A 230,686-nucleotide genomic window follows, 5' to 3' on the forward strand; every position below is an offset into this window, starting at 1 on the left:
AGTCCAGCAATAGATGCAAACATCATGCTTGCTGCCAATGTTGTAACAGTTACTTTCTTTTTCATCGTCATGCTAAAATTCACCTCATTTAAATTAGTTAGCTTATATATTTGATTTCCAAAACTGAAACCACTTTGGTTTCGCCCAAACAGGTTGATATCTCTCGATTTCTAGGTCATGGATGATACTGTTTGCGTTATTTTGGAAGGTGTTCACGATATCCATCCCTAGCTTTTCTTGCAATATGTCATAAGCCCCGGCAAGGGCAAAACCTCGATTTGTTGTATTATGAGCATCTGATGAAATGAAATGTGCCAAATGATTTTTGCATAAATCCAGCGATAAGGTCTGAATGAATTTTCCGAAGCTTCCTGTTAGTGAATGAGCTGTTATTTGGGATAAAGCACCAAGCTGAATTAGCTCGAGAAGTTTCAAGGGATTCTCAGCTATCTCCCGATTTCTCTCTGGATGAGCAATAATAGGTACAATGTTCATTAAGCTCAACTCGTGAAGCAGCTCATGTGTACCTGTTGATATCCGATCAGAAGGGAATTCTAACAACATGTACCGAGAACCATTTAGCGTAGATGTTCTCTTGACTTCAATATCCTCGATTAATCCTCGATATACTCGTACTTCTTGACCGGCAAGTATGCGAAGCGGAATATTCCTTTTTTCAAGTTCTTCTCGAAATAATTTGACACGCAATTCAACAAATTCAATCTCATTTGTAAATTTACCATTCTCATGATGGGGGGTAGCAATGACGGAGTGTATGCCATGTACGACAGCTTGCTTGGCCATCGAAATGGAGTTCTCTAAGTCGCAGGACCCATCATCAACACCCGGTAGTATATGACTATGTATATCAATCATTAGGAACCTCATTCTGCTACAAAATAGTAAATAGGCACAAAATAAGACAATTAACAACATCTTTTTTACTGATACTCTCTGCATTTTAGCATATTTGCTATATCCTGCCTACAGCAAACAGTAGGAAATTTGAACTACTATCAGAACTTAATCAGAACTTTATTTATTCTTTATCAAATAAATAATCGAAATAATATTTCGAAATTTCCAATGAATCTATCCTATATAAATGACTAAAGGCCTATTTCAAACATAATATCCGACGTTCCACCTTTATTCGACATCAAATGACATTATGTGCTACTTTCATAGGGTCGAATACGCCCTTATAATTGTCAGATTAATCTACCTATTAAAGCCGCTTCTATTCCACCTAGAGGTATTGTAGATTAAAAATGCCCCAATTTATTGTTCACAAAATTGAGGCTTGCTTTATTGAAAGTTTAAAAACCAACTATTTCTTCCGAATATTCATAAGATCGCAAAGCCCAATAAAAAAAACAATGATCGTCGTCATGACAATAAATCGAAAATCCCACGCATTGGGGAATTCATTCACTTGGGTTCCGGTTACACGCAAAATGATTACGAATAAGAGGAGAAGCAAATCAAAAAACATACAATACGCCATACGCGCTGAAAGCTTGTGGAGGGGAAGTTTGTCCATCATCCTGCCAAATCCGAAAAGATCTGATGATTTGTTCGGTTCATTGGATTTATTCTGGGGGGAATTGTCCTTTGGAGGTTCAGTGTTCGGCTTTTGTTCGACTGTCATCCTTTTTTACAGATCGTTGAGTGCCCTCGTTGACTTCCAGCACATCCAACCACATTAGTATGGCTGCGCCGAAACAAAATACTATTAAGCATATCCCCCCATAATTCGATAATATATTCATTTCCCATGTCATGAGCACAGCCATAAAGCTTACAAAAAACAAGAAAACAATCCCCGTCTTTTTCATGAAGTTCCCTTTCATTGTCTGTTACACCTCCCTTACTAGAAGTTAAAATAGTATATGATAGATTGATAGATTCCGTGTTCCCATTTACCAAATAGATACAGGCATAGCTACCATCAGCTATTGGCCCCTTTACGTGACAAAGTTGTACTCGGGATGAGCACATCGATGCCGCGGCTATCGCACCATGAGAAGAGGGGAAGAGTATTGGTTAAGCCCTGCTCCACTCTCCAGCCCAAACAAAAAAGCCCGAAGCGTCATCAGCGCCTCAGGCTTAAAAATCTTATTATCTGTTCAGCAAGCTCCCCACATAACGCAGCAATTCATTGGCGCATACTGGGCAATACCCGTGCTCATCAATTAACTGCTTCGTAACATCGTTGATCTTCTTCAGCTGCTTCTCATCCGGCGTTTTGGACGATGTCGTAATCTTCACGATATCTTTCAGATCAGCAAACAGCTTCTTCTCGATGGCTTCACGCAGGCGTTCGTGACTGCTGTAATCGAATTTCCGGCCCTTGCGGGAATAGGAGGAAATACGGATCAGAATTTCTTCACGGAACGCTTTTTTCGCATTTTCGGAAATGCCGATTTGTTCCTCGATCGAACGCATCAGGCGCTCATCTGGATCCATCTCCTCACCGGTGAGCGGATCCTTGATTTTGCCCCAGTTGCAGTAAGCCTCAATATTATCGAGATAGTTGTCGAAAATGGTTTTGGCTGACTCTTCGAAGGAATAAACGAAGGCCTTCTGCACTTCTTTCTTGGCAATATCATCGTACTCTTTGCGCGCGACGGAAATGAAGTTCAGATACCGCTCACGCTCATCCTTCGTAATCGACGGATGCTGATCCAAGCCATCTTTCAGAGCACGCAGCACATCTAGCGCGTTAATGCACTGAAGATCCTGCCTAATCAGAGCGCTCGAAATCCGGTTGATCACATAACGCGGATCGATACCGCTCATGCCTTCTTCTTGGAATTCATTTTGCATTTCTTTCAGATCGGCTTCTTTGTAGCCTTCGACGACTTCGCCGTCGTACATCCGCATTTTTTTGACCAAATCCATCCCTTGCTTCTTCGTTTCCTTCAGACGGGTCAGGATGGAGAAGATCGCTGCCACACGCAGCGAGTGCGGGGCTGTGTGAATGTGCGACATATCGCTCTGTCCGATGAGCTTATAGTAAATTTTCTCTTCATCGGATACCCGAAGGTTATACGGAATTGGCATGACAATCATCCTGGATTGCAACGCCTCATTCTTCTTATTGGCAATAAATGATTTGTACTCCGTTTCGTTCGTATGAGCAACGATGAGCTCGTCGGCACTGATGAGTGCGAAGCGTCCCGCTTTGAAATTCCCCTCTTGCGTAAGTGAGAGCAGGTTCCAGAGGAACTTCTCATCGCACTTCAGCATTTCCTGGAATTCCATGATCCCACGGTTGGCCTTGTTGAGCTCCCCATCGAACCGGTAAGCACGAGGATCGGATTCGGAACCAAACTCCGTTATCGTCGAGAAATCGATACTTCCTGTCAGATCGGCGATATCTTGTGATTTGGGATCCGAAGGGCTAAAGGTCCCGATACCGACACGACCTTCCTCTGAAACAAACACACGCTCCACCATGACGTCTTCAATGCAGCCGTTAAATTCGGTTTTCAACCGCATTTGGCAGGAAGGACATAAGCTTCCTTCGATTTTCACATTTAGCTCTCGCTCGATCTCGGGACGCAGTTCCATCGGAATGAGATGAAGCGGTTCCTCGTGCATCGGGCACCCTTTGATCGCGTAGACGGCCCCCAAATCCGTTTTGGCAAACTGCTCTAATCCACGTTTTAGCATAGTCACAATTGTGGATTTACCACCGCTTACAGGACCCATTAGCAGCAAAATACGTTTACGAACATCCAATCGACGGGCAGCGGAGTGGAAATATTCTTCTACCAGCTTCTCAATCGCTCGATCCAGACCAAAAATCTCTTGGTTGAAAAATTTGTAAGACTTGTGCCCGGATTGATCATTAATCCCTTGCGAAGCAATCATATCATAGACTCTGGAATGTGCAGTTCTTGCGAGTCCAGGATTTTTGCGAAGCAATTCTATGTACTCCGCGAACGTACCGGTCCAGCTCAATGCATCCTTCTCCGTACGATGCTCCGAAATTCTTTTGAATATGTCCATGGGTACCTCCTTTCACTGCTGCCTTTCAAAATATAGGTCAGCTCGTGATGGTGAATTGTGTACTACAATCCTATGCACCCACAGAAGATAACTTGCCCGAAATTTTTATGAGAATTAGTTTTCATAAGAAACACCTACTCCAGCTTTTTGGGCAACGCCGGCATTGCCATGATCATCTTGGTGCCCTGCTCAAGCTTGCTTTCAATTCGCAGTCCATACTGCTCACCATAAACCATCTGAATTCTCCGATGGACGTTTAAAACGCCGATGCCGCCCTTTTTACCCGCTTCATCTACTTCGCCATCTGCCAGTCTATTGGTATTCAACTTCTCTTGGAGCTGCCCAAGCTTCGCTTCTGACATCCCAGAGCCGTTATCCTCCACACTGATCCAAAAGATGCCACCCTTAACCCCGCCATCGATCCGGATAACATGATAATCCTCCAGGCCGTCCGGGAAGGCATGTTGAAAGACATTTTCAACCAGCGGCTGCAGCGTCAAACGAACCATGACATGAAGCAAATATTCAGGCTTAATCGCCACATCAATCTCGAACTCCCGGCCTATGCGATGCCTTAATACGACCAAATAATACATGACGTGCTTCAACTCATTCGCTACCGTTATTTCCTCTAGATTCGTCTGAACGGAGTAGCGCAGCATGTAAGCCAACGCCTTCACAATTTCAGAAATCTCCTCGGAGTCTTGAATGGTCGCGTAGCAAACGATAGTCTCCAGTGTGTTGTACATAAAATGCGGATTAATCTGCAGCTGCAATGACTGAAATTCCGCCTTCTGGCGTTCCATCCGAATTTCGGAATTGCTTAATTCCACTTGCACGACGCGGTCTACGGCTTCAGAAAGCCGCTTGACCATCAAATTATAGCGGACCATCAGCTCAACAATTTCATCGCGGTGAGGAGGGAGCGGAATCGTCGCCCAATTCCCTTTTTCCGTCTCCCGCATGCCGGATTTGAGCGTTTGAACGGGTTTGGCAATCGATTTGCCGAATCTGTAGGCGAGCAGCATCGCCAAAATCAAAGTGAACAGACCGACGACCAGCGTTGTCGAGCGGATGTTGGAGAGCGGTTTGCGCAGCTCACGAACCGGCATGGACACAACAAGCTGCCAATCGGATGACTCCGATTTGCGGCTTACATACATGCGCTCATCGCCTTCATAGGCGTCGGTGAAGGAATGCGAACCGGCTTGATTCAGCTTTTCAGAAAAAGCCTTCGGAACGGTCGTGCCGACTTTTAACCCATCCGGGTGATAAATGTAACGCCCTTTATCATCGATGATAAACAGGTACCCATACTTCCCCAAATCAATGCCTTTCCATAAGGCGGATAGATCGGCAGAACGCATCTCAATCGCAAGTAAGCCGGACAATTCCGGTGACGTGTAGCCGCGAATACGGCGGACGATCGTTAGCATTTGGTTCTCTTGCCCTTCGATGATCGTGTGATTCAAGATGCTTAATTGTCCGTCAGCCGTCGTATTCGCGAGAAAATAATCGCGCTGCTTTTGGATGTCTTCGGCATTGAAGGATTGCTCATTCACATTATTATAATAGTAAACCGCGTTCTTCTTATCACTGATCAGATAGACAGAAGCGAGTTTGGGATTGCGTATAAATAAAGGGTCTACACTAAATTCCCGGATTGTTTTCCGGTACAAATAGTAGTCATATTCTTCCCTTGTGGTAGGCAGATCAATGAACTCCATAATCTGTCTATTTGTTAACAACGAGATAATCGAGCGTTCGTAGTCCTGGAGATACAGATCGGTATGGTGAACAGCGTTGCCGGCAATTTGATTCATTTGATTTTCTACCATCTCTTCCAGTTCTCCAGAAGTAATGATATAGGAGAAGATACCTACACAGCTGAGCGAAAGGATAATAACAATCAGGAAATACGCGAATATTTTCTTCGTGAAACCTCTTATCTTCATCTGATACCTAAACTGGCGCGGTATTCCGTCGGGGAAACGCCGACAATTTTCTTAAAGGTTTTTGTAAAATGGGGGTAATCGTCATACCCTACATCCGCTGCAACATCAACGATTCGAACGTGTGGTGCGGACAGCATTTCCTTCGCCTTCGCCATTCGTTTGTTAATCCGGTATTGGACAAAGGTCTCTTGCGTGATCTTTTTGAAAAGCGAGCTGAAATACGTCGGCGTTAATCCAACCATAGCAGCGACTTGATCCAAAGATATATCCTCTGACAACCGGCTGTCGATATACGCCTTGGCTTCTTCCATCGGATCTTTGAAATGACCGCTGCGGACTGCGTGCAGCCCGCTGATCATGTTCATAAGACCTTTCTCGAACGCGTCTAGCGCTTCTTTGACACTATCTGCCTGCAGATGAGCAGGAACGGATGCCGGCGAGTAATGGCGCGCTTGAAAGCGTTTCACAAGAAGCGCATTACAATCATCCAGCAGCTCCTTCAGCTGGGCTAGCGAGATATTCGCCGATAGGCAGTATTCACGCCAGCCTGTGATGAGGTTCCTGAATTCCTCCATTTGCAACGCCCATATTTGCTGTTCCATCTGATCGATCCACTCGATATAACGTGATGGCGATAAATAACCGTGTTTCGGTTTTTTGATCAGCTGATCCAACATGTCATGGACATCGCTTTTGGTAGCCGGCTTCAATAAATAGTGCCTGACACCGTAATTCATGCTCTTTTGTGCATATTCAAAGTCATTGTAACCGGATATGACAACGGTTTTAATATGAGGAAACTCCTCATGAATAATTTTGCATAATTCCAGTCCGTCCATTTTGGGCATGCGAACATCCGTCAACACCAGATCAGGCTCTGACGCCCGAATTTGCTCCAAAGCAGCCTCGCCGTTCTCGGCTGTCTGAATTTTGGAGAAAGCGGGGGTGTACAGCTCCGCCATCTTGACCATCCCTCTGCGAATAACAGGTTCATCGTCTACGATCAATACATGCATGTCCAGACCTCCTCATGCTATCTGCGCTGCTAATCCAAATATGATAACCTACTACTGCTCGTTCATCAACAAACGCGTTTGTGCGAACCGCCAAGTGACCCCGACATAGGATGACGATTGATCGTTATCTCCCGTCCATGCACCGGTATAATTACCATCTTGATCAACCGTGACAGCTATATTGAACCAACTGCGCTTGCCTTGCTCGTAATCAAAGGTTTCGCCATCATCATCATAAAGCCTTGCTGTGCCTGGTTCGGTGCCAAAATGCACCAATTCAATCCCTGTAGGCGTCCCAGGTGCCGGAACATGCGGAAGTGCAGCCATCATAGGAAGGATGGAGCCGCTTTTTACAAAAACAGGAATATGCTCAAAGCCCGCTTGCACCCGGATCACACAGCCGCCGGTATACCGCTCTCCAGTCTCCAAGCCGTACCAAATACCAGCAGGCAGAAGCACCTCACGCTCTGTTTCCCCCTCAACCAAAGGAGCTACAAGCAGCGCATCACCGACCATGTACTGGTCGTCCCACTCTCTTGCCTTTTTCTTGCCGTACGCGGCATCCGTCGTATTCAAAAGTTGCTGCTCATCTGTGGCTAATTTGGCTTCCGCAGCGGCAATTTCAGCTGGCGTCATAACAAACGGCATCGCCTGAAAAGGCGGAATTCCTTGCTCGCGGTAAACGGCAAAAGCTGTATACAAATACGGCAGAAGCTTCATCCGCAGCTTGATATAATGCCGTACTGTACCCTCTACCTCTGGGAAGGACCAAGGTTTTGTCCCGTCTCCCCACGCGTTCAGCATGGCCATCGGCGAGAAACATACGGTTTGCATCCGCCGGACCCAATCTTCGGCATTTCTCGCCCTGCGAACCTCCGGTGTCCACAGCAGGCCGCTGAAGGAAGAGCTGCAAATGCCGCGAATAAACTGCTTATGGTCATATAAATCCGAGTACAGGACATAAGGCATCGTGGAAGCAGCGCCACCCGAGGCTCTAACCAGTCCGTACGTTCGTCGGTTTTGTTTTCGGAATAGATCGGCCGTCATTTTTTGGAACATTAACCCATACATCTGCCTCATCTGCTCGCCGTCCAAGCCGGATGGGAACTGGGCATGTGCCGGGAACATCCAGGAATTGTTCGTCAATTCACTGCCATCGCATTCATCCAGCTTGTACCCCGATACTCCGATATTGACGTGCTGCTTCTCATGCTGTTTCTTATAAAGCTCAGCTGCCTCTGGCAAAGAGTAATCCGGCGCAAGCCCGCCCCACACGGTATGGGTCCCTGAAAGCGGCTGCAAATCTACATACAATTCGCTCTCAGGCGAAACGTAAGGATGCTCCCAAAGGTTCACACGGAAGCCCTTTTGCGCCAGTTCATTTACAAAGCTGGCGGGCTCAGGGAATCGGTTTTTTTCCCATTCATAACTGACAGGGTAGCTGTGACTGTGCCAGCCAGGTTCCAGTCCGATGACATCACATGGGAAATCGTGAAGACGGAATTGTTCGGCTTCTTCAAGCACTTGCTGATCGCTGTATAGCGTCGGAACGCGGTGCCAGAAACCAAGTCCCCACTTCGGAGGCAAGACGCCTCCCCCGCACATTAAATTGTATCTAGCAACTACTTCTGAAAGAGTTGGTCCGCCAAACAAATAGACGACTGCGCCTTCGGCCGGAATCTGGATTTCCACCCGAGAAGCCACCGGCGTTGCCTTCCAGCCCTTATCCGTATTGCGATCACGAATCTCTTCCTGCTGCGTATCCTCTTGTTTCAAAGTTGAGCCGCAATACATCGTTACGATGCGTGAAGTATCCACCCAGACACCATACCCTTGATCGCTCACATAAAAAGGGACAGGAGCATGCGTTTCCCCCGTATCCTGCTTAGGATCGCTGTTTACACGCAAATAACGGGTTCTTCCCCGTATATTCATTCGCAGCAGCTGCAGGCCCGTCCCATACAGCTTCTCGGTTGGGTTCAGCGGAAAGGACAGAATGAAGTTCCCTCCTGCTTCCTCAAGCTTGATATGATCCCAGGCAAAAGGCGGCTTTACCTGCGGCATTTGCTGCAAAACCTCATCCTTAGGTGTTACCCCCATCCAAGTTAGCGGGGTGATCCCCTGAGGCTCTTTGATTGTCAAACGCCATATGCCTGGCGCTGCTTGTTCCCATTTTGTGATCAGCATGTTCGAATCTCCTTTCATCTATAATGTTGGAACCAGAATGGCGTACGTCTGTCCATTACTGCTAGACAACTTTGCATAATGAACAAGCGCCTGCGTTTTCAGATAATCTCTGCCGCTTGTCTCCGACTCTCGTCCTTCTCGCAGCGAAGCCAGGAACTCAGCAAGTGTATCCGTAACATCAATACCGCTGTAATCTTCTATCACCTGAACCTCGCCATCCCGGATGACGCGAATCTCCTTATCGATGTATTCAATCGCTCCCTCCGTACCTTCCAATCGCCAGTTCCCGCTCCACGGCGTCTCTGTTCCTCTAGCCGAGATGGAGGCGTTATACGAAGCCGTAATACCGTTATCCATCTCTAAGAACGCATAAGCATTAATAATGGCGCCGTCTTGCTCCCACGCATTGATCGGATTATACAGCTTCGCCTGCACCGTGTTGCCTTCTCTTCCGCTAAAATAACGAAATAAATCAAAGTGGTGAACACCAATGTCATCCAGAATGCTGACCGTGTATCTTCTTTGGACATTGTGATATCTGTAAAACTGTACATCCATAGAGGACAAGCTGCCGATAACGCCCTCGTCCAGAAGCTGTTTCATTTTGCGTATATGCGGCATCCTGCGGTAATTTTCTGCGATCATGAAAGGCAGCTTTTCTCGCTCCGCGCGAGCCACAACCTCAATGGATTCCTCATAATTAAAGGAAATCGGCTTTTCACATAAAACCGCCAGTTTACGGTCAAATGCTGCATGATTCACCACGGTGTGCACCATTGGAGAAGTTACATTGACAAGAAAGTCCGCCTCTTCCTGCTGCAAGGCTTCCTCTAATGATGTGTAGAAGGGAAAGGGCTCATTCTGCATTTTCTCTTTCATCGCTGCATCCACTTCAACAACGGCTGCCAATAAACCTTGATCTCGCAGACGCTTATACCAGCTGAATCCTGCCGAGCCTAAACCAACCAATATCGCTTTCACACACAACACACCTCTCCATCGTTTCGTTGCCTTCATTATAGAAATTAATCCGGCACTCAGAAAGGATAAAATTAAGATCGTATGTCATTTTTTACGATTTGTGCTAATAAAAAAAGACTGTCCCTAGTCAACACTCGCTTAGGACAGTCTCTGTTTAATAAATCAATTAGTGCTTTTAACTTTCGAATATACAACTACTGCAATACCTGCCACTAGCATTATCAAGCCGAAGTAAAATGTATAATTCGTTATATTCCAAAAATATTTAGGAATATTGAGTAGAATTGCTTCTTTATCCATGGCATGTGTCTTGTTAAATACCGCTGAAAATAGAATTATCTTTTCTAATCCAGCTAGTCCTATTAAGAAAGATCCGGAAGCGATTAGTACCCATCTCAATGCCTGAATCATTATCATACCTCCTTTTTTGAAAAAAAGATCTACACAAACTTTATTGTGTAAACCTTTTCCTTATTAGTTACATTTTACATTTATTAATATGGGTATTCAACCGCATAAATACCATTTGCTTCACCGCTCGACAATTTATCTGGTCCGTTAGCATATACCATACCACTCGTTGTCGAACCACTATACCAACCATTTGTGTAATAGTTTACGGTTACTATACCTCGAGTGTAATTAATCCAAGGTCTAAATGACATATAACCAGTTTTCCCTGGATCTATTGGTAATGTGTAAGAGGTTGAAGTGGCCAATTGATATTGGAATTGATAAGAGGCGCCAATACGGATATATTCTTTCCAGCCACTTTCAACATTTGTAGAAAAAGAGTGAGAAATCGTCTTCTGGTTCGTAGATTGAATTGTACAAGCGGTTGACCCTGCTGGACACTGCACCCAAGCTGAAACTTGAACTTTAGTTCCTGTTGCCTGCCAACCTAGATCTTCATCGTAGGAAGGAATTGTGATAAGCGCAGCTGCTGCTGATAAGTCCTTAGTTCGTAAATCTTCTGTTCCATTTAAAGGTTTCATTGCTTTTTCTTTCTCAATTTTGTCCTGAATCAAATCGGATTCTTCAAGGATATTCTTATAATTTTGTAAAGTTAGTTTAGTACCATCCGATAAAACAGGGCTAGATATGTAAACCTTATCAACTGAGTCACGAATGACCTCTTTCTCATCTACTGTTACGATTGAATATCTTTCGTTCAACTTATTTTGAGCAAAAGCACTTCCATTTGTTACAGATAAACCCAAAACGTATACGAGAGCCAATACTCCACCAGTTTTTAAAAGAGAGCGAGAAAAAACATTCATAAAATAATTCCTCCTAATTTTTTTAAGATAAGTTCTGATTACGCAGATAAAACCAAAGTATAAATAATTCCTTCTAAATAAACATTTGGAACACCTCCTAATAATTAACAAATTTATGTTTCTATTGTTTAGACATCAATAATAAAAAAAGTTCCGTTTTTTGGAAATTATTTTTCGTGTATACACATTTAAAAATATTGATAGATCTGGATAATCATTTACAAAAGCATTGTTGTATATCAGGTCAGGCTCATCCAAAAATTCGAAAATGCATAATTTCCTAAACAATAAAAAAGTATCCATCAGCAAACAGCTCTGCTGATGGATACTTCTCCGGCTATTTATTTAATATCAATCATAATCGCGCCTTGCTTCTTGTTCCAACGATCCGTCGCTTCTTTAATAATTTCGTTACCGCCTTTGGACTTGTACTCTTCGATGACTTTTGGCCAATCGGTGATAGGTTCTTTGCCGTAAATCATTTTAATCATATGATCAACGATGATTTTGGGACCTACATCCGGTTGCGGCGCCGCAAGATCCGGGAATTTCGAGAATGTGCTCAAATCCGGATAGAAGCCAATACCAGGCAGCCCTTCCTTCGTTAACACCTCATCAAATGCTTTCAAAGTGGCTTTGCCATCCTCGTTGAGCAGCAGTCTTGGTTTGTTGTAGGTGGAGTCATGCACCGCCCACATCGTTCCGCTGCGGAAGCCTTCTTCGTCCGTCTCTTCCTTGGTCGTCGGGAACTTATAGTTGATGTTGCCGCTGGCGTCCTTGGTGTACGTATCTCCTTCAATTCCGAAAGTGAAGAAAGTTTCAGCTTCTGGCGTAATCATCCAATCGAAGAATTTAATAATATCTACGGCTGTTTCTTGCTTCACATTTTTGTTAATGAAGAAGGTTCGAATGACTGGCGCGTAATAGAAGTATCCGCCTTTCCCTTCTGGTCCTTTTGGCGAGCCTACGATTTCAACCTTGGATCCAGGAACGGCTTGTTGAATTTTCGTACGGTAACCCGGTAAGCCTGAAGCGTTCTGCGACCAAATGCCGGCTTTGCCTGACTCAATATTTTTGGAGAAATCCGTGGAGGAAATCGTAGCGAATTCCTTAGGAATCAAACCTTCATCGTACATCGTTTTATACGTAGTAAGCGCTTTTTGCACATTTTCTACATCGAAAAATTTCGGAACAACCTGACCGTTCACCAGTTCAAATTGATCTTTGTAAGGCAGCACATCGAACGCGCCCAAAATAACGTCCGCATACTTGAAGTTCTCCCTCATTTGATACGGATTCTCGACGCCCAGCTTCTTGAACGCCCGCAGCACATTCAGGAATTCATCCACGGTTTTCGGCGCTTGAAGGCCTGCCTTCTCCAGCAGATCCGTCCGAATGTAGGTCGAACGACGGGATGGATTGCTCAAAAATTCAGGCACACCATAAATTTTACCTTCATACGAAACGCTGTCCCAAGCTGCTTTCGGAATCGATTTCATCAAATTCGGAGCGTACTGTTTCAGCAGATCGTCCAGCGGCATGAAGACACCGTTCTCAACGGAACCGGACATCGATTTACTGCCGGGACCGCCAATACTGCCGACTACATCCGGGATGTCGTTACTTGCGAACATGACGCCGAATTTGGCATCCTCCATCACCTTGACGTCGAGATCCGTGTTGGTTAGCTGCTCAAGCTTCAATACCCATTTGTCCTTGTTCAGATCCGGTACGCGAGTATGATAGCCTGTACTTACAGTCGTCGGGAACAGGATAGAGAATTTCGCCGGTCCTTTCTTTGAATCTGCAGACGGCTGCGACGATGCTTTTTCCGCTACTTTTCCATCCGTTGAACAGGCGGTGAGTGCGGATGCTGCCATGATGACAGCGAGAGTGAGACTGATCGTTTTTTTCATATGACCCCTTCTTTCCAGCTTTTTTGCAAGCGGTTTCACTGCTCAGTGTTATCATAACGACTGCTTATAATTTTCTGAATGTATAAATTTAAGGAGCTATGTCATTTTATACGATTGCCCAGCGGTCATCACAATTTCTTTCCAAGGAAAAGGACACCCTTTTTATTTTGATAACGATCCGTTGCTTCTTTAATAATCTCATTGCCGCCTTTGGTCTTATACTCCTCAATCACCTTCGGCCAGTCAGCAATCGGCTCTTTGCCGTATATCATTTTGATCATATGATCCATAATGATTTTCGGGGCTGCATCTGATCCCGGTGAAGCAGCATCGGGGTATTTGCTATTCGCTTCCAAATCCGGAGCAAAGCCAATACCAGATAACCCTTCATGAGCAAGAACGTTATCAAAAGCATTCAAAATATACGGACCATTCGGATCTGTTTCCATTTTCAAACGGTTAACCGTGCTTTCATGCGCGGAGTGCAAGGTACCTCTATGGTCCTGCTCTTCCTGTTCTTCTTTATTGGTCGGTTCTTTATACTTGATTTTACCATCCACCATCGTGTACGTATCGCCTTCGATTCCGAAAGTGAAGAACTTATAAGCTTCGTCTGACGACATCCAATCGAAATATTTCACGATGTCCGCTGCCGTCTCAGGCTTCACATTTTTGTTAATATAGTGCGCACTTGTGACCGGTAAATACATGAGATAACCGCTTTTGCCATCCGGGCCCTTTGGTGAAGATATGACATCGACCTTCGCCCCCTTCACGGCGTTCGGAATATTCGTCCGGAAATCATTTAAGCTGACCAAGTTGGAAGACCATATCCCTACCTCGCCGGCACGAATATTTTTCAACCAATCCGTCGATGATGTCGTCGCGAATTCCTTCGCCATCAGTCCTTCATCATACATGGTTTTATAGACGGTTAACGCTTTCGTCATATTTTCCACATCGAAAAACTTCGGTACAACTTGACCATTTACCAATTCAAACTGCTCTTTATAAGGAAGCACGTCGAATGCGCCGAGGATCGTATCGGCATATTTTAACGTTTCACGCCCGCCGTACGGGTACTTAACGCCCATCTCTTTAAACTTACGGAGCACATTCACAAATTCTTCAACCGTTTTCGGCGCCGGCAACCCTGCCTTCTCCAACAGATCGGTACGAATAAAGGTGGCACGCCTGGAGGGATTGTTCAACCAGTTGGGAATGCCGTAAATTTTGCCATTATACGATACAGCTTCCCAGGCTTCCTTGGGTACCATTTTCATCAAATTGGGAGCATTCTGTTTCAGCAAGTCATCCAGGGGCATGAACATGCCCGCTTCTACGGAGCCTGACATTGCTTTATCTGTCGCTGTCCCCAAGCTTCCGACGACATCGGGAACGTCATTGCTTGCGAACATAAGGCCCATTTTGCTTACTTCCGTTACTTTCAGCGTGAGGTCGGTATTCGTCAGTTCTTCTAGCTTTTTCACCCATTTGTCATTGTTAATATCGACACGGGTATGGTAGCCGGTATTGGTCGTCGTGGGATAAGAAATAGAAAATTTCGTTGGCGATTTCTTTGCCTCCGGTGTCGCCGTAGACGTTGCGGTTTGCTGCGGTTCAGTAGTTCCTGTGGAGCATCCGACTATAGTGCCGGCAGACAGTGCTGCGGCTAGCGCCACAACTGCTATTTTTTTCAATGGAATCCCTTCTTTCTAATCGAAAATTAGATGCGTTTCCATGCGGTTAAGACTTGACAGAGCCTACCATCATACCTTGAATAAAGTGCTTTTGCAGGAACGGATAGACAAGAAGAATGGGAATCGTTGCGACAACAATAACGGCCATTTTAATCCCTTCGGGTGAAAGAAAGAGCATTAATTCGGATGATACATCCGATTGGCCGAACTGATCCGTGAATACAATTTCTCGTAAGCGTACCTGCAGGGGAATCCAATTTCGGTGATCAATATAAAAGACGGCTTCGGCATAACGATTCCAGTGACCAACAGCGTACATGATACCCATGGTCGCCATAGCGGGCTTGGAAAGCGGGAGTACAATGTTCCACAAGATCCGGAATTCCCCGCATCCGTCCATTCTGCCTGAATCCAGCAGTTCAACCGGTAAGTTCAGGAAGAATGATCGCATAACAAATAGATTGAAAGCACTAATCGCCATCGGAAGCATTAAAGCCCAGAGTGTATTTAGCAAACCTAGCTGCTTCACCAGCAAATAATTAGGAATAAGCGGTGCGCTGAAAATTAGTGTAAACAGGATCATGATTAGAATCGATTTACGGAACAAATATTCAGGTCTGGATAACGGATAAGCCAGCGTTGTTGTCATAAACAAATTGATCAATGTTCCGAATACGGTAATAATGACGCTGTTCCGGAACCCTAACCAGATCGTCGGATCTTGCAGAATAAGCTTATAACTTCCCAGTGTAAAGCCAACCGGCCACAGGGAGACCTGCCCAGCGTTAATCGCGACGTTATTGCTCAAGGATTGCGCAATAATATGGATCAGGGGGAGCACCATACTTAGTCCGAGAGCTCCCAACAGAATAATATTAAAAAAATTAAAAATTTTATGTCCTCTTGTCATAATCATAGCGAGTTACCTCCTTTCGTATCTGTGGCATTAATACAAGCCTTCACCCGTAACTTTTTTACTGAATGTATTACTGAACATAATTAAGGCTAAGCCGACAACGGATTTGAACAGCCCAATAGCTGTTGTGTAGCTGTACTGACGGTCGACAAGTCCTGCACGGTATACAAACGTATCAATAATTTCCCCATTTTCATTGTTGAGCGGGTTAAGGAATACAAAGACGCGTTCGAAGCCAAAGTCGAGAAAGTTTCCAATTTGGAGCAAGAATAGAATAACAATGGTCGGTAAAATCGTTGGAATCGTAATGGAGAACACTTGCCGGAACCGGCTTGCACCATCGATTTGGGCGGCTTCGTATAGATCAGGGTTAATGCCCGCAATCGCTGCCAAATAGATGATCGTCCCCCAACCGCTGTCTTTCCAGATGCCTGAGCTGATAAGAATCGTCCGGATATATTCATTTTCCCCTAGAAAGTAAATGGGATCGACGCCGAATAAGCCGAGAAGATGGTTGACGATTCCAGTTGATGGGGATAGTACCCCTACAACAACCCCGCCTACGATGACCCATGAGAGGAAATGCGGCATATAGACCACGGTTTGAACGATTCTTTTGTAAGTCAGAATTCGTAATTCATTGATCAACAAGGCCAATATAATGGGAACCGGAAAGGCGAAGACCAAATCATAGACCCCGATCAGAATCGTATTTTTCAAAATCTGCAGAAATTCTGTATATTGGAACATTCGCTGGAAATTTTCCAGACCGACCCACGGACTCCCTTTAATGCCTTTGAATATGTTGTAGTTTTGAAAAGCAATGACTGAACCGAATAAGGGGACATATTTAAAAAGCAAGAAATAAATAATACCCGGTAATGAAATCACATAAATCGGCCAATGTTTTCGCATAAAAGCCCACTTCTGACTCTGCGATGAGAAATTGTAAATTGTTCGATCGGATGGCTGAATTTTACTGGCCATGTTCTCCTCCCCTTCATGCCTACTGCATTTAATGTACTTCTTTATCTTACAAGGGTTGGCAGTACCTAGCGATGGCGAAACTTATAGCGCTTTGTGTTTTTTTACGATTGATAGGCGAACAATCAAGACTCCATGCCGTACCGTTTCGCTGCACTTCGATACAGCCAATCTTCCGCAATCTGAATCGCCGTCAACTGGTCAATCCAGCCCGCTTCGATTTGATGCCAGAGGAACTCGCTCACTAGCCGCTTGATTACGATAATTTTGCCATAGCTCCACTCTATGCAGCGCGCATCGGACACAATCAGCGAGCTCTTGATGGCAGGAAGAGCTTCCAGCCTGTACTGCATGCTGTCACGGTATGTGCTTGCCCGGAAGTTAAACCACCAATGCCCGCCGACATGCACATTGGGGAAATTCCAGGCCGCCTGCACGATATCCAAGTTATTCAGCTCCGATGCTACGACAAGCTCAAACGGACAGGCATACGCTTCAAACAATGCGGACAACTTTAAAATACGTGCCGGATCATTTACCGGTACGGCCGTTCCACACCAGGAGCGTTCTACGCCGAGAAATAGCTGCACAAGCAGCCCCCTCTGCTCAGCTGCTGCTCCGATTTCGTGCAATAGCATCATCAGGATCTCATCTTTGGTGCTGTCCTGCCCGATGACGACTTTATGATTGGCGCTGACATTATAGCTCGGCAGCGTTGTCATAATCCCTTTGACGCCATCCTCTTTGTACACATCCAACAATTGCCCCAGCTTCACACGTGTTTCCGCGAATGCTGCAGCACGGTCACTCGACGCTTCGATGTCCTTAACCCATGCCCCCAATTTCCCATCAATCCGTGGGATCAGAATGGCATTGTGCTCCATGCCTTGAAACTCGGCATGCTCCGGTATATTCACGACGAAACGTCGCGCTTGCATACGGTTGGCTACCTCTTGCGCCCAGTCAACCTTTTGGACAGACTGCTTGACGGCGCGATCAGCTTCCAGAACGGAAGCCTTATCGCTGATCGTTATGCCATAAAGGTCTTTTAAAATATGCGTAAACGCTATGTTCATCAAGGTGTTTCTGGTTGCCTTGTACGCATCTAAGAACGCAGGAATTCGCAAATCCTCCGGGAGCTCCATGGCATTTGCCGGATAACCTGCTGCCTGCATTTCGCGAAACAGCCAGAAGTAATGGGCAATTTCCCAAAAATCTCTAGCAGCGAGACGATCCCCCACTAGGTGGGTGTGAGTATCCAAAACCGGTTGCTGCAAAATATGCTTCGTGAACGCTTCCTTACTAAGTTGTATCCCTATGCTCATTTCCATTTCCTCCTCCTGTTACTACGAAATTCGAATGAATCACCCTGCAAGAATTTGATCAATTAAAGCCAATTCGTCCTCTGTAAAATGAAGCTGATTCAAAGCTGCCACATTATCATCCAATTGCTTCACTTTACTTGCCCCGATCAAAGCGGAAGTTACATGCCCTTTGCGAAGAACCCATGCCAAGGCCATTTGGGCCAGACTTTGTCCCCGCTCCTGCGCCATAGCATTCAGTCGTCGTGATATCGCAATTTTCTCTTCCGTTATGTCTTCAGGCCGCAGAAACACACTGCCTCCAGCTGCACGTGAGTCTGCCGGGATGTTCTCCAAATAACGGTCGGTGAGCAGCCCCCTGGCTAACGGACTGTAAGCGATCGAGCCAATGCCCTCTTGAGCCAGCACTTCCTGCAAGCCTTGTTCTAGCCTTCTTTCGAACATGGAATAATGCACTTGGTGGATCACGAACGGTGTCCCCAGTCTTTTCAAAATACCCGCTGCCTTCTCCGTTTGTTCTGCATTATAGTTGGACACGCCTACATACAACGCTTTCCCCTGGCGTACAGCTTGATCCAAAGCGCTCATTGTTTCTTCAAGCGGCGTTTCAGCATCAAAACGATGTGAATAAAAGATGTCGACATAATCTAAGCCTAACCGTTTCAGGCTCTGATCCAAACTGGCGAGCATGCTTTTCCGAGAGCCACGCTCTCCATACGGGCCATCCCACATGCGATAGCCTGCCTTCGTGGCGATAATCATCTCATCGCGGTAAGGAAGAAGATCCTTCTTCATAATCTGCCCAAAAGTTTCTTCCGCAGACCCTGTCGGCGGCCCGTAATTATTCGCAAGGTCAAAATGCGTAATACCCAAATCAAAGGCGTGACGCGCCAAAGCCCTGCTGTTCTCGAAGGTATCTACCCCGCCAAAGTTATGCCATAAACCGAGCGAGATCGGCGGCAGTTTAAGACCGCTTAATCCCGTCCGATGATAGGCCATTTTTGTATATCGTTGTTCATCAGCCAAATAGTTCATGAAAGAAACCTCCTAATAGGTATGAGCTTTTTGAAGAAAGACTATGAAAGGTAGAGGGTCGCCGTGCCGGAAGCTGGAATCGCTAGCTTGTGAATACCTGCCGTAATCGGGGCGGACACTTCCTCCACAATCTCACCGGTGCACGATGTAATGACCACCTTAGCTGCCTCAACAGCTTCTGGCATCTCCAGGTAAAGTCCATCCTGCCTTCTGCCGTTCACCACAATCCACTTCGAAACAGAACTAGCCCCTGGAATGGGCACAATGCTGTCATGGTAAGCGACAACAATTCCTTTGTCCCCTTTTACGGAACGTACAAGCGGATATAACAGCTCTGGATTCATCGGTTCAATCCTGCCGTCTAGAAGCAGATCCCGGTTCTCTTTCCAAAAAGCAAGCCAATAGCCCAGCATTGACACATGCTCAGACGGCAATTTATCCAGAAGCACAGAAACTTGAGGTACGGAGAACAAGCAATTAATCAGCTGGAGTGCTGCGCTTTCCACTGGCTCCTCAGGATGCCACATGATCATATCCGCATGAGCTGCCGTATTTCCGCAAATCAATCGAATATCAAGCGTCCGTACCCGGTTCTGGATACTATCATTCGGACAATCCGAAGCACGAAACATATTGCCATACTTGCGCATAGCCGGCCCAATATACATTTGGCGGAACTCGATCATGATATCGGGTTTCAGCTCTCTCAGTCTGCCGATCGAATCCGTTAAAAGACGGTCAACAGCCGCTGGAATCGACTCATAGTCCTTCCCTTCAACCGTCGAGGGGAGCTGCAGTTCCGGCGAATAAAACGTATCGATGAAGTCCAGCTTGAATCCGTCCAAGTCCCATTCTTTCACTGCTTCTTCATATTTATGAATGATGTACTCACGGACATCGGGGTATCTCGGATCAAGCACGGCGGCGCCATGATTCTCGTTAAACCGCAGAATTTTGTCTTTGAACTGATCCCACACATGACTGTATTTACCGATAAAAGGCACAGAGTACCATAGAATAAATTTCATGCCCAGACGATGAACCGCGTCCACATGCCGCTTCATATCAGGGAATTTCCCGTCGTATGTCTCCCAATCGCCACAGTAGGCATACCCTCTGCGGTTATCCTCCGTCTGCCAACCATCATCAACGATGACGGCTTCCATCCCGAGCTTCTTGGCGATCTGACACTGCTGTTCAATCTGTTCATCCGTTACATTCTGATGCATGCTGTACCAAGTTGAGTACATCGGTTCTTTGGCAGCGGCTGGGACGAAGGCAGGGCGATATTCCGGCATTGCGCTCCACCACTCCTGCACACCTTGCAAGCTTTCGTAGTAAGGAATATCTCTCGTATCCACGAGAAGTTTGGCTTCATAGGAACGAAAAGGTGCTGTCGTCTCAGCAAACAATTGTACCCGGCAATGGAAGTCTGCTTTCTCCTCGCTGATGCCTCCCGAGTAATGAACGGTATTCAGCGCATCCGAATAAGCGAATGTAAGCCTATTGTGGCCAAGGCTGTTAAACAGCGCATAGACGGGAGCCGATGCAGCAGCGTTAGAGCGCAATGTGCGCATCCAGTCAGCTTTAAAGCTTTTATTTCGGTCTTGCGCAGGATGCCAGCTGGCCTGAATGTCACAAGCGGGATGGGACCAATTCAGCGTTAAAGCAGGGGGAACTGAAGCTTCTTCCGCATCCAAACGCAGCGTGATTAGATCCAGACCCTCCTGCAGCTTCTCGGCTAAAAGAGACACCGTGAACGGATGATCCGCTCCAGTTAACGTAAAGGTATGGGCAGCAGTCGTGATTTGCTGGTTCATACAGACCCCTCCTGCTGTTGATTCTTATGACGGTTCAAGCCCGCATGGCACCATACGGTCACAATGGGATCGTCCTCACTCGAATTGAGGTGATGATCTTCACCCGGCTCAACGATTACGATATCCCCTGTTGTAACCGGCGTATGCTCCCCGTTAATCTCCATGGTTCCCGTCCCCTGCAAAATGATGAACGCCTCACAATCCCCATGGATATGATAGTCTCTGCCATCCGGTCCATCATTGGTGTGACTGCGCTCCCCTCGTTTGGCAAATGAAAGACCGCCAGAAGATAAGTAATCGCCCGGCAAAACATCCTGCAAAATATGTCCGTTCTTTGTATCCCGCAGCTCGCTCAAACGCAGTTTCTTCATTGTTATCCCTCCATAGTCAAATGATAAAGGCGGCTTCGGAAATCGCCTTTCCAGATCGGTAAATGCAAACCAATATGCATCAAATCGTCACCGCCGAAACGGGGTACCTCCGTCTCCTCTGGAGCATCCGCATCATACAACAGATAATTGCTGCCTGCTTCCAAGCCCCTCAGGCGCAGCTTCTTAAGCGGCGCATTGGGCTCAGCCAGCACTTGAAAATAAGCGACAAGCGCTTCTTTCTGATCTTCTGACACGAACATCCAAGCGGCGTCAACACCTTCAAAAGGACTGCTCAACCGGTAAAATTGTCCGAATTGAATGAGCGGGCGCAGCTGCTTATAGAGCGCAACCTGCCGCTTTACAGCCTCCTTCTCCGCCTCCGTGAACGTGGTCAAATCCAGCTCATAGCCGAAATTGCCCGACATGGCGGCATGTCCCCGCATATCCAGCGGTGTCGAGCGATGCACTTGATGATTCGGGATCGCAGAAACATGCGCCCCCATAGCGCTGATTGGATACACAATGCTTGTTCCATATTGAATTTTTAGCCGCTCCACCGCATCCGTGTTATCACTCGTCCATGTCTGCGGCATGTAGTAGAGCATGCCCGGATCGAATCGCCCGCCGCCGCCGGAGCAGCTTTCGAACAACACGTTCGGGAAGCTGGACGTGATCCGCTCCAGCACCTCATAGAGACCAAGCATATAGCGGTGAGCCGTCTCCCGCTGCCGCTCCGGGGGGAGCTGGGCTGAACCGATTTCCGTCATATTGCGGTTCATGTCCCATTTGACATAGGCGATTGGACTGCTGGCAAGAATATCCGTAATGACGGTTACGATGTAATCCCTTACATCTTGGCGCGAATAATCCAGAATCAGCTGCTGCCTCGCCTCTGTCCTGCGCCGACCGGGCACGTGCAGACACCAGTCCGGGTGTGCGCGATACAAGTCGCTGTCGGGCGACACCATTTCCGGCTCAAACCAAAGACCGAACGCTAGCTCCTGCCGATTCACACGGCTAACCAAATCCGGCATGCCCTTAGGCAATTTATCCGCATCGACGAACCAATCTCCGAGCGAGCTTTTGTCATTGTCCCTTTTGCCGAACCAACCATCGTCAAGAACTAGAAGCTCTAAACCGAGCTCTTTTCCAACCACCGCAAGCTCTTCGATTTTATCCGCATTGAAGTTGAAATAGGTCGCTTCCCAGTTGTTGATGAGAATCGGTCTGTGACGATCTCGAAACTCCCCTCGGCATAGTCGCGTGCGGTACAGCTTATGGTAAATACGCGACATTCCGCCAATTCCTTCAGCTGAAAATACAAGAACAGCCTCAGGCGATTGGAAAGCTTGCCCCGGCTCTAACAGCCAAGAAAAGTCAAAGGCATTAATCCCCATGACAACACGGGTTGTCCCATATGGATCTACTTCTGCTTGCGCAACAAAGCTTCCGCTATATACAAGACTAAAGCCATAGGCTTCTCCTTGATCTTCATCCGCTTGCTTCGATAGGAGAGCCATAAACGGGTTCAGCGAATGGCTGCTGCTCCCTCTGCGGCTCTCAATCACAGATCCGCCCGTTGCGAGCGGGCGTCTTTCGATATGGCGCTCGCGTGCCCATGTTCCAGACAAATGGAGCATATCGAACTCGGAATGAGAGATATCGAGGCCAAAGCTCAAGGCTCTAAGCAGCTTCATTGAGCGATTTCCCGTGTTGATGTAGCGAACTGATCTGGTGACCGCATCATGATCGCGGAAAACCGTATAAGTAAGAACAGCTTGCAAGCCGATCACTGCATCCACCAAAATGATATCGAGGCTCTCTGCTTCGCTGTCCTCTTCTACATAAGTAGCCGGCAAGCCCTCCAGCTGGGGTTTTCCTGCATATATTCGATGAGACTCATAAATAAGCTCACTGACGGTCGTTCCGTCTTCCATTTGGACCTGGTAGGCGGGAACTCGAAAATCACTGCCGCCATACGCCGGAAATTCCTGCGGCAGCGTGTCGAGCGATAGTGTTAAATCGCTCGGATCCGTTGACGGCGAGAACGAGCAGCGACGCCGAATAGCAAGCAGGCCGCCAAGATTGCTTCCGCGAACCCTGCGTCCAAAGTGGACGTGGGCTAGGTATTTGGATTTAACCAACTGCATGATATAGCTAATCGACTTCCCTTGAAGATGGAAGGTTTGCGAATTCGGATCATACACAATTCCCATATCCCGCAGCTCCTTTCTTATGCATTAAATCTTTACATGTTTCCAAACCATCCGTTTAAACCTGAAATAAATGAGATTTGACCGCAGAAACTGATCGCAGGCAACCGCACTCCATAATCCGAACATGCCCCACGAAAAGATATAAACAAATAAATAACTGAGCAAAACCCGCACGCCCCAGACGCCAATCAATGTCGAGTATAAAGGAAATCTTGTATCTCCAGCTCCCCGCAGAGCTCCGCCAAGAATGAACTGTGAGATTTGCGAAATTTGGATAAAACCTACGATCCGAAGAGCCCATGCTCCTTCACGGATAATGGTGGCGTCACTGGTGTATAGCCTAAAAATATAAGGGGCAAACAAGATAAATACCGCCCCCATCACACCGGCTAAGAGCATGCCGTATTTCCGGATTTGCCATACATACTGCTCAGCAAGGTCGGGTTTGCCTACACCAAGCGTTTGGCCGACCAAGGTTGAAGCCGCTATGGCAAAAGCAGCCCCAGGCATAAACGAGATACCGATAATACTCGTCACAATTTGTGATGCAGCAACGGCAACCGTCCCGAGTCCTGCGCATATTTTGACGAACGTCATAATACCCAGGCGCATTATGAGCTGCTCCAGGCTCGAGGGGATGCCGATTTTCAACATGCGGTAAATGATGCTTTTATCCAAACGGCTTATCTCCGCCCAGCCAATCCTGACCGCAAATTTCCCGCTGAACATGACAACTATGAAGGCGATCATCGCCACAGCTTGAACCGCCAAAGCGGCGATAGCTGCTCCAGCAACTCCCATTTCCGGCATGCCTAGATGGCCGTAAATTAGCACAAACCCCAGAGATATCGACAGACACCCTGACAACACATTAATTTTCATCGGAGTCCGGGTATCTCCAGCCCCGCGCAAAATAGCGGACAAAGCGGAAGAGATGGAGGAGAATCCAATGGACAGAAACATCAGCCGGGCATAGTTCAGCCCGTAATGAACAACCTCAACGCTTGCCCCCATCATTCGGAGCATCGCCTCCGCAAATAGAGCGCCAAGTACCACGACGAGGATGGAGAGCACAGAGCCGAGCATTAGCGACTGGCCTGCAGCCCGATTCGCATCCCCCATATTGCCTGCTCCCGTGGAACGAGCAACAATGACTGTTGTTCCTGTATTTAGCGCTGCAAAAAGGACGGTCATTAACATATACGGCTGGCTCGTTAATCCTACAGCTGCAACAGCAACCGCTCCTAAATGACCCACCAGAATCATCATCACCATTTGTGTCATGTTAATGAGCAGCATCTCCGCCAAAGAGGGTCCGGCAAGCTTAAAAATAATGCGGCGGACCGCCTTGTTATCTTGCGAGTCAACCATGACGGAATCATTGTAGGCTTCTGCTGCTTTCATGGTCGGGCCGCCATTAGATGTTCCATCCCGGCAAATACGATTTCGTATTTTGCAGCATCTGGTCGAACAACATTTCCGCTTGGTTTACATCGATAGTCACAAGCGGGTCATTCACGAAAGCATTGAACGCTAATGCTTTATCCTTTTGCAGAGCTGCCTTCAAAATAAGCTCTTGATTCACCGTGTGCTGCAGCACCAGATTATTAACAGCGAGCGGAAGCTCGCCTGCATAAACAGGGCGCAGACTGTTCGCTGAGAACACGGCATTCGTCTCGACAACGGCTCCCAGCGGTATCCCCTTCATTTGTCCCACGTTCGGAACGTTGACATTGGTAACAAAGGATTGGAGACCGATTAATCCTTTGAGTTGTCTAACTTCTTCCTCTCCTGATGCCTTCAGCGGCAGCTTCTCCTCTCCGCTAAGCAGCTTGCGGTAATAAAGCTCCGTTGCAATGTGCTTCTCCACACGGCTTTCAACCGTCGTTAAGCCAAATTTCCAGTAGCGAACCGTTTCCGAGTCCTTCATGTACCAAGGAGGCATAAATTCGGCCAGATGGCGATCTCCTGCCGCCGCAATAATGCCGTAACGTCGGAACAAATCAAATTTCACCCGGTTAGCTGCCGTGTACGTGTTCGTCATCCAAGCATCTTTGTTATGCTCGAAGCCCGACTCGTAGTACTTATCTACAAACTTCCGATACATCGGGAGCAAATCTATATTTTGATAGGTAGCTTGATCGATCCATGTAAAATGATTTATACCAAGCACGTTCACTTTCACATCATCCCGGTGCACGCCCTCTATACCTTCCATGTCACGCAGCATACGAATCAATAATCCTTGCGTACCAAATATTTCGTGACAACAACCAAGCGCCTTGATTCCTGGGAATACTTCGTATAACGTCCGTGTGCATAGCGTCATCGGATTCGTATAATTAAACACCCAAGCATCCGGCGAAAAGCGCTCTATGGCTTGGGCTATTTCCACATACATCGGAATCGTCCGCAGCGCTCTAACCAACCCTCCAGGCCCAGTTGTATCGCCAACCGCTTGGTAAATGCCGTACTTTTCAGGTTCATGCACATCGGATGCCATCTCGGTGAACGTTCCGGGAAGAATCGAAATGAACACAAAGTCACAGCCGATTAATGCTTCTTTGAGCGTCGGATACGCCTTGTATATCCATTTGGACTTCGTTTCGGCATAATCAGAAACCGAGTTGCCTAATTTCTCGTTATTTTGGGCTTTGTCATAGTTAAGGTCATAGAGCCGAATCGTACCCGATAGTTGGTCATCCAGCGCCAGATCCGCAATGAGATTTTTGGCCCAATACATAGAGCCTCCACCGATGTAAGCAATTTGTATGTCGTTTACTTTCCCGTTATTGAATTTCATTTTGCTCCTCCTCACAATCGTGCAGTCATGCATACGCTACAAGTATAGAAAACAATCTGAATGAAAGGGATGGCAAAAATTTAGCAGGGTTGTGATTTTTTACACTTTTGCTAAGGTGCCACATGTAAAAGGAATATAAAAGGACGCCAACTAGGGAGCATGCTCCCCAGGGCGTCCAGTCCGTCCCATCCTATTTTCGTACGAAATAATTTAATCGTTATAAATTCTGTACATCAGCACAGCAACTTCCGCTCTTGTAGTGCTATTCAGTGGCTGCAGCAAACTGCCGTTTCCTTGAATCAGACCTTTATTGACTAATAAAGCGGCACTTTCTGCGGCATAGTCCGCAACATCTTTAAAGTCTGCGAATGTGCTCAGACTTGTTGTGCTTACCGCTGTATTCAGCTTGCCTGCCTGCTTCAAGGCCCTTGCAGTCATCGTCATCATATCTTGGCGGGTAAGCTCTGCATTCGGAGCAAACAAGTTCTGATCTTTCCCTTCCACAATGCCAAGCGCCCTCGCCATCAAGACTTCCTGATAGAAATAATCGGATGTTTTCACATCATCAAATACAGCCTCAGATGCAGCGGATAAACCTAACGTCCTCATGAGAAGTGTAATATATTCCGCCCGTGTTATTGGCGTTCCCGGCGCAAATTCTACGTCAGACTTGCCGTTAATAACACCTTTGGACGCCAACACTTCGATAGACTTCCTAGCCCACTCGAATTTCGTAAGATCGGCAAAGCTTTTTACAACGAATCCAACTGCATACTTGCTAAAATGTGTTGTCCTAAACGTGACCGTTCCGCTGCCAGCATCATACTTCCCGCTCGGAACTGGCGTTAGAACGCCATTGTCATCCACATACCAGATGACAATGTGCTCCGGTTTGGTTAGCTCTTCTGCTGTCGGTTTATAAGGCACGGATACTTCAACAGAGGCGGAAGGATTGTTGAATTCCACTTTCTTGCCGTCTACCCACAGGGCTAGATCAACAATCGGTCTATCTCCAATTAACTGCTTAAGCGATCCCGGAAGAGTAGACTTATCCGTCACAGTAAGCTTTAATTCAACCGTTTTGTTATCTCCTAATGTACTGGAGCTGAACATATTTCCTGGCAAATACACATTCCCAATTTCCGACCTGACTTCCGTTGTACTAGTCGTGGACCCATTACTGAGGGATTCAGCCGGAATAGTTGCTAAATAAGCGTTCTCCCCCTGCATGCGGACTGCCGTTATCACTCCGGTATTGTTCACCGTATCGGGGTTCTCAGGACTCGAAGGAGCCGATGTCGTCGGTCCAGAGTCAGAGTCTGTGTCTGAGTCTGAATCTGAATCTGAATCTGAATCTGAATCCGGATCAGGATCCGGATCCGTGGTGATCGGCCCCAACGTAGTTAACTGAAGCGGCAGTCCGCCCAGTGTCTCATACACGGAACCATAGACAGACTGACTAACAGCCTTCACCCTGAATGTATAAGCTGAACTTGGCATCAGGCCGACTGCACTGTAGTTATAGACATCAGCTGTCACACTTGTTAATTTGGTATTTCCTTGATAGATGTCATACGCGGATACCGGTAAGGTTGTCGTGGCTCCGGCCCAGCTTAACGAAACACTGCGGTCCGTAATTTCCGTCGCCTTAAGGGCAGAATTCCCCGTAAAGGATATCGGTCCGTAAGCTTTAACCTCATTTACGTTAATATCGCCATCGACTTCATCGACTGTAAATTTGATATATCTGGCCTCTACAGGCGCGGAAAGCACAATTCTCTCAGCTATGCTCGTAATGCTCGGGTTACCGTATTTCCCCTGGCTTACACGGTCGTCGGTCAATAACTTTATCCATTTGTCACTGTTTGGATTCGTGAACGCTTCACTGTCCGTAGCATAATAAAACGAAACTTTTTTCAACTTATTTTGAAAGCTATCGTATTCAAAGCTGTTTACCGGCGTTGGTTCCCCAATATCCACCATCATCCATGAAGAAGTCGAGCCTTTTAGCGCAACCCACCTGGAACCTGTATCATTGTCCAGAGCCTTGCCAGCACTATAACTGCTTGTGTCATCGTTCCAAACTCGCGGATATTGGACTTCCTTATTGAACAGCAGATTGTCGGAAGCGTTCTTAATGCCTGTAGTCGTTACTTCGCCTTCTGCACCAGCAGCTGACAAGGTCCCTCTTCGGATAGCGTAAATTTTCACTTGATAAGTCGTACCAGGTGAAAGATCTTTGATCGTATAGGAGGTATCCTGAACCTCAGCAGCCACGATCCTTTCCGTATCACCGTTAACTAATGCCACCCTGTAGTTCTGGGCATCGGCTACAGCGTCCCAAACAACTTGGATGGATTTATCAGATAACGCTGTCGCTGTTACGGATGAAGGCGGATTAGGAATAATCGGGTCTCCATCTGTGTGCAGCACCTTCACTTCACTTACCGCTGAAAGCATCGGTTTAAACGAATACGGATCCGTATACACCGTCCTCACAGAAAGATTATATAAGGCGCCGGGATCTAAATTCGTCAGGTTAGCCCTATTGGAATCTACCTGATCGACAAGCACTTTTCCGTTATCGTAAATAATGAAATGGTCGGCAGGAACCTCATTCCAGGAAATAGCCGCTTGAGAACCTCCGGCGTATTCAATCGTCACATTAGATGGCGTTTGAGGCGCATTATACATCTCAAGCTCGGTTACCCGAGGCGGTCCCGTCATAACAAATGTAGGAAGTCCATTCACTGGAGTGCCCGTACCATTAGAACCTGTACCATTCACAAAATAAAACTTTACATATCGGGATGTGAACGTCTTCCCTAGGTCGATCACATACTCTTTATCCGCCGCATCATCTCCGCCGCTATTAGGTCCATTATAGGTAAAGGATGTATCTGCTTTAAAAATAATATTGCCTAAATCCGCTTCGGAATGATCTGTCTCGTCATCTGAAACGGCTATATTCACCGTCTGCAATCTTAAAGATTTGGCGAATAGCTTCACTTGACTAAATGGCATTTTTTTCCCTAAATCGATGACTACACTGCCCTTTTTGGAGCTTTCAGTACCGATCCAACTCAAATCTCCTAACGCAGATGTATTGTTCTGAGGCACTTGCGTCAAGCTCGTATACTTTACCGGATCTGTTTGAACCCCATCAAGGAGTCTCTCTGGTTTAGCATTCGCGATCTGGAACGCATTGCCGCTTGCGGGGCCGTAATTATAAGCCTTTTTACCATAAGCTAAGTTAACCGGTGAAGCATCTACTGCTGACTTATACAGCGTCATGTCTGCAAGGTATATTTTGGCATCCTTCACATTCGGATTGGATTTATCCGCTTTTCGGTAGATCCCCCATTTCGGACGGTTGATCATATCGTCCACCGCAGGATACGGCCCCTCGAAGGTCGATCCATTATACTTGATCTCAGGACGTCTCCAAATATCAAGAACCCGGTTAGGATCGTTGTATTCCATCAACACTTCGCCTGTCTCGACGTCTTTCATGATCATCGTGACCCAACCGTATTCCGAGTTTAAAATTTTAACCGTAATGTCCACCCATTTGTCTTTCACGTCATTCAGCGGAATACTGGCCAGCGTTTCTTGCCCGGCATCCGTACCGATATTGGCATAGCGGAACTCCAAATTCTGCGTGGCAGATGAGGAAACCGTAAACGTAAGTATCGGATTACCGTCTTCGGCGCTAGAGAAGTTTGGATAATTAGCAGCGTCATGAAGCGGTAATTTGTTACCCACCAATCCGTAGGAGTTGTATGCCTTGTATTGGAAGATATGAAAAAAACCATCCGGCTTGGTCAAATCTTTATCAATCTTCAGCTTCCAGTTGTAAGCCGTAATGTCATTCTCCAAACCAATTCGGTCTGGGCTCTCAGCTGGCGGTCTGATTTCAATTCGCTGTCTGTCGTCATTCCCTCCGACGAATTGTCCGGTTGTACTGTCATAAGTTGTATTATGCAAATAACAGGAAAAACAATCGCTGCCATTCACTTCAACTTTGAAAACATCTTTGCCTAATGCCTGATCATAGTAATTGGCCACATGTCTTTCGGCCTCTTCTCCGAGAATGTCTCTTGCCGTTTTGGTGGCGCCTTCGACAGGGTTATCTGTACCAAAAGCCTCGCCAAAAACGTCGTAAGGCGATCTGGATGGGTCTGCATGTATGGAAACTGAATTACCGCCGTGACTGTTAATGAAATCCGAATCGAGCACATCAACAGAGGAAACTCCGGCAGCACTAGCGACATTCGTCATTGACAATATAGAAACCTGACCTATACCAAGATTACAAATAAGGAATACGGCCAATGACAAGGCAACTCTTCTTCTAAAATGGTTGAATGTTTTCATTCGGGGACTAACCCCTTTCATTGTGATAGATTGGCGAACTGGATATTGGCTTTCGGCCTATCCGTAACCACGATCATCGTTCATTTTCTGATGAAGCCGCTCATGCTGCTAGGTAAAATTCCTCCTCCCTCCCTAGAATCTGGTCTGCATCAAGTATTCCTTTGTGCACGCTTTCAAACCTTGAACGCTTCTATCATAATCCTCGATCGGGAAAAACTAGATGCAGTTTTTTACGATGCTTTTGTCTTTTTTTAACATTGGACAAGTTCTATCTATGACACAAAAACTCCTGAGGCTTTGCCTCAGGAGTTTTTAGGTAACGGACACACTAGTCGCTATTTGGGTTTATGGCTATATTAATGAGAGCTAACGGACCGTAGAACTATAAATGCGGATTAGCAGCGGCTCAGTCCGTTAGACGTTAGGTAAACCCACTAAGGGACACTACAAAGAGACACTACTAAGGGACTTCGACCTATAAGTGCAAAATAGCAGCATCTCAGTCCATTAGACACTAGAGGTTCTACTTGGAGTCGTCCAGCAGCCGCAGTAAACGCAAAATCGTAAACCGGTTGCGCACAAACAGCGCATCCCTCAGTGACGCCTCCACCAGCTCCGGCTCCACGCCGAGCTGCTCAGGCGCCACCGGTCCCTGCACAGCCCCAAGCCAAGCCGTCAGCTGCTCGGGTGCAGGGACCGCGCGGGCGATGGCTTGCACATCGCCCCACCTCGAAGCGATGCGCGCTTTCAGCGCCTCGCTATCAACAACGCTGCCATCCGCCGGGAAATTCTCGGCGATGACCTGCTCCGCCATGGCCCCATAGGCCCCGCGGATGCGCTGCGCATCCGTCTGCCGGCTTGGGGCCTGGCTTTGCGCTAGGCGCGCAGCGGCCTCGCCCGCCGTGATGTCCCGCAGCGACGCATAGCGCTGCGCCATCATCACGGTCGCGACGCCGACCTTCGCGCCGTGCAGCAGCGCCCGGCGCCGCTGCTGCAGAAGCACCATCTCCCAATAGTGGGAGAGATGGTGCTCTGCTCCGGAGGCCGGCCGGGAGTGGCCGACCAGGAGCATGGAAAGGCCGGACAGCAGCAGGCCTTCCATCAGCTTTAACAAGCCGAGATCCGTGCGCTGCGCGATCTCGTCCAAGTGAGCCGTGCAGAGCTCCACGGCTTCCAGCGTCAACTGCGCGCTCAGCTCGCAGTAGTGCTCGTCAAGCAGCACGCGGCCAAGCGACCAGTCGGCCAGCGAGGTGTGCTTGCCGAGCATGTCGCCGAGACCGGCTGCGATCATCGCTTGCGGCGCTTCCGCGAGCAGCGCGAGATCGGCAAAAATCGCTTCCGGTGAGCTCGCCGGGATCGTTGTCTTGAAGCCGCGCACGATGAGCGGCGCGCCGACCGAAGCGAAGCCGTCGACGGATGGCGCTGTCGGCACAGACAAGAAAGGCCGCTTCGTGCGGTGGCCGACGAAGCGCACGATGTCGTGCAGGGTCCCCGCCCCCACGGCAACCAGAGCCTCCGATGATAATGGCGTGTCCAGCAGCAGCTGGACGATCGCTTCCTCATCGGCGGCAACTTCGCCCATCGCGTTCTCGCGGATCACGCTGATGCTGACCTTGACTTGCGCGGCTTCGAGCAGCCCGCGCAGCTTCACGCCCGCCGCTTGATACGTCTTCTCATCCGCGACAAGCGTGACTTCACGATATCCGGCTTCTTTCAGATAGCCGGCCACCTGCCCCAGCGCATCCCGCTCAATGACGATGCGCCGAATCGGAATTTCATGCCTCTGCCCACATGCGCAATCAACCGTACGACCAAGCCATGCATTCAAAACCTCACTCATTCTCCTACATCCCCTCTCCATCTTCAAACCAAATTTCAGCTTCCCTGAACCCCAACTCCATCACTCGAACTTCTGCTTCCCCAAATCCCTACGCCATCACTAGAACTTCAACTTCCTCGAAACTCATTCCCAGCACGAACCCATCTCGAACCAAGATGTACGTACAAGTACTTCTTCCCCTATTTTAACAAAACCTATGCTATAATGATACACACTGCCTTCAGCGCAAGTAGGAGGAGAATACCCATCATGCCCATTCAAACCGAAACGGAGCTATACGCTCCGGTGAAACAATATTTCGAAGACCGCGGCTATGCCGTTCGCGGAGAAGTGAAGCACTGTGACTTGGTTGCCATTCGCGGGGATGAGCCTCCCATTGTTGTAGAGCTCAAGAAAAGCTTTAACATCCCTCTGCTTGTGCAAGGCATCGACCGCCTTCGTCTTACGGAGCAAGTGTATGTCGCTTTCGAGCTGCCTAACAAAGGGAAAGCTCCTCATCGCTTGCAGTGGGAGGATATCCGGCGTCTCTGCCGTATGCTCGGGCTAGGCGTCTTGACCGTTCAATTCTACAAACGCAAAAAACCCGCAGTCGATCTCGTCTGCGAGCCTACACCTTATACGTTACGCCATAATAAAAGAGCAGCTTTACGGGTCGTCAATGAGTTTCATGAACGCAGCGGCGACTACAACGTGGGAGGCAGCTCTCAGCAAAAGCTGATGACCGCTTACCGTGAGAAATCGCTGCATTGCGCTTATTTGATGCGTGAGCACGGTCCGCTCAGTCCGCGGCAGCTGCGAGACCTAACGAATAACAAAGCTGTCAGCTCCCTGCTGCAAAAAAACTACTACCGCTGGTTCGTTCGCCAAAGCCGCGGCATCTATCACATTACCCCGCTTGGAGAGAAAGCTTTGGCGGACTACGTTCACGTTACCACCGCTTTTACTCCCGCGGAAGCGCCAACTATTCCTTAAGAGCGAACGACCACTTTATTGGCGTTCGCTTCTTCTTTTAACATGAGCAGCACTTTATTCATCCAAATCGCAGCTTGCGCACCCTCACCCATTGCAATCGTTACCTGCTCCGCATGGACACCCACATCACCGGCGGCCCATAGGAATGGTACGCTTGTCATTTTGGAACGAGCATCTGTTATGATATGCCGATTTTCCAATCGTTCCGCGCCTAGCTGGCGGGCCAGATCCGATTTCACTTCATTCCCACCGAACGCAATGAAACCGCGCTCCGCTTCCAACCGCTTCCCATTAACCGTCACAAGCCCCTTGAAAAGGCCATTCTCGCTTGCCATTACCTCTTGAATATCATCCGCTATGTAGGCGATCCCTTTTTTCTTAAGCTCTTCCAAATGGCTGCTCTTCATAGCACACAATCCATGGTTAACATATGTTAGCTTATCTGTCCGGAGGCGGAGCTTCAGTGCCATCGCGGCACCAGCATCACCCGAACCCATCACAATGGTCGTTTTATTTCTAATTTCATACCCATCGCAATCCGGACACACGTAAATCGTTAGTCCCAAACATGGTTTTAACCCGGGAATGTCGGGAATACGATCCATTAATCCAGTGGCTAGCAGCAGCGTCGGCGCTTCATATCCTTGACCGGACTTCCCCCATAACTCAAAGCCATCTCCTGGCTTCCCCTTATTCACAGCTTGGACAACTTCATCATGGGCAAAAGCAACCCCCAGCTTCTCAGCCTGCAATCTTCCCAGCCTGCGAAGCTCTTCACCCGAAACTCCATCTGGCCAACCTAGAAGGTTGTGATAGCTTTTGCACAAGGTCGACCTGCCATAGCCGGCATCAATGACGAGAACGCGATGCTCATATCTGCCAAGCTGAATAGCCGCCTGAAGTCCGGCAATGCCTCCGCCAACAATCACACTGTCATACTGTTCCATAACCTGAAGTCCCTCTTCTCCTATCATCTATCTCTAGGATAACCTTGTAAGGACGCTTTCATGCTCACGCTAACGATTCTTAATGGACCAGACCAAGGCAAATTGCGTGAGAGAGGCGATCATGAGAATCCATGGAATCATCCCGCCTTCCAAATCACTTCCAAATGTAATGAAGCAAAAAATTGAAATCACACGCCCAACATTTAGAAAAAGCTCTCGAACAACAACGCTTTCGACTTTCAATTCACCTTTGAGCGGCAATTTGGCAATGAGCCCGTAATAATAACCCGTCATTGTATTGCCTTGCAGTGGTGAAAAGATCGAGTACAGAATCATAAAACCTACGACAGACCAGATCGTGATGCTTCCTAATAAAAGCGAAACACCCACCAGATAACCTATCGTGGATACTGCTAGATATAAACGAGATTTGTTGTTCTGCGCGTATTTGGAAATAAACATTCCCATGGCAATGCTCAAGCTGGAGTAAAGTACGCCTAAATAGCCCACAATATCTTCCCGCGGCATAACTTGAAACAAGAGAATATTCGGAAGGAATAACATGGTGCCCTGAAGCAAACCCATCCCCAAGAAGCCAAGCAATGCCTTCAGCCAGTCTTGGTTTTTTTTCATAATGAGCCCAGTCCACTTTAAATAGTAAACTCGGTGATGTCCGCTGGAAGCTTTTATTTTCAAAGATATCAAAGCTGCCAACAGGAACATGCAAAAGGCAATACCAAAAACGATGGTATATCCACTAAGTCCATCTTTCAAACGAATAATAAAACCGGCAAGCGCAGGGCCTGCCAAAGAAGCCATCGTGAAAAAAATCATATTGTAAGCGAGGTATCGAATCCGATTCTGTTCGGTTGACACATCGTACATAAGTGTCAAATAGCCCACCCAGTAAAAAGCGCCGGCGAGCCCATTGAAAATGGCAAACGCTACGTAATATTCAACGAGCGCCTCTTGAGCAATAATCACACTCAAATAAAATAAACCGATCAGCATGATGCCTAAGCGGTACGAGACCATTCTATCTTTCTTTTTGATCATCCAGCCGCCAATCGCAAAACCAATCGGTGTCAAAATGTACACGATGATACTGTAAGTTCCATTTACGGCTACGCTGTGTGTTAATCGCCAAAGATATAAGTTCAGAAACACACCCGACATTGAAGCGCCGAATTGAAAAGTAGAATGAATAATGAGCGAAATGATTGCTTCACGCGTTAATCTTTTCTCTTGCGGTAGTAGGTTCCCCCTGCTTTGTAACCAAGTCTTGATTCTTAAATACATCGTAGCCCCCCGCTTCCCAGTCTTCCTTATTGTAACAGCCCGTAATCCTTCTGTTAAACGGCAAAAAGCCCCAGCTTCTAGCGCTGAGGCTCTGTTTCCAACCAATATCGTATTACTTCTTCAGGCTATCCCATGTTTTCTGGAATTCATCAAGCATTTGATCCTTCGTATACTTCTTCGCCACATAACCTTGCATAATATCGCCGAATTTTTTACTGGATGCTTCGCCGCCTGGGAATTTGAACCAGTTCCAGCTCAGTGTTTTACCAGCTTTGCTGTAAGCAATAATGTCAGCCGCTAATGGTCCAAGTACTTTTTCGTCAGCAGGAATGGATTTGAAGGCCGGGATGAACTTGAACTCGTCTGTGATATATTTCTTGCCTACATCCGATGTTACCATCCAGTTCAGGAATTTCTTCGCTTCGTCTTTCACAGCGGAGTTTTTGTTGATTACCCAGTTGTTAGGAACGCCGACAAACAATTTGTCGTTCGTCGCAGCGTCATCGCTGATCGGCATTGGCAAGAAGCCAATTTTGATATCCGGGTTTGTTTTCGTAATTTGAACTTGTGTCCAGTTACCTTGCTGCGTCATAGCCGCTTTACCTGTTGCAAAATCAGTTACCTGTGTGTTGTAATCTGTTTGCAGCGGGTTTTTGTTACCATATTTCAATTGAAGATCGAATAATTTTACCCATTGATTAAATTGTTCGTTACCTGGAATTTTCGCCGTTCCTTTGTTCAAACCATCAATGAAAGCATTCGGATCTTTCTGATACGCAAAAGGAAGGTTTACGAAGTGGTTACCTAGTACCCACCATTCGCCATATCCGGTTTCAAAAGGTGTAATCCCTTGAGCTTGCAGCTTTTTAGCGGCATCTTCCAGTTGTGTGATTGTTTTTGGCAGTTCAGTAATGCCAGCTTTGGTGAACAAATCTTTGTTGTATTGGAAGCCGTAGCCTTCAAGGTTCAGCGGTTGGCCGTATAGTTTACCGTTCTTGGTCATTGGCTCTTTCGCCACGTCTACAAGATCTTTAACCCAAGGTTGATCGGAGAGATCTTCCAAGTTTTCGATCCATTTATCCAGATCCGAGAAGCCGCCGTTGTTGAAAATGTCCGGTTTGTCGCCGGAGTTGAACTTCGCCAGCAAAGCTGCGCCATAGTCCGCTCCGCCGCCTACCGTATCAATTTGAATTTTCACGTTTGGATTCAGCTTTTGATATTCGGCAACTAATTTACCCAATTGGTCAGCAATTTCTACTTTGAATTGGAACATTTTAATCGTTACAGGTTTACCGCCTGCAGCTGGAGTTGCTGATGCTGCTGCCCCCGTTGAAGCTGCAGGCGCAGGTGTCTCTTCTTTTTTACCGCAGCCAGCCGCAACCACAGAAAGTGTGAGTAAAGCAGCCATACTGATCATTGTTAATTTTTTCATTTAGGTAATGCCTCCCTTTTTTTGTTTACTCAGCTTACCCTGATGATGACAGACCATTCATTCCCTCGTCATCAGCTTACATGGTTTATTGTAAACACTTTCTTGAACCCTTAACACAGAGGATATTGAACATAAAGGTGGAAGATTTTGAACTTCCTAACAAATATGTCACCCTTTGACGGAACCTGCTGTGATTCCTTCAACAATGTGCTTCTGCATGGCAAGGAAGAAAATAACGATTGGTAGAACGCCTAGTGTCAGACCAGCCAAAGCCAAATCCCATTGCTTCGTATATTGTCCAAAGAAGGAGAACGTCGCTAAAGGTATTGTTCGCAGATCAGGACTGTTTAACACGAGAGAAGGCAGCAAATAATCGTTCCAAATCCATAAACTATTCAAAATAACGACCGTCGTAGACATCGGTTTTAACAACGGGAATACGATACGCCAGAACACGCCATAGGGCGAACAACCATCCACTGTAGCGGACTCTTCGATTTCTAGCGGAATTGATTTAATAAAACCGTGGAACAAGAAAACGTTAAGAGATACACCAAAGCCAAAGTAACAAATAATCAAGCCTAACTTGCTGTCCATCAGTCCTACTTGGCTCGCGACACGAACAAGCGGAATCATAATGGATTGAAACGGAATGACCATCGCCGCAACGAAAGCCAAGAAGATAAGGTTGTTGAATTTACTTGGCTTCCGCACCATGCGATAAGCGGCCATGGAACTAATAACGACAAGCCCAATATTACTGAAAACCGTAATAATCAACGAGTTCATGAAAGCGCTAGGGAATTTCATGATCGTCCATACTTTTTTGTAATTATCCAAATATAAGCTATGCGGAAGCTTTGCTGTGCTAGCTGCGAGCTCCGGGAAGGTTTTGAGTGAGTTGACAATAACAAAGTAGAACGGAACTAGGAATAGCAGAGCGATTAGAATACCCAGCACTTCAAGCGTGAATAGCCGTCCGGAATATTTTTTGACTGTTTCCATTACACTTCAACCTCCTTGCGTTTCGTATACATGACTTGGATGGTCGAAATAATGGCCACTACGATGAAGAACACTAATGCTTTCGCTGTTCCTAAGCCATAGTTGTTATTGCGGAACGCTTCTTGATAAATATTGATAGACACGGATTCTGTGGAGTTGAACGGTCCGCCTTTAGTCAAGGAGAAGTTCAGGTCAAACATTTTGAAGTTCCACGAAATCGTCAGGAATAAACACACCGTAACCGCCGGCATAATGAGCGGAACAATAATGCTTTTGAGCACTTGAAAACGGGTCGCTCCATCGATATAAGCCGCTTCGATCATATCTTTGGGCACATTGGAAAGCGCCGCAATGTAGATGATCATCAGGTATCCTGCACCCTGCCAAATACTAACGATCGCAATTGCCCAGAAGGCTGTAGGCGCGTCACCAAGCCAAGGCAATTGGAAAAAGCCCCAATTCGTCAACTCGCCCAGTGTCCCGAAGCCTTTGACGAAAATAAACTGCCAGATGAACCCAAGCAGGAGTCCGCCGATGACATTCGGCATGAAGAAAATGGTGCGCAGCAGATTTCTGGTTTTCAGTGCTTGTGTTAGCAGCAGCGCCAGAAGGAATCCGACAAGGTTCGTAAGAATTACGTCCGTTACGGTAATCCGCGTTGTGAACCAGAAAGCGTTGCGATAATCCTTGTCATCAAAAAGAAGGTGCTTGAAATTGTCCAAGCCGTTAAACTTCACGGTTGTCGTTACACCATTCCATTCTGTAAATGAATAATAAATGCTCATGAGAAAAGGAATCACTACAATGAGCGCGAAAAATAGGAATGCAGGTCCGATAAACACCCATTGCTGTAATAGTCCTGATAACCCCTTGCCCTGTTTCATGGGAATTTCCCCCTTACGATTAGGTAACTATAACCTATAGTATAAATACCTTTATCCTTCTGAAACACAGATAATGGTGATGCATTAGGTGGAATTTGTTGACCTCTACTGCTACAATATAGGGTGAAAAGTCCACGAAGAAACCGAGTTGATTCGACATGTTTCGTCACAGCATACGCAACAAGCTGATCCTTTTTCTACTGATCGCCACACTCGTTCCATTCATTACCTCCATTGTAGTCTCCTATATATTCACCAAGGAAAAAGTCACCGAAGATACCATCACCAACAATTCGGCCCTCATCTCCCAAGCGAAATTGAATATATTAAACTACTTAAATGGGGTTGTTCAAGCGTCAACAACGATCTATACAGGACAGCATTTGTCAGAGCTCGGACAATTATACGATATTCTGGAACGCGAACGGGATATCGACTATATGAGTGATAAAGTGATCAAAAGTGGATTGCAGGTCATGTCGCATGCCGTTAAGGAATTCAAACAAGTTTACTTGTATGCTTCTGTGAGCGACCGGTCCTTTTTGTCGAGCAACGATTTTACAGGAAGCACAACCGGCAAATATGCGTCATTGCGTCCTTTTCCAGAAGATAAAACAGTTTACTTTGAAACCACTCATTTGAGCCACAGTTACAATATTGCAATTAACGTGTATTCTGCACCAACACCTGTCCTGTCTATGCATCGCAAGCTGATGTACTCCCCGAATAACACATCTATTGGAGAACTTATCATTGATCTTCATTTAGACCTTATTTCGGAAATTTCCCAGAGCTTGTACACGCATGACACGGAAGAACTGTACATCCTGGATAATGAGGGCTATATCGTTTTCGGTCCGGAACCTTCCAAATGGGGGCAGCGTCTTGAAGACAGCTGGGGAAATGAAGCCATCCACAGCACATTGGATAAGGGCTCGTATGAATGGAGCAAAGGGCCTTACGCCGGCATAAATGTGTTTGAAAAAATGAAAACTGAGTATGTCGACTGGACGATCGTCAAACGGCTTCCTTATGATCAATTAACCAAAAATGCCAAGCAATTAACGCTGATTAACTCGCTTGTCCTGACATTTTTCATGCTCATCGTCATCGGTGGCACGATTTATATTTCCTTTCTTTTTACAGAGCCTATCAAGCAATTGATACGTTATATCACACGCATTCAAGCCGGTCAGGTGCAATTAGGCCAGATGCATACAGATATTGAACTGACGCGTACCGATGAAATGGGCATTCTAGCCAATCGCTTCCATGGCCTTATGCAGGATTTGAATCAAATGGTCATGCGCGAATATCGTCTGGAGCTTGCGAACAAGTCCAATCAGCTTATGGCGCTGCAAGCCCAGATCAATCCGCATTTTCTGAATAATGCGCTGCAATCTATCGGTACGCTAGCTCTGCAGCATGATGCACCCAAAGTGTATGCCTTAATCGCTTCCCTTGCCAAAATGATGCATTACAGCATGAACACGAATGAATCCGTCGTCCCATTGGGCAAAGAGCTTGAACATATCAAAGCGTATCTAGAGCTGCAGAAGCAGCGCTTCGAGCATCAATTCCAGATCGTCTATGATATCGAGGAAGGCACCAAAGCCATCTTCGTGCCCAAGATGATCATTCAGCCGCTTGTCGAAAACTATTTCAAACATGGGTTTAAACCAAGTGCAGCGGAAGATGGTCTCTTGCGCATTCAAGCATCCAAACGTACAGAGGAAGAGTATGAATTTTTACAACTGATTGTTAAGGATAATGGAATTGGCGTTACTGAGGAGCGTTTACGCGAAATTAGAAACAGACTTCATGCCCCTTCCACAGGCGATGAGGCCTGTATCGGGCTAAGCAATGTGCTAACTAGAGTAAAATTGTATTTCACTGATGACGCTACGCTGGACATTGAACATGCACAACCCCGGGGTTTAAGAATCGTCATCCATATCCCGATGAAAAAGGGAGCTAACTAATGAAAGTCTTACTTGTCGATGATGAGAAACATGTACGTGACGCGATTCGACTGCTCGTGAACTGGCAGCAGCACGGTATCGATACCATATTCGAAGCACCGGATGGCGAATCTGCCACCGCGCTCATTGCACAGCACCATCCTGAAATTATTATGACAGACATGATGATGCCCATCATGAACGGCGTGAAGCTGCTGGAGTGGCTGCAAGCGAATGCTCCAGACGCCAAAACAATCGTCATCAGCGGCCATGACGATTTCTCATTACTCCGCCATACCTTGAAGTATGGAGGAACCGACTACATTCTCAAGCCGATCGAGCCGGATCAGCTGAATGAAGCGCTGGATAAGGCGATTCAGGCTTGGACCAAGGATGAGGAGCTTCGTCAAACCAGCCGCGAGTTGAATATTGAAATGAATACCATTAAGCCGATGTATTGGGACAAGCTTCTTTCCGGCATCATCGCTGAGCCCTCCACTTATGAGAGTGCCGCTGAGCAGCTCGACAAAGAGCTTCAATTGACCCGGAACATTAACGAATGCCGGGTTGCCATCTTATCCTTAGATACCATGGAACGCAGCGTGAAGAATAAGTTCAGCCAGAACATGGATCTATTACTGTTCTCATTGATCAACATTTGCAATGAATTTCTCACAACAGATGGACGCGGCTACGCTTTCCGCCACTGGCACAGTGAAACGGAAATTGTGCTGCTATTATGGAAGGATCTGCTCGGGGCTGAAGCCTTTCTTGAAAAAATTAATGAAGGCATGCGTACAGCGCTGCACACACGTGTTGATTTTGGAATTGGCCGCTTACACGCCTTCCCTGCTGATGTGACCTTATCTTATCAAGAAGCGCGTGATGCGCTGCGCAAACGCAACCTTAAAGCCAAGGATACCTGGATTCATAGCATGCTGAACCCTGTCAAATCTCCTCAAGCTGCGCTTACCTTCACGCAGTATGAGGAGAAAATGAATCTGGCTATCCGCAGCGGCAGCATTGAGCAAATTGAGGAAGCTATCCAGCAATGGATGGACACCGTCAAGCAAAGCGAGGTCATTACGCTGGAACAGCTGGATCTTTGGTGGCGGGAATATACCGTCATGAAACGTCGCTGGGTGCAGCAGTTCTTCTCCGGCATTAGCGAGGACAAAGTCAAGGAGATGCTCTCCGATGAACCAACCAGCGTCATTGTACCGCTTGACGAGCAGGGGATTCTCTCCCTTTCGCAATGGCAGCAGGAGCTTACTCGGAGTATCGTGCAGATGTCCAAAATGCTGCTTGAGAATCAACACAAGGACAAAAATGTTATTTTTGAAATTTCCGAATACCTTCAGAATCATTACCACGAAGATGTGACCTTGCAGGAAATTGCGAGCCGTTTTTATCTAAGCCGCGAATATATCTCCCGTAAATTCAAGCAGGAATTCGAGGTTAATCTCTCGGATTATTTGGGCCAGATCCGCATGAGCAAGGCGAAGGTTCTGCTGCGCAATCCGCATCTACGAATTTCTCAAGTTGCTGAAATGGTTGGCTATCAGGACGAAAAATATTTCAGCAAAGTTTTCAAAAAGTTAGAGGGTATCACCCCCAATGAATATCGAAAAACATCGAATTCTATCTAAATTTCTGTATAAAATAGGGAATATGCTATACTAGGAGACAGAGGTGATTATCATGAGCATGCAAATCGAGACAACGACGGCGAATTCCTTCCCTCGGGCAACAAAAGCCACAAAAGCTGGAAGAAAAACGTACGTTTACTTGTTTCTAGGTTGGGTCATGCTGATCGCAATCGGAGTGGCAGCAGCCATGCTGTATACAGAGCATTTAAGACAACAAATAGCAACCGATATCGCACAGCAAACCCAGCAACAATTGCAAGTCGTGCAAGAAGATTATCAGAAGCAAGTTACCCAATTGAAAGACAGCGTTTCAACAGACATGAAAGCCCTACAAACCAAGGTAGACTCCCTGAATGAACTGCTTGCCTTCACGAAGGACAGCGCCAACAGCAAGACCGATAACAGCAACCAGCTCTACACACAGCTTGCTGATGTGAAGAAGAAGCTGGATGAGCTGCAGAAGAACTTGGATGTGTTGAAATAATGACTACAATTCAAGGTGTCAATCGCGTCTTTCTCCTTGCTTGTGCCCCGTTTGTGGGCATGTTGATTTGGCTGCTATTCGTTTCCGCGAGCATCCCCATTCATCCATGGTCACCTGCAGCGCCGACCCCCGTTTCCTTTCAACAAGAAGCGAGTGCCTTAGACAGCCTGCTGACCAAAGCAAACAATGATGCAGCGCAAACCAAGACCATTATTCAGAAATATTTTGAGCTGTATGAGAAGAGCACGGCAGAAGTAACGGCAGCCCTTCAGAGTGCCACAGCCCAGGTCGCTAAGCCCGGCATTATCTATGATGCACGGATTACGGCGAAGCTCGGCAACCCTATTCGACAAACCTCCTCTGGAAATATCGACTTGAAACTATTTGCTTTGAATGAAAATAACTACAAAGGTTATGCTCTTAAAGTAAACCTCAAGAGTGAGAAAGCCATTAAGCTTGTTTTGGGCAAGGATAAAATGGGTTCCAGTGAGACTACCTTGGAGGCTGCGTCACGCTACGGCGCTATTGCCGGCGTGAATGCTGGAGGCTTTGCCGATGACAGCAAAGGCAAGCGCTACCCGCTCGACACAACGGTGATGAATGGTAAGTACTTGAACGGCTTCTTCCCGACGAAAAACGATACAACCTTCATCGGTTTGAATAAAGACCGCCAGCTCATTGGCGGCAAGTTCAGCTCCCAAGCTGAGCTGGACAAGCTTAATCCGCTGATGGGTTCGACCTTCGTTCCAACGCTCCTCAAGAACGGAGCCAAAACGACCATCCCTTATCAGTGGCAGAGCTCGCCGGCGCGTGCAGCCAGAACCGTGATGGCCAATTACAAAAACGACCAGCTGTTGTTCATCGTAACCGACGGTTATGATGAAAGCGGCAACTCAGGAGCAACACTCGCTGAGCTGCAGGACAAGATGCAGCAGTTAGGCATTGTTGACGCTTATAACCTCGATGGAGGCGGTTCAACTACGCTAGTCATGGGTGGCAGCGTCATTAATCGCCCATCCGATGGCAGGCTAAGACCGCTAGCAACGAACTTCTTATTTTTCAAATAACCGGAATTATTCACACTTTATTCGTTTCTTTTTTTAGGATGGTTGGGTATAATAAGCCTTAACTATATGCTTTTACGTTTTTTAACCTATAGGGGGTGCAGCAATGTTTGGCTTATCAACAACATTTTGGCTCGTTAACACCGTTTTTGTGCTATTTCTCGTCGCAATGATGACGGCTTCCTATAACGAGGACAAAACTAAGGGCCTGTAAGTTTTCCAAAGACCACCGGAATGTTTCATTCTGGTGGTCTTTTTACGTTCGGCAGCTTATGGAGTGCGGAGTAACTCTGGCGAAAGATCAGAGAATGCTCGGTGAATGCTCGGCGAAATCGAAAAGAGCTCGAAGAATGCTCGGTGAAACCCGAAGCGCGCCTTAAGGAAGCTCCGAGGGAACTATAGTCCTCTATCTCCCAGAAAACCGGCATTCCGGCCTAGCGAAGGGAACTACGATCCTCTATTTGGCCCAGTTGAACTCCTCTTCCAACATTTCAAAGGAAATTAGACCCTGTAGTTCCGCAAAACTCGCACAATCAGCTATTTTCTCACATATAGCGCCCCATAGTTCCCCTAAAACGCGCGCAAACAAAAAAAGCACCTCTTTCCATGAAGGAAAGAAGATGCTTTTTCGGGATTATGCTCTTACTTTAAGCACATTCATTTCTGTTACACAAGTGCTGCATATGTAACGTTCTTTGAACTCACTCACGGTTTCCATACTGCCGCAAAATACACATTTCGGGCGGTATCTTTCCAAAATGATATGATCACCCTGTACCAAAATCTCGACAGGATCTCCTTCATTCATTTGATATCGTTTACGTAACGATTTAGGCAGAACTATACGTCCCAATTGATCGACTTTACGAACGACCCCGGCTGGTTTCATCATAGGACTTCACCTCTCTTCCGCTTTCATTTTCTATGCTCAGCGTCTTGGCTTAGCATATCTATACGGACTGATAGGGAATACTATTCGCCATTGGTCAAGAAACTCCTTCTAATTAAAAGCCGAAATTTCTTTTATTGTCAATTTTGTCGACACAGACCTAAATTAAGTCTTAGTTCTAATACCTAGTCAAGTCCTTCGAAGCCCGTCTGCCGTAATCCCTCATAGAGCATAATGGCGGCTGAATTGGATAAATTGAGCGATCGAACACTATCCGACATCGGAAGTCGGAGCAGCGTTTCTGGATGCTGACGCAGAAGTTCTTCCGGGAGACCTTTCGTCTCTTTGCCAAAAACAAAAAAGTCGCCATCCTGAAATGTAAAATCTGTGTAACGCTTCTTCGCCTTCGTCGTTGCAAAAAAGAAGCGATGCTCTTTATACATCTCTAGCACCTCGTCAAACGAATCGTGATACTCGAGCTTAACGGAGTGCCAATAATCCAATCCTGCACGCTTCAGCGTTTTGTCGTCCGTCTGAAAGCCCAGCGGTCTAACCAAATGGAGATGCGTGCCTGTTGCAGCGCATGTCCTTGATATGTTTCCTGTATTTGCAGGAATTTCGGGTTCTACTAGTACAATATGAAAAGCCATCTCTGTCAAATTCACCTCATCTTCTATCCTATTATATGCGCCCAAGGATTGCAATTTTACACAGCGTTAACTTTATCTTAATATGTCGATGATAGAGCTCCTGCATAATAGAGTTATCCTTCTCGATAAAAGGAGTCAACCTAATGCTAAAGAAAAAAATCCTCGTTGTCGATGACGAACCTTCAATCTCAATGCTTATAGAGTTCAACCTGAAGCTCGTGGGCTTCGAAGTATATTGCGTATTCGATGGTGAAGCTGTATTTGATGCGATTCAAACTTTTCGACCTGACCTCATTGTTCTAGACCTTATGCTGCCGAAAATGGACGGCTTTCAAGTATGCCGCAAACTTAGAAACCAGAATAACCTCGTTCCGATTATTATGCTTACAGCCATGCAGGACCTTACGGATAAAATTGCGGGGCTGGATAACGGGGCCGATGATTATATGACTAAGCCGTTTTCGCCGCAAGAACTTATTTCCCGTATTCATGCTATTCATCGTCGTATTCAAACTTTGCCGTCTGCTTCAGAGAACACGCCTATTACAATTGGTCAGATTTCGATTAAAGCTGACCAACGCGAAGTTACGATGAACGGCGCACCAATCGAACTTACGCCCAAAGAATTTGAACTGCTGCTATTCTTATGCAAACACCGTGGCAAAGTCCTGAGTAGACAACAACTGCTTCATGGTGTCTGGGATTATCACTTCCTTGGTGATACCCGAATCGTCGATGTGCACATCTCCCATCTACGCGACAAAATCGAACAAAATGCCCGCAATCCGGAATATATCATGACGATTCGCAATGTTGGTTACAAGCTGACTGAGCCTGTCGTGAAGGAATCTCTGGCTTAATGAATGACAAAATCGCCGCCCACTCAAGGAAGCAGGGGCGGCGATTGTTTTTTTTATTTACCGTTCATCAATTCTCTGGCGCCTTCTAACTCCAAACTGTGAAGCTTTGCTACACGTCTGCGGAAATGTTCATCTATACGGAATTCTGCCTGCAAAAAGGAGCGGACTAAATCCTCCGCAAGCCAGGGACCAATGATCTGTGCACCTAGGCACATGATATTCACATCGTCATGCTCCACGCATTGATGCGCCGAATGAATATCATGGCATACTGATGCTCGGATGCCCGGAATCTTATTCGCTGCAATCGCGGCACCTACGCCTGTACCGCAAACCATGATTCCCCGCTGAAACTCTCCACCGCGGACAGCATTGCAAACGGTTCTAGCCACATCCGGAAAATCGACTGCTTCTGTTGAATGACAGCCGAAATCGGTAACCTCCACGCCCAGTTTGGCAAATAGCGGCTTCAGAGCTACCTTCAATTCATACCCGCAATGATCGCTTCCCAAAGCAATCTTCAAATGTTCTCCCTCCCTTAATACCTTGCAATATTCAGAGAACACTAGCTGTTTAGCTCGTTTTCCTTCATAGCTTCGATCAGCATGCGGAACAACTGCAAGTCCTCTTTGGCATCCTCTGGCGTTGTTTTCGGCGTTAAATCATTCACGACCACATCGTAAAAATATTCAAATTGGCAAGTATAAGCATCCTTAAAGGTAGGACGAATAGCCGTTTCGTTATATGCTTCTCCGTTTGTTTCATTCACCTGTAGCGTTGTAGGAAGATGGCGCATGTACGGTGTATTGTACTGGACCTTCAGCGATTTGTTGTTGCCGTAAACCTCAATGTGCGCATCAAACCGTCGTATATTGTCAATCCCCGTTTCATAAGTAACATGAAATCCGTCATATTCCAAAATCGCGCTCATAAATCTGCCGTTATTCCATTGCCGAGCGGAAACGACCCTTTTGGGGAATCCGATCACTTCCCGCATCGCGGATAAATCATGGCTGCCTAGCCCACAAAGCAAACGATACGCTGAGCGTAAGTCCGCAGGGGCTTCGCCAATGGCATCCTTCACCAATTTAGCTGCCCGATCGACACGGTCTGTTTTGGCATGCTCACTGATATCATCGAAACGATGGACTTTGCTGGATTGGTCGATAAATAACTGATTTCCCCCAATAATATCGCGGACCCTCACATAGTTGATTTTATCCAGCTTCTTCACTTCTTCAACCATTTGCACAAATGCCGGGGCATACCTTCTCATATAACCTACCATGACCTTCACGCCCATTTCATCCCGGACACGGATGATGTCGTCAGCTTCCTGCAAGGTCAAACACATCGGCTTTTCGATTAACACATGCTTTTTATTTTTTAGAGCGGCAATCACACAATCGGCATGATATTCATCACTATTGCAGATGAGTACGGCATCCAGTTCTGGAAGGCTCGCCATTTCGGCAGCATCTATATAACGGTTTGGCACGTGATACCTGTTCCCGATAACCTCCAAAAGCTTAGGTGAAATGTCACAGATTGCAGTGATTTCATACCTCTCAGACAAAGACTCCAATACGGGAAAATGGATGATCTGGGCAACCTCACCAAGACCGATAATGCCAATTTTTAATCTGGACACGGAAATTTATCCTCCTTTAAACGGCCAGCATTGTTTCCGTAAATGTATTGATTTTTTGCAATCTTGCGTGAAAAGCTCGATACAAACCATCTGCTTGTTCCTGAATCGTTTTTTGATTATTCGTGTACGGATTCAAACTTGTTGCGTAATCCACCTGCTTGATCAGCTCCACTGGGATTGATGCTGCTCCTTTCAACGCGCCTGCCAGTCCGCCAGCGATTGCAGCAACAGCCCCTGTATCTCTTCCCATATTTACGCCAGCAAGGATGGCTTCATGTGCGTTTCCTTTCACTAATCTTAGAATGCAAATCGCTTTCGTTAATGCTTCGTTCGCAAAGCTGTTGCAGTACGGAACGCCGCAGCCATAATAAATTTTGTCAAACGCCTCTCTTAATTCGCCGAAGTCTTTGCAGTGTGCAGTGCGTTTCAAACCGGAATCCAGTTCCTGAATGACATTATCGCGAAGGTAACCGTACTTGTTGCCGTCAATTTTAAGCGCAAGATCGGTATAGTCGCAATATCTGAAAATATCACCAATAACGCTATCCACGGTTGCGCCTGGCTTGGTAGCCGAAGCAATCGCTGCGGCAGAAACGCCTGCCCAGCGGACAGCATAGCTTTTGGACGTCTGGTACAGCTGTCCAATCTCGAAGGCATCCGCAACCGCATTGCGAACATCGCCGGCGTTAATTAAACCGATCGGCTGACAGGAACCCGAAGCACTGCTTAATCCCGCATAATCGCAATATTTGCCGATATCTCGGGCCGGGATTCCGCTTTTGGCAACCGCCAGCAGCGTATTTTCAAAGTGTTCCGAGATCGTTCCTCCTGCTTCCGCTTTAATGTCCCTCACCCAGATGGAACGGATATCTTCCGCATTTACACGGTCTTGCTTAGCAAGGATCGCCGTCGTCATCAGCTTTTGTCTTTCCACGCCGTCTTCCGTAGTACCGGGCTCACGCGTCCAGCCACTATTATTCCGCTCATAGGGCAATAATGTATCCAATATGCCATGTCTCGCTTCAATCTCTTGATGGCTCAACCCTTCGACAGGAGCGCCCATGGCAGCACCCACATAAGTTCCCGCTATACAACCATAAAATTTATCCTTTAGACTAATATTTTCGCTCATTGAATGAACTCTCCTCACATAGTTAGATTATGCGCTGCAGTTAAATTGCAGACATTTGTTCCGAATACGCTTTCAGTTTCAGTAGTCTTGACTGATAAGCCTGATACAAACCCTCTGAATGTTCTTTCATCGTTCTGTGCGAATTACTTACAACATGCAGCGAAGTTGCGTAATCAACTTGCTTGATCCATTCCTCAGGAATTGATTTCGTTCCGCTTAATGCGCCAGAAATCCCTGCAGCAACCGCCGTAACGCAGTCCGTATCTCTGCCCATATTCACAGCTGTGATCAAAGCATCCTTGACATTGGCATTGACCATTCTGAATATGCATATCGCTTTGGTTACTACTTCATTCGCATAGCTGACCTCATATGGAATACCTCTAATGCTATATGATTCATACAAGACTTTGCGCAGCTCGCGAATATCCGTAATGTTTTGCGTCCGTTTCAGTTCACGGTCAATTTCCTTAACGACCACATCGGGATCGCAATAGTTGTAGATCGCTCCAATAACGCTGTCTACCGTTGCATTTGCTTTCGTAGCCGTTGCAATTGCCGTTGCCGTTACGGATGCCCATTTTAACCCGCGACCATTGGATGTTTGATACAGCTGACCGACTTCATTCACATCGTTAATCGCATTCTCCACATCGCCGGCGTTAATGAGTCCAATCGGATGGCAGGAACGGGAGAAACTGTTCAATCCGGCATAATCACAATATTTACCGATATCTCTAGCCGGAATGCCGCTTTTTGCCATCGCTAGCAACACGGCTTCGAAGGGCTCCGAGATCATGCCCGCTGACTCCGGCTTAATTTTCGCTATCCACTGCCTGCGGACTTCCTCTGCCGTAACTCGATCCTGCTTTTCAATAATCGCTGAAATCATCAACTTCTGTCTCTCGACACCGTCCTCGGTCGTACCAGCCTCACGCACCCAGCCATTATTGAAATGCTCGTAAGATACCAATTTATCCAAGATGCCATACGTTTCTTCTGTTCGTTCAAAATCCCAGCCCTCTACAGGCGCTCCCATCGCTGAACCAATATGAACACCAGCAATACATCCGTAAAATTTGTCTTTTAAGCTCACTTTTTCGCTCATAGATTGTTCTCTCCTCATTTTGTTCTATGGATTATTTGATAGAAACCAGATCTTAATGATGTTTTTTCTTGCTCAATCGGAACAGATAAGCTAGAAACATCACCCCTTTCAAAGTACCTATGAGTTCTAATCACAAATTGGTATCGTTGCCATTTTTAAAGACACTGATGAATTAAAGGATAAACTCCTTACCGCAAGCACTCACACTAACTCCTGTCATATCTCCATAGAGCACATTGACTTCCACTTCATGTTCCCCAGCCTGATTCATCTGTTGAGAATACGTCCCCCATGCCTTGCCGGTGCTCCAAAATGAGGTGAACCTATCTGGATGGATTACTGGTGTAAACGCCATTGTTGCCTGAACCATATCGTATTCGAACCCGCTTAAAGCGATAAGCAGACCCCAGCTAGCCATGGAACGGACATAATGATGACCGCATTCCACTTCGTTCCACGGATTACGCCGAATCCCGTCGTGCCGATCGCGAACCGTTTTGACTAGCTTCAAGCCTTCTTCATGAAAGCCCTCGTAAATCAGATGTGTGGCTACCTGGTATTCAATGCCGGTCCAAACTTCATCTGAGTACACAAATGGCAGCTTCGGACGACCACCTTGCGGCCAGGAGCAAAGCAGCATACCTTGTTCATCGTTAAGCGCATAAACACGTTGGCAGTTGGCATGCTGGTTAAAGCTGTCTCTAAAATTATGCTTATACACAGCACTCAAGGCGCTCTTCACTCTGTCTGGCGGAAGTAAATATCCAAGCCCATACAAATGGGCGAATTGCTGCCCCAGCAACTGATCAGACAGGCACCCTAAACCGAGCTGGTGCTTGTGTTGATCGACATCCTCTACCTTTTGTACATAGTACTCACCATTCCACATCAATTGATCAAGCCGATTTAAGCTTTTTTCATGGATGTCCCGATATGTCCTCGCTTTGTCGTCTTCCCCGAGATATGCCGCTATCTCCTCTGCTGCTCGCAAAGCGCCTAGGAATATCGTTCCAGTCAACGGGTTAGGGCCATGGAAATCAATATCATATGTGTTATGCTGCTGCCCATCCAGTACATAATCACCGTCTGTATCCCAGTGTTCCAATCCATATTGCAATGCTTTCTGAACGGAAGGCCACAGCTCCTTAACGAATTCATCGTCCCCGCTAAGCTTCCATTCTCTGAATACCCGCATAATAGCGCCCATCTGACCATCCGCAGCGCCCGGCGCTATGATGTTGCCTGGCCATACGAACTCCGATTCGAACACTTTCGTAGCACGGTAGTTCATCTTGCCGTCCTCGTGCATTTCCAGCAAAAACTCCGTGCGTCTCATGCTGCGTTCCAATGCTGGAAACAAAAATGCCGCAGTCTGCGCATAGTTCCATACGTGCGTACAAGTTCCTTCACAGCTGCCCACGTGATCCAAGCTGCCCTCAAAGCCAAAAAACTTGCCGTTCTTTAGCCAGAAGCAGGTCGTGCTGCGGAGAACAGTGATATTGGCCGACATCGCGTCAAGCACATAATCAGGCAATGTACTGTTGAATAAAGCGTCTTGGAACAGATATGTTTCCCTTTCCAATCTTTCAAAATGCTGCACAATGTACGCTGCTGCCGACCATGAGCTGTCAAATCGGGTAGCGTAATAGTTTTGGGTGACTTCTCTACCTTCCGCTCTGACACGGAACTGCTCGCTCCAGCCATTCATACGATTCGGGAAATACCAGCTCATAATAAACTGGAACTGCTTCGTTTCTCCTGGGGCCAGCGTTTCATAGATACCCAAAGAACCGGTATCCGTTTTGCGATCATCGGAAGGTGTCTCATAACCATGATCGTTCAGTCGGCCATCTTCTGCGAAATCATCCCAAAATTCCTGAAGATAATCAAAATGGGCACCTCGCAGCCAAACCCGCTTGCTCGTAACATTTGGGTTCGTTGTTACAAGTGACATATTGCCGTAAAGCAGATCCGTGCTAGAGCTAGCATGTTTATGCGAATGAAAAAAAAGACCGTTGATTCCATCTTTTTGCACAAATTCATTTACATTCCTACCTGTGTCAGGCAGCTCCATACTGCCAAAAGCGTTAAAGCTAATCCCGCCTACAGGATTAATTAGCGAACCCGCCACGGTCACATCTACAGGACGGTCCGTTACATTTGTAACCCAGTAGGTCATGATAGTCCCAGGGATACCAGAATCATCGGCATTCAAGGGGATGAAAGGTGTATAGGCCTCTAATTCCACCTCCACCGGCAATTCAGAATCCTCGAACACAATTCGGCAGATCGGATACTCGCCTGACATGCGGGATGCCTCCATTCTAGGAAGCCCACCACCAGCGTAAGGGGAATACCCATGCGGCTTGCTGTGGGGCGGTTTGAATTGCGACTGCAGCACCTTTGCGATAGAAGGCTCTCCCTCTTCCTTAGCCCATATTGCAAAGTAGGAATTAGGAAAATGAAGTCCTTTATCAGGATGATTAAAGAGCTCCCAGTCTCTGAACTCTCCCCGGCTGCCAAGAGACACGTTGCCAGTACCAATTCCCCCTAACAGGAATGCCGCCTCCGTCGCTTCGCCAGTGAATGATCTAGCCGATCGGACATGTGATACCTTTTTCCGGGATAACACCATGTTTTTTGCTCCTTTGATAGCGAAGGCCAAGTGCTATTTTTTCGCTTTTTTCTCTTGATATATTTTGTTAACTTCATCTGTCCACTCTTTACCGCCTCGTTTGTTGAATTCATCCACGTATTTGTCGAATTCGGACAAAGGTGTTTTACCGGTAATGAATCGAGCGTAGTAGTCAGCTGTCAATCCGCGCAAGTCGGCTTGGTATTTCAATTCAGCCTGTGAGTTCATCATATCAGCAGCATTCGTAATAACTTTCCAGTTGAAAGCATCGCGACGAGATTGAACCGATGGCTGCAGCGGAAGGATGCTTCGTATCCTTCAATACGACCACGCCACGGGCAACCATTCCTGCACCGCGTAAGCCAGACTCACCTCGAGGTCCTACAGGCGGAGCAATGCGAAGCAGTTCAACATTCGGGTCGGTTTTCTTCATGGTGTTTTCCATATTTGATTCCCAAGTCCACCAATTGGCGGATACGCCATAACGATTTTTGACAAATTTCTCGTCTCTCACAGCGGAACTGTGCGTAAACATTTCTGGATCAATAAGCCCTTCTTTATACCAATTTGCTAGCACCTGCAAAGCTTCCTTCGCTTCCGGACGCGTCGTTTGGGGAATCAGCTTCCCGTCTTTTTCAACAAAATAGACGCTCGCTTTCGCTGTGCTCACCCAAGGTGCATCTCCAGCTATAACGCCAAATGCTCCGAATATGCCATCGAGTGAATCAAGCCCAAGGCCGCTAATGCCATAGGTGTCTTTTGCGCCGTTGCCATCAGGATCTTTCTCAACAAAAGCAACCAGTACATTGTGCAGCTCATCAAGTGTTTTTGGTACAGGCAGATTAACCTTTTTTAACCAATCACCCCGAATAACGAAATTATAACGCTGCGGATGAAGCCAAAGCGGAATCGCCCACAATTTACCGTCTACCGTAAAGTAATCCAGCGCTTCCTTCGGAATATTCTTCTGAATATCCGGCATTAGGCTCATATATGGCTTTAAATCCAGCAGTGCGCCCTGCTTCGCATAGTCAAAAACCGCTTGACTCGTTGGCATCATAGCAACGTCTGGTTTGTCTTTTGATGCCATAATAACGGGCACCTGATCCGCAAAGTTCGCTGAAGGCGGGGAAATTTGTTCAAATTTCACGCCTGTTGCTTTTTCAATCGTATCTTTGATGGGGTTGTTGTCTGGAGCCTTTTCAAAACCGCCTTTTGTATATAGTAGTTTGATAGGGCCCGCATCAGCATTTGAAACTTCTGCCGGTGGTGATGCATCATTTTTAGTACAAGCGGTAACCAGTGATAGAAGCAATGCGGCGGATAGACCTAAGCTGACCTTCTGCTTTCCGTTCATTTTCCATAACCTCCCATTATTTTGCTGTATTACAAACCTGCCGATTGGCGGGGCTTGCCGCTGTTTGGGAAACTGTTATCCAATCCACTGCTTATCCCTTAATGGAGCCGACCATCATGCCCTGTACAAAATAGCGCTGCAAGAACGGATAGACGCACATGATTGGCAGCACCGCCACTACGATAGTGGAATTAATAAGCACCGATGCAGGTGGTCTGTTGTCAGACAACGAGCCGCCGAGTGCGAGACCGCCGATATCATTTGCAACTAAAATTTCGCGCAATAGCAGCTGCAGCGGCCATAGATGCCGATCGGTAATATACAACACTGCATCGAAGAACGAGTTCCAGTGAGCCACTGCGTAAAACAAGCTTATGGTAGCCAGAGAAGGCAGCATTAACGGCAAAATAACTTTCAGCAAAGTAGTCATCTCGGACGCGCCGTCGATAATCGCCGACTCCTCTAATTCAACCGGAATCGTTTGGAAAAATGTCCGCATGATGATCAAATTGTATACGCTTAACGCGCTGGGAATAATCATCGCCCAAAATGTATTTGTCAAATACAAGCTATTAACGACCAGGAAGGTTGGAATCATTCCACCGGAGAACAACATTGTGAAGAAGAAAATCCCCATTATACTACCGCGACCTGGCAAAAACTTCTTTGAAAGCGGATATGCTGTCAGAATGGTGATTACAAGGCTGACCGCTGTACCCACCAGCGTTCTTAGAATAGTAATCGTATACGCATCGATGATCTTGGAGCTGCCTCGAAATAACCAGGCATAGTACTCAAATGTGAGGCTAGTCGGTATAACGATAAACGCGTTGGGTTGTTTAATTACATCATCCATCGGGGTTATCGAGCTTAGCAGGACGGTAATTACCGGAAGCAGCGTCGCCAAAGTAATAGCCGAAAGAATCAGCAAATTTATAAATCCGAAAGCGCTATCAGCATTGCGTCCAAAAGAACGGCGACGTGGTCTGGCGGTGTGCGGAAGTGTCGGTTTCATCATTTATCCTCCACTTTTTCTAAGAAATAGTAGGTGGTAACGACCATGATGCAGGCAATAACGGATTTAAACATACCAGCAGCAGCAGATATATGGAATTTATTTTCCAGAACACCAATTCGGTAAACATATGTGTCAATGATATCGCCTACACCGTAAAGCATCGGGTTATACAAGTTAAATACTTGCTCGAACCCTACATTAAGAACACTTCCCATACGCAGCAGCAGCATGATCATAATGATAGGCATAATACTAGGGAGCGAAATCTTAATCATACACTGAAACCGTGTAGCTCCATCCATCTTGGCTGCCTCATACAGATCCTGCGATACGACGGTCAGCGCAGCCAAGTAAATAATGGCGTTCCAGCCCATCTCTTTCCAAATGTCGGATATGACCAATATGCTTCTGAAATACACCTCATCGCTGAAGAAATAAATTGCCTTCTCGCCTGTCATCTTAATGAGTTTATTGATTGGTCCTTGATCGGATAGGAAGTTAAACAACAAGCCGGACATGACAATCCACGATAAAAAGTGAGGCAGATAGAGAATTGTCTGGATGCTGCGTTTAAAGATCAAGATGCGAACTTCATTGATTAGTAGTGCCAGCGAAATCGGAACAGGAAAACCTAAAATAATTTTATACGCGCTAATAATAAATGTATTTTTCATAGCTGTAATGAACTGAGGAGCTTGAAATAAGTAAATGAAATTGTCAAACCCCACAAATTTACTGCCCCATACCCCATTAAAAATTTGATAATCCTGAAAGGCAATGACCAACCCAAACATCGGCGCGTAATGAAAAATGGCTATGTACAGAAGACCGGGGACTAACATCATATAGAAGTACTTATAGCGGACGAGATTCTTCAGAAACCTGGTCAGCACCAGTGGTTGATGTGCGGATCTTACGAGCCTCACAGGCTGCGAACCTGATTTTTCACTCATATAAACACCTCGCAATCTATGTACAGTAATTGACAACATGTAAATTTCTGAATTTTCAAAATAAAATTTGGGGTTATCCAACGATCACTTCACTCCATTCAACCCTTCCCGTTTGATACCTTTATCATAGCCCCCTCCTTATCCTGTAGTAAATACACAGTTAGCATCGTAGATTGTGCAATTATGAAACAAATGTGCATTTATAAAAATGAAGCCAGTTAGATAATTGAATATTCCAGAAATTCATCAGTTTCCCTATAATACAACTTATCATTTCAAAATCCTGTTAACGACTGGAAGGGTGGCACATAATGACTAATTCTACATGGCCCAAACTGGATGACAGCACCATGCTGCAAAGACTTACATTTCCTGAAGGCCGAGTTCGAATGGTATTGGATACCGACACATTTAACGAAGTTGACGATCAATTCGCCTTGGCTTACGCCCTGCTTTCCCCAGAAAAAATCGATTTACTGGCCGTAACAGCGGCCCCGTTCTTCAATTGGAACTCGGTCAGCCCAGCGGATGGAATGGAGAAGAGCTATAAGGAAATCCTTAATATTATGCAGCTGATAGAAGTGAAGAATGCTCCTCCGGTCTATAAGGGTTCATCGCAATACATGACCAGTCATGCTGAGCCTGTGCCGAGTGAAGCTGCGGATAAAATTATTGACTTAGCTCTTTCATCCTCCGAACCGCTGTATGTGGTTGCCATCGGCGCTATTACGAATGTGGCGTCGGCTATCGCAAAATGTCCTGAAATCATTCACAATATGGTCGTCGTGTGGCTTGGTCCTAATGCCTACTGGTGGCCTACTCAGAAAATCTTTAATGTGTCGCAAGACTATCATGCCTCTTCACTTATTTTTGACAGCGGCGTACCTTTAGTTGTGCTCCCGTGTCACGGTGTAGCTTCCCATTTGCTGACTACACCTTACGAAATTGATGCCTGTTTACGTGGAAAAAATAAACTCGGCACCTACTTCAGCGATATGTTCCAAGGTCGGTTTACCCGGTTTGGCCAGAATAAAATGGGATGGTCCAAAGTCCTTTGGGATGTTGCAGCCATTGCCTGGGTGCTTAACGAACAATGGGTACCTTCTATGGTGCGGAGAACTCCGATCCTGAGTACCGGCTTTACTTATTCTTTCGATGATTCTCGCCACTTTTATAAGGAAGCGATTGATATTGACCGAAGTCTAGTATATATGGACCTGTTTGCTAAACTTCGAGAGCTGCCTAAATAAATAGCTTTCGGTGTCTGTTATCGTTTCTATGTTTAGGAGGGAAGCACCATCAAAAAGCCAACCATTCTTGACGTTGCCGAAAAAGCAAACGTAACCCCCTCCACCGTATCCAGAGTTATGAACGCTTCCAGCCTCGTTAAGCCTTGTACCAGGCAACGAGTTCTGGAAGCAGCCAAGAGTCTCTGCTACATTCCAAACAAAACGGCTCGCGTGTTCAAATCCGGTAAAAGCCATATCCTCGGACTTGTGATTAGTACGCAGCATATTAGTGAACTCGTCTTAAATGCCGGATTCCAGGCGAGGTTTAAAGCGTTGACCGTGAAAGCGCACAACGAGGGATACAATATGCTGATTATCACTTCAACCGATGCTGAACCTCATTCCTACTTTGAAGTGATCAAAAATCAGGTAGCCGATGGTTTTATCATATTAAGCCCGTCTATCAATGAGTCCTTGACCTCCCTTCTTGAGGAGGCTGGCATTCCCTATGTGTTCAACATGAAATATTCCAATAATCCCGAAGACAGCTACTATATCTCCTCGGATGATGTTGAAGGCGGATATATGGCAGCCAAATACTTACTAGATCTGAATCATACAGATATTCGCTTTATCCTTGGTATTGTAAAAGGGACTATCATGCCTTTCAACGAAGACCGAGTGAATGGTTTCAAAAAGGCACTGGGCGAATACGGCATAGCGTTCAAGCAGGAAATGATTGTCACCATTCCGGGTCAAATGGAAGAGAGCTATAATCTTATCCATCAATTGTTCCAAACGCAAAAGCCAACAGCCCTGCTGATCTCTAACGAAACAACGACAGTGGCTGCCTTAAACTATTTCTACGATTATGGTTACCGGGTGCCACAGGATGTGTCTGTCATCGGTTTCGGACCTTCGGAATTTTTCCGGCATCACCGTCCCAATCTAACCAATGTCAGCTATGACATTACATGGTCCAGCGACAAGCTGGTCGATCTGCTGCTACAGCGAATCGAAGGCAGGCCAGTGACACTTGAAAGGCCAAAAAAACCCGAGTTGATCATTCGGGGGAGTACGGCACGATATGTTCAGCCAACTGTCTTGGCATCAAAAGAACGCTGATTGAAAACTCCGTATGGAGCAGCTGATTTAGGTGACCAGCTGCTCCATACGGAGTTTTTCATCTTGCGTCTATTGCTTGTTCAGCTACCTGTCGCGAATCCGATCACGACTTGCCCGTATTTCGGCTACAAACTCCGGCCACCATTGCTTTTGATCCGATCGTTCGTCCAACACAGCCCTTTCTTCCACAATTCTGGGCAATAACTCCTCCGCTTTCTTCTTCAATTCTTCCAAACCGCCCACCTCCGGCACAAGCCATTTTCTTCCGATTTGCGTGTGAAGCACCTCATCAGCCCAATCGTAATCCTGGAACGTGATAGCAAGCTCGTTGTCCGACGATTTGGCAATGACCCACTCTAGTCGTTTCCCTGTCTTTTTGGGCATTTGCCTTTGCTCGAAATACCACAGAATTATGTGCGCTTCCAACGGCTCGAATTTCGTGTTCAATGTTAAGCTTGTTCTAAAGTCTATTGGATATTTATAAAATTCAACACCGTCTTGATACAACCCAACCTCACCGAGCATGGAATGACGGGCTTCATCCCACAGCTGCCTGCTCATATCCACATAATAGTCCCACGGTTTCCCCTGTGTCTTGTAAATGATTGGACCCATCCATTCCGGCACCGTCATTTCCTTCAACCGTTTATAGATCAATGCATAGGTTCTCTCGTCTGAAGGGCGCGCCTCTTCAAGGTAGTAATCATCTATTTTCCCAGCTGAGTTGTACTTATCGACAAATCGAGCATCCCGGCGTGGTTCAGCTTTCATTTCATAAGGCTTGCCTTCTTCTGTACGAGGAGTGATAGGCTTCCAGTTCGCTGATTTTTCCAAATCTCCTGAGAAGCCTCCTGCCGCTTGCAGACAGCATTGCAAATGTTCCTGCCATTGTTGTGCGGCTATCCGATCCTCCTCTGTTACCATCAATGCTTGAATCGCCTGATCTCCCCACACCTGCATCTCTTCTTCTTCCACTAGCATGAATTTGAGCACTCGGCACGTAGGATAATCTACTAACGGGTTGGTTTCTGCCAAGTACTTGTTCAGAGATCGAATAAGTTCCTTTTTTGCTACACCATAAATACCAACCATAAGCTCCAAGGTCGTTTCCGACCGAATCAACTCCTGGAAAAACAGTTCAATCGCAGCATCTGGTGTTTGATCCAAATAATGCGGAGGTTCGCGCATCTCCGTAATCCGCTTACGAAGTATGGCACTGTGCTCGGCATCGAGCCACATGTGCAAGCCCGAGGCACACTTCACTTCCCATTCGGGTACATGGGCAATATGTGCGGCAAAAATGTTCATCAGCTGGGTTTCCACGTACACATATCGTTTCAATAAACCCACCGAGCGGTCAATATCATAACCGATGCTACAAGCCTTTTCATAGCTGCAAATACCTGCTAAAGGGATTAAGCCCAAATTGTTATTTTTGACTCTTTCCATAGTTGCCCCCTTATTGAAAATAGGAATGGTACCGATGCCATTTTTATTTGCAGTAAATTCCTTTGCTTTTACATACATTGCCTATTCTGTTATTCAAGTTCCATAGGGTTATAGAGAAGTAAATCGCGATATTGCCCCGGTGTAATGCCCTCGCTCCGCTTAAAGGCACGAATAAAGCTGTGCACATTGTTGTAGCCAACTTCATTGCTAATTTGACAAACCGTCCACTCATTCAAGGAAAGCAATTGCTTGGAGCTAACGATGCGTCTTGCGGTCAATAAGTTATAAAAAGTGCTTCCTGTATACTGCTTCAATAAGCGGTTAATATACGTAGAAGAGCATTTCACCAGCTCAGACACATGCTCAAGTCCAAAGTCCTGGTTAAAGTGTTCATCTATGTAGGACTTAATCTCCCACACAATACGTTGATTTTTGTCCACTCGCAAAGCAAGCATATGCTTACAAATATGAAGGCAAATCCCTTCCAAATAGCGGTGAATTTCTTGCTTTGTTGCAAACTGCTCCATGCTGGCACATGGGTCAATATCAGAATCCATCATGTCTCTGAGTGTAAAACCCGCTTTATATACCGTCCGAATAATGGCATGCGTCAAGTGGAGATACACACGCCTTGCCGCGCTTGTATCTTCTGGCTGAATGGCATCCATGCACAGCTGAATGTAGTCCAGCGTACTTTGCAGCTTCTTGATCGTGCTTCGCATAATCGTACTGCAGAGCCTTTCTTCCAGCTCAAATAGAGTTGCGTATTCATAAACCTTGTGTTTATTCCGATCATCAAATGTGAGGCCGCCCCCATTCCTTTGAACTGTCATTGGCATGCGTGATACATAATTCAAATTGTAAAAGGTAGTTCCATTGTCTAAAAAATTATATGTACGCGTCATCTTCCCGGAAATTTGAAACGAGCTTTGCAAGGTCATACCCCTCTCTTTAATAAAATTTATACAAGAAATGGTACCGTTGCCATTTTGTTTCGCGAAGATGTGAAAGCACTTACACAATTATATTAGACCTGCTTTTAAAGGATGTCAACCTGATTTCCTTTAATTTTAAATGAATAAATCACTGTAAAAACTTTGGAAAAAGTGATATAATGGCATCGTTATCATTGTTATCATTCCAAGCTTTCCAAAGGGGAGAGTCCCAATCAAAAAGCCTACTATCCGTGACGTCGCCCTTCAGGCGAATGTCACTGCTTCCACCGTCTCTAGAGTATTAAATGATTCTGACCTCGTGAAACCCCGAACAAGGCAAAAGGTTCTAGAGGTCATTGAAAGTCTCGGCTACATTCCTAACAAGACGGCTCGGATTTTCAAGTCCGGCAAAAGCTATATTCTTGGACTAGTAATTAGCCAGGCCCATATTAGCGAGATCATGTCTAATGCCGGATTTCAAGCACAATTTAAAGGTTTGACCGAGAAAGCCCACAAAGAAGGATACAATATTTTGATCATCACTTCCGCTGAAGGGGACGCTTATTCCTATTTTGAAGTGATCAAAAATCAACTGGCCGATGGCTTTATTATTTTCAGCCCCTCTCAAAATGACACATTGACTTCCTTGCTTGAAGAGGCTGAAATTCCCTATGTCTTTAATATGAAATACTCTGACAACCCCCAAGATCGTTACTACGTATCCTCGGACGATTTCGAAGGCGGGTATATCGCTGCTAAATATTTGCTCGATTTGAACCATACTGACATTCGTATGTTGGTGGGTAGTGTCAAAGGCAGCATGCTGTCCTTTAATGTCGAAAGAACTAATGGCTTCAAGAAAGCCTTGGCCCAATACGGCGTACCATTCAAAGAAGAAATGATCGTCCCTATTATTGGGCAAATGGATCAAAGCTATAATGCTGTCTATCAATTATTTCAGACGCAAAAACCTTCAGCTCTCCTGATCTCGAATGAGATTACGACCGTCGCAGCCTTGAACTACTTCGCTGATCATGGTTACAGAGTACCACAGGATGTATCCATCATCGGCTTCGGGCCTTCCGAGTTTTTTCGCACGCTGCGCCCAAATCTAACGAACGTCGGCTACGATATCTCCTGGACCAGCTCCAAGCTTGTAGATCTTCTGCTGCAGCGAATTGAAGGCAAATCACCGTCTTTTGAGATGCCCAAAAAACCGGAATTAATCATCCGTGACAGTACCGCTCGATATATGCCGGAACCATCTCCGATTCTTGAAATGCAGCAAGAATGAGAACTATCTTGCTGCATTGGAGCCGTTGCTAGCTTCTTAGAGCGATGGTTATCCGAGAAGCTAGCGGTCATCCGTGCTCCCGCATGATTTTTTGGGAACTATAGTCCGCTATTTCCATGAGAAGGGGCAATTTCCAAGTGTGCGGGGAACTACGTTCCGCTATTTTTCAAATTTTTCCATAAAACGCACTTTCGCGGCCAAATAGCACCCTGTAGTTCCGCTCAAAGAAGAAAAAGCTCGCTTTCCTTCAAATAGAGGACCCCAGTGAAGTGTGATAATCATCGTTGCGGCAACGCCACGCCCCCCAACCAAATAAAAAAAGGTACCCAAGGGCACCTTTCATCAACACATTAAAAAACAAAATCATCATCCGTCAAAGCTTCAACGTGAATCGTACGCACATACCCATTCCCTTTTTTAGAGAAAAAGTCATGCTGCTTCGTCTTCGTGCTCAAACCGTTCAGAACAATCGGATTAATTTCCTCTTCCGGGAACAACGGCTCTACCCCTAAGTTCATGAACGCTTTGTTCGCGTTGTAACGCAGGAATGCTTTCACATCGTCAGCCAGCCCCAGAGGTCCATACAGGCTTTCCGTATAGCCTTCTTCATTGGCATGAAGCTCCTTCAATAGCGCAGACAACGTCTCGTAAGCCTCATCTTGCTCAGCAGGGCTAAGCTCTGCATAAACTTCCTGAGCCAATACACCAATGTACAGACCATGAATACTCTCGTCACGTAAAATCAAATCAATGATTTCACCGCTGCTTGTCATTTTACCCTGTCCGGCCAAATAAAGCGGGTAATAGAAGCCACTGTAGAACAAGTAGCTCTCTAGCAATACTGAGGATGCCATCGCTAAGTACAGCTCTTTTGTTGTCGTAATATTTTCATAATAATGGGAAATTTTATTCGCTTTGAACTGCAGATAAGGATTGCGCTCTACCCATGCGAATAATTCATTAATCTCTTCCGTCGTAGACAGCGTCGTGAAAATAGAGCTGTAGGACTTCGCATGAATTTGCTCCATCATGCCCATGAAGCTGAGCACCGCTTTGCGCTGCAGCCCGTCAACATGCTCAAGAATCTTCGGCATGCCAACGCCGCCTTGCATCGTATCAAGCAGCGTAAGGCCGCCAAGCACCTTCATGTAGAGCTCACGCTCAGCCCCGCTCAGTGTAATCCAGGACATTTTATCGTCAGACAACGGAATTTCCTCGTCCGTCCAGAACTGCATAATGTTCTGATTCCAGAATGTAATCGTGAAATCATCATCCGGCCGGTTCCAGTTCACCGCTTTTTTGACGATTGGCTGATTAATGGTAGTTGCAGTACTCATCTATGTTCAATCCCCTTCCCAATTACACCGAACAGCTTACACATTCCTCAACGGATAGCTGATTTGTTCGCGTGTAGTAGAGCGATTTAAGTCCTTTGTGTGCCGCATACAGATACAATCTAGCAAGCTGTCTCGTGGACACATCACTATTTACGTGCAAAATGGTTGAAATGCCTTGATCCACATGCGTCTGAATTTCAGCAATCAGATCGAGAATTTTGAATTGATCCATTTGATACGCAGATTTATAGTAAAAATAATTGTCGCGTGCCATGAATGGCATCGGGTAGTAAGTCGTTGAGTTCGCGTATGTACGAGTCTCGATCGGCTCTACAATCGGCATAACGCTCGAAGTCGAGTTTTGGATATAAGAAATACTTTGTGTCGGAGCAACAGCCAAACGGTAAGCATGGTACAAACCGTGCTTCTGAACTTCTGCCTTCAGCTTGCTCCAGTCGCTTGGTGACGGAATCTCCATACCTTCAAACAGATCCTTCGCTTTATCAGTAAGCGGGCGGTAATCTGTCTCTGTGTATCGGTTAAAATAGGCGCCATTCGCATATTCAGACAGCTCAAAGCCTTCAAAGACCTGCCCTTTCGCTTTAGCAATTTCCATGCTTTTCTCGATCGAATAATAATTCATCGCCATGAAGAACGTGCGAACGAAGTCTTTCGCTTCATCGCTTTCATAGCTAATTTTGTTCTTGGATAAATAGCCGTGCAGATTCATAACTCCCAATCCAACAGAGTGCAATTCACGATTCGCTTTTGCCACGCCTGGTGCATTGCTGATCGTCGTCATATCACTGACTGCTGTCAAAGCAATCATACCTTCATGAACCGTTTCACGCAGTTTCTTGTGGCCCATCACATTCGCAATGTTCATGGAAGCCAAGTTACAGCTGATATCACGCAGAATCACATCATCTTGACCGTAATCATTGATTTCCGATGTTTCTTGCAATTGGAAAATCTCTGTGCAGAGATTAGACATTTTGATCGTACCGATTCCTTTCAGGGCATGATCCCTGTTCGCATTCGTACGATTCATCATATATGGATAACCGGATTCCAGTTGGGTTGTCGCAATTTTGATCAGCATGTCACGCGCGCTCATCACAACTTTTTTCTTAACTTTCGGGTTAGCTAGCAGCTCATCGTACATTTCATCAATATCAAGATCATCCAAATGCTTGCCATAGGCTTGTAAAACGGTATAAGGCGCAAAAACATGAAGAGGTTTGTTCTCTTCTGCCAGCTTGTAGAACTTATTCGGTACGATAAGACCGATGGAAAGTGTTTTCAGACGCGATTTCTCATCTGCATTAATTTTCTTGCTGTCCAGGAATTCCATAAGATCCCAGCCGAAAATGTTGTAATAAGCCGCTCCAGAACCTTTGCGCTGTCCCATTTGATCCGCGTAGGAGAATGCATCCTCCATAAGCTTAAGAACAGGCATAATACCTTTGGCTGCGCGTTCTACACCTTTGATGGATTCACCGCGCCCACGAAGTTTGGACAAGTTAACGGCTACACCGCCGCCAATTTTGGAAAGCTGCATACATGTCGCTAGCACGTAGTTAATAGAGTTGAGAGAATCATCCATCTCCAGAAGGAAGCAAGAAACCATCTCGCCACGGCGGCTTTTCCCTGCGTTAAGGAATGTAGGTGTTGCCGGCTGCAAACGCTGTTCCATCATCGATACAGCGAGCGTAGAAGCAGTTTCTACGTTACCGCGCCCCAAGTAAAGAGCTACAATCGCAACGCGGTCCGCGAAATGCTCTAGATACAAGGATTTATCATCACTGCGTAAAGCATAGTCTGTATAAAATTTCGAAGCTGCCATGTACGAGGCGAATTCGAATTGATTATCGTGGGCCACTTGATAAACTTGATTTACTTCCTCTAACGTGTAGTGCTCATATACGTTCTCATAATAGTTATTATCAATCATATAACGAACTTTTGAAGTCGTATCGGGAAAAGTGAGGCTTTTACTGTGAACATCCTGCATAAAAACTTCAACAGCTTCTTTATCCTTCTCTAGTTGAAAAAAACCATCCGCTCCGCGTTGCATTAATAAATTATTCAGCTCAATGTGCCGCAATTGCATGTACCCCCTGAACAAATCGTTCTACATCATTTTTGGTGCCGGATAACTCGAACTTCGTTAACACTGGCACATCATACAGCTGTGAGATGGTGTCTGCGCTTTTGGCAAACCCGTCTCCCCAATTACGGTTACCGCTTGCTGCCACTCCGATCAAATTAGAGGCGTTCGATTCCAGGAAGGAACTTACCTTCTCAGGAACTTGGCCAAATCCGGTTGTGTAGGTAACGAGCACGAAAGGCTCGTCCACTTTCATCGCTTCCTCGATTTGAATCGCCGGCATATGAAGTTTATTAATAAATCGGCGAACATTCCCCGTTTTCGAATCGTAAGCAATCAGCATGGGCTCCGTCTCCTAACATCTCTATCATGGGTTCAAGCATTCTCGTTCTTGTGTCTAACTTATGTAGATAACCTATATGTAGTTAGTAATATAAATCTTACCGTCCATCCATATCTAGTATTGTCCTCTGTCTTCTCGACAAAATAGGCGAATTTCCGCAGGCAGGAAAAGAGCTGAAATTGGCGGTAAATCGGGCTTTCTCCCGGTATTACGCGGTATTTCCGCTGCGAATTCTGGATATGTCCAATTCGCTTTTTCCCACGACATCTAGTTGATAGATTCAAATTTATATCAATATATTGTGTTTGTCAACGTGTATTATGACACATTTACGGGCCCGAAATAGCCAAACCCAGACAGGGCGTGGCTCCAGAGGATTTGAAAAAATATTTTCATTTTAGACTTGAAATTTTCACAAATGTCGAAAGGAGCAAAGCCCCGAATCTCCTCTTTTATCCTACTAGATCTAGTTCCTCCCCCCTCTCAAAAAAAACCTCTCAAAACGTCTCAGAGGCCATCTTAAGACATTGTAAACGATGAACTGACCATTCTATCCCGAGACAAAAAAAAGCCATTCACGCGCACACGAGGGTGCCATGAATAGCTCATGTATAACTTCGTCCGTTACTAACCGTTGCGTTTCTGGAAATCAATCATGAAATCTGCGAGCGCTTTGCAGGAATCATAAGGTACCGCATTGTAGGTAGATGCTCTCAAGCCGCCTACACTGCGATGGCCTTTCAACCCGACAAACCCGTTCTGCTCGGTTTCCTTGATGAATTTCTTCTCCAGCTCTTCATCCTGCAAACGGAAAGTGATGTTCATTGCTGAACGACTGCCTTTATCGACAGGTCCCCGATAGAAACCGCCGCTTTGATCAATTGCGCTGTAGATCAAGCCTGATTTCTCCAGATTGTTTTTCTCGATAACCGTTAGCCCGCCTTGTTCCTGAATCCATTTGAGCACGAGGTTCACCATATAAATGGAGTACACCGGCGGCGTATTGTACAGGGAATTGTTCTTGCCGTGAATTTCATAACGCAGCATGGTCGGGATTGTTTTCGGCAGGTCCTGCAGAAGATCTTCTTTGACGATGACAACAGTCACGCCGGATGGACCTAGATTTTTTTGGGCACCGGCATAAATCATGCCGAATTTCGATACGTCAACTGGACGGCTCAAGATATCGCTGGACATATCCCCAATAAGCGGCACATTGCCTGTATCCGGGTAGCTTTGGAACTGAGCGCCTTCGATCGTTTCATTGGATGTCAAGTGGAGGTAAGCGGAATCAGGATGGATGTTGATTTCACTGAGATCCGGAATTTTCATGAATTTGTTTTCCTTGGAGCTAGCTGCAATAGCTACTTCTCCAAAAAGGCTTGCTTCCTGTACAGCTTTCTCTGCCCAAGCGCCTGTCAGCACATAGCTGCCCACTTTGCCCGGCTTCAAGAAATTCAGAGGAATCATAGCGAATTGAGAACTCGCTCCGCCTTGCAGGAACTGCACTTGATACCCATCCGGAATAGCAAAAATTTGCTTCAATAATTGTTGTGTTTCGGTATGTACTTGCTCGTACTCCGCGCTGCGATGCGAAATTTCCATGATTGACATGCCGATACCCTTGAATTCGACAAGTTCCTCTTGCGCTTTCTGCAATACTTCGAGCGGTAATGCCGCAGGCCCTGCGTTAAAGTTATAGGCCCGATTTCCCATGAATGACCACACCTTTGCTTTTGTATTATGGCTATGATAGCAATATTCTCCTCTTGCATCAAGTAAAACCTTAGTTGGCAATGCTAGTTGAAGTAGGAAACTGGAACCAGAACACGGGTCAAAAAAAGTCAAAAAGGAGTCCACGCACGCATGCATCCTTCTGCTCATTCGACAAGAGCGCTTTCAACACCGTCTGACACGTACCGGCTTTTTGTCGGCATCAGGCTCCCACAGGAGTCGCACCGGGAGCTAGCTCTCATGACTGCCTTCCTCAAACAGCGACTGCCCTTCCAGAAGTGGACGCATCCGCAGGACATTCACGTCACTTTAAGCTTCCTCGGCGACGCGTCCGCCGAGACAGCAGACGCGCTGGCGAACGACATTCGCCAGCTTGCAGCAGCTGCGCTGCCGCTGAGCTTGCACGCCGAGGGGCTCGGCGTGTTCGGACCTCCGGCAGCGCCGTCGGTGCTGTGGGCGGGCGTCGCCGGCGACCTGGACGCGCTGGCTGCGCTGCAGCGCGAGGTCGCGGACGCCTGCGCCCGCCATGGCTTTCCGGCCGAGGCTCGGGCCTACCGGCCGCATCTCACGCTAGCCCGCCGCTACCGGCTAGCGGCGGAGCCATTCTCGCGCGCCGCCCTGGCAGGCGCGCCTTCGCTGCCCGCGTGGCGGGTAGAGGACATCGTCCTCTACCGCAGCCACTTGGGCCGGCAGCCCTCGTATGAGCCCCTGGGCGTTTTTACTTTGGCTCCTCTCTAAACCTTACATAAAATTCTTGTTTTCGCATAATTTTCTGGTGTTCTACAAACACTGGAGTACAATTGGCTTTAATCATTTTCTCTTTGCGTAGTAGCTATTCAGAATAGGGAGGTTCTAACGTGCTGGATTGGCTTGAAATCGTATTAAGAACATTGTTAGCCGTTATCGTTCTTTTCCTGATGACCAAGATGTTAGGGAAAAGACAAGTCTCACAGCTTTCTTTTTTCGAATACATAACCGGTATTACCATCGGCAGCCTTGCGGCATATATCTCGCTTGATTTAGAGGCGAATTGGTACCTTGGCTTGGTATCTTTGGCTGTTTGGATCGCTTGTTCCTTAGGAATTGAATATTTGCAGCTTAAAAGCAAAAAAATGCGCGATTTTATCGACAGCAAGGGGACTGTTCTCATCAGAGACGGCAAAGTGCTGGAAGATAACTTGAAAAAGGAGCGATTGACCACGGACGAGCTCATGGAGCAGCTGCGGAAGAGGTCTGCTTTTATGGTAGCAGATGTCGAATTTGCAATCATGGAGCCGAACGGGGAGATCAATGTCCTTTTAAAACGCGAAAATCAGCCCTTAACCCCCAAACATTTGGGCATCAAAGTGGCACCTGAGAAGGAGCCTCAAGCGGTTATCATGGATGGCGAAATCCTAGACGAAGCACTGGCTACTCTCGGTTTCAGCCGAGGATGGCTCAAAACGGAGCTAGACAAAATAGGAATAACCATTGAAAATGTATTTCTCGGGGAAGTCGATTCGTACGGCCAACTGTATGTAGATTTATTCGACGATAAGATCAATGTTCCTGTACCGCAGGAAAAAGCCACCCTCTTCGCGACCTTAAAACAGTGCGAAGCAGACCTCATGCTGTATGGACTGACAACCAACAATAAACAAGCAAAAGCGATGTACGAGCAATGCTCCAAGCAAATGGATGACATTCTCGGTCAACTTAAGCCCCTATTAACGCGATAAAATCAAATTGCTCCCCGCCGTGATGAAACGATTGGGGAGCATTTTTTAATCCAGCAGCACCTGCGAGGCTGGGCCGTTAGCAAGCTCAAACATCCTTTTTACCTGCTCTACCGTATTGCGCTCTATGGACAGAGGCGGCAGCTCATTTTCGCCAAAAAAGCCGACTTCGGTCGTTTCCAAACTGACCTCTAACGCCTCTCCGCCGACCAACTCGCACAAGATAAATATCTTGTATACGTAGTTGGGCGCAGGCGGGTGTGCATGGCACTTCTTATCCAGAACCGCCAACAAACGCATAGGCTTGACCTCGTAACCCGCTTCTTCGCGTGTCTCTTTGACAGCGACCTCGCTCGGTGTGAAACCGATATCCGCCCAGCCGCCTGGCAAAGCCCATGCGCCGTCGGTTCTTTCCTTCACAAGCAGCACCTTGTTCTCCTGCAGAACAACCGCGCGAATATCGACCTTCGGCGTCTGATACCCCGTGTCGCTGGCGAATAATTCCGTCACTTTGTCAATCGGGGTGTCCGTGAAGTGGCTCATCATCTCCACGCTGATCTTGCGCAGCGCCTCGTAGCGTTCCAGATCGTAGCCGTTCTCGCCGTAAGTAAGTCCAGCTTGACTAATCGCTTGAATTTCTTTAGCCCAATGCAGCCAAGGAATATTCATCCATTATCCAACTCCATCCCGATAAAAGTCTTAATTCCGCTATAAATAGCGACCATCTCCTCCAACTTCATCCGAACGAGCCCGCTGGAGGAGGGACATACGTACTCCACCACACCTGATACGATGGGCTCTGGCTGGCTGCCCCATGCCATGCCTCTACGGCCGCTATATTGTTCGTAAACCCCTTTGCCTACAAAGCATACAACCTTTGGCCGAATGTTCTGAATCTTCTCCCTGAGAATTACGCGGCCTTCCCGAAATTCCTCAGGTGTTATTTCAGCAGCCGTCAACGAGGGCCTCGCCACGATATTCGTGAATCCATAGCCGAGCTCAAGCAGATCTTGATCTTCTTGAGGCTTATAAAGCCGAGCCGTTAATCCCGCTTGAAATAATATGCGGTAAAACCGATTGTTCGGATTCGCATAGTGATGGCCGGTTTCACCCGACCGAATACTAGGATTATATCCCACGAAAAGGATGAATAAATGCTCCTTCAAATGATCCGAGATCGGTTTTATTCCCACAGACATCAGCCCACCTTCCATGCGTCTACCAACTTGTATTAATTTGCAATAATTTTTACCCTTTCAACTAGGTTACCACTATTACTATATAAACTTCAACGATTCATAAGGCTTCCCAAGAACAGCCGAGGTATCGCCTTTTAACCAACTATCCACCAGAGTGCTGTACACAGAGCGGAAATCCACCTCATATTTCAAATCCCCGTTATCCAAATTGCTCAGACTCGGGTAAGCGCCATAGAGACCGCCCTTCACTTTCCCGCCAATCACAAACATCGGTGCTGCCGTGCCATGATCCGTGCCACCGCTCCCATTTTCCCTCACACGACGCCCAAATTCAGAAAACATCATAATCGCAACCCGGTCCTGCAGACCCTGCGCTTCCAAATCTTTATAAAAAGCCGTCAGCCCCTGATCGACCTGTGTCAAAACCCTCGCATGCTGCTCCTTCTCGTCGGCATGATCATCGAAACCGCCGATTTGGACATTGAACACTCGCGTCCCCGACTTCCCGGCCAATAGCTTGGCAACAAGTTGAAGATCACTGGCAAAGCTCGTTTTTGGGTACTCAACCTTATTAGCATAAGCAGCTGTTAACGATTGTATAGCTTCAACGCTTTTGTAAGCCTCATATCCGCGTCCCGAAACGACTCGCAGCTGTTCCATCTGGTTCTGATCACTATACATGTCCAAAAAAGCCTTGGTTATCCGATTTTTGTCCATCATCGCCGTTTTCGGATCTATTACATGGTACGATTCCAGCGATTGAATGACAGGAAAGCTCATCTTTTCCGAGGCGAAAGCTTTGCTGCCCGCTGCACCAACCTGAACCGCTTTGAGCGGGTTCGTGTTATCGCGCAGCGAAGACTCTACATAGCGGGCTAACCAGCCGCTCCGGCTAATTTTCTCCGGCTCAGCAGTCTGCCAAATTTCCATCGACCGGAAATGGGAATGATCCGGCTCCGGATAACCTACACCTTGAATGACCGCCATATTCCCATTCTTGAAAAGAGCTGCGAGCCCGGCAAGACTGGGATGCAAGCCCACTTGATTATCAAGGGCAAGCACGTCCTTTTGCTGATAGGCTAGTGTCGGCCTTGAATCATAATATACGCCTTGCCCATAAGGAATAAGCGTATTTATGCCATCGTTGCCTCCGCTAAGCTGCACAACAACCAGCACCGGCTCTTCGAAATCGTCATTGACTCCTCCAGCGAATATCGATTTGCCGGTTTCCGTAAACAAAATGCCGCCAAGGCTTAAAGCAGCAAACATTGCCGTACCTTTTAGCAGAAATTCCCTTCTTGTTAATTTCAATGCCTTCACCCCCCGCTATTTCATTTGCGCTTCCGGACTGATTAAAACTAGTTGCAACAAGCCCCGTAAACCGGCATTTTTCTGCTTTGTATGTAAGATAGTTTCCTCCACATAAGCGCTTAAACCCTTCAACGTCTTATCAGACAACTGTATGATCCCGAGACGCTGACTCCACAGCTTTACCCATTCCTCTGGCAGCTCCGCCTGCTTCGGCGTCGTATCAGCCGGCATCAGCTTCTTGTTGTTCAATTGCATAGCAATAGACTCGGCGAATTGATACCTCGCGAGCAGCAAATTGGTATTCAGCCATGATGCACCGCCTCTCCAGCCCGCAACATCAGGCGGGGAAAAGAGTTCCTGGCCCATCTTTCTCATCGCTTGCGCATGCCCTTTGGCAACATGCACCTGTAGCGTTTTGAGAATGCCAGCTACATAGTCAGCCGGTGTTTTAATGAGGGATAACCGCAAATTGGGATTATAGAAATCATCCGACATGAAAAGCTCATGAAGCACTTCTCCAATTGTCGCCTTCTCTACAATGTGCTTCGCCACCTGCTGTATCCAGCGGTCAGAAGGATTATCTGCGGCAAAATATTTGAGCAATTTCAAAGCCAGAAACGTTGATAACGACTTTTGATGAAAAATAATATCAATGGCAGCATCGCCGTCCAGATTCCCCTTCTCACCGAGCAGCGTTTTCGGATCATTGTCATGCTGTTTGGGATTAAAGGCCACTTTATTTTCCTTCTCACTATATGTCCAGCCCGTGAAAGCTCTCGCCGCTTCCTTGACATCCGTTTCGGTATAATGACCAATACCAAGTGTAAAAAGCTCCATCACTTCACGCGCGTAGTTCTCATTCGGTTTGTTTTTCTTATTGCGGTTCACGTCCAGCCAAATCATCATAGCCGGATCTTTGCCTATAGCGAGCACGAGCTCCTTATAGTTGCCTAAAGCATACTTCCGGAACAGTTCATTTTGCTGAACCATCAGCGTGACATCCTTAACCTTGTAGTTTGCGGTTGCAAAATGTCCATGCCAAAACAACGTCATTTTCTCAATCAACGGTGCGCTGGAACTCGCCATCCGGTATAACCAGTACATTTGCTGATCGCCAAGCTGTAATGGATCCAAAGCTTTCTTGCCATCTGCGTTTAGTTGGTCAAAAGGTGTCAGCGCTGCCGCTTGGGTCAATGCTTCACCAGCGATAAGCCGTCGCACCGTCTCCTCGCGCCCCAGCGCCACACAAGCATTAACTTCGTCCTCTGCCCCTCCGAATCCGGCACGAAGCAATAAATGAATTACTTCCGTGTTCGTCCAAGTTACTCCCATGATTTCCCTCCACGCCTAATTTTCCATACTTTAGCACATAAATGTGTCAAAAGTATGTAGAAAACAAAAAAGATAGAGATTTCAGAACTTGTCTGAATCTCTATCTTTATTAGGAATCCTCGCTTGTATCATCAATAGCTCATAGGTAGCTGAAACGCCTCCTAATACGCTGAACTTCGACTCATATACTTTGTACATGCCGGTGAACAAACGTCGTGCGCTGATGCCCGGCACATCCGCTGCTTCTGATGTGCTGGCTCCCATTGCTTTAACAGCATGCAAAAAATCCCTTGGACTCGGGTACGTTTCCACCTGAAACAAGTGATCTTCTTGGATGTGCGAGAAGCCACTGTCTACAAGCATTTCTCTCCACTCAGTACTGGATTGAAAAGTCAGCCCATGTCGCTGCGGCTGCTGTCCGCCATGTCGATACACCTCCATGAATGCCTCATGCAGCTCATAAAATGTTTCCGGCCCGAATGTCGTGAACACCAACATGCCTCCTGGACGAAGAAGACGCCGAAGTTGCTGAAGTGTCTGTTTCGGCTGTTGTAACCACTGAAAGCAGGCGCCGGAGACGATCAAATCGAACGAGTCCGGCGGTGCAGCAGCCGACCACTTTTCCACATCGCCAAGGATGAAGTGTATGTCCCTATCAGCTTGTTGGCTGCACCCTACACGCTGCTCAGCCGCCCGCAGCATGCCAGGTGCAATGTCCAGGGCGGTAATCACCGCTCCAGGATACTTCTCTACTAATCCGCTCGTCACAATTCCTGTGCCGCAGCCAATCTCAAGAATATCGCTTGCTGGCGTACTCTCTCGTTCGCCCTCCAGCCCCTTGAGCGCTGCTGCAAGCTGCTCCGCCATCATCCTCTGCACATTAGCGTTTTGATCATAGGAACCTGCCGAACTCCGATTAAATTGACGCTCAATTTCCATACTGTTGTTCATCCCACCACTGCCTCATTTTCTCTGCGATCTCCTCTTCCCTTCCTAGAAACGGTACATGGCCGCAGTCAGGTAGGGGATGTAATTGGGCATGAGACAGTCCAGCCGCAAGCTCTTCCGCCCCTTTGTAAGGGCATATCCGGTCCTCCCTGCCATGGAACAGCAACACTGGCCATACAATCTCCGAGAGTACAGCGCGAACCTCCACCTTCCGCAAAATCTGAAGTCCTGCCAGCAAAGCGGGTACTGTCCAGCTGCCTATTGGAGGGAGTTTGTCGTCTATTCCCATCTCCCGCTCTATTTCTGTCCACAGAATCTGGCGAAAATCAGACTCAACCGCAAGCGCATCTTGTGCCGCAGCTTTCATCATCTGCCTGATAGAAGCGTCCGGCTGACCTAGATGGGCCTCGTCCTTCGAGCGGATAAAACAAGCTGTTGCCGCAAATAAGATGAGACCATCCACCTGACCTTGAGCTGCTAATCGAAGCGCCAGCAATCCGCCAAGCGACCATCCACCGATAATAAGAGGTCTGCGGACTGCCGAAGATTGCCATCTTGCTACCACGGCTTCGGTGATCGTCAGCATGTCTTCAGGCGTTTTTGCCTCGCAATAGTTGATAGGCACGTGATGATAATCAGGCAGCGCCTTACAAAGCTGATCAAACACCTCAGGCGGCATACTCCACCCAGGCAACCATACGATCGTCGCTCTCTTTACTGGTGCCATCATCCCAATACTCCAAGCTGCAGCCCCGCTTCACGAATGCACGCTGCTGCATTTCGCAATTCTTTATCTGTATGGGCTGCGGATAGTGAGAAGCGAATGCGAGCTGTCCCCTCTGGAACCGTCGGCGGCCTCATTGCAACGGCTGCGATTCCTTTTTCTTCCAGCATAGCGCTGAAGCGCAAGGCAGTCTCATTATCGCCGATGATGATCGGCACGATAGGAGAATCGCCTATTCCGAGCAGGAAGCCGGACTTTTGCAGCAAAGATCGGAAGGTGCGAACGTTTGTGTGCAGCCTTTCACGCCGCCAGTGCTCCTGCTGTACCAGCACCAATGCTTGAGCAATACCTGCGAGCAGCACAGGGGGCATTGCTGTTGAATAGATAAGCGTACGCGCCTTATTCACGAGGAAGTCAATGAGCGTGCGGCTGCCGCACACATAAGCTCCGTAGGCGCCGAAGGCTTTGCTGAACGTTCCCATATGAATGTCCACCTCGCCTTGAACCCCGAGTACATGGCATAATCCTCGCCACGTTTCCCATAAATGCCTCCGCTGTGCGCCTCGTCCACCATCAGCATCGCTCCATACTCATGCTTGAGTAGGATGAGATCTTGCAAGGGGGCCTGATCTCCGTCCATGGAGAAGACAGCATCCGTAACGATCAGTTTTCGTTTCCTGTCGCGGTACTTATGCAATAACGCTCCAAGGTGCTCCATATCGTTATGCCGATATCGCGCTAACTCCGCCCGGCTCATCAGAATACCATCAACAATGCTGGCATGATTCAGTTGATCGCTAAACACCACATCGTCCCGGCCGACTACTGCGCGAATAACGCCTGTATTTGCCATATATCCATTGGCAAATACAAGGGCGGCTTCGCAGCTCTGCCATTCGGCGATGGCTTCTTCCAGCTCCGTATAAGCCAGCCGATTGCCAGTCACAAGGCGGGATGCCCCGGCGCCAACACCTTCCTTGAGCAGCACCTCCCGCATCACTTCAATTATGGCAGGATGCTGGGACAGTCCAAGATAATCGTTAGCAGACAAATTGAGCAGATTGTGCGCTCCTGTCCTGCGAAGCATGAGCCCAGGAGCGCCTGGAACCGCTGAACTCGCCCGGAGGGATCGTTTCAAGGAGGTTTCTTCCAGAAAGAGAAGCTCCTGTTCCATCCATTTCAAAGATGATTTCGCGTTCATTGTCCGCACCACCTTACAAAGCGTTAAGTTCAATCTCAAAGCCTAAATCTTCAATCATTTGGTGATCCACACCAATCGATTGGCCTGCCGTTGTTAAGTAATCACCGACAAAAAGGGAGTTCGCCGCATACAGCGACATGGGCTGCAGCGTACGGAGATTCACCTCACGACCACCTGCGACTCGTATTTCTTTGGTCGGACAGATGAAACGGAACAAGGCGAGCACTTTCAAAGCCTTCATCGCCGGCGTGCGGCCTGCATGCTCCAAAGGCGTTCCAGGAATGGCATTGAGGAAATTAATCGGAATCGAGTCACTATCCAGTTCACGCAGCGCATAAGCCATTTCCACAATTTCTTGATTGGTTTCACCCATTCCGATAATGACACCGGAGCAGGGGGACATGCCGTATGTTTTTACTTTCTCCACTGTTTCAACACGTTGGTCGTACGTATGGGTCGTCGTTATCGACGGGTAATTCGCTTTGCTCGTATTGAGATTATGGTTGTATCGATGTACGCCGGCTTCTGCAAGCCGCTGCGCTTGCTCATCCTTCAAAATGCCTAGACAAGCGCATATTTTTAGCGGCATCGTTTCACGGATTTCTTTCACGGCATCTACGACTTGCGCTAATTCCTTGTCTGTCGGACCTTTGCCTGCTGCTACGATGCAGTACGTGCCGGCTTTACGCGCCATAGCTTCACGTGCGCCAGCAAGCAGCGTATCTTTATCCAGCAAAGTATACTTGCTTACCGGTGCCGTTGAAACAATCGATTGCGAGCAATAGCCGCAGTCCTCGGGGCAAAGCCCGCTTTTCGCATTTATAATCATGTTCAATTTTACTTTTTTGCCGTAATAGTGGCTTCTTACCTGAAAAGCAGCATTCAGCAGCGGCAGAACCTCATCATTGCCTGCTTCAAGCACAGCCAGCCCTTCTTCTTCCGTCAAACACTCCCCATTTAATGCTTTTTGGGCCAACAAAGGCCAATCTTTACGGGTTGAAATGTTGTTCATTGTCTCCTCCTTGGCGTTCATTGTGGCATTAACTTTAGCGCTTGTTTGATCGGTGCGAGTTGTATAGATTTCCTAGCCGTATGTATTAAAAGATCTGTATGGACATCAGCAGGCAATAAAGGTAACCGACCGAGAACAGTTAGACCACTATACTGCTCGATTAGCTCCGCGTTCGTGGCAACACTCGGATCGTGTAGAGTTTCTGGATCTTCACCATCATTTAGGATGACGCCTACAAGTGGGATTCCATAATGCCAGAGAAAAGCTGCGGTCAATATCGTATGGTTAATCGTACCCAGACCGGAACGGGCAACAATCAGTGCAGGAATTCGGAGCTCTGCGATCAGATCTGCCGTCAGGGCATCATCATTCAGCGGAACGGCCACACCTCCTGCGCCTTCAATAAGCAGCGCCTCGTATCGTTCAATAAGCGGCTTGCCCGCGGCGATCAGATCTTGCGGCGTTAAGGTCACGCCCTCACGCCTGGCAGCAAGCATAGGAGCCAGCGGCGCTTCAAACGTGTATGGCGCTATGGCGTCTGGCCGCTCATTGATACCCGTTAGCTGCAGCAGTCTTTCCGCATCTGTTTCTCCACCGCCCAGGCATGCGCCTGACTGTACGGGCTTCCACACGCCTACCGGACAACCATCGGCACGAAGCGCTGCTGCTATCGCCGCTGTGACCATCGTTTTGCCGACTCCAGTGTCCGTACCTGTAATGAACAGACCCCGGATTGGCTCCGTGCTGTCTTTATTCATGGTCCGCATCATCCTTCCGTGACCTGAATAATGGATGCCGCCAAAATCTCCGTCATCGCTCCGAGCTCGGCTTCTGTGCTCGCTAATGGCGGAATGAAGACAATCACATTGCCTAGCGGCCGCGTCAACATGCCAAGCTCTCTGGCTCTCTGACTCGTCCGCACGCCAATCCGCTCTCCCCACTCGTACGGTTCTCGTGAACCTTTATCACGTACTAGCTCGATTCCGATCATCAGCCCTTGTTGCCGGATTTCGCCGACGTGCGGTCTATCTTTAAGCGCCGCTAGTTTATTGGCGGTAAAGATTGCCTTCGAACGAACTCCCTCCAATAGACTATTCTCCTCAAAAAGCCTTAAGCTGGCCAAAGCAACAGCACAACCGAGTGGATTTCCCGTATAAGAGTGTCCATGGAAAAAGGTTTTCTGCTCGTGATAGTCCGCATAAAAGGCGCCATAGATTTCATCTGTCGCCAGCGTTGCCGCTACAGGCAGATAGCCGCCTGTGAGTCCCTTTCCAACCACCATGAGATCTGGTGTTACATTTTCCAGATCACAAGCGAACATCTCTCCCGTCCGACCGAACCCGGTCGCCACCTCGTCCGCAATGAGCAGCACGTCGTGCTTACAGCAAAGTTCAGCCATCTCGCGCAGGCAGCCCTCCGGCATCACGACAATTCCACTGGCTCCTTGGACGATCGGCTCCACAATAAGCGCCGCAATCTCATCTGCCCGAGTTTCTAGCAGATCTCGCAAAGCGTTTATGGTTGCTTCTTTGGCTCCCTCTGCGCCCCCTTCATTTCGATAAGCATAGGGGTAAGGGATGACGTGCGATTTGAACAGCATTGGACGAAATACCTCGTGATAAAGCGGAATCGCCCCAACGCTCACAGCGCCAATCGTATCTCCGTGATACGCCTGACCCATTGTGATAAAAGACTTTTTATTACGCACCCCCTTGTTATGCCAGTACTGGAAAGCCATTTTAATCGCGATCTCCACCCCGGTTGCACCAGAATCCGAATAAAACACTTTGTTTAATCCATGCGGTGTGATGTTCGCCAGCTGCTCAGCCAGCTCAATTGCGGGGATATTAGCCACGCCCAGCAAAGTTGAATGAGCAACAAGCTCCAATTGGTTCGAAATTGCTTGGTTAAGTTCCGGTACATTATGTCCATGAACATTCAGCCAAACCGATGAAAAACCATCGTAATAAGCGCGTCCTTGGACATCGTAAAGCCTAACGCCTTCTCCACGCTCAATGATGAGAGGATCCTCGTTATTGTAGTCTTTCATTTGTGTAAAAGGATGCCAAACGTGCGACTTGTTCAGGGCCGCAAGCTGTTCGTAGGACTTTGACACGTCAATCCCTCCTAAACAGAGTTTATTGTTAACTTAAACTTAGTAATTTAGGTTAACAATAGATTGTGGTCAGTTTAGCAGATCAAAACATCCTTGTAAATACATTTTCATTTATCCACAAGTGAACAATAAAAAAAAGAGCAATACATAGCGTCTGAACGCCTTGTATTACTCTTATTAAAAAATGTTTATTCGAATACATTATTGTCGAACAAGCTATTGTCGAACGTTCAATATTGTTGTCAACTCGAGAAAAGAATTTACGACACGTCGAACGCGTTTATCGACATCCGGATGAATATCGCTGTAAGCTGCTCCCGTTTGAAAACTTTTCCGCTGATCGCCACCAATTGAAATCCACTCCGGGCAGTTAATACCATGAAGATTGCGAACAATTGTTTGCAGCTGCGTTAGTGAGCTAACGGCTACAGCGCCGCCTGATGAACTCACGGAAAGAACGGCTTTATTATTAAAATGATCTTGTCCGAGATGATCCAAAGCATTCTTCAGTACGCCAGAGATTCCGCTATGATATTCGGGCGTCGCCAACACGATGCCATCCGCTTCGTGCATCGCACGCTTCAGATTTTCAAGTGCTTCATGGCCTCCATGAGCATCATCCGGTGAATAAAAGGGTACCGGTGTTTTGTTCAGATCAATAAGTGTTGTTTGGTGCCCATGCGATTCTAATAAGTGCTGGATATACTCCGTGAGTCTTGTACTTGTAGCTGCTTGGTGGTTACTTCCTGCAATTAGGGTGACTCTCATCAAATATCTTCCTTCCCTGCGATGGAATAATAATGTATAAGAAATGATTGATGTTTTCATTATACCTTGTTTTCATGAAATTTCCAGTAGTAGATTATAATTATTATTAAAAAGGTATTATTATTGTTATTGTTATTTAAAAAAGCTGCCCCCACCATGGAAAACCATGATAGAAGCAGCTTATCTTTATACTTATATAAGGGCTAAGGAATTAGCAATCGAAGTACAGGTTGTACTCGTGCGGGTGAATGCGGATTGCAACTTGTTTAGCTTCGCCACGTTTCAATTCGATGTAGTTATCGATGAAATCTTGTGTGAATACGCCGCCTTCAGTCAAGAACTCGGAATCAGCTGCAAGAGCATCAAGAGCTTCGTCTAATGTACCAGGAACGCTGCGGATTTCAGCTTTCTCGCTATCCGACATTTCATAGATGTTTGTATCGAAAGGACCGTATCCAAGTGCACGTGGATCGATTTTCTTTTTGATACCGTCAAGTCCAGCCATCAACATTGCCGCGAAAGCAAGGTACGGGTTAGCTGTGCTGTCTGGTGTACGGAATTCGATACGACAACCTTTTGGTGTCACAGCTGCGATTGGAATACGAACTGCAGCGGAACGGTTTCCTTTGGAGAATACAAGGTTAACCGGTGCTTCGTAACCAGGAACTAGACGTTTGAAGGAGTTTGTGCTTGGGTTAGTGATTGCAATCAACGCTGGAGCGTGGTATAGGATACCGCCAATGTAGTTGATAGCTAGTTCACTAAGGTTAGCGTACGCGCCTTTTTCGTAGAACAGTGGGTTGCCTTCGTTGAAGATAGACATATGAACGTGCATACCGCTACCATTGTCGCCAAACAGCGGCTTAGGCATGAAAGTAGCAACTTTGCCATATTCTCTAGCAGTGTTAGCAACGATGTACTTGTATTTAAGCAGGTTGTCTGCTGTTTTAGTTAAAGTGTCAAAACGGAAGTTGATTTCAGCTTGACCAGCTGTTGCCACTTCGTGATGGTGACGTTCGATGCGAAGACCTGCGTCAGCAAGCTTGTTACACATTTCGGAACGAATGTCTTGTTGAGAATCGATTGGAGCTACTGGAACGTATCCGCCTTTAACCGGAACTTTGTAACCAAGGTTACCGCCTTCTTCTTTGCGGCCAGTGTTCCAACCAGCTTCTTCGGAGTCAACTTCGAAGTAAGACTTGTTCATGCCATTTTCGAAACGAACATCATCAAAGATGAAGAATTCGGATTCTGGTGCGAAGAATGCTGTCGTACCAACACCTGTTGTTTGAAGATATTCTTCAGCTTTTTGTGCGATACTGCGCGGATCACGATCATAACGGTCGCCTTCAGGCGTATGGATGTTGCTCATAATGATCAATGTTGGGTGAGCTGTGAAAGGATCTACATAAGCAGTTTCCGTATCTGGCATCATTACCATGTCAGATTGTTCAATACCACGGAATCCTGGGATGGAGGAACCGTCAAAAGCTACGCCGTTTACAAATGTTTCTTCATCTACTTCCGTTGCAGGCAAAGAGATATGCTGTGCTTTACCGGAAAGACCTACGAAACGAAAATCTACCCACTCAATATTTTTTTCCTTGATAAGGTTCAACACGTTTTGAACTGACATTTAAAAAACCTCCCATTTCCGTACATTCAACGTACTTTACATGATTAATGTTCAACTTTTTGTTGTTATCTTGCACATATTATATAGCGATTAAGCTTTCACAGTCAATACTTATGTCAGGTATTTTTTATTTATGTGTAAGCTATGCTCACACTCTTTCACAGACTTTTCTTATATACAAAAAAAGGAAAAGAGTTTCTTCCTAATAGAAGAAACTCTTTTCCTTGAACATAATATTATGCCAGAATAGCTTCTTTCTGCGTATCGAACTTTTTGCCAAGCAATGGCGCAAGCTTCTCTAAATCAACAAGCAAGTTCGCGAATTGGTCTGGGAACAACGATTGTACACCGTCGCCAGTCATGGAGTTGTCCGGATCTGTATGCATTTCGATGATCAACCCGTCCGCGCCTGCAGCAACGGAAGCTTTCGTCATCGGAACGACAAGTTCCCTGCGACCTGTACCATGGCTTGGATCTGAAATGACAGGAAGATGGCTAAGCTGTTTAAGTACTGGAATAGCAGATAAATCCAATGTGTTACGTGTGTAAGTTTCGAATGTTCGGATTCCGCGCTCACAGAGCATAACATTCGGGTTACCACCTGCAAGAATGTATTCTGCTGCATTCAGGAATTCGTCATAAGTGGAGCTGAATCCGCGTTTCAGCAGAACTGGCGTTTGAATCGTGCCCAGCTTACGCAGCAGGTCAAAGTTTTGCATATTGCGTGTGCCTACTTGCAGGATATCTGCATACTGTGCGCATACATCCACGTACTCAGGAGTCATAACTTCTGTAATCGTTAGAAGCCCATGCTTCTTGCCCGCTTCAGCCATCATGATCAAACCTTCAACGCCTACGCCTTGGAAGCTGTAAGGTCCTGTTCTTGGCTTGAATGCGCCGCCGCGCAACACTTGCCCCCCTGCTGCTTTCACCAAACGGGCGATTTCATCGATTTGCTCCGGTGTTTCAACGGCGCAAGGTCCGCCCATAACGACTAGCTGCTCGCCGCCAATTTCCACACCTTTAATATTGATAACGGTATCTGCCGGATGGAAGTCACGGCTTGCTAATTTGTATGATTTCGAAATTTTCACGACTTGTTCGACTCCTGACATCTGGCGCAGTTGTTCTGCTAATTTAGGATCTGCTTGACCGATAATACCGATAACTGTGCGATCTTCGCCTTTGGACACGTGAGCTTGCACACCTTGCTTCTCGATAAATTGGACGATTTCTTGAATACGCTCGTCAGACGTTTTGTTAGAAGTAATGGCGATCATGATTTACACGCTCCTCGTTTATATGGGTTGTTCCACTTAATTACTTCAACGCTTGTTCGCTTCTACGCTTTTAACCGATAAAGTAAATATACAACGCTTGACGAAGATTCGTCAAGCGTTAATTTATTTGCTATTCTTCTTGTTTACTAGGTGCGAGCTGATCCTTGCGGATTCTGCGTTTTTCTTTGCGACGATTTGTGTGGTGTTTGAGAAAGAGCACGACAGGGAAGTAAGCAATAATACCTAGAATGGTTCCAACCACCATTCCACCAACAATCAAGTCCAAGCCGCTTCTGATGATATTGGATAAGATATGCGGTAAATGATGAATCAGATACACCTTAACATGCTTCGGTACCAACCAATCTCCGACCTGTTTATTGAGAATTGAGAACGGAATATAAATCACTTTACCGAATACAAACCCAATTAATGCCGCAGGCAGATTAGCTCTTAACAAATAGACCAAGGGAAAAATAAGAACGAATGCGAATCCAGCTGTAGGCAAGGTAAACATTTCTATAGCCAGACCAATTGAAAAGCCGCGCGCTACCTTAGAAGGGCCGCCTTTGGCACGTAAGAGAAGTAAATATTTGTACCTAAACCAGCGTTTGCTGCTTTTCCAATCGTAGCGAGTTTTCATCATTTTCACCTTCTGAGTGCTCTGCATGCTGGTCACAATCCCGCCTTGTGGAATAAATACGAATTACTCGCTGCTGGCTGCCTTGGACTTCATAGCCGGAATGAGCTTCTTCATATTAATAGTACGTGTAACTGCCCAAGTGGTTTCATCTTTCGGATCGTAACTTTCCAGGTAAGATATGACTTCTTTGGTAATCGGTGTTGGCGTGGAAGCCCCTGAAGTCACCCCAACTTTGCGGACATGGGTTAACCATTCACGATTCAATTCAGTGATATCAGCTATTCTATACGCCCTAACTCCAGCAATTTCCTCTGAAACTTGCGCTAAGCGGTTGGAGTTATTGCTTTTGGGATCTCCAACAACGATAACAAGATCGGATTCTTTGGCTTGTTCAGCTACTGCTTCTTGCCGTACCTGTGTCGCAAGGCAGATCTCGTTATGAATTTCCGCCTTAGGGAACAGCTCTAATAAGCGATTCATGATGTGTCTGATGTCCCACTGGCTCATCGTTGTTTGATTCGTAATAATGATACGCTCTGACTTAATGTTCAAAAGATCAGCTTCTTCCAGCTTCTCAATAAGGTGCACAAGGCCAGGTGCAACCCCAACGGCGCCTTCCGGTTCTGGATGTCCCTTTTTACCAATATAGATAACTTCATAGTTATCTGCTACTTTTTCGCGAATCAAATCGTGTGTTTTTGTCACATCTGGGCACGTTGCGTCGACAACCGTCAAACCCTTGTCCCTTGCGCGTCTTCTAACCTCAGGAGAAACACCGTGCGCGGTGAAAATGACAGTACCTTTTTCAATTTGCTCCAAAATTTCAAGACGGTTCTCGCCATCTAACGTGACGACGCCTTCTTCTTTAAAGAAATCGGTGACATGCGCGTTGTGCACAATCATGCCTAATATATAAATTGGTCTTGGAAGATTTAAATTTTTTGCTGTTTGCATAGCCAATGCCATCGCGTCTACGACACCATAACAATAGCCTCTTGGAGAAATTCGAACGACTTCCATGCCTTCCACCTACCCACATCATCTGTTTTCCTTTTATTATAGCGGATTACACGGATAGAGGAAAGTTAGCCGGCAACCATATCATAAAAGTACTGCCCTCATCCTTGCGCGTCGTCACTTCAACGGATCCTCCATGCTCATCAATAATCCATTTGGCAATCGATAAACCTAGCCCCGTACCTGTGGTTAGCCCTCTAGATAAGTCAGCACGATAGAATCTGTCGAAAATATGAGGGATATCCTCTTTATCCATCCCGATCCCCGTATCTGCAATTTGAATACCGATAAAATTATGCGTCCGCGACACATGAAGCGATACAGTTCCAACTGGCGTATATTTGAACGCATTCTCAATGAAAATAAACAACAGCTGCTGTAAATAATCACGATTACCTTGTACGATGGCCTGCTCTAGATCTTCCAGATCACCCACTTGCCAGTCAGCGGTATGCTCTAATAATTGAGCCCTTCTCACAACCTCCTGAACGAGCGGCAGCATTTCGACAGGATTCTTCTCCATGACAACCCCCGCATCCGCTCTAGCAAGCGCGAGAAGATCATTCACAAGCCTGCTCATCCGCTGCGCTTCTCCGGCTATGTCTTGCATAGCTTCCAGCGACATCTGCATCTGCTCGGGTGTGGCGAGTTCCGTCCCAGACGTCTTCTTCCACATCTTCTCCAGAAGATCCACATTCCCACGAATAGTCGTCAGCGGTGTTCGCAGCTCATGTGAAGCATCCGAAACGAATCTCCGCTGCGCGCGGTAAGCTTCATCCAGCTCCAGATAAGTAACCTGGATCCGTGAGAGCATGCCGTTAATCGTTTGGGTGAGCCGGCCGATTTCATCAAGCGGTCCTTGATACTCGATTCGTTTCTCCAAATCGTCCCCGCTGCCGATTTGATTGGCAGCGTCAATCACGCGTTCGATCGGTTGAAGCGCCTTGCGGGATAAGAACCACCCCAGCGAAGCAGCAACGATGATCGTTAGCAATGCCCAGACCATCAGCGTATACTTAAGAGTAACGGCTGTTCTCTCATAGCTGCCAATAGGGACAGCTGCTTGGAGAGTTCCGATCAGATTGCTGGCTTGATCATAAATGCCCTGGTAATAGATGAGGAAGTCCTGTTCCAGCACTTTGGTTTTTTGAAAAAAACCATCCTCATCCCCTCTCAATTTATCGATGCTAGAAGCATCCAGTGGCAGAGCTACATTATAATATTGCAGGTTAGCCGAGCGATTAAAGCTTTTGAGGTTCACATTATATAATTGCAGGAACGTATTCGTTGAATAAAAATCTCTGTTCTCCAGCTCTAATTCCACGACAAGCCCTTTTTGTGAAAGGGCAATGCTTTTCTGAATACGCAAGGAGGTATTCCCTGCTTCACGCTTCAAATCCTGACGAATCTGATCATACAAAAAGTAATTCAAGAAAACATACAGCACAATCCCGAAAAGCAGCATCGTCAATGCCAAAACACCTGAATACCAAAGCGTCAGCCGCAAACGAAGCGACATATCAGAATTCTCCTCTCAATACGTACCCCGCTCCCCGGACGGTTTGAATCAATCGTTTATGCCCGAACTCTTCGGTCTTTTGACGCAGCAGCGCTATGTATACCTCGAGCACATTGGATTCGCCGCTGTAATCGTAGCCCCATATTTTCTCCATTATAATATCGCGTGAAAGAACACGCTTCGGATTCTGCATGAACAGGTGAAGCAAATCAAATTCTTTGGTTGTCAGTTCAATCAATTTATCGTCACGGAAAACCTCGCGCGTATCCAAATCAAGTATCGTATCCTCATAGCTCAAACGGTTCGTCGGCTGCTCGGCTCGCTCCGTTCTACGACGCAAAAGAACTCGCACCCTTGCTAACAGTTCCTCAAGCGCAAAGGGCTTGACCAAATAATCGTCAGCTCCAAGATCCAAGCCTTTCACACGATCGCTGATTTCATCTTTGGCTGTTAGCATCAAGATCGGCACCTCGCTGCCGCTTTCACGGATACGTCGCACAACCTCCCAACCGTCAATATGCGGCATCATTACGTCCAAGATCAGTAAATTCGGCTCCGCTCTCAGCATTTGCTTAAGTCCCTCTGCCCCATTGCTTGCCGTTTCAACGGAATAGCCTTCAAATGCCAGGCCACGTCTTAACATAGACGTAATTTTCTCATCATCATCGATAACCATAATATTTTCCCTCATTGGTTGGCCCCCCTTCTTTCTTTTCATTGTATCAAAATCAGCTTGGCAAGCAAAAAGAAGCAGAGCCTGCAAGCTTGCGGCCCGCGGGTCTCCACTTCCTTTTAACCGTACGCACGAATCTCTGTTTATAGATTGGATACTTTCCTTTATTCAGCAGGTGTTTCAGCCAACGTATTTTTGTCTCCGATTGTAAGTGGAACTTCCATGCGTTTGCCGTCGCGAATTACACCTAACGTTACTTTATCGCCTACTTTTGTTGCTTGAACTTTCGTAATCAGCTCCTGGGAGTTCTTGATCTTCGCGCCGTTAATATCAACAACTACATCGTATTGGCGAAGACCAGCTTGGAAAGCAGGACTTTTGCGTTGAACGCTGCCAACTAATGCCCCATCTGTATTTGAAAGTTTCAATTCACTTACCCAGTCCTTGCCAATATCTTGTAGACCTACACCCAAGTAAGGAACTGGTTCTTTAGGAATTTGAACGTTATTTTTCAGGTTCTCCAATACCGAAGAGATCGTGCTTGTCGGAATCGCGAATCCAATACCTTGGGCTTGCGAGCTTACCGCTGTGTTAATTCCGATAACCTCACCATTCAAGTTAAGCAGAGGTCCGCCGGAGTTACCTGGGTTAATGGAAGCGTCTGTTTGAAGCAAATGCTTATACTCGCGTGTTCCTTTTGTATCTGGAATGCTGATCGGACGTTCTTTGGCACTCAGCACACCAACCGTTACAGTGTGATCAAAACCGTAAGGGTTACCGATGGCAACAACCCAATCTCCAACGTTCACATCTTCTGCTTTGCCAAGAGGGAGAATCGGGAAGTCTTTGTCGCCTTCAATTTTGAGGACAGCCAAGTCTAGATCGTAACTATTACCAAGAAGTTTGGCTTTGAACGGCTTATCGTAGCCCTCAACCGTAATTTGAACTTCATCAGCTCCGTCAACCACGTGCTCATTCGTTAAAATATAGCCCGTTTTCTCGAAAATGAAGCCTGTTCCCATCCCTGCTGGCTGAAGCTCGCCGCTACCCGAACCTTGCGTACCGCTTTTCGGTGTGGTGCTGCCGCCGTTATCTCCAAAGAATTGACGGAAAAACGGGTCATCGAAAAGCGAGTTGCCGCCGCGCGTCGACTGCTTCGGTTTCACCAACGATTCGACCTTTACGATAGCTGGCCCAGCATTTTGGGCAATCGCGGAAATATTGCCTGGGCGGACAACGTCAAGCCCTACATTCTTCACTTCGCCGTTATCGCCGGAACTCTTCGTCGTAGCCGTAGTCGTGCTGCCCGATGCCAGCGGCTGGTTGCCTGTGAACAAGTTCAATTTATCAGCGCTGAACATGAGTGCACCTACGACCAAGGCGCCTGCCATGAAAGCTGCGAAAATGCTTTTTACAGATGAACGTTTTCTAGCATGCGGATCCCAAGGACCAGGTCCTTGTGTAGAACTTACATCTGGGCCGAAACTGAATGGGCGCAAGTTCTTAGGCGGGGTAACTTCAACGCTGGAAGTTCCTTCTGTTCCTGATGCAGAAGTTGTAAGTGCTTCCTGTTCATTATTCTCGTTAAAAGCTGACTTGTAAGGTCCATAAGAATAATAATAGGAAGGTCTTTCTTTGTTCGGGTCATGCGGTTCTTCAGGGTTCGTTTCTTTACGGTTCATTGTGTCGTTCGATTCGTTATTGTTATTCTGCGACTTGAAGAAGTCGCTGTAGTCTTTTTTGTTGTCTTCCATACTTCTTACCTCCATTTGTTTATATGAGTTATAAAGTGCATGTTCGTTAGTTGGATTATGTCTTGCTGTCTATGGTTCTATCATGCACTCACAACCTTAAACGAATATTAAAAAACAATAAAATGGAGGTAAAAAAAGGGCACTTCTATTGCATCCAAGCTTGTTCAACCTTTTTCAGCAGTCCCGCGGCTTCTTTTACCCACTTGTCGTCTACTTCCGCATCCGGATCGAGCGGCGCCTGAAACTGATCAATCATCGCTCCATAGGTTTCCGCTTCAGCCTCTTGATCAAGGCCTTCATTATAAACATGCTTCAGCACAAAGGGGGTTCCCATTTCTACGATGGCATCCGTCGCCTCCGTATCTCCATCAATTCTTCCCGTCACAACTTGAAAAGGAATGCGCAACCACACTTTATGGGCTTCATCCAAAAAGCGGTCAAAATAGCCATGGTCATAGTCCCAGTTGCCGCCGAGTGCAAAGTCAAACTCGTGCAGGTGGTCTCTTACACTGTCGAAGGACTCTTTGACCTGTTCTAATGATGATGATATTGTTTTCATTCCGACACTCCTTAAGCGCTCATATTAGTTTCCTTACGCATAGAGTGTTCCAAAATGTAGTTTTTATGTGTCATGAAGGCTTACTTCATTAAACCCAACCTTTACGGTGCGCAAAAATAGCCAACTGTGTACGATCATCTAATTCACACTTCATCAGCAGATTGCTGACGTGCGTTTTAACCGTTTTTATACTAATAAAAAGCTCCTCAGAAATGTCTTTATTACTTTTACCTTCTGCAATTAATAACAGCACTTCCTTCTCACGTGAAGTCAGCCCCTCTTCCTCCGGCATAGCGTTGCGCTGCCTGACGCCTCTCGTAAGCGCCAATGACACTTCCGAGTTCATCACAGGCATGCCGCGGTATGCGCTCTGGATGGCATGAATCAATTGATCAGAAGAGACGGTTTTCAGCATATAGCTGATGGCTCCCGACTCTACAGCCTCAAGCACCTTGGCTTCTTCAAGGAAGCTGGTTAACATAATGATTTTGACCTGCGGGAATTTGCCGTAAATTAATTTGGTTGCTCCTATCCCATCGAGTACGGGCATTGTGAGATCCATTAAGATGACATCAGGAATCCCCTGAGACAACTCGCCGTTTAGCTTATCGAACGCCTCCTGGCCGTTGCTGGCTTCCCCCACAACCTCCATCCCCGGTTCCATTGAAATATAAGTCCTTAATCCTACGCGAACCATATCATGATCATCAACAATCATTACTTTCATGTTACTCATGGGCTTCTCCCTCTCTTTCCTTTGTGACAATACCAATCGGTCCTGTAAAGCGTGGAATGCGGACCCTGACCCGGGTGCCTGAACCTAATTTACTATCGATTTCCACATCTCCGCCCAGCTTTTGTGCTCGTTCTCTCATCGTGGATAAACCATGGGAAGCTGAAGAGATATTCTTACGCTCGAACCCTTGGCCATCGTCTTGCAGCTGAAGCACATATTGATGCTCTCTTTCATAAATGGCCAGTCGAACTCCCTTGGCAGAAGCATGCTTCACGACATTGGCAAGGCCTTCTTGGATAATAAGGAAAAACTGATGCTCAATCGCTTCTGAAATCGTTTCACGCAAAGAAACATCAAGCTGGCCCTGCAGCTCATGAGTCCGGCAATATTCCGGAAACCACTTCTCCAGGGCTTCTTGAAGGCTCATATCATTTAATTCAATCGGTCTAAGCTGTGAAATCAAGCCTCTCATCTGCTTCTGGGCATGGTGCGACATTTGAATAAGTTGATTCATAACAGTCGGAGCTGCATCCGGGTTTCTTTCCAATATTTTGGGCAAAGAGGAAGCTGACATATGGATGGCAAACAACTCCTGGCTGACCGTGTCGTGCAAATCACGCGCAAGTCGGCGCCGTTCTTCCATCACGGCATTCTCTGTAAGCTCTTGATCGCGAATCGCCTCAGCCTCGCCAAGCCTCTGCAGCAGCTGAACACGTTCTTCAACAGAAGCCGCCATTTTATTAAAAGCATCATATAAGTACATGAACGGTTCAACAGGTTCAAGCTCCACACGACTGGTGAAATTCCCTTTTGATAGTTCGAGCATAGCCACATGAAGTTCATCGACCTTACGCTGCCATCTCTTAGTTGCAATATAACCAACAGTTAAACAGACCGCTAAAATGGCAATGAGAAACCACATCCGGAACTCCCACGAGGCAAGCTCCCGGCTGTAATACTCCAGCACAATAAATATACTTGAGACGGTGAGTAGACTCGAAATCAGAAAGTAATTCAGCAGCTGCCACTTCATATTGAACATTCGCAATTTGTACATGCTCCATCCTTAACCTATCTTTTTAATTGTGATATCACCAATGAACATGCTTGTCGTGACGATCAGCTTCCGTTCAGCTTCTTCATAATGGGAGGTTTGCGTCCTTACGCTGCGCAAGAATCCACTCTCACGGCGATCAAGAACCTTCATGTCACCTATAAAGGAGCTTGCCATCACGCGAACTTCTACATCCAGATCGTTCGGAATAAATATTTTCACGTCGCCGATAAATGCCGTTACATGAATCGTTGTTTCTCCAAGCGGGATGGCGGCACGGGTTAGGTCAATAACAGAATCTCCAATGAAGTGAGAGATTTGAATCGGCTTTAATTCCCAAGCTTCTTGACCCAGATGCACATCCCCGATGAAGCCGTGACGATGAAGAACATCACCTGAATCAAAGTTGCGCACGAAGTCATCGTAATGGTGGCTGTGACCATGAAGATTTTGTGTTTTCGGCTGAGTATGCGATTCAGGATGAAGCTTAGGTGCCTTCGCGGCTGGATCTCCAGAGCCAAGCCATTCTTCCGCATGCTTTTGATGAAATTCGCCATGAATATCTTTGAGAACTTCTTTTTCCTCATCGCTCAGTGAATGTTTCGTTTCTTTTCCTGAGAAAAGATCTCGTTCCACTTTTTCCTTCATGATATCTTTCATTGTAGAATGATTCCAGTTAGCAGAATCCCATGAATTACTATATTTCTCGTGTTCCTTCCGTCTTGCCTCACGTCTCTCTCTTCTCGCTTGCTCTTTCGCTTCTTTCATGGAAGCCCAGTCAGGCGACTCTCTACGGCCAGGACGGAAGAGGACGCTTAGCCCGAAAAAGATCAAGGCAACAGGTCCCAGAATTTTAAACATGTCTCCAAGCGAGCGATCGGTGAGATTCAAATTCTTAAGAAGGAAAATCGTTCCGACGCCGCAAACGAGCAAGCTCCAAATCGAACCTCCCCAATGATACTTACGCTGCCATAGGAATCCTACGAGGCCATAAAAAATTAGAATGACAGGCCAATACGTGGAAAACATATAAGCAAGGTCAATATGAATGAACCCCAGTTGATTAAGTAAAAAAAGGATACCTGCCGTCACAAGGACAAGCCCCCAAATCATGCGTTGAAACATATGCGGATTCATGCGTTCTTCCTCCATTTGTGTACATCGTTGTTAAGATACTTCTAGTCTATAAGATACAAGCAAGATTGAAAAGAGACGAGGGATTGAAGCTTGCCTCGGTCTAGAGACTGAGTTTTTCGAACAGAAATACAAAATAACTGACATGAGTTTGGAAGATACGAACAATCCATCATGCATGTTATGTATTCTTACGTATTTCGTTGACATGTTTATCATGAGAACCGTATAATTGTTCCATTAGAACGCTTCGAATATAAGGGAGAGATAACAAATGGATCAAATCCAACAGCTTTCCAGCGGTCTAGATACCATATGGGTGGTACTAACTGCTGCCATGATTTTATTGATGGAAGGGGGCTTCGCGTTACTAGAAGCAGGCTTTGTCAGGCAGAAAAATGCTGTGAGCATTATTATGAAAGTGTTTGTTGATATCGCTTTCGGAGCACTTATTTTTTATTTCATTGGTTTTGCACTTATGTATGGCAAAGATGCAGGAGGCATCATTGGATTAAGCGGCTTCTTCATGGGAGGAGATTTGACACACATCGTGCTCAACATCTCACATGAAACCTACTGGCTATTCCAATGCGCCTTCGTTATTGCTGTTATCTCCATTGTATCTGGCGCTGTTGCAGAACGCATCAACTTCAGAGCTTACATCCTTTACACCATTGCCATGACAGGTTTGATTTATCCCATAGCAGGTCACTGGGTATGGGCAGTGGGTGGCTGGCTTGGAAAACTAGGGATGGTTGATTTCGCCGGGTCGGCTGTTATCCACGCGCTTGGCGGCTTCTCCGCACTCGCAGCTGCCATGATCATCGGCCCACGGATCGGTAAATTCTCTGCAGACGGCTCAGCCAACATCGTTCCACCCTCCAACTTACCGCTAGCTTCCGTAGGAGCCTTCATCCTATGGTTTGGCTGGTTCGGCTTCAACTCCGGCAGTACACTAAGCGCTACCAATACGTCGATCGGCCATATTGCTGTAACGACCATGTTAGCGGCAGCAGCAGGCAGCGCAACCTGCATCTTGTTTACGATGATGCGCTATCGCAAGGCTGACCCGCCGATGGTCATCAACGGCGCACTTGCAGGACTCGTCGGCATTACCGCAGGCTGTGCATTTGTTAGTGATGCTGCCGCCATTTTCATTGGAGCCATATGCGGAATCGCAATGGTTTACGCAACTGAAATGCTGGAAGCTAGACAGATCGATGACCCTGTCGGAGCGTTTCCCGTACACGGGATCAGCGGTAGCATCGGAACATTGGCTGTAGGCTTATTCGCTCAACCTGACGCTATCCGTGAAGGAACAGCCGGTTTATTTTATGGCGGCGGATTCGGTCTGCTAGGGGTTCAAGCATTAGGTCTCGTTACGATTTGCATATGGGGCTTCGCCATCACTTGGGGCGTCATGAAGCTCATTAATCTAATCGTACCTTTACGTGTTAGCAGCGACGAAGAGCTCGTAGGCTTAGATGTAGGGATCCATGGTGTTCCCGCTTATAGCCAAGAAGACGGTTTTCTGGATTTGGAGCAGTTGAAAAAAGGATAAATCGAAAGCAAAAAACCCTTCCATCTGGAAGGGTTTTAATTTTTATTGGTTAAGCAAATCTTCGAATTCTTCGGGAATGCTAATGTCTTCGCCAGGCTTGGATTCATTCATAATCTGTCTGGCACGTGCTATTTCGGCACGCAGCTTATTCACTTGCTCCATTGGCTTCTTCACATAGTGGATATATTCAACAGCCAGATGATGGTCGGGTTTCTTCCCCGAAAACATGCGACGAAGTGAAGACATCGCCTGATAAGCTCGCTCTTCCTTCATTCTCTTCATTTCGTAACGCTCCACGACCTGCTCAATCTCTAAAGCCTGCTGCTCCTTGCGGGCAATGTAAGCTTCCAAGAAAGGAAATACCTCCGCGGCTTTCCTAGATGTCTTTTGAGAATTACCGTCCAATCGCATAGCATTCAGCATTGTCACTCACCTATCTCTCCATGTTAACATTCATCACAGTAATCTTATTTTACACTAAAACAATGGTTTTGAGAACCATTATTTCAAGATTAAATCGATTCCAACGACACCAATAGGGATTCCCGTGTCACTTATTATCGCTTTTGACAAAGTAATACACGGTTTTTTCGTAATAGCTGACACGTATTCCTCCGAAACGAAGAGTTCACCTGCCATCGCCCGCTTCCACCACTCTCTCCCCTTGCCATTCACAAGACCGGCTTCAGGCAGTGAAAAGATAAAGGTTCCGTCTGCTCGGTTCGACCAGATCGCCTCAACACCATCCGCTTTCTTCAAAACTGCGCTTAATTGAGCGGCATGACTCCCATCGACTAAGGAAGTGATGTCAGGTTTGAGCACAAGAGAGCTGAGCAGCTGCTTCATCTCTTGGATATTGACGTTTGTTGTCCCTCTCGTATTTTGCAAGCCAACCGCTTGAATAGCCTGGATAAGCTCTGTCGAGGAACGATCGAGGTTTTGGTTGATGTGCTGCAGCATCGAAACTTCCTGTCGCTGCTTTTTCATTTGCAAAAGCGTGTTCTCCACGCTGTTCATGGTTTCGTTCATCAGATCCACCACCTGTCCCAACGAGGACCTCGTGTCTGTTACTAATGCGGACTGCGTCTTGGTAGAGCTTGTCGTGCTTGTGACGAGATTATTCACATTCAAGATTAGAGAGAAAATGGTATCGATTTTCTCCTTCATCACCTTCATTTCGCTAATGCCTAGTGCAACCGACTTTTTTTCTTCTGCAACTGCTGTTACAACTTGCGCAACGCCACTCTCAATAGCGGTCAAAATTTCCGATGATTTTGTCACCGCTTCATGACTTTGCGCAGCCAGCTTCTTGATCTCCTGTGCGACAACCGAAAACCCGCGCCCTTGCTCACCAGCTCTAGCGGCTTCAATGGAAGCATTAAGCGCAAGCAACGACGTTTGAGAGACCACTTCGGCAATGAACGTATTGATTTCTTCGATTTTGGAAGTATGACTGGTAAGATCTTGAATCTTGCGCTGCATCGTATCATTATTGATATGCAGATCGCTCATAACTTCATCCGTAGCGTTCAGGGAGCGGCAAACATCAACAACTGTGTCTTTAGTCTGTTCGCTCTCCTTATGCATGTGCAGCGAAGAATCTAGAATATGGTCGGCCGCTGCCGCCACCTGCTGAATCGCCGCGAACGCCTCCTGCAGCTGCCCAACTGCTTGATTGCTGCGAGCTTTCAAATCCTCTTCCCCTTGAATGGACGCGTCAGCAATGTGCAGCAGCTGGCTGATAGAGCGATTTACTTCTTCCACCGCCGCAGATAAGCGATCCGCAACGACCTGCGATTCCTGAATGAACGTTCGGAATTGCTCTTGTTGCTCCTTGTCAGAGCGGAGTGAAACGCTTGACGCCTTATTCATAACAATGGTCAGTATCCCTAAAAACAAAAAAACAGCCAACCCTGCAGCCGTAAACCAAATTGATGTTGAAAATAAAGCCACTACACTTACGGCAATACCGATGAGAATAAGACCATACAACCACGCTTTCTGTTTCGACTCAGCCTGCATAAGCAATTGGCACTCCTCCCAGAAGGGCAAATGTTAGATTTTGCTACATTATATCGAAAATAGGCGATGATGAAAAGAAATAAAAAAAGCAGAGACCCTTGCAGGTCTCTGCTTTTCTTCCATTACTATGGTTATGGTAATTCTTATTTGTTTTGGTTTTGTGTGTTCGTTTGTTGCTGCTTGTTAGGTACCGCAGTTTCCGTAGCGAATTCTACGTCTTGTGCTGCTTTCTTGTTGTTTTTGTTCTTAGCCATGTTCAATCACCTCCTGTATGTATATAGTTTCCCAAACAGGATTTTTTATGATGAAAAATTTAGCCAAAACAAATTTTATAACGATTTGGTAGGAGATAGGATCTCATCCTTCAATTGATTCCAAATGAGTTCGGTCACCTTGCCATTCCCCTGCTTGACGATAAATACTTTGACCGTCTTTTTGCCCCATTCCTTGTATACTTGATCTTTCGTATCAAAATACAAGTCAATTTTCTTCCCTTTAATCGCGCTTCCTGTGTCGGCAACGACCCCATAACCATATCCCGGTATAAACAAGACCGTACCGAGTGGAAAGACTTTGGTGTCTGCAGCGATGGTCGATAAGGCTTTGTCGTCCCGCTTTACTTTGATCCCTGAAAAGGTAATGCCATACTCCGGATGATCTGGGTTTTTACCTGTCGATTCTTTACCTGCGTAATATCCGGTGGCCGTTACTTCAACCGCCTTAAGTTTGGACAAATCCGAGTCCAGTTTAGGCACATAGCGATAGTTGATTTGTTGCCCACGATCTTGTACTACAGGCACAGAAACAGGTCCCGAATTGCTCGGAGTATCCATTTGATGCGGCACTTGTATATGGCTTACGGTTTCTGCCGTGTTTCTTGTTTCTTGTCCGAAAAGCGCAATCAAAACATTCATGATCATCCATGTTCCAAGCCATTTGGGCTTAGTAAATAGCGCAGTTAACATCGTTTTGATACCTCCCCTACTATTGCAGGTTGTCCAGTTCATTCCAGAATTAAACCTCCATATGCAGACTCACTGATTAAAATGCCCCTATTTCGTTCCCTTATACCTACCAAAATGCCTAATTTTGAAAACAAAAAAAAGCAGAGAAGAATCACTCTTCTCTGCTTACTTGTTAGACTATTATAGTTTTTTTCTTATTTCTTCATTGATCATGCCGATAACTTGATCAATCGGATGTGTGCCCAAGTCCCCTTGACCGCGTTTGCGGACAGAAAGGCTTTCGTTCGATACTTCATTTTCCCCGACAACGAGCATGAACGGAATTTTCTCCAGCTGCGCCTCACGAATCTTGTAACCCAGCTTTTCATTGCGGTTATCCGCTTCAACACGAATACCTGCAGCCAGTAGACGTTCAGTCACCTTATTTGAGAATTCCTCAAATGCGGGCGATACAGGAATGACTTTGGCTTGCACCGGCATTAACCAAGTCGGCAGAGCACCTGCGAAATTTTCAAGCAAGAAAGCTGTCATCCGTTCCATAGTCGAGATGATCCCTCTATGAATAACAACCGGACGATGTTTCTGGCCATCTTCACCTGTGTACTCAAGCTGGAAGCGCTCTGGCAGCAAGAAATCAATTTGAGCAGTGGAAAGAGTCTCCTCTTTCTTAAGCGCAGTTTTGATTTGAACGTCAAGTTTAGGACCGTAGAATGCAGCTTCCCCTTCAGCTTCGTAGAACGGAAGTCCTAACTCTTCAACTACTTCACGCAGCATGCGTTGGGAAGTTTCCCACATTTGATCATCTTGGAAATACTTCTCAGTATCCTTAGGATCGCGGTAAGATAGGCGGAAACGGTAGTCCGTAATGCCGAAGTCAGCATATACTTGACGAATCAAGGTAACTACACGCGAGAACTCTTCTTTAATTTGATCCAAACGACAGAAGATATGAGCGTCATTCAGTGTCATAGCGCGAACACGGTGTAAACCAGTTAATGCGCCTGACATCTCATAACGGTGCATAGTGCCAAGCTCTGCAATACGAACTGGCAGATCACGGTAGCTGCGCATATCGCTCTTATAAACCATCATATGATGCGGACAGTTCATCGGACGAAGGACAAGCTCTTCATTGTCCATGACCATTTTTGGGAACATATCTTCGCTATAGTGATCCCAGTGACCGGAAGTTTTGTACAATTCAACGTTGGCAAGAACCGGTGTGTACACGTGCTGGTAGCCTAAACGCTCTTCCAAGTCTACAATGTAGCGTTCCATTGTGCGTCTCAATTTGGCACCGTTTGGCAGCCAAAGCGGCAAACCTTGACCAACCTCGCGGGAGAACGCGAACATTTTAAGCTCTTTACCTAGCTTGCGGTGGTCACGCTTTTTCGCTTCTTCGAGCAAATGCAAGTGCTCATCCAGCTGCGCTTTCTTAGGGAACGCAGTTCCGTAAATACGCTGCAGCATTTTGTTTTTTGCGTCTCCGCGCCAGTAAGCGCCTGCTACACTTAACAGTTTGAAAGCTTTAATCTTGCCGGTGGATGGCAAATGCGGTCCGCGGCATAGATCAAAGAATTCACCTTGATCATAAATAGTGAGCACGGAATCTTCCGGCAAATCACGGATTAGTTCAAGTTTGTACGGATCTTCCATCTCAGTGAAAATGCGAATCGCTTCCTCACGGGAAACCACGCGGCGAGTAATCGCCAGATTCTCATTAGAGATGCGTTCCATCTCCTTCTCGATTTTCACCAAATCCTCTGGATTTAGCGGGGTATCCAAATCGATGTCATAGTAGAAGCCGTCTTCAATGACAGGTCCGATTCCTAATTTTACAGCCTTGTCGCCGTAAATGCGTTTAATAGCCTGAGCCATCAAATGAGCCGTACTGTGACGGTACATTTCCAAACCTGCTTCATTGTCGAGTGTCAAAATCTCAACGTCTGCATCATTTTCCAAAGGGAACGACAAATCAACTGATTTTCCGTTCACTTTACCGCCTACGGCATTTTTCTTCAATCCAGAAGAAATGGATTCCGCCACTTGCTCAATGGTCGTTCCAACTGCGTACTCTCTCACTGCGCCATCTGGTAATTTCACTTGTACAACCATTTTCGTTCCTCCTGTATATGTGATTGAACGCAAAAAAGCACACTGCATCCCAAAAGGGACGAGTGCGCTCAGCTCGTGGTTCCACCCTAGTTCGATTCGCATCATGTCTACTCGGGACATGGCGAATCCTCATCAGCATTCGGTAACGGGAATGATTCCGGTGTTGTATACTAACAAGCCTGCAAATCAGGCCGAATTCCACAACACGGCTACAAAGGGGTAAACAATCCGTTTCACTGAAGGAGATTGCAGCCTAGTCTCCTCTCTCTGTGCAGTTCTTGCAGAAAGTTCTTGTCTTTGATTAACGCCTTCGATCCCTATTATAATTGGCTCTTCGTTCAAGGTCAAGGGGATAGTTGATCTTGTTTTTTCGCTTCCCCTAAATAAATGTCACATGTCCGGCAGTATGAGCACACCGTTGTTCGATCCTCAAAGATTTGCCTAATTGTTTTAATTATCGTCATATCAGCATCTCTGGTGTGAATATAGATGTTTGCAGGTGATACCGTAATCAGCGTGCTCACGATCATATCTTCGAAGTTAATGTCTTTCTCCAACATTTCCATTTTAAAAGAAGCATCAAATTCGTTGGCATCAATGAGCTCCATGCGATCATTCAAAATAACAAACTCATGACCGCCTTTGTGAATGAGATGAACTATCGGGATTTTGGCCTCTTGAATATACACAAAATATTGCAGAAGAGAAATAAATTCCTGGTATTGGCGGTCCATCATGTATTCATCTATCGCATATTCCGCTATTTCCCGCAGCTCGTCCGTGTAATCCTGCAAGCGGAAATGGAGGAAGCCATCCAAGCTGAGCACTGAAGTTTCTTCTAGTGCCAGCATAAGCTGATCAATTAATACTTGTCTGCGCCGCTGAATACCGAAACTGTTAGTGAGAACAGGGGAGTCTTCTGTCCCTGTGTCTGCATAAACCGATGGTTTGCAATACCCCTCAATAGCCTCTAAATCTTCTTGGGCCTCATACTTAAATTCCTTTATAAGCAATTGACGTAAAATATTTGATTCTTTGTCCGCGATGATGTGATCGGCTAATACACCAGCCAGATTCGGCATCATTTGGCCACGCATTGCTGAAGTTTCCTGGTCAGTCAACACCGATTCAAGGCGGATATATGCATGTGTTTCTGTCCATTCGTATGCAATTATCCATCCACTTTCAACAATATGTAAAAGTTGCAGCTCACGTTCTATCTGAGCGCTTAGCGAACGCACATATAACTCATCAGCCTTCATGATCACGATAGTAAACAGCTCCATACCCTCACTCCTTCCATCAATACATCCTCCTCTTAAGAGTATATGGTCGATAGGTAGGAGATATACAACGAACAAATTGCCATTTACTTTCAGTATTCTTTATTAAATCTTTAAGTAAAGTTATTCCAATCCCGCAAATTTTCATGCTATGATAGTCATCATAGTGCTTTAGTCTCATATTGGAGTGAGTATCCATGCAAATAGACACCTACCAACTGCACAGACGTGCTTGGAACCGCAAGCTGCTGAACACCTACTGGTTCCTTGTCCTGCTTCAACTGCCTTTCGAATTTCTCTACTCTTTCACTGTAAAAAGAGATGCATCCGGCATGTCAGGCCATCTCATTATCTCCGTCCTCACGATGATCTTCATCTTACTCATGTTAGAAACGACCCATAAATTTTATAAAAAGCTGCTGGATTACCAAATCATTAGCGGCGGTGCGATCTTGTCCTTCACGATTATTTACTTCAATTATGAAATAAATCTAGTTATCCTTTACCTTTTGCTTCCGATTTTTGTGTCTATTTTTTACCTGCAACTCTCCAAAATCATATATTCCATAGCCTTAACGCTAGTATCTTTCTCTATTCTTTTTGCTGTAAGATTGGGCATACTCTCAGATTATACCTTTGTTGATCTCCTGACTATATTGCCGGTGCTTGGCATTATTTCGATCATTACTTTCGGAATTATCAAGCGAGGCGTTGAAATCCTAAACAATCTGCAAATAACAACGGAATTGAAACAGGAACTATTGATCAAAAATATTATCATGGACAAGCTCTCCAAAACAGATGCGCTAACCGATTTGTACAACCATATTACCTTCCATGAATACTTGGATGAGCTTATTATGCAAAATGCTTCAGGTCACTTCTGCATTCATATCGCCGTGCTTGACATCGACAATTTCAAAAAAGTCAATGATACCTACGGCCACAGAGCCGGTGACGCTGTCTTGAAAAACGTAAGCAGCACCTTGAAAAATCATGTAGGTCTCAATGATTTTGTAGCAAGATACGGCGGCGAAGAGTTCGCTATCATTTTCACAGAGAAGAGCACGGAAGTCGTGTTTGACTTACTTGAAAGAATCCGTTGGCAAATATCCCAAATGAAACAGGAAGAGCTGAACGGACAATCTGTCACCATCTCCATCGGACTCAGTGAGTATCAGCCAGGCACCTCCAAAGAGCTGCTGTTCGCTGGTGCGGATCAATCCTTATACACAGCCAAGAAAACGGGTAAAAACAAAACGATTATCCACACTGCTCCTTTGAAGGAAGCGCGCTAATGCATGCAGAAAAGCCTCCAACCACGATACCAGCGGGATGGAGGCTTCTTTATATGCGATAATGATTAATTCTGCATGACAAAATCTTTATCGATTTTCACATTTTCGTCATCGAAAACACGCAAAATTTGGTATTTCGTATTCCGCTGCGCAGGAATTTTGCCCGCTTGGCGAATGATGTCCAGCGTTGAGGTAACGTTGACTTTGTGCGTCGTACCCGCCGCTGATACTACGTTTTCTTCAATCATCGTAGAACCGAAGTCGTTGCAGCCGTAGCTCAGGGTCTGTTTGCCCACTTCTGGTCCCATTGTAACCCAAGAAGATTGGAAGTTCGGCACATTGTCGAGCATTATCCGACTAATCGCCAGAGTTTTCAAATATTCTTCAGGCGTTACTTTCTCCGCCTTCATATTCGTATTATCCGGTTGGAACGTCCACGGAATGAACGCAAGGAAACCTGGTGTATTCAGCTTCTGCATTAATACATCGTCCTGTGCATCTCGGATACGCAGCATATGAAGCGCGCGCTCTTCCATCGACTCACCGAAACCGATAACCATGGTGCCCGTTGTATGCATACCAATTTTGTGTGCGGTTTGCATCACGTCCATCCAGTCACGCCATGAGCCTTTGAGCTTGCTGATTTTGCGTCTAGTACGATCATCCAAAATTTCGGCGCCGCCGCCAGGCAAGGAATCCAGTCCGGCCTCATGCAATTGGCGAACAACCTCTTCTAAGGACAATCCGTCTGAAACGTCTTTCATTTTCATAATTTCAGCTGGCGAGAAAGAGTGCATCGTAATGTCAAAACGCTTCTTAATCTCACGAAGGATGTTCGTGTAATAGCTGAATGGCAGGTTCGGATTGGTGCCGCCTTGCATCAGAATCTCCGTACCATTCACATCCAGTGTTTCTTGAATCTTCTGGAAAATGGTTTCATCCGGCAATACATAACCTTCTGCTGACCCTGGCGCCCGATAAAACGCGCAGAATCTGCAGTAAACATCACAAATATTTGTATAGTTGATATTCCGGCCTATAACAAACGTTGTAATCGGGTCCGGATGCCATTTTTTCATAATCTGATTCGCAGTATCGCCAATTTTCTCTATTTGATCGGATTCGAACAGTGTAATGCATTCTTCTACATCAATTCGCCCGCCTGATTGTGCCTTATTTAATATACGATCGATCGGTTTCACAGCTCTTCACTCCTTTAATTTCTGATGGCTCGTATCCATTCATCGTACCATATTCATGCCAAAAAAGCAGCAAATTGCTGCTTTTCATAAGTAGATAGCTTTTTCAAATATGACTATTTTGGGAATTCCGAAACGTTTATCCGCGAAGCGCTTGCTCTAGATCTTCAATTATGTCTTCGATGTCTTCGAGACCAACCGAATAGCGGACAAGACCGTCCGTGATGCCCCGCTGCAGGCGCACTTCCTTCGGCATCGCGGCATGAGACATCATAGCCGGATAGGACAAAATGCTTTCAACAGCGCCAAGAGAAACGGCTACCAGCGGTATGCGCACTTTGCTCAGCATCTTTTTGGCTTTCTCGCCAGAGCCTACGTCGAACGAAACAACGGCCCCGTAGCCAAGGGACTGTTTTTCATGAATCTCTCTACGAGGATGGTTCGGAAGGCCCGGATAATAGACGACCTCGATGTCCGGCTGTTCGGATAGCCATTGCGCCAATCTTTGAGCGCTTTTCTCTGACACTTCCATACGGGCTTTCAAGGTTTTCATTCCGCGGATGAGCAGCCATGAATCTTGAATCCCAAGAACATTACCTAAGCCGTTCTGGATTTGCTTCATTCTGCGACCCAAGCTATCATTCGCAACTACAGCAAGTCCCGCTAGAACATCACTGTGTCCGCCTAGGAATTTGGTTGCGCTATGAAGTACAATATCGATTCCCAGCTCAATAGGCCGTTGATGGTAAGGCGTCATGAACGTATTATCCAGCATCGTCAGCAGATCATGCTCTTTGGCAAAAGCAGCCACTTCGGCGATATCGGTAATTTTGAGCGTCGGATTGGAAGGTGTTTCAAGGAATACAGCTCTTGTGTTAGAACGAAGCGCTGCACGAACTTGGGCAATATCCGTCATATCGACGAATGTTGATTCGACACCCATCCGATTCATGATCGTTGTAAGCAAGCGATAGGTACCGCCGTAGACGTCTTCCGTCACAATAACATGATCTCCTTGTGAAAGGAGCATGAAAGCCGAGGAGATCGCGGCCATGCCGGAAGCAAAGGCGAAGCCGCGCGTTCCACCTTCGAGTACCGTAATATAGTCTTCCAGAGCTTGACGGGTAGGGTTACCGGAACGCGTATAATCATACTCCGGAGAAACCTCCAAATCGGCTTGATGGAAGGTTGAGGCCTGATACAAAGGCACGCTCGAAGCGCCTGTTGCTTCATCAATCGCAGCGCCAAAGTGTATGAGTTTGGTAGCGAATTTGCCGTGAGGCTTGCGTTTATCGTTCGGTGAATGGCTCATTACAGAGATTCTCCTTCTAATTCAGCTTGTGCCAGGCTAAGCGCATTCGCTAAATCTGCAATGAGATCATCTTGATGCTCAATCCCAACAGAGAAGCGCAGAAGGCGATCATCCACGCCGATTTGCTGACGAATTTCAAGCGGAATATCCGCATGGGTTTGTACAGCCGGGTATGTCATCAGCGACTCAACGCCGCCTAAGCTCTCCGCGAAGGCGATAAGCTGAATGTGACGCAGAATCGGCTCAACCAATTTGGCATCTTTCACTTTAAAGGAGAAAATCCCCGTGTTTCCGCTCGATTGTTTATTTTGAATAGCATGACCTGGATGAGACTCCAATGCCGGATAGTAGACATCGCTGATGAGCGGGTGTTCTAACAGGAAGTTCGCGATTGCTGTTGCATTCTGCTCATGACGTTCCATACGAAGCGCCAGTGTCTTCATGCCTCTCATCAAAAGCCAGCTGTCCTGCGGCCCAAGCACGGCTCCAATCGAATTGTGCAGGAACGCCATCTGCTCTGAAAGCTCCTTGCCCTTGGTCACAATCAGACCGGCAAGCACGTCGTTGTGTCCACCCAAATATTTAGTAGCGCTATGAACAACGACGTCTGCACCCAGCTCTAGTGGACGCTGTAAATAGGGTGTTAAAAGCGTATTATCGACGATGGACACGATGCCCTTCCTACGGGCCCATGTACATACAAGCTCGATATCTGTAATCATCATGAGTGGATTCGTCGGCGTCTCAATGATCAGCCCTTTGGTATTCGAGCGATACGCCGATTCCAAACCGTCCAAATCGTTCGTATCTACGTAGGTAGCCGTTACACCGAAGCGAGACATGATTTTCTCAAGCAAACGGTACGTACCGCCATATAAATCCAAAGAAACAATCAAGTGATCGCCTTGACTAAAGTAGGCAAACACTGTTTGCAGAGCTGCCATCCCGGATGAACATGCAAAACCGGCATCTCCGGATTCCAATTGTGCAATCGCATCCTCAAGCACTTTACGAGTTGGACTTTTGGTACGCGCGTAGTCAAAACCAGTGCTTTGACCGAGCTTCGGGTGACGGAAAGCAGTAGCCTGATAAACAGGGAAACTAACTGCTCCAGTTACAGGTTCTTCGATGGAGCCAATTTGGGCGAGACGACTTTCGATTTTCAACAAAGGGAGTTCCTCCTCATGATTTGGGTTCAAATTACAGTTGCGCGCTTGCCAGACTTTCGTTGATATTAGCATTAAGCTCAAAAGGTGTTTCTTGGTACACATAATAGTTCAACCAATTGGAAAACAGCAGGTTCGCATGGGCTCTCCAAGTGTTATAAGGCTGTCTGCTTGGATCATTGTTTGGGTAATAATTTTTGGGGATATCAATAGGAAGTCCCTTGCTCACATCCCGATCGTACTCCCATTTCAATGAATTCGCATCATACTCGGAATGGCCTGTTACGAAAATATGTTTCCCGTCACGCGTAGCCGCGATGTAGACACCGGAATCCTCGGATTCAGATAAAATCTCCAGGTCCGGACATCGCTCAATGTCTTCACGGCGAACATCGGTGTGGCGCGATTGCGGCACATGGAAAATTTCATCAAAACCGCGGAGAAGCTTCGTATTCGGCACCTCTACGGTGTGCGGAAATACGCCGAATACTTTGTTGTCCAGTGCAAATTTACGAACCCCGAAATGATGATACAGGCCCGCTTGGGCTGCCCAGCAAATATGCAAGGTAGAAGTGACGTTTTCTTTGCTCCAATTCAGGATTTGCGTCAACTCCTCCCAGTAATTCACATCTTCAAACTCCATCTGTTCAACTGGGGCACCTGTAATAATCATGCCATCGAGCTTTTCTTCTTTAATGTCGTCAAAAGTTTTATAGAACATCTCCAAGTGTTCAACGGAAGTGTTCTTAGAAGTATGAGTTTTCGGATGCAGAAGGACGAATTCCACCTGCAGTGGTGTATTCCCGATTAAGCGCAGCAATTGCGTCTCGGTCGTTTCTTTCGTAGGCATCAAGTTCAACAAAGCAATGCGAAGTGGACGTATATCCTGGTGATACGCGACAGATTCGTCCATGGTGAAGATGTTCTCTTGGTTTAAAATTTCTTTGGCAGGCAGGTTGTCAGGAATCTTGATCGGCATCCTGTTCACTCCTCTTCAATGGATTATTTTGGTGTAAATAAAAGCAAAAATGACCTTCTCTGGAATCAGAGAAAGGCCATGAAATGTCACTGTCAATGTCCTTCTCTTATCTCCCAGATTCGCTTTCTAAAAGCGGTTCCGCAAGAATTAGCACCGTGCATCCCTTTGCTTGCAAAGGTTTGTCGGTTGCCGGGTGTCATAGGGCTAGTCCCTCCACCTACTCTTGATAAGAAAATGAAACGTATGCGATTAAAATCATCATACTATAAAATTAAGCAAAGTCAAGACATTAACCGATCCTGACAACCTGTAAAATATAAAGAAATTGCCTAAGGCTGTCCATCTATGTTAATATTGATACGAAATGTATCGTAATTTGGTGTTTAAACAACCCTAAACAGGGTTAAATAAATATCATACTGACTACATTATCTAACGAATAAAAGGGGGTCCATTATGTCCGCACCAACTTCGGATAACTTCTCTGCTTTCGCTTCATTAAATCGGTATTTCGCTTTAATTGAAACATCGAAGCCGACCTTGCAACAAGCTGAGGATGCCGCAGCCTTATTGTGTCGAATCTACGGTGCCGAGAATGAAGAAGATCTGCTGCTCCGAGGTAATCCTGAATTGATTGACATTTACAAAGAGATGAAAGGTAAGATCCTGAAAGCCGCCATGTAACTCATGGCGGTTTTTTTTGACACCGAACAAGCCCTCCATCCATAGAGTATCTAAAGCGCATTCCTACTTGTTTCGCCAAACTTTTTGGCTTGAAACGGGGTATATGAAGGGTTATACTAGACAAGTATTATTCGACACGGACGCAAAAGGGGGGCATACGTTTGGACGGGGAACCGAGGAGTAGCACCTGCAAGTTTTGTAAATTTTATAGTGTAGGAATGCAGTCGGTTATTCCATCATCCGTAGCCTCGCTCACTTGATGAACGTAACCGGCTGATTCCATGCAAAGGGGTGGATCAGATGAAAACACGGTGGGTTCAAAATGGCATATTTACATTAGTCGATGACGTGTCTATCGCACTAACACCTCCAGAAAAAGGCTTTTATTGGATTGATGCAGGGATCGAGGATTTAGAACTTCTTCAGCCTTTGTTCCATCTACATGATTTGGCCGTGGAGGACTGCTTGAGCGAAGAGGAACAGCGTCCTAAGATTGAGTTTTATGATTCTCATTATTTTATCGTTATTAATAGCATTCGATTTGATGATGAAGAGATTTTTCTTCGCGGGCTTAATTTATTTCTTAGCAAACATGTCATTATTACCGTTACTAGACAAAAAATTAATGAACTTCGCGCCTTAAAACCCTTTCTCTGGGAAGAGGAGGTCAACAGCGCCGATCGTTTCCTATACCATCTAGTCGATCTTGTCGTCGATAATTACGTTGCGGTTGGTGACCGTATCGAGGCCAAGATTGAAAAGCTGGAAGAAGATATTCTGGTAGCTACCAAGAAAACACACTTGAATGAGATCATCGGACTTCGTTCGGAAATTCTCTGGCTCAAAAAAGTGCTCGTTCCGCAGCGCGATGTCATCGGTACGCTCGGCAAGAAGGACCTCAGGCTGATCGACCACCAGCTCCAGAAATATTTTGGCGACATTTATGAGAATGCCGTGAAAATTGTGGATACGTTCGATACGCTTCGCGATCTTATGGGGAACTTACGAGAAGCTTATCAGTCCAGCCTGGCTAACCGTGCGAATGATATCATGCGTGTTTTTACCGCGCTGACGACCATTTTCATGCCGCTGACGTTCATTACAGGTGTGTTCGGAATGAACTTTGATAACATTCTAGGGCTCCATGTCGCTCACGGCGATGAGTTCGTCTTAGCGTTCATGGGTGTGCTAGGCATTGCGATGTATATCTTATTCCGCAAAAAAGAATGGCTTTAAGGTGAGGAAGGGCTTCTTGATGCAGCAGACTGCTGATCAGGAAGCCTTTTTTTAGGCTAGACCCGTTTGATTTTCACAAATTTACGTTTTCCTACCTGTATAATATCTCCAGCTTGTGGGTGGATTGACTCATGGATATTCGAGATCTTCGTTTCATTGATTTTCACCGCGCCTTGCTCAATACTGCGTCTTGCCTCTCCATTGGAAGCTTGCAGCCCCATAGATACAAGCAGCTTAATGATGGAGATTTGACCCGCTTCCAGCAGTTCCTCGCTTATCTGTATGTCTTCGATATCGTCCGGCAGCGCTCGCTTCTGAAAGACCGTAATAAAATGCTGCTCAGCCTCTTGAGCTGCTTCCGCACCATGATACATACGAACATATTCCTTGGCCAGCTTCATCTTGGCATCCCTTGGATGAATGGAACCAGCTTCCAGTCCCTTTCTCAGCTCCTGTAGAGCCTCACCCGAGATCGCCGTCGTTAACTCATAATATTTCAGCATAAGCGAATCTGGAATCGACATTGTTTTCCCGAAAATTTCATTTGGCGCCTCATCGATGCCGATGTAATTTTTCAAGCTTTTGCTCATCTTCTGCGTGCCGTCCAGCCCTTCGAGCAGCGGCATCAGAATAGCCACTTGTCCATCCTTCATCTCATAGGCGCCTTGCAGCGTACGTCCCATCAAAATATTAAATGTCTGATCCGTACCGCCAAGCTCAATGTCGGTCTCAAGTGAAACGGAATCGTAGCCCTGCATTAACGGATAGAAAAATTCATGCACATGAATCGGCTGGTTTGCCGCGTATCTTTTGGCGAAATCGTCCCGTTCCAGCATCCTCGCAACCGTTACCTTACCGGCCAGCTTCAGCACATCATCGAATTTCAGTTCACCAAGCCAACTAGAATTGTAGTAAAAGGTCGTTTTGGTGAAATCCAAAATTTTGGACAGCTGCGTCTGGTATGTCTGAGCATTATGCTGAACATCCTCTTCTGTCAGCTGTTTGCGCGTTTCCGACTTCCCCGTTGGATCGCCGATCCGTCCCGTGAAATCTCCGATGATCAGCTGAACCTCATGGCCTAACTCTTGAAATTGGCGAAGCTTTTGCAAAACAACTGTATGCCCAATATGAATGTCCGGTGCGGATGGATCTAGGCCCAACTTCACTCTCAACGGTTTTCCTGTCACAATCGCCTGGGTAATTTTCTGCTTTAGTGCATCTTCCGGAATAATTTCTGCCGCACCACGTTTAATCATTTGCAGCTGGCGTTGGACTTCATGTCTCTGTGCATCGGTTAACGCAATTCCCGTCATCCTACATCCCTCCATAATCGTTATGAAAAAACAAAAAAGACAACCAAATCGTCCACAAAGGGACGAGACGGTTGTCTCGCGGTACCACCCTAATTAAAGCGAAGGTTCTGCGACTCTCATTCGCAGCCTTCTCTTTCACTTAGTAATTGTAACGGCATAGGATGCCGGGTATAAGCTACTGATGCTCTCAAAAGGAGCATGTTCCCTCAACCAACTCAGAACGGTAATTCGGAGCCATACATGCATCGGTTTGCACCTTCCACCGACTCTCTGCAGCAGCGGCATTACTCCTACTAAGGGCATAGCCCCAGTTCGTCATCGCTTTGATTGCTATTAAGATTATTGATCATTTAATCATATCTCTCTAAGCTCTGTCAATACTAGCTTGCAGCTTGAGCGCTCATGCTTTCCTTCTCCTTGCGGAAACGTAATCGCAACAATCGAAGCCACTCATAAGCGCGGTCGAGCTCTTTGCCTTTCAGCTCCTCCGTGCCGCCCATACGTTGAAGAACCGGCTTCAAATAGCGGTCGCCTTCAGATTCGAAGGCGTTCCAAGCTTTGATCTGTTCCTCCTCCGGAACCGAAGCCAGCTCTGCTTCCACAAGCAGATCCATATCGTAGCCTTCCCGGTCCAATTCCTCTACCCACAGCAGGAGCTCTCGGCGCGGCATCGTCAAATCAGCTTGAAGATCAGCCAAGCTTCCTCCGCGGGCAGCAATCTCCAGCAGCTTGCGCTTGCTGACCTCACGGTCCAGTTCCATACGCAGCTTCTGCTCTTTCTGAGCGAGGAGCCATGACTCGAACTTGACAATATCGACGCTCTTGGCAACCCAATCTAACGGAAAGCCATTCGTGCGCGTATGCTCTGCGGTTAGCTTTAGTATATCTCCCGCATACATATTCGTCTTCTGCTCACCAAAACCAGGGATTTGCTGCAACTCCTCTTTGCTCTGGGGCAAGAAAACAGAGATCATGCGCAGCACCCGATTCGTAGCGAGAATATACGGAGCTTTGCCTTCTCGCGCGGCTTGTTCGCGTCTCCACGCACGAAGCTGCTCATACACTTCTTCGCTTGGATGTTCTTCGCAGTAATAGGTCAGCATCTGCGTCATCCTCGCTTTGCCAGACAGCGCCTGGGCCGACTCCAGATCGGAGCTCACAATGGGACGGAAGCCGTTGCGAAACTTCTCTCGCAAGCCATAACGGAAGATGCTTAGCATCTCATCCCAGCTCATTCCCTGATACCACTGCGCTTGCTGCGGCTTGCCTGCACTGTCGGGTTCGTTCCAGAACACATTCCACACGCCCTGCTCCTCAGCAATCGATACCTGCGCCGATAATATGCCATGATCCCCCGTTTCTTTCTCCAATGTGTTTAAAAAAACAATATTCATAACTTACCTCCTCCAAACGTTTACGAAAAATAGGGTAAGAAAAACGAAAAAGCACCTCTTCAGCTTGGCTGAAAAGGTGCTTCCCTTTTTCTAATATCCAAATCATACCATGTTTGTAAGTTAGGCGCAACCTATGTTTTGTTGACAAGCCTATTTCGGTTATAATGAATGACATACTAGAATGAAAAGAGGGCCCTTATGTCTGATTATGACTTTTTATACGACCATCAAGAAGAAACGACAACGCGCTTTGTATGCTTCGTCGGCAATGCGCTGCACCGGTTTGACCTTGCGATAATGACTACAACCCGCTATTACGGCAAAAAGCTTGTGATTGACTTACAATCAGGACGCAGTGCGGTTATTGGTCCCGATGATTTGGCGGAAGAGGGATACCTGGAGTACGTGTTCAAGCTCAATGAGGAACAAGCCCTGGAGCTCAATGAATTTTTATCGCAAATTATCGGTTCCATTCATTTCACGGATATTTAATCGATCAGCGGGGGACACTGGAAAAAGCATGCGCAACCCAGATGAGGAGGCATTTTCCATGAGTGTCGAAGAAACCGCGAAAGACAAGTATACCGAAACGAAGGGTTTCATACCTGAACAGCGAGATGTATACAGCGATTTGGAGACGGTCGAGTCTCAGCGAAATGATCTGATTCCTGAGGAATTTCCCGAAGGTCCTTATGGCACAAGCCTAAATACGGACTCGCTGGGAAAAAGCACCCCTTGGCGAAAAGATCAGCGCCCGCCGAACCGGTTTTCCTATGAAAATCATGAGCTGCATGAAGGCATTAAACGGGATTACCCTGGCGCAGATGATACCCGGAATGAACCTTCGAATCAAGAATAGGATTTGAAAAAGAGGCAATCTACAAGCAGATTAACTGCTTGAGGATCGCCTCTTTGTGCTTTATTTACCCAGCAGCTCCAAATGTCTGCCAATATGATGACGCAAACCTTCAGCAAATACATCTTCCTGCTCCGTCATCGTCCGGAAGAACTCGTCAGCGAATTGCTTGCTGCCATCTGCATTTTTTGCTTGCAGCAGCAGACCGTATGTGATGTGCAGCAATTGGCGGGCATTATTCTCTTCCATGTAGTTTGGCAGATCTGCATCCGCGACTTCAGAAAGCGGAACGATCGCATCAATATCCGTCGTCACGTGATAATAAGCTGTCGCTTCTGTAAAATGATCCAAAGCAAATTGATGCATACGGCGATACAGGGAAGGGTTCACTTTTGCTACAACACGTACCGCTTCCAGCCAATTAGTACCCGCTGTTTTGATGTGGAACAAACCGTTCGTGTATTGTCCGATCAGCGGGAACACACTGAATTTGTCACTACCAGAATGAATGCTCAGCTTGTATTCAAAATGCACAGCAATCGCCGCATGGCTCGCCAGCTCACGCTCAAATTGCGCGATATCGCCGATGTAGTCAATTCCTTTTTGGAATTCTCCACAGAAGCGCGGCGCCATGCTAAAAATGGTAACCCCGCGGTCACGAAGCTCGTTCGCTACCAAATAGTGAGCTTCTGGCGATGTAGGTGTAGCCGTCTCATCAATAGAAATTTCAAAATCAACAGCACGATCCAAAGTCGCGATATATTTGCGGTAAATGGCTTCCATGAAATTAATCGCTGCGTCGTAGATCAGAACATCTTTCTGGAGCGCTTCGCGCGTGTAGTTAAGTGCTGCACTTGGAACATTAGCAGGCGTCTCCAAGTAGCGCTTCTCATAGTGCTCACGCAAGCTCGCAGGCAGCTTCTCGTACTTAGCCGCGACTTCCTGTGCAGACAACGTTTCGATCGTATTATCAATATTTTCAGAGCAATCCAGCGTCAGCATCGTAAAACCAAGACGCAATGCATACTCGATGTCTTCTTCCTTCTTCAAATGGTCACCGTCTGCGCCATAGCCATCTTTGTAGCCTTCTTGGAACACCGCATAAGCGGCTGCGTCCAAAACGTCCTCATACGTTCTGCCTGTAAGCGCAAGCTCACGAATACTTTGCTGTGCCAACACCGGACGAATATCTCTGCCGCGAATCGTTTGAATATGTCCAGGGCTTGCAATACCAAGCCGATCACCCAGACCCATCGTAGCTACCTGCGTGCCAAATGCTTGCGGGGCTGTATAAGGCAAAAATTGATTGAGCGTCAAACGATTCTCGTGCGTTAAGGGAGCAACTTTAGCGCCATCAACAACTTCTCCGTTTAATTGATCATACAAATCACTCTCACCAACTGCGAGCAATTGCTTTCCAGCCTCCGTACGTACCATAACAAGCAATGTATTTCCAATTTGTGTAAAAGACGAAGCATATACTTTAACGCCTGGTGCAGATAGCGTCGATGTATTTCCTGATTTGATTGCGTCTATAAGCTCTTTCATTTTGTGTGTTCCTCCCTTATTATGCAAACGTTTGCTAATTTCTTATAGCTTTATCATATCGCAAGTTAGGAGCGTTTTCTCTTCATCTATTCTTATTTTCAAGGAAAACTATTCATATTTTTCACTCTGACTGTGATATACTTCCATTACAAGAACTCGAACAAAAGGAGTACTCTCATGCCCAGCACCGTCACCTTCGGCAATGAAGACGAAGGCCCATTTTATATTCAGCATATTCACCGTAATGGATCGTTCGAGAGAACTCAGCATATGCATGATATGTATGAGCTCTATTACTTGTACGAAGGTGAGCGCATGTATTTCATTCGGGATCGCTCATATCTCATCCTTCCGGGAGATTTGGTGCTCATTAATCGGCGCGAGCTTCACGCCACTTCCGACTCAGATAAGCTTGGGCATGCGCGTGTCGTGATGAATTTCAGCGACAGCTTCTTAGATAGTTTAAAATCCGATGCTCCTTTCCTGCTCGATGCCTTCACGCATGCTGCACCTGTGCTCAGACTCGATCTCCCGACCCGGCGGTTTGTCGAAGACATTCTTGGCAAAATGATCCATGAAGCGAAAGAACCTCAGCTCGGACAATCCTTCGCTTTGCGCCATTTTCTAATTGAGCTGCTGCTGTTCACTGCACGTTTTGTTCGCCTGCACCCTGTCACATCGCCTGAGCATATCTCTCCTCTACATAGGAAAATATCGACGATTGTGCGTTACATTAACACCCACTTTGCTGAACCTTTGCGATTGGAAGAGCTTGCGGACAGATTTGAAATCAGCCCGGCTTATTTAAGCCGTATGTTCAAGGAGATCACTGGATTTTCATTAATCGAATATATAAATCTCGTTCGTGTCCAGGAAGCGCAGAGGCTACTGACGGAGAGCAAAATGAAAGTAATTGTGATTGCCGAGCAGGTCGGCTTCGGCTCCTTAGTTCAGTTCGGCCGTGTCTTTCGGCAGATTACCAAGACAACACCTCTTCGTTACCGACAATCGGCTGCTACTTAACTCTATGTAACTAAGTGAATAAATTGTGCGTCATTGTCAGCCCTCTCGCCCCTCTCTTATAATGGCAGTAAAGCTGTAGAATGAGAGAACGAGAGGATGAGTACGATGAAATATAGAAACGTTGGCAATAGCGGTTTAAAAGTGAGTGAAATAGCGCTCGGTAGTTGGCTTACCTATGGTACAGCCGCTGAGCAGAAAGCTGCCGATGCTTGTATTGAAAAAGCGTTTGAGAGCGGTATCAATTTTTTTGATACAGCCAATGCCTACAATCGAGGAGAAGGTGAGAAAGCGATGGGAGCGGCCCTTAAGCCCTATCAGCGCTCATCTTATGTCCTTTCGACGAAAGTTTTCTTCCCGATGGGGGAAGGTCCTAATGATCGCGGGCTTTCGCGCAAACATATTTTTGAGCAGTGTGAAGCTAGCTTAAAACGCCTAGGCGTCGACTATATCGACCTATATTTCTGCCACCGTTATGACGCTCAAACTCCGCTGGAAGAAACGCTTCGCGCCTTGGATGACCTGACAGCGCAAGGTAAGATTTTATACTCCGCTGTCAGCGAGTGGACTGGTGCTCAAATTACCGAAGCAGCTGGAATTGCTGAACGTTTGAACTTGCGACCGCTGATCTCGAATCAACCGATCTACAATATGTTTGAGCGCTATATTGAACGGGAAGTGTTGCCTGTATCGGCGAAAAAAGGATTAGGACAAGTGGTATTCTCTCCACTTGCTCAAGGCATTCTTACCGGCAAATATAAGCCGGGTGCACCGCTGCCAGCGGATAGCCGAGCAGCCAACAATTCCGTGAACAGCATCATTACCAGCTATTTGAACGAGCAAGTGCTCCTCGTTGTGCAAGAGTTGGAGCAGGTAGCTCGCAATCTTGATATCTCCCTAGCTCAGTTAGCACTAGCGTGGGTGCTGCGTCAACCTGGAGTCAGCACAGCTCTCATCGGGGCGACAAAACCAGAACAGATCGAAGAGAATGTGAAAGCCGTCGACATTCAGCTTGCGTCTGAGACGTTGGAGCAAATTGATGAGATCCTGAAGCAAGTTGCCCATTTCTCGCCAAAACGATAAGAAACATCGTTACAAGGCGTCGCTGCTTTCCAGTGGCCTCTCTAACGATGTAAAACATCGTTAGAGGCTGCTCGCTTGGCGGGCGGGCGGGCCCTGCGCAAGTACGCACAAAAAAAGGGACGCTGCATTTATATAGCAGCCATCCCATCGCTTTATCTTAACCGATTAACTTGATTAATCCTTTGTACGCAATTTCCTCGAACTTCGCGATCACTTTCTCCCGCTCCATCGCCCAACCGCAGTCCTCAAGCGCACAAGCAACAGGCGCATCCAGACGAATCGTTGCCAAGTCACGCGATAAATGCAGCATCTCGAGCTCCGCCTCGATTTTTGCTCGTACACCTTTTGGCAGCGAAGCCAGATTTTCCAAAATGCCGCCAATGTCCTGATACTCGTTCAGCAGTTTGGTCGCTGTTTTCTCGCCGATGCCTTTGACGCCCGGATAGTTATCCGCCGTGTCGCCAGTCAGACCTTTCAGATCAATAATCTGCGCAGGCGTCAGACTTTTCTCTTCCATCAACGTTTCCAGCGTATAAACCATGTAGTTGGAGTGCCCTTTTTTCATAATAATGACTTCCGTGTTCTCATTCACAAGCTGGAGCATATCATGATCTCCGGTTAAAATTTGAACTTTCGTCAGCGAGCTGTATGTACGGGCCAGTGTTCCGATGCAATCGTCAGCTTCATAACCAACAACCCCGATATTCGGGATGTTAAAGCTGGCCGTAACCTCTTTCACCAAATCGAACTGCGGAATTAACTCCTCCGGGGCAGGTCCGCGATTCGCTTTGTACGCTTCAAATTTCTCGGTACGGAACGTTTTACTCCCCATATCCCAACAGCACACCACGTGGGAAGGCTTAAAGGTTTGAATCGCATCCAGCAAATATTTCAGAAATCCGTATACGCCATTAATCGGCACACCGGTTTCTGTTCTCATAATGTAACCGCTCGATGAAGTCGCGTAAAAACCGCGAAATAATAAGGCCATGCCATCAACAAGCAGCACGGAACCAGATGAATTTTCTGACAACATAATCGCTCCTATCAAATAAATATAGGTTAAGTATAGCACGGAAGCGCTCTCCCCGGCACAAAAAACCACCATCAGTAAAAGTTACCAATGGCGGTTCAACCAAGAAGTTACCTCATTTATTTCAAAACATACTCCGCCAATACGCTCTGCAGCTCGTAAATGTTTAAGCTTTTGTTGAACTTTTTTTCAATCGGCGTATGTGTGCTGCTGATCCATATTTTCATCTCTGCGTCCAGATCAAAAGTACCTGCGGTCTCAATGCTGAAATGGGTAATGCTTTTATAAGGAATCGAGTGAAGCTCCATTTTCTTGCCCGACAACCCCTGTTTATCTACCAATATTAGCCTTTTATTAGTGAAAATAAAAAGATCGCGGATGAGTTTATACGCTTTTTCGATCGTTTCTGAATTTGCCAACACATGAGCAAACTCCTTATTCACATCCGCCAATTTAAGCTCCGAGGCGTTCCCCATTATACCATCAAATATTCCCATAGCTTCTCCTCCTTGAATAACTGTCTGTTGAAATCAGTACACCGACACACGTAACCCGCCATTAGTACGTGAATACCAATGGCGGGTTACGTCATCTCTATTCCAAATTATCGACTGGTATGCCAGTTAATTTCTTGTATAAACTGCGTTACGGACTCGTGTAACCGTGTGGAGATTTCATCATCTAGAATGGCTTGTCCCTGATCGCCCCAAGTCACCTGTTTATCGAGCACATAGACGCCTTGCAAAATATTTTGTGCGCCCAATGCGGACAGCACCGGTTTAAGCGCGTAATCAATAGCGAGCAAGTGAGAAAGTGTGCCGCCTACGGCTAAAGGAAGCACTATTTTACGTTCCAGCCCCTTTTGCGGGAGCAGGTCTAGGAATGCTTTTAGCACACCGGTATAGGAGGCTTTGTAGATTGGTGTAGCTACGAAAACAGCATCTGCTGCTGCAACAAGCGCGTTCGCGCTCACAATAGCTTCACTGTCAAACTTGGCATACAGCAAGTCTTCTGCAGGTATATCGCGTACTTTAATCCAATCCACAGTAAGACCTGCTTGCACCAACTCGCTCTTCGCTACTTCAATAACCCCGTGTAATCGGGATGTAGGGGTTGGACTTCCTGAGATAATGACTACCTTCGGCATTTCATTCACACTCCATTATGGTTTTTGATGAAAAAAGAGACCCCGCTTCCATTGTTCGATACAAGGTCGGAGTCTCCATTTGTTCGGTCGACTTTTAATTCATAGTATTTTACTTGGAATTATCTTACCATCGCATGTCAGGCACGTCAACCACTTTCCTTAAAAGAAATTCCAGCCCGGCAGCCACCGGAGGAAGAAGGAATACCTCGATGGTATCATCATACCCGAAAGAATCGGATAGAACAGAGCGAATAGGACAAATACGCCTACTAAATAGCCGTAAACCCATCTTCTTTTATGCAGCGGACCCTGTTCCAAATAATCTTTGATATAGTAGGTCAGGATGAGCACCAGGAACGGCACCATGGCAAAGTAGTGATAAATAAAAGTCAGTCTCGGCACTAGCATCCATGGCAAGTATTGTGAGCAGTAAGCGATTAGCAGCATGCGAAGCAGCTTATCCTTCCGCTTCACTGCCACATAGAACGAGCAGATCACAGCTACAAAACCAGGCCACCAAACAAGTGGATTTCCGAACGAAACGATGCTCGACAACATGCCTTGCGGCATAAATTTGGCTTGATAATACCAGATCGGGCGCAGCATCATCGGCCACTCCCACCAAGGGGAAGAGAACGGATGAGTTGCCACTAAATCCTTATGATACTTGTACATGTGCACCTGATAAGTGACAACATCCTTCAACTGATGCCCAGGTCCTGGAACCATCATGAAAGGAATATACGATAGCGTATAAATGCCTAAAGGGATGATAACAAACATTAGTACACACCACAGGAGAGTAAGGACCGTATGTTTTGCAAATAGTTTCTGCACAAGCATTAGCCGGCTGCGCTCTGAATCTGACAGAGCCGGCTTCGCAGCCTCCTCAGCCTCATCCAAAGATGTGATGTGCTGTACGGAATCATCTGCATCCGACTGAAGCTGAGGTGGCTCTTTATAAGCATCCTCCTGCAATAAGCGCCGAGCGAATCGGTATTCGCTATAACGCTCCAATAAAGATAAGAGCAACAGCAGCGCAAGGCCTGCACCGCCGTAGATTACGATCCATTTGGAGGCAGCGCCAATTCCGAAAAAGAGTCCGGACAGCCCAAGTGGGATCAAGGTGGTCCACAGCTTTTCACGATAAAAGCTTAGCGTCGTATAACGGTACATGAAATAGAACATCAGCATGATAAAGAATACGCCGTAAACATCGATGGTAGCAATACGAGTCTGCGCAAAATGCATAAAATCAAACGCTAGGAGGAATGCAGCGATAAAAGCATATTCGGAACGGCCAAACATCCGCTTCGCAAACACATAGATAACGGGAATCATGCCGATCCCAAACAGCGTTCCAATAATTCGCCATCCAAACGGATTTAGTCCGAATATGTAAATGCCGATCGCCATGAGCACTTTACCTAGCGGCGGATGCGTGCTTTCATAAGGCTCTATTTTGTGAAGATGCTCATAGGCCGTCCTTGCGTGATAAATCTCATCAAAATAAGTCCCGTTCATGTAAGTAGGCGTGTATGGCACTACGCTGGACTCATCGAATAAATTCGCTGTTCTTCCTTCGTCCGCCGGCTTAACATCTAGTTCCTTCATGTCAGTAACCGGTAAAATGGTCGAGCTGCCATCCCCGAAAATACCAATTTCATGCAGATGCAGCGGTGCGCTTTCCTGCCCGTCAATCACCATTTTAACGTAACGTGCATCTTTCATCGGTTCTACCGTGTTCCAGGTGAAGACCTTGGTATGATCTGATTTGACAGCGATCTGATCCTGCCACTGCTGGCCATCTTGTGAGAACCAGAAGGAATAGGAGCCTTCCCCAACACCGGCAAAGGTGTTAATTCTTGTAATGTTGTGGGAACTGCCAAGGTCAGCAATAACGGTTTCCCCCGAAGTTGTCGGCTTCCAAAAAGTAGTAGGCGCCTTGTGTCCGCCTAGATGGAATAAAGCGATAATGGTGTAAATGACAACCAGTAGTCCTAAGTACAACGCATCTTTTTTAGTGAAAAAACGTCCCTTCGCGCTTCGTTCTATCCCATCCTGACTCTCTTTGAAAATGGCATTCCAGCGCTCGTTCCACTTGTTCGTGGTCGGGACTTTTGGAATCGGGACGGGGTCATCCTGATTGTTCAGTTCTTGTTGTGATTGCACGAAAAGCCTCCATCCCAAAATACATGCATAAACAAATAATATAACATTGATGGCAGATACAGCCAACATCAACGGATCATAGCGCGGAATATGATAATCTTGATGAAAGCTTCGCAGCAACACGTCCGCGATATTGATGAAATGAGTCAAACTAAATCCAATAAACAGACCAAGAATACGGCGATCCTTAATATAAATAAAACTCGTAAGAGCTAACAGCAGGCCGTAGTGCAAATAACGTTCATGCATTTTGGTCATGCACATAAAAACAGCCGTGATAAATAAAAATGCCACATATAAAACAGCACCCTTTTGACCTTTGCTGCGGATATATAAATAGCAAGTGTACAAAATCGAAAGTACCATGAGCACTAAACCCAAACTTTCGTAGGAAAGATGCAGGAAGCTCTTTTTCATATCGATAAAATTACCGCCTAAGAGCGCCATGAGATTAAACGCATTCAGGGAAGCGTAGGGATAAGAGGCCAAAGTGCCAGAGTAAAGCCCAATCAACCACCCATAACCTCTTCCAATGGCGAAAGGAAGTGCAACGACCGCTATCGTCGTCATGCCACTGAGCACACTCAGCAGAAATACCATCAGATTGCGCTTGCGAATAACATCAATGAGCAGAAAAATGCCGAAAAGAAGCGCCTGCGGCTTAAGCAATAGGGCTAAGGCGATAAACACGGAAGCTTGAGGCAGCTTCCCGCGCTGCTGCAGCAGAAATGTCGCCACAATAAATAGCATAAAAAACGAATCAACCTGCCCCCAAATCGCGGAGTTCGACCAAATTGCAGGATTAAAGGCAAACAACGCAGCTAACCCAATGGCTTGCAGCCATGTTCGCGCTCCGTCCTTCCGACTTGACGCAAGACGAAACAACAAATAAACGGTAACGATATCAGCCAGAATGGCAGGCAATTTCAGCAGTAATAACGATTGACCGCTCTCCCAAGGAATAGAGAGCTTGTGGTGCAGCATGCCTACAACATACAGGACATACATATAGCCTGGCGGGTAATCCAGGAAATATTCCTTGGCGTTGGTATACATGCCGGACAAACCAACCGTATAGGCACGGTCGGACCAAGCCAGGAAGGTTCGGACATCCGTATCATAGCCCATCCAGATCGGTGCAAGATATAGTCTTATGAATAGCGCTGTCAGTAGCAGTAAACCCAGAAGTAAGAATTTATAGGGCGCTTCGCCCACTTGCTTGATCCAGCTTACCATGAGGCATCTCCTTAGAAATTAGACTACTACCATTATACTCGTCCACTCTCTAGCAGAAAAGGAAAAAAGCACCGACCCCTTTTGGTCAGTGCTTAGGTTCAATCTTTTCAATGCGCTCGCATATATCATGCAGCCATTCGTAATCTCCTGTAAGCGAGGCGCAAAGCGATAAATTTTCTAGTTTCAATCGGTTCCAAACATATGTCGCGTTAGCTTCCATGCACAGCATTAACTCATCCTGCTCTGCTCGCGTTAACTCCCGCGCTCTGCGTAATGTCCATAACTCCGCCATGCGTTGATGAACGGCCAACATGGTTCCCAGACCCTCCTGCTCGATAAGCTGCTAACATTATGCAGTATGGACAAAGTTGGGAGCGCTGAAACAAGCGGGCTCTTATAAAAAATAAAGAGACGTCCATCCGATCATTTCTGACCATTCGAGACAGTCTCTTCAAACTTTTTTAATTAAGGAATGTGGATAACGGAGATTCTATCAACTGGGAAAAAGAATACAGTACCATTATTACTTGCAAGAACAACGTTACCATGTTCAATACCTAGAAATCTACCTGTGTGGTTTGGAGTAGTACCTGCATGGATCGTGATGACTGTGCCAAGGCTGATTCGAGACAAAGTAGCATATACGGAGCAACTCATCGTTTTCTCCTCCTTTCAAACTTTATAGTATATAGTATTCTAGCGACTCTTTTTGGTATAGACGATTGATGGTAGCTATTCGTATATTTCGTAGATTATGGGATATGAATAACCGATATTCTACCAACCGGATAGTAATAAACGGTTCCACAACTAGCAACGATAACGACGTTACCATTTTGTATCCCAACAAATTTCCCCGTATGATTCGGGGTAGTACCTGCATGAATCGTAATTACCGTGCCAAGTCCTACATTAGCCAAAATAGCATAAACGTTGCAACCCATCGTAATTCCCTCCTTTCAATCTATCTACTCTATATAATTCTATTCTTCTATTTTTGGATTGGACGAACATCCCAAAAACACAAAAAACCTTCCTCTCCCAACATCTGTTGAGAGAGAAAGGCTCTATTTCTAGCCTATTAGGCTGTTGATTCTTCTTCCGACGCACTGTCTGAGTCTGTGCCTTCGAGGAAAAATTGCACGAGCTTTACATGCTTTTTCAATGATTTTTCGTGAATCAGGTTGATTTTACCGTTATCCAATGCGCCAAAGACGTAAATCAATTCCTCATTCTCATGGGACCAGTCAAACCCTTCAAGAATCTGCAAGCAATCTGTCCATTCCTCATTATATTGCCCGTTCGGGAATAAGAATCGGTTCGAATAGAGCGCGATGCTTTCTTGGATAACCCGATTTGCTGAAGTGTATTGCGCGAGACCTGGTTGCTCCGGCATCATCGGCAATAACGTATTGAAGAACTGGTGCAGGATCTCCACATACGTCGAAGGATCGTGGCGAATCTTGCGCTGAAGCTCATAAGACGGCTGCATTCTGCCTGAAAATAACATTGTTGCTGTCGCATATAACCAGCTGAAGCAAGTGAAATTGCGGTTAAATGACGTCAAGTTGCTGCGTCGCTCTACGCCGACAGCTTTGAGGTACACGTTATGATCAACAACCTGCTGAATGACCAGGTTAAGAGGGTCAATGGAATCGAAGGAGTGTCCAAGCTCTTTACTCACCAGCTGCACTTTGGAGTTGATGTCGCCAAACAGCTGCTGCTCCTCTTCCTCCGTCAAACCAATGTAGATTTGCACGGCAAGCTGTGTCTCCATTAAATCAAGACGTCTGCTCTCCAGTTGATTGATCGTGCCTTCCGTCTCTTCAACTTCTTGTTTAATATCCGCATCTTGCGGCATCTTGCGCTGCTTAATTTTCAGAAGCACCAGCTTCTTCTCGTAGCGTCGAACTTCCTTCTGCATTTGCTCATTCACATAACCAAGCGCAAGGATTCGATGTTGTCCGTCCAAGATAGAAAGCTTTGAGCCATGCTTCAGCAAAAATTCTTTCTCACCTTTGGACAATTGATTCACTTCACGCAGTGAGAGCGTAACCGGACCGAAAAAGACATGATCCAGCTCGCGTTCTTGCAAATACGTGGAAATTTTGCGCCGCTGCATATTGCTGAGCTTCCGCTGTACCATAGGGTCGATCATCGTATAATTGAGCAAATCCTGAACGCGCAAGGCTACGGTTGAAAGCCCGAATTTCTCGCAAAACGGATGAATCGTCATTTTAAGTCGTAATCCTTCCATTAGCTCACATCCTCCTTATCGCTGATTAGGAAAGCATTCTGTTCCGTATAGAAATTTTTGATGAAATTATAAGCTTTCATGATACGGGTACGTCTAGGCAAACGATCCTTCTCGTCTCCCGCATAGATCCCATTCCAATTCACATGAGGAAGTATTTTCAAAGCATGCTCAAGCGCATACCTATTGAATTTACCTGTTTTCGTAGCTTCTTCATGGATAAACAAAGCAAGGGCAATTTGGATATTTTCACTCCAAACAATTTCACCTTTGGCTGGTTCGTCCAAATGATTCAGCAAACCGTTAAAGTAGGTTCCCGCTAAGGAGACCAAATCCTGCAGATCTTTGTCCTCATATTGGTAACCATTATTCCGGGCAGCCGACTTCATCCTGCCTTCGAACAAAGCAACCAAAATTTCAATCAGCAAGTGATAAGAGAACAAATACTCAGGCGACTTGCCGCGTTCAGAGAACATATCGACTGTAAGCTTCTGCATAGCCGGGGCTTTGGAAGCAAGCTCCGTTGCAGCAACATGGTAAAACCTGCGTTGATCCCGAAGCACAGCCAAGTTACCGCCTAGCTTGCGAGGAAGTTTGTTGATGTCCGAGAACAATTGGCGCTCTTGACGAGCGTTAATGTCCAAGTACGTCATTGTGGAAATCGGGAAGGCATATAAGCGACGAAGCTTCTCTGTGATCTCTTCCATTTTCTCATATTCCCGACGATCTTTGGCACGTGCCATTTGGCTTTGCAACGTTTCCATAATGCGTTGGAACGCTGCCAGTCTGTGCTGACCATCGACCACGTACAATTTCTCAATCGGCTGCAAACGAAGGGCTTGTTGCTCATCGTCATATTGACCCGCGCCTCTTGCCGAGAAGATAATGCCCGGGAAGTAGATCGGTTGGCGATTCTCCAAATACAGATTAACATAATCGATTAATTTAGAAAGATTGCGTGGAATAATCGCACGCTGAACTTCTAAATCAACTTCATAGAGTGAAAATAATTTGCTCATAGGTAATGTAGCTGCAATTGTCGCTTGCCCAAACGTCTGTCCCAGGACTCCAGGAATTTCTACAAACGATGAAGGTTTCTGCTCGGCTAAGAGCTCTGATAATGAGGAAATGGCGTCCATATGCTTACCCCTTTCAACTATTAAGGTTTAATTTTGCGCAAAAATTTAATATATATCTCATTCTCCTATTTTTACCAATATCTCTAATTTTCATTCTACGGTTCGAAGCCAATCGCCTATGCGTCTTGCCGCCTCAAGTAATCTGGCTTCATCCTGCACCAAAGCAATTCGTACAAAGCCTTCTCCTTCTGCTCCGAAAGCGTCTCCAGGTATAACAACGACGCCAGCACGAAACAGCATTTCCCGGGAAATTTGTCGAGATGTCCATCCTTTTGGAATGGGTGCCCAGATAAACATGGTTGCCTTGGGTGGCGGTATGATCCAGCCGGCATCTGCTAAAGCCGAAATAAATACATTTCGTCTTCGTTCATAAACGCCGGCAACGGAATGATCGTGTTCCATATCTTCCTCTAATGCTGCAATTCCAGCCGCTTGAATGGCACCGAATACGCCATAATCGATATTCGATTTGAGCGTTCGCAGCGCCTTTACCGCAGCCGCATTTCCCGTTAGGAACGCGATCCGACAACCTGCCATATTAAAGCTTTTGGACAGAGAATGAAACTCGACAGCAACCTCCTTAGCGCCTTCGATCTCTAAAATGCTGATCGGCTTAAAACCATCAAAAGCCATTTCAGAGTAGGCTAGATCGTGTACGACAAGCAATTCATGCTTCTTGGCATAGACTATCAAATGCTCAAAGAAAGCACGATCTGCAACAGCAGACAACGGATTGCTCGGATAGTTTAACAGGATGAATTTCGCTTTGGCAGCCACGTCTACTGGGATGTCATCTAATTGGGGCAAAAAATCATTTACAGCGCGCAGGGGCAGCAAGTAAGGCTCAACTCCCGCTAGCACGAGACTTGCCGAATATATGGGGTAACCTGGATCGGGAACAATTGCGATATCCCCAGGATCACAGAGTGAAAGCGCCAAGTGAGCAAGACCATCTTGAGAACCCATTAACGTTAAAATTTCATTCTCGGGATTAAGCTCTACACCGAATCGAAAATAGTACCACCTAGCTACCGCTTCACGGAAAGCTAAGCTTCCTTCTGATGTCGGATATCCATAGTGAGACGGGTTACGCACTGCCTCTGTAATGGCTTCAATAATGCGTTCAGACGGCGGTAGGTCAGGACTTCCTATACCTAAATCTATGACGTCTACCCCTTGGTTCATAACCTCTCTCTTCCAATCTGCCACTTCCGAAAAAATAGCCGATCCAAGCTGACTAAGCCGTTTTGATCCAATAAATGTCATGATAGTTATCCTCATTATGTTGTATTAAACAGTCAATCCATAATTCCTGCTTGATGAACCAGTCTTATCATATAAAGTAAAAACAAAATGAGCCCAAAATAAGCTGCTCCGAATTTCCAACGAGTTTTGGCCGGAACCTCATAGTATCGCTCCTGAATACCTAAAGGTGAAAAATCGACCTGTACCTGCAGTCCTAGATAGAACCCGCTTTCTTTCTGCAAACGGTCTACTTTGACAAGCTGCACTCTTCGAATCAAGGCTTGCTGAGGCAAATAAGCTTGACCTTCAAAGCCAATTCCCTGCCAGTACATGACAATTGTTTGCCTGCCGTCACCTGCACCCTGTAAATCCGAGTAAGTCGTAAAATCCAAATCACGCGTGTGATTTTCACCTGGGATGATATACCCTTGCTGTAGTAAATGGTCGGCAGCAAATTCAAAACGGGTGGAAACTGAAACCAACTGTTCTCTATGTCTGTATTTCACAAATTTCTTATACAAATCCCAGGCAAACATCGCCCAGATGACAAAGAAAATAAGTTGATTGACATAATGGTCCAGATAAAAAATAAAAACTAAACCACCAATTAAACCCACAATCCATAACCAACGGGTGACAGCAGTTGCAATTCGACCGCCATCCAACGGATGAATCGGCAATAAGTTAATTAAATTCAGGTAAAACGCAGCATAAGCTACTGAAACAATGACTGGAGAATCCAGATATATGCCCAATGCAAATGCAGCAACGCCCCCTACCGTCCCTAAAATAGGTCCTCCGATACCGATAAAAGCTTCGGTTACTGCATCGGTCGGATTTTTTTTCATCGTTATTAATGCGCCAAGGAAGGGGATAAAGACAGGTGCCGATACAGGAAGCCCTTTCAACTTTGCCGCAAAAACATGCCCTAGTTCATGAATTAGAATCATGACCACTATGCCAATAGCAAACGGAAGCGGTGCGAGATAAGCGTAAGCCCAAATCGTAATAAACATCGATATGACAGCCCCGCCGACCTTGCCTAACTTCAAAGCTGCCAACAGCAGCTTTCCTTGCGAGAGCAAAACCGCGAGGAAACCGCCTATGGCTAGCGGTGATTTTTTGCGTGGTGGTTTCTGCTTCTCATCCAACCTCACCTCACCCCTTTGCCCATGCTTCCTCAAATTCAGCTTCCTTAAAGCCAACCGTAACCTTCGCACCATCTGTGACAATAGGACGTTTGATCAATCTGCCATTAGAAGCTAACAGTTCCAGCATTTGCTCTTGCGTCATGCCAGGGAGCTTGTCTTTCAAATTCATCTCCTTGTACACTTCACCAGAGGTGTTGAAAAACTTCTTGATGCCAAGTCCGCTATCGTTTATCAGCTTGGCCAATTCGCCTGCAGAAGGCGGCGTTTCGAATAGCGGTACGTTCTCTGCCACATCGACGTTATGGGCTTTCAGCCACTTCAACATGCTGCGGCACGTGCCGCATTTATCATAACAATATACTTTTACTCCCATGATGTAAGGACTCCTTTATGTATGTGGGAAGCTAATCCATAATTACTTAAAATTTTGGGCTAATTTAATTGGAAAGTCAAGTTATTCCAAACAAAAACCACCCTAGAATTTGGATGGTTTTTGTAAAACTAGTCATTTTTTTGTAACCACGCTTGTAAACCAGCTAAATCTGCAGGCAGTGGAGCGTTAAACTCTGCCCATTCCCTTGTCCCAGGATGAACAAATCCAAGTCTAAAAGCATGCAGTGCCTGACGATTCAGCCGCTTACCAGCCTCTTCTGCAGCCGGGCTCGTCTCAAATTCGGGCAATGTATACATTTTGTCCCCAATAAGCGGGTGACCTAAGTGCCGCATATGTACGCGGATTTGGTGCGTTCTCCCGGTCTCGAGCCAAATACGAACCAATGCTGCCTGCGAATATTGTTCCACGACCTCATAATGGGTGACTGCCGAATACCCGTCTGGAGTGACGATACGCACATGCGGTTGTTCGGGATCGCGGTCGATAGGTTCATTAATCGTTCCTTTCGTTTCCTCGAAACGTCCCCATACAAAGGCCAAATATTCCTTCTTCACCTCATGCGCAATCATCTGCTCGGATATTTGCTGGTGCACATAAGGCGTCTTAGCGATCGCCAGTACACCGGATGTTTCTTGATCAAGCCGATGTACAGGGCGGAAACGACATGTAATGCCAGCCTGCTGCCAGTGATACACAACGCCGTTAGCAATCGTATTCACGTAATGTCCATGCGTGGGATGCACGATAATCCCAGCATCTTTGGCCAGGATTAGCAGATGCTCATCTTCATGAAGAATATGCAGAGGAAGGTCTTGCGGCAATATATCCTCGGACGCTTCCTCCTCCATGCGGATCTCTACGCGGTCTCCCGCTTTCACCTTGATGTTAATGTACTGTCTGACGCCATTCACAGTAATCCCTTGCTCCGTCAATTTAATGCGGGACAGCAGTTTGCGAGAAACCATCAATCTTTTTTGCAGCACCGTCTTAAGAAGAAAACCTTCATCCTCCGGCGGCACCATATATACTAGCGGTTCATAATAGCTCATGATTTACGTCTAAACACCTCGGCGCTGCGTACATACTCCACATCAGCAATCCCTTCGCGGTGGTTCGCTGTGCGGGCAATTGTAAAGAACAGGTCGGACAATCGGTTCAAGTATCTGCGTACTTCCGGATTAATTGCTTGCGTGCGTGCGAGTGTGACGACCCTGCGTTCTGCTCTGCGGCAAACCGTGCGGCATACATGCAGGGTTGAGGACACGCTTCCGCCGCCAGGCAAGATGAATCGCGTAATATCCGGCGTTTCCGCATCATATTTATCAATCCAAGCCTCAAGTGCATCCACCATAGCTGCTGTAACTTTGTAAGGGCGTAAGTCCTGCTTCAACAGCGCAAGATCCGAGCCGCAATCGAACAGCTCATGCTGTACTTGCAGCAAGTCCGGCAGTAAATCCGGATATTTGGCCGGGTCCATAAAGCTCATCGCCTGACCCACATAACAATTCAATTCGTCCGTCGTTCCGTATGCTTCAACGCGAGCATCATCTTTATCCACACGACCGCCAATTACGCCTGTCTGCCCGGCATCCCCGGTACGCGTATAAATTTTCATTCTTTGACGTCCTCCCTTTGACAAGGCTGTGATACTTTCATCATCTCATAAACGCGCTGCATATCCAAGTGACTTCTAACATGGTCAGCCAGCCTATCGAACGCGGACTCTCTGCGTTCTTTGAAGCGCAAGCCCCCGTCAATAGGCGTGAGCCCTTTCATTGTCCGAATGCGGTTCAACCAAGCTCTCCGGAAATCATCATTATGCATAATCCCATGCACATAAGTCCCCCAAACACGTCCCTGATTCACGGCTGCTCCGTCTCCGTGCAGCTCATTACCCAAGGAGAAGGCCTCATCATTGGTATACGCTTTAATTTGAAAAGGCATGACGGCATCTTCCAAAAACCGTGTCCGCCCCATATGGATTTCATACCCATCAATATCAAACATCCGGCTGTCGTCATCTGTAAAAAGCGAAGAGCTTCCCTGCACCTGAACTGTACGTTTGTCCGGTGTAAACACGGTCTCTGTCGGCAAAAGCCCAATTCCCTCAAGCTCAGGATGATCGGATTCATAGCCTTGCGGATCAAGCAGCCTTACGCCAAGCATTTGATAACCTGCACAAATACCGGCGACCCATCCGTTCTCGGATTGTGCAAATGCTTTGATTCGCTCCGCCAAGCCGGACTCGTTCAAGTGCCGCAGATCATCCATCGTATTCTTACTTCCCGGCAGCAAGACGACATCGGGATCTCCCCAATCGGAGAGATGGGTGATGTATCTGAAATGAACATCTTTTTCTTCCTGAAGCGGATCGAAATCCGTAAAATTAGAAAGACGAGGCAAGCGGATTACCGCAACATCCAGTTGATCTTTTGATTTGTCAGGCGAGCTTTGGGCCCTCTTCAGCATGCATTTGGAATCTAGAGAAGCGGAATCTTCATCCTCAATTCCTAGCTGCGGCAAATAAGGAATAACTCCTAACACAGGCTTCCCTGTCTTCTCTTCCAGCCAATCCAAGCCTGGTTTCAGCAGACTGACATCCCCACGGAACTTATTGATAATAAAGCCCTTCACACGATCTCGTTCTTCCGGCGTCAAAATCTCCAGCGTCCCTACAATTGATGCAAACACGCCACCGCGATCAATATCAGCGACAAGAAGCACAGGCGCATCCGCCCATCCGGCCAAACGCATGTTGACAATATCGCGATCCTTCAGATTCACTTCGGCAGGGCTCCCCGCTCCCTCCAGCACTACAATCTCGTATTCGCTGCGCAGTCGACCTAAGGCATCTTTGACAATCGCTTCCGCCTTCGGCAGGTACGATTCCCGATAGGTCCTTGCATCTAAATCAGAGTAAGGCTTGCCGTGCACAATCACCTGAGCGACCATGTCCTGCTTCGGCTTAAGCAAAATAGGATTCATATCCGTTGTAGCTAAAATGCGGCAGGCATCCGCCTGAACACCTTGCGCCCTTCCGATTTCTTTCCCGTCAAAGGTAACGTAGGAATTGAGCGACATATTTTGCGATTTGAACGGCGCTGTCTGCCAGCCATCTTGTACGAGAATACGGCAAAGCGCTGCCGTTAGAATGCTTTTGCCAACATCTGAAGCTGTGCCTTGAATCATTAATGTTGCTGCTTTAGTCATAAGATTGACCTCGATTCTGAGCCACAACTGCCAAAGTCTGCCGCAGCCCTTCGATTAACCGCTCATTATCCTCGCGAAGCCGAATAGCGACTCGGCAATAGTGTTCGCTCAAGCCTTCAAAAAGCGAGGCATCTCTTATCAAAATGCCCATTTGCCCCATATGTTTTTGTGCCTGTTTCACGGTTAAGCCTAGCACTGTAGGAAAAGAAAATAATACAAAGTTCACTTCCGTAGGCACTACATCTAAGCCCAATTGCCGCAACTGATCAGTTAGCCACACCTTCTCATCCTGCAGCCAATGATGGCTCGCCAGCTCAAATTCTTCCTCATCCAATACAGCCGTACCGACACGCTGAGCTAAGAAATTAACGCTCCACTGCACTTGCTGCTGCCTGATTTCCCGAATCACATCCGGATGCGCCACCATGAACCCCAGCCGAATCCCCGGAATCGAATAAAATTTCGTCATCGAACGAATAACGATGAGCTTCCGGCTCGTTGAAGCCAGCTTAAGCAGCGAGTGTTCCTGCTCATTTGGAACAAAGTCCATGAAGGCCTCATCAAGCACACAGCTGCAACCACTCTCTAAGAGACTATCTACGATGTTGCGTGGCAGCAACCGACCTGTCGGATTATTGGGATGGCCTAGGAAAAAGAGATCCACAGCCGAAATTGCGGCTTCCATATCCTGCTGCTGCAGCTCAAACTGATGAGAAGGCCTCAGCGGGATATTGTAAATCCTGCCCCCTGTTTTGTGAATCGCTTCCTCATATTCACTAAAAGACGGCCTCGCAAGCCCCGTCACCGATGGCTTTAATACTCTCGCTGTCAAATCGATCAGCTCTGCCGCCCCATTGCCAACCAGGATGCTCTCCACCCCGATTTCATATTTATGAGCCAGCTTGTAACGCAATTCACGGACAGCTGGATCTGGATACTTCACGATATCTTGCCATGCGTCCATCAATAATTGGTTTACAACGGGAGGTGGACCAAGCGGATTCATATTTGAGCTAAAATCGAGAAATTGATCTCTAGGCCGGCCGAACGTTTCTTCAGCCGTCCAGAGATCCCCTCCGTGTCCGTAGCGTTCTAACATGAATGTCACTCCTTCCTTTATGGTGTTGCACAAATAACGACGCCAAGCAGGAGAACCGCTTCAAGCAGCTCATTCAAAGCACCATAGGTATCTCCTGTTAGTCCTCCTAATTTACGGCTTATATAGGTGGCAATTAACCATCCTGCCAAGAAGGTGCCGCAAGCAAAGTAGATAGGGACAGGCCAAATCGCAGTGCCGAGGTCTGTATTGTTGAACCTAACGAATAAAGTGGTTGTGAACAGGGCTACTATTAGCGAAATAACCGCGTGCAACTTCGTTATCCCCTGAAAAAAACTACCCAAACCCGATTCTTTCCGGGCATAAGGCCATCCCTGAATAGCCACGGTCATAAACCATCGGCTCCAAATGGGGACAATCGCAAGCAGCAAGTATCCCATACTACCGGTGGCTCCATCCCACTGATTGGACTCCTGCAGCGTGTAGAGAAGCGCGAACTTGAGAAGCAGATGAAGGAAGGCAACAATAACACCCATGGCTCCAACACGGCTGTCCTTCATGATTTCCAGCATTTGCTCGCGCGGCCTGTGACTAAGGATCCCGTCCGCGGTATCCATGAGTCCATCCAGATGCAGCCCGCCTGTTAAGACGACCCAAAGTCCCAGAAGCAGCACAGCTGCTGGGAGTGGGGGCAGGATCAGACCCAGCCATTCACTCGCCAGAAGCAGCAAGAGACCTATCACACCGCCGGCTAACGGATAGAAGATCACGCTGCGCCGGAAGACAAGGTCTGTATAGGTAATTTGCACAGGAATCGGCAAACGCGTTAGAAATTGAAAGGCTGCAATGCAAGCACGCAGCCAATCTAGAACAATACGAGCAGTATGCACAGCAATCCTCCCATCACTACAAAGCTAACGCCGTAGAGCATTCTCACGGCGTACACGATATCTTGCTGCGTCCGCAGACGCAGCGGCCAGCCCAGGCGGGCGCGCTCGCTCCGGACGCCGCCGTAGATGTTCAGCCCGCCAAGCTCAATTCCGAGTGCCCCGGCGACCGCCGACTCCGGAATTCCGCTATTCGGGCTGGGGTGCAGGTGAGCGAAGCGGCGTATCGCCGCCGCTGCGCGCTTCGCCGAGAGGCCCGGCTGCAGCAGGGCGACGAGGATCAGCAGGAGGCCGGTCAGCCGGGCCGGGATCCAGTTCATGGCGTCGTCCCAGCGGGCCGACGCCCAGCCGAAATGACGGTAACGGTCATTTCGGTAGCCGACCATCGAATCCAGCGTATTCGATGCCCGATACAGCATAGCGAGCGGCGCACCGCCGATCAGCGCATAGAAGAGCGGCGAGATCACCGCGTCAACGATGTTCTCCGCCACGGTTTCTACGACCGCGCGCGTTAGCTCCTCTTCGTCGAGCGCTTCCGTATCGCGGCCGACGATGTAGCCCGTATACTTGCGAGCGTCGGCAAGTTCGCCTTTGCGCAGCGGATTGTACACGAGGTAAGCAGCATCTTTTAGCCCTTTTATCGCAATCGTCGTTGATATCAACCACGTACAGACGGCATAGCCGAGCCATTCGTTAATCGAGCGTGCGGTTAGAATAAGGATGAACACGCTCCCCGTGCTGACTATTAAAGTAGTAGTTGTAAGCAAGACTCCGTTAAGCTTTTCATGCAAAGGCGAGTAGCTTTTTTTGCGCAGCAAGCTTTCCATCCAGCGTATCCAACGCCCAATAAGGATAACGGGATGTGTCGGCCATCTGGGATCGCCAATGAGCCAATCTAGTACAATGGCAGCAGCCGTCATACTGACGATCTCCTGCCAGGAATAAATCCACATAACTCATCACCGCACCGTTCATTCCATGCTCTTAAGGCTGCTTGCTTTCATCCAGCCGGTAAGCCAATCTTTTTAGTTCTACGGGTATTCCGACCGTTACTAGGAACACCTGCTCACACACCTCAGCTAACCGCTGATTCATTCTTCCAGCCAAATCGCGGAAGCTGCGGCCAAGCGGGTATTCCGGCACAATGCCGTCGCCGACTTCATTCGTAACCAAGATGAGCTGTCCACGGTAATCCGACACCGTATCCACCAGCTGGTCAACTTGCTTCATCACCAACGCGGAAGCATCCTGCTCTCCCTCAAACCGAAGCAGCCAGTTGCTTAGCCAGAGTGTCAAACAATCGACCAAGACAACGGCCTCCGCGCCGCTCTCGCTTAGCTGCGTCAAGAGCTCGCACAGCCCATACGGCTCCTCACGGGTATCCCAGGGATACCCCGAACTGAGCCTCGTCTGCTGGTGCAGACGAACCCGCTCCCTCATTTCCTCATCGTAGATGTGGGAGGTCGCGATATAGACCCCGCGCTCGCCGCCATGCATCGCGAGCTTCTCAGCGAAAGAGCTCTTGCCGCTGCGCGCGCCGCCTGTTACCAACACCGCCATGATGTCTTCGCCCTCCTTCTCATGCTGTTTACTCCCGTGACACGCCTGCGCTTTCGAATGTCGCCATCTCTCTCATGATCTTGCCTGCGGCTTCGATCAAGTTAAAGACAAGCACCGCTCCTGTTCCTTCGCCTAGGCGCATATCCATCTGCAGCATCGCAGAGAGGCCGACCGCCTCGAGCATCTTCGTATGTCCCTGCTCTTGAGATAAGTGCGAGGCGAGCATGTAGGACGCGCTTAGCGGGGCTAATCGGCTCGCCACGAGCGCTGCCGCCGACGAGATGTAGCCGTCGACGACAACGGGACAGCGATTCTTCGCTGCGCCAAGAATCACGCCAACCAGTCCGGCGATCTCCAATCCGCCGACCTTGCTGAGCACCTCAAGCGCGAAGTCGCCGCTTGTGCTGATGGCGTTGTCCTTCGCCGGGCGAAGCCCGTTCACGTGGAGCGCCTTGTTGACAACCGACCGCTTATGCAGCCATTTCGCATCGTCAATGCCTGTGCCGCGGCCTACGGAGATTTCAGCATCTACGCCAGCCAATGCGCATAGAATCGCTGCGCTAGCCGTTGTGTTGCCGATCCCCATTTCACCGGTCGCGAAAAGACGATAGCCCTTCTGCGCCAGGTCATCCACTAACTCGACACCTGCCTCAATCGCTTGTACGGTTTCTTCCAACGTAAGTGCCGCTTCACGCGCCATGTTGCGCGAACCTTTTCTCACTTTGCGTGAAACCAAGTTCGGATGCTCGAGATCTGCGTTAACGCCCATATCAACGCAAACAACGTCTGCTCCCGCGTGTCTGGCAAGCACATTAACTGCTGCTCCGCCATGAAGGAAGTTCAGCACCATCTGCGGCGTAACTTCCGCCGGGAAAGCGCTAATGCCTTCCTCACAAACACCATGATCGCCAGCCATCACGATGACTGCTTTTTTATCAAAAAGCGGCTTCACTTCGCCGGTAATCCCAGCCACTTGCCGCGCAATATCTTCTAATTTGCCTAGGCTTCCCTGCGGTTTAGTCAATTGATTCAAGTGATCATTCGCTTGTTCTACCACATCTGAATGAATAGGTGTGATGGCCCCGATAATCGCCTGCAAATTACTCATCTTCCATTCCTCCGTTACCAAGTTCATTATTTTCCTGGCTGCAATAAAATCTGTGGTGCTTGGTTCGCAGGGTGCTGCAGAACAATGGGCTCTGTTCCATAGACCTCTGTAATTAACTTGCTTGTGATGATCTCTTCAGGCGTTCCTATCGCTGCCAACTCTCCGTTATGTATCACCATCAGCCTTGTGCAGTATTGCGCGGCCAAATTCAAGTCATGCAGAACGGCAACAACGGTTAACTGCGATTCACGCTGCCATTCCTGAATGTAATCCATCATCTGTACTTGATATCCGATATCCAAAAAAGTTGTAGGCTCATCTAGCATGAGTAATCGCGGTTGTTGGGCCATGACTTTCGCAAGCGCTACCCGCTGCCTCTCACCGCCGCTGAGACGCTCAATCGTACGTTCAACAAGCGGTTCCAGATGCAGCTTCCGAATGATAGCTTCGATTAATTGCTCCGCTTCCGCTATATCCTCGCCAAGCCAGTTCTGAAAGGGATAGCGGCCCATTTCCACAACTTCGCGAATCGTAAAACCAACGGGTGGCAGTGCATCTTGCTGCAAAACCGCCAGCCATCTGGCTAGTTCCTTCCTTGAATAGGCCGATGTTGGTCGACCCTCCAGCTCTACTGAGCCTTTTTTTACCGGATCAATCCCGGAAAGCAGGCGTAGTAACGTCGATTTCCCGCTGCCATTTGGCCCAATAATACCAAAAAACTCGCCTTGTTGGACCTCAAAGCTTATATTTTCAAGTACCGACTGTTCATGAAAGCTTTGGGAAAGCTGCTGCACTTTAATCATCTTTTTCAACCTCTTAACGTTTTCTTATCCTTATGTAGCAAATAGGCAAAAAATGGCGCGCCCAAAAACGCTGTGATAACACCAAGCGGAATCTCCGTCGGACTTAGCAATGTGCGAGCGAGCGTATCCGCCCACAGAACATAGATACCGCCACCAATGGCGGATAGAGGGATAATGAGACGGTAGTCTGGCCCGACGATAAGACGTACTAAGTGCGGAATGATTAGTCCAACAAACCCGATAACGCCTGCTACAGAGACAGCTGCTGCCGTAATAAATGTAGCGACAATTAACACAATCAGCTTCGTACGTTCTACATTCACTCCCAAGTGGGAGGCTTGTCGCTCTCCTAGCGCAAGCAAATTCAATGATCTTGCATAGCTAAGCAATACTACTAAACCTATGACTAAATAAGGCGAAATAATCGTTATGTACGGCCAGCCCCGCATCGCCAAGCTGCCCATTAACCAAAATACAATTTCATTAATCACCTGCTTGGAAATCGAAACCATAAAGGAAACAATAGCGCCAAGAAAAGCTTGCATGACAACGCCGGACAAGATAAGCGTCTCCATCTTCAGCTTGCCATCGATCTGAGCCAGCTTAAGAACGAGGAAAAGCGAGATAAGTCCCGTCACAAAAGCAACAATCGGAATCGACCATTGCCCAAACAAAGCCATTTGCAGCCCAAAATAGATTAAAAACGCCGCCCCGACCGAAGCGCCTGAAGAAACTCCTAGCGCATAGGGATCAGCAAGCGGATTGCGCAGCACGCCTTGGAAAGCGGCTCCAGCAACGGAAAGAGACGCCCCTACGAGAATCCCCAGCAATACGCGAGGTAAACGCACCTTATTTATAATTTGTTCCGCAGACTGCTGCCAGGTGACGTCAATATAGTCACCTGCCCAAGGAATATGCTTTCCTAGGATGCCCGCAATTTGGAGAACTGGGAGATTGGCTGTTCCCAGCGATAAACTTGCCAAAATAGAAAGAAGAAGGAGTATAGCTCCTACTCCTCCCCACAGCATTAGTTTTTTTTTCATTTATTTCACCAATTCAGGATATATGCCTTTCGCCATTTCGAGCAGTCCATCGGTCAATCTCGGTCCTGGACGGCTCAGCAGGTTCTGGTCAAGACCGATTACCTGTTTGTTTTTCACAGCTTCAATGGCATCCCAGCCGCTTCGCGTGCGAATAATTTCATCCAGCGATTTCTTGCTTTTGGTATCTACGACACCGTTCGCAAAGAGAATAACAGCCGGGTTTTGTCCGATGATTTTCTCTTCGCTGATTTGGTACCAGCCTTTGCCGTCGCCAGCTACATTAATACCGCCGGAAAGTGTGATCAGCTCATCCATGAATTCGCCGCTTCCGACTGTCCAGCCCGGGCTGAATTCTATGTATACTTTTTTCTTATTTTCTTGCTTTACGTCTTTCACGGCGTTGACAACCTTCTGACGATCCGCCTTCATCTTGGAGACTATTTTCTCGGCTTGTTCCTGACGATCTGTAATCAAACCATACGTTTGAATGTTCGCAATAGCATCATCTAACGTTTTGGGCTCCACTTTAAACACGTTGATGTTCGATTCGCGCAGCTGTTTAACCGTGTCAGCTTTCATTGAGACGCCTGTAAATACAATATTCGCATTGGTAGCGATCAAAGCTTCCTGGTTTGGCTTTGTGATACTGCCTAATTTGGGCTTGGACTTCGCTGCTTCCGGATAATCATCGAAATCGGATACGCCGACAATATTAGCGTCCAAACCAAGTGCAAAAAGGGCTTCCGTTTCTGCGGGCGAAACAGATGCTATCCGCTCTGGCGCCTTCTCAAAAGTGAATTCTTTTCCCGTTGCGTCTTTAATTTTCAGCGGATACGCCGTCTTTTTGGATGTCGCAGCTGTTGATGCAGAAGGCGCAGGCGCTGTTGTTGCCTCTCCGCCAAGTTTAGATGGATTGGTAATTTCCGCTTCTTGCTTACCGCAAGCTGCTAAGCTGACCGCCGTTGCTAAGGCAACCGTTAGGATTAGCGCCCTCTTCATCCCATTTTTATTCATTTGCATGATAGAACCTCTCTCTCTGAAACATATGATTTCAATTGACCCAAAATAAAAAGCCCCTCTGTTCCTAAGGAACAAAGGGGACGATAAATCGCGGTACTCAGCAACGAATCCGTTGCCTCCTGATTTAACGCGATCCTTTTCCTCGAAGGATGTCGTAACGGCACCATGGCAGGTATCCTGGCTCTCCGGCAACACTAACCTCCGGATTACAGTGGCGGGACCGCGCCGGACTTTAACCGGCTTCCCTTTTAAGCGGCAATGATCTTCATTTCTGAATTCGTTGCCGACACCAATGGCTGCATATTTGACTATCAATCTAATTGTCGATTATAGACTTCTTGCTACTTTTGTGCAATAACCTTAAGTACTTTCTTGGCTTCCTCTTGCTTCGGGGCATTGACAGGAATAAAAGCAATAAGCCCTTTTCCTTCAAATCCTTGCTCCTTCATCCACTTGTTCCCTGTGAGCGGAATCCCATACAGATGCTTTTCTGCAGGCTTGCCCTCTTCCGCGATTTCGATAACCCCATCTGGATAATCAGAAGGGCTAATCGTCTCATCCAAAGATAAAAATCCAGCTTGTTGGCTTAATGCTTTAAATTGCTCATCCGCAAGAATAAAGATGCCATTTCCTCCTGCTGCTAGCTCAACGATCATTTTTTCCATGGAGAAAATAGGGGATGTATTCAGCTTGACGGTAGGAACCTCGCCGATCTTTGATTTTAAGGATGCCTCCAGCTTCTCACCAGCATCACTTGGGAAACCATTTTGACCCATTACAAATATTGAAACATCCGGCTTTGGTCCTCCGCAACCCGCGAACATCACCATAAGCGCCGACACCAGCATTACCATTAGCAATTTCAATTTCATGTTGTAAAAGTACCTCCGTATACGATCTTCCTATATCGATAGTCGCGAGAAAAGTCGGTTTTCACCGACTTTTCTTCCAATTATTCATATATTCATTTATTTTGAGATCAAGTATCGTACTGAGCTCCACGACGGATTCCGATGTCATTTCTTCCCCGTCTAGCACCATCTGTTCTAACCTGCGCCGCAGAGAATGAATCTCTTCTTCTAATAAGTTTAGGGAGTTACGTTTCTTAGCACGCTTAGTCAACCAACGTTGTTCGAAATCTTGTTCATTAATTTGCAGATGTTTTCGATAGGTTGATAGTTGGTATTCCATAAAAGCCATGCTCATCCCTCCTTATTACCAGAATACCAGTTTTCGTGAATAATTAACATAGATTTTTTCGTATTGAATTACAAATTTCTTAGAAATTTTCCGATTCTCTCCAATGCTTCATTCAGTTGAGAAACACTATACGCATAAGAGCAACGTAAGAAACCTTCTCCCCCTAACCCAAACACATCTCCCGGTACAGCAGCCACCTTAGCTTCGAATAAAAGCCGCTGTGCAAATTCATCTGAAGTTAGTCCTGTGGCAATTACACTTGGGAAAGCATAGAATGCACCTTGCGGTTCATGACACTCAAGCCCAATGTCGCGGAATCCTTTGACGACCAGACGCCTGCGTTGATTGTAGGACTCTATCATGCGGTCTTTCTCTTCCAAACCATTCGTCAAAGCCTCATGTGCAGCAACTTGACCCATAACGGGTGCACACATCACCGTGTATTGGTGTATTTTGGTCATTGCCGAGATTAACTCTTGGTGACCGCATGCATATCCCATTCTCCAACCAGTCATCGCAAAAGCTTTGGAGAAGCCGCTCACTAGAATCGTCCGATCTTTCATGCCAGGAACAGCTGCAAAGCTCACATGCTTCTGACCATAAGTCAATTCGGCATAAATTTCATCCGAAATCACAATAAGATCGTTCTCTTCCACAACTTTGGCAATCGGCAGCCAGTCCTCGTAAGTCATTATACCGCCAGTAGGATTGCTTGGATAACATAGTATTAAAATCTTGGAGCGTGGCGTAATGGCATCGCGAAGCGCCTTCTCCGTTAGCTTGAACTGGTCCTTAGCGAACGTTTCGATTCCGACAGGAACGCCGCCGCTAATACTCGTAATAGGCGAGTAAGAGATGTAGCAAGGTTCTGGAATCAGAATCTCGTCCCCCGGAGTAATTAATGCACGCAATGCCAAGTCAATGGCCTCACTGCCTCCGACTGTCACTAGAACTTCATTCGACGGTTCATATTTCACTTTAAATGACGTGTACAAATAATCTGCTATCGCTTCACGAAGCTCAGGAATCCCTGAGTTTGGCGTATATTTCGTTCTGCCGCGCTCTAAAGAGTAAACGGCTGCTTCACGGACGTGCCAAGGCGTTGAGAAATCCGGCTCCCCCACACCAAGTGAAATAATATCGTCCTTGCTGTTGTTTACAAGATCAAAAAACTTCCGAATACCTGAGGGCTTCATTTCTCGTACGGCAGGAGCGAGATAACCCTGCATCGATTTCACTTTGTTCGGCTCTACAATTGTCTCATTTTTGATCATGGCGTTACCTCTTCCTTACGGAGAGACAAGCATCCGATGATCATCTGCCTGATCCTCGAAAATGATGCCGTCTTGTTTGTATTTTTTTAAGATAAAATTCGTTTTCGTTGAAAGCACGCGATCAATGGGTGATAGCTTGTTAGATACAAAAGAAGCGACTTGTTTAAGGGAATTACCTTCGACTTCTACAAGTAAATCGAATGCGCCAGACATGAGATACACTGATTTGACCTCTGGATATAAATAGATCCGTTCCGCAATAGCGTCGAACCCGCGTCCGCGTTCAGGCGTAATTTGCACTTCAATTAGGGCGGTAACCTTTTCGTCATCTACTTTGCTCCAGTTAACAACTGTGGCGTACTTGACGATGACCTTATCCGCTTCCATCTCGCTTATCGCTCGCGCCACCTCGTCCTCCGCCGTTCCTAACATTGTGGCGATGAGTTCCGCACTCCGGCGGGCGTCTTCTTTCAGTAATTCGAGAATTTTAAGCTTCAAAGCATCCATGGTTAACCAACCTTTCTGAGATCGTATTCATTCATCCTTTAATCTTACAATGAATTGCTGTCCTAATTCAATTACTCCGCTCATCAAATTTTCAGATAATTTGTGTATAAACGAAGTTTGTTACAGGAGAACAACAAAAAGCCGCCTGAACCAGGCAGCTTATCATTTTTACGACCAACCTAGATTCCAGCTTTCAGCAATTTAGCAACCATATGTTCAATTTCACGGTGTTCATACGTAGGTCGTACATGGATACTCGGTTCGCCAGCCATACAACCGATTCCGACAAGCGTATTTTCATCGTACACCGCAATCACATTCTGGGATTCCAGCTGATTCCAGTTTACTTGATTTTGAGCACCTGTTGTTATGCATTCATTTGTATATGCCTGTATAAACTCATTGAGTTGATCATTTTGGGGATGTCCATTAATATAGGCTAATTTCAAGGTAAATCCACCTCTCTGCAATCGCTTCGTTACTTCTATAATTATACTCAACAATGAATTTTTATTCAATATTTTTTATAAAAAATACGACTTCTGGACGATTTGGTCCAGTAAGCCGTACTCGTTGCCTATCCTTTATTCAAAATAGGTCCATACTTAAATACCTTTCACCTGTATCCGGTGCAATGCAAAGCACCCTTTTACCCGCTCCAAGCTTACGGGCGACTTGCAATCCCGTCCAAACCGACGCGCCCGCAGATGGTCCTACGAGGATACCTTCCTTACTAGCCAAGTCCTTCATCGTGCCAATCGCGTCCTCATCCGTAACTTGTACAATCTGATCATATATGCCCGTATTCAAAATAGACGGTACAAAGCCCGGGCTTGTGCCAACAAGCTTATGAGGTCCTGGGGTTCCTCCTGATAGAACAGGAGACCCCTTTGGCTCCACCACATAAATCTGTATGTTCGGCAGCTTCTCGCGGAGCACCTCGCCCGTTCCTGTGATGGTTCCACCAGTTCCTGAAGTAGCAACGAAAGCATCCAGACGCCCTTCCATCTGCTCCATAATCTCAGGGGCTGTCGTAACCCGGTGAATGCTCGGATTAGCCGGATTCTCGAACTGCTGGGGGATGTAGCTATTCGGGATTTGATCCCTCAGCTCCTGTGCTTTGGCAATAGCACCTGGCATCCGCAACGCGGCAGGCGTCAGGACGACCTCTGCGCCATACGCCTTGAGCAGGTTAATCCGTTCCTTCGACATATTGTCCGGCATGATGAGAATGGCTTTATAGCCTTTGGCTGCAGCATTCATTGCCAAGCCAATACCCGTATTGCCGCTGGTAGGCTCGATGATCGTTGCGCCGGGGCGGAGCAGACCGTTTTTCTCCGCCTGCTCGATTAAATTAAATGCCGCCCGATCTTTTACACTGCCGCTTGGATTAAAATATTCAAGTTTTACATACAACTCTGCATCGCCAGGCTCCACCAACCGATGAATTCGGACTGCAGGCGTATCGCCAATTAGCTCTGTGATGCTGTTCACCATTTTTTTATGTGTCAAGGGTTGCCCCCCTCCTCTTCCCAATAACCAACACTATCCACATTTTTATAGGGAACTCTAAGTGATGTCAAGTTTTAATTACAGATAACTGCTTTTTCATAAAATACCAGCTAAAAAGCGGAGAGCTGCCTATGATTAATAAAAGCGCATTAATGACAAGTGGCGCTTTGCTCCACGAAATCACACAAATGAACAGCAGAACCCCGCAGACCCTGCCAACATTCAAGGCAAGCTCACGAAGCACGATATACTCCTCTCTCTGCTTAGCGCTTGCTTCCGTCGAACCAATCAGATCAAATACAGCCGATACCATCGGTACGGAGTACATGGGAAAGAAAAGCGCTGACCCCAATCCGAAAATAAGCAAAGTGCTGTATCCCATTTTCCAGAAAAAAGGAAGAATGATCGCTACCACCATAGCTGCACCGATAAACATACTAACCTTGCGGAACCGAGGCTTTATAAAACGGCCTGCCGCCCAGAAGCTAACTAAAGAAACCGCTGACGTAATCAACACAAAATTCCCTAAACTCGCTTCGCTTGATGTGGAAATGTAAACAAGCAGAGCGATCATGAAACCGAAGACACCCTCTCTAACGCCTTGAAAAACCAAGGCCAAGCTAACTCGCTTCCAAGGCGTTTCCGCTTGCCGAAGGCTTCGAATAGGAAACATCCATTCGTAGGTACCTTGTACTTTTCTCTTTTTTAAAAAAAAGCTAATCACAACACCTAACAGAAAGATGCCGAGCGAAATCGAAAAGATTAACCGGTAGCCCTTGATATCCCCCAAGCTCACAATCAATAAACCTGAAATCCATGGCGCAATGATGCCCGCTCCAGCTCCAAGCAGCCCCACAGAACCGTTAAACCGATCTCGATTGTCAGGGTCCGTCACTTCAAAGTAAACAACGTTAAAAGCTACCCAGAACAACCCTGCTGAAATTCCTTGCACGATGCCCAGCCAAACAAAATATTGAAAGCTGTTAGCTCCCAGCCACAAAACCAGCATATAAAAGACTGCCGAAATGGCTACGCCAATGCGCAAGCAATTCATTTTATTATGCTCCTTCACCCACTTCCCTGCTAACCAGAAGGTGATAGCCATCGTCAAATGAGTCGCTAATGTGAACCAACCAATTAAAGCGTAGTCATTTTTGGCTTTCCACAAATATACGCCAACGAACGTTCCCGACAGCGCATTTGCACTGCCAAATAGCGTGTGAACAATAAGCAGCAGAATCGCCTGCGAGTCCAATCGGCCTTTTTTTGCTCCCGACTTATTATCCTGAGCAGGTTGCTTATCGCGATCCTCAAAATAATTGCCCTTCTGTCGTTCTTTCCCTTTACCTAGATGCATTCGCTGCATGCTCTCATCATTATGCATACTTCCCTCACCTTTCCCCTCGGATAAGAAATAGTTCTAGTTAAGCTTCCCTATTCGGGTGAAAGTATGAGGTATTTCCATAATAAAAAAACCGAATCCATGAGGACTCGGTTTGCTTTTTACTCCGATTTAATGCGTTCAACCATCAGTAATCGGTCTGTATCGGACAACACTTTTTCAACTTTAAAACAGGATGGGCACACATACACATTCATCGTGAATGGCGCCGTCAGGAATGCGCTGCCCAGCGTTTTGGGAATGGATGGCGTGAAGGAAGTTTCGTTAACAACTTCATTCCCGGCAAGCAGCAGCAGTTCGTGACAGTTCGAGCATTCAGGCGCTTCTTCCTGCTCATCTGTGATATGCTGTACCTTTTCTCCATATTTATCAAGCGGCTCATCCGAGTCATCCCATGCCAAAGACAAATCCTCATCAGCATCAGGAAACTCCTGCTCTTGAAAACGGAGCGGTTGACCCGTTAATTTCACCTTCAAATCAATACTGCGATAATCATTCAACTCGTTAAAACAATGCGGACATTCATCCTCCGGCCCAATCTCGGGATCCCAAACGATCTCCGTTTGACACCAAGGACAAACAACTTCTTCATTCGCACTCATGACGTAATTCCTCCATCTATTGCACTCAAGCAAATTTCATTAAATAATAAATCCCTGCCGCCATAAATACAAATGCAATAGCAAACAAGGTGCCCCACAGGTATTTCATGTTCAAGCCTCCAAGACTATGTATGATTCTAAGTTACACATGCGCCCACTACGTAAGAAAGGGAGACAGATAGCGTCAAAGATAAGAAACCTACAGCGCGGTTATCTTTTTTGATTTCTTCATCAATTTTAAAATAAGGCGTTAAGAACTCAAAAATGAAGTAGGCTGCCAGCAACAGCAAGAATCCGTAGCCTGCCCAAATGAGAGAGTGAATCATCGTGTCATTATTCAATATGGCAAACCGGAACAAGTTACAAATCCCAAAAATTTTCCCGCCTGTCGCCATTGCCACAGAGAGGTTGCCTTTTTTGATCTCTGCCCAGTCATCATACTTCGTGACCATTTCGAAAATCGTTAAAAATACCACAAGCGCGATGACAGCAACTGCAAAAAATGCAAGCGTCGATAAATACGGATTACTCAGCAACACATCCACCTCTTCATTCATATCGTCTCCTGCCTTCCTTCCATGTAGAGAGTTTAAATCTTGATTTAAAAATCCCTATATACGGTAGAAGAGACTGAGTTAGGCTCAGTCTCTCGCAGGTACTATTAGTATATCATTAAGATTGTTTTTTTTCAGCAAGCTTTGCTTTCATGGCTGCCAATTCATCATCGATGCCGCTTTTGCTTGCGCCAAGTCCTTCGAGTTCATCATCCAAGCTGCGGTTTTTGGAACGAATCTCGCCGCTTGCTTGCGCTTCAGCTTCCATTTGAAGTACTTTCTCGCTCATGCGGTCAAAACCTTTGGCTGCGTTGTCTGTACCAAACCCGGACATCGCTTGATTGATTTGTTTTTGCGCTTTCGCTGTTTCAGCACGTGCAATCAACAAATCCTTCTTGTTTTTCATTTTGCTGAACTCGTCTTTCATCTCAGACAATTGACTGCGAAGTTGATCCGCATTCGTTTTGGCAAGATCATATTGACGTTTCAACTCATCGAAACGAACTTGCTGCTCTTTCTTGTCTTCGAGCGCGCGGCGGGCCAAATCTTCATTGCCGGCTTCAAGAGCTTTCATCGCTTGCTCTGTACGTTTGGTAACCATTTCTTCGGCTTCTTCGAATTGAAGCTTGAATTTCTTCTCGATGGCAATTTGCTTAGCAACTGCGGATTCTGCTTCCAAAATGTCTTCTTCCATGTCACGCAAGAACTGATTTAACATTTTGATTGGGTCTTCTGCTTTGTCCAGCAAATCATTCACCGAAGCCATCGTCATGTCACGTAATCTTTTAAAAATACCCATCTTGAATTCCTCCTAAGGTTAATCCTTATTTATTTTATAATTGGTATTACGTTTTCTTTTCTAATCACCGGTGCTTACACACATTAAATACGCAATCCCAAAGAATGAGTTTCAAAAAGTTGAAAATATTTTTAAAAGTTATTTCAATTCCACAACTGTTACTCCGGCTCCGCCTTCATTGTAGTTCCCCATACGGTAACTTTTCACGTGTTTGTGACGGCGCAGATACTCCTGCATGCCTGTGCGCAGCACGCCTGTTCCTTTGCCGTGAATCAGGTACACCTGCCCCAGATTGCCAAGGAAAGATTCATCAAGGAAGCGGTCTGCCTCAATCATCGCTTCCTCCATGTTCATCCCGCGCATATCCAATTCCATTCGAATGCTGTCATCCCTAGTTCGTTTGACGATGGTTGCCACCTGATGAGCCTGCTTCTTCTGCGCAGGACTGCCTATCTTCTCAAGGTTGGCTATCTCAACCTTCATTTTCATAATCCCCAGCTGCACGGTAGCTTCCGTAGAGCTAACGATTTCGACAACGTGACCCTTCTGACCCAGGCTCACGACACGCACTTCATCTCCGGCCTCGATTCTCTCAGGCCGTTTCTTCGCCGCGCGAACTTGCTTCTCGCGCAGTTCAGGCGCCGCCTGATCGAGGCGGCGCTTCGCTTCAACCAGCCGGTGGTCCTTGACCCCGCCGGCTTCTTCTTGCGCCATGCGCCGCAGATCGGCGATCACTTCGTCCGCCTCGCGGCGCGCCTTGGCGACAGCCTCACGCGCGTCGCGTTCGGCTTTCTCGAGCAGCTTATCGCGCTGCTCGTCGAACTTTAGCTGCTGCGCCTCTAGCGTTCGGCGCATCTCCTCCGCCTCGCGACGCAGCCTCTCGGCGCTTTCGCGCTCTGCTTCGGCGACTAATCGATTCTCTTCGAGGGAAGCGATCATTGACTCGACGCGTTTCTCCTCTTCGCCGACCTGCGTGCGCGCATGCTCAATAATCCGGCGTGATAAGCCAAGCCGTTCTGCAATTGCGAACGCGTTGCTTCGCCCTGGAACACCCACGAGCAAACGATAAGTTGGACTTAATGTTTGGATATCAAATTCCATACTCGCGTTTATTGTGCCTTTTGTCTGGTAGGCGTAAGCCTTAAGCTCCGAATAGTGCGTCGTCGCAATAATACGGCATCCAATTTGGTGTATATAATCAAGAATCGAGATAGCGAGCGCAGATCCTTCAGCAGGATCTGTCCCTGCTCCAAGCTCGTCAAGCAGCACCAAGCTCTTAGGCGTCATATCCCGTAATATGCTGATGATATTTGTCATATGACTTGAAAATGTACTTAAGTTCTGCTCGATGCTCTGTTCATCCCCAATATCGGCATAAATAGCATCGAATACACATAATTGACTGCCTTCTTCCGCGGGTACAAACAAACCTGACATCGCCATCAAACTTAATAAACCTACCGTTTTGAGAGAGACTGTTTTCCCCCCTGTATTCGGTCCGGTCACAATAATTTGTGAAAAATCATTCCCTAACTCCAAATCAAGCGGAACAACGAGTTCCGCCGCGATAAGCGGATGACGTCCGCGCTTGATCTTGATAAAGCCTCGGTCGTTCAACCTTGGCATAGTTGCCTTTAATTCTCTAGCCAGACCTGCTTTGGCGAACGTAAAATCCAGCTCAGCCAATTGGTCTACATCATAAACAAGGACGTCTACCTGTTCAGCCACAAGTTCAGTTAAGGCACGCAAAATTTTCTCAATTTCCGCTTCTTCCTTGAACTTAAGCTCACGAACCTTATTGTTCAGTTGAACAATAGCGTCAGGTTCAATGTATAGAGTTGCTCCCGATGCCGATTGATCATGAATCATTCCGCCGAAGTTAGAACGATATTCGGATTTTACCGGAATAACGTAACGATCGTTGCGGATCGTGATCAGCACATCTTGCAGCATCTTTTGTACCGACGAATTGCGCAGCATTTGCTCTAACCGCTCACGTACCCTGCTCTCGCCTGTACGCAGTTCACTACGTACACGTCCTAATTCAACGCTTGCGCTATCCACAACAACAGCATTCTCATCAATACAGCTATTAATTTTATCTTCTAATGACTTATTCTCCGTAAGCAATTCCACCTGCCCCTTGAGCATCGGAACCGAATATTCCTCGTGAACGGCCAGGACAAATCGTTTCAACCTTCGGGTACCAAACATCGTCGTCGATATGTCCAGCAATTCCGCCGGATTCAACATCCCGCCAATTCTGGCACGGTGCAAGGAAGAGCGAATATCTCTTATCCCGCCAAATGGAGCGTTACCTTTTAAGCGTTCTACATTTACTGCTTCATCGGTTGCTTGCAGCCGCAGCTTAACGAGTTCAAAATCCCCGATCGGTTCAAGATTTTGGACAGCGTCCTTACCGAGAGATGTAGCTGCATGATGAGTTAGTTTATGTAAAATTTTACCATATTCTAATGTTTTAATAATTTTTTTATTCAACTGTCCCAACCTCTTTTCTATCCTATATTATAAACCATTTTGAGTACGATTAGCTACGGAGACAATTGTTATATGGAAGATGCTGCCTACCATAATCTGCTCTAAAGTTGGATACACTAATTTGTGCACCTATTCCTTCTGCCAAAGGAACGAAATAAATGTCAAACACACCAAGCAAAATTCAACAAAAACATCTTTTCTATGGATGAGAGCGCGTTAGTCTCGTAATAGAAAAAAGGAGGTTCTTGAATGCATCTTCTAGGACATCTGGTTAGGTTTATTGTGTCTGCTTTGGTATTAATGTTTGTAAGTTGGTTAGTGCCAGGATTTCAAGTCGGCGGATTCTGGAGCGCGTTTTTCCTTGCATTGGTCATTGCCATTGCGGCATGGATCATTGAAGGAATTTTTGGCAAGCAAATCACTCCCTTTGGCAGAGGAATCGTAGGCTTTCTGGTGAGCGCGCTGGTCATTTGGGCGGCCCAGTTTGTCGTAAGCAATGTTTCAACGAGCATTATAGGTGCGATTTTAGCCGCTTTAGTCATTGGAATCATCGACTTGTTCATTCCTGTGAAGACCCCTTTCGAACAAGGGATCACAGGAAGAGAAGATCGTCGATAACCGTATCAGTTTGTAGTCCTGATAGCCATGATAAAGCCCAAAAAAGATCGGTCTGCTGCGTATCCAATCGCCGGGCCGATCTTTTCCTTCTGTCCAACCCCTCCGACTCTTTCACTAGTTTGTCACTGTTTTTTCTAAATAGGTGATGTACAATTAAGAGGAAAACAAATACATTTTATTCGGAGGGTATTATGAAAAAACTACTCGTTCTTTTACTGGGAGTTGCTATAGTTATTGCGATCACTGCATGTGGAAGTAAAGAGGCCAAGCCGGCAGCAACGACTTCTCCTGCTGCAACAGCACAAGCCGCTGATGGTCAAAAAGTGGATTTGAAAGCAACTAACTTCCAATTTGATAAAGCTGAATATCGCGTAAAAAAAGGTCAGCCTGTAACCATCACACTTGATAACTCGCAAGGCGTTCACGGTGCTTCTATTAAAGAATTCAACGTTAAACTTGACAACAGCAACAAGACATTTACTTTTACACCGGATAAAACGGGTTCATTTCCGATTACATGCTCGATCATGTGTGGAAACGGCCATGCAAATATGAAAACAACATTGATTGTTGAATAACAAAATGTCCTATGCTTTATCGCGGCAAACGCGGTAAAGCTATTTTTATGTTACGGAAATAGTAAAAGCCGCCTTTTTCTACAAAAATAGAAATCGGCAGCTTTCATATGGGAATTGCTTGCTTCCAGAGCTCTTGCAATTTCCCTGCAACGTTGGTTAATTCATTAATGAGATAAGGAGCTACTACTGAGCTCGAGAGCAGCTTTTGAAGTCCATCCGATGGAATGATCGTGATGACGTTCACGGCAATAATGACGATCAAGAGTGCTTCTGCTAAGCCAAGTAACGCCCCACTCCAACGATTAATGACATTCAAGCCTGGCGTTTTAGCTAAAATATTTAGTGCTCTTCCGATGAATACCAGGGCGAATTTAACGCCAAAAAACAAGATGGCAAAGGCTATGGCATTCAAGATATAGGTATCTAGATTGAGCCCTTTTACGATAAATTCGTATTTCTGATAACTTTGATAGGCGGGTAACGAGATAGCATTGCGAAGCAGCGGCGCAAAATCCTTGTAAAAATAAAAGGCTACTAAGTAAGCAAGCACAAAACCAGCGACTGAGACAATCTGAGCGATAAAACCTCTAAAATAACCAATCAGTAATCCCAAAACGACTATAGCCAATAAAATATAATCTAATTTGTTCATGATCACTCGGATTACCGGACCGGGCTGTCTGTTTCGACTAATTCAATCCATTCATTATACTCGTTCTGCAGCTTTGCGTATTCCTCACGCAGTTCTCTATGCTCTTCTTTAAGTTTTTGAAGCTCCTTTTGCAGCGCGTCGTCATTCAAGTTCTGATTTAATAATTTTTCCTGCTCACTATCAAATCGATCTTGAAGGCGCTCTTTTTCCTCTTCAAAATATTGATTTAACAATTGTTTCTCCAGTTGCTGCTGCTGAATTAAAGTTTCCAGTTGAGTGTGATAGTGCTGGATAATCGTTGATTTTTGATCTTCATATTGTTGTACGATGCTAGTTTGTTGTTCTTGGAACTTACCAACAATATCAACCTTTTCTAGCTCAACTCGGGTAATATTTGCGTGTAGTTCTTCTTTATGTTTGCTTTCCATAAGTTCAATTTCCTCTAAATACTGCGTATCTGCTGATTCTTTTTCCTCCAAATAGCGCTGAGCTAATGCTTCTTTTTCTTGATCAAGCTGTTGCTGCAACGCTAGTTGCTGCTGCTTTTCCTGTTCTAGCAGTTGTTGCGTCTTCTCAACTAGCTTTTTCTCTTGCTCGAGTTGTTGTTTAATTTGTTCGTTAAACTGCTTAGCTTGGTCTTGCTGCTGTTTGGCTTGCTGTAATTGCTGTCTCAGCTGCTCTTGTTGTTGTTTGCCTTGTTCGATTTGCTGTTTGGCTAGCAAGTACTGTTGTTTCTCCTGTTCAAGCTGTTGTTCAATTTCCCCTTGAAGAAGAGTGATTTCTTCATTCTGTTGGCCAGCTTGTTGTAACTGCAGTTCCATTTGTTCTTGGATTTGCTTATTTTGTTCAAGTTGTTGTTGCAATTCTAATTGTTGCTGTCTTTCCTGTTCGAGCTGTTGCTTGCCTTGTTCAATTTGCTGTTTGGCTAGCAAGTGCTGCTGCTTCTCTTGTTCGAGTTGTTCTTTAATTTGCTTTTGAATAAGAGTGACTTCTTCGTTCTGTTGACCAGCTTGTTGTAACTGCTGCTGTATTTGTTCTTGAATTTGCTTATTTTGTTCGAGCTGTTGTTGCAGTTCTAATTGCTGCTGCTTTTCTTGATCAAGCAATAGCTGGGCATCTAGCACTTGTTTTTTCTCTTGTTCGAGTTGTTTTTGGATGTGCTCGTTATGCTGTTTAGCTTGAAGTTGCTCCTGTTCAAGCAGTTGCTTCGCTTGCGTAAGCTCCTTTTTCTCCTGTTCAAACTTTTGTTTCAACTGTTCATGAACTTGTTTATCTTGATCTTGTTCCTGTTTAACTTGCTGCAATTGCTGCCTAAGCAGCTCTTGCTGTTGCTTGCCTTGGTCAATTTGCTTTTTCGTTTGTAGATGCTGCTGTCTTTCTTGATCAAGCAGCTGCCGCGTTTGTGTAACTTGCTTTCTTTCTTGTTCGAGTTGTTGTTTCATTTGTTCATGAAGCTGTTTAGCTTGGTCTTGCTGCTGCTTGGCTTGGTCTTGCTGCTGCTTAGCTTGCAGCAATTGCTGTTTGGTTAGCTCCTGCTCTTCCTTGCCCTTTTGCACTTCTTGCTGGAGCTGCTCCTTTTGCGTTTGAGCTTGCTCTAGCTTAGCTTTTTGTTCAGTCACGAATGTTTGCTGTTTATCATAATCATGCTTCAATTGGTTGTATGTAACGTTCATTTTCTCAAAGGCAGCTTTGGTCGCTTCTTGTTCTTTCTGGGCTGCGCTTAGCTCTTCCATGATTTCATTCATTCGGAAGCATTCATCGGCCATGTTCACGGCAGCAAGTACAGCAATTCTTTGCGAATCCAGTCGCGGATAGCCCTTGGCAATACGAAACATTTGATCATTCACATATTCCGCAACACGCTTCATGTAATTGGTGCTGGTATCCGCTTTTAACTTGTATTGATTTCCATATATGTCAACAGTTATTTTCGTTTTGTCTTCTGCAGTCATATTATTTCCCCCTTAGATGAAAAGGCTGGCCTTATCGACGTTAATTTCGATAAGACCAGCCTGTTCTCCTGCAACTTATGAGAAACTTGCTCTATTTTCTTAACTCTGCCTCGTATTGCTGTTCAAGGGTTTGAACCACTTTGGCATGGAGTTCCGTTACCTCTTCATCTAACAGAGTTCTTTCCGCATGACGGTACACCAGAGCGATAGCTACGCTCTTACGATTTGCACCAAGACGCTCCCCTGTGTAGATATCAAAAACCTGGATAGACTCAAGCAAATCCCCGGCAATTTCCGCAATCGACTGCTCCATGAGTCCAACCGGTACGCTTGCATTTACAACGACCGCAATATCACGTCCAATGGACGGGTAACGCGGCAGCAATTTATACACAATCGCATCTCCGGCAGCGTCTAGGATAGGAGCTAACTCAACCTCAAGCACGTACGTGTCATCTAGATCGCGCTGTTGTTGAACGGTTGGGTGCAGCTGACCCACACGGCCAATCACCTTCGGACCTTCGGAGGAAGTAAGCAGAAGCTCTGCTGTACGACCAGGATGGAATCCATCTGGGGAAGCTGATGTGTAAGTAAGTCCCTTGATGCCCAAGTAGCTGATCAGACGGTCAAAGATTCCCTTCATGTCATAGAAATCAACGGCTTCAGACTTTTGCGCCCAATGCGCCCCTCGGCGTTTGCCAGTCATCACAATAGAAAGCAGAAGCTTCTCTTGCGGCAGCGTAGTGAGTGTTGACTCGTCTGTGATAAATGCTTTGCCCATTTCGAAAATAGCCACGTCATCCATGGTGCGGTTACGGTTGTAACTCACTACCTCCAGCAAATGCGGAAGCAAGCTGGTGCGCAATTGGCTTCGATCCTCGCTCATTGGCATTGCGAGAGAGATCGGTTTAGCCGCTGGATATAGACCAGGCAGCGAAGCCGTTTGGTCCGGGTGCGTGAAGGCATAGGTAATGACTTCATGCAGCCCGCTTTGTGTCAGGAGATTCCGCGCAATGCGGCGAATCGACTGCTCTTTGGACAAGGAGCCTGGCGTCGTCACGCCAGTCATCAAGGTCGTCGGGATGTTATCATAGCCGAAGAGGCGTGCCACTTCTTCGATCAAATCTACATCCCGTGTGATGTCTCCGCGGCGGCTCGGCACATGCACGAGCAGCTTGCCTTCTCCCGCCTGCTCGAACGTGAAGTGCAGGCGATCAATGATTTGTCCCATCTCGTCAAGCGTAAGCGTCGTACCGAGATAGTTGTTCACACGGTCAGCAGCCAGCTCGATGCTGACCGGTTTGTGCGAGCCGGCAACAGCTTGGGCGATGCCGTCTGCGACTTTACCGCCTGCATACTCAGCAATCAATGCAGCGGCGCGGTTCAATGCCGGAAGCACCGCTTCCGGGTTCACTTCTTTCTCGAAGCGAAGACTCGCTTCAGAGCGAAGGCCAAGCTGGCGCGATGTACGACGCACAGAGGAGCCTGCAAACTTAGCGGATTCAAGCAAAATCCGCGTAGTATCGTTCGTTACTTCGGAATTCGCGCCGCCCATAACACCAGCGATCGCTACAGGCTTCGTACCGTCCGTAACAAGCAGCATGTGCGGCTCTAGGGTACGCTCTATATCGTCAAGCGTAACAAGCTTCTCGCCAGCCTCAGCAAGGCGTACATCGATGTGGCCATTGTTCAGCTGTTCAGCATCAAATGCGTGCAACGGTTGACCATACTCCAACATCACGAAATTCGTGATGTCTACGATGTTATTGATGGGACGGATACCAGCGGCCATCAAACGGTTTTGCATCCACAGCGGAGAAGTGCCTACGCGCACGCCTTCGATCAGGCGAGCAGCGTAGTGTGAGCATTGCTCCGACGCTGTGATCTTCACGCTGATGCGGTCAGCGGCTTTCACACCGGCTGATCCAGCCTGCCCAAGCGCTGCTTCTGCATCCGGCAGTTTAACGCTGCGGCCAAGGATCGCTGCGATCTCATAAGCGGCTCCGAGCATGCTCAAGCAGTCGGAACGGTTCGGTGTCAGATCGAGCTCCAACACTTTGTCATTAATGGCCAGAACATCAAGAACGGAGCTTCCGATTTCCGTTTCTTGCGGTAATACTAGAATACCTTCCTGAATTTCTTTAGGAAGCAATTTATCGTTCAAGCCAAGCTCTTTGGCTGAGCAAATCATCCCTTGCGACTCAACGCCGCGCAGTTTGGCGCGTTTAATTTGCAGTCCGCCAGGAAGAACAGCACCGATCATAGCGACAGGTACTTTTTGACCGGCATCAATATTTTTGGCTCCGCAGACGATTTGCAAATCTTCGCCTTGACCAGCATCAATGACACACACGCTTAATTTATCTGCGTCCGGATGTTTCTCACGGGATTTCACATACCCGACAACTACGTTCGTTACACCTTTATTCCGATCCTCCACGATATCCACTTCGATGCCGCTTCGGGTTAATTTCTCGGCTAATTCTTCCGCTGTGAAGCCTGTTACATCTACATATTCCGATAACCATTGGTATGAAACATTCATGCTTAACCCCTCCTTTTCCTGATGCTTACAGATGTAAGAATTGTTTTAAGAAACGCAGATCATTCGTGTAGAAATGACGGATGTCTTCGATTCCGTATTTCAGCATGGCAATACGCTCAACGCCCATACCGAATGCAAACCCTGTATACTCCTTCGGATCGTAGCCGCCCATCTCAAGAACGCGCGGATGAACCATGCCCGCCCCGAGAATTTCTAACCAACCTGTTTGTTTACAAGTTCGGCAGCCAACGCCTCCACACATCGCACAGCTCACATCAACCTCAACACTCGGCTCAGTGAAAGGGAAGAAGCTAGGACGCAAACGGATTCTTGTTTCTTTGCCGTACATTTCTTGCACGAATTGCAGCAAAGTACCCTTCAAATCGCTCATCCGAACGTTACGGTCGATAACTAGACCTTCAATTTGCGTAAACATATGGGAATGTGTCGCATCGTCGTCGTCGCGGCGGTATACTTTACCCGGACAAATGATTTTGATCGGAACCTCGCCTTTACGTTTCTCCATCGTTCTCACTTGAACAGGGGAAGTTTGCGTACGCATCAAGATTTCTTCTGTGATGTAGAAGGAGTCCTGCATATCGCGGGCCGGGTGGTCTTTAGGCAGATTCAGCGCTTCGAAGTTGTAGTAGTCCTGCTCAACCTCCGGTCCTTCCGCAACCGTATAACCCATTCCGATGAAAATATCTTCAATCTCTTGGATTACTTTGCTTAATGGGTGTACCGCGCCTTGCTCAGAAGGACGGCCCGGCAGCGTAACGTCGATCATTTCTGCTCGAAGTCTGTTTTCCGTTTCCTGCTGCTGATACGCCGCTTGCTTCTCTTCGATCACCGACTCAATTGCAGTGCGAACATCGTTCGCCACTTGCCCAATGATCGGTCTCTCTTCTGCGCTTAGCGCTCCCATGCCGCGAAGAACCTCGGTTAATGGACCTTTTTTACCCAAATACTTAATACGTAAATCGTTCAGCTCCTGCTGACTTTGTACGCCGCTTAGCTCCTGCAGCGCTTCCTGCTTCAAAGCTTCTAACCGCTCTTTCATTGCAATCCCTCCTGAATTAGGCCCTGAATCAACCAAATGAAAACACAAAAAAGACTTTCCGCTCCCTCGCAAGGGACGAAAAGCCGTGGTACCACCCTAATTAGATACATTTCCTGGCCAATAGGCAAAAAAACGATCTCACTTCATTCCAGATAACGGACGATGTGTCCGGTTCCCTCTACTTAAAGAAAGCCCATTAAGCTTGCCTCTGTTCAAAGGACTGCTCGGGAGCGAACTTCAGCAGCCTGATTCTCGGGGCCAGCTCTCAATCAACGGCTTACCCTCCCTGTCAAGAAGCACTGCGTACTCTTCTCCGTCAAAGCATTTTTACGTATATGTACCAGTTATTATATGCAAGATAGTGTTCATATGCAAGTACGCGCCCCTCAAATCTCGCATTTTGCCAGTTGACTCGCAAAGCGAATAAGCGTATATTTTTTTAAACAGTTTAAACATTAATTTATATAAATATTTTATTATTTAACATTTAGATGATGTAATTAACCGGAAGGAGAGTTTCAATGGAAGATGACTTGATGGCTTATACCATTCGTTTTCGGACAACGTTTGAAACAGCTCATCGAAAAATTAGCAGTGCAGTACTCGCCGAGTTGAAATCAGAGTTGACCGGACCGCAGTTATTTATGCTGTTCATGATCGCCAAGGAGGGAACCCCCAAACAGACCATTCTTGCTGAGAAAATGGGTGTAAAACCAAGTGCGATTACTGTCATGATTGATCGTCTTGTCCAAAGCGGACATGTCATACGCAAGCATCATGAAACAGATCGGCGCATTGTTCTGGTAGAAAACACAGAGCTTGGCCATGAGGTCCTTACCGCAGCTCAAAATGTTCAGAAAGAAGTGATTGCTCGAGGCTTATCTAAGCTCCCGCTAGATGAACTCAACGTCTTCGTAAGTGCTTTTGAAAAACTAACATCCTATTACTAAAATTCATTATTATTTAAAAGGAGTGAACTGTAGTGGAAACTATACAAAAAACGATTTCTGACGACAACCTTCCCGAGTCAGCCGCGCCAGCGCTCAAAAATCGCGGCCTCCTGCTGACAGGACTTATTATTGCCATGCTGTTCGGTGCTCTCGACGGTACCATTGTCGGAACGGCCATGCCACGTATCGTTGGTGAACTAGGCGGTCTTGCCCTAATGGCTTGGCTTACAACAGCTTACATGCTGACTTCAACTGTTATTGTACCAATCGCCGGTAAGTTGGCTGACTTAATGGGTCGCCGCGTTATTTATGTAACGGGTCTTATCATTTTCATCGGAGCCTCCGCGCTTTGTGGTATGGCCCAGAACATCACAGAGCTTATCTTGTTCCGCGGCTTGCAAGGTCTAGGCGGCGGTATCATGATGCCAATGGCTATGATTATTATCGGGGATTTATTTACAGGTAAACAGCGTGCCAAATGGCAAGGTGTGTTCGGTGCGATTTTCGGTCTTTCCTCTGTTGTCGGCCCCCAAATCGGCGGTTGGATCGTTGATGCTTTAGATTGGCGTTGGGTTTTCTACATCAACCTTCCCGTTGGTATCCTTGCTGTTGTCTTAATCGCAATTGCTCTTCCGAAACATAAAGCGATCGGTAAAGTGAAATTCGACATCCCGGGTATTGCCACTATGGTACTCGGTGTTGTTTCCTTGCTTCTAGCTTTGACTTTCGGCGGTAAAGATTATGCTTGGTTATCTTGGCAAATCATTGGTCTATTTGCAGTAGCGATTGTATCTCTGGTATCTTTCGTCATTATTGAAAGCAGGGCGCAAGAACCAATTCTTCCTGTTCGTTTGTTCAAAAATAGAACTTTTACAACCATTAATGGTGTAGGGTTCCTTATGGCCGTTGGTATGTTCGGTGCTATTATGTTCGTACCTCTCTTCATGCAAGGTATCGTTGGGATCAGCGCCTCCGCGTCCGGTACGGTGATGATGCCTCTCATGCTTACAATGATTGCTGCTAGCGTAGTTTCCGGTCAGTTTATTCATAAAATCGGTGTACGTAAACAAATGTTAACCGGTATGATCATCATGGCCGTTGGTTTTTATTTCCTTAGCACGATGGGTATAGATACAACAAAATTGACAGCATCTGTTTATATGCTGCTCTTAGGTCTTGGCATGGGTCTTGTAATGCCGATTCTGACCCTTGCCTTACAAGAAAGCTTCCCGAAATCTGAGCTTGGTGTAGTTACGTCTTCCAGCCAATTTTTCCGTCAAATCGGTGGTACGTTCGGTATGACGATTCTAGGCGCAATTATGAACCATAAATCATCGGTTCTGCTCGAGCAAGATTTAACACCTGTTGTTAAACAGTTGCCTGCAGAAGCAAGCCAGCTATCTAATCAGATGACAGATATGATTCACTCGAATCCGCAAGGCTTATATTCTTCCCTGTTAAGCCCTGAAACGATGGCGAAAATGCCGAAAGAATTCGTAGAGCACATGCTTCCTATTTTGAAAAATGCCCTTGTATCTTCCCTACATCAAGTATTCGTTATCGGGTTAGTATTCGTATTACTCGGGGCGGTTCTTACACTGTTTATCGGCAACATTAAAGTAAATGGCCGTAAATCGAAGAAGACAAGTACGGACAGTGAAAAAGACCTTTCCGCTGGACTCGCTTAATCTATCATCCATGCTCCCTCCTTCTTCCGAAGGTTGGGGGCTTTTTTATGTAATTGCTTCCTTCATTTCTTTTGACATCATTCCATCAATAGCGTTTAATGAGGTTGGATACTATAAAAGGAGAGTGATTACCATGAAATATCGCAGACTTGGGAAAACAGACTTAAAAGTTTCAATCGTTGGTGTTGGAACCTGGCAATTCGGAGGAGAATGGGGACTTACGTACACACAAGCTGAAGCAGATGCTATTTTGGATCAAGCCGCTGATCTTGGCATTAACCTAATAGATACCGCGGAATGCTATGGTGACCATCTTTCGGAATCATTTATCGGCACTTATTTATCTAGACGCAATCGTGAGAATTGGGTTGTAGCAACGAAATTCGGTCACCATTTCCATGATTTATTTACCCGAACCGATGAATTTAACTCAGAGAGCGTCATCAAGCAGTTGGATGCTTCGCTCAAAGCTTTGCATACGGATTACATAGATTTATACCAATTTCACTCCGGACCAGATAGCGTATTCGATAACGATGACTTATGGACAACCTTAGATAAACAAGTACAGGCAGGAAAGATCAGACATCTGGGAACTTCCATCGGAAGCAATGCCAATATCCATCAGACCGAAGCCTCTACGAAAGTAAATTCCAAGGCGATTCAAGTCGTCTATAATCGTTTGGATCGAGCGCCAGAAGAGCTAGTATTCCCTTCCTGTGTGAAGCAGGATCTGGGCGTACTGGCACGGGTGCCCTTGGCAAGCGGCTATTTAAGCGGCAAGTACAAGCCTGGTGCCGTATTTAGCGATACCGATGTCCGGCATCGCCATGATGCGGAAAACGTAAGACAAAAGCTGGAGGAAGTACAGCGAATTCAAAAGGAAGAAGTCCCAGAGGGTATGGATATGGCGAAATGGGCGCTCGCATGGTGCTTAAAGCATGATGCCGTAACAAGCGTCATTCCGGGCTGCAAAAACCCTGAGCAAGTGATTGCTAATGCAAGTGCAACGGAGCTTATCAGCGATAACCACCCACAAGCCTGGAAAGCTTGAGCAATAGGAAGGAATAACATCTAGATGAACTTGGACGAGCATACAACAACTTGGAAGCAGCTTAATGACCATTTGGCGCAATGGGTTACAGCTAGCAAAGACCGTACCGAAGATGGACATGTTGCTTCCTACATTCCTGAACTTGCGAATGCTCCAGCTGATATTTTGGGTATCTGCATCATGGATGCAGAAGGGAATACGGTTGCTGCAGGCGATACCGACTATCATTTTACGCTGCAAAGCATCTCCAAAGTATTCACGCTTATTCTAGCTCTAATGGATAACGGCGAGGAGACGGTGTTCTCAAAGGTAGGTATGGAGCCGACAGGTGACGATTTCAACTCGATGCTGAAGCTAGAGCTGGTAGAGCCTGGCATTCCGTTTAACCCGCTTATCAATGCCGGAGCTATCGCGATCTCGTCCTTGATTGCAGGTGACACGCCGACTGAACAAACGCAGCGAATTCTGCAGTTTTTCCGGGAGCTTGCGGACAATCCGGCACTAGATATTAATCAGGATGTATTCAAATCGGAATCGGATACCGCACACCGAAATCGTTCGCTTGCCTACTTCCTGAAACATAACGGCGTTCTGGACCGTGAAGTGGACGACGTCCTACGGGTCTATTTTAGCCATTGCTCCATCCAAGTGAACTGCACGGATTTGGCCAGAATGGCTTTGGTTCTCGCCCATAACGGCGTCGATCCGATTCGCAATCAACGCCTGATTCCGCGGCGATTCGTACAAATCGCTAAAACATTCATGTTTACCTGCGGAATGTATAATGCCTCTGGCGAATTCGCCATGAACGTAGGGCTTCCCGCTAAGAGCGGTGTATCCGGCAGTATTCTAACGTTGGTGCCTGGACGATATGGAATCGGTCTTGTCAGCCCTGCCCTCAACCGCAAAGGCAATAGCACTGCTGGTGTTCACCTCCTGGGGAAACTTTCGCAGGAATTTGACTGGAGCTTGTTTTAACGATAAGAGGCTGACCCAAAGTCATCCAGTGACTGAGGGAAAGCCTCTTTAGATTAACGGGAAATACTCCCGCTATTTCGTTTAAATGGATTGTCCCCTTGGAACTGGGAGGCTGAGTGAATGGATTACTTGTAAGTAACGCCGATTACTCCTGTTATTTTCAGTAATTGATCCACTTTTTCCTAAATAACTGGAATTTCTATTGCTACTTTCATCAGATCTAGCAGATTTCGTGCAGCAATCGATGATTTAGCTGGGGTTTCTACCGCTATTTCATTCACTACCACAAGTCAGCGTAGAATAACGGTAGTTTTTCCATCTATATCAGCTGAGTAGGCCAAATGGACTGGGGAGTTATCAAATGACTCCACAGAAAAAGAAGCTATCCCAGAAGTCATCAAATGACCGAGGGAGAGCTTCTTTCTTTTAAACTTATGGGATAATTACTTCTTATATAAAGCAAGCTATTGAATGGCTCGTTTAATTCGCTGCAACACTTCAATTAGTTCATCAATCTCGTTTTCGTTCAGGCGAACCGTCACATAGTTAGGTGAAATTCCCCCGTCGTTGATCTCCAGCAAGGCCACCTCATCCTTGTCATCCAATTTAACAGACAATTGTTCTCTTTCGAGCATATTAATCCAAGCCATGACGGCACCTACTTTCGGTCAATGTGTTAGTAGACGATGAATTCTTTACTGTACACCGTTTCATTATCCTCTGAATCCATCACACGCATTTCCAGTTCCCAGTTCCCTCTGAATGGAAGATAGGCACCCTCCGCTCGATAGCTGAACTTGGCAAAGCCGTATGACTCCTCTTCTTCCTTATCCTCATAAGCCGTTATCGGCACTGCAATCGGAGCGATCTCTTTGTCATCCAGATAATGAAGAATCATAAGAACCTGCTTCGGTTTCCCTGAATTTTCGGGAAGGAATACTTTGGCCGTGAAAGAGTTGGTCCCTTGGATTTTCGGTGTAATATCCGCAGATACATGGACTTTATCTCCCATTTGATGCCACTGCAGCGGCTCGTTGGCCGGAATTGGCGCTACATAAGTGATGATGCCCACCAGCAGCACAATGATCACCATAAGCGTTAAATCCACCCTTACCCATAGGAAGGATTGAACAGCCTTCTTCTTGCGCATCATGAGACGGATAACAAATGCTGTAAGCACGACGAGAATAACTGCGCCAACCTTCACTAGCAGCAAGATCCCCCATCCGGAATATAGCAGATAGTGCAAATTAGGTAGGAATAACAACACAGATAAAGACCCGGATATCGCGAGCACGACGATGGAAATTAGAGCCATATTCGAAAATTGTCGCATGTACGTGGCAAGGTCACTGTTCTTCTGACGCCACTTCGCGTAGAGAAGGACTAAGCCGCCCACCCACATGGCTGCACCCGCCAAATGAATCCAATCGAGCCCGATCGTCGCCCACACTGGTGAAAAGGATGCCGCATGGCCGCTAAAGCTTTTGGCCGCCAGCAAGCCTAATGGCCATATCCAGTCTAACCATGCCCATCTACCGATAAGGACGAACCCAAGGAAAGATAGAGCCAGTAGAATCAGCCAGGATATCCCGATATTCGTCGCACTAAAAAGCTTCGCTATTTCTTCCACACCGCCGCCGCCTAGTAAATCCTCGATATGAGTAAATATAAGCAGGAGGAGTGCAACGAGTTGAGCACGCTGCAAATTCAGCGTCCATGAAGATAAAGATTTTCTTGTTTCTTTGCCGCTATCCGTACGTAGCATTCTTAACCATATGACCCATCCTGTCAAAACGAGCAGCATGAGATACCATAGCCCGCGAGACGCATACTGCAGTAGAACCTTCGTCGTTAGCGGGCCTGAACCGTGCTCGTGATTAGCATGGGCTGAAGGAAGATCTAGCGTATCTTCTTGCGGCGGATTGCCGATCGTCAGAGGGTAGCTTCCGCCAACAGGGTGGCCGTCAGCCGAAATGACATGATAGCTAACTAAATAAACGCCCTCGGTCAGCTTAGGCAGATCAAGGAGCACACCTGTTTGCTCTTTGTTCAAATAAGCTTTATTGCTTGTCATTTCGTCGCCGTCATGATTAAAAACTTTGATATAAAAGAGCCCAGCATCTAAGGGTTCATTGAAGGTAATCGCGATCTGGGGCGGAGAGCTTTCCAGCTTAGCGCCCGATTCCGGAATTGCCTGTACCAGTGATGCATGAGCAGAAACAGATTGTGGGGCGACGAATGAGCTTAAGAGCATCATAGATAATATACACAAAAAAACAGCAGGCAAGAACCAAAACCGCTGACGAACATGTTGTTTCTCTTTATACATAGATAAGTTCCTCTAATCCGTTATGGGTTTACGTCCGGCAAAACCATCTTCTTTGCCGTGGTAATAACGGATCTTATCCTCTCCTTGTTTCCAACAAAGCAGTACTTCCTGACCCCTGAACATCGACGGAAAATCCACAAGACCTGTTTCTATATCCTTAAGCTCGATACCCGTTTGCTGAAAATGCTGAATCAGCCCGCGCGCTTCGATTTGCATAAATTCGAGTTCAGCTTCTTGCATAAAAAACGGATCCTTTTCCGCGCTTGGTTTCTCGGCCAACTCGTTTTTCTTCCCGCGAAGCTCTGTGTATTTCTCCTCAAAAGCTCGCTTCAGAATTTGCATTTTCTTTAACTCCTGATCGACCAACGGAAGCATTTCATTCGCTTCTTCCAAGCTAAAATATTTTTTATCAGACATCTCGCACCTCCATGCCTAATTTTAACAAAAAATGAGTGCAACTTCGAATTCTACGCATGAGCATGCGGGTGCTCGTGCGAGGGTCCATGCTCTTCCACATGAGTCACAGACAACTCGGCATATCCGACACCTTTAAGCACTTGAATCCGCTGCTGCAGTTCTCTCAGCTTCTGTACCTTGCCCCTAACAACTAATATTTCCAAGCATTGCTGATGATTTAAATGAATATGCATCGTTGAAATAATGGCATGGTGATATTCGTGCTGCAGCTCCATCAACGTAATGGGCAGATCGCTAATATGATGGTCATATACCATCACGATGGTTCCGGCTACCGTTTCGTCCAACTGCATGCTGCTGGAGGTTAACAACGCTTTGCGTGTGAGATCTCGGATCGCTTCAGAGCGGTTGTTATAGCCCTGGATGGCAATAAGCCGATCATATTGCTCAATTAACGATTGCGGCATAGAGATGCCAAAACGTACAAGCGTTTCTTTCTCCGACATGGGATCACGCTCCTTTCTAACTAAACCTTGTCCTCTAACCATACTCTACCAGAAAGTGGTGGTGTCGCAAAATGTGTTGCCCCTATTCTATGCGAAAATGATAAGAACAGCAAAAGAGAGCGGACATAAGTCCAGCTCCCTTACTTGTTAGATAAAGTTCATTAATTTTTTCACACGAACTTCCAGCTCAACGAGTGAGAAAGGTTTCGTCATATAGTCGTCAGCGCCCATCTGATAGCCTTTGAGCATATCGTCTTCCTTCTTCTTGCCTGAAAGCATAAGCACCTTCATGTTCGCATTCGCTAAGCGATCATCCTTCTTGATCTGATCCAACAAGGAAAATCCGTCCAACCTAGGCATCATGCCATCCAGAATACACGCATGATAGCTCTTCTCCTGCAGCAAGCTGAGCGCCTCTTCACCATCGGAAGCATGTGTGATGGCAATCGGCAAGTGCTCCAAATGAGAAGTTAGAATCGCCCTTAATATCGGATCATCGTCAACGATCAGCAAATTTTTCTTCTCAGGAAGTGGCAGTGCAGCCGATTTGTTTGGGTCGCTCTCTTTTTCTGTAGAAGCACAGATTACCCGGTTCCGGCCTTGTTGTTTGGCTTGATACATCGCTTCGTCTGCCTTAGAAACCCAATCTGCCACGGACAACCCTTCTTGCCACTCGGCAACTCCTGCAGAGAACGTGATCGAGAAAGGTTTTCCCTCATATTGGGCAACCGGATTAGAGCTAATTATATGCAGAATGTTCTGCATAGTTGAGTGCGCCTGCTCTAAGGATGTGTTCGGAAGGGCAATCACGAACTCTTCACCGCCAAAACGGGCTAGTAAATCGGTTGAGCGCAAATTGGTTTGCAGAAGATGAGCTAAGCCTTGCAGCACCAAATCTCCCACGTGGTGACCATATGTGTCATTGACTTTCTTAAAATAATCAATATCAATAAATACAAGCGATATCGGTGCTGGATACCGTTCAATCCGCTGCAGTTCCATACCAATCTGAAGATCAAAATATCGCCGGTTGAACACGCCGGTAAGCGGATCACGGAAGGCCAGCTGCTCGAAATTTTTCGTCCTTTTGAGCAAACCATAAATTCTAGCGGCTAGTTCTTCGTACTGAAAAGGCTTGGTCACATAATCATCAGCCCCTAGATGGAAGCAGCGAACTTTATCGTTCAAATCATTGCGCCCTGACAAAACAATGAGAGGCAGCCATTTCAACGTTGGATCTTCTTTGAGAAATTCAAACAGCTCATACCCCGATTGCGGATGCATCATGAGATCTAAAGTCACAAGATCATAAGTATGCGTACGCAATAATTTAATAGCCGACTCTACATCGGAGGCCTCATCAACAATACAATCATCAAGCTGAAGGCGCCGGGTCAAATACGAACGCAGCACTTCGTCATCATCAACAAGCAGCAACCGGCTCTTCAAAGTTCGAAGCATAGAATCTCCGGTGGGATCCTTCTGCTCGTCCATCTGGATCTCCGTTAGGCCGATATCGTATTCCATGTTCATATCACGAAGGAGTCTGAGGCTTCGGTCTGCGTTTTCTTGAACCGGGTTCGTCGATGCTAAGGAAGTATTCTGCTCCTGATCGATGTCTTGCGTCCATTCCCATAGGCGCACCAACTCCTCCGCCAGCCTGCCAATCCTGTTATATCCAAAAATCGGCGCACTGCCTTTCAGCGTATGGATAATGCGATAGAACCGATTCAAGTCCTCTACTGCCGTCACAGCGCGAATGGCATCAAGCAGAGCTTCAAGCTCCTTCAGCTGCTTTTCAAACTCGCGAATGAACAGTTTTCTGCCTTGTCTTAGAATTCTTGCATCTTTATCCGATTCTGACCTGGAGCTCTTGGGCTCTAGATTCGTATTATGCATGACGGACAATCACCCTTTTTACAAATAAAATTATTATCTATAGGTTTCGAATCAACTCTCTAATAAGTGTCCTACTGTATCTAGCAGTTGAAGCGGGCTGAATGGTTTAACAATGTAGGTGGTGACGCCTGCAGCTTTGGCTTTCTCTTTATCTTTATCCAAGGCTTTAGCTGTTAAAAGAATAACAGGCAGCTCCCGATTGGTGTTATCGCTCTGACGAAGCCACTCACATACCTCAACACCTGTACGTTCTGGCATCATATAATCAAGAATAACCAGATCAAACGATTCCTTCTGAAGCTGTTCGATGGCTTGCTGACCGTCTTCCACTTCCGTGATTTCATACCCTTCATCCGATAGCGTTTCTGTAAGTAAAAAGCGGAGTGCAAGCTCGTCGTCGGCCAGCAATATTTTATAAACAGACATAAGGGTCTCCTCTATTAAAATATGACTTTAATTATAGCATTATGCTCATAGGCAGGATAGGAATTTGTCGAAATAAGTCAAAATATATTACAAACTTCGCCCAGCGTCATATTCTTTCCATGATGAGCCATTAATTTCTTTAAGCCCCTCCACGGAGGGGTAGATATAAACCCAACCTTCACGCTGCCCGCCCACATCTCGGATCCAAACGCGGTCATATTCATTATCGGAGGCGCCGGGACCATAATAACCTTCCAGGACATCCATCGCTCGCAAGCCTTCTTCCGTCACTTCCAACCATTCTCCAACAACGCGCTGCTCCGCATTGTCTTCCGTTAGCAAGAGTGCAGGGTAGGGCCCAACATCAAATAAACGTCCAAAAATCGTGCCCGATTGCACAGATTGTACATAAGGAGCAGCTACGAAGTGGTTACCCTCTCCAACAAGCAATGTGCCGTAGACGAATACAGATACCATGAAAACTCCTCCTGTCGAATTATGTAATTGCCATATTCATGTTAAATTCGCTAGCCATCTCCCTGATCCCTTTTTGAAAACATCCAACCTTTTACAATTCTGCGCAAAGAAAAAAAGCAACATCGCAATGGATGCTGCTTCTATGCTTGATTAGCTGTTAATTCGCGCGTTTTCACAATAATTTTGCGGATACTGTCTTCCGATAGATGAAAGACCTTGATTAACTCCATCACCGTGGAGCCCGTTTGGTACAACCGGAAAATTTCTTGATTTCTACGCTCGATGATAATGCGTGTTCCGTTATTTTCTCCCCATCCAGCGCGTTTCTGCTCTTTCTTAGGGATATATACGATTTCACCTTGGATATATTCTTGTAATTGTTTTAATAGGTTAGGGGGAAGAACGTCTTTCCCGTTCTTGTAACTCATGGATGAAAACCTCCTCAAATTGTCGCAAAGATTAAACTTTGTTCGGATTTGCAGAGAGTAATCTCATCGCCCCTAAACCTCATACCATTCTTATCAAAATGGAATAAAAAAAACACGACCATAATCGTGCCTGTCGGTTGTATATGCAATTATACAAATTCAGGTGAACGGTTATTCCACGAATGATATTCAGTTAGGAGACGATTACCTCTGCGGCGGCCGCAACACTCATCGCTACTGTCATTGTCATTGTGTTCATTAAAAAACACTCCTTTCACCTAATATTGGAATTTTATTACTGGGGTTGGAGAGCTAAGTCTCTCCTGTGTTGCCTGTGTGTTCACTTCGTGTTCACAATTCTCATTATATGTAAAAAGCTTCTCGCTGTCTACTCGTAAGTTAAAAATATGCGGGAGCCCAGCGGGCCCCCGGTTGTAACGATGACCTCTGCTTACGCAGAGATCACCTCCGCTTTTGTTGTAATCACCTTGATCACTCCTTTCCGAAGTTATTAGCTGGCCGGCTACCTCTCTATTTACTCATAATGCTTGCCCGTTCTCAAGTGAAAGAATCATTATAAGGATTCTTTCCTAGGCGGGTGTATTGTGAGGGAAGGTGGGGTGAGGTCGGACAGATAGCTGGGCACTGACACAGGGCAGTGGCACAGGGCACAGGGGTCAATCCCCCAGCGCCATAACTGCGATGCCGCTGTGGTTCAGCAGCGCGCGGATATCGCGCGCAAACTCCACGGCGTGAGCACCGTCGCCGTGGATACAGATCGTGTCCGCGCGCATGCTCAGGTCCTCCCCCTCCTGGGAGAGGACCTTCCCCTCGCGGACGAGGCGCACGACCTGCGCCGCTGCATCCGCGGCGCTCTCCAGCAGCGCCCCGGGCTGATCCCGGGGCGTCAGCGTGCCGTCCCGCTGGTAGGTGCGGTCCGCGAAAGCTTCGCTCGCGGTCCGCAGCCCCGCGGCGGCGCCCGCCCGCAGCAGCTCGCTGCCGGGCGGGCCGAACAGCGTCAGCTCCGCGCTGACGCTGCGTGTCGCAGCCGCAATGGCCGCGGCGAGATCATGGCGCTTAGCCGCCATGTGATAGAGCGCTCCATGCGGCTTGACGTGCTGCAGGTGTCCGCCTTCGGCGTGGACGAACGCCTGCAGCGCCCCGAGCTGATACAACGTCAGCTCGTAAGCCTCGGCCGGCGAGATGGATATCTCGCGTCGGCCAAAGCCCTGCAGATCAGGGAGGCCCGGATGGGCCCCGATCGCAACGCCTTTGCGCATGCACAGCTGCACGGTGCTGCGCATGGTGGCTGGATCGCCTGCGTGAAACCCGCAGGCGATGTTGGCGGAGCTGACGAAGTCGAGCAGCTCCTCGTCGCGTCCGAGGCGATAAGCGCCGAAGCCTTCGCCCATGTCGCAATTCAAATCTATACGCAGCATGTTCACTCTCCCATCACCTTCCGTAAATCCAATTATCTCTTATCTGCTCTCTGGTTTCTGGTTTCTGGTTTCTGGTTTCTGGTTTCTGGTTTCTGGTTTCTGATCTATGCTCTCTAGTCTCATCTCTGCTCTTCGCTCTCTGCTCTTCGCTCTCTGCTCTCTAGTCTCATCTCTGCTCTCTGCTCTCTGCTCTCTGCTCTCTGCTCTCTGCTCTCTGCTCTCCGTTCTCCGCCCTCTGCTCTCTGATCTCTGCTCTCCGCTCACTAATCTCATCTCTCGACCCCAGTCCCCTACCTCCTCACCCATTCACCCACGATCCTTAAACCAAGCCAGCACGCCAGCTTCCAACAACCGCATATCCATAGCTTGCAGTAAAAGCTGCTCCTGAGCCTCCCTCAAGCTAACCTCGCGAAAACGCAGCTTGCCCCCAGGTTTCACTTGAGCGATTAGCGGCAGATGGGCCGTGATGACATGGGCAATTCGCGGATAGCCGCCTGTTGTCTGGCAATCAGCCAGTAAAAGAATAGGCTGACCGCTAGGTGGCACCTGAATCGTCCCTGGGACAACAGCTTCCGAGATCATCTCGTGGGAGATACCGCGTTTCAACGAAAGAGGTTTTCCTTCCAGTCGATACCCCATCCGGTCCGATTGTGGTGTGACCGTGAAGCTCCGAGTCAGGAACTTCGCTTTAACCGATTTCGCAACATGGTCAGCTTCCTTGCCCCACACAATGCCCACAACAGGGTTGTCTTCGTAATTCGGACGAATAAAAGGAGTCACGGCACCTGAAAGAGACTGGTTGCCAATGTTCGCGGCTGCTTTCCTGGCATTGCTTAGCTTCAGTTCATCTCCCGCTTGAAGCGCCCTGCCTTCATGACCGCCTATCCCAGCTCGCAGATAAGTGCTTGTGCTGCCCATGCTAACATTTGCCGCAAAGCCCCCATTCACGGCTAAATAGGCTCTACATCCCTTCACCGCATAGCGGAAGTTCAGCTGTTCCCCTTTTTGGATGAGAAAAGATCGCCATAATGGCACTCTCCTGCCTTCCACATCCGCCTCTAGATCAGCTCCACAAAGGGCTATCAGCATATCTAACTGCGCGACCATGCTAGGTCCGTTCAGCGTTATTTCTAAAACAGCAGCATCGGCCGTATTCCCTACAAGGATATTAGCTGCTCGATGGGCAAAAAAGTCCATAGGACCCGATGCAATCACGCCATATTTGCGGTATCCATAACGCCCTTGATCCTGCAGGATCGACAGCATTCCCGGTTTGATGATTTTAAAGCCCATATCCCTGGTTCCTTTCAACGGTAGAATGGAACTGCTCCGGCGTGATGGCGACGAATTTCACCCGATCTCCTACCTGCAATAATGACGGAGAAGCGGATTGCGGCTGAAATAAAGCAAGCGGCGTCCGGCCGATTAAATTCCACCCGCCTGGTGTTTCAAACGGATAAATGCCGGTTTGTGCGCCGCCAATCCCTACCGAACCCGCCGGAATACGGGGCCGAGGCACCGCTTTTCTTGGCGTAGTCAACCGCTCATCCAATCCGCCCAGATATGGGAAACCTGGAGCAAAACCAATCATATACACCGGATAGATTGGTGCAGTATGCAGCGCGACTATTTTTTCCACATTCAGACTGTGATAAGCCGCAACTTCCGCAAGATCAGGACCAAACTCCCCACCATAACAAACGGGAATTTCGATAAGCTCCTCCGTCTGATGGAGTTGTTTCTCATTTTCGAATTCGAATCCGTCTAAGCACTGATGAAGATGTTGAAGTACTTTGCCGCAAGGAAGCAAATAGTTCTCTCCAGCAGGATGCTCGTGTTTGCGATGAACCTCCGCTTCCGAAAAGTGCTGATAAACCGCGACCGGATCATAATAAATCGTGATTGTCGTGTAGGCGGGTACCATTTCTATAAAACCTGCAAAAGGATGCTTCTCCAGATAAGCTGTTACTTGCCGTACCAAATCAAGGGTGGACAGCTCGATGCTCGTGCCCAATGTAAGTACGATGGCCGAATCTCCAAGGTGATGCCATGCGTAATGGAGCTTTGTCATGCAAACTTCTGCTTTTTCAGCCAATTTGCGCAAAGTTCAGGCCACAAATAGGCTTCATCATGATCACTAGCCATACCAATACCATGCCGTCCACTCTCAAATACATGCAGATCATACGGCACTTTATGACGGCTAAGCGCCCCAGCAAAAAGCAAGCTGTTCTCTACGGGAACGGCAGCATCGTCCGCGGTATGCCAGAGAAAAGTCGGCGGTGTGTCGGACGACACTTGTTTCTCTGTGGATAACAGGGTAACCAGCTTTGCATCTGGTGCCTCGCCTAACAAATTCCGTTTGGAACCCACATGTCCGTATTCGTACAAGGATATAACTGGATAACAAAGGATTAAAGCATCCGGACGGCTGCTTTGTCTTTCGATAGGATCCGCTGCGTCTCGGTTCCCAGCATCGAATAATGTACCCGCCGAGGAAGCCAGATGTCCGCCTGCAGAGAAACCAAGAATGCCCAGCCGGTTCGGGTCAATCCCCCATTGCTGAGCATGATGTCTTACCGTTCGAATCGCTCTTTGGGCATCTTGGAGTGGAACCGGATGTTCATATGGAGCTACCCGATAGTTTAAAACAAAGGCTGAAATCCCAAGTCCATTGAGCCATTCTGCAACGGGCTCCCCTTCATGAGGCGCGCGCCTACCGTAGCCGCCTCCGGGACATACTATAACGGCAGAGCTCAAGCCTTCGCTTGCTACAAGATACAAACTCAAGCTCGGACATCCTTGGTTTTCTTCACCGATGCTATCCTTGGATGCTCCGGGCCATAATTCAATAGTGGTTGCGGTATTCACTCAAGAACCCTCCTTCATTTATGTGCTATGCTAATCATATCGAATCCCCCCTAGTTCGCATAGGTAGGATTTTACAAAAAAACAAGAAAACGCCTCGACTCTTATGTGGAAAGGGAACTACAGGGCGCTAATTCAGCGTAATCATCTGATTTCCGGGGTATTGCGGAACTACAGGGCCTTATCTGCCATTAGATCGGCGCAGCTCGCCTAAATTCGGCTAAATAAGGGATCATAGTTCCCCCGACTTGCTGTATATCCGATTTCCTACAAAATAAGGGACCACAGTTCCACCGAATACGATTTCAATTAATCATCAGTCAAAAAAAGGCGGTACAGGATAACCCTGCACCGCCTTTCACTTGTTACTTCCGCTCCGTATCCCAGATGACTTCCCAATTCCTATTCACGCTAGCTTCAATCGTGCCCCGCTCCATAATATATCCGGCAAGCAGCTCCGCGACATCCGTCGGAATATCCTTAATGACCGGCTTATCCTGGAACATGGCGTAGTTCCCTCCGCCAGCAGCTCGGTAATTATTCATAACTACATCGTAGGATGCGTCAAGGTCCAGCGGCTTCCCCTCATAATCGAGCTGTATGACTCGATCTCCCATCGGACGGGAAATGTTCAATTTATACGTAATGCCTTCCCACATATCATAGTTGTAATGCTGCGGTTTCGGCTCTCTATACTTGCTGCTGACTTGAACTTCCCCTTCGGTTGTCAACTCAAAATATTCCGCGGACTGTTCCAAGGCGTCCTTGATGTCTTGTCCGGAAATCCGAATTACTTTCAATGTATTCGGGTAAATGTAGTTGGATACGATGTCTCTCATCGTAATATCGGAAGGAAAGCCTGGCGACACGTTATCAAACAAAGCAGTGTTCGAAATAGATGCTCCGGACAGCTCCATCTGAACTCGATTGATGAATTCGATCAATGCGCTGTCTTTTAAGCGAGTCTGCATCGGATCTTTCACGAGCATATCGCCTGTGAGCTTACCGATTGGTTGATCCAGCCACTCTTGTGTTTTGGCTTCATATGTACCTACAAGCCTTACGAGCTGCTTATCCGCTTCAATTCCCGTTACCGAGAGCAACTCTGATGTCTTGTTGTCGATCCGCCATTTGCCTTCAACCATCGAAAGCTCCAGCTTCACTTTCCCAAGCGTAACGCCAGCCGTACCCGGTTGAACAACAATAACGCCATTGATGGCTTGTCCTGCAATGCTCCGGTGCTGATGCCCTGTCAGGAGCACATCCATCCCTTCGACTTCCATACAAAGCTGATAGCCTTGATTTTCACCTGTCAAAGGTTCAGTCCTTTCCCCTGTCTCCAGATGCCTTTCGAAACCGCCATGATAAGAGACCACAACGACATCCGCTTGCTCCTCTTCCTTTAGCACTTTCACCCACTTGTGGGCTGCTTCTACAGCATCCACAAACTGCAAACCTGCGATATGCGCAGGATTTTCCCAATTTGGAATATATGGCGTCGTCAAACCCAAAATTCCGATACGTACACCTTCAGGGAGTTCCTTGACGATGTATGGCTTCCCTATGAAAGGCTCTCCACTTTCTGCGTTTACAATGCTTGCGCACAACCATGGGAACTCAGACTCCTTGACCGCTTTACCAAGCACATCAAGACCATAATTAAACTCATGATTCCCGATGACAGCAGCATCATAGCCGATATAGTTGAGTCCAAGGACCATCGGGTCCATTGGCTCGTTATCCAATCTAGCATGATGGTAGGCGAGGGGAGTGCCTTGAATTAGGTCCCCGTTATCGATTACAATGACATTGGCTTCCTTCTTCCGTTCCTCTGCTACCAATGTTGCTATTTTGGCTAAACCTACTTCATTGGGCAAGTTATTCGCGTAATGCAAAGGCAGCATATTGCCATGTAAATCGCTTGTTTCCAGTATGGTTAATGTACTTTTGAGCACCTTACCAGGTTGAGTCAAGTTCCCCACTCCACAACTTTTATTTTGTAATTCCTTACATAACTATTGGCAGTTTAACAAATACTTCACACTATCTTCCATATCCTTTATGTTAATGTTATATTACACCTTAGATAAATAGCAAATTAATTTAAACGGAGGTCAAAAAAGAAATGAAAAAATTAACAGTTATTACCCTTTCCATGATGGTTGTTGCTACAGGTCTACTTGCTGGCTGCGCAAAGAAAGAAACACCGGCTCCATCAGCTTCAGCTGGTGCAGCAGCAGCTTCAGCTAGTCCAGCAGCGGCAACGGGCTTTGTTCCAAAAGAATTGAAAGTTCAATTCGTTCCTTCCCAAAATGCTGAGACACTTGAAGCGAAAGCAAAACCACTTGAAAAACTTCTCGGGGACAAGCTGGGTATCCCGGTTAAAGTTTCCGTTTCAACTGACTATAACGTTGTAATCGAAGCAATGGCTTCCAAACAAGTTGATGTTGGCTTCTTGCCTCCAAGTAACTATGTAGTTGCCCACGATAACCGCAAAGCGGCTGATCTGCTTGCACAAGCGACACGTTTCGGGGTTGACGATGCAACAGGCCAACCAACGAAAGACCTCGTGAATTTCTATAAATCCGAGATCCTTGTTAAAGCAGATTCTCCGATCAAATCCGTTGCTGATTTGAAAGGCAAGAAAATGGGCTGGCAAGGTGTTACATCCGCGGCTGGTTATGTTTATCCAGGATTGTTGTTGAAAAAAGCTGGCGTTGATCCAGTGAAAGACGTAACAGGCGTACAATTCCAAGGACATGACAAAGCGGTTATCGCGCTTCTTAACGGCCAAGTTGATGCTGTCGGCGTATTCCAAGATATTCGTACGAACATGATCAAAGATTACCCGGACATTTTCAAACAAACAAAAGTTCTTGCTTTCTCCGATAAAATCCCTAACGATACGATCGCTGTTCGCTCCGATATGGATGCAGCATGGAAAAAGAAAATCCAAGACGCTTTCCTAGCACTTGGTAATGACCCAGAAGGTCAAAAAGTAATTTTTGATGTTTACACACACAAAGGTTATGTTGTTGCTAATGATGCAGATTTCAATATCGTTCGTGATGCAAACAAAGAAATGGGCTTAAAATAAGTCTTTTCGAAATGAAAGAGGCTCTCCCGAAAGTCATTAATTGACCGAGGGACAGCCTCTTTTTTGAATTTTTGTGAGCGCCACTTCATTTTAACGGGAACTACTACCGCTATTTCGTGGAGTAACGCGACTATAGCATGAATAACTGGATTTTCTCCTGTTAATGGGGATGATTAAGTCAGGTAGCAGGGTTACCGGGGCAAATTAACGGAGGTTTTTCCTGTTAATAGGCTTTCTAAGCCAAGACTTACATGAAATACCGGGAGAATTTCCCGTTAAATGTTCAGTCAGATAGCGTGCCGCGTGAACGGTTTCTAGTTCATCATTGCGATCATTGCGGATCTTAACCGCCATATTCATTAGCTCTGTAGGCAAAGAGGCAATCCCAAAAGTCATTAATGACTATGGGAAGCCTCTTTTTTGAACTTCTGTGACCGCTTCTTTTTTTCAATTCTACGCATTTCTACGCTTGCATACTATGGATGTGGCACGTCCGGTAAATTTTTTTTTACTTTTGCATGACAAACGTTTACCTGGACTTGTCATATATCATAGTGGGGTGAAATTGGAATGTTCGAAAAGCTTATTAGCAGCAAAAAAGAAGTCTCCATCCGGTGCGGCAACGATGAGATCAGAGGAGTTATTACGAATTACTATTCAGCCTTTCAACTTTTGAAAATAAGTAACATCATGATTCCCCTAGAGCTAATCGAACAGATTGAAGTCTTGGAGCCGCCAAGCAGCTCTGCAGCATTATCAAAGATTCGCCGCGGTTCACTTCGCTTAGTTGTCCATGAGAGGCTTTCACATCAAGTGTAACAGACACGTAGAACTTACATAACAAAACAGACGCCGCAGCTGCGGCGTCTGTTGCTTTATACGATTCTTTTACGAAGCGATCCTGAAATGTAGTCAATGATTGAGACGGTAATAATAATCCCGATGAGGATAATCCCTACACGTGGCCATTGTCTCGCATTAAGCGCAAAAATCAGCGGCGTACCAATCCCTCCAGCACCAATGACTCCAAGCAGGGTTGCTGAACGAACGTTGATCTCGAAACGATATAACGTATAGGAGATGAAATCTGGAATGACTTGAGGAATGACGGCAAAGGCCATCCGCTGCCAAATATTGGCACCAACGGCGGTCATCGCTTCTGTAGGCCCCATATCCATATTCTCAATGGCTTCAGCATACAGCTTTCCGAGCATCCCGACAGAGTGCAATCCTAGAGCCATTACCCCGGCATACGCATTAGGTCCTACAGCCTTGATAAAGATCAAAGCCATAATAATTTCAGGAATCGTACGAACAACACTCAGGAACAATTTCCCTGTTCCCGAAACAGCGCGGAAACGGCTCATATTCGCTGCAGCCCAGAAAGCAAACGGCAAACATACAATCGCCGAAACGAAGTTGCCCAAGTAGGAAATCGATAACGTTTCAAGCAAGGAACGAAGTAAATCTTCCCCTTCTGGAATATAGACATACGCCCAATCCGGATGAAACAAACCGGAAATCATCGCTTTCGTCAAAATCCAAGTCGTTGGTTGAAATCCTGTTAACTCCAGACCTGTCAACGACCAGATGAACAAAGCGATAACAGCGCCCCATCCTATGATTTTGTAAGTAAGCGCACGAGATTCTGACACTGGCTTCGCGCTGCCTTTCAGCAGGTAGGAACGGAATCGAGTACTTACTAGATCAATGATGACAACAACAAGCAATGTGTAGATAACAATCGCACAAGACTGATCGTAGCGGAACAGATCCAGCGTGTTTTTGAGCAGCAAGCCGATACCACCGGCTCCAACCAAACCAAGAATGGCGGACGCGCGGATACTGACTTCAAACGTATATAGAAAATGAGCGAGGTACGTAGGTGCAACCTGAGGAAGGACTCCGAAACGAATCAGCTTCAGCTTATTGGCGCCAACGGCTGTCATCGCTTCCAGAGGACCTGGATCAATCGCTTCCGTCGATTCATAGGAAAGCTTGGACAAAATACCGAACGTGAAGAAAATCAGTGCGAGCGTACCTGCTGTTGGGCCAAAACCCACTAACACCGCAAACAGTGCAGCGTACAGCAAATCGGGAATCGTACGAAGCAGATTCATGATCAGCCTAGCCGGATAAAAAAGCCACGGCGTCGTTGTTACGTTTCGTGCGGCAAGAAGCGCCATGGGGTAAGCGAAAAGAGCTCCTACGGTTGTACCAATAATGGACATTTGGATGGTTTGCGCCATCGGTTTCCATATATCGGCGAAGAAGGCCCAATCCGGCGGAAACATTTCCCCAATGAATTTGAGAATTTCCGGCGTACCCGTAACCAGCTTCGTGAGCGTCGCATCCGTCTGGTAAATGCTCCCGATCAGGAACAGCACCATGATGATGGCTGTGAGATATAGCTTCGTCCGAGGAGGTCTTTTGACAGACGTCACACTCATCCCTCCTGCACCCCCAACAGCTCATCTTTCTTAATGGCACGGCCATAAATTTCGGAGAATACCTCATCCGTTGCTTCAGCAACAGGTCCGTCGTATACGACTTTACCTGCACGAAGCCCGATAATCCGCGTTGCATATTCACGTGCAAGATCGATAAAGTGCAGGTTAACGACCGTTGTGATACCCAGATCTGTATTAATGCGTTTCAGGTCATCCATAACCTGTCTTGTTGTTAGAGGATCCAGGGAAGCTACCGGCTCATCCGCCAAAATGATTTTGGCTTCTTGGGCAAGCGCCCTCGCGATGGAGACACGCTGCTGCTGACCACCGGACAATTCATCGGCACGTGAATAGGCCTTCTCCCGAATATTCACTCTTTCCAGTGCTTTCAGGGAAAGCTCGATATCATGTTTAGGGAACAAACCAAGAACCGTTCGCAATGTGGAATGATAGCCAACGCGACCAGATAGCACGTTGCGAAGCACCGTGGAACGCTTAACGAGATTGAAGGTTTGGAAAATCATCCCGATATCTCTGCGCATCCGACGTAATTCAGCACCATTGGCTTTGGTGATCGACTTTCCATCTATCAAAATTTCACCGTCTGTCGTCTCATGTAAGCGATTGATCGAACGCAATAAAGTTGATTTCCCTGCGCCTGAGAGGCCTACGATTACAACAAACTCTCCCGGTTTAATAGTCAAATTAATGTCATTCAGACCCACAGTTCCGTTAGGATACACCTTGGAAATATGTTTAAACTCAATCATATAAGTCCTACTTTCTTTAAATAATATCAAAGATCAGACCAAACTAATTCAACGAATTTCGGCAAAATCCTTCTTTCTATGATAACCTTTAGAAAATATTCATATTCCATTGTTCACCATTATAGTGAAATAGCCCCGGATCTTGGTCCGAGGCTAGTCGATTTAGAACTATATTTTAGCACGCCAGCGCTCCTCGATTTTCATCCCTTTCCACACCGCAATGGAGACGATCCACGCGATAACGAATAGCGCAACGAGGATGAAGCCTAAGGTGCCGAAATCAATGTCCTGCAGCCAAGTCCAGAAGGAGCCTTCCATGCCGAACTCCTCCGAGAGCACCTGCCCCAATTCAATGACACCGATAATTAAAGCGGCAATGACGGCCAAGGCAGTTACAGTCAAATTGTAATAAAGCTTACGAACAGGCGTATGGAAAGCCCATTTATAGGCTTTGGTCATGAACATCCCGTCGGCTGTGTCAAATAGACTCATCCCTGCCGCAAATAACAGCGGGAGTGAAATGACGCCGATGAACGGTATGGCATCTTTTGCCGCATGGGCAGAAATAGCTAACAGCGCAATTTCACTAGCCGTATCAAAGCCTAGGCCAAAGAGAAAACCTAACGGATATACATGCCAGCTTTTGCTGATGAAGGAGAACAACGGTTTAATCATGCGGGCAATAAAACCACGGGATTCCAACAGCTCTTCAAACTCATTGTCATCCTGCTTGCCGCCGCGAAATTTGACAAACAGTTTATATAAGCTTATTAGAATAATCAAGTTGATAATACCAATGATAACAAGGAAAAGTCCGGATACCGAAGCGCCAATGACGCCGCCAAAACGCTGCATCCAAGGAAGCTCCCGCTCCGCCCATGTCACCGAAAAAGCGGTCACAATCGCCATCAGGAAGACGACAGAAGAATGACCCAGTGAGAAATAAAAACCGACGCCTAACGGATTGCGTTTCTGTTGAACAAGCTTACGGACCGTATTGTCAATGGCCGCGATATGATCGACATCAAAGGCATGCCGCATGCCTAGTGTATATGCCAGCAGTCCAATCCCCCAAAAGGCAGGAGACGATTTGGCTACCGTATAAAGTCCAATAAGTCCTAATACATGAAGAAGCAAGATAAAGCCTACGTATCCGCCCCAGCTTTTTCGCTGCTCCAGCAATGATTTCCACATGTGGTAAACACACACCCTTCCCATTCGTAACACGATTTATTAATAATGTAGCACACGTGTGCATGACTTGAGAAGTCTTTTGCCTAATTTATTGTGAAGAAATCTAACATTTATTTGATATAATAGTATCCGTTCCAAATAATGAGCAATGTAAGGAGTGGAAATGATTATGTCTCTTCGTCTTTTTAAACTTTTTACGATTTTCGTACCTGTTGTCATCATCGGCGGCTTTGAATATATACGCCATGAATTCCTATTAAATTACTTAACGATGGAAGCCGGCAACTTCTCCATTACCGTTATAACGCTGCTGCTCTCCTACCTCTTTGCTTCATGGATGTTTCAAAGCATTGAACGCAGCAATGAGCAGCTTACCATGGGCGAAGCCCGCAGAGCGGTCTATGAAGAGCGGGAACGCCTCGCTAGAGAGCTGCATGACGACTTGGCTCAGACGCTTTTTTTCCTCAACGTTAAGCTGAAGCAAGGGGATTTGGAGGAAGCCAAAGCGGCCGTTTCGGAAATCGACAATTCGCTCCGGCAGGCGATCTTCAATCTTCGCACGCCGCCTGAAGAAGGGACTGGCCTTGAGCAGCGTATCCATAAGTTTCTGAACGACTGGCACCTGGTGACAGGCATCGAGCTGCAAGAGCAGCTGGAGATTGATGAGAACAGCTTCACTCCCGCAGAGGAGGTTCAGCTTTTTGGCATCATTCAAGAGGCCTTTACGAACATTCGCAAGCATTCCATGGCAACGGAAGCGGCGATCTTGCTGGAAGCTCAGCCTGATGCCTGGAAGCTGCATATTACGGATAACGGCCGTGGACTTCAGCATTCTGAAGCTGCAAGCACCAAATACGGCATCGAACTGATGCAGAAACGGGCATCTGAGTTGGGCGCCACTCTTGAACTTAAGGCAAGGGGCGCTGGTGAGGCTCAAACAGGAACAGGAAATGGAAGTGGAAACACAGCCGGAACCGAGCTTACCGTACAAGCCGCAGACAGGAGGGACTGACCTTGGATATCACGCAACCATTCCGCGTACTCATTGTAGATGATCATCCCTTGGCGCGAAAAGCGATCCGAAGCATGCTGGAGCCTGTGGCCGACTTTGAAATTGTGGGTGAAGTCAGCAGCGGAGAAGATGCGATTGTGCAGTGCGGTGAAGTCGCGCCCGATGTGGTATTGATGGATATTCATATGTCTCCTATGGATGGACTTGAAGCGACACGGCGCATCAAACAAGCTTATGGGACGATCCGAATCGTCATGCTTACGGTTTCCGATGATGTTGCCGACCTCTTCACAGCCCTGCAGTTCGGAGCTCAGGGCTATTTGCTCAAAAATATGGATCCCGACGAATGGCTTACCTATCTGCGAGCGCTGCTCGACGACAATTCCGATGCCGCCCGGGGGATGGCGGACAAGCTTTTCCAACGGTTTCGGGCACCGGTAGGGAATTCAAACGAAGGTCCAACACCGAACATGCTAACCTCGCGGGAGCAGGAAATTACCGCTTATGTCGCCCAGGGGGACAACAATCGGCAGATTGCTGAGAAACTGCTGATTTCAGAGCATACCGTCAAAAATCATATGAAAAATATATTGGTTAAGCTCGGACTTGAGAACCGGGTTCAGCTAACGGGATTCGCCATCAAACACGGCTTGACACGAAAAGGACAAAACTAGTCGAAAAAATAGCCCACTCGAGTCATACTCAGACGCTTACCAAACAGGTAACATGGACAACATGAGAAGAGTTGATTCGAAAGGGGAAAATGTTCCATGTTCAAAAAATTGATGTTAAACGCAAGTATCCTGCTGATTGGTTCCATGCTGCTATTAGCTGGCGTGGCAAGTGCCCACGTAACGGTTTATCCCAAAGAAGCTACACAAGGCAGCTACGAGAAGTTTACGGTTCGTGTCCCATCCGAGAAAGATATTCCTACGGTGAAAGTGGAAGTGAAATTCCCGATGGACTCCGTTGCGGTTTCCCGTTTTGAGCCAAAAGCAGGCTGGACGTACCAACTTGCCAAAGATTCCGCTGGTAAAATTACCGGCGTTACTTGGACAGCCAGTGGAGATGGACTAGCCAGCACGGAATTCGGGGAGTTCAATATGCAGGGCAAAGTAGCGGACGCAGCTACCCAAATCGTTTGGAAAGCTTACCAAACCTACAAAGACGGCAGCGTCGTGGAATGGGTCGGCGCAGACGGCTCAGACAAGCCTGCTTCAGTTACGACGGTGAAAGCCAAAGCAGGCGCTGTGACTGACAGCCACGGAAATGTCGTTGCAGGCGCTGCTCCAGCTAGTGCCAGCTCAGCATCCAAAACACCGCTGTACCTCTCCATTGCGGCTGTTGTGCTTGGGGCATTATCCTTGATCGTTTCGTTCACAAGAAAACGCCGCTAATACAGCCATAAGAAAAGGCCTTGAGTTCTCCGTCACGATTGACGCCGAGCTCAAGGCCTTTCTTAGGCTTGTTTTCTTTGATAAATCCGGAAGTAATACTCGTACGGATTCTTCTCGTTCCGTTCACCTTGTTCGCTGGAGACCAAGGTCCACTCGGACAAGTCCAGCTCCGACATGTACGTGTCTGCTTCAAACTCATGCTCGATGAACGTTATGTACATCCGATCAACCGTCTCCGCGAACAGGCGAAATATTTCCGCGCCGCCGATGACGAAAAGCTCTTGGTCCCTGAATTCTTGAACGGCTTCATCTACCGAGTGAATGATTTCGCAGCCCTCTGCCTGAAACTCCGTATTCTGCGTAAGGATCATATTGCGTCTGCCTGGCAGCGGCCTTCCGATGGATTCGTAAGTCTTACGGCCCATCAGAATCGGGTGCCCCATTGTTACGGCTTTAAAAAAATTCAAGTCGCCTGGCAAGTGCCATGGCAATGTATTGTTCACACCAATGGCACGGTTGCGGTCCATGGCAAAAATAAATGATATACTCATAGCTGGTGAAACCTCCTTTTGTAACATGTCTATACAGCTACTGGCGCTTTGATCGTTGGATGCGGGTTATATCCGACCAATTCAATATCGCTTACATCGAAATCGAATAGCGAATCGACATTTTGATTCAGCTTAAGCGTCGGTAATTCCTTCGGTTCACGGCTCAGCAGCGTATGAATCTGGTCGATATGGTTCGTGTAGATATGAGCATCTCCAAATGTATGGACAAATTCCCCTACGCCTAGTCCACACTCCTGTGCGATAAGGTGCGTGAGCAGCGCGTAGCCTGCAATGTTAAAAGGAACGCCTAGGAACGTGTCTGCGCTACGCTGATATAATTGGCAGCTCAGCTTGCCATCTGCCACATAGAACTGAAACATCGTGTGACAAGGCGGCAGCGCCATGCTCGGCACATCCTCGGGGTTCCATGCGGAGACGATCAGCCTGCGGGAATCCGGATTCGTTTTGATCATATGGATGACCTCTTTGAGCTGATCAATCGTACCGCCCTGCGTTGTCGTCCAATCTCTCCACTGCTTGCCGTACACATCACCGAGCTCGCCGTATTGCTTGGCAAATGACTCGTCATTCAGCACTCTTTCTACGAAACCTGCCATTTGCTCGTCATACAGAACCTTGAATGCTTCATCCTGCTGGGATCGCAGACCAAAATTGGTCATATCCGGTCCTGTATAATCTGCGCTTTCCACCCACTTTTTAAAAGCCCATTCATTCCAAATATGGTTGTTATGCTGCAGCAGATAACGAATATTCGTATCGCCTTTAATAAACCAAAGCATTTCACTGGCGATTAACCGAAAAGGCACTCTTTTGGTCGTTACGAGCGGGAATCCCTCCGAAAGGTCAAAACGCATTTGCCTCCCAAATACGGATATCGTCCCCGTCCCCGTTCTGTCTTCCTTTTTAGTCCCATTTGCAAGTATGTCTTGTAGTAATTCCTGATAGGCTTTCAAAGCTAACGAACCTCCATCCCGTAATAAAAGGCATATCTATCTATTTTACCATTCCCACTCCATCTAGGATATCAACAATCTGTGAAACAATTTCTCCACGAAATCCCAATCCCTTAGAGATGCATTTTCGCGCCGTATATGGTACTATTTGCTTCTATAAAAGAGGTTCGCAAACTCCCTCTATGATAAAAACTTCCATCGAAGCCATTCGAAGCTGAGCGACCGCGTTCAGAGGTTGTTTTTATCGCCAATAAGAATTTGTTCTCTCCGAGATCTTGGGAACTTCTTAAATTCTTATGTGGAAAAAAACTATGAAATGAGGATTCATCATGTCTACAGGTAGAAGCAATGAAGATTTAAAAGAGATCACCCTGCTCGGAAATCAAGGAACGAAATATGTGTTCAACTATGATCCGACGCTGTTAGAGGCATTTGACAACAAACATCCGAACAGGGATTATTTCGTAAAATTCAATTTCCCTGAATTCACAAGCCTGTGTCCCGTCACTGGACAGCCGGATTTCGCGACCCTCTACATCTCCTATATTCCGAATATCAAAATGGTAGAGAGCAAGTCCCTCAAGTTGTACCTGTTCAGCTTCCGTAACCACGGCGATTTCCACGAGGATTGCGTCAACATTATCATGGATGATTTGATCAAGCTTATGGAGCCCCGCTACATTGAGGTTTGGGGGAAATTCACTCCGCGCGGCGGCATTTCCATCGATCCGTATTGCAATTGGGGTCAGCCTGGCACGAAGTTTGAAGCGATGGCTGAACACCGGTTGATGAATCACGATATGTACCCAGAAAAAATCGATAATCGCTAATTTTGCTGCAGAGGTAAGGTAATTGTCACTATCGTGCCTACGCCTTCTTCGCTCTCATAAATAATCTTGCCGTTCATCGTTTCGATGATTCGGATCGTAACAGCTGTCCCAAGTCCCGTCCCGACATCCTTCGTGGAATAAAAGAGATGGCCGAGGCGGGATAGCTGATCTTTACTCATTCCTTTGCCATTGTCGCAAATTCGGATCTGCACTTCGCCTGTCAAACCCGTTAAACGAACCTTCACTTCGCCATTCACCTGCGTAGCTTCAATCGCATTCTTAATCACATTCACCAGCGCTTGTTGCAGCTGACCCCTATCGGAATGAATATAGATGTGCTCGTCGACATGACAGGAAAGCTCTACCCCATTTTTCATCGCCATCGGCGAAAGAAGAATCAGGATATTATTTAGCACATCTGAAAAAGAAAAGGTTTCCAACTTCGTTAACTTGGGTTTCGAGAAATTTAAGTAATCACTAATAATTGTCTCTGCCCGTTCCAGCTCCTCCATGGCAATGGTTAGGTACTGTTGATTCTTACCTAGTTCGCTCGGACGCATGAGTTGGAGAAAGCCTTTCACAACCGTAAGCGGATTACGAACCTCATGGGCGATAGATGCAGCAAGCTCGCCTAAGGTTTTCATTTTCTCGGCTTTCTGAATTTCCGCTTTCATTTTGGCATGTTCTTCGTTCAATTCCAGCAGCATAGTTGAAAACCATGTTCCCAAGATAGTGAGGATTCCGAACGCAATGATGGCGGGAATCATCCTATAATCCAGGGGCTCGCCGCTAAACAGCGAGTACGATATTAATATCGTGAGCATGACAAACAGAGGACCGAGGGCAACCAAAATAGTGGCCTTAATCCGCGAATTCCCTGTCAAAGCGTTGATTTTGAACGAAGCCAGAAAGGGAATCAAGAACGCAAGGGTCATACTGATATATCCGAACAAAAGCGCATCGCCACCAAGGTAGGTACGCGTCATAATGATCATCACATAGTTAATAAAGCCTGCCTTCCGCCCCATATACACAGTTGCTATGACCGTAGGAACGTAGCGCAAATCCCAAAACAAATTAAGATCTTCATAAGAAAACAACAGACAAAGAGAGGAGGCAGCTCCATACAACAGGCCCATCGCAATGGGAGATTTCGCATAACTCCAGCGTTCGCCAAACACACTCTGCAATAAAACAGGAGCGAGGACAATAAGGATGTTCAGAAATAATTTCTCTAGTAACATAGCTCCTCCTACACCTACTGCCATTCAAATTCTTACTCCTTGTAACTTCTGCAAAAGATAGGATATTTCCTTTTTTAACCATTGGTTTTTTCTGGATAAATCCCGTAAAATAAAAAAACTATGACGGAAGCACCTCTTTCGAAGCCTTCCTGTCATAGTTGATTTATCTTTTAATACCAGAATGCCACTAGCTTTTTCGGATCCCCGACTTTTACACCAAATTTATTTACTTATCTTTGTCTTTATCGCCCTTGTTACCCCTCTTTACAGTTAGCTTATAAACTTTAACTGTTTGGTTCTCAGCCGTAATCATAAGCTCTACCATGTTTTCACCCTGCTTCAAATGAATAACAGGAGATGTTGTACCACTTACAACATGTGCACCATTCACAGCTACCTTTGCCAGGCTATCGCTTGTAGTCGGCTTGATAGTGATTTTACTTGTTCCTATCGGTACTTGTACTGTGTAAGCTGTGATATTCGCATCAAATGCAGGACTTAATGTTCCAGCACTTGTTGTCAGGCTGCTCAACGTATTATCCGTAGAAAACCATACTTCGGTAGCCGTTACTCCACTGGCTTTCAAATAATTAGTGCCTATATTATCTAAAATATTTCTGGTGACGGAAATGTTCGTACCCTTTTGAAGCTGAATCCCATTCGTGTTTCCAGTGATGGTATTGCCTATAATTTGTACATTTTGAGGGTCCCCAGCGCCAATATTACCTGCGTTTTGATCCCCATTGTCGTGTTCAAGTAGAATACCCCAATAGCCGGAAGCCGTGTTATTACGAATCATGTTATTCACAATACGTGTTCCTGGCCCGTTTAAAATATTGATCCCTACACCATTGTTTACAGTCGTTGTATTTTCAATGATATTGTGTTCAATCAAGGTATCGGGAGTGCCCATTGTTACGACAATTCCTTCACGCGCATTGCGGATCACATTGTCATGAATGTAGTTTTGAGGTCCTGTTTTACTATGATTGCTTGGCGCCGTCCCGCCTGTATTACCAAGTCCTACGCCGCCGCCTGTCAAAATATCCTCAACCGTATTGCCGTAAACTTCGTTCAAATATTCTAACTCACCGTGGAGATCAATCGCATCTAGCTTTGTATTCTTATAATGATTATTTCGCAGCTCGTTGTTGTGCGCTACGTTTTGAATGAGGGAACCATGGCGTAAATACGGTCCTTCAAAGGTGGAATCTTCCACCACGTTCCAATACGTATCATTATCAAAACCGAGCCTATCAACCTTCGGCATCCCTTGAATGGAAGTGCCATATCCAGCACCGCCGCCGCCTAAATCAGTTGCATTTCGGAATGTCGCATGACGAACAACGACATCATGACTATTTTCAACCCGAATCGCCATCCGACGAAAACGCTCCACAGTGACATGATCAATGGTCACGTTATACGAAGGAATTTCGCCATAATTAGCGACTGCTATCATGCTGTCAGGCCCTCCGGCAGCCGGATTGTTCATAACATGATCTAATGAAAAAGTACGATTCCATGTTGATGTAACGGTCAGATTTGAAACCAGAATATCATGTTGACTCGATGATTTCAGGACAGAACTATTTTTAACATCATCAATGCTTGATTTCAAAATCGTTTGTGACTCGCTCTCCCCCCGCAGGTTGACGCCTGACTTCAGCTTTAAGTTGATGAACCCATCTGGGGAAGTCATTAAGTTATAAACCCCATTGGGAATAAAAACTTCGTCGCCTGCTGCTGCGGCATCAATTGCATTTTGGAGCGCGATACGATCATCCTGGGCATTATCCGCTGGGTTTGCGCCATAATCGAGCACGTTACGTGTAACGCCAGTTACCTGATTAGGCGTGTGGAGCGCGTGTTCAGACCCGTCTGGATTCGTTAAGCCCGGCTTTGTAAAAGGTAACGTCCCTGGCGGCGCTGTTGGTGTAATATTGGGAACAATCGCTACCGGCGTGTCCCCTGAAGGGAACGGTGGGTATATCATGACTTCCGTTAAACTTGTGAATGTGCTGCCATCTGAGTTACCGTGTCCAATGACTCGAACGAAGCGAGCCTGCGTATCCGGGATATCGAAAGCCTGCATATCTACCATGTTCGGACGACTGTTTCCGGTGAAAACGTTGGTCCAGGATTGCGCGTCGTTTGATGTTTGAATATCAATGAGCGTCGTACGCAGATCGCCTTTATAAAAGGCAATGCCAACGTAGCCAATGTTCTTCGATTGCCCCAAATCAAACATGACATATTGCCCGTCACCTGATGCTGACCAGCGGCTGAACAAGTTGTTATCGAGCGTGTTGCTTTCTACGTTTCCATCGCTGCTGCTCGCATTCACTTCAACGACTTGCAGAGGTGTAACTGGAGCGGACAATGTAGTTACATGATAGGTCAGCGGTGTCAGCGAGTAATTACCAACCGCATCTCCTGCGTAAACGCTATAAGTAACACTCGTATTTGGAGCTAATCCTTGTACGGTGTAGGTATTTCCTTTTACGTCACTAAGCAGTACATCATTTTGATAAAGCTTATAGTTGGACACTGCACTATCATCCATCGCGGCCGGCCACGTTAATTGAACGAAATCCATGCCCAAGTTAATTGATTTTAGGGCTGCGTTTTGCCCCCATGTTGGAGGGGTATTGTCGCTTTGAACGACACGTCGTACCAAGAGTTGCGGCTCAGGGTTGGAGGCCGAAGTGTTCTCTTTTGAATACACGTTAACGGAGTTGGTAGAATTTGAAGCAATGATGAAAGAGACTGCCTGATCGGAGAGATGCTGCCTGACATAATCCGTCACGTCTACGGTGTATAAAATCGGTTTACCTGCATTAGCCTGATTCACGATAAATTGTCCTAATGGATTCATGGCAGACAAATCCGTTTGAGGAGCCGTATTCCAAGTTATCGTTGATTCTTGCCATGAATTATTCAGCAAACCATACACTTGAAGGCCTGTGTCAATGTCGCTGCTGCCTTTTTTGGCAGACACTTGCAAATAATATCTGTATGTACTATCAGAGACGGTAGACACATCAAACTTGAAGTAGACTTCTGTTTTTTTCGAGCTGCTGGTTGAAAGACTGTATAATCCTTGCGTCGAACTCCCCAAATTCGTTCTGTTGTCGTAGTTCGTATCCGCCACTTCAGGCTTGCTGTTATCTGTAACAATAGCAGCGTCTGCAATGGTTGGGAGAGCAGCAACATCTACTTCAACATCCGCTGCCCTGCCTGCCGCAGGAACGAGGAGTAGCGAAAAGACCATGGAGAACAGTACCAACAATGCTAGTCTTTTTTGTAAAAAGTGAATTTTCATGTAGCCATGCTCCTTACTCAGTTTAGTCTCGCAGTTTTGTAAGCGTATACAAATATCTGCAATTCAATCATATTACCCCCTTTTAGGCAACTTTCATTGTCATTTATTTAGGTGTTGGAGGGATATTATTGGGAAACCATTTCTTTTTGGCGAGAATTGTGATCCAAGATGAAGGTAATGCCCATTGAGGGAACTCCATTCCTCTATTTTGGTGAAAAAACTTAGTTTGAGCGGTCGCGGGGAACTACAGGGTCTTAATTAAGCTAGGATAGCTGTTTATCAGCTTGTAGCTTCTGAATAACGGATCATAGTTCCCTCCCACAGCTAAATGGGCATTTTTCGGGGATATAGCGCCCTGTAGTTCCCTTCCCTTCACAAAGGCGTCAACTCTTCAACAATCCCGTCTTTTTCGCTCACCCAACGGCAAAAAAATCGCCCCTCAGGGGCAGCTTCTTCACAAACTAATACATCGGCTTCGCTTGGTACAGCACTTGCGGCTGCGGGCATTGCGGGAAAGGATAGATATCCCGAATTTGATTGAAGGCATAATGCTTCGTTGCAAATTGAGTATGGTATAAGTATTCGATTAGGTAAATCGATCCGCCTTGCACACTGCAGAGAATTCCCGAAGTTCCAGTTCCGTCCATTAGGGATACACCTACTGGGCTGCCCATCCAAGCATATGCTTTTTGCTGTAATGACATAGGCCATCACCTCCTGCATTACCTTATGCGGGGAGGCGCCTAGGAGTTCGGCTCACTTCTCGAGCTTGGCTACGCGTACACGACCGGAGAAAAAGGTTGCCCCTCCGCCCATATCTGCCACGCGATCCGGCGTAAGCGCATTAACCAAGGCTTTGCTGCCGCTAGCCGCCGAATCCGCCCAGAGCCCTTGGCTCACGACAACACCTGGCAGCACGTCCAAGCCCGCCGCTGCGGTTAACTCGCATTCGCCACGGGCATTCCACACGCGAACCTTGTCGCCGCTCGCTACCCCTAAAGCGGCAGCATCTGCTTCGTTCATGTGCAGCTTCGGCGTTTTTTCCATGCGGACATGCTTCTCATTATGAGCAAACGTCGAGTTCAGGAAGTTATGATTCGGCGCAGGGATGAACAGGAACGGCAAATCGTCTTCATCAAGAAGCGGAATATACGTCGGCAAAGCCGGATAGCCTTTCTCCTCCATCTCACGAGAGAGAAGTTCGATTTTACCGCTCGGCGTCCGTAACTCCCCTGGAAACAGCGGCTTCACTTCCGCTTTCATGAACTGCTTCTCCAGCAGGTTATCATAAGTAATATTCGCTAACGCCGGATTTCCCGGATGATTCAAGGCTTGGCGCACCAAATCTTCATCGGTATCCTGCAAAGCCTCATCCTCATAGCCCATCTTCGCTGCGAGCAGTCGAAACACATCGACGTTCGCTTTGCTCTCACCATAAGGGCGCGCCACAGGAAGCTGAAGATGTACGTAGTGATGCCAATAAGAACGGTAAAAATCCGTATTTTCAAAAGATGAAGTAGCTGGTAGCACGATATCGGCATACTTCGCCGTCTCGGTCAGAAACAGATCATGCACAACTGTAAACAAATCGTCTCGCCGAAGCCCTTCTCTCACTTTATTGGCATGAGGGGCAACTAACGCCGGATTAGAGTTGTATACATACAGCGAACGAATTGGCTGATCTAGCTCCAGCAAAGCGCTGCCAAGCAAGTTCATATTAATCTGCCGCGCCTCTTTCACCCTTAGATCAGGTCGCTGCAAGGCCGGAATATTGTGCTCCAAATAAGCGCCATTCCCTTTAATCGCGCCGCCTCCACGTTGCATCCACTGCCCCGTTAATGCCGGCAAGCAGGCAATGGTCCTCACGCACATCCCGCCGTTATCGTGATGCTGAATCCCGTTACCGATACGAATAAAAGAGGGTGAAGTTTGGCCATATAATCTAGCTAAGCGGTAGAGGTCTTCGACTGGAACTCCGGTTATGGCAGATACCACAGAAGGTTCATACTGCCGAACATGCTCCCTCAGTTCTTCATGGCCAACCGTATATTGCCGTAGAAAGGACTCATCTACCTTATCTTCGGCGAACAAAATATGCATAATCCCCAGCGCCAACGCAGCATCTGTTCCCGGCATAATCGGAATAAACCAGTCTGCCCAGCGGCCGGTTTGGTTTCTATGAGCGTCGATGACGACGACTTGCGCACCGTTTTTGCGCGCCTTCTCAGCCAGCATCACCTGATGCATATTCGTGCTGACAGCATTGATCCCCCACATAATGATGAGCTTGGCGTGCACCGTATCCTCCGGATCGGTTCCAAAGCTGCCGCCCATCGTGTATTTGTAGCCTTCAGTTCCTGCGGATTCGCAAATCGAGTACAGCAAGCGGCTTGCACCCATCCGGTTAAAAAACCGGCGATCCATCCCCTCGGTCCCAATCCGCCCCATGTTGCCATAAAAGCTGTATGGCAGAATGGACTCGGGGCCTTCTTCTGCGATCAGCTTTTTCCAGCGGGTGGTGATCGTTTCGATCGCTTCCTCCCAGGACATTCTTTCAAAGCGGCCGCCCTCCCCTTTCGGACCTATGCGCTTCATAGGGTACTCCAGCCTTTTATCATCATAAAGTCGTGCCGTCATGTTCCGAACTTTATTGCATATTGCCCCTTGTGTCACCGGGTGGTTGGGGTCTCCCTCTATTTTAACGATCTTGCCCGCTTCCTTATGAAGCAGCAAACCGCATTGATCTGGACAATCCAGTGAGCATACGGCTGGAAAAATGCCATTTTCTTGCTCAATCATCGATGAGTGCATCTGCTATTAGCTCCCTTCCATCAATTCAACTTCTTTACTATATAACGAATTGAAAGGAAGGGAAACATTTGCGCGTTAATACAGCTGCTCATCTGCCCATTCCCCTTCTAATAACTCACTGCCGAGATGAGGAAGCTTTAACGCCTTAACTGCCTCTTCTAAATAATGGCTTTTGAAACTAATTTCATTGGAAAAGGCAGGGGCCATTGCGATCACGTTCGATTCACTATTCTCTTGATGCAGCAGCTGCAAAGCCTTCATATCTTTTTTATAAAAGGCTGCATCCCATCTAACTTCACTGATAACACGAGCTGCAATGGCCAATGGAATTCCTTTGACATGAGCAACGAGCTCCGCAGCTGCTTGAGGATGATTTCGAATGTAGGTATGCACACGTACATGTGCTTTTAAATAAGCCACCGTATCCGCCTGATGGTGATGCACCCAGTTCTCTTCAGCCACAACTCCGGTTAAATAATCTTCCCCCATTCCCTCTTGAAAATAGATGTGCCCAATTCCCTGGTGACGAGCCAAACTGACATAAGGCTCCCACATAACGCTTCCGGCCAGCTGACGTTTCATGATTCCCGCCATGCTTTCATCCATCTCTTTATGAACAAAATGATGTTCGAAGCCGCCGAGGGATTGCAGAAGCTTCGATAATCTGCGTCCCGCACTGGATTGAGCAGCAGTGGCAAGCGTCCACCCGCAGATCTCTGACATGTCATGGATCTCCAGCCCTTTGCGGATAACCAGCGAAATTCCTTTCCCGCTAGGGGCTTTTCCATCGAAAGCCAGCAATACCGGTCTAAATGCAGGCAGCGTCCGCCTAAGCGATTGACATAGCACGATTGGATAATCGCCTAAGGAAGCAATCTGCAGGCTTCCCCCGATCATACCCTGCAACAGCACCGTGCCGTTTGCGGCATCGAACCAGTCAACACGAACGATGCGGCCCGGATTTGCTAAGGCGAGTTCCTCTTCAAACCAACCTAGCTCCTTCATGAGGAGCGAGGTCCACATGGAGGCCGTGCCGCTCTGATAACCAACCGTAATCACCTGCTGCTCCTGAGGCGTTCGTATCGATGCCGTCCCTGCTGTGAACACCGGATTGTTCGCGCTTGAAGCGTGATGACGAACCCACTTTTCTAGCTCTCCTTTATCGATTAAGATTTCTTTTCCTATTTTCACATAAGGAAGCTGCTTCAATTTCCGCCATCGATCGAAGGTTGAGCGGCTTACACCGAGCAAGTCGACTGCTTCATGTAAAGAAATAAGATTGAATCGCTGTAAGGACATGATTTCACGCCTCCTGCCTAGGTCGATATGGTCATTCATTATCATTCATGCTCATGTGTTTCCAATTTATTGACAGTTTTCTGGGCCGAGATTATATTTCATTATAGAAAAAAATTCATAGTAAGTATATAGGAATTATAGTTTATAAAGGGGGATGAAGATGAGCAATTCAAGGAAAAAGAATTTTACAATCGTCATCACACTACTTATGTCTTGCACACTCTTATTAACGGCTTGCGACGGCAAAGAGCAAACCGTTTCAGCAAATGGCGGCGCACCGGAAGTCTCCGAGCTTCGTTATCAAGGCGGAATTGGTTCTGTTACTTATCCGGAATTAGCCGAGGATTTGGGATACTTAGCTCCCTTGAAGTTGAAGTTTATCGGGAACACCATCAGCGGACCTCAAGATATTCAATCCGTTGTAACCGGCGATACGGATTTTGGCGGAGCTTTTAATGGAGCTATTGTGAAATTGATATCAGCGAAAGCTCCAATTAAGCCCGTCATTGCTTATTACGGCGTCGATGACAACACGTGGACGGGATATTACGTTTTGGACGGCAGCCCCATTAAAACGGCGAAAGATTTAATCGGCAAAAAGATCGCAGTGAATACGCTAGGCGCACATCACGAATTCGTTATTAAAGAGTATTTGCACAGAGCCGGTTTAACGGCGGAAGAAATTAAGCAGGTAACGCTCGTTGTCGTTCCACCTGTAACAACGGAGCAAACGCTGCGAGCTGAGCAGATCGATGTTGCAGCACTTGGCGGCGTATTGCGTGACAAAGCGCTGGAGCGCGGCGGCATTCATCCTTTGTTCAAGGATTCCGACTTGTTTGGTATTTTTAGCGCCGGCAGCTATGTGCTGACAGACAAATTCATCAAAGCCAATCCTAATGCGTCGCGTAAATTTGTAGAAGCTACCGCCAAAGCGATTGAATGGGCACGTACCACACCGCGTGAAGAAGTTGTCGCCCGTTTCGAGAAAATCATCAACGAGCGCGGCAGAAAGGAAGATACATCGACCGTGAAGTTCTGGAAGAGCACAGGAGTAGCCGGGAAAGGCGGGCTCATCTCCGACAAGGAGTTCGACACTTGGATTCATTGGCTTGTCGATGAAGGCGTCATGAAGGAAGGCCAGCTGAAGCTTCAAGGCTTGTACACGAATGAATTTAATCCGTATGCCAATGAGAAAGGATGAGGAGGTAGAGCAAATGACGACCAAAATCAGTATTCAGCATGTTCAGAAAACGTTTCGAATTCAAAGAAATCTAGGCCATTTGAAAGAAGATTTACAACCTATATCTGCTCTGAAGGATATTAATTTGGATGTAAAGCAAGGGGAGTTCATGGTCATCGTAGGGCCTAGCGGCTGCGGTAAATCAACCTTGCTGGATTTACTCGCAGGCTTGACGAAGCCCAGCAGCGGTCAGATTTTATTAGACGGCAAAGCCATTACAGGACCTAATCTGGATCGAGGAATCGTGTTTCAGCAGTACGCGCTCTTTCCTTGGAAAACAACACTCGCCAATGTGGAGTTCGGGTTGGAAGCCAAAGGCATCCCTCGCAAAGAACGTCGTGAAAAAGCTTTGGCATTCATTCATCTTGTCGGGTTAAAAGGCTTCGAGAACCGATATCCTCACGAGATTTCCGGAGGTATGAAACAGCGGGTGGCAATCGCGAGAAGCTTGGCTTACGATCCCGAAGTGCTGCTGATGGATGAACCCTTTGCAGCGTTGGATACGCAAACCCGTGAAACGCTGCAAAGTGAGCTTCTGCGCATTTGGGAGGCTACCCAAAAGACGATCATTTTTATCACTCACGGTATTGAAGAAGCCGTTTATTTAGGGCAGAGGGTCGCTGTGATGACCTCCCGTCCCGGAAGAATCAAGCAAGTGATTGATATCCCTTTCCAATCGCGAAGAAGTGAAGAAGATCTGCGGTCTAACCCGGATTTCGTCAAGCTGCGCCATGAGATTTGGGAGCTTTTGAAGGATGAAGTCTCCAAAGCCCAAGAGCAAGAAAAAGCCAAAACGCTGGATAGTTTTGATCACAGCAAAACACCGTTAAAAGGGGGATTTGTCAATGGCTAGCGTAAATGCCGGGAAAGCTTTGGTGCTGCGTGAAAAGGGCAGTATCCATGCCTTCGGCTCCTTAACGAAACTGAGAAAGTTGTTCAAGAATACCATCGTCATTATCGCTTTGCTCTTCGTTTGGGAAGTGGCGCCCCGTTTGGGGCTTGTGAACATCACGTTCTTTCCCCCTATCTCCGAAATTGCGGCTGCGTGGTGGCAGCTTCTCCTTTCGGGTGATCTTGCTGAACATACGAGCGCAAGTTTATTGCGTTCGCTTGGTGGATTCTCGTTGGCGATACTCATCAGCATTCCGCTCGGCCTCGCGATCGGTTGGTGGAGACCGGTATCGGAGTATCTCAATCCGCTTCTTGAATTGCTGCGAAATACGGCGGCCCTTGCCATACTGCCTGTCTTCATCCTTTTGCTCGGTCTTGGTGAAACCTCGAAGATCGCCATTGTGCTCTATGCTTGCGCCTTCCCGCTTCTGCTAAACACCATAAGCGGCGTCAAGAATGTCGATCCTCTTTTAATCAAATCTGCACGGTCTATGGGCTTATCGCCTGTAAGTTTGTTTCGCAAAGTCATTATCCCTGCAGCTATTCCGACTATTTTCGTAGGCATTCGTCAGGCTGGCGCAAGCTCCATCCTCGTTTTGGTTGCAGCTGAAATGGTCGGCGCAAAGTCAGGACTTGGCTATTTAATTCAATACGCGCAGTTCAGCTTTCAAATTACGAATATGTATGCCGGCATTATTTCCATTTCGGTCATTGGCTTAATTATTAACTATCTGCTTGTCGCGCTGGAGAAACGATTAACAGGTTGGAAGCAAACGTACAGTGAATAACAAATTTAATTAAGGTGTGTGAGTTCAACATGGGCGATTCGAAAAGACAGCTGCATTTGAATGTATTTATTATGAATACTGGGCATCATGAAGCATCCTGGCGGCACAAAAACACGGAGCCGGAAAACATTACGGATATTCGGTATTTTCAACGGATCGCGCAAATTGCGGAGCAGGCGAAGTTCGATTCCCTCTTTTTGGCGGATGGGCTGGCGGTTAGTCAAAATATTAAGCATGGCGCGTTTGTAGGACTAGAGCCTTTCACCTTGTTATCGGCACTTGCCTCAGTCACAGAGCATATCGGACTTATCGGCACGGTCTCAACGACGTATAACGAACCTTTCCATGTTGCGAGAAAGTTTGCCTCTCTGGACCACATCAGCAAAGGACGCGCAGGTTGGAATATCGTGACCTCCGGAAGCTCTTTTGAAGCTCATAATTTTAGCAAAGCAGTCCATTTGGAGCACAGCAAACGCTATGAGCGGGCCAAAGAATTTCTGGAAGTAACAACCAGTCTATGGGACAGCTGGGAGGACGAAGCGTTAATTATTGACCGAACGTCCGGTATTTTCGCAGACCGCAGCAAGGTCAGGGAAATCAATCATGTGAGCGATACGTTTAAAGTGCGAGGACCATTGAATATCCCCAGATCTCCACAGGGTTATCCCGTGCTGGTTCAGGCCGGTTCTTCCGAGGACGGCAAAGAATTCGCGGCGCAGTATGCTGAAGCGATATTTACGGCACAGCAAACGCTGGCAGAAGCCCAACAGTTTTATTCGGATGTCAAAGGGAGACTTGCTCAATACGGCCGTTCCCCGGAGCAGCTGAAAATATTGCCGGGCATCTGCCCGATCATCGGCAAAACCGAATCGGAAGCCAAAGAGAAGGAACAGGAATTAAACGAATTAACCGTCCCTGAATATGGCTTAAATCAGTTATCTAACATGTTAAATGTCGATCTATTCTCTTACCCTTTGGATGGGCCTCTGCCTGAACTGCCTAGCTTGTCTGACATCAACGGCAATAAAAGCCGCTTCCAGCTTGTTGTTGACTTAGCAAAACGCGAGAACCTGACTATACGCGGCCTGCTTCATCGACTTGCTGGCGGACGCGGCCATCGCACCTTTGCCGGTACGCCCATCCAAATTGCCGATCAGCTCGAAGAATGGTTCTTGCACGGAGGCAGTGACGGTTTTAATGTTATGCCGCCCTATTTGCCAGCAGGTTTAGAAGAATTTGCCGAATTCGTTATTCCAGAACTGCAGCGCAGAGGCTTGTTCCGAACAGCGTATTCAGGGTCTACCCTTCGCGGACATCTAGGATTAGCAAAGCCTGTTAATCAGTATGCGACTGCTGCCGTTAGCGGCGCATTCCAATAAAATGGAGGAGGTTTTATTTATGAGTACAAATGAACAAATTGGAGCAGTTCCTGGAAACATTGAGATTCTCCCGGTTGCAGGCCGAATCGGCGCAGAAATTCGAGGCGTGAGCCTGCAAGCAGATCTTGATGCTCAGACGCTTGCGGAAATTCGTGCTGCCCTGCTCAAGCATAAAGTCCTCTTCTTTCGTGAACAGCATCAGTTGGATGACGCAGGGCAGGAGGCTTTCGCCCGACTGCACGGTGATCCTGTCGCTCATCCAACAGTCCCTATCAAGTCAGGCACTGCCTATGTGCTGGAGCTCGACTCTGCTCATGGCGGGCGCGCCGATTCCTGGCACACAGATGTTACCTTCGTAGACGCCTATCCGCAGGCTTCCGTTCTCCGCGCCGTCGTCGTTCCGGCTTCAGGCGGCGATACCGTCTGGGCAAATACAGCCGCAGCGTATGAGCACTTGCCCGCTGAGCTGCGCAATCTGGTAGATCAGCTATGGGCGCTGCACAGCAATGATTACGACTATGCCGCTCAGCGTCCCCAAGTATCTGCCGAGAAGGAACGCCACCATCGCGAAGTGTTCGCCTCCACGGTGTACGAAACAGAACATCCGATCGTTCGCGTACACCCTGAAACCGGTGAGCGTACCTTGCTGCTCGGTCATTTCGTGAAGAAAATCTTAGGGCTTTCCTCAGCGGATTCGGCTCAACTATTGGCTTTACTTCAAAGTCATATTACGAAACTTGAAAACACAGTTCGCTGGCGCTGGTCTGCCGGTGATGTCGTGATCTGGGACAATCGGGCCACGCAGCATTACGCTATCAATGACTACGGCGATCAGCACCGGATTGTGCGCCGCGTCACGGTAGACGGCGATATTCCTGTCAGCATCGACGGCAGGCAAAGCGTAACTCGCAAGAAGCAGCCTAATGATTCGTTAGCCCAAACCGGATCTTAATAGAAAGACCCACTCAAGGCCATTTAAAGCCTTAGTGGGTCTTTTTATTGCCGCTACTCAAGGATGCTGCCCCCTAGAACAAAACGATACTGCAGATGCTTAAATAACATATGGTCGATCCGTACGCCGCCTGTCTTTTTGGAAGCGGAATGAATGATTTTACCATCGCCTAAATAAATGCCCATGTGGCTGATCGGCTTCTGAGAGGGATCCAGATTGGCATAATCGGAAGGCCGATTGCCCCTGTAGCTCGTAAAGAACAGTAAATCCCCGCGCTTCGCCTGCTTAAGATCGGTGTATTTCCGTTTGGATAGGGCCTCGACATAAGCAGCCTGATTTTTCGCATCCCAGGGCAAATCCATCCCGAGCGCAGTCAGATACACCCAACGTGTGAAATCCGAGCAGTCAAAGGACTTTGGGTCCAACCGGTCCGATCCATACACGTAGGGGGTTCCGAGATAGCTTTTGGCTGTCTCGATTACGTTCTCGACGTAACCTCCTTTTTTCGGGACGATGCCCGGATTAGGAAACGCTTGAATCAAAGGAAAACCGTTTGGCAGAAGTGCCTGCTTCTTATTCTGGGCAGCCATGCTCCTTATTTGATTTGAGCCATAGAGCTGTTCCACGCCCAAATCTCCAATGTATAGCTCTGCATCACTGCTGGTTAGAATCCAGTCCGACATCCGGTTATCCGTCTCCCGCTCGGGTGTCAGTTGCACCTGTTCCCCCGTGCTTAGCTGCTTAATCTTTGATTGGTGGGAGCATCCATTAAGTGTGAGCGTTGAGGCTAGCACGATGCTCATTGCTAATATGCGCATGATCAAACTCCTTGGCATGTGATGTTGTTAGGATGCCAAATTTTTGTTAAAACAAACCGCGGGGCGCGAGAGGTGAGCGCACGTTAGGCGCAAGGGGCACACGGGGAACAGAGCGTGGAGCTCAACAGGCACCACAATAAAAAAGCCCGCAGGAGTCACCCTGCGGACCTTACTTCTATCGCTTCTTGCCCAAATTAAGCTCTTTCATAATTTGCCGGCCTGTCGGCGTCTGAGCCAAGCCACCCTTGGCGGTTTCCCGATGCTTCTCGGGCATCGCGGTGCCCACCTCGTACATCACTTGCACGACTTCGTCAGATGGGATGACGGAACGGACACCTGCCAGTGCCATGTCGGCGGCTGCCATAGCGTTTACTGCGCCGAAGCCGTTGCGGACGATGCAGGGAATTTCGACCAGTCCGCCGACCGGGTCGCAAATAAGCCCTAGCGTGTTCTTCAACGCTAGTCCCACCGCATGCATCGCCTGCTCAGGCGTACCGCCGCGAAGCTCAACCAACGCTCCCGCTGCCATCCCGATTGCGGAGCCCACCTCAGCCTGGCAGCCGCCTTCCGCGCCAGAAACAAAAGAGTTGTTCGCGATGACATAGCCAATCGCGCCCGCACTCAGCAATCCCCGCACCATGTGATCATCATCCCAGCCGAAGCGCTGCTGGCTGCTGATGAAAACGCCGGGGATAATCCCGCAAGAGCCAGCCGTCGGAGTAGCAATTATGCGCCCCATGGAGGCATTAACTTCAGACACGGCTAGCGCGTATGCCATTGCCTTACAAGCTTCCTCACCGAGCGAAGCCTCTGTCATTGTCATATAGCTGGCAACGCGCTGAGCGTCCTTGCCCGTCAGTCCGCTGCGGGAGGTTGTATCTTCTGTCAACCCCTTTGCCACGGCTTCTTTCATGATCTGATAGTAAGCCCGCATTTTTTCAAATACATATTCCGGCGTCTTGCCTGATTCTTGGCTTTGATCGGCCAGCATGACTTCCGCAATCGTCATTCCTTCTACGGCGCATACTTCCGTGAGTTGTTTTAATGTTCGGAATCTCATGTTATTCGCCTCTTTCTGCGAGATCCACTCTTTTTATATCAAAAATCATGCTTAAGGAGCTAATCTCCTCGATTAGAGCATCCGGAACGGAGACGTCTGTTTCAATGACGGTCATCGCCTCGCGGTCCCTGCCTTTCCGATCCAAATCCATGAATCCGATATTGATTTGGTTGCGGCCAAGCAAGGTGGTAATGTCTGCGATCATCCCCGGACGGTCGTGATGGGAAATAATTAACGTAGGGTATACCGCGGTAAATTTCACATCGAACTGATTTACATTCACAATTTCAACGTTGCCCCCACCGATAGATGCCCCGATCATACTCACTTCTTTGGCCCCGGCGGAAATCGTAAATTTGACCGTGTTTGGATGATCGGCCTTATCCTTACTCGTGAGGAAAGCAATCTCCACCCCGCGAGCTTCCGCCTCTTCGGCTGCTTCCAGAATCCGCGGATCATCCGTTTCAAAATCGAGCAAGCCGCCTATAAGCGCCAGGTCGGTACCATGCCCCCGGTATGTATCCGCAAAAGAGCCATACAATGTAATTTCAGCTTTGGTTGGCTGCTCGCCGAGCAGCTGCCTGACAACACGTCCTAAACGGACGGCTCCCGCTGTATGGGAGCTGGATGGACCTATCATGGAAGGTCCGATGATGGAAAACACATCTTTAAAGCGCATCATGCAGTTCTCCAATCCTTTGAGGTTAAAGCTTTATACTACTATTGTATGAAGTGCTTCTGCGAATGACAAGGTCTTTTATCTTGTCCTTATTTTCCCAACTATGTACCCGTCTCATTCGGCCATGGCGGCGATTGTGGCGGACAACAGAAAAAGCCCCAATAAACGCTATAAGCGTAAATAGAGGCTTCGGTTACTTATGTAGAAACTTAAACAACCAATGCAGCGGCTTTAAGATTTCTGGCGTCTTGCTCCTGCTCATTAACCTTCCTGCCCTTGCCGAAAGGAATGCAAAGCGGTGTACCAAACAACGGATCCTGAATAATTTGGCAGTCCATATTAAACACAGTACGGATCGTATCCTCGGTAATAATATCTTCCGGCGTCCCTTGGATGGCGATCTTCTTGTTGTGAATAGCCACGATGTGATGGGCATAGCGGCAAGCTAGATTAATATCATGCAGGACCATTACGATGCTGCGTTGCTGCTGGGCATTCAATTCAAACAACAAGTCAAGCACTTCAACTTGGTGCGACAGATCCAGATAAGTTGTCGGCTCGTCGAGTAAAATCGTATCTGTTCCCTGTGCCAACGTCATCGCAATCCAAGCTCGTTGTCTCTGCCCGCCCGATAAGGAATCGACAGTACGATCCGCATATTGCTGCATATTCGTAGCCTTCAGCGCTTTCGTTACCATCTCTTCATCCTCTGCGGACCACTGCTGCAGCCAGCTCTGGTATGGATATCTCCCTTGCTTAACAAGCTGGAGTACCGTTAATCCTTCTGGAGCAACCGGACCTTGTGGCAAAATGGACAAACGCTTCGCAATTTCCTTCGTCGGAAGCTTCGCGATTGCTTGCCCGTCTAGCATGATGCTGCCATTTGTAGGCTTTAGCAACCTGGCCAATGAACGAAGTAACGTTGATTTACCGCAGCCGTTGCTGCCGATAAACACGGTGATTTTCCCTTTCGGGATCGCAATATCCAAATCTTCATAGATACTGTTTTCTCCATAAGTTAACGTTAAATGTTGGGCCTCGATGGCGTGCATCGGTCATCAATCCTTCCTTGGCTATATAATCAAACGAAAGTGTGCATATTCGTCTTTGTATGTGAGGTAAGTAGAATCCAAACTTTATTTATTTAGTGTATAGTTGATGAAAACCAATGTCAATGATTTTGAGAATCATTTTCAATATAAATCAATATGCAAGCGGCAATTTAATCCATTCCGTGAATGGGACTTAGTCCGCGATACTGCGAATCATCGTTTTCTGCACAGAAAAAGGGCTTCCTCTAAGCCATTGATGACCGACCGAGGAAACCCTAATATCCCAAACTACCCGACTTAACAGTTCAGCTCGATGCGCCTTAATGCGTCATGCCGAAGGGAACTACAGTTCGCTGTTTTGCTGAAATAATCCAATTGAGCGGAGGAGAGGAACTCCAGAGTCTTATCTAACCAATATCCCCCCATTTGATGCTCAAAAATACAAATTAGCGGATCATAGTTCCTCTTCGTATGCCGAAACACCGACTTTTAGCTAAATAAAGCCCTGCACTTCCTTTAATCGAATGCCCGCCCGCTCCAAGTTACGCAAGCACGCCTCACATTAACTGAACATCCCCAGAAATCCCCCATTTGACGAAATGCGCATGTTGTACCTTCGTTTGTTCCGGGGCGCCCGGGCAATCAGCGAAATTTTTGGTCCCAACATATTGATCAGGGCTGGTCAGGTAGCGGTCACCTTCATAATGATGATGAGGACCATAGGCATTATAAGTGCTCGGGTACAACGCGACTTCCAGCACGTAGGAACCTGCCGCAAGATCCTGCGGTAAATCCACTGTCCAATGGGGACCCCAGCACCAGCCCAACTCTTCGCCGGAGAGCCAAATCTGTGCCGCATCTCCTTGAACATCCGTTAGCTGCAAACCAGTATATCTACCTTGTTGATCCGCGCGCAGCGAGATCGTCTTCTTCGCTATGACAGGCGTCCTCATGAATGGAAAACCAGCGGAGATCAGGTTAGCAGCGTCGATAACAGCAGTCATTGGGACTAAGTGGAAAGGTCCATCCGCCATCCATTGCCGCTCATCCTTCTCACGCAGAGGTAGCTTACTCATAACAGCAAATCGACCGCGTAGAAAAGCAATCGGACATGCTTCTCCTCCAGGGATAGGCGTTACTTCGATAGACAGCAAGTGGTCTAGTCCAACCCGCTCATCGGGAATAAGAACTTCAACACCGCCATTTTTAAAATGCAAAGGAAACGCTTCTCCGTTTATGCGAACTTCCTCCACCGGATCGAGAAGAACGAAGGTTAAGCCCCCTATGGATACGGGCTCCTCAAGCGATATTTGCGCTTCAAGCTTGCCTTCATGTACGGGTTGAAGCTCAACGTACACTTGGTTTGTACTTGGAGGCTGTATGGACCAACGCGTTTGTTCGACTGCCGATTCAGTTGCAGCAGGGAGCTCTTCGCTCGATTTAGCGCGTATTTTCTCGGCAAGCACATGCTGCCAATCCTGCGTTTCGCACACGTTGACGCCTGCGGCACGAAGCTTATCCAGCATGCCTGCTTCCTTCCACCTGCACCCGTCAGCCACGAGTACACAATCATAATCACGTTTTCCGATACGCAGAAAGCCGCTCTCGATCAGACCGTCCTCCTCGATAACCCGCTCCTCGGTTAATTCATAGTGCAAACCAGCTGCATAGCAAGCTTCTACAAGCGCCAGCAGCTGCTCATTCATTACCCCGGCAACAGAAGCCGGGATATTGGAGCCATCATGCTCATTCATTTGCATGCTGTCCACAGGGTCGAAAGCCGCCATGATGCCCCGAGTCGGCGTCACAATAAGAACATCCGGCTTCGCTTTCAAATCCGGAAGCAGCACCGCCTGCGCCTTAATGGAAGCCAGCAGCGCCGGGAAAGCGTCCTTCCATGTCAAATGGCTCGGCATGGAAGGCGGCCAGTCCTGTACAGCTTTGGTATTCAGCTTCAGCTGGTTCAAATGAAGCACGAACTGCTGGATGCCGTGACTAGCCAGCCACAGGCAATAGTTCGTGAAGGATTCGGGGCTTACGCCCCAGCCGCTCCCGCCCATAGCTTCCACGAGCGAACCGCTCCGTCCTTGCTGCATAGCAACGGAATGCGCGATTCGCGGGTAGAAATTGTTGCCTGGATAGCGCTCCAGCGCATCGATCGCAGGGGTTTCTACACGTTTTAACACCTGAAACCCAGAGCCGCTGTAGGATAGCTGAAAGAACGGACTTTCTTCCGCCTTTAAATGGGCTGTGAATTTTTTACCGTAGGTTTCGCACCATGCTGCAACAGGCTGATAGAAACCTTCAACGATCGCATCGGTCAGAAGCTCCCAGTATCGGACCCGAAAGTCTTCATGACCTTCACCTTCGGTGAATAGCAGCGGCAAGCGCGGCAGCAAGACTTCGCCATACTGCTCTTCGTACTGCTGCGCAAATCGATCATCCCATGGAATAGCGCCTGTTTTGACCGTAATGCCGTGACCATCGAGAAACGCGACTTCGTCCGAGAAGAAGCCAGTTACATAATCAAACGCTTCAGGCGTAAGGCCTAGGCGGTACCCTTCGTATGTAATATCGAGGAACATTTGGGTCGTTACCGGGTCTAGAGAGGAGACTGCATTTTTCGAGCCAAACTCGATTTGACTCCCGTGATCTGGCGTCTGTACCCATTCCACCCACTTACAGGTAGCATCTGTGAGTCTCCTCATGACTTCGCCGCTGGCTGTGCCAGAGGGCCAACCATTTTCATCATAAATCCAGAAAATCATCCCCGTCGCTTTGGCATAGAGAATCAAGTCAGACACAATCTCTAAATACTCATTGCTCATATAGGCCGGAACGTTCGGATAGAATCGCGGATGAAAGATCACGCCCTCTAAGCCTGCGAGTCGAAGCTCGTCGAGCTGATCTTTGAGCGCATTCAGATTCAAAGCGTCATTAATGGACCAAAAACTAAGAAATGACAACTGATTATTCATTCATGTTCACACCTTTGCCCGCAGGCGGGGCTGTATTTTCTATGAGGGTCTTACCGTGTACGGCCAGGCGGGGCTGCGGGAAGTCTCCCCGTTGCACAATGTGCAACGATTCGCCCTTCAATTGCAGCCTCAGCATGCCTATATTGTATTTCATACACTCATTTCTCTGAGAAACGAGTGTTTTGCCCTGAAACGCTCGAAAAGGTTGTACATTGTACAACCTAGCCAAGCTTAACGCGTTAGATCAGGGCAAAATGTTGTACAACGTACAACATAGCTGCGCAGCTAGGCGACGAACCTTTCTAGCTGCCGAAGCTACCTGTGATTGCGCTGCTCCCAGCAATCACTCCCTACTAAACTCAGCCGAAGATCTGCTGAGATCCAGCACATACGGAAGCCGCTCTCCCGACTTCATCAATTCGATCAGATAACGATCGCCCCCGGGTTCGGTTACGACGAGCTTGGCCGGAGCGATGGATCGCGGGCCACAGTCTTTGTTAGGGTCATAGATCAACGCCTGTATGAACAAGACGGTGTTCTCCACATCCACCCGTTGAATCAAGGCGGTACGGTTCCCGCTTGGCGGATTATCCGGCGTTAACGCCGAGTAAATATCCGCTGGCTTGGAGCACCAGGTCAGCTGCTCCAGCGAGCCTGCGCGCATTTGATAGCTGAAGGAGCGCTCGCCGGCATGCAAACGCTGCTTGTGCTTCAGCCATTTCTGATCCAACGTGCCGAGACGCTCATCCGTAGGCGCCCATGATGCTGCCTCCGTATTGCACATTTCACCGCTGAAGTGCGTAGTCAGATGCACATCGCGTTGCTCCGGCACAGTCACGCTAACGATATCCAGCATGTGATCCTCGGCCAGCGCGTTAATGCGTCTGATTTGTACCCCTTTGTAAGCTTCCAAGTCCCATGGACTAAGCTCTGGCGGCAAAATAATGTGATCCTTCATATAAAAATCATCAGCAAGCCAATCCACGGCCGTCTCCACCCAAACGCCCCATGGCTGCTCAGAAAGTTGAATCAAACTTCCGTCACGAGGAGGCTGATCCGCACCGGCCATACTTACTGTATTGTGCGAATAGGTGCGCTTAAACCACCCATAGTGCGCGGGGATGCCATAAGCCGTAGTCCCTGGATCTATGAATAAAGGAACGCTGCCGCAAATGACCGATAAACCAAGCCGATCCATATGATCATGCTCGCCCCCGAAGCGGCTGTGCTTGATGATCGCTTGCCACCCGGCACGGTTAACTAATTTCGTTAACCCACTTGCTGGAAGAGATTGCGTCCGGTGCGCGGTGTCCCACAAGGATAAGCTCTTCCCTTCCGCCGGCTCAAGTTCCCGTCCAAACATTAAGGCATACGCGGAGTCCCTGCTGACTGTCTTTACATCTATAAACTGCTTATCCGCCCAAGCTGTGCCATACGCGGTATTCAGCAGCGACCGGTAAATCTCATCGCCATAGATATCTAGTGCGATTTCGTAATAGCGCGTATACGTCCCTATGTTGTGACCCAAGCGCGCGTCATTCAACGTCGGCATATCTCCACTCGGAAGCGGAAGCGCAGCATGCAAAGGAAAATCAAACATCGCCTTCAGCGCCTTGTTTGTCCACACATCCCACTGCGTTCCTTCTGCGATAAGCGCATAATGCAGCAGAGATTGAAAAGCATAAAAGTGATATTGGACATTGCCTTCGTACCATAATCCATCCTCAAAAATGCCACGCGCAATTTGGTCCAGGAGACCGAATTCCCCCTCAAGCCCAGCTCGAATAATCTCCTCATCGTTAAGCAGCAGCCCGATAGATGCTATGGCCGAGGTGATCAGCACCGAATGATTATGAATCTGCTTCTCTTTGTGCTGGATGAGAAAACGGGCGCACGGTTCCAGCAAACCGCTGCGAATGTGCGCTTCTTCTTCCGGAGTCAAGTGTCCCCGAATGGCATCAAAACCCATGGCTAGATCTATGATCCAATGCGCCTCATCCAACGTTTGAGCAAACAATTTGCCTGGGCCATTGTATGGAATGTCGCCATGTGTCTGATACGTTTCATAGTGGTTCGCATAAGCCTTGAGATACGATTTCACCATGTCGATACGCTGCGTATCCGGTTCGATCAAGGTTAATAACGCAATATGGTAGACAGCGTGTCCTATTTGCGTATGAGCTATCGATGTCCATGCGGAATCGAAGGGCTCACCGGTTCGCTCCTTGCCGCAGGTTGGACACTGATGGCTGAATGGGAGATCCCACTGAAAGCTTAACTCGGTCCCATCCTCATGGCAGTAGTAATAGTGAGTCCATTGCCCGTGTTCGTTCACTCGAATCGTGTATGTGATGCGTGAGGCTTCTTCCGATTCCTTCCGCAGCAGCGCGAGTGCTTCACGAAACTCCGGCTGTCCCGCGTTCGTGCGGAGCCGTTCCAGCCGTTTCTTATCCATGTCTTTTCCTCCTCAGCCTAACAGTAGAAGTGCTCAGTGCTCATATGGTAAATGCTGAGCCAATGGCTACCTATCTTTTTCCATAAAAGCCCCCCACTATCCTTTTAGCGATCCTGCCGTCATTTGCATGAAGGATTTATTCGCCAGCATATAAACAACCAGCAATGGAAGAATCGACAGGCATGCCCCTGCCAGCATATAGTGGGTTTGCACAGCAGCGGATGCGCCATATCGGAGATACGATAATCCAACTGTCAGCGTTTGAAGTTTAGGGTTCGTCATCGTAAATACAAGCGGTCGTAAATACTCATTCCAAGCTCCGCAAAAAGTAAACAAAGCCCCTACGCCCAAACCTGGACGCATCAATGGCAAAATAATTCGCCAGAAAATGCCGCCGCTAGAGCAGCCGTCAATGCGCGCAGCCTCATCTAATTCCCGGGAAATACCCTGTAGAAAGCTTAGCAAGATAAAGAAGATATACGCATGCCCGCTCACGAGAATGAGCACGACTCCCCATAAGCTCGTATTCAGATGCAGCTTGACCATGAGCTCAAATTGAGGCCGAATGACGACCGCGCCGATGGAAATGAACATCGTTGAGGCTTGAATGCCGATGAAAAGCGCCTTGCCGGGAAACTTCGTCCGGTCCACGACGTACGCTGCCATCGACGCGACAATCAGCATTCCTATCGTTGTCATTCCGCTCAAGAATAAGGAGTTCCACGTAAACCGGGCGAAATTGGCCTGCACCCAAGCCTCCTTATAGTTCTCGATGTGCCAGGAGGAGGGGAAGATAGTTCCCCCTTTTGTAATCTCAATATTGGACATGAACGAACCCAGAAAAGTCACGATGACTGGAAAAGCAATAAGAAGGGCTGTGACCAGCAAAAAGATCCAGAGCAGCACGGTGCCGCCTATTTTTCCAACTAAAAAAGATCGTGCTTGCTTCTTAATTTGAAAATTAGATACCGTTTCCGTAACTTCCATCATACCAGCTTCCTCCCCTATTGAAGTTTGTTCAGGCGTCTAGACATCGCATGATAAGCGAGTGTAATGATGCCTACAATGACAGCCGTAACGAAACCGACCGCGCTGCCATAGCCGAGCTGTTGATCCGTAAGAGACCCGGAAGGGGTTGGGAAAAAGAGTTTGTATACGTACAAATACATAACTTCTGTCTTGCCAACGGGACCGCCCTCCGTCAGTACCATGATGCTTTCATACCCTTTAAGCGAGTTGATAATGGCAAGCATGATCACGATCTGCAGTACCGGCCCTAGCATCGGAATGGTTAAGTACCAGAATTGCTGCCATTTATTCGCGCCGTCCAGCGACGAGCTTTCGTAGACATCGTTTGGAATATTTTGAAGACCGGCCAAGAACAGCAGCATATAGTTGCCCACAGCTCCCCACACGGCAATAATGATCGTCGTCAGCAAGGCGTGCTTAGGCCCGAGCCAGTCGAATCTTTCAGAGATGATGTGAAACTTCAGCAAATATTGATTCAAGATCCCGTTATAGGAGTTGAAAATAATGAAAAACACGACAGCCATCACAGATGAGCTAATAATCGTTGGCATGAAATAAATCGCTCTGAGCCAGTTGCGTCCCCGGAGCTTAGAATTAAGAATAACGGCTAGAACCAGGCATAAAGGCAGTGTAATAATGAGCTTACCGCCTGCATAAATGAACGTATTGATGACGGAATGCCAATCGAGACCATCATCCAATCGTCCTTCACATCAAGTCGCGAGTAGTTCACTAAGAAATCCTTGTTATCATGGCTATAGAAAAAGGAGCCTTTCATCTCATCGCTGAACTGTGCCATGAAGCCGGGGTCCCGATTAAAGCTCCCTTCCCCCGTTTGATCCCCGAAAATGACGGACTCGCCGGCAGCGTCAATTAACGCGTATCTTTTGTTCGTCTTGGACAAATTGGCCATATAGAGATCACGCAGCGCCTCTTCCTTCACATTGACCACCACATACACATTGGTCGGCTCATAGCCCATAAAGGAATATTCACTTACGCCCTCTACAACGAGCGAAATCACCTTTTGATTCCCTTTGAAAAACGGGTCGATATGCCCTTTGCTCCAGAAACCCCGGTTCAACTTCTGAAAATGCTCATACATCTCAGATTGGTAAAAAGAATTGCTGGTATTCCGCACGCTGGAGGTCGGGTAAAAATCGCCTGTCGGCGTAGCAATCAGGATGCTATCGATCATCGAATCATTAAATTTAACTTGGGAAAAAACGTACTGCAGCGCGGTCAGCGACTTATAGTAGCTGCTGGTGTCCCCATTCTGAACATCCTTCATTAGCTGCTTAAAGGCATCGTTGAACATCAGCGCTCGGATGGCGATTCCGATATTTTTCAGCCTTTCATTCACAATTTGCGACGATTGATTCACCGTATCTTGACTGGATTGAAGCGCACTCTGCTGAATCTCCTTGGATGCGATTAAGTACGCGATGCTCCCTGTTGCCATCAACCCTAAAGTAATCAGCACGACGAACGTTAACCAAATTCTTTGCTTCAAAGAAAACGAATGAAATAGGCGTGGAAACAGCGACCACAATGTATTCATAGGCGGCTTAGCACCTTTCCTGTTGCGTGAATATAGACTCTACCTATTTTATTATAGTGCACGATGACATTGTTCGACATGTGTAAAATTGCAGATGATGGGCAGCTTTTTCTATGTTTATAGGCAAAAAAAGTCCCGCTCGCCGTTTGGCGAAGGTAGTGGATGATAGATGACATTTCGCATAACTGCTGTTAGATCTTCGGTAACTGGACGAAATCTGGCATGTTGGCGAAATTAGCGGTAAAAAGTCCATTCACTTGGGGAAAAGAGGAACAATTGTGGAAATAGCAGGAGGAATCGGAGTTAATTAAAAGTAATCTACCCTACTCAGTTACTCGTGATGATCCTCGACTGCACCTCAGACGAGATAGATGGAAAAACTACCGTTAATCCACTCTGCTCAGTGGCAGGTAACGGAATAACGGTAGAAGCTCCAGTTAAATCGTGGGTGGAAGGACGAATACGCCAGATATGGCGAAATTAGCGGGAGAAAGTCCAGTAAATTGGAAAATAGTGGATCATTAGCGGAAAATAGCAGGAGGAATCGGCGTTAATTAAAGTAATCCCCTATCACTTGCCGCCGCCTGCTGTGTCCACCAAAAAAAAGACCTGAGGAAACAAATCCTCAGGCCTTTCTGTCGCCACAGCGCTCATACCAGCCAGCGCTAGATACGTTCAAGAAAAGGAATCGCCATAGCGGCAATCCGCTTAAATCCCTCTTGATTCGGATGCAGCCGATCACTGCTTAGAAAGCCCAGCGTTAAGCGATTAAAGCCGCTTTCCGCGTACAAATTCAGCACAGGAAGCGCATATTCGAGCCCGATGGCTTGAATGACCTCGACATAGTCTACTAAGCGATGGCCTTCTGCATTCACGGAATCAATGTCGAAGCCGTCTTTATCCCTTTGCAGCGGTGTCCATAAATTGAGGCGGCAAGCCGGATTTTTGCTTAAAATATCCTCCACTAAGGTAACATACGCACCATAGAATGTATGAATATCCCGTTCGACCTTGCGTCCAATCGGTTTATCCAGCCGAAAATCATTCGTTCCCGCAAAGATGGTCACACAATCATACACGGGCTCCATCTGCCTGCCGACATGCACGGTCGCCCCGTAATCGCGGTCTCCTCCCGCTGTGAGCGGGCATCCGCTTCTGCCTTCATTCTGAACGGTGGAGAAACCAAGCGTTTCACTTACCAACAGTTGATAACCACCAGCAGCTGAAATGCTGTCCCCTAATGTGCACCAGCTTTTCCCCTGCCATTTGGGCTGATCTTTGAATCCCATTTTTCTTCCTGCTTTGTTTATTTTTTTACAGTCGCATACCAATCATTCACTTCTTTGTAGCTGGCATCTCCGCCGGACGATTTGAACTTCGCTTGGAATGCCTCAATTCCGCTAATCGGTTCCGCCCCGAAAATCAGCTTGGTCGTGTAGTCTCCCGCCATAGTGTTCAATTGTTGGAAGTTTTTCGAGAACTCAGGCAAGTATGGAGCGAGACCAAGTGGATCTTTAATTCTTGTACTGGCTGGTTCAATTGTGTTCATAAAGTTCCAGGCATCGAACAAACGCATATCTTTACGTACACGTGCCTGCCAGTAAGTCGGATAGTTTTTATCATCAGTACCCGTCAAGAAGTTGTTCGCTTGGTTGCGTTCATCTGTAAAAATCGGTTGAATTGGCGTATATGCGCCGTCTTTGAACGTGTAATGCTTACCTTCTTGGCCAATCGCCATCTCTTTAAATGTTGCGCTTTCCAGCTTCGCATTCATCCATTTGATCGCATCTTCCGGATGTTTAGACGCTTTAGGAATGAAGGTAATGCGGTCAAAACCTGTCGTAGCGTTCAAACCAGCCTTGCCGTCTTTGCCTTTCATCGAAGGAATGAAGTTCGCTTTGGCATTAGGATTATTTTTTACAAGTGCATCATTAATGACAGGAACATCGGCCCAGTGAAGCATAATCATACCCGCTTTACCGCTAGTAAACTTCTCTTTTGCGGTAGCATCCTTGTTAGCTGCGAACTCTTTATCAAGCAGGCCTTGTTTAAAGAGGTCACTCACGAATGTCACATAATCTTTGAAAGCAGGGTCCAGAACACGTGGCGTCAGCTTGCCGTTCACATCGTTCCAGAAAGTCGGCATGCCGAAGGCACCAGCGATGTTATTAATAAATATGGCTTCACCTTTGATCGTTAATGGAATGTTTTTATCGCCGTTTCCTCCGGGGTCTTTCTCTTTAAACGCTTTCAAAACAGCAACCAATTCGTCCAATGTTGTCGGAGCTTTCATGCCTACTTTATCGAGCCAGTCCTGTCTCACATACAAGCTTTCAGCTACAAAGGGAATCGTCTTCGTCGGGATCGCATAAAGCTTGCCGTCTACTTTAGCCGCTTCCATAACTGCTGGATCAACGGATGCTTTAATATTCGGTCCGAATTTATCAATTAGAGGTCCTAGATCTGTTAACGCGCCTTTTTTCGCATAATCGGCATATAAGGCTTTGAAGTCTGTACTTCCGCCTGTTGTAACAGCATCATAGGGTTCGCCGGAGGCGATGAGAATGTTTAGTTTGTCTGCTGCTTTATCCTGAGGGAGCATATCATATTGCACTTTGTAGCCTGTTTTCTCTTCAAGGAATTTCGCTACCGGGTACGTGTTATAATCATCCTTTTGCCAAATTTGAAGCGATTTCAATTCTGGCTTTGGCCCAGCTGTTGTTGCCGCTGGCGCTGCACTTGCCGGGGCTGCGCTGCTTCCTGCCGGCGTACTGCTTTTGGAAGAACAAGCGACAAGTGAAGTAACCGATAAGCTTGCTGCGAGCGTTAAAAGCATGACTTTATTGTGTCTTTTTAACATGTGCAAACCTCCCTAGTAATTGTATATACTATATCATTAAACCCTCAACGCTAACATCAAGGGCATTAATGCAACTTCACCCTTTTACAGAGCCGATTAGAACGCCTTTGACAAAATGCTTTTGCAGATACGGATACACTAACAACATCGGGATAATGGAAGCGATAACCGTTGCCGCACGAATGCCTTCTGGTGAAACGTTCATCATGTCGTCTACGCTTTTGTTCACTGCACTGGAGCTGTCCGCATCCATAACAATATCCCTCAAGTAAAGCTGCAAAGGCTTCAAACCTGCGTCATTGATGTACAGCATCGGATGGAAATAATCATTCCAGAAATACACCGCATAGAAAAGCGCAATCGTCGCGATAACTGGGACACTTAACGGAATAATGATTCTGAAAAGAATCGTGAAGTTGCGGGCGCCGTCCATTTTGGCCGATTCTTCCAACGCTTCCGGCAAAGATTCATAGTAGCTTTTGATCACCAGCATGTTAAAAACACTAATCAGGGCCGGCAGCATGATGGACCAAAGGTTATTAATCAGATGAAGCTGCTTCATCAGCAAGTAGTTCGGTATGATACCACCATTGAACATCATCGTGAAAATGAACAGCAGCATAATAAAGGAGATGCCTGGCAGATGCCTTTTGGACAATGGATAGGCTGTTAATGCTGTGATCAGAATCGCCAGAAACGTACCCACTACCGTGATCAAGAGCGAAATACCGATCGAATGCAGGAACTGGCTGGAGGAAACAACATATTTCATCGTATCCAGTTGAAAGCCAATCGGAATAATACCAACATTACCGGAAACTACGGCTGATTCGTCACTAATAGCTTTGGCTAGAATATTGGCTAACGGCAGCAGAGTAGCTAAACCGCAAATTAGTAATACGAGATAAATGAAGAAGTCCAGCGACCAGTCGCCAATCGTTTTTTTGTGCATGTTTGTTACGCCTCCTACCAGATGCTGCGCTTGATTAACTTTTTGCTCAGTTCGTTGCCGGCTACGATCAGGATGAACCCAACAACGGAGTTGAACAGCCCGACTGCTGTACTAAAGCTATAGTCCTGCTGGCCGAGACCTTGCCGGTACACGAAAGTGCCGATGACATCGCCGGATGAATAAACAACCGAATTGTACATGGTCAAAATTTGCTCCGTACCCGCCTCAAGCAAGTATCCCAATCGTAAAATCAAGATCAAGATGATGGTTGGCAAAATGCCAGGCAGCGTAATATAAAGCATTTGTCGAATGCGGCCGGCACCATCAATGGAAGCTGCTTCATACTGCTCTTGCTCGATTCCTGCGATTGCAGCGATGAAGATGATCGCATTCCATCCGGATTCCTTCCAACCTGCTGTAAACACGACGACGCTGCGGAAAAACTGGTTGTCCAGGAAGAATGATATCGGCTCGCCTCCGAACCATTGGATAACATTATTCACCAGACCGCCTGACGGGGACAGGATGTTAATAAACAGCCCCGAGATGATCACCCAAGATAAGAAATGCGGGAGGAAAATAATCGTCTGAATCGTCTTTTTGAAAAAGACCTTGCGCACCTCATTTAAGAAAAGCGCAATGATGATCGGTATCGGGAAAAGCAGCACGATTTTGTACAAGCTGATCAGCAGTGTGTTCATGAACACCTGATAAAACTCTTCCGAATGCATCAGCTTCTCGAATTGATCCAGCCCTACCCATTTACTTCCGGCAAACCCGTCGAAAATATTGAAATCCTGAAAAGCAATAACAATGCCGTACATCGGCGCATATTTGAACAGCAACAAAAATATCAATCCGGGCACAAGCAGCAGGTACATATCATAATTGCTCAGGATCAGCTTCAAACGGCCACTACCATTGGCAACTGGCTTGGCGTGAGCTGTTTGCAGCTCTATCTCTGCTCGTGTTGTACGCATGAATGGCTCACCTCCGTGTTCTTATAGGACAATTATATCGGTGGGCACAAATGAAATGTAGGTGGTAATATTTCTGTTTCTGGTGCAATCTTATGGTTTTTGAGGAAATGTGCTGGGGAGGAGTAGCTTGGAGGACATTAGGGGCAAGTTGGCCGCCGTGCGGGGAGGATTAGGCAAGGGCGATGGCGGGTGCGGGGCTACTTGTGGGTGAGATGGTTAGTTTGGTGAATAGGCTTGTGGGGGAAGGGCTGATGGTGAGATGAGAAGGACATCAGCTCCCCGAGCTAACCCGCACGCTCCCCCACATGAAAGGGAACTGTGGTCCCCTATTTCAGGGAAAAGCGCCTTTCTGGCTGCCTAAGCGGAACAACAGGGTCCTATTTCCCCATTACGCCTCGCTTTTCAGCCGTAAACGAGGAAATAGAGGACCACAGTTCCCCTCGCTGGCCAAAAGCCAGCTTTTCGAAACAAATAGTGGACCGTAGTTCCGCCTGAAGGCTTCCGGGCCTGCCCCCGCACGCTCCCCCACCTGAAAGGGAACTGTGGTCCCCTATTTCAGGGAAAAGCGCCTTTCTGGCTGGCTTAGCGGAACTACAGGGTCCTATTTCCCCATTTTACCCCGCTTTTCAGCCGAAAACGAGGAAATAGAGGACCACAGTTCCCCTCGCTGGCCAAAAGCCAGCTTTTCGAAACAAATAGTGGACCGTAGTTCCGCTAACAGGCTTCTTGCCCCGCACGGTCTGCCCTGCACGGTCTTGCCCCGCACGGTCTGCCCTGCACGGTCTGCCCTGCACGGTCTGCCCCGCACGGTCTGCCCTGCTCCGTCCGGTCTGCTCTGGCATTCCGTATCGCCATTCCATCCCGGTCCTACCCTGCCACATCCGTACCGCCATCCCCTACCCTGCTCTGCCACGTACGGTACGACTTGCAGAGAGGGGGGCGGCTTGCAAACTGGGTACAGCTTAATAGGTGGATGCAGCTTGCAGTACAGGTGCGCGCTGAAGCGAGGAGCAAGCGTCATCGGTGGTGGAAGTGGTTGCTCGACTTCCTTTATCCCGGCTGGCACGCGATGCGTACCGTGACGGTCGTTCCCTCCCCCAGCGTGGAGTGAATGCTGAGCCCAAAGTGATCGCCAGCGAACAGCTTGATCCTTTCGTTGACGTTGTACAGCCCGTACGAGCTTCCAGAACCGTCCGATTTCATGGAAGGACGAGGTTTCGTCAGCAGGCTCTGCACGAGCTCCTCATCCATGCCGATGCCATCGTCCTTGACGGAAAGAACCAGAACACCGTCCTCTTTCTTCGCTTCAATGAGGATGATGCCCGTCTTGCCCTTGGATTTGCGAATCCCGTGCAGAAGCGCATTTTCGACAATCGGCTGCAGCGTTAGCTTTGGCATTTCCAAATCATTGAGCTCATCTGCGATGTCGAAATGCACCTCAAAGCTCTTAGGGAACCGACTTTGCTGGATTTCCAAATAAACTTTAGCCAAATTAAGCTCATCGGTCACGCTAACCAAGTCTCTGCCCTTATTGAGACTAAGCCTGAAATATTTGGCCAAACCATTGATCATATTCGAAATCTCCGGCGCATTATGACCAATGGCGATCCAATTAATCGTATCCAGTGTGTTGTACAAGAAATGCGGATTAATCTGCGCTTGCAAAGCTCGAAGCTGCGCTTCCCGCTCCTGCACTTTGGATTGATAGGTTTCCTCCATCAAACCATGCACTCTGTGAATGAGATGATCCACACTATTTTCAAGCAGCTTAAAGTCGCCTCCAGCATTAAACGTACGATCATCCAGGCTTTCAATGCCGCCTCTTTTAATCGTCCTGATGACAGTTTGAATCCGCCGATTCATGTTGCGAACAATCATCGCCAGCAGGATAAACACAAGCAGAAGAAACAAAATCGTCACCGTCGAAATCGTCGCCACGCCAGAAAACTGGTTCAAAGCTACAGCCCGCGAGCTGATCTCCGATTGCGGCACTTCGGCAACCAACTTCCACCCTGTTGAGGAAACCTTCGTATAGATGGCAAATCTCGGATCTTTATCATCGAGCAGACGAACGACACCTTCATCATTTTGGGCGATCGTGGTCAACGGCTCGCCTTCCATCATTTTTTGACCAAGCAACGACTTATCTTTATGCGAAATAATTTGGCCATCGTCTGCAATCAAATAAATATTGCCCTCTTTGGTTAACTTAATTTTATTCAAAATGTCGGTTATCGTTTTCTCAGCCACATCGATCAGCAGAACGCCGGAAATTTGATCATAATCATGCAAATCCCGAAGCATGCGGGCAGCAGAGAAAATATAGGCTGGACCTTGATCGATAAATGATTCCAGATAAGAGCCCGACCACACGATGGCGCCTCCTGAATTCATTACCTTTTCATACCAAGACCAATTCTTCAGACTCTCCTGTGTAAAAAAGTTAACTCGCTCGCCCGTAAACATGCGATCCCCATTGACGAACAAACGAACCCGGAACACATTGGTATTCGTCTCTGCACTATCTACCAAAATGCGCAGCTCTTTAAGAGAGTCCAGCTGCTGATCTATCGTGGCTTTGCGATTCAAATATTCCGCCAGCTTCGGATTCATAAATAACGTATTGGACGTGTCTCGGACCGAATCGAATTGAAAATCCAAGTTGATGCTCGCTTGCTTAAGCGTTTGCAGCATCGTATTCGTTACTTCCTCTTCTAAGATGTGCGAGGATCTCTGGGTATGTACGACAAGCAGAACGGCCGCAGGAATGAGGATAAACAGCACATAACCTAGCAGCCAATACTTTGCAGCCATCATACCGTTTGCGAGCAGCAGCACATAATTCCAACCATTAATAAGCAGCCGTTTCATCGAGTGGCACCTTCTTTATATCATCTGGTCACGGTATGCGCTTGGCGTAAGTCCGACGTATTTTTTGAACAATTTGCTGAAATAGCTGGGGTCCGAATAACCTACCAAGAAACAAACCTCATAAAATTTATTGCGGGGATCACTAAGCAGCTCCTTCGCTTTCTCAATTCTCACCTTGGTCAGAAACTCATTAATGGTCTCACCTGTCTCCTGCTTGAACAGCAAACACATATAGGTGGAAGACAAATAGACCTCTTTGGCAATATCCCCGATCTGCAAATTCTCCGCATAACGCTGCTCGATTAAGGCGTGGATACGTTCAATGACATTTTTCGGCTTCCCTTTGCGCTTCTCCTCAATACTTTCACAAACCTGTAGAAGGTGCTCTTCTACAATTTGACGCAAATCTGCCATGCGCTCTTGTTTAAAAATGCGTTCCCACAAGTCTCGTTCCTTCTTCTCCATGTCGGGTCCGAGCATATTCAGCTCTTGCAAAAGCCGGCTTGTCAGCAAAATTAATTGCAAGCTCACGTTTCGCCCGTTCGAGAATCCTAACCTGCGGTTCTGAGAAAGCGGGATAAACACATCGTCCAGTTCAGCATGCAGCGCAGCTTTATCCGATGCTTTGACCACAGATAGAATACGTTCTCCCTGCGCAGCATCGAAACGGTATACGCTTTCATTATCATGTTCCAAATGGTCAATGGAAATAATGCGATTTTTCCCCAAATACCAGCGATGGTCAGCAGCCTCTTGCGCCTGATTATAGGATTGCGGCAAAGCAGCCAACTCAGAAATTCGCTCGCCTACGCCAATCGTAACGCTTATTTTCAACCATTTGAGCAAGCTATCCCGAATGTCTTCCGCAACACCAAGCAGCATCTCCTCCTGGGTATCCTCTTCGCCCATTCTCAGAATGCCAACATATTCGCCATTGCGATTCTCAAAAGCATAACCCTGCATATATTTCCCGATAATTTCCTGGATAATATTCAAAATCGAGTAGGATAGCAGCTGCTGATCCCTCTCCGAGCGTGTCGAAACAACTTGATCGCTATCATCAATTTTCACAACAATCGTCCAATACACCGCTTCGCTAGGCAGCACAAGCCCTAGAAAATTTAGCCGATCCTTGATCCTTCCTGGATGCGGAATCCCGTCCCTAATTAATGACATCAGAAATTTCTCGCGCAGCAAAGGCATGCTTTGGGTTAGTTTTACCTGCATATCAACGATATAAGTACGTTCTTGCTCCGCTTCCTTAAGTTCACCTACGACCCGCTCGACAACAGCAGCTAATTCCAATCGGTCGACAGGTTTAAATATGTAATCCACCGCATTGACCTTAAGTGCCGATTTCAAATAATCCGCATCGTCATGCCCGCTCACAAACACAATTTTCATCATTGGAAAACGCGCTTTAATGGCATGTGAAAGACGAATTCCATCCATCTGCGGCATGCGAACATCCGTCAAAACAATATCCGGTTTGAGGCTCTCAATCACTTCCAGACCCACGTCTCCATCATCAGCTTCGCCAACAACCTCAATGCCATATTTATCCCATTCAAAATAGGACATTAATCCATGCCTCACAGTAGGTTCATCATCTACAATTACGAGTCGAAACATGTTTTATGCGCCTCCCTTATCCTGCTATTCTAGTATACTTGCTAGTCTGCGTGTTCGAAATAGAAAGTGATCAAAAAAAATCGTCCCCGCTGCCAACGGCAGGTCTGGGACGATCTTCTCCTCGAGTTAATTGCTTTCCTCGTCGTACTCAATGTGACCCGAGGCCACAGTAACCGCTTCTACTTTGCCAGGATTTTCGCCCAGCCAAGCCCCCTGCTCGACCAGTTTGCGCTGAAGCTCCGGAATGTTCACCTCACGGAAACCGCCGCCTGTCACGCTCGCCATTGCCGCAGCCGTACCAGCCGCTTGCCCCATGGCAAAGCAGTTCGGCATTACACGCAGCGAGCCTTGAACTGGACGGTCCGACGAAACAGAGCGCCCGGCAACGATAAGATTGGATTTGCCCTTCGGCAACATGCAACGGTAGGGGACACCATGCGATTTCCCTTTCGGCAAATGCTTGATAACCATGGTACTGCTGGCATTGGCAAGATGAATATCGATAAAGTAGGCATTACGCGCAATATCATCTTCAAAGGTCCTCATGGAGATGAAATCATCCACAACAAGCGTGTAATCTCCCGCTATGCGGCGTGTTTCTCTAATGCCAATTTGATCGCCGGAGTGCACAAGATGGATATTCTCGAACCCTGGCACATATTTGCGCAGGAATTTAATTTGTACATCAATCAGCTTGCGCCCTTCAATAGCCGCATACGTCAAATCTTCTGCGCTCGTACCATCTATGCCGAAAATATGACCAAAATTAAATCCGGCAATAGCATCTGTAATCCATGCGATACCGGACACGCGTTTGCGGCCTTCTGGGAGATCTCCGTTTTGTTGGGCCTCCACAATCGTTTTGTCGAGCTGCTTGGATTGCCCGGAGTCCTGGCAGAACTGATCGAAACGCGCTTTATCTGCTCCCGTCACGAGATAGCACATCGTTCCCGGCTGTAGCTCGCCATTTTCTCCGCCAGTCTGAAACGGTACTCCGGCTAGCGCCGCCAAATCCGCGTCCCCGCTCGCATCAATGTACAGCTTAGCTTGAACGACCGAGCGTCCTGATTTGTTGCTGATTACTAGTCCGCTAATGCGATCGCCTTCCAGCAGAACTTGGTCAGCAACGGTGTGGAACAAGATTTTGGCACCGCTATCCAAAACCTGCTGATCATATACGCGCTTCAGCGTTTCAACATCGATAGGCACCCAGTCCAATTGTTCCTTATACCGCTCGTGGAACGCTTCTCCTGCCGCCCGCTTCATTTCGTTCAAAAGATCCAGACCAATCCCGCGAATGATCGGCTTCTCGCCATCCGAGTATGGGCAAAATGCAGGCACTAATGCAGCTGTCCCCATGCCGCCCAAATAGCCCCGCTGCTCGATCAGCAGTGTGTCTGCGCCATTGCGTGCTGCTGCCATGGCAGCGGCAACACCCGTTGCCCCGCCTCCAACAACGACGACGTCCGGTGTATACGAAATCGGAAGTTCTGATGAAATTGTAAGGGTTTGTGCCGTTTGTTTAGCCATTTGCTCTACCTCCACTTGATCTAATACCTTCATTATAATCCGGCCTGAAAGTGAAACTAGTTTAATTTTAGTTTAATCCAAAAAGCGATCATGGTACGATAGAAACCAAGATGCAACATGCCAACTACGAGGTGGAATCCCGTGCCTATACGTAAAGACGTCACACAGAAAACAATTGCCAAAGAGCTGGGACTAACCGTACAAACCGTCTCCAAAGCTTTGAAAGGCAAGCCCGGCATGTCCGAAACGACCCGCCAGCTCATTCTTGAAACCATGGAGCAGCGAGGATATTTTACCAAGGATCAAATTCGCAGCCTGCGCGCCGAGCACATCTCGCCTTACCCTGTGGAGAAAATGAGATTCCTGCTTGTTCAAACGGAGGCATCCTTGAATTATCATGCGCGTTTAATTGGCGGCTTGCAGGATCGCTTCGCCTCCTTCGGCCACCACATCGAAGTCTGTATGCTGCCGACTTCCATCCGCAGCAGCGAGATGTCCGACTGGTTGGAAGAGCGTGGCGTTGCCTACACCGACGGCATCTTCATCGCTCCCAGCCTGACTCCCAAATCTTGGGAGGATGAGCTCCTGAAGCTGCCAATCCCCAAAATCTTGCTGAGCTATCCACCGCTCGGCACCAAAGTAGACAGCGTCATCTGGGACATCTATGAAGCGACTTTCCAAGCCGTTGCCTACCTGCGGTCCATCGGGCATGTCCATATCATGTATGTTGGCGATACGCATCAACAACGTGGATTTATATTGCGCTGGCAGGCATTCCAGCATGCCATGAATGAATTTGAGGCGGCGATCGATCCCCGCCAGCACTCCATTGATGCGCGGAATACGAATCCGCATTGGCTGGAAGACCTGCGCGCCAAGCTGCTTCGCAACGCGCCCACCGCCTTGATTTGCGGCGTCGACGGCGAGGTGCCGGCTGTGTATCAGCTCTGCACCGAGCTCGGGCTGCGCATACCCGAGGACATATCGCTCATCGGCATGCTCAATGAGCAGCCCGCTTCCCTGCCGGAGTTCACCCGGCCGCTGTTGTCCGTTCGCGAGACTGGCTACCGGGCGGCTGATCGCATGCTCTGGCGCATCGCGAATCCTACATTGCCGTGTGAGCATATTCGTATCCAGGGGGAGCTCTGGATTGGAGGGACGACGTCCGCGAATTTGGGATCTTCCACCATATAGGAACACCAGTTCTATAAGTGGAGTGTTATTACGTCGCTCTCTTATCTACGCACGAGACAAAGAGAGGCTGTCCCTTCAGTCATCCAATGACCGAGGGAGAGCCTCTTTTTTGAACTTATCGGACAGCCTCTTCAGATTAACGGGAAATACTCTCGCCCACTTGGCTTTCTCGACAGCCTGAGTTTCTCTATCAATACCAGCTAAGGCAGCTAAATGGATCATCTCCTAGGAACGGGGAGGCTGCGTGGATGGATTACTTGTAAGTAACGCCGATTCCTCCTGCTAATTTCAGTGATTGATCCACTTTTTCCCAAATAACTGGAATTTCTACTGCTAATTTCACCAGATTTAGCAGATTTCGTGCGACTACTGATGATTTAGCTGTAGTTTCTACCGCTATTTCATTTCCTGCCACAGAGCAGCGCAGAATAACGGTATTTTTTCCATTTAATTGTGCAGGACTCGCTTGAATTAACGGGAGTTTTTCCGTTAAGTATAGCGTGGCAAGTACCTCTCACATGAACGGTTCAGCGCTCACTACGCAGACGAAGAGGCTGTCCCTTCAGTCATCGAATGATCGAGGGAGAGCCTCTTTCAAGTTCTTTCAATTCATGCTACTTGTTCCTTTGTTCCAACATTTTTAACAAAACCACGACAGATTCAGCTCTTGTTGCATTAGCTTGCGGAGCAAACGTATTCTTGTCTCTGCCTTGCACAATACCCGCTTGCTTCACGTAAGCAACGCTGCCTTTGGCCCATGCGGGAATATTCTCATCATCTGAGAAGCCCGTAGTCGCACTTGTCGTACTGGATGCTCCCATCGCATTTGCGATAATCACGGCCATTTCGGCACGTGTTATTTGTGCGTCTGGACGGAAGCTGCCGTCTTCATAACCATGAATGATGCCTGCTTTGGCTGCTTTTGCGATAGCTTGCTGTGCCCAAGCTCCGATTTTGGCATTGTCTGTGAAGGTTAGTAGTGCTCCTTCTCCTTGCAGTTTCAACGCATTCATGAGCATAACCGCGAATTCAGCGCGAGTTACTGTTGAATCCGGCTTAAACGTGCCATCTGGATATCCGCTTACGACGCCTCCGCTAACTGCATTTTTAATGATAACCTCTGCCCAATGTCCTGCAATATCACGGAAAGCAGTGTTGCCCGATGGCTCCTTCGTTGGTTCGGATTGTCCGACAGCGAATACCGCATATTTCGTAAAGTGATTTACTGCTACAGTAATTCGATCCCCATTCACGGTGCCTCCAGCAACTTCCACCCATTTTTTCTGCACTTCGTCAAAGTAGAAGATAGCGGGTCTTTGATCCTTTTGCACAGCTGATGGGTTAAAAGCAAAGCTCAACGTGACCGGTTTACTGAAGCTCTCCGAGAAGTTTTTCAAAATCTCAAAGATCGGACTAACAAGAACATCTTTATCCGAAATCAAATTTTGAGTGTTTACTAATTTTTCAATCGATAATTTCAGTTCTTTCATTGCTGCTCCCGCAGGAATGGAAATGGTAACTGCCTCACCTAAACTAACTTCTCCTGATTGACCTACAAGAAGCGTTAATTGACCGTCTGTTCCAGTCACAAAGGAAGGGCTAGTTGGTGTTGAACTTCCTCCATTATCATCGTCACTATCATTATCCTGGGAAGCGCGATTCACAGTAATTGTATAAGTCTTCGATGTCCCGTCCTGCGCTGTCACGATCATCGTGATCGTATTTGCCCCGACAGTTAAATGGATAATTCCACTGGGTTGACCGCTCAAGACCGGTGTTCCGTTTACAGTCATAGTAGAATGGCTATCATCCAAACTTCCAGTTACCGTAAGACTGGATATCCCGTTTGCAACATTGGCTGTGTAACTCGTTTGTCCGGAAGCAAATACCGGCGTTAGCGCTCCGCTCGAAAGTCCCAAACTGCTCAAGTCCGCGTTTCCAGGTGCGCGTTCAATCGTTAGGCTATACGCATTACTTGTCGTTCCGTCTTGCGCAGTTACTATAATGCTGATCGTATTAGAACCAACGTTCAAATTAGAAGCACTGAAAGTGTAAACATTGCCTGTTACAGTTGAATAGGTTGCACCCGTTACAGTAATCGTTTCACTAGGCTCCGCTTTTACTAAAGACATATTGAGACTTGAAACCATATTAAGTACATCCACTTGATATTGAAGCTGTGAAGCAGAGAAATTCGGTGTTAGTGTCCCTTGATCGACATACAAGTTTGCAAGCAGCGCGTTGTTACTAATTCTCGTTACATCAATCGTGTAGGTTTTTACCGAATTATTAACTGCAGTCACAACAACTTCGATAGGATTCAGGCCAACGTTAAGCGGAATATCTGTACTTGCATGGCCGCTTACAACCGCAATACCGTTTACTTTCACACTCGCACCGGCATCTGCCGTCGTTGGCGTAACCGTCATCGTCTCGACGTTGTTTGCTACGCTTAACGTGTAACTTGTCGTGTCAGCTGCAAAACTCAAGTTACCGATACTAACACCCAAAGCACTTAAATCAGCATTTGAGCTTAAATCGCGGGTTACCTTGACCGTTAATGATGCAGCTGAATTGCCAATGGCATCTGTTGCAACAATCTCAATTACATTGTCGCCCATTGCCAGCTTCGACAGGTCAATAGGAAGGATCGCTTTGCCTCCTACTGCTGTTACATCCGTTCCAGACTGTAGGACATTCGTGCTTCCGACTTTCGCCGTTACCGTAGCGCCCGTTTCCGTATCAACGATAATGTTAAAATTATTCGTTTGTGAGGTATTATCTTTGTCTGCTGACCCATCTTCGGCAGGTACCGCAGGCGGTGACGTATCCTTGGTTACAGGTACTGTCAATGTGCCGGAAGCAGTTCCCACGCTATCTGCCACAACAATTTCAATGTTGTTTACTCCTTCTCCGAGGAGTGAGATATCAATTTGCAGCGTCGCTTTGTCATTTACAGCTGTCACACTCGTTGCTGATTGCAGGACATTGGTGCCGCCTACTTTCGCTGTTACCGCTGCTCCTGATTCTGCATTTAAGATGATGTTGAAGTTTGCGTTCTGGGTAGTACCTGCTTTGTTAGCTGTACCATCTTCCGTTGGATCAGCTGGCGCAGTCGTGTCTATTACTACAGTAACGGTCAAAGCACTAGAAACATTGCCTATGGCATCTGTTGCGACAACTTCAATTACATTAGATCCTTCCGCAAGCTTTCTAAAATCAATAGGCAACGTTGCTTTGCCACCAACAGCCTTTACACTCGCTCCTGACTGTAGAACGTTCACGCCTGCCACTTTCGCTGTCACTTCTGAACCCTCTTCTGCGTTTACAAGAATGCTGAAGTTCGCGTTCTGAGTTGTTCCTGCTTTGTTTGCCGTTCCGTCTTCCGCTGGAGCAGTTGGTGGACTCGTATCCTTATTGACAGTAATCGTCAAGGCAACGGATGTGTTGCCAACAGCATCTTTCGACTCAATTGCGATACTGTTCGCATCTTCCGCCAACTTCGTTACATCAATTGGCAGCACCGCTTTATCATTCGCCGCCGTTACTTCCGTACCAGACTGCAGCACATTCGTGGCGCCCACTTTCGCCGTCAACGTTGTCCCGTTGTCTGCGGTTACGATGATGTTGAAATTGGTTTTCTGCGTCGTGTTTGCTTTGTCTGCTGATCCGTCTTCGGCCGGTTTAGTCGGCGCTATTGTATCTTTCGTGACAGGTACCGTCAGTGTTCCTGATACGTTTCCTGCTCCGTCCGTCACAACAATGACGATCTGATTGGCATTTTCAGAAAGCTTCGTAAGATCAATCGGCAGCGTTGCTTTACCGCCTGCAGCCTTTACTTCAGTTCCAGCTTGCAGCACATTCGTAGCGCCTATTTTCGCTGTTACCTTTGCATCAGTTTCGGCATTGACAACAATACTGAAATTCGTATTCTGAGTTGTCCCTGCTTTCACCGCCGTTCCGTCTTCCGTTGGTACAGAAGGTGCAATCGTATCTTTCGTGAGCGAAACCGTTAAATCTTGCGAAAAATTGCCATTTGCATCGGTATAAACAATCACAATATCGTTGCTGCCTTCTGTTGGTAGTTTCGCGATGTCAATGGGAAGTGTTGCTTTGCCGTTTGCAGCTGTCACATTCGTTCCTGATTGTAGAACGTTGGTGCCGCCTACTTTCGCTGTCACAACTGTTCCATTTAATGCATTCACTAGGATGTCGAAGTTCGCATTTTGCGCAGTTCCCGCTTTGTTAGCCGTCCCATCCTCAGTTGGCGCTTTATAAAGAATATTAGAAGGATCTGATTGCTGCCCGTCTTTGTAGTTAACCGTATCCCCTTTTGCCTTTACTTTAAACGTGTAATTGCCAGGGCCTGCTGATTGCATGGCCGTCAAGAAATCCGTACTCCGTGGGATTGAGTTCACAGAAACTGCGCTGCCCCACACCGATCCGTTGCGGTAAAGCTGCACTTCATAGCCTACTGCGTCTGGCACCGCATCCCAATTCGCAATTCCTGCACTCGACAGTTTCAAATTCGTTGCAGGAGGACTCAACTCGGAAGATGAATTGCTTACCTTCACAGCAAACGTCTGCGATGCGCCATCATTTAAATGGAACGTAAACGTATGCCAACCAACAGCGAGTTGAGCTAAGAACTCTTTTTTGAGCGTGATATTATTTTCACCCAGCGTATAATCCGTTCCTTGGCTTAAAAGATTACCCTTATTACTTACACTGATGCTTTTCAGCATACTGGTGTTCAAACTCACTCCGATGTCAACCTGTTGGGAGGAAGAAATATTAAATGCAGCAGCCGTAGGTACCAAAGGAAATGCTGTATTTTGCCATGCAATTCCATCCGCGGATTCAAGAAAAGTTCCATTATCTCCCGCAGCATAAAATTTACCGTTATTATACGCAACAGACTGCAAAGCATAAAAATTTGTTGGGTCCGTTCGAACTAGTGTCCATGTACCTGCCGGATCTGTTGCTCTATAAATGGACCCAATTTTGCTAACGCCAATAAAAGCACCGTTCGCGTAGGCGATCGAAGTGAGCCCCTGCTTTTTAACAGCTGTAGCATTAATTGACCAATGGACCGCGTCATCTGACGTCAAAACAGCTCCTGAGGAAGTGCTCACGGCAACATATTTGCCACCGCCGAACACCACTGACTGCAAGGCAGGTATAAGCCCTGTATTGACCGAAGACCAATTAATGGCGTCAGGTGACTCTTTAATGAAGCCATCACTCCCATTTTTCCCAACAGCCATATACTTGCTTCCATTATAAATCATGCTCGTAAATGATCCGCCATAAGGATATTGCCAAGACGTGCCGTCGGTGGAAACCACAATACCATCATTACCAAGCTGCATATATACGCCATTAGCATAGAAGGCATTTTGGGACGTCATTGTGGACCCTTTGGCTTGCTGTTGAAAATTAGTACCATCCGTCGACGTAAAAATACCGCCATAAGACGTCCCATCCCAACCAAACAAATAATATTTGGAATTCGCGTATAGGCCTCCAAATATTTGATTCGGCGTAGTGTCGGATGTCTTGAACGGTGCACCTAACTTGTTCCAGCTTGTTCCATCCGTCGACGTATAACTCCATCCCAAAGCATCATTGGCATAGAAGCGATCTTTAAGAATCAGCACAGAATTAATGAAAAAAGCATCCGGAAGCTTGTGTTCAGACCAAGTGCTTCCATTTGTTGACGTATGTACATTACCGCCAGAATCACCAATAACGATTGCAGTGTTGCTGACTGCTATGGACGTCAAATTGTTGCTTGTCTCGATCGTCGTCGACGACCATGCAATACCATCCGTAGAGGTGATTACCGTGCCAGCAGTTGTAACCGCGAAGAACTTGTTGTTCGGGTTCCCCGCATAAGTAACTCTATCAATTCTGGTTGATATCGTAGAATCGCGCTGCGTCCATAGGTCTCCGTCAGGAGAAGTCATTACCGTCCCTTGATCCCCGACAGCAACGAATTGACTGCCTCCGAAAGCAACGCCAGTATACGTGATGTCAAGACGCGATTTATCCGCGGCTATTTGCCAATCGACCCCATTGCTAGATTTCAAAATTTTGCCATAGTAGCCCACCGCGACATACACGTTGTTTCCATAAGCGGCGCCTGTAATAGGCTCGTTAGGAATTAAGCTGTGCTGATCGCCTGGCTGCTGACTTGCGGCCATTGTCTTTTGCCCCAGCACCGTTCCAAAAACGAGCAAGAAACAAATGAGCATAATACCTACTCTTTGTAGATTTTTTATCAAATTATCCCTCCTCAACGTTCTCGAAAATTAAAATGATGACTAGTAAAGCTTATCATACAGGCTATTATTTTCACATGTTAATATGATTAAGAACATCGCATTATTTCCACTAGAAACATAGATTGCCAAATATTTTTCAAAACATAAAAAAACCGAGCATTGGTATGCATCGGCGGCTTTTATCAGCATCAATTTAACGCTAGTTCAGACAACGAAACCCATCTGACTCCCGCCTGATTGGCATCTGGAATAGCTGGAAGAGATGGTCTGGAGCCTTCTTTTATCTTGCAATCGAACATCAAGCTTAAACCATGCGGTGAATTACTTTCGTAAGTTGTAATCAAATGCGGAGCATGCTCGGAAACAAAAGCGAGTGGACCCACTTCCACATCCACAGCCGTTTTTTCCCAGGCCTCTCGCTTCACTGCCTCTATGACAGATTCCCCAGGCTCAACACCACCTGCCGGAAGATTGTAATGAATCCCATCTTCGTCTTGAAACTCAACAAGCAGAACAGCCTCATTTTCGATAATAAGCGCACACGCTCTTACCCGAATTGGATAAGTCAATCCGATCATCCTCTCGATAAGTATCGTATCTAACTACTGCAGCACTTGATTTTCTGGTAAATGAAATACGGAAATAACCCCTTGAATGTGATAAGCAACCTTCTCCTCTGTTACAAAACACAGGACAGCACTCGTCGGTCGATCGCGAACCGCAATAATGGTCATTCCCAAGACTTCAGTGTTCATACGCACAATATAGTGAAACTTCGTTGTTCCATTGATACTTAAGCCTTCAATTGTATGTTGAGCAATTATAATCTCCTGCTCACTCAACCCTCTTTCGAAAATGTTCGAAATATCGTGCAGCAAATCTGGGAGCTCATCCATTTCGATCCTCGTCCCAGCTACGGCTTCATCCTCTAGAATATCAGGATTTCCAGATAATTGAAGCACGTTATTTTTGAATCCGGACATCGCCATATAAATCTTCGTGAAGAAAGAAGTTAACATATAATGGAATGCTCCTCCCGTATGCTGAGTGCAATATTCTCAAGCGTGAGTCGCGCGGCCAACTAGGAACAGTATTAGATATATTGTTTGGATAGTAAAAAAAGCCCTTGTATGGGCTTTTTATTTATTACTGATTATAAATTTCGTTTCTTTTTTTATTCTTGGCAGCGATAGTAACTTCATTCATGAACGCCTCTAAATCGGCACCTTTAAATTTTTGCATATACTTTGTATCTGTTTCTGACGACACCTTTTCATCCTTTATGGCTATTGTTGATTGCATTAACACTATGACTACCTTAGATTATTGCTATAGAAGGACCATAAAACACCAAATGATAATTAAGTTCCAATTATTCCATTTTTTATAATATTTTGTTATTATTGGCCTCAATTTTTTTGCAATAGTTGCTAGTACAGAATCTTGAACACTCTATCAGTTAGGAACTGCTTTGGATATTCAGTTTGGTTAGCAAAAAAAGCCCATCAAAATGGGCTTTTCTTTGTTTACTTCATCAGCGTGTGGTAGCTCGCCAAGACTCAAAACCACATTGCTAGCTTCTTTTTTTCGAGAATCATTTAACTAAAAGAACCCACGTCATCAACCCATACATTTTTCCAAAATCCATCATCACTCATCTGAAATTCCCAATATGTTGTATGTTTAATACACAGCACTTCCAACTCCGGTTTTTTCCAAACTCTTTTCACTTGTACTTCTTCATTCTCTAATTTAAAGTTGTCCATTGAAAGTTCCACCTTTACTAATTTTGTTAAGTAATTGAATCAGTTGAATACTAGTAGCTTCCTGCTCCCGAGAATATGCCTTTATCAAAATCCATTTTGTTAATAGGATTTTCTTCATTACCTGCATTATCTGTAGAGAAGTATTCTACTGTATGAGTTGTTCCTGCGTAGGCAGTGAACGGTTGTGTGTATGTCTTCCAAGCCTCACCGTTAACACGGTACTGAATGGTTTTAACCCCAGACCCATTCTGATTATCAGTTACTTTGAGGGAAGCGGTAAATCCCGCGACATATTGTTTACCTGTACTTGTTTTTGCATAGATTGGATCTAAATGATATTTAGTCACAGGTGCTATACCATCAGATTGATTGGTCGTTGATGTGACAGTTGGTCCTCCAACAGCCCAGTTTCCTGCGGCATCTCCAGCTTCTACTTTGAATGTGTAGGAAGTACCAGGTTGAAGACCTGTCACATGATAAGTAATTCCAGTAACTGTAGCCAAATAAGTGAAGTCATTGCTTGAGGCCAGGGCCTTGTACACTTTATATTGAATTGTTCCCGAATCATTAAAGGCTGCAGACCAATTTAGTTGTAACCCTGTATCCGTGATATTCGTCGTGGTCATGCTGCTTCCGTCTTGCCATACAGGACCACCATTCATATGTACGACAAGCGCTTGACTGAAATCAGATAAATTGCCGAGATTATCAACTGCTTTCATTTTATACAAATACGTTTTCCCTGGCTCAACCGAAATATCATTATATACATTCTGAGCCACAGTCGCGATTAAAACATCATCACGATAAATCTGATACTCTTTAATTCCTGAGTCATCCTCAGCACTTAAAGAAAAGCTAACTGATTGCAAGCCTTGTTCTGTTTTCAGAATAGAACTGTTCGATGGTGCCGTGTTATCACTGAATACACCGTAAGTTGAGTAATGAGGTACTGTCGCAACTACCAATCCATCTACAATGTTCGAAGGTTGTAAGATCCATTTCCCAGTTAGTTCATCTAGAAGATAAATAGAAACTTTCTCCAAATCAACTTCCGTATCCCAAAGAGGAAGTGCAAGTTCCGAAGGCCGATCCACATTCACCCCTTCAAAAAAGAAGTTTGCAGCTGCGCCAGTAATTTGCAAGGTTCCTGTCTGGAAAGCAGCAGACGCCGGCAGTATCTTCAGCTTGGCACCTGTTGGAATATTGATTTCATTCGGAAGTCGGATATAGGCACCTTCCTTACCAAGAAGAATCCTATGGTCAGTAACATTGATATCTTTTTCTGACAAAGAAGTAAGATTCTTAGAGGCTAGCAACTCAACAAAGTTATATGACTTATCGACAAACTGGAATCTCTTGAGATAAGATTCGTTAAATAGGTCTAATATACTCTTTAAAATCAATTTGTCCCCTGTAATAGGATTCTCATTGAACGTTAGGAGAAGGTCATCTTTAGTTGAACCATCTGTACATGTCAATTCCTCTTCGCATCC

The 230,686-nt window shown here is 46.9% G+C and carries 197 protein-coding genes, 2 pseudogenes, 2 riboswitches and 1 other annotated feature (2 of these 202 only partly in view); of the genes and pseudogenes, 37 read left to right on the forward strand and 162 right to left on the reverse strand.

Annotation, left to right across the window (positions count from 1 at the left end):
• From AC58UW_RS08630 to AC58UW_RS08740, 23 genes are all read right to left on the reverse strand, one after another.
• Window positions 1-71 carry the 5' portion of an S-layer homology domain-containing protein gene (locus tag AC58UW_RS08630; protein WP_497420281.1) on the reverse strand. Its footprint begins 2,371 nt before the window's first position, so 71 of the gene's 2,442 nt are visible here — the first part of the coding sequence; its start codon is at window positions 69-71; its stop codon lies off the left edge, out of view.
• A 31-nt stretch (window positions 72-102) separates the two neighbouring features.
• Window positions 103-936: a tyrosine-protein phosphatase gene (locus AC58UW_RS08635; RefSeq protein ID WP_497420282.1), complete on the reverse strand. Its 834-nt coding sequence runs from the start codon at window positions 934-936 to the stop codon at window positions 103-105.
• A gap of 394 nt (window positions 937-1,330) precedes the next feature.
• Complete coding sequence (locus tag AC58UW_RS08640; RefSeq protein ID WP_497420283.1) at window positions 1,331-1,651, reverse strand: hypothetical protein; 321 nt, start codon at window positions 1,649-1,651, stop codon at window positions 1,331-1,333.
• A 470-nt stretch (window positions 1,652-2,121) separates the two neighbouring features.
• A complete protein-coding gene (locus AC58UW_RS08645) occupies window positions 2,122-4,017 on the reverse strand; it encodes a PrkA family serine protein kinase (protein WP_497420284.1) in 1,896 nt (631 codons plus the stop codon).
• Between the two features lie 134 nt (window positions 4,018-4,151).
• Window positions 4,152-5,972, reverse strand: coding sequence for a cache domain-containing sensor histidine kinase (locus AC58UW_RS08650; protein WP_497420285.1), 1,821 nt, complete (start codon window positions 5,970-5,972; stop codon window positions 4,152-4,154).
• Window positions 5,969-6,988, reverse strand: a complete 1,020-nt coding sequence (locus AC58UW_RS08655) for a response regulator transcription factor (protein ID WP_497420286.1) — start codon at window positions 6,986-6,988, stop codon at window positions 5,969-5,971. Before AC58UW_RS08655 ends, AC58UW_RS08650 begins: the two co-directional genes overlap by 4 nt.
• A 51-nt stretch (window positions 6,989-7,039) precedes the next feature.
• Entirely contained in the window at window positions 7,040-9,175 is a 2,136-nt protein-coding gene (locus AC58UW_RS08660) for a glycoside hydrolase family 31 protein (RefSeq protein ID WP_497420287.1), read from the reverse strand.
• Window positions 9,176-9,193: 18 nt separating this feature from the next.
• Window positions 9,194-10,156 carry a Gfo/Idh/MocA family protein gene (locus AC58UW_RS08665; protein WP_497420288.1) on the reverse strand — a complete coding sequence of 321 codons (963 nt, stop codon included), beginning with the start codon at window positions 10,154-10,156 and terminating at the stop codon, window positions 9,194-9,196.
• Between the two features lie 162 nt (window positions 10,157-10,318).
• Window positions 10,319-10,567, reverse strand: a complete 249-nt coding sequence (locus AC58UW_RS08670) for a hypothetical protein (protein ID WP_497420289.1) — start codon at window positions 10,565-10,567, stop codon at window positions 10,319-10,321.
• A gap of 83 nt (window positions 10,568-10,650) precedes the next feature.
• The gene (locus tag AC58UW_RS08675; RefSeq protein ID WP_497420290.1) at window positions 10,651-11,436 is read right to left on the reverse strand and encodes a DUF6060 domain-containing protein; all 786 of its coding nucleotides are present in this window, start codon (window positions 11,434-11,436) and stop codon (window positions 10,651-10,653) included.
• A gap of 341 nt (window positions 11,437-11,777) precedes the next feature.
• Window positions 11,778-13,352, reverse strand: a complete 1,575-nt coding sequence (locus tag AC58UW_RS08680) for a type 2 periplasmic-binding domain-containing protein (RefSeq protein ID WP_497420291.1) — start codon at window positions 13,350-13,352, stop codon at window positions 11,778-11,780.
• Between the two features lie 128 nt (window positions 13,353-13,480).
• The gene (locus tag AC58UW_RS08685) at window positions 13,481-15,052 is read right to left on the reverse strand and encodes a type 2 periplasmic-binding domain-containing protein (RefSeq protein WP_497420292.1); all 1,572 of its coding nucleotides are present in this window, start codon (window positions 15,050-15,052) and stop codon (window positions 13,481-13,483) included.
• A gap of 46 nt (window positions 15,053-15,098) precedes the next feature.
• Window positions 15,099-15,968, reverse strand: coding sequence for a carbohydrate ABC transporter permease (locus AC58UW_RS08690; RefSeq protein WP_497420293.1), 870 nt, complete (start codon window positions 15,966-15,968; stop codon window positions 15,099-15,101).
• A 30-nt stretch (window positions 15,969-15,998) separates the two neighbouring features.
• A complete protein-coding gene (locus AC58UW_RS08695; RefSeq protein ID WP_497420294.1) occupies window positions 15,999-16,955 on the reverse strand; it encodes an ABC transporter permease in 957 nt (318 codons plus the stop codon).
• Between the two features lie 122 nt (window positions 16,956-17,077).
• Window positions 17,078-18,277 carry a glucuronate isomerase gene (locus AC58UW_RS08700; RefSeq protein ID WP_497420295.1) on the reverse strand — a complete coding sequence of 400 codons (1,200 nt, stop codon included), beginning with the start codon at window positions 18,275-18,277 and terminating at the stop codon, window positions 17,078-17,080.
• A 39-nt stretch (window positions 18,278-18,316) separates the two neighbouring features.
• Window positions 18,317-19,309 (reverse strand): aldo/keto reductase, encoded by a 993-nt coding sequence (locus AC58UW_RS08705; RefSeq protein WP_497420296.1) that lies wholly within the window; start codon window positions 19,307-19,309, stop codon window positions 18,317-18,319.
• A 41-nt stretch (window positions 19,310-19,350) separates the two neighbouring features.
• Window positions 19,351-21,129, reverse strand: a complete 1,779-nt coding sequence (locus tag AC58UW_RS08710; RefSeq protein WP_497420297.1) for a glycoside hydrolase family 36 protein — start codon at window positions 21,127-21,129, stop codon at window positions 19,351-19,353.
• A complete protein-coding gene (locus AC58UW_RS08715; protein WP_497420298.1) occupies window positions 21,126-21,500 on the reverse strand; it encodes a cupin domain-containing protein in 375 nt (124 codons plus the stop codon). Before AC58UW_RS08715 ends, AC58UW_RS08710 begins: the two co-directional genes overlap by 4 nt.
• A 2-nt stretch (window positions 21,501-21,502) precedes the next feature.
• Window positions 21,503-23,716: an alpha-galactosidase gene (locus AC58UW_RS08720; protein WP_497420299.1), complete on the reverse strand. Its 2,214-nt coding sequence runs from the start codon at window positions 23,714-23,716 to the stop codon at window positions 21,503-21,505.
• A 24-nt stretch (window positions 23,717-23,740) separates the two neighbouring features.
• Window positions 23,741-25,120 carry an MATE family efflux transporter gene (locus AC58UW_RS08725; protein ID WP_497420300.1) on the reverse strand — a complete coding sequence of 460 codons (1,380 nt, stop codon included), beginning with the start codon at window positions 25,118-25,120 and terminating at the stop codon, window positions 23,741-23,743.
• Window positions 25,121-25,133: 13 nt separating this feature from the next.
• On the reverse strand, window positions 25,134-26,519 hold the full coding sequence (locus AC58UW_RS08730) for a family 4 glycosyl hydrolase (RefSeq protein WP_497420301.1): 1,386 nt from the start codon (window positions 26,517-26,519) through the stop codon (window positions 25,134-25,136).
• A gap of 210 nt (window positions 26,520-26,729) precedes the next feature.
• A complete protein-coding gene (locus tag AC58UW_RS08735; RefSeq protein ID WP_497420302.1) occupies window positions 26,730-30,896 on the reverse strand; it encodes an S-layer homology domain-containing protein in 4,167 nt (1,388 codons plus the stop codon).
• 523 nt (window positions 30,897-31,419) lie between these two features.
• A complete protein-coding gene (locus AC58UW_RS08740) occupies window positions 31,420-32,736 on the reverse strand; it encodes a sn-glycerol-1-phosphate dehydrogenase (RefSeq protein ID WP_497420303.1) in 1,317 nt (438 codons plus the stop codon).
• A gap of 249 nt (window positions 32,737-32,985) precedes the next feature.
• Between AC58UW_RS08740 and AC58UW_RS08745 the strand changes: the two genes are divergently transcribed.
• On the forward strand, window positions 32,986-33,708 hold the full coding sequence (locus AC58UW_RS08745; RefSeq protein ID WP_497420304.1) for a DUF2161 domain-containing phosphodiesterase: 723 nt from the start codon (window positions 32,986-32,988) through the stop codon (window positions 33,706-33,708).
• Here AC58UW_RS08745 and AC58UW_RS08750 read toward each other — a convergent pair.
• The 5 genes from AC58UW_RS08750 to AC58UW_RS08770 form a co-directional block, all read right to left on the reverse strand.
• Complete coding sequence (locus AC58UW_RS08750; protein WP_497420305.1) at window positions 33,705-34,682, reverse strand: NAD(P)/FAD-dependent oxidoreductase; 978 nt, start codon at window positions 34,680-34,682, stop codon at window positions 33,705-33,707. The two genes, AC58UW_RS08745 and AC58UW_RS08750, sit on opposite strands and share 4 nt — an antisense overlap.
• A gap of 42 nt (window positions 34,683-34,724) precedes the next feature.
• Complete coding sequence (locus AC58UW_RS08755; RefSeq protein WP_497420306.1) at window positions 34,725-35,954, reverse strand: MFS transporter; 1,230 nt, start codon at window positions 35,952-35,954, stop codon at window positions 34,725-34,727.
• Window positions 35,955-36,066: 112 nt separating this feature from the next.
• On the reverse strand, window positions 36,067-37,386 hold the full coding sequence (locus AC58UW_RS08760; RefSeq protein WP_497420307.1) for an ABC transporter substrate-binding protein: 1,320 nt from the start codon (window positions 37,384-37,386) through the stop codon (window positions 36,067-36,069).
• Between the two features lie 168 nt (window positions 37,387-37,554).
• Window positions 37,555-38,391 carry a carbohydrate ABC transporter permease gene (locus AC58UW_RS08765; RefSeq protein ID WP_497420308.1) on the reverse strand — a complete coding sequence of 279 codons (837 nt, stop codon included), beginning with the start codon at window positions 38,389-38,391 and terminating at the stop codon, window positions 37,555-37,557.
• Window positions 38,391-39,275: a carbohydrate ABC transporter permease gene (locus AC58UW_RS08770; protein ID WP_497420309.1), complete on the reverse strand. Its 885-nt coding sequence runs from the start codon at window positions 39,273-39,275 to the stop codon at window positions 38,391-38,393. Before AC58UW_RS08770 ends, AC58UW_RS08765 begins: the two co-directional genes overlap by 1 nt.
• A gap of 158 nt (window positions 39,276-39,433) precedes the next feature.
• Here AC58UW_RS08770 and AC58UW_RS08775 point away from each other — a divergent pair, with 158 nt between their 5' ends.
• The 4 genes from AC58UW_RS08775 to AC58UW_RS08790 are packed head-to-tail and all read left to right on the forward strand — an operon-like array spanning window position 39,434 to window position 44,436.
• Entirely contained in the window at window positions 39,434-41,257 is a 1,824-nt protein-coding gene (locus AC58UW_RS08775; RefSeq protein WP_497420310.1) for a cache domain-containing sensor histidine kinase, read from the forward strand.
• Window positions 41,257-42,885, forward strand: a complete 1,629-nt coding sequence (locus AC58UW_RS08780) for a response regulator (RefSeq protein WP_497420311.1) — start codon at window positions 41,257-41,259, stop codon at window positions 42,883-42,885. Before AC58UW_RS08775 ends, AC58UW_RS08780 begins: the two co-directional genes overlap by 1 nt.
• A 52-nt stretch (window positions 42,886-42,937) precedes the next feature.
• Window positions 42,938-43,369, forward strand: a complete 432-nt coding sequence (locus tag AC58UW_RS08785) for a hypothetical protein (RefSeq protein WP_497420312.1) — start codon at window positions 42,938-42,940, stop codon at window positions 43,367-43,369.
• A complete protein-coding gene (locus tag AC58UW_RS08790) occupies window positions 43,369-44,436 on the forward strand; it encodes a phosphodiester glycosidase family protein (protein ID WP_497420313.1) in 1,068 nt (355 codons plus the stop codon). Before AC58UW_RS08785 ends, AC58UW_RS08790 begins: the two co-directional genes overlap by 1 nt.
• A gap of 631 nt (window positions 44,437-45,067) precedes the next feature.
• Here AC58UW_RS08790 and AC58UW_RS08795 read toward each other — a convergent pair.
• Both AC58UW_RS08795 and trmL read right to left on the reverse strand, forming a co-directional pair.
• Window positions 45,068-45,322 (reverse strand): AbrB/MazE/SpoVT family DNA-binding domain-containing protein, encoded by a 255-nt coding sequence (locus tag AC58UW_RS08795; RefSeq protein ID WP_497420616.1) that lies wholly within the window; start codon window positions 45,320-45,322, stop codon window positions 45,068-45,070.
• A gap of 185 nt (window positions 45,323-45,507) precedes the next feature.
• Complete coding sequence (trmL, locus tag AC58UW_RS08800) at window positions 45,508-45,972, reverse strand: tRNA (uridine(34)/cytosine(34)/5-carboxymethylaminomethyluridine(34)-2'-O)-methyltransferase TrmL (protein ID WP_497420617.1); 465 nt, start codon at window positions 45,970-45,972, stop codon at window positions 45,508-45,510.
• 143 nt (window positions 45,973-46,115) lie between these two features.
• Here trmL and AC58UW_RS08805 point away from each other — a divergent pair, with 143 nt between their 5' ends.
• Window positions 46,116-46,832, forward strand: coding sequence for a response regulator (locus tag AC58UW_RS08805; protein WP_127457576.1), 717 nt, complete (start codon window positions 46,116-46,118; stop codon window positions 46,830-46,832).
• A gap of 53 nt (window positions 46,833-46,885) precedes the next feature.
• Here the strand turns inward: AC58UW_RS08805 and rpiB are convergent, their stop codons facing one another.
• The 9 genes from rpiB to AC58UW_RS08850 all read right to left on the reverse strand — a co-directional run bounded on the left by rpiB (window position 46,886) and on the right by AC58UW_RS08850 (window position 56,686).
• Entirely contained in the window at window positions 46,886-47,356 is a 471-nt protein-coding gene (rpiB, locus tag AC58UW_RS08810; protein WP_497420314.1) for a ribose 5-phosphate isomerase B, read from the reverse strand.
• 41 nt (window positions 47,357-47,397) lie between these two features.
• Window positions 47,398-48,483 carry a Gfo/Idh/MocA family oxidoreductase gene (locus AC58UW_RS08815; RefSeq protein WP_497420315.1) on the reverse strand — a complete coding sequence of 362 codons (1,086 nt, stop codon included), beginning with the start codon at window positions 48,481-48,483 and terminating at the stop codon, window positions 47,398-47,400.
• Between the two features lie 16 nt (window positions 48,484-48,499).
• A complete protein-coding gene (locus tag AC58UW_RS08820; RefSeq protein ID WP_497420316.1) occupies window positions 48,500-49,615 on the reverse strand; it encodes an ADP-ribosylglycohydrolase family protein in 1,116 nt (371 codons plus the stop codon).
• A gap of 40 nt (window positions 49,616-49,655) precedes the next feature.
• Window positions 49,656-50,723, reverse strand: a complete 1,068-nt coding sequence (locus AC58UW_RS08825; RefSeq protein WP_497420317.1) for an ADP-ribosylglycohydrolase family protein — start codon at window positions 50,721-50,723, stop codon at window positions 49,656-49,658.
• A 172-nt stretch (window positions 50,724-50,895) separates the two neighbouring features.
• Entirely contained in the window at window positions 50,896-53,358 is a 2,463-nt protein-coding gene (locus AC58UW_RS08830; protein WP_497420318.1) for a GH116 family glycosyl-hydrolase, read from the reverse strand.
• A 33-nt stretch (window positions 53,359-53,391) separates the two neighbouring features.
• Window positions 53,392-53,589, reverse strand: a complete 198-nt coding sequence (locus AC58UW_RS08835) for a hypothetical protein (protein ID WP_497420319.1) — start codon at window positions 53,587-53,589, stop codon at window positions 53,392-53,394.
• Between the two features lies 1 nt (window position 53,590).
• The gene (locus AC58UW_RS08840) at window positions 53,591-54,715 is read right to left on the reverse strand and encodes an extracellular solute-binding protein (protein WP_497420320.1); all 1,125 of its coding nucleotides are present in this window, start codon (window positions 54,713-54,715) and stop codon (window positions 53,591-53,593) included.
• Between the two features lie 91 nt (window positions 54,716-54,806).
• Window positions 54,807-55,730: a carbohydrate ABC transporter permease gene (locus tag AC58UW_RS08845; protein WP_497420321.1), complete on the reverse strand. Its 924-nt coding sequence runs from the start codon at window positions 55,728-55,730 to the stop codon at window positions 54,807-54,809.
• A complete protein-coding gene (locus tag AC58UW_RS08850; protein WP_497420322.1) occupies window positions 55,730-56,686 on the reverse strand; it encodes an ABC transporter permease in 957 nt (318 codons plus the stop codon). The genes AC58UW_RS08845 and AC58UW_RS08850 overlap by 1 nt, the downstream gene beginning before the upstream one ends.
• A gap of 311 nt (window positions 56,687-56,997) precedes the next feature.
• Between AC58UW_RS08850 and AC58UW_RS08855 the strand changes: the two genes are divergently transcribed.
• Both AC58UW_RS08855 and AC58UW_RS08860 read left to right on the forward strand, forming a co-directional pair.
• Window positions 56,998-57,936, forward strand: coding sequence for a nucleoside hydrolase (locus AC58UW_RS08855; protein WP_497420323.1), 939 nt, complete (start codon window positions 56,998-57,000; stop codon window positions 57,934-57,936).
• A 63-nt stretch (window positions 57,937-57,999) separates the two neighbouring features.
• Window positions 58,000-59,040 (forward strand): LacI family DNA-binding transcriptional regulator, encoded by a 1,041-nt coding sequence (locus AC58UW_RS08860; protein ID WP_497420618.1) that lies wholly within the window; start codon window positions 58,000-58,002, stop codon window positions 59,038-59,040.
• A gap of 84 nt (window positions 59,041-59,124) precedes the next feature.
• Here AC58UW_RS08860 and AC58UW_RS08865 read toward each other — a convergent pair whose 3' ends face one another.
• Window positions 59,125-60,489, reverse strand: a complete 1,365-nt coding sequence (locus AC58UW_RS08865; protein WP_497420324.1) for a hypothetical protein — start codon at window positions 60,487-60,489, stop codon at window positions 59,125-59,127.
• Between the two features lie 89 nt (window positions 60,490-60,578).
• On the reverse strand, window positions 60,579-61,322 hold the full coding sequence (locus AC58UW_RS08870; RefSeq protein ID WP_497420325.1) for a helix-turn-helix transcriptional regulator: 744 nt from the start codon (window positions 61,320-61,322) through the stop codon (window positions 60,579-60,581).
• A 349-nt stretch (window positions 61,323-61,671) separates the two neighbouring features.
• Here AC58UW_RS08870 and AC58UW_RS08875 point away from each other — a divergent pair, with 349 nt between their 5' ends.
• Window positions 61,672-62,718 carry a LacI family DNA-binding transcriptional regulator gene (locus tag AC58UW_RS08875; RefSeq protein ID WP_497420619.1) on the forward strand — a complete coding sequence of 349 codons (1,047 nt, stop codon included), beginning with the start codon at window positions 61,672-61,674 and terminating at the stop codon, window positions 62,716-62,718.
• A 350-nt stretch (window positions 62,719-63,068) separates the two neighbouring features.
• On the opposite strand, the gene nrdF is transcribed toward AC58UW_RS08875, so the two are convergent.
• The 4 genes from nrdF to serC all read right to left on the reverse strand — a co-directional run bounded on the left by nrdF (window position 63,069) and on the right by serC (window position 68,224).
• Entirely contained in the window at window positions 63,069-64,055 is a 987-nt protein-coding gene (gene nrdF / locus AC58UW_RS08880; RefSeq protein ID WP_497420326.1) for a class 1b ribonucleoside-diphosphate reductase subunit beta, read from the reverse strand.
• A 22-nt stretch (window positions 64,056-64,077) separates the two neighbouring features.
• On the reverse strand, window positions 64,078-66,162 hold the full coding sequence (gene nrdE / locus AC58UW_RS08885) for a class 1b ribonucleoside-diphosphate reductase subunit alpha (protein ID WP_497420327.1): 2,085 nt from the start codon (window positions 66,160-66,162) through the stop codon (window positions 64,078-64,080).
• Window positions 66,149-66,508, reverse strand: a complete 360-nt coding sequence (gene nrdI / locus AC58UW_RS08890) for a class Ib ribonucleoside-diphosphate reductase assembly flavoprotein NrdI (protein ID WP_497420328.1) — start codon at window positions 66,506-66,508, stop codon at window positions 66,149-66,151. The genes nrdE and nrdI overlap by 14 nt, the downstream gene beginning before the upstream one ends.
• A 627-nt stretch (window positions 66,509-67,135) precedes the next feature.
• Window positions 67,136-68,224 (reverse strand): 3-phosphoserine/phosphohydroxythreonine transaminase, encoded by a 1,089-nt coding sequence (gene serC / locus AC58UW_RS08895; RefSeq protein ID WP_497420329.1) that lies wholly within the window; start codon window positions 68,222-68,224, stop codon window positions 67,136-67,138.
• A 150-nt stretch (window positions 68,225-68,374) separates the two neighbouring features.
• On the opposite strand from serC, the gene thpR reads away from it, so the two are divergent.
• Together thpR and AC58UW_RS08905 are read left to right on the forward strand one after the other, a co-directional pair.
• Entirely contained in the window at window positions 68,375-68,980 is a 606-nt protein-coding gene (thpR, locus tag AC58UW_RS08900) for an RNA 2',3'-cyclic phosphodiesterase (protein WP_497420330.1), read from the forward strand.
• Between the two features lie 119 nt (window positions 68,981-69,099).
• The gene (locus AC58UW_RS08905; protein WP_497420331.1) at window positions 69,100-69,960 is read left to right on the forward strand and encodes a DUF421 domain-containing protein; all 861 of its coding nucleotides are present in this window, start codon (window positions 69,100-69,102) and stop codon (window positions 69,958-69,960) included.
• A 45-nt stretch (window positions 69,961-70,005) separates the two neighbouring features.
• Here AC58UW_RS08905 and AC58UW_RS08910 read toward each other — a convergent pair whose 3' ends face one another.
• The 22 genes and pseudogenes from AC58UW_RS08910 to liaF all read right to left on the reverse strand — a co-directional run bounded on the left by AC58UW_RS08910 (window position 70,006) and on the right by liaF (window position 92,576).
• Window positions 70,006-70,626, reverse strand: a complete 621-nt coding sequence (locus AC58UW_RS08910) for an NUDIX hydrolase (RefSeq protein ID WP_497420332.1) — start codon at window positions 70,624-70,626, stop codon at window positions 70,006-70,008.
• Entirely contained in the window at window positions 70,623-71,144 is a 522-nt protein-coding gene (locus tag AC58UW_RS08915; RefSeq protein WP_497420620.1) for a mismatch-specific DNA-glycosylase, read from the reverse strand. Before AC58UW_RS08915 ends, AC58UW_RS08910 begins: the two co-directional genes overlap by 4 nt.
• Before the next feature lie 90 nt (window positions 71,145-71,234).
• Entirely contained in the window at window positions 71,235-72,467 is a 1,233-nt protein-coding gene (locus AC58UW_RS08920; protein WP_497420333.1) for a DUF1501 domain-containing protein, read from the reverse strand.
• A 15-nt stretch (window positions 72,468-72,482) separates the two neighbouring features.
• Window positions 72,483-73,799 carry a DUF1800 domain-containing protein gene (locus AC58UW_RS08925; protein WP_497420334.1) on the reverse strand — a complete coding sequence of 439 codons (1,317 nt, stop codon included), beginning with the start codon at window positions 73,797-73,799 and terminating at the stop codon, window positions 72,483-72,485.
• 81 nt (window positions 73,800-73,880) lie between these two features.
• Window positions 73,881-74,750, reverse strand: a complete 870-nt coding sequence (gene bioC, locus AC58UW_RS08930; RefSeq protein WP_497420335.1) for a malonyl-ACP O-methyltransferase BioC — start codon at window positions 74,748-74,750, stop codon at window positions 73,881-73,883.
• Window positions 74,728-75,474, reverse strand: a complete 747-nt coding sequence (locus AC58UW_RS08935; protein WP_497420336.1) for an alpha/beta fold hydrolase — start codon at window positions 75,472-75,474, stop codon at window positions 74,728-74,730. Before AC58UW_RS08935 ends, bioC begins: the two co-directional genes overlap by 23 nt.
• A pseudogene (bioF, locus tag AC58UW_RS08940) lies at window positions 75,474-76,672 on the reverse strand (8-amino-7-oxononanoate synthase). Before bioF ends, AC58UW_RS08935 begins: the two are co-directional and overlap by 1 nt.
• 13 nt (window positions 76,673-76,685) lie before the next feature.
• Window positions 76,686-77,684 (reverse strand): biotin synthase BioB, encoded by a 999-nt coding sequence (gene bioB, locus AC58UW_RS08945; RefSeq protein ID WP_497420337.1) that lies wholly within the window; start codon window positions 77,682-77,684, stop codon window positions 76,686-76,688.
• A gap of 17 nt (window positions 77,685-77,701) precedes the next feature.
• Complete coding sequence (gene bioD, locus AC58UW_RS08950) at window positions 77,702-78,442, reverse strand: dethiobiotin synthase (protein ID WP_497420338.1); 741 nt, start codon at window positions 78,440-78,442, stop codon at window positions 77,702-77,704.
• Window positions 78,443-78,450: 8 nt separating this feature from the next.
• Window positions 78,451-79,800: an adenosylmethionine--8-amino-7-oxononanoate transaminase gene (gene bioA, locus AC58UW_RS08955; protein ID WP_497420339.1), complete on the reverse strand. Its 1,350-nt coding sequence runs from the start codon at window positions 79,798-79,800 to the stop codon at window positions 78,451-78,453.
• 216 nt (window positions 79,801-80,016) lie between these two features.
• Entirely contained in the window at window positions 80,017-80,568 is a 552-nt protein-coding gene (locus AC58UW_RS08960; RefSeq protein WP_497420340.1) for an NADPH-dependent FMN reductase, read from the reverse strand.
• A 211-nt stretch (window positions 80,569-80,779) separates the two neighbouring features.
• Window positions 80,780-82,204, reverse strand: coding sequence for a type I glutamate--ammonia ligase (glnA, locus tag AC58UW_RS08965; protein ID WP_497420341.1), 1,425 nt, complete (start codon window positions 82,202-82,204; stop codon window positions 80,780-80,782).
• Between the two features lie 236 nt (window positions 82,205-82,440).
• Window positions 82,441-83,484 (reverse strand): 3-deoxy-7-phosphoheptulonate synthase, encoded by a 1,044-nt coding sequence (aroF, locus tag AC58UW_RS08970; RefSeq protein ID WP_145659934.1) that lies wholly within the window; start codon window positions 83,482-83,484, stop codon window positions 82,441-82,443.
• A 130-nt stretch (window positions 83,485-83,614) separates the two neighbouring features.
• The gene (locus AC58UW_RS08975; protein WP_497420621.1) at window positions 83,615-84,154 is read right to left on the reverse strand and encodes a DUF2062 domain-containing protein; all 540 of its coding nucleotides are present in this window, start codon (window positions 84,152-84,154) and stop codon (window positions 83,615-83,617) included.
• Window positions 84,155-84,190: 36 nt separating this feature from the next.
• Window positions 84,191-85,147, reverse strand: coding sequence for a 4-hydroxy-3-methylbut-2-enyl diphosphate reductase (locus tag AC58UW_RS08980; protein WP_497420342.1), 957 nt, complete (start codon window positions 85,145-85,147; stop codon window positions 84,191-84,193).
• A gap of 46 nt (window positions 85,148-85,193) precedes the next feature.
• Window positions 85,194-86,663 (reverse strand): sensor histidine kinase, encoded by a 1,470-nt coding sequence (locus AC58UW_RS08985; protein WP_497420343.1) that lies wholly within the window; start codon window positions 86,661-86,663, stop codon window positions 85,194-85,196.
• 1 nt (window position 86,664) lies between these two features.
• Entirely contained in the window at window positions 86,665-87,354 is a 690-nt protein-coding gene (locus AC58UW_RS08990) for a response regulator transcription factor (RefSeq protein ID WP_497420344.1), read from the reverse strand.
• A 146-nt stretch (window positions 87,355-87,500) separates the two neighbouring features.
• The gene (locus AC58UW_RS08995; protein ID WP_497420345.1) at window positions 87,501-89,090 is read right to left on the reverse strand and encodes a S1C family serine protease; all 1,590 of its coding nucleotides are present in this window, start codon (window positions 89,088-89,090) and stop codon (window positions 87,501-87,503) included.
• A gap of 145 nt (window positions 89,091-89,235) precedes the next feature.
• Complete coding sequence (locus AC58UW_RS09000) at window positions 89,236-89,649, reverse strand: YugN family protein (RefSeq protein WP_497420346.1); 414 nt, start codon at window positions 89,647-89,649, stop codon at window positions 89,236-89,238.
• An 88-nt stretch (window positions 89,650-89,737) separates the two neighbouring features.
• Window positions 89,738-90,385: a response regulator transcription factor gene (locus AC58UW_RS09005; RefSeq protein ID WP_497420347.1), complete on the reverse strand. Its 648-nt coding sequence runs from the start codon at window positions 90,383-90,385 to the stop codon at window positions 89,738-89,740.
• Complete coding sequence (locus AC58UW_RS09010; protein ID WP_497420348.1) at window positions 90,378-91,442, reverse strand: sensor histidine kinase; 1,065 nt, start codon at window positions 91,440-91,442, stop codon at window positions 90,378-90,380. Before AC58UW_RS09010 ends, AC58UW_RS09005 begins: the two co-directional genes overlap by 8 nt.
• Window positions 91,443-91,451: 9 nt before the next feature.
• Window positions 91,452-92,576, reverse strand: a complete 1,125-nt coding sequence (liaF, locus tag AC58UW_RS09015) for a cell wall-active antibiotics response protein LiaF (protein WP_497420349.1) — start codon at window positions 92,574-92,576, stop codon at window positions 91,452-91,454.
• Window positions 92,577-92,847: 271 nt separating this feature from the next.
• On the opposite strand from liaF, the gene AC58UW_RS09020 reads away from it, so the two are divergent.
• Window positions 92,848-94,134, forward strand: coding sequence for an ammonium transporter (locus AC58UW_RS09020; RefSeq protein ID WP_497420350.1), 1,287 nt, complete (start codon window positions 92,848-92,850; stop codon window positions 94,132-94,134).
• Between the two features lie 42 nt (window positions 94,135-94,176).
• Here AC58UW_RS09020 and AC58UW_RS09025 read toward each other — a convergent pair whose 3' ends face one another.
• From AC58UW_RS09025 to AC58UW_RS09045, 5 genes are all read right to left on the reverse strand, one after another.
• The gene (locus AC58UW_RS09025) at window positions 94,177-94,557 is read right to left on the reverse strand and encodes a hypothetical protein (protein ID WP_497420622.1); all 381 of its coding nucleotides are present in this window, start codon (window positions 94,555-94,557) and stop codon (window positions 94,177-94,179) included.
• 78 nt (window positions 94,558-94,635) lie between these two features.
• Window positions 94,636-96,156 (reverse strand): methyl-accepting chemotaxis protein, encoded by a 1,521-nt coding sequence (locus AC58UW_RS09030; RefSeq protein WP_497420623.1) that lies wholly within the window; start codon window positions 96,154-96,156, stop codon window positions 94,636-94,638.
• A gap of 329 nt (window positions 96,157-96,485) precedes the next feature.
• Window positions 96,486-97,121, reverse strand: coding sequence for a 3D domain-containing protein (locus tag AC58UW_RS09035; protein ID WP_497420351.1), 636 nt, complete (start codon window positions 97,119-97,121; stop codon window positions 96,486-96,488).
• 180 nt (window positions 97,122-97,301) lie between these two features.
• Window positions 97,302-99,236 carry a threonine--tRNA ligase gene (gene thrS, locus AC58UW_RS09040; protein ID WP_497420352.1) on the reverse strand — a complete coding sequence of 645 codons (1,935 nt, stop codon included), beginning with the start codon at window positions 99,234-99,236 and terminating at the stop codon, window positions 97,302-97,304.
• A 344-nt stretch (window positions 99,237-99,580) separates the two neighbouring features.
• A complete protein-coding gene (locus tag AC58UW_RS09045) occupies window positions 99,581-100,522 on the reverse strand; it encodes a putative sporulation protein YtxC (protein ID WP_497420353.1) in 942 nt (313 codons plus the stop codon).
• A gap of 194 nt (window positions 100,523-100,716) precedes the next feature.
• Here AC58UW_RS09045 and AC58UW_RS09050 point away from each other — a divergent pair, with 194 nt between their 5' ends.
• Window positions 100,717-101,817 (forward strand): GGDEF domain-containing protein, encoded by a 1,101-nt coding sequence (locus AC58UW_RS09050; RefSeq protein WP_497420354.1) that lies wholly within the window; start codon window positions 100,717-100,719, stop codon window positions 101,815-101,817.
• 65 nt (window positions 101,818-101,882) lie between these two features.
• On the opposite strand, the gene mqnC is transcribed toward AC58UW_RS09050, so the two are convergent.
• From mqnC to metA, 4 genes are all read right to left on the reverse strand, one after another.
• Window positions 101,883-103,019 (reverse strand): cyclic dehypoxanthinyl futalosine synthase, encoded by a 1,137-nt coding sequence (gene mqnC, locus AC58UW_RS09055; protein WP_315953358.1) that lies wholly within the window; start codon window positions 103,017-103,019, stop codon window positions 101,883-101,885.
• 136 nt (window positions 103,020-103,155) lie between these two features.
• Window positions 103,156-104,328, reverse strand: coding sequence for a trans-sulfuration enzyme family protein (locus tag AC58UW_RS09060; protein WP_497420355.1), 1,173 nt, complete (start codon window positions 104,326-104,328; stop codon window positions 103,156-103,158).
• Window positions 104,328-105,494 carry an aminotransferase class I/II-fold pyridoxal phosphate-dependent enzyme gene (locus tag AC58UW_RS09065; protein ID WP_497420624.1) on the reverse strand — a complete coding sequence of 389 codons (1,167 nt, stop codon included), beginning with the start codon at window positions 105,492-105,494 and terminating at the stop codon, window positions 104,328-104,330. Before AC58UW_RS09065 ends, AC58UW_RS09060 begins: the two co-directional genes overlap by 1 nt.
• Window positions 105,495-105,528: 34 nt before the next feature.
• On the reverse strand, window positions 105,529-106,473 hold the full coding sequence (gene metA, locus AC58UW_RS09070) for a homoserine O-acetyltransferase MetA (RefSeq protein WP_497420356.1): 945 nt from the start codon (window positions 106,471-106,473) through the stop codon (window positions 105,529-105,531).
• Between the two features lie 103 nt (window positions 106,474-106,576).
• Window positions 106,577-106,706, reverse strand: a riboswitch (SAM riboswitch).
• A gap of 223 nt (window positions 106,707-106,929) precedes the next feature.
• On the opposite strand from metA, the gene AC58UW_RS09075 reads away from it, so the two are divergent.
• Window positions 106,930-107,157, forward strand: a complete 228-nt coding sequence (locus AC58UW_RS09075) for a hypothetical protein (RefSeq protein WP_497420357.1) — start codon at window positions 106,930-106,932, stop codon at window positions 107,155-107,157.
• Between the two features lie 300 nt (window positions 107,158-107,457).
• A complete protein-coding gene (gene corA, locus AC58UW_RS09080; RefSeq protein WP_497420358.1) occupies window positions 107,458-108,393 on the forward strand; it encodes a magnesium/cobalt transporter CorA in 936 nt (311 codons plus the stop codon).
• Between the two features lie 56 nt (window positions 108,394-108,449).
• Here corA and tyrS read toward each other — a convergent pair whose 3' ends face one another.
• Both tyrS and AC58UW_RS09090 read right to left on the reverse strand, forming a co-directional pair.
• Window positions 108,450-109,706, reverse strand: coding sequence for a tyrosine--tRNA ligase (tyrS, locus tag AC58UW_RS09085; RefSeq protein ID WP_497420359.1), 1,257 nt, complete (start codon window positions 109,704-109,706; stop codon window positions 108,450-108,452).
• Between the two features lie 55 nt (window positions 109,707-109,761).
• Window positions 109,762-110,034, reverse strand: a binding site (T-box leader).
• 52 nt (window positions 110,035-110,086) lie between these two features.
• The gene (locus tag AC58UW_RS09090; RefSeq protein ID WP_497420360.1) at window positions 110,087-111,100 is read right to left on the reverse strand and encodes an HRDC domain-containing protein; all 1,014 of its coding nucleotides are present in this window, start codon (window positions 111,098-111,100) and stop codon (window positions 110,087-110,089) included.
• 198 nt (window positions 111,101-111,298) lie between these two features.
• Between AC58UW_RS09090 and AC58UW_RS09095 the strand changes: the two genes are divergently transcribed.
• Both AC58UW_RS09095 and AC58UW_RS09100 read left to right on the forward strand, forming a co-directional pair.
• Window positions 111,299-111,592: a DUF3055 domain-containing protein gene (locus AC58UW_RS09095; protein ID WP_167061910.1), complete on the forward strand. Its 294-nt coding sequence runs from the start codon at window positions 111,299-111,301 to the stop codon at window positions 111,590-111,592.
• Between the two features lie 58 nt (window positions 111,593-111,650).
• Window positions 111,651-111,959: a hypothetical protein gene (locus tag AC58UW_RS09100; RefSeq protein WP_497420361.1), complete on the forward strand. Its 309-nt coding sequence runs from the start codon at window positions 111,651-111,653 to the stop codon at window positions 111,957-111,959.
• Window positions 111,960-112,019: 60 nt separating this feature from the next.
• Here AC58UW_RS09100 and AC58UW_RS09105 read toward each other — a convergent pair whose 3' ends face one another.
• Window positions 112,020-113,504 (reverse strand): tagaturonate epimerase family protein, encoded by a 1,485-nt coding sequence (locus tag AC58UW_RS09105; protein WP_497420362.1) that lies wholly within the window; start codon window positions 113,502-113,504, stop codon window positions 112,020-112,022.
• A 177-nt stretch (window positions 113,505-113,681) separates the two neighbouring features.
• On the opposite strand from AC58UW_RS09105, the gene AC58UW_RS09110 reads away from it, so the two are divergent.
• On the forward strand, window positions 113,682-114,527 hold the full coding sequence (locus AC58UW_RS09110; protein WP_497420363.1) for an AraC family transcriptional regulator: 846 nt from the start codon (window positions 113,682-113,684) through the stop codon (window positions 114,525-114,527).
• A gap of 105 nt (window positions 114,528-114,632) precedes the next feature.
• On the forward strand, window positions 114,633-115,607 hold the full coding sequence (locus AC58UW_RS09115) for an aldo/keto reductase family protein (protein WP_497420364.1): 975 nt from the start codon (window positions 114,633-114,635) through the stop codon (window positions 115,605-115,607).
• Between the two features lie 157 nt (window positions 115,608-115,764).
• Here the strand turns inward: AC58UW_RS09115 and AC58UW_RS09120 are convergent, their stop codons facing one another.
• The 33 genes from AC58UW_RS09120 to AC58UW_RS09280 form a co-directional block, all read right to left on the reverse strand.
• Window positions 115,765-116,643: a 5'-3' exonuclease gene (locus tag AC58UW_RS09120; RefSeq protein WP_497420625.1), complete on the reverse strand. Its 879-nt coding sequence runs from the start codon at window positions 116,641-116,643 to the stop codon at window positions 115,765-115,767.
• A 116-nt stretch (window positions 116,644-116,759) separates the two neighbouring features.
• Window positions 116,760-117,137 carry a PH domain-containing protein gene (locus AC58UW_RS09125; RefSeq protein ID WP_497420365.1) on the reverse strand — a complete coding sequence of 126 codons (378 nt, stop codon included), beginning with the start codon at window positions 117,135-117,137 and terminating at the stop codon, window positions 116,760-116,762.
• 107 nt (window positions 117,138-117,244) lie between these two features.
• Window positions 117,245-117,787 carry an NADPH-dependent FMN reductase gene (ssuE, locus tag AC58UW_RS09130; protein ID WP_497420366.1) on the reverse strand — a complete coding sequence of 181 codons (543 nt, stop codon included), beginning with the start codon at window positions 117,785-117,787 and terminating at the stop codon, window positions 117,245-117,247.
• Window positions 117,788-117,946: 159 nt separating this feature from the next.
• Window positions 117,947-121,195 (reverse strand): glycosyltransferase family 39 protein, encoded by a 3,249-nt coding sequence (locus tag AC58UW_RS09135; RefSeq protein ID WP_497420367.1) that lies wholly within the window; start codon window positions 121,193-121,195, stop codon window positions 117,947-117,949.
• 85 nt (window positions 121,196-121,280) lie between these two features.
• Window positions 121,281-121,508, reverse strand: a complete 228-nt coding sequence (locus tag AC58UW_RS09140; RefSeq protein ID WP_497420368.1) for a DUF7667 family protein — start codon at window positions 121,506-121,508, stop codon at window positions 121,281-121,283.
• Between the two features lie 439 nt (window positions 121,509-121,947).
• Window positions 121,948-122,139 (reverse strand): hypothetical protein, encoded by a 192-nt coding sequence (locus tag AC58UW_RS09145; protein WP_497420369.1) that lies wholly within the window; start codon window positions 122,137-122,139, stop codon window positions 121,948-121,950.
• Window positions 122,140-122,276: 137 nt separating this feature from the next.
• Entirely contained in the window at window positions 122,277-123,452 is a 1,176-nt protein-coding gene (locus AC58UW_RS09150) for a DNA sulfur modification protein DndB (RefSeq protein WP_497420370.1), read from the reverse strand.
• Window positions 123,452-124,588 (reverse strand): DNA sulfur modification protein DndB, encoded by a 1,137-nt coding sequence (locus tag AC58UW_RS09155; protein ID WP_497420371.1) that lies wholly within the window; start codon window positions 124,586-124,588, stop codon window positions 123,452-123,454. Before AC58UW_RS09155 ends, AC58UW_RS09150 begins: the two co-directional genes overlap by 1 nt.
• A gap of 90 nt (window positions 124,589-124,678) precedes the next feature.
• Complete coding sequence (locus AC58UW_RS09160) at window positions 124,679-125,854, reverse strand: aminotransferase class I/II-fold pyridoxal phosphate-dependent enzyme (RefSeq protein WP_497420372.1); 1,176 nt, start codon at window positions 125,852-125,854, stop codon at window positions 124,679-124,681.
• A gap of 32 nt (window positions 125,855-125,886) precedes the next feature.
• Window positions 125,887-126,984: a site-2 protease family protein gene (locus AC58UW_RS09165; RefSeq protein ID WP_497420373.1), complete on the reverse strand. Its 1,098-nt coding sequence runs from the start codon at window positions 126,982-126,984 to the stop codon at window positions 125,887-125,889.
• A gap of 7 nt (window positions 126,985-126,991) precedes the next feature.
• Window positions 126,992-127,357, reverse strand: coding sequence for an arsenate reductase family protein (locus tag AC58UW_RS09170; RefSeq protein WP_497420374.1), 366 nt, complete (start codon window positions 127,355-127,357; stop codon window positions 126,992-126,994).
• A 128-nt stretch (window positions 127,358-127,485) separates the two neighbouring features.
• Window positions 127,486-128,427 carry an RluA family pseudouridine synthase gene (locus tag AC58UW_RS09175; RefSeq protein WP_497420375.1) on the reverse strand — a complete coding sequence of 314 codons (942 nt, stop codon included), beginning with the start codon at window positions 128,425-128,427 and terminating at the stop codon, window positions 127,486-127,488.
• On the reverse strand, window positions 128,424-128,993 hold the full coding sequence (locus AC58UW_RS09180; protein WP_497420376.1) for a cob(I)yrinic acid a,c-diamide adenosyltransferase: 570 nt from the start codon (window positions 128,991-128,993) through the stop codon (window positions 128,424-128,426). Before AC58UW_RS09180 ends, AC58UW_RS09175 begins: the two co-directional genes overlap by 4 nt.
• The gene (locus AC58UW_RS09185) at window positions 128,990-130,588 is read right to left on the reverse strand and encodes a cobyric acid synthase (RefSeq protein ID WP_497420377.1); all 1,599 of its coding nucleotides are present in this window, start codon (window positions 130,586-130,588) and stop codon (window positions 128,990-128,992) included. Before AC58UW_RS09185 ends, AC58UW_RS09180 begins: the two co-directional genes overlap by 4 nt.
• The gene (cobD, locus tag AC58UW_RS09190; RefSeq protein ID WP_497420378.1) at window positions 130,581-131,687 is read right to left on the reverse strand and encodes a threonine-phosphate decarboxylase CobD; all 1,107 of its coding nucleotides are present in this window, start codon (window positions 131,685-131,687) and stop codon (window positions 130,581-130,583) included. The genes AC58UW_RS09185 and cobD overlap by 8 nt, the downstream gene beginning before the upstream one ends.
• 17 nt (window positions 131,688-131,704) lie before the next feature.
• A complete protein-coding gene (gene cobS / locus AC58UW_RS09195; protein WP_497420379.1) occupies window positions 131,705-132,535 on the reverse strand; it encodes an adenosylcobinamide-GDP ribazoletransferase in 831 nt (276 codons plus the stop codon).
• A complete protein-coding gene (gene cbiB, locus AC58UW_RS09200; protein ID WP_497420380.1) occupies window positions 132,511-133,485 on the reverse strand; it encodes an adenosylcobinamide-phosphate synthase CbiB in 975 nt (324 codons plus the stop codon). The genes cobS and cbiB overlap by 25 nt, the downstream gene beginning before the upstream one ends.
• A 31-nt stretch (window positions 133,486-133,516) precedes the next feature.
• Window positions 133,517-134,092, reverse strand: a complete 576-nt coding sequence (gene cobU / locus AC58UW_RS09205; protein WP_497420381.1) for a bifunctional adenosylcobinamide kinase/adenosylcobinamide-phosphate guanylyltransferase — start codon at window positions 134,090-134,092, stop codon at window positions 133,517-133,519.
• A 28-nt stretch (window positions 134,093-134,120) separates the two neighbouring features.
• On the reverse strand, window positions 134,121-135,200 hold the full coding sequence (cobT, locus tag AC58UW_RS09210; RefSeq protein WP_497420382.1) for a nicotinate-nucleotide--dimethylbenzimidazole phosphoribosyltransferase: 1,080 nt from the start codon (window positions 135,198-135,200) through the stop codon (window positions 134,121-134,123).
• 26 nt (window positions 135,201-135,226) lie between these two features.
• Window positions 135,227-136,003, reverse strand: a complete 777-nt coding sequence (locus AC58UW_RS09215; protein WP_497420383.1) for a heme ABC transporter ATP-binding protein — start codon at window positions 136,001-136,003, stop codon at window positions 135,227-135,229.
• A gap of 5 nt (window positions 136,004-136,008) precedes the next feature.
• Complete coding sequence (locus AC58UW_RS09220) at window positions 136,009-137,046, reverse strand: FecCD family ABC transporter permease (protein ID WP_497420384.1); 1,038 nt, start codon at window positions 137,044-137,046, stop codon at window positions 136,009-136,011.
• Entirely contained in the window at window positions 137,047-138,060 is a 1,014-nt protein-coding gene (locus AC58UW_RS09225) for an ABC transporter substrate-binding protein (protein WP_497420626.1), read from the reverse strand.
• A gap of 156 nt (window positions 138,061-138,216) precedes the next feature.
• A riboswitch (cobalamin riboswitch) is annotated at window positions 138,217-138,376 on the reverse strand.
• A gap of 31 nt (window positions 138,377-138,407) precedes the next feature.
• A complete protein-coding gene (locus AC58UW_RS09230) occupies window positions 138,408-138,938 on the reverse strand; it encodes a hypothetical protein (RefSeq protein ID WP_497420385.1) in 531 nt (176 codons plus the stop codon).
• A gap of 61 nt (window positions 138,939-138,999) precedes the next feature.
• Complete coding sequence (locus AC58UW_RS09235) at window positions 139,000-139,266, reverse strand: aspartyl-phosphate phosphatase Spo0E family protein (RefSeq protein WP_127457311.1); 267 nt, start codon at window positions 139,264-139,266, stop codon at window positions 139,000-139,002.
• Between the two features lie 68 nt (window positions 139,267-139,334).
• On the reverse strand, window positions 139,335-140,540 hold the full coding sequence (locus tag AC58UW_RS09240; RefSeq protein ID WP_497420386.1) for an aminotransferase class I/II-fold pyridoxal phosphate-dependent enzyme: 1,206 nt from the start codon (window positions 140,538-140,540) through the stop codon (window positions 139,335-139,337).
• A 15-nt stretch (window positions 140,541-140,555) separates the two neighbouring features.
• On the reverse strand, window positions 140,556-141,047 hold the full coding sequence (locus AC58UW_RS09245) for an Lrp/AsnC family transcriptional regulator (RefSeq protein ID WP_497420387.1): 492 nt from the start codon (window positions 141,045-141,047) through the stop codon (window positions 140,556-140,558).
• 179 nt (window positions 141,048-141,226) lie between these two features.
• Window positions 141,227-141,496 carry a hypothetical protein gene (locus AC58UW_RS09250; protein ID WP_497420388.1) on the reverse strand — a complete coding sequence of 90 codons (270 nt, stop codon included), beginning with the start codon at window positions 141,494-141,496 and terminating at the stop codon, window positions 141,227-141,229.
• Window positions 141,497-141,635: 139 nt separating this feature from the next.
• On the reverse strand, window positions 141,636-142,544 hold the full coding sequence (gene cysK, locus AC58UW_RS09255) for a cysteine synthase A (RefSeq protein ID WP_497420627.1): 909 nt from the start codon (window positions 142,542-142,544) through the stop codon (window positions 141,636-141,638).
• An 82-nt stretch (window positions 142,545-142,626) separates the two neighbouring features.
• Complete coding sequence (locus tag AC58UW_RS09260) at window positions 142,627-143,943, reverse strand: MFS transporter (RefSeq protein WP_497420389.1); 1,317 nt, start codon at window positions 143,941-143,943, stop codon at window positions 142,627-142,629.
• Between the two features lie 119 nt (window positions 143,944-144,062).
• Window positions 144,063-144,563 carry a hypothetical protein gene (locus tag AC58UW_RS09265; protein ID WP_497420390.1) on the reverse strand — a complete coding sequence of 167 codons (501 nt, stop codon included), beginning with the start codon at window positions 144,561-144,563 and terminating at the stop codon, window positions 144,063-144,065.
• Between the two features lie 137 nt (window positions 144,564-144,700).
• Window positions 144,701-145,120, reverse strand: coding sequence for a DUF350 domain-containing protein (locus AC58UW_RS09270; protein ID WP_057304794.1), 420 nt, complete (start codon window positions 145,118-145,120; stop codon window positions 144,701-144,703).
• 115 nt (window positions 145,121-145,235) lie between these two features.
• Window positions 145,236-145,916, reverse strand: a complete 681-nt coding sequence (locus AC58UW_RS09275; protein ID WP_497420391.1) for a PspA/IM30 family protein — start codon at window positions 145,914-145,916, stop codon at window positions 145,236-145,238.
• A 138-nt stretch (window positions 145,917-146,054) separates the two neighbouring features.
• Window positions 146,055-148,415: an endonuclease MutS2 gene (locus tag AC58UW_RS09280; RefSeq protein WP_497420392.1), complete on the reverse strand. Its 2,361-nt coding sequence runs from the start codon at window positions 148,413-148,415 to the stop codon at window positions 146,055-146,057.
• 249 nt (window positions 148,416-148,664) lie between these two features.
• Between AC58UW_RS09280 and AC58UW_RS09285 the strand changes: the two genes are divergently transcribed.
• The gene (locus AC58UW_RS09285) at window positions 148,665-149,033 is read left to right on the forward strand and encodes a phage holin family protein (protein ID WP_127457319.1); all 369 of its coding nucleotides are present in this window, start codon (window positions 148,665-148,667) and stop codon (window positions 149,031-149,033) included.
• A gap of 191 nt (window positions 149,034-149,224) precedes the next feature.
• Complete coding sequence (locus AC58UW_RS09290; RefSeq protein ID WP_497420393.1) at window positions 149,225-149,611, forward strand: cupredoxin domain-containing protein; 387 nt, start codon at window positions 149,225-149,227, stop codon at window positions 149,609-149,611.
• 103 nt (window positions 149,612-149,714) lie between these two features.
• Here the strand turns inward: AC58UW_RS09290 and AC58UW_RS09295 are convergent, their stop codons facing one another.
• From AC58UW_RS09295 to pheS, 4 genes are all read right to left on the reverse strand, one after another.
• Window positions 149,715-150,263: a CvpA family protein gene (locus tag AC58UW_RS09295; RefSeq protein WP_497420394.1), complete on the reverse strand. Its 549-nt coding sequence runs from the start codon at window positions 150,261-150,263 to the stop codon at window positions 149,715-149,717.
• Between the two features lie 11 nt (window positions 150,264-150,274).
• Window positions 150,275-152,215, reverse strand: a complete 1,941-nt coding sequence (locus AC58UW_RS09300) for a hypothetical protein (protein ID WP_497420395.1) — start codon at window positions 152,213-152,215, stop codon at window positions 150,275-150,277.
• Between the two features lie 91 nt (window positions 152,216-152,306).
• Window positions 152,307-154,760, reverse strand: coding sequence for a phenylalanine--tRNA ligase subunit beta (gene pheT / locus AC58UW_RS09305; protein WP_497420396.1), 2,454 nt, complete (start codon window positions 154,758-154,760; stop codon window positions 152,307-152,309).
• 25 nt (window positions 154,761-154,785) lie between these two features.
• Window positions 154,786-155,820: a phenylalanine--tRNA ligase subunit alpha gene (gene pheS, locus AC58UW_RS09310; RefSeq protein ID WP_497420397.1), complete on the reverse strand. Its 1,035-nt coding sequence runs from the start codon at window positions 155,818-155,820 to the stop codon at window positions 154,786-154,788.
• A gap of 521 nt (window positions 155,821-156,341) precedes the next feature.
• On the opposite strand from pheS, the gene AC58UW_RS09315 reads away from it, so the two are divergent.
• From AC58UW_RS09315 to glsA, 4 genes are all read left to right on the forward strand, one after another.
• Window positions 156,342-156,770, forward strand: coding sequence for a MarR family winged helix-turn-helix transcriptional regulator (locus tag AC58UW_RS09315; RefSeq protein ID WP_497420398.1), 429 nt, complete (start codon window positions 156,342-156,344; stop codon window positions 156,768-156,770).
• Between the two features lie 53 nt (window positions 156,771-156,823).
• Window positions 156,824-158,458, forward strand: a complete 1,635-nt coding sequence (locus AC58UW_RS09320) for an MDR family MFS transporter (RefSeq protein ID WP_497420628.1) — start codon at window positions 156,824-156,826, stop codon at window positions 158,456-158,458.
• A gap of 133 nt (window positions 158,459-158,591) precedes the next feature.
• Window positions 158,592-159,512, forward strand: a complete 921-nt coding sequence (locus AC58UW_RS09325) for an aldo/keto reductase (protein WP_497420399.1) — start codon at window positions 158,592-158,594, stop codon at window positions 159,510-159,512.
• Window positions 159,513-159,536: 24 nt separating this feature from the next.
• Entirely contained in the window at window positions 159,537-160,490 is a 954-nt protein-coding gene (glsA, locus tag AC58UW_RS09330; RefSeq protein WP_497420400.1) for a glutaminase A, read from the forward strand.
• Between the two features lie 464 nt (window positions 160,491-160,954).
• Here the strand turns inward: glsA and AC58UW_RS09335 are convergent, their stop codons facing one another.
• From AC58UW_RS09335 to AC58UW_RS09395, 13 genes are all read right to left on the reverse strand, one after another.
• Complete coding sequence (locus AC58UW_RS09335) at window positions 160,955-161,140, reverse strand: hypothetical protein (RefSeq protein ID WP_315953315.1); 186 nt, start codon at window positions 161,138-161,140, stop codon at window positions 160,955-160,957.
• Between the two features lie 26 nt (window positions 161,141-161,166).
• The gene (locus AC58UW_RS09340) at window positions 161,167-162,822 is read right to left on the reverse strand and encodes a copper resistance CopC/CopD family protein (RefSeq protein ID WP_497420401.1); all 1,656 of its coding nucleotides are present in this window, start codon (window positions 162,820-162,822) and stop codon (window positions 161,167-161,169) included.
• 12 nt (window positions 162,823-162,834) lie between these two features.
• Window positions 162,835-163,239 (reverse strand): DUF2203 domain-containing protein, encoded by a 405-nt coding sequence (locus AC58UW_RS09345; RefSeq protein WP_497420402.1) that lies wholly within the window; start codon window positions 163,237-163,239, stop codon window positions 162,835-162,837.
• Window positions 163,240-163,289: 50 nt separating this feature from the next.
• Window positions 163,290-163,745: a nickel-responsive transcriptional regulator NikR gene (gene nikR, locus AC58UW_RS09350; protein WP_497420403.1), complete on the reverse strand. Its 456-nt coding sequence runs from the start codon at window positions 163,743-163,745 to the stop codon at window positions 163,290-163,292.
• Between the two features lie 147 nt (window positions 163,746-163,892).
• Window positions 163,893-165,644 carry a diguanylate cyclase gene (locus AC58UW_RS09355; RefSeq protein ID WP_497420404.1) on the reverse strand — a complete coding sequence of 584 codons (1,752 nt, stop codon included), beginning with the start codon at window positions 165,642-165,644 and terminating at the stop codon, window positions 163,893-163,895.
• Window positions 165,645-165,695: 51 nt separating this feature from the next.
• Window positions 165,696-166,070, reverse strand: coding sequence for a response regulator (locus tag AC58UW_RS09360; RefSeq protein ID WP_497420405.1), 375 nt, complete (start codon window positions 166,068-166,070; stop codon window positions 165,696-165,698).
• Window positions 166,071-166,157: 87 nt separating this feature from the next.
• Window positions 166,158-166,547, reverse strand: coding sequence for a gamma-glutamylcyclotransferase family protein (locus AC58UW_RS09365; protein ID WP_497420406.1), 390 nt, complete (start codon window positions 166,545-166,547; stop codon window positions 166,158-166,160).
• Window positions 166,548-166,687: 140 nt separating this feature from the next.
• Window positions 166,688-166,975 (reverse strand): CD3324 family protein, encoded by a 288-nt coding sequence (locus AC58UW_RS09370; RefSeq protein WP_127457334.1) that lies wholly within the window; start codon window positions 166,973-166,975, stop codon window positions 166,688-166,690.
• A 677-nt stretch (window positions 166,976-167,652) separates the two neighbouring features.
• Window positions 167,653-168,414 carry a LamB/YcsF family protein gene (locus AC58UW_RS09375; protein ID WP_497420407.1) on the reverse strand — a complete coding sequence of 254 codons (762 nt, stop codon included), beginning with the start codon at window positions 168,412-168,414 and terminating at the stop codon, window positions 167,653-167,655.
• Between the two features lie 306 nt (window positions 168,415-168,720).
• Complete coding sequence (locus tag AC58UW_RS09380) at window positions 168,721-169,707, reverse strand: 5-oxoprolinase subunit C family protein (RefSeq protein WP_497420408.1); 987 nt, start codon at window positions 169,705-169,707, stop codon at window positions 168,721-168,723.
• Window positions 169,697-170,485: a 5-oxoprolinase subunit PxpB gene (pxpB, locus tag AC58UW_RS09385; protein WP_497420409.1), complete on the reverse strand. Its 789-nt coding sequence runs from the start codon at window positions 170,483-170,485 to the stop codon at window positions 169,697-169,699. Before pxpB ends, AC58UW_RS09380 begins: the two co-directional genes overlap by 11 nt.
• Complete coding sequence (locus AC58UW_RS09390) at window positions 170,482-171,285, reverse strand: alpha/beta hydrolase (RefSeq protein WP_497420410.1); 804 nt, start codon at window positions 171,283-171,285, stop codon at window positions 170,482-170,484. The genes pxpB and AC58UW_RS09390 overlap by 4 nt, the downstream gene beginning before the upstream one ends.
• Before the next feature lie 362 nt (window positions 171,286-171,647).
• The gene (locus AC58UW_RS09395) at window positions 171,648-173,255 is read right to left on the reverse strand and encodes a bifunctional metallophosphatase/5'-nucleotidase (RefSeq protein WP_497420411.1); all 1,608 of its coding nucleotides are present in this window, start codon (window positions 173,253-173,255) and stop codon (window positions 171,648-171,650) included.
• A gap of 152 nt (window positions 173,256-173,407) precedes the next feature.
• Here AC58UW_RS09395 and AC58UW_RS09400 point away from each other — a divergent pair, with 152 nt between their 5' ends.
• Both AC58UW_RS09400 and AC58UW_RS09405 read left to right on the forward strand, forming a co-directional pair.
• Window positions 173,408-174,379: a phosphate/phosphite/phosphonate ABC transporter substrate-binding protein gene (locus AC58UW_RS09400; protein ID WP_497420412.1), complete on the forward strand. Its 972-nt coding sequence runs from the start codon at window positions 173,408-173,410 to the stop codon at window positions 174,377-174,379.
• Window positions 174,380-174,949: 570 nt separating this feature from the next.
• Window positions 174,950-175,198, forward strand: a complete 249-nt coding sequence (locus AC58UW_RS09405) for a hypothetical protein (protein WP_497420413.1) — start codon at window positions 174,950-174,952, stop codon at window positions 175,196-175,198.
• A gap of 56 nt (window positions 175,199-175,254) precedes the next feature.
• Here AC58UW_RS09405 and phnE read toward each other — a convergent pair whose 3' ends face one another.
• The 3 genes from phnE to AC58UW_RS09420 all read right to left on the reverse strand — a co-directional run bounded on the left by phnE (window position 175,255) and on the right by AC58UW_RS09420 (window position 178,793).
• Window positions 175,255-176,829 carry a phosphonate ABC transporter, permease protein PhnE gene (gene phnE, locus AC58UW_RS09410; protein ID WP_497420414.1) on the reverse strand — a complete coding sequence of 525 codons (1,575 nt, stop codon included), beginning with the start codon at window positions 176,827-176,829 and terminating at the stop codon, window positions 175,255-175,257.
• Window positions 176,826-177,599, reverse strand: a complete 774-nt coding sequence (gene phnC, locus AC58UW_RS09415; RefSeq protein ID WP_497420415.1) for a phosphonate ABC transporter ATP-binding protein — start codon at window positions 177,597-177,599, stop codon at window positions 176,826-176,828. The genes phnE and phnC overlap by 4 nt, the downstream gene beginning before the upstream one ends.
• A gap of 168 nt (window positions 177,600-177,767) precedes the next feature.
• Entirely contained in the window at window positions 177,768-178,793 is a 1,026-nt protein-coding gene (locus tag AC58UW_RS09420) for a HoxN/HupN/NixA family nickel/cobalt transporter (RefSeq protein WP_497420416.1), read from the reverse strand.
• 169 nt (window positions 178,794-178,962) lie between these two features.
• Here AC58UW_RS09420 and AC58UW_RS09425 point away from each other — a divergent pair, with 169 nt between their 5' ends.
• The 3 genes from AC58UW_RS09425 (at window position 178,963) to AC58UW_RS09435 (ending at window position 181,202) form a co-directional block, all read left to right on the forward strand.
• A complete protein-coding gene (locus AC58UW_RS09425; protein ID WP_497420417.1) occupies window positions 178,963-179,805 on the forward strand; it encodes a sensor histidine kinase in 843 nt (280 codons plus the stop codon).
• Between the two features lie 8 nt (window positions 179,806-179,813).
• On the forward strand, window positions 179,814-180,479 hold the full coding sequence (locus AC58UW_RS09430; RefSeq protein WP_497420629.1) for a response regulator: 666 nt from the start codon (window positions 179,814-179,816) through the stop codon (window positions 180,477-180,479).
• A gap of 96 nt (window positions 180,480-180,575) precedes the next feature.
• The gene (locus tag AC58UW_RS09435; RefSeq protein WP_497420418.1) at window positions 180,576-181,202 is read left to right on the forward strand and encodes a YcnI family copper-binding membrane protein; all 627 of its coding nucleotides are present in this window, start codon (window positions 180,576-180,578) and stop codon (window positions 181,200-181,202) included.
• Between the two features lie 62 nt (window positions 181,203-181,264).
• Here AC58UW_RS09435 and AC58UW_RS09440 read toward each other — a convergent pair whose 3' ends face one another.
• Window positions 181,265-181,753 (reverse strand): dihydrofolate reductase, encoded by a 489-nt coding sequence (locus AC58UW_RS09440; protein ID WP_497420419.1) that lies wholly within the window; start codon window positions 181,751-181,753, stop codon window positions 181,265-181,267.
• Between the two features lie 29 nt (window positions 181,754-181,782).
• Window positions 181,783-182,727, reverse strand: a complete 945-nt coding sequence (locus tag AC58UW_RS09445) for a thymidylate synthase (RefSeq protein ID WP_497420420.1) — start codon at window positions 182,725-182,727, stop codon at window positions 181,783-181,785.
• Window positions 182,728-183,056: 329 nt separating this feature from the next.
• Here AC58UW_RS09445 and queF point away from each other — a divergent pair, with 329 nt between their 5' ends.
• A complete protein-coding gene (gene queF / locus AC58UW_RS09450; protein ID WP_145666901.1) occupies window positions 183,057-183,557 on the forward strand; it encodes a preQ(1) synthase in 501 nt (166 codons plus the stop codon).
• Here queF and AC58UW_RS09455 read toward each other — a convergent pair.
• From AC58UW_RS09455 to AC58UW_RS09475, 5 genes are all read right to left on the reverse strand, one after another.
• Window positions 183,554-184,825, reverse strand: a complete 1,272-nt coding sequence (locus AC58UW_RS09455; protein ID WP_497420421.1) for an ATP-binding protein — start codon at window positions 184,823-184,825, stop codon at window positions 183,554-183,556. The genes queF and AC58UW_RS09455 overlap by 4 nt on opposite strands.
• A gap of 202 nt (window positions 184,826-185,027) precedes the next feature.
• Complete coding sequence (locus AC58UW_RS09460) at window positions 185,028-188,126, reverse strand: CBM96 family carbohydrate-binding protein (protein ID WP_497420422.1); 3,099 nt, start codon at window positions 188,124-188,126, stop codon at window positions 185,028-185,030.
• A 461-nt stretch (window positions 188,127-188,587) separates the two neighbouring features.
• Entirely contained in the window at window positions 188,588-188,830 is a 243-nt protein-coding gene (locus AC58UW_RS09465) for a hypothetical protein (protein ID WP_497420423.1), read from the reverse strand.
• Between the two features lie 52 nt (window positions 188,831-188,882).
• Window positions 188,883-190,937: a molybdopterin-containing oxidoreductase family protein gene (locus tag AC58UW_RS09470; RefSeq protein ID WP_497420424.1), complete on the reverse strand. Its 2,055-nt coding sequence runs from the start codon at window positions 190,935-190,937 to the stop codon at window positions 188,883-188,885.
• Window positions 190,938-191,012: 75 nt separating this feature from the next.
• The gene (locus AC58UW_RS09475) at window positions 191,013-192,236 is read right to left on the reverse strand and encodes a helix-turn-helix domain-containing protein (protein ID WP_497420425.1); all 1,224 of its coding nucleotides are present in this window, start codon (window positions 192,234-192,236) and stop codon (window positions 191,013-191,015) included.
• A gap of 160 nt (window positions 192,237-192,396) precedes the next feature.
• On the opposite strand from AC58UW_RS09475, the gene AC58UW_RS09480 reads away from it, so the two are divergent.
• From AC58UW_RS09480 to AC58UW_RS09500, 5 genes are read left to right on the forward strand one after another with little or no spacing between them, the layout of a single operon-like run.
• Entirely contained in the window at window positions 192,397-193,437 is a 1,041-nt protein-coding gene (locus AC58UW_RS09480; protein ID WP_497420426.1) for an ABC transporter substrate-binding protein, read from the forward strand.
• Window positions 193,438-193,450: 13 nt separating this feature from the next.
• Complete coding sequence (locus AC58UW_RS09485; RefSeq protein ID WP_497420427.1) at window positions 193,451-194,329, forward strand: ABC transporter ATP-binding protein; 879 nt, start codon at window positions 193,451-193,453, stop codon at window positions 194,327-194,329.
• Entirely contained in the window at window positions 194,322-195,155 is an 834-nt protein-coding gene (locus AC58UW_RS09490; RefSeq protein ID WP_497420428.1) for an ABC transporter permease, read from the forward strand. Before AC58UW_RS09485 ends, AC58UW_RS09490 begins: the two co-directional genes overlap by 8 nt.
• A 29-nt stretch (window positions 195,156-195,184) precedes the next feature.
• Entirely contained in the window at window positions 195,185-196,534 is a 1,350-nt protein-coding gene (locus AC58UW_RS09495) for an LLM class flavin-dependent oxidoreductase (RefSeq protein WP_497420429.1), read from the forward strand.
• A 19-nt stretch (window positions 196,535-196,553) separates the two neighbouring features.
• Window positions 196,554-197,486, forward strand: coding sequence for a TauD/TfdA dioxygenase family protein (locus AC58UW_RS09500; protein WP_497420430.1), 933 nt, complete (start codon window positions 196,554-196,556; stop codon window positions 197,484-197,486).
• A gap of 53 nt (window positions 197,487-197,539) precedes the next feature.
• On the opposite strand, the gene AC58UW_RS09505 is transcribed toward AC58UW_RS09500, so the two are convergent.
• The 17 genes from AC58UW_RS09505 to AC58UW_RS09585 all read right to left on the reverse strand — a co-directional run bounded on the left by AC58UW_RS09505 (window position 197,540) and on the right by AC58UW_RS09585 (window position 219,943).
• Window positions 197,540-198,304 (reverse strand): C40 family peptidase, encoded by a 765-nt coding sequence (locus AC58UW_RS09505; RefSeq protein WP_497420431.1) that lies wholly within the window; start codon window positions 198,302-198,304, stop codon window positions 197,540-197,542.
• A 175-nt stretch (window positions 198,305-198,479) separates the two neighbouring features.
• Window positions 198,480-199,364: an L-serine ammonia-lyase, iron-sulfur-dependent, subunit alpha gene (gene sdaAA / locus AC58UW_RS09510; protein WP_497420432.1), complete on the reverse strand. Its 885-nt coding sequence runs from the start codon at window positions 199,362-199,364 to the stop codon at window positions 198,480-198,482.
• A 1-nt stretch (window position 199,365) separates the two neighbouring features.
• On the reverse strand, window positions 199,366-200,043 hold the full coding sequence (gene sdaAB / locus AC58UW_RS09515) for an L-serine ammonia-lyase, iron-sulfur-dependent subunit beta (protein ID WP_497420433.1): 678 nt from the start codon (window positions 200,041-200,043) through the stop codon (window positions 199,366-199,368).
• A gap of 209 nt (window positions 200,044-200,252) precedes the next feature.
• On the reverse strand, window positions 200,253-201,095 hold the full coding sequence (locus tag AC58UW_RS09520; RefSeq protein WP_497420434.1) for an ABC transporter ATP-binding protein: 843 nt from the start codon (window positions 201,093-201,095) through the stop codon (window positions 200,253-200,255).
• A gap of 557 nt (window positions 201,096-201,652) precedes the next feature.
• A complete protein-coding gene (locus tag AC58UW_RS09525) occupies window positions 201,653-204,073 on the reverse strand; it encodes a hypothetical protein (protein ID WP_497420435.1) in 2,421 nt (806 codons plus the stop codon).
• A gap of 343 nt (window positions 204,074-204,416) precedes the next feature.
• Window positions 204,417-206,528, reverse strand: coding sequence for a heparinase II/III domain-containing protein (locus AC58UW_RS09530; RefSeq protein WP_497420436.1), 2,112 nt, complete (start codon window positions 206,526-206,528; stop codon window positions 204,417-204,419).
• A 96-nt stretch (window positions 206,529-206,624) separates the two neighbouring features.
• Entirely contained in the window at window positions 206,625-207,515 is an 891-nt protein-coding gene (locus AC58UW_RS09535) for a carbohydrate ABC transporter permease (RefSeq protein WP_497420630.1), read from the reverse strand.
• 17 nt (window positions 207,516-207,532) lie between these two features.
• Window positions 207,533-208,258, reverse strand: a complete 726-nt coding sequence (locus tag AC58UW_RS09540; protein WP_497420437.1) for a carbohydrate ABC transporter permease — start codon at window positions 208,256-208,258, stop codon at window positions 207,533-207,535.
• Window positions 208,165-209,070 (reverse strand): cache domain-containing protein, encoded by a 906-nt coding sequence (locus AC58UW_RS09545; protein ID WP_497420438.1) that lies wholly within the window; start codon window positions 209,068-209,070, stop codon window positions 208,165-208,167. Before AC58UW_RS09545 ends, AC58UW_RS09540 begins: the two co-directional genes overlap by 94 nt.
• Window positions 209,071-209,783: 713 nt before the next feature.
• Window positions 209,784-210,407: an SGNH/GDSL hydrolase family protein gene (locus AC58UW_RS09550; protein ID WP_497420439.1), complete on the reverse strand. Its 624-nt coding sequence runs from the start codon at window positions 210,405-210,407 to the stop codon at window positions 209,784-209,786.
• Window positions 210,408-210,424: 17 nt separating this feature from the next.
• A complete protein-coding gene (locus AC58UW_RS09555; protein ID WP_497420440.1) occupies window positions 210,425-211,978 on the reverse strand; it encodes an extracellular solute-binding protein in 1,554 nt (517 codons plus the stop codon).
• A gap of 76 nt (window positions 211,979-212,054) precedes the next feature.
• Window positions 212,055-212,930, reverse strand: coding sequence for a carbohydrate ABC transporter permease (locus AC58UW_RS09560; protein ID WP_497420441.1), 876 nt, complete (start codon window positions 212,928-212,930; stop codon window positions 212,055-212,057).
• Window positions 212,931-212,944: 14 nt separating this feature from the next.
• Entirely contained in the window at window positions 212,945-213,910 is a 966-nt protein-coding gene (locus AC58UW_RS09565; RefSeq protein ID WP_497420442.1) for an ABC transporter permease, read from the reverse strand.
• 626 nt (window positions 213,911-214,536) lie between these two features.
• Complete coding sequence (locus tag AC58UW_RS09570) at window positions 214,537-214,803, reverse strand: hypothetical protein (protein WP_497420443.1); 267 nt, start codon at window positions 214,801-214,803, stop codon at window positions 214,537-214,539.
• Window positions 214,804-214,960: 157 nt separating this feature from the next.
• A complete protein-coding gene (locus AC58UW_RS09575) occupies window positions 214,961-216,781 on the reverse strand; it encodes a sensor histidine kinase (RefSeq protein WP_497420444.1) in 1,821 nt (606 codons plus the stop codon).
• A 15-nt stretch (window positions 216,782-216,796) separates the two neighbouring features.
• On the reverse strand, window positions 216,797-218,413 hold the full coding sequence (locus tag AC58UW_RS09580; RefSeq protein ID WP_497420445.1) for a response regulator: 1,617 nt from the start codon (window positions 218,411-218,413) through the stop codon (window positions 216,797-216,799).
• Window positions 218,414-218,539: 126 nt separating this feature from the next.
• Window positions 218,540-219,943 carry an FAD-dependent oxidoreductase gene (locus AC58UW_RS09585; RefSeq protein ID WP_497420446.1) on the reverse strand — a complete coding sequence of 468 codons (1,404 nt, stop codon included), beginning with the start codon at window positions 219,941-219,943 and terminating at the stop codon, window positions 218,540-218,542.
• A 141-nt stretch (window positions 219,944-220,084) separates the two neighbouring features.
• Here AC58UW_RS09585 and AC58UW_RS09590 point away from each other — a divergent pair, with 141 nt between their 5' ends.
• Complete coding sequence (locus tag AC58UW_RS09590; protein ID WP_497420447.1) at window positions 220,085-221,137, forward strand: LacI family DNA-binding transcriptional regulator; 1,053 nt, start codon at window positions 220,085-220,087, stop codon at window positions 221,135-221,137.
• Between the two features lie 253 nt (window positions 221,138-221,390).
• Here the strand turns inward: AC58UW_RS09590 and AC58UW_RS09595 are convergent, their stop codons facing one another.
• The 6 genes and pseudogenes from AC58UW_RS09595 to AC58UW_RS09620 form a co-directional block, all read right to left on the reverse strand.
• Window positions 221,391-221,552, reverse strand: coding sequence for a hypothetical protein (locus AC58UW_RS09595; protein WP_497420448.1), 162 nt, complete (start codon window positions 221,550-221,552; stop codon window positions 221,391-221,393).
• 199 nt (window positions 221,553-221,751) lie between these two features.
• Window positions 221,752-227,424 (reverse strand): cadherin-like beta sandwich domain-containing protein, encoded by a 5,673-nt coding sequence (locus AC58UW_RS09600; protein WP_497420449.1) that lies wholly within the window; start codon window positions 227,422-227,424, stop codon window positions 221,752-221,754.
• Between the two features lie 200 nt (window positions 227,425-227,624).
• Window positions 227,625-227,993, reverse strand: a pseudogene (locus AC58UW_RS09605) (NUDIX domain-containing protein); the annotation flags it as partial.
• A gap of 33 nt (window positions 227,994-228,026) precedes the next feature.
• Window positions 228,027-228,443: a hypothetical protein gene (locus AC58UW_RS09610; protein ID WP_497420450.1), complete on the reverse strand. Its 417-nt coding sequence runs from the start codon at window positions 228,441-228,443 to the stop codon at window positions 228,027-228,029.
• Between the two features lie 579 nt (window positions 228,444-229,022).
• The gene (locus AC58UW_RS09615) at window positions 229,023-229,190 is read right to left on the reverse strand and encodes a hypothetical protein (protein ID WP_497420451.1); all 168 of its coding nucleotides are present in this window, start codon (window positions 229,188-229,190) and stop codon (window positions 229,023-229,025) included.
• 50 nt (window positions 229,191-229,240) lie between these two features.
• Window positions 229,241-230,686: the final stretch of a carboxypeptidase regulatory-like domain-containing protein gene (locus AC58UW_RS09620; RefSeq protein ID WP_497420452.1), read on the reverse strand. Its footprint extends 4,170 nt past the window's final position; only the last 1,446 of its 5,616 coding nucleotides appear in the window; its start codon lies beyond the right edge, outside the window; it ends in the stop codon at window positions 229,241-229,243.

It is taken from the genome of Paenibacillus sp. J22R160, from assembly GCF_059692135.1.

Bases quoted from the DNA above. Each gene is read 5' to 3' on its own strand.
- AC58UW_RS08690 (WP_497420293.1), bottom strand. From the start codon at position 15,968: ATGATTATGACAAGAGGACATAAAATTTTTAATTTTTTTAATATTATT.
- AC58UW_RS09220 (WP_497420384.1), bottom strand. From the start codon at position 137,046: ATGAAAAAAAAACTAATGCTGTGGGGAGGAGTAGGAGCTATACTCCTT.
- AC58UW_RS09245 (WP_497420387.1), bottom strand. From the start codon at position 141,047: ATGGATGCTTTGAAGCTTAAAATTCTCGAATTACTGAAAGAAGACGCC.
- AC58UW_RS09575 (WP_497420444.1), bottom strand. From the start codon at position 216,781: ATGAAACGGCTGCTTATTAATGGTTGGAATTATGTGCTGCTGCTCGCA.
- thpR (WP_497420330.1), top strand. From the start codon at position 68,375: ATGCATCCTTCTGCTCATTCGACAAGAGCGCTTTCAACACCGTCTGAC.
- AC58UW_RS09145 (WP_497420369.1), bottom strand. From the start codon at position 122,139: ATGGGTTGCAACGTTTATGCTATTTTGGCTAATGTAGGACTTGGCACG.
- queF (WP_145666901.1), top strand. From the start codon at position 183,057: ATGTCTACAGGTAGAAGCAATGAAGATTTAAAAGAGATCACCCTGCTC.
- AC58UW_RS08750 (WP_497420305.1), bottom strand. From the start codon at position 34,682: ATGATAGGAGAAGAGGGACTTCAGGTTATGGAACAGTATGACAGTGTG.
- AC58UW_RS09355 (WP_497420404.1), bottom strand. From the start codon at position 165,644: ATGCATAATACGAATCTAGAGCCCAAGAGCTCCAGGTCAGAATCGGAT.
- AC58UW_RS09525 (WP_497420435.1), bottom strand. From the start codon at position 204,073: ATGAATAATCAGTTGTCATTTCTTAGTTTTTGGTCCATTAATGACGCT.
- pheT (WP_497420396.1), bottom strand. From the start codon at position 154,760: ATGAATGTTTCATACCAATGGTTATCGGAATATGTAGATGTAACAGGC.
- AC58UW_RS08960 (WP_497420340.1), bottom strand. From the start codon at position 80,568: ATGAGAGTCACCCTAATTGCAGGAAGTAACCACCAAGCAGCTACAAGT.
- tyrS (WP_497420359.1), bottom strand. From the start codon at position 109,706: ATGACGGGAATTGCGTTAACCGATGCACAGAGACATGAAGTCCAACGC.
- AC58UW_RS08935 (WP_497420336.1), bottom strand. From the start codon at position 75,474: ATGGCACCAGTAAAGAGAGCGACGATCGTATGGTTGCCTGGGTGGAGT.
- sdaAA (WP_497420432.1), bottom strand. From the start codon at position 199,364: ATGAGATTCCGAACATTAAAACAACTCACGGAAGTATGCGCCGTAGAA.
- AC58UW_RS09535 (WP_497420630.1), bottom strand. From the start codon at position 207,515: ATGGAAGTTACGGAAACGGTATCTAATTTTCAAATTAAGAAGCAAGCA.
- AC58UW_RS09135 (WP_497420367.1), bottom strand. From the start codon at position 121,195: ATGGTAAGCTGGATCAAGCAAGTGGGCGAAGCGCCCTATAAATTCTTA.
- corA (WP_497420358.1), top strand. From the start codon at position 107,458: ATGAAAACACGGTGGGTTCAAAATGGCATATTTACATTAGTCGATGAC.
- AC58UW_RS09000 (WP_497420346.1), bottom strand. From the start codon at position 89,649: ATGAAAACAATATCATCATCATTAGAACAGGTCAAAGAGTCCTTCGAC.
- AC58UW_RS08845 (WP_497420321.1), bottom strand. From the start codon at position 55,730: ATGAAACCGACACTTCCGCACACCGCCAGACCACGTCGCCGTTCTTTT.
- AC58UW_RS09275 (WP_497420391.1), bottom strand. From the start codon at position 145,916: ATGGGTATTTTTAAAAGATTACGTGACATGACGATGGCTTCGGTGAAT.
- cobT (WP_497420382.1), bottom strand. From the start codon at position 135,200: ATGAGTAATTTGCAGGCGATTATCGGGGCCATCACACCTATTCATTCA.
- AC58UW_RS09045 (WP_497420353.1), bottom strand. From the start codon at position 100,522: ATGGAGCTGTTTACTATCGTGATCATGAAGGCTGATGAGTTATATGTG.
- AC58UW_RS09260 (WP_497420389.1), bottom strand. From the start codon at position 143,943: ATGCATAATGATGAGAGCATGCAGCGAATGCATCTAGGTAAAGGGAAA.
- ssuE (WP_497420366.1), bottom strand. From the start codon at position 117,787: ATGCCGAAGGTAGTCATTATCTCAGGAAGTCCAACCCCTACATCCCGA.
- AC58UW_RS08655 (WP_497420286.1), bottom strand. From the start codon at position 6,988: ATGCATGTATTGATCGTAGACGATGAACCTGTTATTCGCAGAGGGATG.
- AC58UW_RS08985 (WP_497420343.1), bottom strand. From the start codon at position 86,663: ATGTCGCTTCGTTTGCGGCTGACGCTTTGGTATTCAGGTGTTTTGGCA.
- AC58UW_RS09315 (WP_497420398.1), top strand. From the start codon at position 156,342: ATGGAAGATGACTTGATGGCTTATACCATTCGTTTTCGGACAACGTTT.
- AC58UW_RS09105 (WP_497420362.1), bottom strand. From the start codon at position 113,504: ATGAAAGAGCTTATAGACGCAATCAAATCAGGAAATACATCGACGCTA.
- AC58UW_RS09400 (WP_497420412.1), top strand. From the start codon at position 173,408: ATGAAAAAATTAACAGTTATTACCCTTTCCATGATGGTTGTTGCTACA.
- nikR (WP_497420403.1), bottom strand. From the start codon at position 163,745: ATGTCGGAGAAAGAAACGCTTGTACGTTTTGGCATCTCTATGCCGCAA.
- AC58UW_RS09060 (WP_497420355.1), bottom strand. From the start codon at position 104,328: ATGAGCCATTCACCGAACGATAAACGCAAGCCTCACGGCAAATTCGCT.
- AC58UW_RS09380 (WP_497420408.1), bottom strand. From the start codon at position 169,707: ATGGGCTTTAAAATCATCAAACCGGGAATGCTGTCGATCCTGCAGGAT.
- AC58UW_RS08790 (WP_497420313.1), top strand. From the start codon at position 43,369: ATGACTACAATTCAAGGTGTCAATCGCGTCTTTCTCCTTGCTTGTGCC.
- AC58UW_RS09435 (WP_497420418.1), top strand. From the start codon at position 180,576: ATGTTCAAAAAATTGATGTTAAACGCAAGTATCCTGCTGATTGGTTCC.
- AC58UW_RS09335 (WP_315953315.1), bottom strand. From the start codon at position 161,140: ATGGCTTGGATTAATATGCTCGAAAGAGAACAATTGTCTGTTAAATTG.
- AC58UW_RS08830 (WP_497420318.1), bottom strand. From the start codon at position 53,358: ATGGTGTTATCCCGGAAAAAGGTATCACATGTCCGATCGGCTAGATCA.
- AC58UW_RS09160 (WP_497420372.1), bottom strand. From the start codon at position 125,854: ATGACATTTATTGGATCAAAACGGCTTAGTCAGCTTGGATCGGCTATT.
- AC58UW_RS09480 (WP_497420426.1), top strand. From the start codon at position 192,397: ATGAGCAATTCAAGGAAAAAGAATTTTACAATCGTCATCACACTACTT.
- AC58UW_RS08990 (WP_497420344.1), bottom strand. From the start codon at position 87,354: ATGAGGGAAAATATTATGGTTATCGATGATGATGAGAAAATTACGTCT.
- AC58UW_RS08850 (WP_497420322.1), bottom strand. From the start codon at position 56,686: ATGAGTGAAAAATCAGGTTCGCAGCCTGTGAGGCTCGTAAGATCCGCA.
- AC58UW_RS08855 (WP_497420323.1), top strand. From the start codon at position 56,998: ATGACTAATTCTACATGGCCCAAACTGGATGACAGCACCATGCTGCAA.
- glnA (WP_497420341.1), bottom strand. From the start codon at position 82,204: ATGTCAGTTCAAAACGTGTTGAACCTTATCAAGGAAAAAAATATTGAG.
- AC58UW_RS08925 (WP_497420334.1), bottom strand. From the start codon at position 73,799: ATGGGAGTAACTTGGACGAACACGGAAGTAATTCATTTATTGCTTCGT.
- AC58UW_RS09110 (WP_497420363.1), top strand. From the start codon at position 113,682: ATGCCCAGCACCGTCACCTTCGGCAATGAAGACGAAGGCCCATTTTAT.
- AC58UW_RS09465 (WP_497420423.1), bottom strand. From the start codon at position 188,830: ATGTCATTACAGCAAAAAGCATATGCTTGGATGGGCAGCCCAGTAGGT.
- AC58UW_RS08820 (WP_497420316.1), bottom strand. From the start codon at position 49,615: ATGAGCGAAAATATTAGTCTAAAGGATAAATTTTATGGTTGTATAGCG.
- thrS (WP_497420352.1), bottom strand. From the start codon at position 99,236: ATGGTTGTACAAGTGAAATTACCAGATGGCGCAGTGAGAGAGTACGCA.
- AC58UW_RS08805 (WP_127457576.1), top strand. From the start codon at position 46,116: ATGCTAAAGAAAAAAATCCTCGTTGTCGATGACGAACCTTCAATCTCA.
- AC58UW_RS09345 (WP_497420402.1), bottom strand. From the start codon at position 163,239: ATGTCTGATAAAAAATATTTTAGCTTGGAAGAAGCGAATGAAATGCTT.
- AC58UW_RS09115 (WP_497420364.1), top strand. From the start codon at position 114,633: ATGAAATATAGAAACGTTGGCAATAGCGGTTTAAAAGTGAGTGAAATA.
- AC58UW_RS09090 (WP_497420360.1), bottom strand. From the start codon at position 111,100: ATGAATATTGTTTTTTTAAACACATTGGAGAAAGAAACGGGGGATCAT.
- AC58UW_RS09030 (WP_497420623.1), bottom strand. From the start codon at position 96,156: ATGCAGGCTGAGTCGAAACAGAAAGCGTGGTTGTATGGTCTTATTCTC.
- AC58UW_RS09225 (WP_497420626.1), bottom strand. From the start codon at position 138,060: ATGAATAAAAATGGGATGAAGAGGGCGCTAATCCTAACGGTTGCCTTA.
- AC58UW_RS09420 (WP_497420416.1), bottom strand. From the start codon at position 178,793: ATGTGGAAATCATTGCTGGAGCAGCGAAAAAGCTGGGGCGGATACGTA.
- bioD (WP_497420338.1), bottom strand. From the start codon at position 78,442: ATGAATAAAGACAGCACGGAGCCAATCCGGGGTCTGTTCATTACAGGT.
- AC58UW_RS09405 (WP_497420413.1), top strand. From the start codon at position 174,950: ATGTTCGAAAAGCTTATTAGCAGCAAAAAAGAAGTCTCCATCCGGTGC.
- AC58UW_RS09440 (WP_497420419.1), bottom strand. From the start codon at position 181,753: ATGAGTATATCATTTATTTTTGCCATGGACCGCAACCGTGCCATTGGT.
- AC58UW_RS09375 (WP_497420407.1), bottom strand. From the start codon at position 168,414: ATGCTGCGTATAGATTTGAATTGCGACATGGGCGAAGGCTTCGGCGCT.
- AC58UW_RS09365 (WP_497420406.1), bottom strand. From the start codon at position 166,547: ATGGTATCTGTATTCGTCTACGGCACATTGCTTGTTGGAGAGGGTAAC.
- serC (WP_497420329.1), bottom strand. From the start codon at position 68,224: ATGGGAAATCGGGCCTATAACTTTAACGCAGGGCCTGCGGCATTACCG.
- AC58UW_RS08635 (WP_497420282.1), bottom strand. From the start codon at position 936: ATGTTGTTAATTGTCTTATTTTGTGCCTATTTACTATTTTGTAGCAGA.
- AC58UW_RS09520 (WP_497420434.1), bottom strand. From the start codon at position 201,095: ATGCACGCCATCGAGGCCCAACATTTAACGTTAACTTATGGAGAAAAC.
- AC58UW_RS08715 (WP_497420298.1), bottom strand. From the start codon at position 21,500: ATGAAGAAACTGCGTTTGAGCGAGCTGCGGGATACAAAGAACGGACAT.
- AC58UW_RS09270 (WP_057304794.1), bottom strand. From the start codon at position 145,120: ATGAATGAAGAGGTGGATGTGTTGCTGAGTAATCCGTATTTATCGACG.
- cysK (WP_497420627.1), bottom strand. From the start codon at position 142,544: ATGGTGAACAGCATCACAGAGCTAATTGGCGATACGCCTGCAGTCCGA.
- AC58UW_RS09610 (WP_497420450.1), bottom strand. From the start codon at position 228,443: ATGTTAACTTCTTTCTTCACGAAGATTTATATGGCGATGTCCGGATTC.
- AC58UW_RS08645 (WP_497420284.1), bottom strand. From the start codon at position 4,017: ATGGACATATTCAAAAGAATTTCGGAGCATCGTACGGAGAAGGATGCA.
- AC58UW_RS09235 (WP_127457311.1), bottom strand. From the start codon at position 139,266: ATGGCTTTTATGGAATACCAACTATCAACCTATCGAAAACATCTGCAA.
- bioB (WP_497420337.1), bottom strand. From the start codon at position 77,684: ATGAACAACATTTCAACCCGTAAAGATTGGCCTTTGTTGGCCCAAAAA.
- AC58UW_RS08720 (WP_497420299.1), bottom strand. From the start codon at position 23,716: ATGGGAATTGTGTATGATCCGAATTCGCAAACCTTCCATCTTCAAGGG.
- aroF (WP_145659934.1), bottom strand. From the start codon at position 83,484: ATGATCGCCATTACTTCTAACAAAACGTCTGACGAGCGTATTCAAGAA.
- AC58UW_RS09120 (WP_497420625.1), bottom strand. From the start codon at position 116,643: ATGTTGTCAGAAAATTCATCTGGTTCCGTGCTGCTTGTTGATGGCATG.
- AC58UW_RS09050 (WP_497420354.1), top strand. From the start codon at position 100,717: ATGCAAATAGACACCTACCAACTGCACAGACGTGCTTGGAACCGCAAG.
- AC58UW_RS08745 (WP_497420304.1), top strand. From the start codon at position 32,986: ATGCCCATTCAAACCGAAACGGAGCTATACGCTCCGGTGAAACAATAT.
- AC58UW_RS09360 (WP_497420405.1), bottom strand. From the start codon at position 166,070: ATGTCTGTTTATAAAATATTGCTGGCCGACGACGAGCTTGCACTCCGC.
- AC58UW_RS08740 (WP_497420303.1), bottom strand. From the start codon at position 32,736: ATGAGTGAGGTTTTGAATGCATGGCTTGGTCGTACGGTTGATTGCGCA.
- AC58UW_RS09125 (WP_497420365.1), bottom strand. From the start codon at position 117,137: ATGGGAATATTTGATGGTATAATGGGGAACGCCTCGGAGCTTAAATTG.
- AC58UW_RS09425 (WP_497420417.1), top strand. From the start codon at position 178,963: ATGTCTCTTCGTCTTTTTAAACTTTTTACGATTTTCGTACCTGTTGTC.
- AC58UW_RS09170 (WP_497420374.1), bottom strand. From the start codon at position 127,357: ATGGGAGTAAAAGTATATTGTTATGATAAATGCGGCACGTGCCGCAGC.
- AC58UW_RS08825 (WP_497420317.1), bottom strand. From the start codon at position 50,723: ATGAGCGAAAAAGTGAGCTTAAAAGACAAATTTTACGGATGTATTGCT.
- AC58UW_RS08695 (WP_497420294.1), bottom strand. From the start codon at position 16,955: ATGGCCAGTAAAATTCAGCCATCCGATCGAACAATTTACAATTTCTCA.
- AC58UW_RS09025 (WP_497420622.1), bottom strand. From the start codon at position 94,557: ATGCTGAATGCTATGCGATTGGACGGTAATTCTCAAAAGACATCTAGG.
- AC58UW_RS09340 (WP_497420401.1), bottom strand. From the start codon at position 162,822: ATGTATAAAGAGAAACAACATGTTCGTCAGCGGTTTTGGTTCTTGCCT.
- cobU (WP_497420381.1), bottom strand. From the start codon at position 134,092: ATGGCGGTGTTGGTAACAGGCGGCGCGCGCAGCGGCAAGAGCTCTTTC.
- AC58UW_RS08650 (WP_497420285.1), bottom strand. From the start codon at position 5,972: ATGAAGATAAGAGGTTTCACGAAGAAAATATTCGCGTATTTCCTGATT.
- AC58UW_RS09565 (WP_497420442.1), bottom strand. From the start codon at position 213,910: ATGCGTACAACACGAGCAGAGATAGAGCTGCAAACAGCTCACGCCAAG.
- phnE (WP_497420414.1), bottom strand. From the start codon at position 176,829: ATGAGTGTGACGTCTGTCAAAAGACCTCCTCGGACGAAGCTATATCTC.
- AC58UW_RS08675 (WP_497420290.1), bottom strand. From the start codon at position 11,436: ATGAATGTTTTTTCTCGCTCTCTTTTAAAAACTGGTGGAGTATTGGCT.
- AC58UW_RS09150 (WP_497420370.1), bottom strand. From the start codon at position 123,452: ATGGAAGGATTACGACTTAAAATGACGATTCATCCGTTTTGCGAGAAA.
- pxpB (WP_497420409.1), bottom strand. From the start codon at position 170,485: ATGACAAAGCTCCATTACGCATGGCATCACCTTGGAGATTCGGCCATC.
- AC58UW_RS08640 (WP_497420283.1), bottom strand. From the start codon at position 1,651: ATGACAGTCGAACAAAAGCCGAACACTGAACCTCCAAAGGACAATTCC.
- AC58UW_RS09530 (WP_497420436.1), bottom strand. From the start codon at position 206,528: ATGGATAAGAAACGGCTGGAACGGCTCCGCACGAACGCGGGACAGCCG.
- AC58UW_RS09230 (WP_497420385.1), bottom strand. From the start codon at position 138,938: ATGAAATTGAAATTGCTAATGGTAATGCTGGTGTCGGCGCTTATGGTG.
- AC58UW_RS09570 (WP_497420443.1), bottom strand. From the start codon at position 214,803: ATGGCGGTACGGATGTGGCAGGGTAGGACCGGGATGGAATGGCGATAC.
- AC58UW_RS09325 (WP_497420399.1), top strand. From the start codon at position 158,592: ATGAAATATCGCAGACTTGGGAAAACAGACTTAAAAGTTTCAATCGTT.
- AC58UW_RS08730 (WP_497420301.1), bottom strand. From the start codon at position 26,519: ATGAAATTCAATAACGGGAAAGTAAACGACATACAAATTGCTTACATC.
- cbiB (WP_497420380.1), bottom strand. From the start codon at position 133,485: ATGTGGATTTATTCCTGGCAGGAGATCGTCAGTATGACGGCTGCTGCC.
- AC58UW_RS09175 (WP_497420375.1), bottom strand. From the start codon at position 128,427: ATGAGCTATTATGAACCGCTAGTATATATGGTGCCGCCGGAGGATGAA.
- nrdI (WP_497420328.1), bottom strand. From the start codon at position 66,508: ATGCTGATTGCTTACGATTCGAAAACGGGGAATGTTCGCCGATTTATT.
- nrdF (WP_497420326.1), bottom strand. From the start codon at position 64,055: ATGAGTACTGCAACTACCATTAATCAGCCAATCGTCAAAAAAGCGGTG.
- AC58UW_RS09585 (WP_497420446.1), bottom strand. From the start codon at position 219,943: ATGGCTAAACAAACGGCACAAACCCTTACAATTTCATCAGAACTTCCG.
- AC58UW_RS08705 (WP_497420296.1), bottom strand. From the start codon at position 19,309: ATGAACTATTTGGCTGATGAACAACGATATACAAAAATGGCCTATCAT.
- AC58UW_RS08770 (WP_497420309.1), bottom strand. From the start codon at position 39,275: ATGAAACAGGGCAAGGGGTTATCAGGACTATTACAGCAATGGGTGTTT.
- AC58UW_RS09155 (WP_497420371.1), bottom strand. From the start codon at position 124,588: ATGGACGCCATTTCCTCATTATCAGAGCTCTTAGCCGAGCAGAAACCT.
- AC58UW_RS08680 (WP_497420291.1), bottom strand. From the start codon at position 13,352: ATGAAAAAAACGATCAGTCTCACTCTCGCTGTCATCATGGCAGCATCC.
- AC58UW_RS08870 (WP_497420325.1), bottom strand. From the start codon at position 61,322: ATGACAGTTCAAAGGAATGGGGGCGGCCTCACATTTGATGATCGGAAT.
- AC58UW_RS09495 (WP_497420429.1), top strand. From the start codon at position 195,185: ATGGGCGATTCGAAAAGACAGCTGCATTTGAATGTATTTATTATGAAT.
- AC58UW_RS09580 (WP_497420445.1), bottom strand. From the start codon at position 218,413: ATGTTTCGACTCGTAATTGTAGATGATGAACCTACTGTGAGGCATGGA.
- bioC (WP_497420335.1), bottom strand. From the start codon at position 74,750: ATGAACAACAGTATGGAAATTGAGCGTCAATTTAATCGGAGTTCGGCA.
- AC58UW_RS09240 (WP_497420386.1), bottom strand. From the start codon at position 140,540: ATGATCAAAAATGAGACAATTGTAGAGCCGAACAAAGTGAAATCGATG.
- AC58UW_RS08865 (WP_497420324.1), bottom strand. From the start codon at position 60,489: ATGGAAAGAGTCAAAAATAACAATTTGGGCTTAATCCCTTTAGCAGGT.
- AC58UW_RS08840 (WP_497420320.1), bottom strand. From the start codon at position 54,715: ATGAACGGAAAGCAGAAGGTCAGCTTAGGTCTATCCGCCGCATTGCTT.
- trmL (WP_497420617.1), bottom strand. From the start codon at position 45,972: ATGGCTTTTCATATTGTACTAGTAGAACCCGAAATTCCTGCAAATACA.
- AC58UW_RS09010 (WP_497420348.1), bottom strand. From the start codon at position 91,442: ATGTACAAATTGCGAATGTTCAATATGAAGTGGCAGCTGCTGAATTAC.
- AC58UW_RS08765 (WP_497420308.1), bottom strand. From the start codon at position 38,391: ATGGAAACAGTCAAAAAATATTCCGGACGGCTATTCACGCTTGAAGTG.
- AC58UW_RS09005 (WP_497420347.1), bottom strand. From the start codon at position 90,385: ATGAGTAACATGAAAGTAATGATTGTTGATGATCATGATATGGTTCGC.
- AC58UW_RS09285 (WP_127457319.1), top strand. From the start codon at position 148,665: ATGCATCTTCTAGGACATCTGGTTAGGTTTATTGTGTCTGCTTTGGTA.
- AC58UW_RS08835 (WP_497420319.1), bottom strand. From the start codon at position 53,589: ATGATGAACTCACAGGCTGAATTGAAATACCAAGCCGACTTGCGCGGA.
- AC58UW_RS09455 (WP_497420421.1), bottom strand. From the start codon at position 184,825: ATGGCAGTAGGTGTAGGAGGAGCTATGTTACTAGAGAAATTATTTCTG.
- AC58UW_RS08995 (WP_497420345.1), bottom strand. From the start codon at position 89,090: ATGGAAGACAACAAAAAAGACTACAGCGACTTCTTCAAGTCGCAGAAT.
- sdaAB (WP_497420433.1), bottom strand. From the start codon at position 200,043: ATGCGCTTTAAAGATGTGTTTTCCATCATCGGACCTTCCATGATAGGT.
- AC58UW_RS09300 (WP_497420395.1), bottom strand. From the start codon at position 152,215: ATGACTGCAGAAGACAAAACGAAAATAACTGTTGACATATATGGAAAT.
- AC58UW_RS09615 (WP_497420451.1), bottom strand. From the start codon at position 229,190: ATGGACAACTTTAAATTAGAGAATGAAGAAGTACAAGTGAAAAGAGTT.
- AC58UW_RS08910 (WP_497420332.1), bottom strand. From the start codon at position 70,626: ATGAATATTCCTTGGCTGCATTGGGCTAAAGAAATTCAAGCGATTAGT.
- AC58UW_RS09370 (WP_127457334.1), bottom strand. From the start codon at position 166,975: ATGAGTTACAAGAACGGGAAAGACGTTCTTCCCCCTAACCTATTAAAA.
- AC58UW_RS09460 (WP_497420422.1), bottom strand. From the start codon at position 188,126: ATGAAAATTCACTTTTTACAAAAAAGACTAGCATTGTTGGTACTGTTC.
- AC58UW_RS09140 (WP_497420368.1), bottom strand. From the start codon at position 121,508: ATGTTGGCCGTTCATCAACGCATGGCGGAGTTATGGACATTACGCAGA.
- AC58UW_RS09020 (WP_497420350.1), top strand. From the start codon at position 92,848: ATGGATCAAATCCAACAGCTTTCCAGCGGTCTAGATACCATATGGGTG.
- AC58UW_RS09075 (WP_497420357.1), top strand. From the start codon at position 106,930: ATGTCCGCACCAACTTCGGATAACTTCTCTGCTTTCGCTTCATTAAAT.
- AC58UW_RS08975 (WP_497420621.1), bottom strand. From the start codon at position 84,154: ATGCAGAGCACTCAGAAGGTGAAAATGATGAAAACTCGCTACGATTGG.
- AC58UW_RS09180 (WP_497420376.1), bottom strand. From the start codon at position 128,993: ATGAAAATTTATACGCGTACCGGGGATGCCGGGCAGACAGGCGTAATT.
- AC58UW_RS09095 (WP_167061910.1), top strand. From the start codon at position 111,299: ATGTCTGATTATGACTTTTTATACGACCATCAAGAAGAAACGACAACG.
- AC58UW_RS08700 (WP_497420295.1), bottom strand. From the start codon at position 18,277: ATGAGCATAGGGATACAACTTAGTAAGGAAGCGTTCACGAAGCATATT.
- AC58UW_RS08725 (WP_497420300.1), bottom strand. From the start codon at position 25,120: ATGAAAGCAGCAGAAGCCTACAATGATTCCGTCATGGTTGACTCGCAA.
- AC58UW_RS09505 (WP_497420431.1), bottom strand. From the start codon at position 198,304: ATGCGCATATTAGCAATGAGCATCGTGCTAGCCTCAACGCTCACACTT.
- AC58UW_RS09215 (WP_497420383.1), bottom strand. From the start codon at position 136,003: ATGATTAAAGTGCAGCAGCTTTCCCAAAGCTTTCATGAACAGTCGGTA.
- pheS (WP_497420397.1), bottom strand. From the start codon at position 155,820: ATGAAAGAGCGGTTAGAAGCTTTGAAGCAGGAAGCGCTGCAGGAGCTA.
- AC58UW_RS08760 (WP_497420307.1), bottom strand. From the start codon at position 37,386: ATGAAAAAATTAACAATGATCAGTATGGCTGCTTTACTCACACTTTCT.
- AC58UW_RS08795 (WP_497420616.1), bottom strand. From the start codon at position 45,322: ATGAAACCAGCCGGGGTCGTTCGTAAAGTCGATCAATTGGGACGTATA.
- AC58UW_RS09035 (WP_497420351.1), bottom strand. From the start codon at position 97,121: ATGTTAACTGCGCTATTTACTAAGCCCAAATGGCTTGGAACATGGATG.
- AC58UW_RS09295 (WP_497420394.1), bottom strand. From the start codon at position 150,263: ATGAACAAATTAGATTATATTTTATTGGCTATAGTCGTTTTGGGATTA.
- AC58UW_RS08775 (WP_497420310.1), top strand. From the start codon at position 39,434: ATGTTTCGTCACAGCATACGCAACAAGCTGATCCTTTTTCTACTGATC.
- liaF (WP_497420349.1), bottom strand. From the start codon at position 92,576: ATGAATCCGCATATGTTTCAACGCATGATTTGGGGGCTTGTCCTTGTG.
- metA (WP_497420356.1), bottom strand. From the start codon at position 106,473: ATGCCGATCAAGATTCCTGACAACCTGCCTGCCAAAGAAATTTTAAAC.
- AC58UW_RS08785 (WP_497420312.1), top strand. From the start codon at position 42,938: ATGAGCATGCAAATCGAGACAACGACGGCGAATTCCTTCCCTCGGGCA.
- AC58UW_RS09555 (WP_497420440.1), bottom strand. From the start codon at position 211,978: ATGTTAAAAAGACACAATAAAGTCATGCTTTTAACGCTCGCAGCAAGC.
- AC58UW_RS09475 (WP_497420425.1), bottom strand. From the start codon at position 192,236: ATGTCCTTACAGCGATTCAATCTTATTTCTTTACATGAAGCAGTCGAC.
- AC58UW_RS08660 (WP_497420287.1), bottom strand. From the start codon at position 9,175: ATGCTGATCACAAAATGGGAACAAGCAGCGCCAGGCATATGGCGTTTG.
- AC58UW_RS09290 (WP_497420393.1), top strand. From the start codon at position 149,225: ATGAAAAAACTACTCGTTCTTTTACTGGGAGTTGCTATAGTTATTGCG.
- cobD (WP_497420378.1), bottom strand. From the start codon at position 131,687: ATGTTAGAACGCTACGGACACGGAGGGGATCTCTGGACGGCTGAAGAA.
- phnC (WP_497420415.1), bottom strand. From the start codon at position 177,599: ATGATTGAGTTTAAACATATTTCCAAGGTGTATCCTAACGGAACTGTG.
- AC58UW_RS09560 (WP_497420441.1), bottom strand. From the start codon at position 212,930: ATGCACAAAAAAACGATTGGCGACTGGTCGCTGGACTTCTTCATTTAT.
- glsA (WP_497420400.1), top strand. From the start codon at position 159,537: ATGAACTTGGACGAGCATACAACAACTTGGAAGCAGCTTAATGACCAT.
- AC58UW_RS08980 (WP_497420342.1), bottom strand. From the start codon at position 85,147: ATGGAAGTCGTTCGAATTTCTCCAAGAGGCTATTGTTATGGTGTCGTA.
- AC58UW_RS08780 (WP_497420311.1), top strand. From the start codon at position 41,257: ATGAAAGTCTTACTTGTCGATGATGAGAAACATGTACGTGACGCGATT.
- AC58UW_RS09265 (WP_497420390.1), bottom strand. From the start codon at position 144,563: ATGAGTGCGAATGAAGAAGTTGTTTGTCCTTGGTGTCAAACGGAGATC.
- AC58UW_RS08670 (WP_497420289.1), bottom strand. From the start codon at position 10,567: ATGATTCAGGCATTGAGATGGGTACTAATCGCTTCCGGATCTTTCTTA.
- AC58UW_RS09490 (WP_497420428.1), top strand. From the start codon at position 194,322: ATGGCTAGCGTAAATGCCGGGAAAGCTTTGGTGCTGCGTGAAAAGGGC.
- AC58UW_RS09550 (WP_497420439.1), bottom strand. From the start codon at position 210,407: ATGGGATTCAAAGATCAGCCCAAATGGCAGGGGAAAAGCTGGTGCACA.
- AC58UW_RS09185 (WP_497420377.1), bottom strand. From the start codon at position 130,588: ATGACTAAAGCAGCAACATTAATGATTCAAGGCACAGCTTCAGATGTT.
- AC58UW_RS09470 (WP_497420424.1), bottom strand. From the start codon at position 190,937: ATGCACTCATCGATGATTGAGCAAGAAAATGGCATTTTTCCAGCCGTA.
- AC58UW_RS08735 (WP_497420302.1), bottom strand. From the start codon at position 30,896: ATGAAAACATTCAACCATTTTAGAAGAAGAGTTGCCTTGTCATTGGCC.
- AC58UW_RS09500 (WP_497420430.1), top strand. From the start codon at position 196,554: ATGAGTACAAATGAACAAATTGGAGCAGTTCCTGGAAACATTGAGATT.
- AC58UW_RS09485 (WP_497420427.1), top strand. From the start codon at position 193,451: ATGACGACCAAAATCAGTATTCAGCATGTTCAGAAAACGTTTCGAATT.
- AC58UW_RS08710 (WP_497420297.1), bottom strand. From the start codon at position 21,129: ATGAACCAGCAAATCACGACTGCTGCCCATACCTTTACGTTAACTGGA.
- AC58UW_RS09100 (WP_497420361.1), top strand. From the start codon at position 111,651: ATGAGTGTCGAAGAAACCGCGAAAGACAAGTATACCGAAACGAAGGGT.
- AC58UW_RS08755 (WP_497420306.1), bottom strand. From the start codon at position 35,954: ATGTATTTAAGAATCAAGACTTGGTTACAAAGCAGGGGGAACCTACTA.